Origin of the sequence: Allomesorhizobium aridi (assembly GCF_043769475.1) — a bacterium.
In the GTDB taxonomy this organism is placed as follows: Bacteria; Pseudomonadota; Alphaproteobacteria; order Rhizobiales; family Rhizobiaceae; genus Allomesorhizobium.
In genome coordinates, this window is record NZ_CP171729.1 from 5,666,582 (window position 1) to 5,893,005 (window position 226,424).

200 protein-coding genes, 3 tRNA genes and 20 pseudogenes (2 of these 223 running past the window's edge) are annotated in these 226,424 nt (G+C 62.3%); 115 read left to right on the forward strand and 108 right to left on the reverse strand.

Annotated features, from left to right (window positions below; all coding sequences use genetic code 11):
- The 10 genes from ACG873_RS29990 to ACG873_RS30035 form a co-directional block, all read right to left on the reverse strand.
- Positions 1–1,693 carry the 5' portion of a glycosyltransferase gene (locus ACG873_RS29990; RefSeq protein WP_394893769.1) on the reverse strand. Its footprint begins 1,421 nt before the window's first position, so the window shows 1,693 of its 3,114 coding nt (coding positions 1–1,693); its start codon is at positions 1,691–1,693; its stop codon lies beyond the left edge, outside the window.
- Positions 1,694–1,949: 256 nt separating this feature from the next.
- Positions 1,950–4,937: a hypothetical protein gene (locus tag ACG873_RS29995; protein WP_394889480.1), complete on the reverse strand. Its 2,988-nt coding sequence runs from the start codon at positions 4,935–4,937 to the stop codon at positions 1,950–1,952.
- A gap of 1,326 nt (positions 4,938–6,263) precedes the next feature.
- Positions 6,264–9,218 carry a beta strand repeat-containing protein gene (locus tag ACG873_RS30000; RefSeq protein ID WP_394889482.1) on the reverse strand — a complete coding sequence of 985 codons (2,955 nt, stop codon included), beginning with the start codon at positions 9,216–9,218 and terminating at the stop codon, positions 6,264–6,266.
- 921 nt (positions 9,219–10,139) lie between these two features.
- Positions 10,140–10,301, reverse strand: a complete 162-nt coding sequence (locus ACG873_RS30005; RefSeq protein WP_394889483.1) for a hypothetical protein — start codon at positions 10,299–10,301, stop codon at positions 10,140–10,142.
- Between the two features lie 165 nt (positions 10,302–10,466).
- The gene (locus ACG873_RS30010; RefSeq protein ID WP_394889485.1) at positions 10,467–10,679 is read right to left on the reverse strand and encodes a hypothetical protein; all 213 of its coding nucleotides are present in this window, start codon (positions 10,677–10,679) and stop codon (positions 10,467–10,469) included.
- Positions 10,680–10,815: 136 nt separating this feature from the next.
- Positions 10,816–11,901 (reverse strand): hypothetical protein, encoded by a 1,086-nt coding sequence (locus ACG873_RS30015; protein WP_394889486.1) that lies wholly within the window; start codon positions 11,899–11,901, stop codon positions 10,816–10,818.
- Positions 11,902–12,123: 222 nt separating this feature from the next.
- A complete protein-coding gene (locus ACG873_RS30020) occupies positions 12,124–12,249 on the reverse strand; it encodes a hypothetical protein (RefSeq protein ID WP_394889488.1) in 126 nt (41 codons plus the stop codon).
- 43 nt (positions 12,250–12,292) lie between these two features.
- Positions 12,293–13,735 carry a calcium-binding protein gene (locus ACG873_RS30025; RefSeq protein ID WP_394889489.1) on the reverse strand — a complete coding sequence of 481 codons (1,443 nt, stop codon included), beginning with the start codon at positions 13,733–13,735 and terminating at the stop codon, positions 12,293–12,295.
- Positions 13,736–14,113: 378 nt separating this feature from the next.
- Positions 14,114–16,882: a PQQ-dependent sugar dehydrogenase gene (locus ACG873_RS30030; protein ID WP_394889491.1), complete on the reverse strand. Its 2,769-nt coding sequence runs from the start codon at positions 16,880–16,882 to the stop codon at positions 14,114–14,116.
- 155 nt (positions 16,883–17,037) lie between these two features.
- Positions 17,038–19,137, reverse strand: a complete 2,100-nt coding sequence (locus ACG873_RS30035; RefSeq protein ID WP_394889493.1) for a calcium-binding protein — start codon at positions 19,135–19,137, stop codon at positions 17,038–17,040.
- Positions 19,138–19,418: 281 nt separating this feature from the next.
- Between ACG873_RS30035 and ACG873_RS30040 the strand changes: the two genes are divergently transcribed.
- From ACG873_RS30040 to ACG873_RS30060, 5 genes are all read left to right on the forward strand, one after another.
- Entirely contained in the window at positions 19,419–19,955 is a 537-nt protein-coding gene (locus ACG873_RS30040; protein WP_394889494.1) for a hypothetical protein, read from the forward strand.
- Positions 19,956–19,975: 20 nt separating this feature from the next.
- On the forward strand, positions 19,976–20,281 hold the full coding sequence (locus ACG873_RS30045) for a helix-turn-helix transcriptional regulator (protein WP_394889496.1): 306 nt from the start codon (positions 19,976–19,978) through the stop codon (positions 20,279–20,281).
- Between the two features lie 39 nt (positions 20,282–20,320).
- Positions 20,321–20,806: an Lrp/AsnC family transcriptional regulator gene (locus tag ACG873_RS30050; protein ID WP_394889497.1), complete on the forward strand. Its 486-nt coding sequence runs from the start codon at positions 20,321–20,323 to the stop codon at positions 20,804–20,806.
- Positions 20,807–21,425: 619 nt separating this feature from the next.
- Entirely contained in the window at positions 21,426–22,682 is a 1,257-nt protein-coding gene (locus tag ACG873_RS30055; protein ID WP_394889498.1) for a calcium-binding protein, read from the forward strand.
- On the forward strand, positions 22,609–23,013 hold the full coding sequence (locus ACG873_RS30060; protein WP_394893770.1) for a M10 family metallopeptidase C-terminal domain-containing protein: 405 nt from the start codon (positions 22,609–22,611) through the stop codon (positions 23,011–23,013). Before ACG873_RS30055 ends, ACG873_RS30060 begins: the two co-directional genes overlap by 74 nt.
- Positions 23,014–23,427: 414 nt before the next feature.
- Here the strand turns inward: ACG873_RS30060 and ACG873_RS30065 are convergent, their stop codons facing one another.
- The 3 genes from ACG873_RS30065 to lptE all read right to left on the reverse strand — a co-directional run bounded on the left by ACG873_RS30065 (position 23,428) and on the right by lptE (position 26,603).
- Positions 23,428–24,435, reverse strand: coding sequence for an NAD-dependent epimerase (locus ACG873_RS30065; RefSeq protein ID WP_394889499.1), 1,008 nt, complete (start codon positions 24,433–24,435; stop codon positions 23,428–23,430).
- Positions 24,436–24,444: 9 nt separating this feature from the next.
- Positions 24,445–25,680 carry a nucleotide sugar dehydrogenase gene (locus ACG873_RS30070; RefSeq protein WP_394889501.1) on the reverse strand — a complete coding sequence of 412 codons (1,236 nt, stop codon included), beginning with the start codon at positions 25,678–25,680 and terminating at the stop codon, positions 24,445–24,447.
- 362 nt (positions 25,681–26,042) lie between these two features.
- Positions 26,043–26,603, reverse strand: coding sequence for an LPS assembly lipoprotein LptE (lptE, locus tag ACG873_RS30075; RefSeq protein ID WP_394889502.1), 561 nt, complete (start codon positions 26,601–26,603; stop codon positions 26,043–26,045).
- A 139-nt stretch (positions 26,604–26,742) separates the two neighbouring features.
- Between lptE and ACG873_RS30080 the strand changes: the two genes are divergently transcribed.
- Positions 26,743–26,892, forward strand: coding sequence for a hypothetical protein (locus tag ACG873_RS30080; RefSeq protein WP_394889504.1), 150 nt, complete (start codon positions 26,743–26,745; stop codon positions 26,890–26,892).
- Positions 26,893–27,213: 321 nt separating this feature from the next.
- Here the strand turns inward: ACG873_RS30080 and ACG873_RS30085 are convergent, their stop codons facing one another.
- The 4 genes from ACG873_RS30085 to ACG873_RS30100 form a co-directional block, all read right to left on the reverse strand.
- Positions 27,214–27,537: a hypothetical protein gene (locus ACG873_RS30085; protein ID WP_394889505.1), complete on the reverse strand. Its 324-nt coding sequence runs from the start codon at positions 27,535–27,537 to the stop codon at positions 27,214–27,216.
- 372 nt (positions 27,538–27,909) lie between these two features.
- Positions 27,910–28,245: a hypothetical protein gene (locus ACG873_RS30090; RefSeq protein WP_394889506.1), complete on the reverse strand. Its 336-nt coding sequence runs from the start codon at positions 28,243–28,245 to the stop codon at positions 27,910–27,912.
- Positions 28,245–29,111, reverse strand: a complete 867-nt coding sequence (locus ACG873_RS30095) for a DUF6772 family protein (protein WP_394893771.1) — start codon at positions 29,109–29,111, stop codon at positions 28,245–28,247. The genes ACG873_RS30090 and ACG873_RS30095 overlap by 1 nt, the downstream gene beginning before the upstream one ends.
- 41 nt (positions 29,112–29,152) lie before the next feature.
- Positions 29,153–30,319, reverse strand: coding sequence for a mandelate racemase/muconate lactonizing enzyme family protein (locus tag ACG873_RS30100; RefSeq protein WP_394889508.1), 1,167 nt, complete (start codon positions 30,317–30,319; stop codon positions 29,153–29,155).
- 122 nt (positions 30,320–30,441) lie between these two features.
- On the opposite strand from ACG873_RS30100, the gene ACG873_RS30105 reads away from it, so the two are divergent.
- From ACG873_RS30105 to ACG873_RS30135, 7 genes are read left to right on the forward strand one after another with little or no spacing between them, the layout of a single operon-like run.
- Positions 30,442–31,200, forward strand: a complete 759-nt coding sequence (locus ACG873_RS30105; protein WP_394889510.1) for a FadR/GntR family transcriptional regulator — start codon at positions 30,442–30,444, stop codon at positions 31,198–31,200.
- Positions 31,197–31,988: an SDR family NAD(P)-dependent oxidoreductase gene (locus ACG873_RS30110; RefSeq protein ID WP_394889512.1), complete on the forward strand. Its 792-nt coding sequence runs from the start codon at positions 31,197–31,199 to the stop codon at positions 31,986–31,988. Before ACG873_RS30105 ends, ACG873_RS30110 begins: the two co-directional genes overlap by 4 nt.
- Positions 31,985–32,899 carry an SMP-30/gluconolactonase/LRE family protein gene (locus ACG873_RS30115; RefSeq protein ID WP_394889513.1) on the forward strand — a complete coding sequence of 305 codons (915 nt, stop codon included), beginning with the start codon at positions 31,985–31,987 and terminating at the stop codon, positions 32,897–32,899. Before ACG873_RS30110 ends, ACG873_RS30115 begins: the two co-directional genes overlap by 4 nt.
- Positions 32,900–32,930: 31 nt before the next feature.
- The gene (locus tag ACG873_RS30120; protein WP_394889515.1) at positions 32,931–34,178 is read left to right on the forward strand and encodes an ABC transporter substrate-binding protein; all 1,248 of its coding nucleotides are present in this window, start codon (positions 32,931–32,933) and stop codon (positions 34,176–34,178) included.
- A gap of 10 nt (positions 34,179–34,188) precedes the next feature.
- Positions 34,189–35,118 (forward strand): carbohydrate ABC transporter permease, encoded by a 930-nt coding sequence (locus ACG873_RS30125; RefSeq protein ID WP_394889517.1) that lies wholly within the window; start codon positions 34,189–34,191, stop codon positions 35,116–35,118.
- The gene (locus tag ACG873_RS30130; RefSeq protein ID WP_394889519.1) at positions 35,115–35,957 is read left to right on the forward strand and encodes a carbohydrate ABC transporter permease; all 843 of its coding nucleotides are present in this window, start codon (positions 35,115–35,117) and stop codon (positions 35,955–35,957) included. Before ACG873_RS30125 ends, ACG873_RS30130 begins: the two co-directional genes overlap by 4 nt.
- A gap of 16 nt (positions 35,958–35,973) precedes the next feature.
- Positions 35,974–37,014, forward strand: coding sequence for an ABC transporter ATP-binding protein (locus tag ACG873_RS30135; RefSeq protein WP_394889520.1), 1,041 nt, complete (start codon positions 35,974–35,976; stop codon positions 37,012–37,014).
- A 79-nt stretch (positions 37,015–37,093) separates the two neighbouring features.
- On the opposite strand, the gene ACG873_RS30140 is transcribed toward ACG873_RS30135, so the two are convergent.
- Positions 37,094–38,137: a Kelch repeat-containing protein gene (locus tag ACG873_RS30140; RefSeq protein ID WP_394889521.1), complete on the reverse strand. Its 1,044-nt coding sequence runs from the start codon at positions 38,135–38,137 to the stop codon at positions 37,094–37,096.
- Between the two features lie 137 nt (positions 38,138–38,274).
- On the opposite strand from ACG873_RS30140, the pseudogene ACG873_RS30145 reads away from it, so the two are divergent.
- The 6 genes and pseudogenes from ACG873_RS30145 (at position 38,275) to ACG873_RS30170 (ending at position 44,318) form a co-directional block, all read left to right on the forward strand.
- A pseudogene (locus ACG873_RS30145) lies at positions 38,275–39,515 on the forward strand (ABC transporter substrate-binding protein).
- Positions 39,516–39,519: 4 nt separating this feature from the next.
- A complete protein-coding gene (locus ACG873_RS30150; RefSeq protein ID WP_394889523.1) occupies positions 39,520–40,473 on the forward strand; it encodes a carbohydrate ABC transporter permease in 954 nt (317 codons plus the stop codon).
- 8 nt (positions 40,474–40,481) lie between these two features.
- Positions 40,482–41,297 (forward strand): carbohydrate ABC transporter permease, encoded by an 816-nt coding sequence (locus ACG873_RS30155; protein ID WP_394889525.1) that lies wholly within the window; start codon positions 40,482–40,484, stop codon positions 41,295–41,297.
- A gap of 24 nt (positions 41,298–41,321) precedes the next feature.
- Positions 41,322–42,656, forward strand: a complete 1,335-nt coding sequence (locus ACG873_RS30160; protein WP_394889527.1) for a sulfatase-like hydrolase/transferase — start codon at positions 41,322–41,324, stop codon at positions 42,654–42,656.
- A 209-nt stretch (positions 42,657–42,865) separates the two neighbouring features.
- Complete coding sequence (locus ACG873_RS30165) at positions 42,866–43,723, forward strand: LacI family DNA-binding transcriptional regulator (RefSeq protein WP_394889528.1); 858 nt, start codon at positions 42,866–42,868, stop codon at positions 43,721–43,723.
- 382 nt (positions 43,724–44,105) lie between these two features.
- Positions 44,106–44,318: a hypothetical protein gene (locus ACG873_RS30170; RefSeq protein ID WP_394889530.1), complete on the forward strand. Its 213-nt coding sequence runs from the start codon at positions 44,106–44,108 to the stop codon at positions 44,316–44,318.
- On the opposite strand, the gene ACG873_RS30175 is transcribed toward ACG873_RS30170, so the two are convergent.
- From ACG873_RS30175 to ACG873_RS30185, 3 genes and pseudogenes are all read right to left on the reverse strand, one after another.
- A protein-coding gene (locus ACG873_RS30175; RefSeq protein ID WP_394889531.1) for an IS3 family transposase occupies positions 44,278–45,629 on the reverse strand; the annotation gives its coding sequence in 2 pieces (ribosomal slippage) (positions 44,278–45,293 and positions 45,293–45,629; 1,353 coding nt in all). The genes ACG873_RS30170 and ACG873_RS30175 overlap by 41 nt on opposite strands.
- Before the next feature lie 220 nt (positions 45,630–45,849).
- Positions 45,850–46,474: pseudogene (locus ACG873_RS30180) on the reverse strand (IS110 family transposase); the annotation flags it as partial.
- A 118-nt stretch (positions 46,475–46,592) separates the two neighbouring features.
- Entirely contained in the window at positions 46,593–47,021 is a 429-nt protein-coding gene (locus tag ACG873_RS30185; RefSeq protein WP_394889532.1) for a YybH family protein, read from the reverse strand.
- A gap of 295 nt (positions 47,022–47,316) precedes the next feature.
- On the opposite strand from ACG873_RS30185, the pseudogene ACG873_RS30190 reads away from it, so the two are divergent.
- Positions 47,317–47,575 (forward strand): annotated as a pseudogene (locus tag ACG873_RS30190) (integrase core domain-containing protein); the annotation flags it as partial.
- A gap of 158 nt (positions 47,576–47,733) precedes the next feature.
- Here the strand turns inward: ACG873_RS30190 and ACG873_RS30195 are convergent.
- Together ACG873_RS30195 and ACG873_RS30200 are read right to left on the reverse strand one after the other, a co-directional pair.
- Positions 47,734–48,645, reverse strand: a pseudogene (locus ACG873_RS30195) (tyrosine-type recombinase/integrase).
- Positions 48,646–49,068: 423 nt separating this feature from the next.
- Positions 49,069–50,268: a tyrosine-type recombinase/integrase gene (locus ACG873_RS30200; protein WP_394889534.1), complete on the reverse strand. Its 1,200-nt coding sequence runs from the start codon at positions 50,266–50,268 to the stop codon at positions 49,069–49,071.
- 62 nt (positions 50,269–50,330) lie between these two features.
- Here ACG873_RS30200 and ACG873_RS30205 point away from each other — a divergent pair, with 62 nt between their 5' ends.
- The 15 genes from ACG873_RS30205 (at position 50,331) to ACG873_RS30275 (ending at position 58,964) form a co-directional block, all read left to right on the forward strand.
- The gene (locus ACG873_RS30205) at positions 50,331–50,846 is read left to right on the forward strand and encodes a hypothetical protein (RefSeq protein ID WP_394889536.1); all 516 of its coding nucleotides are present in this window, start codon (positions 50,331–50,333) and stop codon (positions 50,844–50,846) included.
- A 69-nt stretch (positions 50,847–50,915) separates the two neighbouring features.
- On the forward strand, positions 50,916–51,116 hold the full coding sequence (locus ACG873_RS30210; RefSeq protein ID WP_394889538.1) for a DNA-binding protein: 201 nt from the start codon (positions 50,916–50,918) through the stop codon (positions 51,114–51,116).
- Complete coding sequence (locus ACG873_RS30215) at positions 51,113–51,298, forward strand: hypothetical protein (protein WP_394889540.1); 186 nt, start codon at positions 51,113–51,115, stop codon at positions 51,296–51,298. The genes ACG873_RS30210 and ACG873_RS30215 overlap by 4 nt, the downstream gene beginning before the upstream one ends.
- Before the next feature lie 195 nt (positions 51,299–51,493).
- Complete coding sequence (locus ACG873_RS30220) at positions 51,494–51,976, forward strand: hypothetical protein (protein WP_394889541.1); 483 nt, start codon at positions 51,494–51,496, stop codon at positions 51,974–51,976.
- Positions 51,977–52,655: 679 nt separating this feature from the next.
- Entirely contained in the window at positions 52,656–53,060 is a 405-nt protein-coding gene (locus ACG873_RS30225) for a hypothetical protein (RefSeq protein WP_394889543.1), read from the forward strand.
- Positions 53,061–53,120: 60 nt separating this feature from the next.
- On the forward strand, positions 53,121–53,360 hold the full coding sequence (locus ACG873_RS30230) for a hypothetical protein (RefSeq protein ID WP_394889545.1): 240 nt from the start codon (positions 53,121–53,123) through the stop codon (positions 53,358–53,360).
- Positions 53,357–53,962 (forward strand): hypothetical protein, encoded by a 606-nt coding sequence (locus tag ACG873_RS30235; RefSeq protein ID WP_394889546.1) that lies wholly within the window; start codon positions 53,357–53,359, stop codon positions 53,960–53,962. The genes ACG873_RS30230 and ACG873_RS30235 overlap by 4 nt, the downstream gene beginning before the upstream one ends.
- Before the next feature lie 189 nt (positions 53,963–54,151).
- Complete coding sequence (locus ACG873_RS30240) at positions 54,152–54,556, forward strand: P27 family phage terminase small subunit (RefSeq protein ID WP_394889548.1); 405 nt, start codon at positions 54,152–54,154, stop codon at positions 54,554–54,556.
- A gap of 267 nt (positions 54,557–54,823) precedes the next feature.
- Positions 54,824–55,066, forward strand: coding sequence for a hypothetical protein (locus tag ACG873_RS30245; RefSeq protein ID WP_394889549.1), 243 nt, complete (start codon positions 54,824–54,826; stop codon positions 55,064–55,066).
- Position 55,067: 1 nt separating this feature from the next.
- Positions 55,068–55,379 carry a hypothetical protein gene (locus tag ACG873_RS30250; protein WP_394889550.1) on the forward strand — a complete coding sequence of 104 codons (312 nt, stop codon included), beginning with the start codon at positions 55,068–55,070 and terminating at the stop codon, positions 55,377–55,379.
- Positions 55,376–56,398 carry an Ig domain-containing protein gene (locus ACG873_RS30255; protein ID WP_394889552.1) on the forward strand — a complete coding sequence of 341 codons (1,023 nt, stop codon included), beginning with the start codon at positions 55,376–55,378 and terminating at the stop codon, positions 56,396–56,398. The genes ACG873_RS30250 and ACG873_RS30255 overlap by 4 nt, the downstream gene beginning before the upstream one ends.
- 13 nt (positions 56,399–56,411) lie before the next feature.
- Positions 56,412–58,007 (forward strand): hypothetical protein, encoded by a 1,596-nt coding sequence (locus ACG873_RS30260; protein WP_394889554.1) that lies wholly within the window; start codon positions 56,412–56,414, stop codon positions 58,005–58,007.
- A gap of 7 nt (positions 58,008–58,014) precedes the next feature.
- A complete protein-coding gene (locus tag ACG873_RS30265; RefSeq protein WP_394889556.1) occupies positions 58,015–58,167 on the forward strand; it encodes a hypothetical protein in 153 nt (50 codons plus the stop codon).
- Positions 58,164–58,574 carry an HK97 family phage prohead protease gene (locus ACG873_RS30270; RefSeq protein ID WP_394889557.1) on the forward strand — a complete coding sequence of 137 codons (411 nt, stop codon included), beginning with the start codon at positions 58,164–58,166 and terminating at the stop codon, positions 58,572–58,574. Before ACG873_RS30265 ends, ACG873_RS30270 begins: the two co-directional genes overlap by 4 nt.
- A gap of 75 nt (positions 58,575–58,649) precedes the next feature.
- Positions 58,650–58,964 carry a DUF1294 domain-containing protein gene (locus tag ACG873_RS30275; protein ID WP_394889558.1) on the forward strand — a complete coding sequence of 105 codons (315 nt, stop codon included), beginning with the start codon at positions 58,650–58,652 and terminating at the stop codon, positions 58,962–58,964.
- A gap of 493 nt (positions 58,965–59,457) precedes the next feature.
- Here ACG873_RS30275 and ACG873_RS30280 read toward each other — a convergent pair whose 3' ends face one another.
- The gene (locus tag ACG873_RS30280) at positions 59,458–59,724 is read right to left on the reverse strand and encodes a hypothetical protein (RefSeq protein ID WP_394889560.1); all 267 of its coding nucleotides are present in this window, start codon (positions 59,722–59,724) and stop codon (positions 59,458–59,460) included.
- A gap of 117 nt (positions 59,725–59,841) precedes the next feature.
- Here ACG873_RS30280 and ACG873_RS30285 point away from each other — a divergent pair, with 117 nt between their 5' ends.
- Positions 59,842–60,117: a DUF982 domain-containing protein gene (locus tag ACG873_RS30285; RefSeq protein ID WP_394889561.1), complete on the forward strand. Its 276-nt coding sequence runs from the start codon at positions 59,842–59,844 to the stop codon at positions 60,115–60,117.
- Positions 60,118–60,648: 531 nt separating this feature from the next.
- On the opposite strand, the gene ACG873_RS30290 is transcribed toward ACG873_RS30285, so the two are convergent.
- The gene (locus ACG873_RS30290; protein ID WP_394889562.1) at positions 60,649–61,206 is read right to left on the reverse strand and encodes a hypothetical protein; all 558 of its coding nucleotides are present in this window, start codon (positions 61,204–61,206) and stop codon (positions 60,649–60,651) included.
- A 326-nt stretch (positions 61,207–61,532) separates the two neighbouring features.
- On the opposite strand from ACG873_RS30290, the gene ACG873_RS30295 reads away from it, so the two are divergent.
- A complete protein-coding gene (locus tag ACG873_RS30295; protein WP_394889563.1) occupies positions 61,533–61,844 on the forward strand; it encodes a hypothetical protein in 312 nt (103 codons plus the stop codon).
- Between the two features lie 140 nt (positions 61,845–61,984).
- Here the strand turns inward: ACG873_RS30295 and ACG873_RS30300 are convergent, their stop codons facing one another.
- The 4 genes from ACG873_RS30300 to ACG873_RS30315 all read right to left on the reverse strand — a co-directional run bounded on the left by ACG873_RS30300 (position 61,985) and on the right by ACG873_RS30315 (position 63,516).
- Positions 61,985–62,311 carry a hypothetical protein gene (locus tag ACG873_RS30300; RefSeq protein ID WP_394889564.1) on the reverse strand — a complete coding sequence of 109 codons (327 nt, stop codon included), beginning with the start codon at positions 62,309–62,311 and terminating at the stop codon, positions 61,985–61,987.
- A 69-nt stretch (positions 62,312–62,380) separates the two neighbouring features.
- Positions 62,381–62,680, reverse strand: coding sequence for a hypothetical protein (locus ACG873_RS30305; RefSeq protein WP_394889565.1), 300 nt, complete (start codon positions 62,678–62,680; stop codon positions 62,381–62,383).
- 306 nt (positions 62,681–62,986) lie between these two features.
- Positions 62,987–63,214 carry a hypothetical protein gene (locus tag ACG873_RS30310; RefSeq protein WP_394889567.1) on the reverse strand — a complete coding sequence of 76 codons (228 nt, stop codon included), beginning with the start codon at positions 63,212–63,214 and terminating at the stop codon, positions 62,987–62,989.
- Between the two features lie 68 nt (positions 63,215–63,282).
- Entirely contained in the window at positions 63,283–63,516 is a 234-nt protein-coding gene (locus ACG873_RS30315; protein ID WP_394889569.1) for a helix-turn-helix domain-containing protein, read from the reverse strand.
- A 627-nt stretch (positions 63,517–64,143) separates the two neighbouring features.
- Here ACG873_RS30315 and ACG873_RS30320 point away from each other — a divergent pair.
- Positions 64,144–64,476, forward strand: coding sequence for a hypothetical protein (locus tag ACG873_RS30320; protein WP_394889571.1), 333 nt, complete (start codon positions 64,144–64,146; stop codon positions 64,474–64,476).
- A gap of 59 nt (positions 64,477–64,535) precedes the next feature.
- Here the strand turns inward: ACG873_RS30320 and ACG873_RS30325 are convergent, their stop codons facing one another.
- From ACG873_RS30325 to ACG873_RS30385, 13 genes and pseudogenes are all read right to left on the reverse strand, one after another.
- Positions 64,536–64,772, reverse strand: a complete 237-nt coding sequence (locus ACG873_RS30325; protein ID WP_394889573.1) for a hypothetical protein — start codon at positions 64,770–64,772, stop codon at positions 64,536–64,538.
- A 526-nt stretch (positions 64,773–65,298) separates the two neighbouring features.
- On the reverse strand, positions 65,299–65,700 hold the full coding sequence (locus ACG873_RS30330; RefSeq protein ID WP_394889574.1) for a type II toxin-antitoxin system HicB family antitoxin: 402 nt from the start codon (positions 65,698–65,700) through the stop codon (positions 65,299–65,301).
- 4 nt (positions 65,701–65,704) lie between these two features.
- Positions 65,705–66,058 carry a type II toxin-antitoxin system HicA family toxin gene (locus ACG873_RS30335; RefSeq protein WP_394889576.1) on the reverse strand — a complete coding sequence of 118 codons (354 nt, stop codon included), beginning with the start codon at positions 66,056–66,058 and terminating at the stop codon, positions 65,705–65,707.
- Positions 66,059–66,095: 37 nt separating this feature from the next.
- A tRNA-Phe gene (locus tag ACG873_RS30340) sits at positions 66,096–66,172 on the reverse strand.
- 159 nt (positions 66,173–66,331) lie between these two features.
- Positions 66,332–66,535 carry a DNA gyrase inhibitor YacG gene (gene yacG / locus ACG873_RS30345; protein ID WP_394889578.1) on the reverse strand — a complete coding sequence of 68 codons (204 nt, stop codon included), beginning with the start codon at positions 66,533–66,535 and terminating at the stop codon, positions 66,332–66,334.
- Complete coding sequence (locus ACG873_RS30350) at positions 66,532–67,161, reverse strand: Maf-like protein (protein ID WP_394889580.1); 630 nt, start codon at positions 67,159–67,161, stop codon at positions 66,532–66,534. The genes yacG and ACG873_RS30350 overlap by 4 nt, the downstream gene beginning before the upstream one ends.
- 27 nt (positions 67,162–67,188) lie before the next feature.
- A complete protein-coding gene (infA, locus tag ACG873_RS30355) occupies positions 67,189–67,407 on the reverse strand; it encodes a translation initiation factor IF-1 (RefSeq protein WP_019172992.1) in 219 nt (72 codons plus the stop codon).
- An 87-nt stretch (positions 67,408–67,494) separates the two neighbouring features.
- Positions 67,495–67,914 (reverse strand): low molecular weight phosphatase family protein, encoded by a 420-nt coding sequence (locus ACG873_RS30360; RefSeq protein ID WP_394889582.1) that lies wholly within the window; start codon positions 67,912–67,914, stop codon positions 67,495–67,497.
- 26 nt (positions 67,915–67,940) lie between these two features.
- Positions 67,941–68,425: pseudogene (locus ACG873_RS30365) on the reverse strand (UPF0262 family protein).
- Between the two features lie 8 nt (positions 68,426–68,433).
- Positions 68,434–69,726: a histidinol dehydrogenase gene (gene hisD, locus ACG873_RS30370; protein ID WP_394889583.1), complete on the reverse strand. Its 1,293-nt coding sequence runs from the start codon at positions 69,724–69,726 to the stop codon at positions 68,434–68,436.
- 6 nt (positions 69,727–69,732) lie between these two features.
- On the reverse strand, positions 69,733–70,170 hold the full coding sequence (locus ACG873_RS30375; protein ID WP_394889585.1) for a DUF2948 family protein: 438 nt from the start codon (positions 70,168–70,170) through the stop codon (positions 69,733–69,735).
- An 86-nt stretch (positions 70,171–70,256) separates the two neighbouring features.
- Positions 70,257–71,546: a UDP-N-acetylglucosamine 1-carboxyvinyltransferase gene (murA, locus tag ACG873_RS30380; protein ID WP_394889587.1), complete on the reverse strand. Its 1,290-nt coding sequence runs from the start codon at positions 71,544–71,546 to the stop codon at positions 70,257–70,259.
- A gap of 124 nt (positions 71,547–71,670) precedes the next feature.
- Positions 71,671–71,859: a hypothetical protein gene (locus tag ACG873_RS30385; protein WP_394893772.1), complete on the reverse strand. Its 189-nt coding sequence runs from the start codon at positions 71,857–71,859 to the stop codon at positions 71,671–71,673.
- A 149-nt stretch (positions 71,860–72,008) separates the two neighbouring features.
- Between ACG873_RS30385 and ACG873_RS30390 the strand changes: the two genes are divergently transcribed.
- The 7 genes and pseudogenes from ACG873_RS30390 (at position 72,009) to ACG873_RS30420 (ending at position 80,157) form a co-directional block, all read left to right on the forward strand.
- A tRNA-Thr gene (locus tag ACG873_RS30390) sits at positions 72,009–72,083 on the forward strand.
- A gap of 156 nt (positions 72,084–72,239) precedes the next feature.
- Positions 72,240–72,519: pseudogene (locus ACG873_RS30395) on the forward strand (TetR/AcrR family transcriptional regulator); the annotation flags it as partial.
- A 168-nt stretch (positions 72,520–72,687) separates the two neighbouring features.
- Entirely contained in the window at positions 72,688–73,812 is a 1,125-nt protein-coding gene (locus ACG873_RS30400; RefSeq protein ID WP_394889588.1) for a peptidoglycan-binding domain-containing protein, read from the forward strand.
- A gap of 541 nt (positions 73,813–74,353) precedes the next feature.
- A complete protein-coding gene (locus tag ACG873_RS30405; protein WP_394889589.1) occupies positions 74,354–76,303 on the forward strand; it encodes a PrkA family serine protein kinase in 1,950 nt (649 codons plus the stop codon).
- 8 nt (positions 76,304–76,311) lie between these two features.
- Positions 76,312–77,622: a YeaH/YhbH family protein gene (locus ACG873_RS30410; protein WP_394889590.1), complete on the forward strand. Its 1,311-nt coding sequence runs from the start codon at positions 76,312–76,314 to the stop codon at positions 77,620–77,622.
- A gap of 17 nt (positions 77,623–77,639) precedes the next feature.
- Positions 77,640–79,184 (forward strand): SpoVR family protein, encoded by a 1,545-nt coding sequence (locus ACG873_RS30415; RefSeq protein ID WP_394889591.1) that lies wholly within the window; start codon positions 77,640–77,642, stop codon positions 79,182–79,184.
- A gap of 298 nt (positions 79,185–79,482) precedes the next feature.
- The gene (locus ACG873_RS30420; protein ID WP_394889592.1) at positions 79,483–80,157 is read left to right on the forward strand and encodes a hypothetical protein; all 675 of its coding nucleotides are present in this window, start codon (positions 79,483–79,485) and stop codon (positions 80,155–80,157) included.
- Positions 80,158–80,183: 26 nt separating this feature from the next.
- Here ACG873_RS30420 and ACG873_RS30425 read toward each other — a convergent pair whose 3' ends face one another.
- Positions 80,184–81,203 (reverse strand): sulfate/molybdate ABC transporter ATP-binding protein, encoded by a 1,020-nt coding sequence (locus ACG873_RS30425; protein WP_394889593.1) that lies wholly within the window; start codon positions 81,201–81,203, stop codon positions 80,184–80,186.
- Positions 81,200–81,981 (reverse strand): annotated as a pseudogene (cysW, locus tag ACG873_RS30430) (sulfate ABC transporter permease subunit CysW). The gene ACG873_RS30425 and the pseudogene cysW overlap by 4 nt, the downstream one beginning before the upstream one ends.
- Between cysW and ACG873_RS30435 the strand changes: the two are divergent.
- A complete protein-coding gene (locus ACG873_RS30435) occupies positions 81,901–82,113 on the forward strand; it encodes a hypothetical protein (RefSeq protein WP_394893832.1) in 213 nt (70 codons plus the stop codon). The pseudogene cysW and the gene ACG873_RS30435 overlap by 81 nt on opposite strands.
- On the opposite strand, the gene cysT is transcribed toward ACG873_RS30435, so the two are convergent.
- Positions 82,095–82,916: a sulfate ABC transporter permease subunit CysT gene (gene cysT / locus ACG873_RS30440; protein WP_394889595.1), complete on the reverse strand. Its 822-nt coding sequence runs from the start codon at positions 82,914–82,916 to the stop codon at positions 82,095–82,097. The genes ACG873_RS30435 and cysT overlap by 19 nt on opposite strands.
- Before the next feature lie 82 nt (positions 82,917–82,998).
- Complete coding sequence (gene cysP, locus ACG873_RS30445; protein ID WP_394889597.1) at positions 82,999–83,985, reverse strand: thiosulfate ABC transporter substrate-binding protein CysP; 987 nt, start codon at positions 83,983–83,985, stop codon at positions 82,999–83,001.
- Between the two features lie 257 nt (positions 83,986–84,242).
- Between cysP and modA the strand changes: the two genes are divergently transcribed.
- The 6 genes from modA (at position 84,243) to ACG873_RS30475 (ending at position 87,925) form a co-directional block, all read left to right on the forward strand.
- On the forward strand, positions 84,243–85,046 hold the full coding sequence (gene modA, locus ACG873_RS30450) for a molybdate ABC transporter substrate-binding protein (protein WP_394889598.1): 804 nt from the start codon (positions 84,243–84,245) through the stop codon (positions 85,044–85,046).
- Positions 85,047–85,054: 8 nt separating this feature from the next.
- Positions 85,055–85,747 carry a molybdate ABC transporter permease subunit gene (modB, locus tag ACG873_RS30455; protein WP_394889600.1) on the forward strand — a complete coding sequence of 231 codons (693 nt, stop codon included), beginning with the start codon at positions 85,055–85,057 and terminating at the stop codon, positions 85,745–85,747.
- Positions 85,744–86,853, forward strand: coding sequence for a molybdenum ABC transporter ATP-binding protein (modC, locus tag ACG873_RS30460; RefSeq protein ID WP_394889602.1), 1,110 nt, complete (start codon positions 85,744–85,746; stop codon positions 86,851–86,853). The genes modB and modC overlap by 4 nt, the downstream gene beginning before the upstream one ends.
- A gap of 19 nt (positions 86,854–86,872) precedes the next feature.
- Positions 86,873–87,214, forward strand: coding sequence for a winged helix-turn-helix domain-containing protein (locus ACG873_RS30465; RefSeq protein WP_394889603.1), 342 nt, complete (start codon positions 86,873–86,875; stop codon positions 87,212–87,214).
- 77 nt (positions 87,215–87,291) lie between these two features.
- Positions 87,292–87,522, forward strand: coding sequence for an AbrB/MazE/SpoVT family DNA-binding domain-containing protein (locus ACG873_RS30470; protein WP_394889604.1), 231 nt, complete (start codon positions 87,292–87,294; stop codon positions 87,520–87,522).
- Positions 87,512–87,925 carry a PIN domain-containing protein gene (locus ACG873_RS30475; RefSeq protein WP_394889605.1) on the forward strand — a complete coding sequence of 138 codons (414 nt, stop codon included), beginning with the start codon at positions 87,512–87,514 and terminating at the stop codon, positions 87,923–87,925. Before ACG873_RS30470 ends, ACG873_RS30475 begins: the two co-directional genes overlap by 11 nt.
- A 14-nt stretch (positions 87,926–87,939) precedes the next feature.
- Here the strand turns inward: ACG873_RS30475 and proC are convergent, their stop codons facing one another.
- Genes proC through ACG873_RS30490 form a run of 3 tightly spaced genes read right to left on the reverse strand, consistent with a single transcriptional unit; the run spans position 87,940 to position 91,097 of the window.
- Positions 87,940–88,755 (reverse strand): pyrroline-5-carboxylate reductase, encoded by an 816-nt coding sequence (gene proC, locus ACG873_RS30480; protein WP_394889607.1) that lies wholly within the window; start codon positions 88,753–88,755, stop codon positions 87,940–87,942.
- Positions 88,756–88,813: 58 nt separating this feature from the next.
- Complete coding sequence (locus tag ACG873_RS30485) at positions 88,814–90,130, reverse strand: O-antigen ligase family protein (protein ID WP_394889608.1); 1,317 nt, start codon at positions 90,128–90,130, stop codon at positions 88,814–88,816.
- Positions 90,099–91,097, reverse strand: coding sequence for a glycosyltransferase family 2 protein (locus tag ACG873_RS30490; protein WP_394889610.1), 999 nt, complete (start codon positions 91,095–91,097; stop codon positions 90,099–90,101). The genes ACG873_RS30485 and ACG873_RS30490 overlap by 32 nt, the downstream gene beginning before the upstream one ends.
- Before the next feature lie 166 nt (positions 91,098–91,263).
- Between ACG873_RS30490 and ACG873_RS30495 the strand changes: the two genes are divergently transcribed.
- Genes ACG873_RS30495 through ACG873_RS30505 form a run of 3 tightly spaced genes read left to right on the forward strand, consistent with a single transcriptional unit; the run spans position 91,264 to position 94,123 of the window.
- A complete protein-coding gene (locus ACG873_RS30495; RefSeq protein ID WP_394889611.1) occupies positions 91,264–92,439 on the forward strand; it encodes a glycosyltransferase in 1,176 nt (391 codons plus the stop codon).
- Positions 92,436–93,215 (forward strand): WecB/TagA/CpsF family glycosyltransferase, encoded by a 780-nt coding sequence (locus ACG873_RS30500; RefSeq protein ID WP_394889613.1) that lies wholly within the window; start codon positions 92,436–92,438, stop codon positions 93,213–93,215. Before ACG873_RS30495 ends, ACG873_RS30500 begins: the two co-directional genes overlap by 4 nt.
- Positions 93,212–94,123, forward strand: coding sequence for a DUF6492 family protein (locus ACG873_RS30505; protein ID WP_394889614.1), 912 nt, complete (start codon positions 93,212–93,214; stop codon positions 94,121–94,123). The genes ACG873_RS30500 and ACG873_RS30505 overlap by 4 nt, the downstream gene beginning before the upstream one ends.
- Positions 94,124–94,126: 3 nt before the next feature.
- On the opposite strand, the gene ACG873_RS30510 is transcribed toward ACG873_RS30505, so the two are convergent.
- Both ACG873_RS30510 and ACG873_RS30515 read right to left on the reverse strand, forming a co-directional pair.
- Positions 94,127–95,422, reverse strand: a complete 1,296-nt coding sequence (locus ACG873_RS30510; RefSeq protein ID WP_394889615.1) for a lipopolysaccharide biosynthesis protein — start codon at positions 95,420–95,422, stop codon at positions 94,127–94,129.
- A gap of 145 nt (positions 95,423–95,567) precedes the next feature.
- Entirely contained in the window at positions 95,568–95,789 is a 222-nt protein-coding gene (locus tag ACG873_RS30515) for a hypothetical protein (protein ID WP_394889616.1), read from the reverse strand.
- Between the two features lie 153 nt (positions 95,790–95,942).
- Here ACG873_RS30515 and ACG873_RS30520 point away from each other — a divergent pair, with 153 nt between their 5' ends.
- The 4 genes from ACG873_RS30520 to ACG873_RS30535 all read left to right on the forward strand — a co-directional run bounded on the left by ACG873_RS30520 (position 95,943) and on the right by ACG873_RS30535 (position 102,012).
- Positions 95,943–98,354 carry a Wzz/FepE/Etk N-terminal domain-containing protein gene (locus tag ACG873_RS30520; RefSeq protein ID WP_394889618.1) on the forward strand — a complete coding sequence of 804 codons (2,412 nt, stop codon included), beginning with the start codon at positions 95,943–95,945 and terminating at the stop codon, positions 98,352–98,354.
- A gap of 3 nt (positions 98,355–98,357) precedes the next feature.
- Entirely contained in the window at positions 98,358–99,257 is a 900-nt protein-coding gene (locus ACG873_RS30525) for a bifunctional methylenetetrahydrofolate dehydrogenase/methenyltetrahydrofolate cyclohydrolase (RefSeq protein WP_394889620.1), read from the forward strand.
- Positions 99,258–99,309: 52 nt separating this feature from the next.
- Positions 99,310–100,272 carry a GlxA family transcriptional regulator gene (locus ACG873_RS30530; RefSeq protein WP_394889622.1) on the forward strand — a complete coding sequence of 321 codons (963 nt, stop codon included), beginning with the start codon at positions 99,310–99,312 and terminating at the stop codon, positions 100,270–100,272.
- An 81-nt stretch (positions 100,273–100,353) separates the two neighbouring features.
- On the forward strand, positions 100,354–102,012 hold the full coding sequence (locus ACG873_RS30535; RefSeq protein ID WP_394889624.1) for a vWA domain-containing protein: 1,659 nt from the start codon (positions 100,354–100,356) through the stop codon (positions 102,010–102,012).
- Positions 102,013–102,187: 175 nt separating this feature from the next.
- Here the strand turns inward: ACG873_RS30535 and edd are convergent.
- The 3 genes and pseudogenes from edd to zwf all read right to left on the reverse strand — a co-directional run bounded on the left by edd (position 102,188) and on the right by zwf (position 106,284).
- Positions 102,188–104,046, reverse strand: a pseudogene (gene edd, locus ACG873_RS30540) (phosphogluconate dehydratase).
- A gap of 58 nt (positions 104,047–104,104) precedes the next feature.
- Positions 104,105–104,800, reverse strand: coding sequence for a 6-phosphogluconolactonase (pgl, locus tag ACG873_RS30545; protein WP_394889626.1), 696 nt, complete (start codon positions 104,798–104,800; stop codon positions 104,105–104,107).
- A gap of 11 nt (positions 104,801–104,811) precedes the next feature.
- A complete protein-coding gene (gene zwf, locus ACG873_RS30550) occupies positions 104,812–106,284 on the reverse strand; it encodes a glucose-6-phosphate dehydrogenase (RefSeq protein WP_394889627.1) in 1,473 nt (490 codons plus the stop codon).
- Between the two features lie 183 nt (positions 106,285–106,467).
- On the opposite strand from zwf, the gene ACG873_RS30555 reads away from it, so the two are divergent.
- Both ACG873_RS30555 and ACG873_RS30560 read left to right on the forward strand, forming a co-directional pair.
- On the forward strand, positions 106,468–107,943 hold the full coding sequence (locus tag ACG873_RS30555) for an aldehyde dehydrogenase family protein (RefSeq protein ID WP_394889629.1): 1,476 nt from the start codon (positions 106,468–106,470) through the stop codon (positions 107,941–107,943).
- A 149-nt stretch (positions 107,944–108,092) separates the two neighbouring features.
- Complete coding sequence (locus ACG873_RS30560) at positions 108,093–108,839, forward strand: SDR family oxidoreductase (RefSeq protein ID WP_394889631.1); 747 nt, start codon at positions 108,093–108,095, stop codon at positions 108,837–108,839.
- A 6-nt stretch (positions 108,840–108,845) separates the two neighbouring features.
- Here ACG873_RS30560 and ACG873_RS30565 read toward each other — a convergent pair whose 3' ends face one another.
- Positions 108,846–109,880, reverse strand: a complete 1,035-nt coding sequence (locus tag ACG873_RS30565; protein ID WP_394889633.1) for a GlxA family transcriptional regulator — start codon at positions 109,878–109,880, stop codon at positions 108,846–108,848.
- Between the two features lie 147 nt (positions 109,881–110,027).
- Here ACG873_RS30565 and ACG873_RS30570 point away from each other — a divergent pair, with 147 nt between their 5' ends.
- Positions 110,028–111,002, forward strand: a complete 975-nt coding sequence (locus ACG873_RS30570; protein WP_394889635.1) for an alpha/beta fold hydrolase — start codon at positions 110,028–110,030, stop codon at positions 111,000–111,002.
- Positions 111,003–111,599: 597 nt separating this feature from the next.
- Here the strand turns inward: ACG873_RS30570 and ACG873_RS30575 are convergent.
- The 5 genes from ACG873_RS30575 to aceA all read right to left on the reverse strand — a co-directional run bounded on the left by ACG873_RS30575 (position 111,600) and on the right by aceA (position 116,822).
- Positions 111,600–112,886, reverse strand: a complete 1,287-nt coding sequence (locus ACG873_RS30575; protein ID WP_394889637.1) for an NAD(P)/FAD-dependent oxidoreductase — start codon at positions 112,884–112,886, stop codon at positions 111,600–111,602.
- 176 nt (positions 112,887–113,062) lie between these two features.
- Positions 113,063–114,496, reverse strand: coding sequence for a glutamine synthetase family protein (locus tag ACG873_RS30580; protein WP_394889638.1), 1,434 nt, complete (start codon positions 114,494–114,496; stop codon positions 113,063–113,065).
- Between the two features lie 64 nt (positions 114,497–114,560).
- Positions 114,561–115,019, reverse strand: coding sequence for a response regulator (locus ACG873_RS30585; RefSeq protein ID WP_394889640.1), 459 nt, complete (start codon positions 115,017–115,019; stop codon positions 114,561–114,563).
- Positions 115,020–115,238: 219 nt separating this feature from the next.
- Complete coding sequence (locus tag ACG873_RS30590) at positions 115,239–115,496, reverse strand: hypothetical protein (RefSeq protein WP_394889642.1); 258 nt, start codon at positions 115,494–115,496, stop codon at positions 115,239–115,241.
- 36 nt (positions 115,497–115,532) lie between these two features.
- Entirely contained in the window at positions 115,533–116,822 is a 1,290-nt protein-coding gene (gene aceA, locus ACG873_RS30595) for an isocitrate lyase (RefSeq protein WP_394889644.1), read from the reverse strand.
- Between the two features lie 679 nt (positions 116,823–117,501).
- Between aceA and ACG873_RS30600 the strand changes: the two genes are divergently transcribed.
- On the forward strand, positions 117,502–118,950 hold the full coding sequence (locus ACG873_RS30600; RefSeq protein WP_394889646.1) for a helix-turn-helix domain-containing protein: 1,449 nt from the start codon (positions 117,502–117,504) through the stop codon (positions 118,948–118,950).
- A 61-nt stretch (positions 118,951–119,011) separates the two neighbouring features.
- On the opposite strand, the gene ACG873_RS30605 is transcribed toward ACG873_RS30600, so the two are convergent.
- The 3 genes from ACG873_RS30605 to ACG873_RS30615 form a co-directional block, all read right to left on the reverse strand.
- Entirely contained in the window at positions 119,012–119,467 is a 456-nt protein-coding gene (locus ACG873_RS30605; protein ID WP_394889648.1) for a DUF1801 domain-containing protein, read from the reverse strand.
- 208 nt (positions 119,468–119,675) lie between these two features.
- Positions 119,676–121,052 carry a transposase gene (locus tag ACG873_RS30610; RefSeq protein WP_394889650.1) on the reverse strand — a complete coding sequence of 459 codons (1,377 nt, stop codon included), beginning with the start codon at positions 121,050–121,052 and terminating at the stop codon, positions 119,676–119,678.
- A gap of 129 nt (positions 121,053–121,181) precedes the next feature.
- Positions 121,182–121,751: a hypothetical protein gene (locus tag ACG873_RS30615; protein WP_394889651.1), complete on the reverse strand. Its 570-nt coding sequence runs from the start codon at positions 121,749–121,751 to the stop codon at positions 121,182–121,184.
- Between the two features lie 415 nt (positions 121,752–122,166).
- Between ACG873_RS30615 and ACG873_RS30620 the strand changes: the two genes are divergently transcribed.
- From ACG873_RS30620 to ACG873_RS30630, 3 genes and pseudogenes are all read left to right on the forward strand, one after another.
- Positions 122,167–123,051 (forward strand): arginase family protein, encoded by an 885-nt coding sequence (locus ACG873_RS30620; protein ID WP_394893773.1) that lies wholly within the window; start codon positions 122,167–122,169, stop codon positions 123,049–123,051.
- 76 nt (positions 123,052–123,127) lie between these two features.
- Positions 123,128–123,424, forward strand: a pseudogene (locus ACG873_RS30625) (ArsR/SmtB family transcription factor); the annotation flags it as partial.
- 132 nt (positions 123,425–123,556) lie between these two features.
- Positions 123,557–123,931, forward strand: a pseudogene (locus ACG873_RS30630) (SRPBCC family protein); the annotation flags it as partial.
- Between the two features lie 219 nt (positions 123,932–124,150).
- Here the strand turns inward: ACG873_RS30630 and ACG873_RS30635 are convergent.
- Positions 124,151–124,690: a dihydrofolate reductase family protein gene (locus ACG873_RS30635; protein ID WP_394889653.1), complete on the reverse strand. Its 540-nt coding sequence runs from the start codon at positions 124,688–124,690 to the stop codon at positions 124,151–124,153.
- A gap of 163 nt (positions 124,691–124,853) precedes the next feature.
- Positions 124,854–125,381 (reverse strand): DUF1801 domain-containing protein, encoded by a 528-nt coding sequence (locus ACG873_RS30640; protein ID WP_394889655.1) that lies wholly within the window; start codon positions 125,379–125,381, stop codon positions 124,854–124,856.
- Positions 125,382–125,746: 365 nt separating this feature from the next.
- On the opposite strand from ACG873_RS30640, the gene ACG873_RS30645 reads away from it, so the two are divergent.
- From ACG873_RS30645 to ACG873_RS30655, 3 genes are all read left to right on the forward strand, one after another.
- A complete protein-coding gene (locus tag ACG873_RS30645) occupies positions 125,747–127,789 on the forward strand; it encodes a hypothetical protein (RefSeq protein WP_394889657.1) in 2,043 nt (680 codons plus the stop codon).
- Between the two features lie 56 nt (positions 127,790–127,845).
- Complete coding sequence (locus ACG873_RS30650) at positions 127,846–128,139, forward strand: DUF1360 domain-containing protein (RefSeq protein WP_394889658.1); 294 nt, start codon at positions 127,846–127,848, stop codon at positions 128,137–128,139.
- A gap of 100 nt (positions 128,140–128,239) precedes the next feature.
- Positions 128,240–128,416 (forward strand): hypothetical protein, encoded by a 177-nt coding sequence (locus ACG873_RS30655; RefSeq protein WP_394889659.1) that lies wholly within the window; start codon positions 128,240–128,242, stop codon positions 128,414–128,416.
- A 69-nt stretch (positions 128,417–128,485) separates the two neighbouring features.
- Here the strand turns inward: ACG873_RS30655 and ACG873_RS30660 are convergent, their stop codons facing one another.
- Positions 128,486–129,361, reverse strand: coding sequence for a LysR family transcriptional regulator (locus ACG873_RS30660; protein ID WP_394889661.1), 876 nt, complete (start codon positions 129,359–129,361; stop codon positions 128,486–128,488).
- Between the two features lie 470 nt (positions 129,362–129,831).
- On the opposite strand from ACG873_RS30660, the gene ACG873_RS30665 reads away from it, so the two are divergent.
- The 5 genes from ACG873_RS30665 to ACG873_RS30685 all read left to right on the forward strand — a co-directional run bounded on the left by ACG873_RS30665 (position 129,832) and on the right by ACG873_RS30685 (position 135,216).
- Positions 129,832–130,791, forward strand: a complete 960-nt coding sequence (locus tag ACG873_RS30665; RefSeq protein WP_394889663.1) for a DMT family transporter — start codon at positions 129,832–129,834, stop codon at positions 130,789–130,791.
- A gap of 317 nt (positions 130,792–131,108) precedes the next feature.
- On the forward strand, positions 131,109–132,209 hold the full coding sequence (locus ACG873_RS30670; RefSeq protein WP_394889665.1) for a polyamine ABC transporter substrate-binding protein: 1,101 nt from the start codon (positions 131,109–131,111) through the stop codon (positions 132,207–132,209).
- 68 nt (positions 132,210–132,277) lie between these two features.
- The gene (locus tag ACG873_RS30675) at positions 132,278–133,420 is read left to right on the forward strand and encodes an ABC transporter ATP-binding protein (RefSeq protein WP_394889667.1); all 1,143 of its coding nucleotides are present in this window, start codon (positions 132,278–132,280) and stop codon (positions 133,418–133,420) included.
- Between the two features lie 6 nt (positions 133,421–133,426).
- Complete coding sequence (locus ACG873_RS30680; protein ID WP_394889669.1) at positions 133,427–134,401, forward strand: ABC transporter permease subunit; 975 nt, start codon at positions 133,427–133,429, stop codon at positions 134,399–134,401.
- On the forward strand, positions 134,398–135,216 hold the full coding sequence (locus ACG873_RS30685; protein ID WP_394889671.1) for an ABC transporter permease: 819 nt from the start codon (positions 134,398–134,400) through the stop codon (positions 135,214–135,216). Before ACG873_RS30680 ends, ACG873_RS30685 begins: the two co-directional genes overlap by 4 nt.
- Before the next feature lie 23 nt (positions 135,217–135,239).
- On the opposite strand, the gene ACG873_RS30690 is transcribed toward ACG873_RS30685, so the two are convergent.
- On the reverse strand, positions 135,240–137,069 hold the full coding sequence (locus ACG873_RS30690; RefSeq protein WP_394889673.1) for an AsmA family protein: 1,830 nt from the start codon (positions 137,067–137,069) through the stop codon (positions 135,240–135,242).
- A 441-nt stretch (positions 137,070–137,510) separates the two neighbouring features.
- Between ACG873_RS30690 and ACG873_RS30695 the strand changes: the two are divergent.
- A pseudogene (locus tag ACG873_RS30695) lies at positions 137,511–139,470 on the forward strand (acetoacetate--CoA ligase).
- Between the two features lie 239 nt (positions 139,471–139,709).
- Here ACG873_RS30695 and ACG873_RS30700 read toward each other — a convergent pair.
- The 3 genes from ACG873_RS30700 to ACG873_RS30710 all read right to left on the reverse strand — a co-directional run bounded on the left by ACG873_RS30700 (position 139,710) and on the right by ACG873_RS30710 (position 146,428).
- Positions 139,710–141,440, reverse strand: a complete 1,731-nt coding sequence (locus ACG873_RS30700; RefSeq protein ID WP_394889675.1) for an ABC transporter permease — start codon at positions 141,438–141,440, stop codon at positions 139,710–139,712.
- Between the two features lie 68 nt (positions 141,441–141,508).
- A complete protein-coding gene (locus ACG873_RS30705) occupies positions 141,509–142,558 on the reverse strand; it encodes a Fe(3+) ABC transporter substrate-binding protein (RefSeq protein ID WP_394889677.1) in 1,050 nt (349 codons plus the stop codon).
- A gap of 231 nt (positions 142,559–142,789) precedes the next feature.
- Positions 142,790–146,428 (reverse strand): ATP-binding protein, encoded by a 3,639-nt coding sequence (locus ACG873_RS30710; protein ID WP_394889679.1) that lies wholly within the window; start codon positions 146,426–146,428, stop codon positions 142,790–142,792.
- A 240-nt stretch (positions 146,429–146,668) separates the two neighbouring features.
- Between ACG873_RS30710 and ACG873_RS30715 the strand changes: the two genes are divergently transcribed.
- From ACG873_RS30715 to ACG873_RS30725, 3 genes are all read left to right on the forward strand, one after another.
- Positions 146,669–147,133, forward strand: a complete 465-nt coding sequence (locus tag ACG873_RS30715) for a phasin (protein WP_394889680.1) — start codon at positions 146,669–146,671, stop codon at positions 147,131–147,133.
- Positions 147,134–147,481: 348 nt separating this feature from the next.
- Positions 147,482–147,558, forward strand: a tRNA-His gene (locus ACG873_RS30720).
- 264 nt (positions 147,559–147,822) lie between these two features.
- The gene (locus ACG873_RS30725) at positions 147,823–148,128 is read left to right on the forward strand and encodes an antibiotic biosynthesis monooxygenase family protein (protein WP_394889681.1); all 306 of its coding nucleotides are present in this window, start codon (positions 147,823–147,825) and stop codon (positions 148,126–148,128) included.
- 98 nt (positions 148,129–148,226) lie between these two features.
- Here the strand turns inward: ACG873_RS30725 and ACG873_RS30730 are convergent, their stop codons facing one another.
- On the reverse strand, positions 148,227–148,382 hold the full coding sequence (locus ACG873_RS30730; protein WP_394889683.1) for a hypothetical protein: 156 nt from the start codon (positions 148,380–148,382) through the stop codon (positions 148,227–148,229).
- 99 nt (positions 148,383–148,481) lie between these two features.
- Positions 148,482–150,113 (reverse strand): exodeoxyribonuclease VII large subunit, encoded by a 1,632-nt coding sequence (xseA, locus tag ACG873_RS30735; protein ID WP_394889685.1) that lies wholly within the window; start codon positions 150,111–150,113, stop codon positions 148,482–148,484.
- Positions 150,114–150,236: 123 nt separating this feature from the next.
- On the opposite strand from xseA, the gene ACG873_RS30740 reads away from it, so the two are divergent.
- On the forward strand, positions 150,237–151,196 hold the full coding sequence (locus ACG873_RS30740; RefSeq protein WP_394889687.1) for a DMT family transporter: 960 nt from the start codon (positions 150,237–150,239) through the stop codon (positions 151,194–151,196).
- A 1-nt stretch (position 151,197) separates the two neighbouring features.
- Here the strand turns inward: ACG873_RS30740 and ACG873_RS30745 are convergent, their stop codons facing one another.
- From ACG873_RS30745 to ACG873_RS30755, 3 genes are all read right to left on the reverse strand, one after another.
- The gene (locus tag ACG873_RS30745; protein ID WP_394889688.1) at positions 151,198–151,497 is read right to left on the reverse strand and encodes an addiction module antidote protein; all 300 of its coding nucleotides are present in this window, start codon (positions 151,495–151,497) and stop codon (positions 151,198–151,200) included.
- Positions 151,494–151,751 (reverse strand): type II toxin-antitoxin system RelE/ParE family toxin, encoded by a 258-nt coding sequence (locus ACG873_RS30750; RefSeq protein ID WP_394893774.1) that lies wholly within the window; start codon positions 151,749–151,751, stop codon positions 151,494–151,496. Before ACG873_RS30750 ends, ACG873_RS30745 begins: the two co-directional genes overlap by 4 nt.
- A 95-nt stretch (positions 151,752–151,846) precedes the next feature.
- Complete coding sequence (locus ACG873_RS30755; protein ID WP_394889690.1) at positions 151,847–152,803, reverse strand: LysR substrate-binding domain-containing protein; 957 nt, start codon at positions 152,801–152,803, stop codon at positions 151,847–151,849.
- Between the two features lie 178 nt (positions 152,804–152,981).
- Between ACG873_RS30755 and ACG873_RS30760 the strand changes: the two genes are divergently transcribed.
- The gene (locus tag ACG873_RS30760) at positions 152,982–153,272 is read left to right on the forward strand and encodes a DUF1127 domain-containing protein (protein WP_394889692.1); all 291 of its coding nucleotides are present in this window, start codon (positions 152,982–152,984) and stop codon (positions 153,270–153,272) included.
- 135 nt (positions 153,273–153,407) lie between these two features.
- Here ACG873_RS30760 and ACG873_RS30765 read toward each other — a convergent pair whose 3' ends face one another.
- From ACG873_RS30765 to ACG873_RS30790, 6 genes and pseudogenes are all read right to left on the reverse strand, one after another.
- Complete coding sequence (locus tag ACG873_RS30765; RefSeq protein WP_394889694.1) at positions 153,408–154,280, reverse strand: alpha/beta fold hydrolase; 873 nt, start codon at positions 154,278–154,280, stop codon at positions 153,408–153,410.
- Positions 154,281–154,499: 219 nt separating this feature from the next.
- Positions 154,500–154,997 carry an NAD(P)H-binding protein gene (locus ACG873_RS30770; protein WP_394893776.1) on the reverse strand — a complete coding sequence of 166 codons (498 nt, stop codon included), beginning with the start codon at positions 154,995–154,997 and terminating at the stop codon, positions 154,500–154,502.
- Between the two features lie 86 nt (positions 154,998–155,083).
- Positions 155,084–155,209: pseudogene (locus ACG873_RS30775) on the reverse strand (hypothetical protein); the annotation flags it as partial.
- Positions 155,210–155,340: 131 nt separating this feature from the next.
- Positions 155,341–156,255 (reverse strand): DUF937 domain-containing protein, encoded by a 915-nt coding sequence (locus ACG873_RS30780; protein WP_394889695.1) that lies wholly within the window; start codon positions 156,253–156,255, stop codon positions 155,341–155,343.
- A 120-nt stretch (positions 156,256–156,375) separates the two neighbouring features.
- Complete coding sequence (locus ACG873_RS30785) at positions 156,376–157,749, reverse strand: glutamate--cysteine ligase (protein WP_394889696.1); 1,374 nt, start codon at positions 157,747–157,749, stop codon at positions 156,376–156,378.
- A gap of 124 nt (positions 157,750–157,873) precedes the next feature.
- Complete coding sequence (locus ACG873_RS30790) at positions 157,874–158,875, reverse strand: 2-hydroxyacid dehydrogenase (protein ID WP_394889698.1); 1,002 nt, start codon at positions 158,873–158,875, stop codon at positions 157,874–157,876.
- A gap of 191 nt (positions 158,876–159,066) precedes the next feature.
- Here ACG873_RS30790 and ACG873_RS30795 point away from each other — a divergent pair, with 191 nt between their 5' ends.
- Positions 159,067–159,606, forward strand: a complete 540-nt coding sequence (locus ACG873_RS30795) for an SH3 domain-containing protein (protein ID WP_394889700.1) — start codon at positions 159,067–159,069, stop codon at positions 159,604–159,606.
- Here ACG873_RS30795 and ACG873_RS30800 read toward each other — a convergent pair.
- Together ACG873_RS30800 and irrA are read right to left on the reverse strand one after the other, a co-directional pair.
- The gene (locus ACG873_RS30800) at positions 159,596–159,925 is read right to left on the reverse strand and encodes a DUF4260 domain-containing protein (RefSeq protein ID WP_394889702.1); all 330 of its coding nucleotides are present in this window, start codon (positions 159,923–159,925) and stop codon (positions 159,596–159,598) included. The two genes, ACG873_RS30795 and ACG873_RS30800, sit on opposite strands and share 11 nt — an antisense overlap.
- A 52-nt stretch (positions 159,926–159,977) precedes the next feature.
- Positions 159,978–160,406 (reverse strand): iron response transcriptional regulator IrrA, encoded by a 429-nt coding sequence (gene irrA, locus ACG873_RS30805; RefSeq protein WP_394889704.1) that lies wholly within the window; start codon positions 160,404–160,406, stop codon positions 159,978–159,980.
- Positions 160,407–160,619: 213 nt separating this feature from the next.
- Here irrA and fabA point away from each other — a divergent pair, with 213 nt between their 5' ends.
- Genes fabA through fabI form a run of 3 tightly spaced genes read left to right on the forward strand, consistent with a single transcriptional unit; the run spans position 160,620 to position 163,208 of the window.
- Entirely contained in the window at positions 160,620–161,138 is a 519-nt protein-coding gene (gene fabA, locus ACG873_RS30810; RefSeq protein ID WP_394893777.1) for a 3-hydroxyacyl-[acyl-carrier-protein] dehydratase FabA, read from the forward strand.
- Between the two features lie 31 nt (positions 161,139–161,169).
- Positions 161,170–162,390 (forward strand): beta-ketoacyl-ACP synthase I, encoded by a 1,221-nt coding sequence (fabB, locus tag ACG873_RS30815; protein ID WP_394889706.1) that lies wholly within the window; start codon positions 161,170–161,172, stop codon positions 162,388–162,390.
- 5 nt (positions 162,391–162,395) lie between these two features.
- Positions 162,396–163,208 carry an enoyl-ACP reductase FabI gene (fabI, locus tag ACG873_RS30820; protein ID WP_394889707.1) on the forward strand — a complete coding sequence of 271 codons (813 nt, stop codon included), beginning with the start codon at positions 162,396–162,398 and terminating at the stop codon, positions 163,206–163,208.
- A 4-nt stretch (positions 163,209–163,212) separates the two neighbouring features.
- Here the strand turns inward: fabI and ACG873_RS30825 are convergent, their stop codons facing one another.
- The 4 genes from ACG873_RS30825 to ACG873_RS30840 all read right to left on the reverse strand — a co-directional run bounded on the left by ACG873_RS30825 (position 163,213) and on the right by ACG873_RS30840 (position 166,522).
- Entirely contained in the window at positions 163,213–164,223 is a 1,011-nt protein-coding gene (locus ACG873_RS30825; RefSeq protein ID WP_394889708.1) for a class I SAM-dependent methyltransferase, read from the reverse strand.
- A 72-nt stretch (positions 164,224–164,295) separates the two neighbouring features.
- Positions 164,296–165,030, reverse strand: coding sequence for a 16S rRNA (uracil(1498)-N(3))-methyltransferase (locus tag ACG873_RS30830; RefSeq protein ID WP_394889710.1), 735 nt, complete (start codon positions 165,028–165,030; stop codon positions 164,296–164,298).
- Positions 165,031–165,078: 48 nt separating this feature from the next.
- Positions 165,079–165,705 (reverse strand): pentapeptide repeat-containing protein, encoded by a 627-nt coding sequence (locus tag ACG873_RS30835; protein ID WP_394893779.1) that lies wholly within the window; start codon positions 165,703–165,705, stop codon positions 165,079–165,081.
- 169 nt (positions 165,706–165,874) lie between these two features.
- Positions 165,875–166,522: a hypothetical protein gene (locus ACG873_RS30840; RefSeq protein ID WP_394889712.1), complete on the reverse strand. Its 648-nt coding sequence runs from the start codon at positions 166,520–166,522 to the stop codon at positions 165,875–165,877.
- A 73-nt stretch (positions 166,523–166,595) separates the two neighbouring features.
- Here ACG873_RS30840 and ACG873_RS30845 point away from each other — a divergent pair, with 73 nt between their 5' ends.
- Both ACG873_RS30845 and ACG873_RS30850 read left to right on the forward strand, forming a co-directional pair.
- The gene (locus ACG873_RS30845; protein ID WP_394889714.1) at positions 166,596–167,294 is read left to right on the forward strand and encodes a type 1 glutamine amidotransferase; all 699 of its coding nucleotides are present in this window, start codon (positions 166,596–166,598) and stop codon (positions 167,292–167,294) included.
- Between the two features lie 127 nt (positions 167,295–167,421).
- Positions 167,422–167,700: a hypothetical protein gene (locus tag ACG873_RS30850; protein ID WP_394889715.1), complete on the forward strand. Its 279-nt coding sequence runs from the start codon at positions 167,422–167,424 to the stop codon at positions 167,698–167,700.
- Positions 167,701–167,776: 76 nt separating this feature from the next.
- Here ACG873_RS30850 and ACG873_RS30855 read toward each other — a convergent pair whose 3' ends face one another.
- From ACG873_RS30855 to ACG873_RS30875, 5 genes are all read right to left on the reverse strand, one after another.
- On the reverse strand, positions 167,777–168,520 hold the full coding sequence (locus ACG873_RS30855; protein ID WP_394889716.1) for a metallophosphoesterase: 744 nt from the start codon (positions 168,518–168,520) through the stop codon (positions 167,777–167,779).
- A gap of 3 nt (positions 168,521–168,523) precedes the next feature.
- Entirely contained in the window at positions 168,524–169,198 is a 675-nt protein-coding gene (locus ACG873_RS30860) for a LutC/YkgG family protein (protein WP_394889718.1), read from the reverse strand.
- Positions 169,195–170,631, reverse strand: a complete 1,437-nt coding sequence (locus ACG873_RS30865; protein WP_394889720.1) for a LutB/LldF family L-lactate oxidation iron-sulfur protein — start codon at positions 170,629–170,631, stop codon at positions 169,195–169,197. The genes ACG873_RS30860 and ACG873_RS30865 overlap by 4 nt, the downstream gene beginning before the upstream one ends.
- A 214-nt stretch (positions 170,632–170,845) precedes the next feature.
- On the reverse strand, positions 170,846–171,616 hold the full coding sequence (locus ACG873_RS30870) for a (Fe-S)-binding protein (protein WP_394889721.1): 771 nt from the start codon (positions 171,614–171,616) through the stop codon (positions 170,846–170,848).
- Between the two features lie 25 nt (positions 171,617–171,641).
- Positions 171,642–172,421, reverse strand: a complete 780-nt coding sequence (locus tag ACG873_RS30875; RefSeq protein ID WP_394889722.1) for an FCD domain-containing protein — start codon at positions 172,419–172,421, stop codon at positions 171,642–171,644.
- Positions 172,422–172,601: 180 nt separating this feature from the next.
- Here ACG873_RS30875 and ACG873_RS30880 point away from each other — a divergent pair, with 180 nt between their 5' ends.
- Positions 172,602–173,981, forward strand: coding sequence for a DUF3422 family protein (locus tag ACG873_RS30880; protein WP_394889724.1), 1,380 nt, complete (start codon positions 172,602–172,604; stop codon positions 173,979–173,981).
- 28 nt (positions 173,982–174,009) lie between these two features.
- Here ACG873_RS30880 and ACG873_RS30885 read toward each other — a convergent pair whose 3' ends face one another.
- Entirely contained in the window at positions 174,010–174,591 is a 582-nt protein-coding gene (locus ACG873_RS30885) for a hypothetical protein (protein ID WP_394889725.1), read from the reverse strand.
- 75 nt (positions 174,592–174,666) lie between these two features.
- Here ACG873_RS30885 and ACG873_RS30890 point away from each other — a divergent pair, with 75 nt between their 5' ends.
- The 4 genes and pseudogenes from ACG873_RS30890 to glcF all read left to right on the forward strand — a co-directional run bounded on the left by ACG873_RS30890 (position 174,667) and on the right by glcF (position 179,397).
- Positions 174,667–176,163: an FAD-linked oxidase C-terminal domain-containing protein gene (locus ACG873_RS30890; RefSeq protein WP_394889726.1), complete on the forward strand. Its 1,497-nt coding sequence runs from the start codon at positions 174,667–174,669 to the stop codon at positions 176,161–176,163.
- 51 nt (positions 176,164–176,214) lie between these two features.
- Positions 176,215–176,685 carry an endonuclease domain-containing protein gene (locus tag ACG873_RS30895; protein ID WP_394889728.1) on the forward strand — a complete coding sequence of 157 codons (471 nt, stop codon included), beginning with the start codon at positions 176,215–176,217 and terminating at the stop codon, positions 176,683–176,685.
- Positions 176,686–176,890: 205 nt separating this feature from the next.
- Positions 176,891–178,097, forward strand: a pseudogene (glcE, locus tag ACG873_RS30900) (glycolate oxidase subunit GlcE).
- A 1-nt stretch (position 178,098) separates the two neighbouring features.
- Positions 178,099–179,397 carry a glycolate oxidase subunit GlcF gene (gene glcF / locus ACG873_RS30905; protein ID WP_394889730.1) on the forward strand — a complete coding sequence of 433 codons (1,299 nt, stop codon included), beginning with the start codon at positions 178,099–178,101 and terminating at the stop codon, positions 179,395–179,397.
- Positions 179,398–179,548: 151 nt separating this feature from the next.
- On the opposite strand, the gene ACG873_RS30910 is transcribed toward glcF, so the two are convergent.
- Positions 179,549–180,301, reverse strand: coding sequence for a L,D-transpeptidase (locus ACG873_RS30910; RefSeq protein WP_394889731.1), 753 nt, complete (start codon positions 180,299–180,301; stop codon positions 179,549–179,551).
- Positions 180,302–180,520: 219 nt separating this feature from the next.
- Here ACG873_RS30910 and ACG873_RS30915 point away from each other — a divergent pair, with 219 nt between their 5' ends.
- The 4 genes and pseudogenes from ACG873_RS30915 to hisG all read left to right on the forward strand — a co-directional run bounded on the left by ACG873_RS30915 (position 180,521) and on the right by hisG (position 185,560).
- Positions 180,521–181,159, forward strand: coding sequence for a DNA-3-methyladenine glycosylase I (locus tag ACG873_RS30915; RefSeq protein WP_394889733.1), 639 nt, complete (start codon positions 180,521–180,523; stop codon positions 181,157–181,159).
- 809 nt (positions 181,160–181,968) lie between these two features.
- A pseudogene (gene hisS / locus ACG873_RS30920) lies at positions 181,969–183,581 on the forward strand (histidine--tRNA ligase).
- 165 nt (positions 183,582–183,746) lie between these two features.
- Positions 183,747–184,865, forward strand: a complete 1,119-nt coding sequence (locus ACG873_RS30925; protein WP_394889735.1) for an ATP phosphoribosyltransferase regulatory subunit — start codon at positions 183,747–183,749, stop codon at positions 184,863–184,865.
- Positions 184,862–185,560, forward strand: a complete 699-nt coding sequence (gene hisG / locus ACG873_RS30930; protein WP_394889737.1) for an ATP phosphoribosyltransferase — start codon at positions 184,862–184,864, stop codon at positions 185,558–185,560. Before ACG873_RS30925 ends, hisG begins: the two co-directional genes overlap by 4 nt.
- A gap of 3 nt (positions 185,561–185,563) precedes the next feature.
- Here hisG and ACG873_RS30935 read toward each other — a convergent pair whose 3' ends face one another.
- Entirely contained in the window at positions 185,564–186,475 is a 912-nt protein-coding gene (locus ACG873_RS30935; RefSeq protein WP_394889738.1) for a hydrogen peroxide-inducible genes activator, read from the reverse strand.
- Between the two features lie 138 nt (positions 186,476–186,613).
- On the opposite strand from ACG873_RS30935, the gene katG reads away from it, so the two are divergent.
- The 6 genes from katG to ACG873_RS30965 all read left to right on the forward strand — a co-directional run bounded on the left by katG (position 186,614) and on the right by ACG873_RS30965 (position 194,780).
- Positions 186,614–188,848: a catalase/peroxidase HPI gene (gene katG, locus ACG873_RS30940; protein WP_394889739.1), complete on the forward strand. Its 2,235-nt coding sequence runs from the start codon at positions 186,614–186,616 to the stop codon at positions 188,846–188,848.
- A 175-nt stretch (positions 188,849–189,023) separates the two neighbouring features.
- The gene (locus ACG873_RS30945; protein WP_394889740.1) at positions 189,024–190,319 is read left to right on the forward strand and encodes an RsmB/NOP family class I SAM-dependent RNA methyltransferase; all 1,296 of its coding nucleotides are present in this window, start codon (positions 189,024–189,026) and stop codon (positions 190,317–190,319) included.
- Between the two features lie 65 nt (positions 190,320–190,384).
- The gene (locus ACG873_RS30950; RefSeq protein ID WP_394893780.1) at positions 190,385–190,843 is read left to right on the forward strand and encodes a PaaI family thioesterase; all 459 of its coding nucleotides are present in this window, start codon (positions 190,385–190,387) and stop codon (positions 190,841–190,843) included.
- Between the two features lie 43 nt (positions 190,844–190,886).
- A complete protein-coding gene (locus tag ACG873_RS30955; RefSeq protein ID WP_394893781.1) occupies positions 190,887–191,495 on the forward strand; it encodes a 5'-methylthioadenosine/S-adenosylhomocysteine nucleosidase in 609 nt (202 codons plus the stop codon).
- A gap of 152 nt (positions 191,496–191,647) precedes the next feature.
- Positions 191,648–193,210 (forward strand): glutamine-hydrolyzing GMP synthase, encoded by a 1,563-nt coding sequence (gene guaA / locus ACG873_RS30960; protein WP_394889742.1) that lies wholly within the window; start codon positions 191,648–191,650, stop codon positions 193,208–193,210.
- Between the two features lie 316 nt (positions 193,211–193,526).
- The gene (locus tag ACG873_RS30965; RefSeq protein WP_394889744.1) at positions 193,527–194,780 is read left to right on the forward strand and encodes a tyrosine-type recombinase/integrase; all 1,254 of its coding nucleotides are present in this window, start codon (positions 193,527–193,529) and stop codon (positions 194,778–194,780) included.
- On the opposite strand, the gene ACG873_RS30970 is transcribed toward ACG873_RS30965, so the two are convergent.
- The 5 genes and pseudogenes from ACG873_RS30970 to ACG873_RS30990 all read right to left on the reverse strand — a co-directional run bounded on the left by ACG873_RS30970 (position 194,761) and on the right by ACG873_RS30990 (position 201,135).
- Complete coding sequence (locus tag ACG873_RS30970) at positions 194,761–194,991, reverse strand: helix-turn-helix transcriptional regulator (RefSeq protein WP_394889746.1); 231 nt, start codon at positions 194,989–194,991, stop codon at positions 194,761–194,763. The genes ACG873_RS30965 and ACG873_RS30970 overlap by 20 nt on opposite strands.
- Positions 194,992–195,402: 411 nt before the next feature.
- On the reverse strand, positions 195,403–197,406 hold the full coding sequence (locus tag ACG873_RS30975; protein WP_394889748.1) for an acyltransferase family protein: 2,004 nt from the start codon (positions 197,404–197,406) through the stop codon (positions 195,403–195,405).
- Entirely contained in the window at positions 197,403–197,879 is a 477-nt protein-coding gene (locus tag ACG873_RS30980) for a MaoC family dehydratase (protein ID WP_394889749.1), read from the reverse strand. Before ACG873_RS30980 ends, ACG873_RS30975 begins: the two co-directional genes overlap by 4 nt.
- A gap of 83 nt (positions 197,880–197,962) precedes the next feature.
- Positions 197,963–199,787: pseudogene (gene glmS / locus ACG873_RS30985) on the reverse strand (glutamine--fructose-6-phosphate transaminase (isomerizing)).
- A gap of 219 nt (positions 199,788–200,006) precedes the next feature.
- Positions 200,007–201,135: pseudogene (locus tag ACG873_RS30990) on the reverse strand (IS3 family transposase).
- A 126-nt stretch (positions 201,136–201,261) separates the two neighbouring features.
- On the opposite strand from ACG873_RS30990, the gene ACG873_RS30995 reads away from it, so the two are divergent.
- A complete protein-coding gene (locus ACG873_RS30995) occupies positions 201,262–201,543 on the forward strand; it encodes a hypothetical protein (protein WP_394889750.1) in 282 nt (93 codons plus the stop codon).
- A 183-nt stretch (positions 201,544–201,726) separates the two neighbouring features.
- On the opposite strand, the gene ACG873_RS31000 is transcribed toward ACG873_RS30995, so the two are convergent.
- The 5 genes and pseudogenes from ACG873_RS31000 to groES all read right to left on the reverse strand — a co-directional run bounded on the left by ACG873_RS31000 (position 201,727) and on the right by groES (position 207,332).
- Positions 201,727–202,662, reverse strand: a complete 936-nt coding sequence (locus ACG873_RS31000; protein WP_394893783.1) for a glycosyltransferase — start codon at positions 202,660–202,662, stop codon at positions 201,727–201,729.
- Positions 202,663–202,749: 87 nt separating this feature from the next.
- Positions 202,750–203,167: pseudogene (locus ACG873_RS31005) on the reverse strand (transposase); the annotation flags it as partial.
- A 1,238-nt stretch (positions 203,168–204,405) separates the two neighbouring features.
- Positions 204,406–205,182 carry a sulfite exporter TauE/SafE family protein gene (locus ACG873_RS31010; protein WP_394889752.1) on the reverse strand — a complete coding sequence of 259 codons (777 nt, stop codon included), beginning with the start codon at positions 205,180–205,182 and terminating at the stop codon, positions 204,406–204,408.
- A 131-nt stretch (positions 205,183–205,313) separates the two neighbouring features.
- Positions 205,314–206,969, reverse strand: coding sequence for a chaperonin GroEL (gene groL, locus ACG873_RS31015; protein WP_394889754.1), 1,656 nt, complete (start codon positions 206,967–206,969; stop codon positions 205,314–205,316).
- 66 nt (positions 206,970–207,035) lie between these two features.
- The gene (groES, locus tag ACG873_RS31020) at positions 207,036–207,332 is read right to left on the reverse strand and encodes a co-chaperone GroES (protein ID WP_394889756.1); all 297 of its coding nucleotides are present in this window, start codon (positions 207,330–207,332) and stop codon (positions 207,036–207,038) included.
- A 683-nt stretch (positions 207,333–208,015) separates the two neighbouring features.
- Between groES and ACG873_RS31025 the strand changes: the two genes are divergently transcribed.
- The 4 genes from ACG873_RS31025 to ACG873_RS31040 all read left to right on the forward strand — a co-directional run bounded on the left by ACG873_RS31025 (position 208,016) and on the right by ACG873_RS31040 (position 215,833).
- Entirely contained in the window at positions 208,016–210,364 is a 2,349-nt protein-coding gene (locus tag ACG873_RS31025) for a DUF4011 domain-containing protein (protein ID WP_394889758.1), read from the forward strand.
- Positions 210,312–213,596, forward strand: coding sequence for a DUF3320 domain-containing protein (locus tag ACG873_RS31030; RefSeq protein ID WP_394889760.1), 3,285 nt, complete (start codon positions 210,312–210,314; stop codon positions 213,594–213,596). The genes ACG873_RS31025 and ACG873_RS31030 overlap by 53 nt, the downstream gene beginning before the upstream one ends.
- A gap of 322 nt (positions 213,597–213,918) precedes the next feature.
- Positions 213,919–214,665, forward strand: coding sequence for a hypothetical protein (locus tag ACG873_RS31035; protein ID WP_394889762.1), 747 nt, complete (start codon positions 213,919–213,921; stop codon positions 214,663–214,665).
- Positions 214,655–215,833 (forward strand): putative bifunctional diguanylate cyclase/phosphodiesterase, encoded by a 1,179-nt coding sequence (locus tag ACG873_RS31040; RefSeq protein ID WP_394893785.1) that lies wholly within the window; start codon positions 214,655–214,657, stop codon positions 215,831–215,833. The genes ACG873_RS31035 and ACG873_RS31040 overlap by 11 nt, the downstream gene beginning before the upstream one ends.
- Before the next feature lie 1,641 nt (positions 215,834–217,474).
- Here the strand turns inward: ACG873_RS31040 and ACG873_RS31045 are convergent.
- Positions 217,475–219,031, reverse strand: coding sequence for a Fic family protein (locus ACG873_RS31045; protein WP_394889763.1), 1,557 nt, complete (start codon positions 219,029–219,031; stop codon positions 217,475–217,477).
- A 278-nt stretch (positions 219,032–219,309) separates the two neighbouring features.
- On the opposite strand from ACG873_RS31045, the gene ACG873_RS31050 reads away from it, so the two are divergent.
- Positions 219,310–219,477: a hypothetical protein gene (locus tag ACG873_RS31050; protein ID WP_394889764.1), complete on the forward strand. Its 168-nt coding sequence runs from the start codon at positions 219,310–219,312 to the stop codon at positions 219,475–219,477.
- 462 nt (positions 219,478–219,939) lie between these two features.
- Positions 219,940–220,130, forward strand: a pseudogene (locus tag ACG873_RS31055) (IS6 family transposase); the annotation flags it as partial.
- Between the two features lie 195 nt (positions 220,131–220,325).
- On the opposite strand, the gene ACG873_RS31060 reads toward ACG873_RS31055, so the two are convergent.
- Positions 220,326–220,643 (reverse strand): hypothetical protein, encoded by a 318-nt coding sequence (locus ACG873_RS31060; protein WP_394889766.1) that lies wholly within the window; start codon positions 220,641–220,643, stop codon positions 220,326–220,328.
- Positions 220,644–220,689: 46 nt separating this feature from the next.
- Here ACG873_RS31060 and ACG873_RS31065 point away from each other — a divergent pair, with 46 nt between their 5' ends.
- From ACG873_RS31065 to ACG873_RS31095, 7 genes and pseudogenes are all read left to right on the forward strand, one after another.
- Complete coding sequence (locus ACG873_RS31065; protein WP_394893834.1) at positions 220,690–221,022, forward strand: hypothetical protein; 333 nt, start codon at positions 220,690–220,692, stop codon at positions 221,020–221,022.
- Positions 220,941–222,026 carry a hydrogenase small subunit gene (locus tag ACG873_RS31070; protein WP_394889768.1) on the forward strand — a complete coding sequence of 362 codons (1,086 nt, stop codon included), beginning with the start codon at positions 220,941–220,943 and terminating at the stop codon, positions 222,024–222,026. Before ACG873_RS31065 ends, ACG873_RS31070 begins: the two co-directional genes overlap by 82 nt.
- Positions 222,027–222,050: 24 nt before the next feature.
- On the forward strand, positions 222,051–223,841 hold the full coding sequence (locus ACG873_RS31075) for a nickel-dependent hydrogenase large subunit (RefSeq protein ID WP_394889769.1): 1,791 nt from the start codon (positions 222,051–222,053) through the stop codon (positions 223,839–223,841).
- Between the two features lie 12 nt (positions 223,842–223,853).
- A complete protein-coding gene (cybH, locus tag ACG873_RS31080) occupies positions 223,854–224,573 on the forward strand; it encodes a Ni/Fe-hydrogenase, b-type cytochrome subunit (RefSeq protein ID WP_394889771.1) in 720 nt (239 codons plus the stop codon).
- Positions 224,574–225,182, forward strand: coding sequence for a HyaD/HybD family hydrogenase maturation endopeptidase (locus ACG873_RS31085; protein WP_394889772.1), 609 nt, complete (start codon positions 224,574–224,576; stop codon positions 225,180–225,182).
- Between the two features lie 10 nt (positions 225,183–225,192).
- Positions 225,193–225,767: pseudogene (gene hupE, locus ACG873_RS31090) on the forward strand (nickel permease HupE).
- 97 nt (positions 225,768–225,864) lie between these two features.
- Complete coding sequence (locus tag ACG873_RS31095) at positions 225,865–226,161, forward strand: HypC/HybG/HupF family hydrogenase formation chaperone (protein ID WP_095494256.1); 297 nt, start codon at positions 225,865–225,867, stop codon at positions 226,159–226,161.
- Between the two features lie 55 nt (positions 226,162–226,216).
- Here the strand turns inward: ACG873_RS31095 and ACG873_RS31100 are convergent.
- A pseudogene (locus tag ACG873_RS31100) lies at positions 226,217–226,424 on the reverse strand (IS5 family transposase); it runs 214 nt beyond the window's last position.

Sequence of the window (226,424 nt, forward strand, 5' to 3'; positions counted from 1 at the left end):
GCCGCAACGCCTCGGCCAGCGAAAGCACGTTGCCCTTTTCAAAGACGAGGCCGGTCTCAACGTCGGCGACCATCTCCGCCAATGCGGCGACGCTGGAAACGACGACGCATTTTTCCATCGCCATGGCTTCCAAGGGCTTCAAAGGCGACACCATTTCGCAGACCGGCAGGGGCAACCGTGGAAACGGTGCAATCGCAACGAGCGAATAATATTTCTCCACCTCATGATGGGGTACCCGGCCCGTGAAGATGACGTGATCTATCAAGTCGAGCTGGCGGGCCAATTCCTGCAGTGCCTCAAGGGCATCGCCGTCGCCTACAATCAGCAGTTTGACGTTGCGATAACCCTGGTCGACGAGCATGCGGATTGCGCACAGCAGGTCGTCCAGCCCTTCATAGTGCACGATCGAGCCGACATAGCCTATGACGACGTCCTCGTCGTTGAGGCCGAGCCTTCGGGCCGTCTCCGAGTCGGCAGGCCTCGGTACGAAGCGGTCCGTGTGTACGCCGTTCGGAACGACAGCGATCTTCCCGGCATCGACGCCTCGGCTGATCAGTTCCAGCTTGAGCGCTTCCGTCACGCAAATGACGCGGTCGGCATTCGTGCAGGCTTCCGTTTCCATCCGGGCAGCCTGCCGAAATAGGTCGCTTTCCATATAGGCCGGTTCCCGCGAGGCGCGGGTCAGTTCCCAAAGGCCGCGGACTTCATACACGCTCTTCAGGCCGAAGCGTTTCGCGAGCGACGTCGCCGCCACGCCATTGATGAAGTTCGAGGCGCCGTGCAGGATTGCCGGGCGCTCGTCCCGGATCAGCGGCACATGCGCCAGTATGTTGGCTTTCAGATAGTCGATGATCGGCAGCTTGCCGAAACCGCGTTCCGGGTCGATCAGCCGATGGTAGCGAATTCCGTCGATGTCGTCGAACTGGGCAACGTCCATGGCCGCGTCCATGTCGGGGCGGTCATGGGGAAAACCGAGGCGCGTGACAGCTGAAACATGGAAACCATGCTCCGCTATACCGGTCAAAAGCCCGTGTGTTCGCGTTGCATAGCCAACCGAAACCAGCGGCAGCGAATTGTCGAGCAGGTGGAGCACACGATCGCTGCGAACGTTATCGAGCGGCTCCAGATATTCCGGTTTCGGCATCGCAAAGCCGTAGCGCAGAAGCACCGTGTTCTGCTCCGCCCGGTCCACCAAGGCTTTCATGGCCACGGTCCTGGCCGACGCCTTCAGGTGCAGCAACTCCTCGAAATAGCCATTCGCCATGCGCTGGCGCGCATAAGCTTGGATGATATGCGCATCGCGGCTGCCCATCTCGACCGCCTTTACGGCGTGTGCCTGGGCCTTTAGCGGGTCTCTGGTCGCGACCGCCTTGTACAGAGCTTCGATCGCAGCCAACCGATCCCCGTCCGACCATCGAGCCGTAGCCGACTCTACGAAAGGAACGTCGATATCGAGCGCCAGGCAATGATCGATTGATGCCTCGACAATGTCGGGCGCCTTGCTGCCAGCAAGATACGCAAGGAGCGCGAGCGCGCCCCGATCCCGTTCCCCATCGTCCGCGGTCCAGAACAGCGCCTCCCGTGCCTGCGTCGCGTCACCTCGATGCAATTGCCTGAAAATGAGCGCTGCAAGACGCGGGTTGCGATGCCGGATGGTCTGGAACCAGGCGGGGAGATTGGTCTGTTCATTCATCGCGGCCAATATGCAGCTTTCCGTCGGGCGGGCAAGCAAGCTGGGCCTTGAACCTCGGCTGTCGCCGAATCATGCAGCGGCATTACGGCCGGTACCGCAGGGCAGGAGGGGGCGCCCCTCGATCGCCATGGGACGGCGGGCAGCGGGGTATTGGCCGGTTATCGGTCAATGTTCCGGCCGCACCGATATCCATTCCTAACAACAAAAAGGCGGGAGCGGCATGCCGCTCCCGCCAGCTGGGATCTGACGATTTCGATCAGGTGACGAGGAAATCGTTGTTGGTAAGCGCGAGGCCCCCGGCGAGGTCAGCGAACAGGAAGTTTCCGCCAGCAGCGTTGCCGTTGCTGTCATACCAGGCTCTCCCCGAATCGCTTTCATAGATGATGCGGTCGTCGGCGTCTTGTGCGGCGCCGGTGACATTGATGCGGAACGCGCCGGCCGCCAGCACACCCAGCCCAAGCGCCGTGAAGATGGCGTTGTCGAGGTGGAACGTGTCCGCCGCCACATTGTAGTCCGTGATGGTGTCGACGTTCGTGGCCCCCAGGGCCGTGTTGAACACGAAGATATCGTTGCCGCCATTGCCGGTGATCGTGTCGTTGCCCTCTCGTGCCGAGAAGGCGTTGTTGCCGTTGTTGCCGACGATGATGTTGTTCAAGCCGTTGCCGGTGGTGGTGATGTTCCCGGCTCCGCTCAGTGTTATGTTTTCAATGAACTGGGCGGCAAAAGACTTGCTTACGCTGGTGAACACCAGATCGGTGCCTGCGCCGTTGGCCTCGAAGACCTGGTCGCCGGCATTGTCGATGTAGTAGGTGTCGTTGCCAAGTCCGCCGCTCATGGAGTCGGCGCCGCCGCGGCCGTCAATGCCATTGTTGCCGTTGTTGCCGGTGATGGTGTTGTTGAGGTTGTTGCCGATGGCATTGATGTTGCCGGCGCCGGTCATCACCATGTTTTCCACGAACTGCGTCGCGACCGAGAAGTTGACCGAGTGCAGAACGGTATCGATGCCGGTGCCCGCTCCGTTTGCCTCGAACACCTGGTCGGCGAGGTTGTCGACGTAATACGTGTCGTTGCCGTTGCCGCCGGTCATGCTGTCGACGCCGCCGCGCCCGTCAATGGCGTTGTTGCCGGCATTGCCGGTGATGGTGTTGTTGAGGTTGTTGGCCACGGCATTTATGTTGCCGCCACCGAGCATGATCATGTTCTCGACGAACTGGCTCGCAACCGAGAAGTTCACGTAGTGGTACACGGTGTCGATGCCAGTGCCCGCCCCGTTGGCCTCGAAGACCTGGTCGCCGATGGAGTCGACATAATAGGTGTCGTTGCCGTCGCCGCCGGTCATGCTGTCGTTGCCGCCGCGGCCGTTTATCACGTTGGCCAGAGCGTCACCGGTGATCGTATCTGCAACCTCTGTGCCGATCACGTTCTCGACAGTTGCGATCGTCCATACCGGCCAGCCGGCGCCCAGGATGGTGTAGGTTCCAGCCCCGAGATCTACCGTCGCACCGGCAAATGACGTCGGGCTCAGGTCCAGCGTGTCGTTGCCGTCGCCGCCGGTGATATCGTCGCCGTAGCGGCCGTCGAGGACCACGAACCGATCATGGCCGCCATTGCCGTGCAGCGTCTGCGTGCCAAACGTGCCGGTCAGCACGTCGTTCGCCTGCGTGCCTTGCACCGTCTCAATGCTTGAAAGTGTCCATACCGGCCAGCCGGCGCCCAGGATAGTATAGGTTCCAGCATCGAGATCTACCGTCGCACCGGCAAATGACGTCGCGCTCAAATCGAGCGTGTCGGTCCCGGTTCCGCCGGTGATGTCGTCGCCGAAGCGGCCGTCGAGGACTATGAAGGTGTCGTCGCCGCCATTGCCGTGCAGCGTCTGCGTGCCATACGTGCCGATCAGCACGTCGTTCGCTTGGGTTCCGAATACCGTTTCCACGCTTACAATGGTGTTCGGGCCGCCGAACGATGGATTGAAGTCCCAGGTGCCGGTGTCGAGATTCACCGTCGCGCCGCGACTGGTGACGTTACCGAGATCCAGCGTGTCGGTTCCGCTGCCGCCGTCGACATTGTCGCCGAACTCGCCTTCGAGAACCTGGATGAGGTCGTTGCCGTTGCCGCCGTTGACATTGTCGGTGCCGAAGCCGCCCCGGAGGGTGTCGTCGCCATCGCCGCCATTAAGCGTATCGGTGCCGATGCCGCCGATGAGTACGTTGTTTGCCTGATTGCCGGTTATGGTGTCGTTACCACTGCCGCCAGTGACGTTCTCGATCAGCGACGCCGTGTTGCCGCCAAAAAGCAGGGCATTGTAGACGTTGGCCCGCGCAAAATTGCCGCCACCGAGATTGGCGAGCTGTGCGGAAGAGAGCGTCGACCAACCGCCTGGCGTCAGATCGATATTGAGGTTGGTGGAATAGTTCGACAGATCGTATGTGTCTGTCCCGTTACCATCCCAGATGGTCAGGAAAACCCGGTTCCCGCCTGGCGTACCCTGAACGACGCCGTTGATCGACATCGCGCCGGTCGTCGGGTCCCACGAATAGTTAGTGTTGCCGGCGTTGGCGGTATAGTCTGCGCCATAGAGGTACTGAAGCGCCTGGATATCCATCATCATGAACGTCTGGGCGAAGCCCCATTGTTCGTTCGTGTACCCTGTCGTCGGTCCGCCTATATAGGATCGGTAGCTCATGACGGTGAATTCCATTCCGTCACGATCGGCCGGCATGACGACCGTGCCGCCGCCGAGATTGTGCGTGTGTTTCAGGCCGAGGGCATGGCCAAGCTCGTGAATGTGGGTAATCCACGCGTAGTTGCCCATGACGGGATTGCGATAATCGTTGCTCGTGCCGGCATAGTCGTTGCCGAACCACACGTCGCCGCCATCCGAGCGCTGGTCGAGGCGTGGGAAGTCGGCAACGCGAGCCGTGCCAAGATTCCCGCCGTCGAACAGGTTCGTCTCCGCAACGTTGATGTCTCCACTCGTGCCGAAGGCGTTCAGATCGGTAAACGCGAGATTGGTGAAGGACGCCACGGACCCGTAAGTGAATCCGTTGCTACCGAGCGCCGCCGCCCAATCGCCGAGGATAGATCGTACAGCGGTGCGCTGCTCGAAGCTAACTTGGGCGAAGCCGCTGATGGTATGCGAATAGGCGCCGTATACTCCGAAATCATTAGGAAAGCTGTAGGTTACGGGAGTGCCGGTCCAGCGCACGCCGTCGGGATCGCCGTAAAGCAGAGCGTCAATGTACACATTGCCGGATTTGGAAACACCTGCGACCGTACCTTCGAAATCCCCAGCCGCACTCGGCGCGTGGGATGCCTGATAGCTGCCGGCCGCGCAGCCAGGGCAGCAGCAGGCGCCAGGAGGTAGACTTCCTGCCTCGATGTTTATTTCCGTTGAGGTCGACCCGGGCGCACTCCACTGCAAATCGGCGAGAGCCGCAGCGCTGCTCTGCAAATCAGTAAGAGCCGCGCTGTTCCTGGCTGCCGCGTCCCCCGATTGAATATTCAACTCAATTGCGGTCGCATCCGCATCCATCGAACCGAATTCGAGCTCGAGCCCATTGGTCGTTCGGCCGAGTCTCGAGGGGGCGTTTGCACTCTCGAGAATATCGGGCAAGCGCTCCTGCGTCGTCCCTGGTTGTTCGCCGAAGAGATCATCGTCCCCCAGGCCTGATTCAACCCCGAAAGCGACGAATTGATTGTGAAGTTCGTCAGACATAATCGATCTCCCAATGGCTGGACCCTGGTCCGCGCCATTCTCGTGCTTGATTTGGATTGCCCCACAAAAAGATTGCGAAATTTCTATTGTTATTATTTTTTTGCAAACTCACTGCATGATAGTACATTGGTAGCGGATATGGAAGGGTGTTTTTGTGCCACTGCTATTCGTCGCAGCAACACGATGTCCGACAGGGAGGTACTATGTCCTAGAACAGATCGTCGCGTTTTCTTTGGCCTTGGTAAGCACTTGCGCACTTCCAGTTGTGCCGCCATCGGTAGCTGGAAGTTTGGTTGCACCAGTAGAAGAACGCCGGGATAGCCACGCAAATGGAGAGGGCTTCGCGTTGACATCAGATATGCCCCCGCCGCCGGATTATGACCGTGTGATGGAGGAGGAGTACGACGCCGCCGTGAGAGAAGGCACCAATTCGGCCCTGATCCGCTTCATCGCTCGTCACCCCGACCATCCCCTCGCGGACCGGGCGCGAAGCCTGCTCTCGGGTCGGGACAAGCCAGACAAAGGCGTGTCTCCGACGGACCCGGACGCCGACGTTTATGCAGCTTTTGATAGAGCCCGGAGGGAAAATACGGTCGCAGCGTTCAGGAACTTCATAGCTTTGCATCCCCACCATCCCCTCACCGCCGAGGCGAGAAGGCAAATGACCAGACTTCGGGCACTGCCGGAATCGCGGCAATGACAGTGTCGCCGCCGTGGCTCCCTCGGCTTGTAGTAAGGCGGGCCGGCCACTCACCAGTTCTTAGATAGCCAATTCTTAGATAGTAGAGCCGGAATTCGTAAAAAAAGGGCGGGAGCGGCATGCCGCTCCCGCCAGCTGGGATCTGACGATTTCGATCAGGTGACGAGGAAATCGTTGTTGGTAAGCGCGAGGCCCCCGGCGAGGTCAGCGAACAGGAAGTTTCCGCCAGCAGCGTTGCCGTTGCTGTCATACCAGACTCTCCCCGAATCGCTTTCATAGATGATGCGGTCGTCGGCGTCTTGTGCGGCGCCGGTGACATTGATGCGGAACGCGCCGGCCGCCAGCACACCCAGCCCAAGCGCCGTGAAGATGGCGTTGTCGAGGTGGAACGTGTCCGCCGCCACATTGTAGTCCGTGATGGTGTCGACGTTCGTGGCCCCCAGGGCCGTGTTGAACACGAAGATATCGTTGCCGCCATTGCCGGTGATCGTGTCGTTGCCCTCTCGTGCCGAGAAGGCGTTGTTGCCGTTGTTGCCGACGATGATGTTGTTCAAGCCGTTGCCGGTGGTGGTGATGTTCCCGGCTCCGCTCAGTGTTATGTTTTCAATGAACTGGGCGGCAAAAGACTTGCTTACGCTGGTGAACACCAGATCGGTGCCTGCGCCGTTGGCCTCGAAGACCTGGTCGCCGGCATTGTCGATGTAGTAGGTGTCGTTGCCAAGTCCGCCGCTCATGGAGTCGGCGCCGCCGCGGCCGTCAATGCCATTGTTGCCGTTGTTGCCGGTGATGGTGTTGTTGAGGTTGTTGCCGATGGCATTGATGTTGCCGGCGCCGGTCATCACCATGTTTTCGACGAACTGCGTCGCGACCGAGAAGTTGACCGAGTGCAGAACGGTATCGATGCCGGTGCCCGCTCCGTTTGCCTCGAACACATTGTCGGCGAGGTTGTCGACAAAATATGTGTCGTTGCCGTTGCCGCCGGTCATGTTGTCGACGCCGCCGCGCCCGTCGATGGCGTTGTTGCCGGCGTTGCCGGTAATGGTGTTGTTGAGGTTGTTGGCCACGGCATTGATGTTGCCGCCGCCGAGCAGAACCATGTTTTCCACGAACTGCGCGGCGACGGAATAGCTCACCGACGTGCGCACAGTGTCGTTGCCGGTGCCCACTCCGTTGGCCTCGAAGACCTGGTCGCCGAAGGCGTCGACGAAATAGGTGTCGTTGCCGTCGCCGCCGGTCATGCTGTCGTTTCCGCCGCGGCCGTTTATTACGTTGGCCTGGGCGTCGCCGGTGATCGTATCGTCCAACGCTCCACCAAAGACGTTTTCGATACCGGTCACCGAGTTAAGGGGACCGAACGCAAAGCCGGAATCGAACACCTGGAGCGTGCCGGCCGCGAGATTGATCACGATGCTCTGGTTGATGTAGTCCAGGTCGTAAAGGTCTATTCCAGTGCCGCCGTCGACATCATCGGCGAACTGGCCGTCCAGTACCCTGACAATGTCGTTGCCGGCGCCGGCGTCGACCGTATCGGTGCTGAAGCCGCCTTCGATCGTGTCGTTGCCGTCGAGACCGTTCAGAATGTTGCCGCCGCCCGAGCCGATGATGATGTCGTCGTTGTTGGTGCCGATCAGATTTTCGAAACTAACCATCACCTCGTCCTGACCACCGGCGGTGGCCAATCCGGCGTTCAAATCGAAGGTGGCGCCCACGACAAAGCCTGAGGCCCCGCTCCAGTCGATCGTGTCGTTGCCCGAGCCGCCGTCGTGCACGTCGTCATTGATCGGTGAGACGACGATCAAGGTGTCGTTGCCGTTGCCGCCGAAGTACTCCTTGATGGAACCGGATTCAGTGATCGTGTCGTTGCCGTCATGGCCGAATACCTGGCTTGCGCCTCCGTCGGCGGTGAATACGTCGTCGAAAATGGTGCCGATTTGTTTGGATTCCGGCGTGTAGACGGCCGGATTGTTGACGAAGTCGCGCGTGTCGAGGATTTCCATCCGCACGCCGCCCGTCGCGTCGAGCGACTCCCAGGTCACCGCGAAACGGCCGTCGCCGAGATCCGTGATCGACGGCTCGGTACCCGGGCCGGAGAACGTAAAGGTGCCGAGCGCGGTGCCCGCCGCATTCACATGCGTGACTTCCATCGTGTTAGCTTCGTCATTGTCGAGGACGATGACGAAGCTGCCGTCGGCGAGGCCGGAAACGACCGATTCGTTGTTGTTGTTGGTGAGGGTGCCAGCGGTGGACCCTGCAAGACCCGAGGCGATCTGGGTGCCGGCTGCGTTGAACATGGAATAGGCCACGTCCGTATCGCTGCCGTCGCGATCCGTGTAGGAGACCACGAAACCGCCACCGGCAAGCGCAGTGACCGAAGCTTCGTTATCGTTGAAGCCGTCGCCATCCGTGCTTGCAATCGGCGTCACCGCGAGAACGTTGCCACCGGCAGGGTTGACTATGCGAATGATAATGCGGTTGTCGCCTGCCTCGTTATTGGTGCCCGTGATCACATAATTGCCGTTGGTCAGGACGGCAACATCAGGATCGGTGTCCCCGCCGGCGAAGGCGATAAGGCTGATCTGCGCGCCGACCGTGTTGGTCGACGGATCATAGATCCTGCCGACGATCGTCGGGCCCGTGCCGGTATCCTGCTGATAGACGACCAGGGCGGAGGTGGCGCTCGATACGGCGACGTGCGGCTGACTGAAGAAGGGCGCGCCCGCGGCGGCGTCGCTCTGAATCGTGACAGAACTGGTTGACCCACCGGTCGCATTGTACTGCTCGAGCCTCAGGCTCGTCCCGAACGCGCCTTCATTATCCTGGTAGACCATCAGGAAACCGCCGTTCGGCAGCGCGGCAAGGTCGGAATTGTTCTCGCCGTCGACGAAGAAGTTTTGGTTCAGCCGGATCGGCCCGCCGACGGCATTGCCGAGTGGATCGAAGATCTGGCCGACGATATCTTCACCGGCTGTGTCGCCGGGGGCGGTGTCATCCGTGGTCGACCAGGAGACGAGTATGTTGCCGTTGGCGAGCTGGATGATGTCGGGATCTTGCGGGTTGGACGTCAGAGTGACGTTGAATTCTTCGAGCCAGGTGACTGGAATGTTAGGCATGGTACGTCTCTCCAAAATGGATGTTTCCCTGACACGCCCAATGCGCATCACGGTTATTTCGAGTGACTGGTCCTACTAAGTTGTAGGCAGAGAATGCCAATGTAAAAGTGCGAATCTTTTACAGATATTTGCGCTGCGCTTGCTGCGCTATGGATTCTCGAACTGCCCTCCTTGCATGGCGAACGCTCAAATGTCCCGAGCAACCGGATACAACCATTCTTCTGAACGATATAACCCACGCTGTCAGAACTAACTCCGTTCAAACTCTTAACCTGAAAGCGCTTCTTTCTACCCATTAATCTCAAGTTGATCAGGCAGCTCGTCGCTTTTATTTGGGTTGGAGCGCAAGTATATTGATACATTATCGAGGTGGAGTCAAATCTTATTGAAAAACATATCGGGCGCTTCTTGTTTGCCAGCTAGGTCAGGACTCACAGCCAGAAGATGATGTTGCTGCGATAGCGATGGCGCTCATGAAGGCTTGTTGGCGGCATCATACCGATACGGTCGGCCGCGCTTGTGCATGGACGTCAAGGCTGGGCAGCCAACGTATCCAGTTGGACAGCTTGAAAACCTGGCCTTGCGGATCGGATTTCGATTCAATCGCCCGGGTGATTTGCGGGGGGCAGGAGATGCCGGGACAGGCGGGTTCTGGAACGTTGACGAGCGATATGCCCGGCTGAGCGAGGCGGCGATCACGTACAACTGCGGCGCTGGCACGTTGCAGGACAGGTAGGCCGATGGGCTAAGATGGGGGATTACGCCACTGTGGCAGACCTGCGTGAGGTGACGTGCGTTACAGCCAAAGGTTGCCCGGCCTGGTCAGGCGCCGCAATGTAGGCAAAAGATGTGAGGGACTTTTGGGCGCCTGCAGATGTTTGCCGCATCTGAGGGGAGGGTGACTGCATGTAAGCAGCCGAGCTAATGAGAACGAAGCCTTCTCTCCTCGTCTACCCGCTCAGAGCGCTGACTGTTGCGTCGGCTGAGCAGATGGTCGATCTCTTCTTCGAGCATCTGGATTAAAACGTTGGTGTCGCCGCGATCCGGTCCAGATTTCCACTCTCGAACAACTTCTCTGATCACTGTCGGTCTCCATCTTCGCGAAAGCCTCGTGGCGTTACCAGGGCCAACGTCCCGCTCCCAGCACGGTTCCAAAGAGAAGCACTTGGCAAGCGCTCCCTCCGCCACTCTGATCTGAGGCAGCCCGGGCCGCGCAAGGGAGCGACTGGTGGAGGCGATCGGCAAATTCTACATGCGTTGGCCCGCTCTGACCGGCAAGGAAAAGTCATAGTCCCTTGCGACGGGCGCTATTGCTTCGCCGTTGCTGTCATACCAAACCCGGCCGGTGTCGGTCTCGTAGATGATGCGGTCGTCGGCGTCCTGTGCCGTGCCGCTTGCGTTGGATATGAACTCGCCGGCCAACAAGGTGCCGAGGCAACGCGACGACCGGCTCTGGTGCAAGTAACTGCCCGCCGGCGGAAATAACCTGTTGCAACGGTCGGGGCTTGCCATTTCGAACCGGGATTTCGTTCTGGCGTGAGGTGATATCCGATTGGCTGCTGGTGAGCAGGTTTGGAACTGTTGCCGCCGGCGGCGTTCACACCACGACGAGATCGTCCGCGAATTGAAGATTTTCCATATGCGCGAGCGTGTCGGTGCCGTCGCCCGCTCCGGGACCGATATACGTCACGGTCGTGACGAATCCCGACGTCGTGACCAGATACTGATCGGCATTGTAACTGAAGACGGCCGTGTCATTGCCCCAATAACCGTCCAGATAATCGTCGCCTGCATTCCCGATCAGAATGTCGTCGCCGTATTGGGCATCGAGATGGTTGTCGCCATGATCTCCAGTGAGGATGTCATCCCCGAAGCCAGACACGACATCTTCGATATTGGCGTAGCGATCTCCCGCCGCTTCGCCGATCCAGCCTCGTCCCCGCAGCAGAGACAGGCTGATGTCTTCGCTGTCGAGAGTAAAGCGTCCGGCACGGAGGGTATCGCGTCCATCTCCGCCGTCAATGACGTCGGCTCCCGCGGCACCGAAGAAAGTGTCCGGCCCGCCCAGGCCACGAAACCTGTCATCTGCTTCGGAGCCGATAAACGTGTCCGCGAAGCTTGAGCCGGTAACCCCTTCAATGGACGTAAGCGTGATCGTCGGCTGATCGGACCCGCCTCCCAGCATCTGGACGATCCCGGTATCGAGATCTATCCGGAGCCGCAGGCTGCTGTCGACAAACGAAGCCATGTCGATGCCCGCGCCGCCGTCTATGATGTCGACGCCTGGTTCCCACAGCAGCCAGTCGGTTCCCGGCGTGCCCGACTTGACGACTGCCTGCTCCAGCTGGATGGCATAGTCGTACAGGGGGTGAAACTCATCGGCAGCGCATATTTCAATGAAATAGTCCCCCGGCGTCTCGATCGAAAAGGTGTATCTCACTACCTCGTCGTCCCGAAAGACCCGCCGCAAATCGGCGGCGACCGGGTCGCCCGCACTGTCGAACAGCCCCGAAAAAGAGGGCAACAAGCCCTCCAGACTGACGAGATCGAGTTCGAACGGGCCAGCCGAAAGATCGACCGCGAACCAGTCGCTGTCATCGATGGAGTCGATCCTGCCCGGTGTCGTCGAGCCGACAACGATCTGACCGGTGGTGCTGGGATCAGCCGGGAAATCGTCAGCCATTTTTCTACTTCCCCTGAAGCATTGTGCTGGCGAGGAATATCCTCCCCAGAGAGCTTACCAGTCAAGCCGTGCATTCGGCCTGATGAAGTACCGATCCGATCAGGCGTTGTCGCGGATTGATGGGCTCGACGCAGTCGTTGCCTCGCATTTTGACCCCAAGGCGGTAGAACCCGAAGATTGAGATTCTGCGCCAGCACTTGCTTCGCAGCCGTGGTGGATGGATCAAGCCGGGCATAAGCCGCCTGGCACGTCCTGCGCCTTGAGCGCGGTGGTTGGCTCGCGAGCCATCTGGATACTGAAGGATTTCCGGTCGACTTTCATCCGCAGAATGATCTCGCCCTCGGCCACGGTCAGCCCCTTCAGCTTCCTTGCCTCGCGCGCTCCAGCCAGGTCAGGCGATTAGGAAATCCGCGTTGGTGATCGCCAGACCGCTTTCCAGGTCTGCAAACAGGAAGTTGCCGCCCGCCGCGTTGCCGTTGCTGTCGTAAAACACGCGGCCGGAGTCCGTCTCGTAGATGATCCGGTCATCGGCGTCCTGCGCCTGACCGGTGGCGTTGGCCCTGAACTGGTTGGCCGAAAGCGTACCGATGCCCACGATCTGAGTAAAGATGAAGTTCTCCAGTCGTATGGTGTCGTCAGCCGCCGAGAAATCGGTGATGGTGTCGACATTGGTTGGGCCGAGCGCGCGGGTGAACTCAAAGATGTCTTCACCCCCACCCCCTGTCAGAGTGTCGCTCCCGCCGCGCCCGTCGATGGTGTCCGCACCGCCGGCGCCGATGATCGCCTGAGCATGCTTGTTGCCGTTCAGAACCGTGGCAGCAGCGTTGAGGTCTGACAGCACCTCGACATAGCAGTTGTCGGCCAATGTGAAATCCCGACTGGTGAAAATGCGGTCGTTGAGACCGCCAGACGAGAACTCCACCACAACATCTGCCATTCCCTGCACATAGAAGGTGTCGTTTCCGGAACTGCCATGGAGTGTGTCATATCCGGCGCCGCTCCAGATGATGTCATCGCCGCCGCTGGCATAAATGATGTTGTCCCCGGCGTTGTCCCTGATCTCGTTGTTCAAGTGATTGGCCGTGAGATTGACGTCGAAAGGCCCGTAGAGGCTCAGAACCTCAATATGCTGGCCGGCGGCTGAGAAGCTATCAGGGGTGGAAAGTCGATCCGTTCCTTCGCCATCGGCTTCGGTGACGATGTCGCCTGCCGTGACGAAGTAAGTGTCGTCTCCTGTGCCGCCAATCAGCTGATCTGCCCCGTCACCGCCATCCAACAGGTCGTCACCGCCGCCGCCGCGGAGTATGTCTTTGCCGCCCCAGCCCTGCAGCGTGTCATCTCCATCGCCAGCAGTGATATTGTCGTTTCCCGCGCCAAGTTTGAGATCGAGCACTTCCACCGTCTGCACGAACATGACATCCAGTGAACCGATCTTCATGTAACTGCCCGCCTGAGTAAGCGACAAGGTCACGGCCGAGGCCATACTCTCGCCGAACACCATCCGCAGTTCATCGGTGCCTGTGCCGCCAATGACTCGAGATCCAGCCTGTGGTCGTTCCATGAAGAAGTCGTCATCGCCCGCTCCCCCGTCGAGGGTGTCCAGTCCGCCACCGTGGCCGAGGTTGTTGAAATACGCCGCGGAGAGGGTATCGTTGCCGTCGCCGCCCTCGAGGGTGTCGTTCCCTTCACCGCCGTCGAGTTGGTCGTTGCCACCCGCGCCGCGCAAAGTATCGTTGCCTCCGCGACCAATTATCCATTCGTCGGCGCTTGTGCCGGTGACATTCTCGTTTGTTGCGTCACCATTGTAGGTGAGCCCGTTCCAGCTTCCGGCCACAGCTTGTCTCCGCGTCTACGAAGCACAACTTTGCCGGAGACGGATTTGAAAGCCAAGCGGTTTAGTGCTCGCCGTCTGCCTGCGATTTCGTCCATTTCATCGAACCCGTTGGCGAGATCAGGCAGCACTGCCCCCTTGGGCATCTCCGTCGCCCACCACGGAAGCAGCCACCAGCGGCCCTCACGCAGCCGCTGATTTTTTGCTGATCTCCCAGTCGAGCGTCAGCCAGTAGAGCCGGACGATCTCCGACCAGCGCCGATCTTATTCGGAGAAACATTCAGTCGCCAGAAAATTGGCCACGTGCGGAACGCCGGAAGAATGTTCGGAGCCGGCGTCCAAGATGGAAACGACGCCGGCTCGTGATGGCTTCGGATCCGGCTACACGACCAAAAAGTCGCCGTTGGTGACCGCCAGGCCGCTGTCGAGGTCCGCTACCAGGACGTTGCCGCCGGCGCCATTGCCGTTCGAGTCGTAGTAGATCTGGCCGTTGGCGCTGTTGTAGATGATGCGGTCGTCGGCATCCTGCGCCAGGCCCGTAGCATTCGAGCGGAACGCATTGGCCGAGAGCACGCCTGTGCCGAGAGACGTGAATATGGCATTGTCGAGCTGGATCGTGTCGTCGACGGGCTTGAAGTCGGTGATCGTGTCGATGTTCGTTGCACCGAGCGCCGTGTTGAAGACGAAGGTGTCATTGCCGTAGCCGCCCGTCAGGGTGTCGGCGCCTTCCCGGCCATTCATCCCGTTGTTGGCGCCGTTGCCGACGATGGTGTTGGCGAGGCTGTTGCCTGTCGTGTTGATGTTGCCCGAGCCGGAGAGCCGGATCACCTCGACGAACTGGTCGACAAAAGCCTTGGACACGGTGGTGTAGACGGTGTCGGTGCCGGCGACATTGGCTTCGATCGTTTTGTCGAGCACATTGTCGACATAGTAGGTGTCGTTGCCCAAGCCACCTTCCATGACATCAATGCCGCCCCGGCCGTCGATGGCGTTGTTGCCGGCATTGCCGGTGATGGTGTTGGCAAGATTGTTGCCGATGGCGTTGATCGAGCCGCTGCCCAAAAGCTCGACGTTTTCGACGAACTGCGAGACCACGGAATAGCTGACGGTGGTGCGCACCGTATCCATGCCGGTGCCGGCGCCGTTCGCTTCGATCACCTTGTCGCCGATCGAATCCACTATGAACGTGTCGTTGCCAAAACCGCCCGCCATCGTATCGGCGTCGGCGCCGCCGTTCAGAAAGTCGTTGCCTTGTCCGCCGAAAATGCTGTCATTGCCTGCGCCGCCGTCGACCACGTCGGCGCCATCGCCCGCCGCAATGCCCGGATCCAGCCGATAGATTGCGCCGGACAGGCTCACCACATAGAGATTGCCGGCATTGTCCGTGCCAAAGGACGAAATCTGTTGAAGGTCGGCGCCGACCACCTGGACCGTGCGCTCGATCGGATCTTCCGCCTCGCCATCGACCATGCGCAGCGTCATGAGCCGTCCGCTCACAAAATCGCCGAAGAAATAGGCGCCCTGGAGACCAGGGGCTGGTCCACGGTAGACATAGCCGCCCGTGATGCTTTGGCCGAAGTCGCGGGGATAGTCGAAAACCGGGTCGGTGAAGGCGATCGGAGGGTTCGGCGGCGGGGTTGGACCCTGCAGCAGGCCTTCACGGTAGTCCCAGCCATAATTGAATCCGCCCGGCCCACCGGCCGGCTCGAAATTCACCTCTTCCCGCGCCCGCTGGCCGACGTCGCCGATATAGAGGTCGCCGGTCAGGGGGTCGAAGCTGATGCGCCAGGGATTACGCAGACCATAGGCCCAGATCTCGTCGGCGCCCGGCATGCCTGCAAACGGATTGCCATCGGGGATTGCATAGTTGCGTCCCGAGTCGGTGGGAAAATCGTCGCCCTCGACATCGATCCTGAGGATCTTTCCCAACAGCACGTTGAGATTCTGGGCATTGCCGTTGGGGTCGTTGGCGCCGCCGCCGTCGCCGGTCGAGATATAGAGGTAGCCGTCCGGCCCGAAGGCGAGCGAGCCGCCATTGTGGTTCGCGAAGGTCGGGTGCGGAATGGTGATCAGCGTTTCGATGGGCACGGGGTCAGCCAGGGCCGGATTGCCGGACCGCGCATACTCCCGCACTTCGATGTTGCCGGCCGGATTGGTGAGAAAGACGAAAAAGCGACCATTGGCGTCATAGTCGGGATGGAAGGCGAGGCCGAGAACGCCTCGCTCGCCGCCGCTGGAGAATTGCGCAGCAGGGATGTCGAGGAAGGTCGACTGCGCTCCCGTGGCCGCATTGATCCGGACGATGTCGCCGACATCCTTCCTGAGCGCGTAGACGAAGCCGCCGTCGCCCGGCGCGCCGGTCACGAACACCGCGCCCGAACCGACATTGGCCAGAAGCGTTGCGGTGATGTTGCCCGAATTCGAGTTCAGGTCGGCAACGCTGTGGCCGTAAATGGTGTCGTTGCCGTCGCCTCCCCGAAGCGTGTCGGACCCGTCGCCGCCCGAGATCGTATCGGCGCCCCCCAGGCCATTGATCTGATCGCTTCCACCCAAGCCCTGGAGCGTGTCGTGACTTCCGGTTCCGTTCAGGGTTTCGCTGGCGTGAGTTCCGGTGATCGCCGCAAGTGCTGCGCTGGTCGAAAAATCATCGCAGCTGACATCGAGGGCTTTGCCCGGCAGGATGTCGATATCTCGAGCGTTGGGATCGCCGTCGCCGTAACCGGCTACCAGGTAGCCGCCGTGGCCGAAGGCGAGCGGGGCACCGTCGCGAGGGCCAAAGGCCGGGTGTGGATCGGTGACCGGCGTTTCGATGGGCGCCGGGTTTGCCACGGTCGAGGGTGAAAACCCCTGCACTTCGATATAGCTGGCCGGATTGCTAAGAAATGTGAAAAAGCGGCCGTCAGCGGCATCGTCGGGATGGGAAACTTCAAGGAGGGTCGACAGCGAGCCGGTTGCCGTACCGGTCCCGGCCATTTCCTCGGCGTTCTTTCCGAGAGTGTAGAGAAAGTCCGGATCCCCCAGCGCGCCGGACACAAACGCAGCGCCCGAACTGCCCGGAGAATCAACTGGATTTCTCCACCCCAAACCTTGGATCCTGTCGAGCCACTCGTTCAGCGTTTCGCCGGCATGGGTCCAGGTGATATCGGGCATGGCTAAGTCTTCCAGAAGTCAGTGCGCCCCGGCACGCCTTCCATCGGATAGTACCACAAATTACAGTCGATGGCGCGCCGGAGGTTCGCTGCCTTGGACGACGCGCGAAGCCGGGCGCAGGCCCAGCCTGGATTCCCGGGGCGTTGGTGTGCCGGTCAAACCACCAGGAAATCGGCGTTGGTGACCCCCAGGCCGCTGTCGAGGTCCGCTACCAGGACGTTGCCGCCGGCGCCATTGCCGTTCGAGTCGTAGTAGATCTGGCCGTTGGCGCTGTTGTAGATGATGCGGTCGTCGGCGTCCTGCGCCAGGCCCGTGGCGTTCGAGCGAAACGCATTGGCCGAGAGCACGCCTGTGCCGAGAGACGCAAAGATCGCATCGTCCAGCTGGATCGTGTCGTCGACGGGCTTGAAGTCGGTGATCGTGTCTATGTTCGTTGCACCGAGCGCCGTGTTGAAGACGAAGCTGTCGTTGCCGTAGCCGCCCGTCAGGGTGTCGGCGCCTTCGCGGCCATTGATCCCGTTGTTGGCGCCGTTGCCGACGATGGTGTTGGCGAGGCCGTTGCCTGTCGTGTTGATGTTGCCCGAGCCGGAGAGCCGGATCACCTCGACGAACTGGTCGACAAAAGCCTTGGACACGGAGGTGTAGACGGTGTCGGTGCCTACAACATTGGCTTCGACGACTTTGTCGAGCACATTGTCGACATAGTAGGTGTCGTTGCCCAAGCCACCTTCCATGACATCAATGCCGCCCCGGCCGTCGATGGCGTTGTTGCCGGCATTGCCGGTGATGGTGTTGGCAAGATTGTTGCCGATGGCGCTGATCGAGTCGGCGCCCAGCAGCACCATGTTCTCGACGAACTGCGACACGACCGAGAAGCTGACGCTGATCCGCACCTCGTCCGTGCCGGTGCCCGCACCGTTCGCCTCGATCACCTTGTCGCTTATGCTGTCGACAAAGTAGGTGTCGTTGCCAGATCCGCCCGCCATCGTATCGGCCCCGGCCCCGCCGTTGAGCGTGTCGTTGCCGCCGAAGCCGTTGATCGTGTCGTTACCGCCGTTGCCATGGATGATGTCGCGAAGCGCGTCGCCGTTCAGTGTCTCGTCGGCGCCATCCCCGGTCGTCGTACGCACGATCTCGGTAGCAAGGGCAGTGATCCGGCCGCCGTCGCCGTCGCTCTCGCTGTCCTGCCACGCGGTAATGAATTGTCCGGCCAGAATGGCCGAGACCGCAGACTTGATGTCGTCGGAACCCGCGGAGTCCGACAGCGGCATGGGAGATCCGATCGGGTTGCCGTCATGGTCGAAGATGCGACCCAAAATCTCATTATTCCCGGCGGGGTCGGTCCAAGTGACGACGATGAAGCCGTTTTCGAGGACGGCGATATCGGGATCGGCTTCGTTGGATACGCCCGCTGTGTTGACGTGGACGAAGGGCTTCACGATCGACCCGCCGGCGCTGACGACGGTGAGCGTGATGCCCGTGCTACCGAGCTCGGCCCCTCCCCAGCCGGTATCGGCATAAGCGACGGCGAAGTTGCCGTTCGGCAGCGCGGCGACCGCTGGCTGGAGGTTGTTACCACCGGCTCCCACGGAAAAGGGATCTGTCGAGCCTTTGACCGCGCGCGGCGATCCGTCCGCCTCGAAGATGCGCGCCACGACGTTGTTAACCGCCGTCCACGCCACCACAAATCCGCCGTCCTCCAGCGCAGCGATGACCGGATTAGCGACCGACAAGGAGCCGCTGATGTCGGCGAGGCCGCTCTGATACGCGCCGTCGTTGTCGAATACCTTGAAGTTGAGGTTGCCGGCGGTGTCCATGTACGAGACGACGAAACCGCCCGCGAGCGTCGTAACCTGCGGCCTGAAGTCGTTGACCGAGGTCGTGATGTCGAACTGGGAAACAACGACTTGGCCGGTCGACGAAAAAATGGTCGCCTGTTGGCCCAGGTTCCCAGAGCTGTTGTCGTCCCAGATCATGAGGACGTTGCCATTGTCGAGTTCGGTCAGGCTGGGCTCGCCGCCGGCGGCGGTGCTTCCCGCGTTGGGCGTCACGGCGCCGGCAAGCAGCAGCCCGTCCGCGCCGTAGAAGTCGAGCTTCATGGCCCAGCCGAAATCCGGGCCGTTGTTGTAGGCGACGACGTAGCCGCCGTTGGACAGGCCCAGCACGTCCGGCGTCCACTGTTTCCAGGTCACGAACGTGTTCGCCTGGAACTGGGATCGCAATGTTACGAGATCGTAGTCGATGGTTGCGGCCATGATTTGTTCTCCGTGAAAGACATCAATCGAATTCGGGGGTTCACCGCCCGTTCGGGCCGGTCAGTAGGCGCCGAACATAGCCAGGGAAACGGCACCCGACTTGGTCTGGAACGAACGAAATTTGGACATGAGCGTTGATATGTACGGAGAATCGTGGAATATACCGGAAAAATTCCGGGCAATACGGGGGATTTCCGATGATCGATTTGGCGACAGCGTCAGCCGCGAGGCCGCCCGCGCACGATTTTCCACCTTTCAGGCCCCACGAGGCGGAGCCGCTGTTGAACCGAATTGCCGAAACGGCCATGCCCGAGTGTGCCGGATGGCGGCTGGACATCGCGTCCGCGCCGCCGCTCGCTGCGACGGTCGATCTCGGTCCGGTGAGCCTGACGCGGGACAGCGTCGCGCTGCGGCACTGCGACGACGGCTGCTCGTTCATCATCAGCCTGGAGGGCCGTTTCGACGCCGTATTCGGCGACACGCGGGTCTCGCTGACGCCCGGGCGCGCGACGCTCGTGCCGCATTACAAGCCGGGCGGCATGATATCGGCCGTCGGCGGCAAGTCCTTCACGCTACGGTTCGATCGCGACGCCGCGCGCGTCCTTTCCCCCTCGCTCGACGATCTGGTCCTGAAGGAGACGGTGCCGGGCGACCCGGCCATCGCCGTGCTGTCGGCCTATTGCGCCCAACTGGTGGCGCTGCCGGGCGGCGTGCCGGCTGGCTTGGCCCGGCTGGCGAGCCTTCAGTTGCGTGAACTGGTGGCGCATATCGTCAATCCGGCGTCGGATCTTGCGCGGCCGCGCCGTTCGGCGGGCTGAAGGCCGCCCGGCTGCGCGGCGTGCTCAACGACATTTCGGCCAATCTGCGCGATCCCGGACTAAGTGCTGCGACAGCCGGTGCGCGGCTCGGCCTGTCGGCGCGCTATGTGCAGCAATTGCTCGAGGCCGTCGGGCTGTCGTTCTCGCAGCATGTCCGCCAGATGCGTCTCGACGAGGCGCGGCGCCTGCTTGGCGATTCGCGACACGCCCACCTGCGAATCACAGACATCGCCTATGCGGTGGGTTTTCGCGACCTGTCCTACTTCAACCGCGAATTCCGTCGCCGCTTCGGCGAAAAGCCGTCCGCGGCGCGAGCGGGCGTGTGACTGTTTTCCGACAATTGCCTTCCTGACGACGGATCACTGATGAACGATCTTGATGACATCGACCGCAAGCTGCTTGCTCTGCTGCAGAAGAACGCGCGGACTTCCTACGCGGAACTGAGCAAGGCCGTCGGCCTTGCGGTTTCCTCCGTCAACGAGCGTGTGAGGAAACTGCAGGAGCGAGGAGTTATCTCGGGAGCGCATGCCGCCTTGTCGGCCGAAGCGCTGCGGCTCGACCTGCTTGCCTTCATCTTTGTCGGCTGGACCGATCCCGCGACCGAAGCGCCTTTCCTTGAGCGCGTCGCAGACGAGCCGTCGATCCTCGAATGCCATCATGTCACCGGTACATGGAATTATCTCCTGAAGGTCCGCACGCACACGACGCGCGACCTGGAGGCATTTCTCGCCGCGATCGTGAAAGGCGTGCCCGGTGTGCAGCGGACGGAAACGCTCATAGTGCTGTCGTCAGCGAAGGAGACCTCCCATCTGCCGCTGGAGCTTCCGGCCTGGCGCAACCCAAAAGCGTGACGCCACGTTGTCCTCGGCGGATACGTTGCTGCCCTGCCGGACACGCCAAGAGCGGGTTTGTCGTGGCACACGGGGACGCGGCCTGACGGGAGAAGGCGGAGCAGCGGAATCGGCCCGCAACGGCTCGAGAAACCTGCGGCGCCGATGAAGGAGAAGCCCTGATTGCCGCCGACAAGCGGGTTGGCGTCGGGCGCCGTCAGGTTTGTCGGGTGCTGGACAGCATTCAAACCTGCGGCGTTGCGATTCTGACGGTGCCAGACGGGAATTCTATCCTGAATTCGTATTGAGTCTGGACCAGTTCGTAGCCGGTTGCGCCTTTCCTTGGCCCGCCTTACCACCCTGAATTGCGCTCTCTCCGATCTTGCGGCATGATGAGCGCGTGGCCGAGGGACGTGGCCGCATCTTTCCTTACAGTGCAGTGCAACGTGGTCTGATTGGCAGGGCCGAAGCGCATGGCAATATCCGCGGTCCGTCACCCAGGACACGTCAGTTGTAATTCGCCGGTACCTGGGCCGGCACTGACCAATCTCACCTTCACTTAAGCAGAACTGACGACAAATGCCCGCCGCTCCGCTCAGGAGGGCGGGCTTACACAAAATCAGCAAGGTGGAGAGCACCAATGGACATAATCGGCACCCCGGGCAACGACACGCTCAACGGTACAATCGAAGATGACCTTATCGCCGGCGGAGAAGGAAACGACCTTCTGCGCGGCCTTTTTGGCGACGACCTTATCGCCGGCAATCAAGGCGATGATCTCATCGTCGGCGGTCCCGGAAGCGACGACCTTTTTGGGTCTCAACCGATATTTGGCGAAGATGAGGGCTTCGACACCCTGTCATACCGGGACAGCTTCTTTTCGGTCCAGATCGACCTCCAGGAAGGAACCGCCTCCGGCGGCGATGCCGAAGGCGATCGCTTCGCCGGCTTCGAGGGTGTCGAGGGATCGCAGGATAGCGATACGCTCTGGGGTGACGCGGACGTCAACCGCCTGACCGGCTGGGACGGCGATGACGTGCTGAGTGGACGCGGCGGCGCGGACACGCTGAGAGGCGGCGACGGTGACGACACTCTCGCCGGCGGTGCCGGTGCGGACGTTCTCGATGGCGGGTACGGAACCGATGTCGCCTGGTATTTCGACGCTGCCGCGGGCGTTACGGCCGACCTGCTGGCGCCTGCCCCAAAAACCGGAGATGCCGTCGGCGATACCTATGTCTCGATCGAAGGGCTGGGTGGTTCGTTCTTCGCCGATATCCTTTACGGCAACAATTCTGCCAACACGATCTACGGCGGCAATGGCTTTTTTGATGCCGGTAACGACCGCCTCTTCGGCCGGGGCGGCGATGATACGATCGCCGGCTACGGTGGCGATGACACGCTCGACGGCGGAACCGGGGCTGACCAACTTGACGGCGGCATTGGCAACGACACTTACTTCGTCGATTCATTTGGCGACAAGGTATTTGAAGCGAACGGCGTGGGCACGGGTGTCGACACAGTGCGTACGAGCGTGAATTACTCGGTGGTGTCGCAGTTCGTCGAGAACATGGTGTTGCTTGGATCGGGTAGCATCAATGCTGTCGGCAACAACCTGGCCAACGTGATCACCGGCAACTCCGGCAACAACGCCATTGATGGACGGGGCGGCGCCGACACGATGCAGGGCGGCTCGGGGAACGACACCTATTATGTGGACAACAGTGGAGACGTCGTACGCCTTTGCCGCACAGTTTGTCGAAAACCTGACGATGGCCGGCTCAGCCAATATCACCACAACCGGCAACAGCCTCGCCAACACCATCATCGGCAACAGCGGCAACAACGCGTTTACCGCGCGCGAGGGTATGGACACCCTCACCGGCGGGCTGGGCAATGACACCTTCGTGTTCAACACGACCCTGAATGGCATCACCAATGTAGACACCATCACGGACTTCAACGTTGCAAACGACACAATCCGGCTTGAAAATTCTATCTTCACACAAGCCAGTGGCGGCGGCGCGGGCGGGCTCGGCACCTTGTTGGCTGGCCAGTTCAGGACCAACCTGACCGGCGCCGCACAGGACGCCGACGACCGTGTCATCTACGAAAGCGACTCGGGCAGGCTTTGGTACGACAGCAACGGCAATGCCGCCGGCGGCAACTTCCTGTTTGCCGACCTTGCCAGCGGCCTCGTGCTTACCAACAGCGATTTTGTCATCGTGTAAGCGATATCGACAAGGCGCCTGTGCCCGACGGAGGAAAGCCCTCGGGGCTACCGTTCTTACCTGCGGGGGAGCCGTAGTCCTTAGCGCCCATCCTGAAGCTTCTGCTTGACAGGGCCGGCCAATAAGCACGCAGCAGGAGCGCGTCGCCTCGCATCTTCCCCTTTCAGATGCGGTGGTGGAAGCGATCGACGGGCCGAGCATGGCGTCCGACGATTGGCGCTTCTGCGGGCGTCCAATGCCGAACCGCTGCTGAGGCTAAACGTCGAGACCCGCGGCTTCTCGACAAGCGGGTCGCGGAACTCTCACAGCTCATACAGGCGCGTGAAGCGGGGCAGGATGTGGTCAGGCGACATCCAGCCTCTTCGCCTTTCTCGTGTGCCCGATGAACCAGACGTGCGCGAGCACTGGCTCCTTTTACGCGCGATAATAGTCGCGGTACCATTCGATGAATTTGGCAATGCCTTCCTCGATCGGCGTGCGGGGCCGGAAGTCGACTGCCTCGCCAAGGGCGTCGATGTCGGCGTAGGTGCTTTCGACATCGCCCGGCTGCATCGGCAGCATGTTCATGACTGCTTTCCTGCCTAGCGCCTTTTCGATGGTGCTGATGAAATCGAGCAGCCGCACCGGCTGGTTGTTGCCGATATTGTAAAGCCTGTAGGGCGCCGACGAGATGGCCGGGTCGGGCTGCATCGGGTTCCAGTCCCGTGATGGAGTCGCGACCTTGTCAAGCGTGCGCACCACGCCTTCGGTAATGTCGTCGATATAGGTGAAGTCACGCCTGTGCTCGCCGTGGTTGAACACGTCGATCGGCTCGCCGGCCAGGATCTTGCGCGTGAACAGGAACAGCGCCATGTCCGGACGGCCCCACGGGCCGTAGACGGTGAAGAACCTGAGTCCGGTCACCGGTATTTGGTAGAGATACGCGTAGGCATGTGCCATCAACTCGTTGGCCTTCTTGGTCGCAGCGTAGAGGCTGACCGGATGGTCGACGCTGTCGGAAACGGAGAAGGGCAATTTGGCGTTGGCGCCGTAGACCGAACTCGACGAGGCGTAGACCAGGTGCTTGACTTCGGCGTGCCGGCAGCCTTCGAGGATGTTCAGAAAGCCCGTCAGATTGGCGTCGGCATAGGCGTGGGGATTTTCGATCGAATGGCGCACCCCCGCCTGCGCCGCGAGATGCACGACCTTGTCGAAGCCGCCGCCGGCAAACAGGTCGAGCATGGCGTCGCGGTCGCTGACATCGGCCTTCTGGAAACGAAAACCGGAACTCGTTTCGAGGCGCGCGAGCCGGGCGAGCTTCAGCTTCGGATCGTAGTAATCGCTGATATTGTCGAGGCCGACGACCTCTTCGCCGCGCTCCAGCAATCTTTCCGCGACATGGGACCCGATGAAGCCCGCGGCGCCCGTGACTAGAATTCGCATGACGGTCTCCTAGAGACGTAAATCACTTGCGGCGGCGGGGAAAACGCCTTTGACGTCGAACACGACGCCGCCCGGCGCGGCAAAGCGGCGGATCGCCTCGCTGCCTTGTGCCCGGAAACGTTCATGGGCGACGGCGAGGACCACCCCCTGGTAGTCGCCCGGCTGCGGGTCGGTCTGGAGTCTTATCCCGTATTCCGCCTCCGCCTCCTGCGGGTCGGCCCAAGGATCGTGCACGTCGACATCGATGCCATAACCCGAAAGCTCCCGAACCACGTCGATTACCCTCGTGTTGCGGATGTCGGGACAGTTCTCCTTGAAGGTGAAACCCAGCACCAGGACCCGCGCCTGGGGTGCGTTCAGTCCGCGCGACATCAGAAGGCGCAGCAGGCGCGATGCGACGATCTCGCCCATCCCGTCATTGATGCGCCGTCCCGCCAGGATGATTTCAGGGTGGTGGCCCACCTCTTGCGCCTTGTGCGTCAGATAATAGGGGTCGACGCCGATGCAGTGGCCGCCGACGAGCCCCGGCCGGAAGGGCAGGAAATTCCACTTGGTTGCGGCCGCTTCCAGCACGCTCAGCGTGTCGATGCCCAGCCGGTGAAACAGGTTTGAAAATTCGTTGACGAGAGCGATATTGACGTCGCGCTGGGTATTCTCGATCACCTTGGCCGCTTCCGCGACGCGGATCGACGGCGCCTTGTAGGTGCCGGCGGTGATGACCGAGGCGTAAACCCGATCGACTAGGTCGGCTGTCTCGGGCGTCGACCCGGCGGTAACCTTGACGATCTTGTCGACCGTATGCTGTTTGTCGCCCGGATTGACCCGCTCTGGGCTGTAGCCTGCAAAAAAATCGACATTGCAGACAAGTCCCGACGCCTGCTCGATCACCGGCACACAGTCTTCCTCCGTGGCCCCTGGATAGACAGTGGACTCGAATACGACGACATCCCCCTTCGAGATGACCGCGCCGATGGTCTCGCAGGCAGCCTTGAGCAGGCTGAGATCGGGTCGCTTGGCGGCGTCGATGGGCGTCGGCACTGTGACAATGTAGAAATTGCACGGTTTCAAATCGTTGGGCGAGGCGGTGAAATGTACCGACGTCGACCGCAATGCCGGCCGATCGACCTCCTGCGTGCGGTCGACGCCTTCGCGCAATTCGGCGATGCGTTTCCCGCTGATATCGAATCCGGTCACGGGAAAACGGCCGGCGAAAAGTACCGCCAGCGGTAATCCGACATAACCCAATCCGATTATCCCGATACGTATCCCACCAATGTCATTCACGGTCCTGCACGCATGCCCATTTGATATCGACTTTGCTGGTCATAGACGATTTCGACTTCGGCTCAAGCGATTTCGGGCCGGGGCGCTGCGGAGGATATGCCGATCTCGACTATGCTTTTTTTACGAAAAGACCGTTCTGTGCCAGCTGAGAACACTGTTGCCGCCCCGCGCCTGAACGCCTTTCGTACGGAATTTTTCGACCTGCCGCGATAGAAGAAAAACGGCGAAACTTCTCGCGCCGCCGTCCGTCTCACCAAAGACGGGAAGCCTATAAAGCTGCCGGTTTGATTGCCAGCTGACGACCGGGATGACCAGAGAGAGCTTTATTGCGCCTTCAGTATATCTTGCGCGATGGCCAGCCTCAAAAGCTCAGCCAGTTCGCGAGCAGCCCGGTTCTCCGCGTCGCGTTCGGCGCGCAGAGCGGCAAATTCCTGGCGGGACCTGTCATAGGACGAGGAGATCCGGCGCCTTCCCGTCGCCACAACCTCGCCGGTCTTGGCCCTGGTCAGTACATAGGACGAAGTGAGCACGATCGTGCCGGCGGTTGGCCGGCTGTCCTTGGGCCGCTGAACGTAGGCAGCGCGTTCGTCGATCACTGTGATGCCCAAATCCAAGGCGTACTCTGCGTTGGCAGGCTGTCCGCTTCCGCCATTCATCAGGAAAATCAGGTGGTTGCGCACCTCCTGGGCGTAACGGGTCTCGACCGGTTTGATATTGACGCTGGAGAGCCCCGCGCTCTTCGTCGGCACTCCACCGGGAGCGGTCGCATCGGAATAAAGCGGGCGCACCGTGCATCCGGACATTGCGAAGGCGGATACAAGGCAAACCGAGATGATCATGCCGCGCAACTGGTGAGCCAAGGCTTTGCGTTCGGGCAACGGCATGGAGGATCCTCTATGAACCAAAGGAAAGGGTTTCGAGGTTCTGCACGAAGTCCGCCGCAAGGGCAAGCTTCGGTAGCGATCGCGTTAAGCGGAACCGCTTCACTCTCGGATGTTTCTGTCGCAACGCAAGGGATCGGTCATGATCCGGGATGTCGTGAAATCCAGCCTTAATCGTGGCGACACGAGCGTGCTGATTTGGATGCCGAAGGCAAACGGCACGGTGGGCTCGGTTAATTCGGGCAAAATCCTTTGGGTTTCGTCCGCACACCGCCAGTGCGGCGCGCTGTGACAAATCCTTCGACCTTATCCCGAATTCCTCCGGCAGAACGCTTCAATATAGACGAGAAAGCTCTAAATGGGCGGTTGCCGGCAGCGATCGAGCCGATGCGAATGTGCTGGCTGTCCCCTTATGGCGACTCACCGAAATATTCAGATCGCAGATAGCCATTCAATTATATTGGATCGACAGGGCAAAACGAGTCTGGCGCCGGATGGACCTGAAATGACAGCCGAGATGCGCCACAGCCGCCGCTAAATTAACGCGCAGACCGGGCGATGCGTTCTGTTCGACTCCAGGATCGCGTGGTACCCGTGGCACGGCTGCGGTTCATTACGAGGTGTCCACTCCGAGTTCGGATGCTTTGGTCTCGAACTCGTCCTTAATTTCGTTGAGCGTCGGCAGGTTCAGCGCCTTCAGGTCGGCATGCACTTTCTTAGCCGGGTCGGAGTTGAGGTCCCGCTTGAAATTCTCTACGACATCCTTAGCCGAACCGTAGCGCTGAAAGCGCTCTATCTCGGCTCGCGTTGCGTCCTGGACGTCCTTGAGCTTCTTCCTTTCTGCGTCGGAACGGCCTTCCGGCTTGGCCTTCATTACGGGATCGAACGCGCGGTCGATCAGGAATTCCACGAGCTGTCGTTTCGCATCTGATGCCATCGGCTTATTCCTCCTCGTCTGTGATCTCGGCCTTCCGAAACACTCCAGCTATAGGAATTCTATTTGCCGCTCCCGGACGGGAACTCAGGTGATTGCTGGCCGGACGGGCGCATCGACGCGGCAGCATTCGACCTTCCAGCTTCGCCTGCCGCTACCAGGCCACCTGAAACTCCCGTGCTCCAGGTTCTCCGAACGGACGGTGCCCGGGATGGTTCCGCGGAGATTCGCAATCAGATTTCCCTAACGGAAGAATTACCAGCGTCGGCCCTAGCCGCTGCTTTGGGCCTTGAATGACGCCGCAGGCGCCGACATCTTCGTTATTCCGATACTGACGAGTCGATGTCCGGCCGACCCGCGGATCGAGGACGCGTATTAAGCTTTGAGGTGAAGCGTCACGAGCACGGTGCACTCCGCCCCTTGCTCGAATTGCGTTGCCACGCGCAACCAGTTGCCGAAGCATGCCAGTCGAGCGGCCGCGATTGCGTCTTTCCGGCTCGGCATCTGGAATTCGGTGCCTTCGCGCAGCCAATGCATGCCGTCCGGCGATATCTCGATCCAAGCTGTCGGCGACGCGCCGACCGGCTGCTTGAGCGCCCGGATAAAGAACACTGCCTCGCGCGCCCAGCCGGCTTCGTAGGGTTCGCTGGCCGCGTCGCCGGTCCAGCGTTCGTTGCGGGCGATGACTGCCGTGATGTTCTCGGGCAGCATCAGAAATCCCCCGATATGCAGATGGAATCGACGTAGAGGAAGGCGCGCTTTGCCACGTCGGTTTCGGCGAACAGGCAGAAATTCATCATGCACCAGAGATTCTTCATCGCCGGGATGCGGATGGAATCGAAACCGGACAGGTCGAAGCTGCGGTCGTTGCAGTGCAGACCCAACGCCCGCATAGACTCCAGGTCGAAATCGAAACGCAGATAGCTCCAGTTCACCTTGGTCGCTATCTCATTGTAGCAGAGCCGCTGCTCGCCATCCGGCAAGTCGAGCCAGCCTTCAGGCGCCAGATGATAATGGCTCATGGTCTTGTCGCCGTCGCCGACCGCCTTGAACCTCGTCGTCTCGCGCTTGTACTGCCATTTCTGCAGGTGCTTGCCGTCCGCGGCGTTGAGGAAGCGCAGATGCGGCATCACCCGCTCGCCGTCGCCGTCACGGTCGCCGCCCTGCAGGTCGAACAGGAAGCCGATCGAACGCACGTCGGTTTCCGACAGTTTGAGCTCGCTCGCTTCCGGCTTGAAGGTGAAATAGAGCTCGAAGCGGATCGGTCCGCGCTTGCGGAAGGTGTGGCGCTTGATCGCAACGTTCTGCGCGCCGGGCCTCGCCCGCGTCGCGATCTTCAGCGCGTAGGAAGAGTCCATGCCGCCATGCGAACCGGCATCCCAATGGCCGAGCGTGGAAAGCATGGCGCTGGAATGCTGCGCGTAGCTCGGCAGCATCGTATCGAGATCGTCTTGATAATTGCCGACAAGCTGCGACCAGCCGCAATGCCCGCGCGAGAAATCGTCGAAGGAGATGATGCGGGGGAGCGGGTCGAAACGGCTGAGCGCCGGATCGGCGCGCAATATGGCGAGGCGCATCGCTTCGGCCATGTCGGTCGCGGTAAGATCGATGGATGCTTTCATCCGGCCCTCAATCTTTTCACCGCGTCCCAATCGATCTCGATACCGAGGCCCGGCCCGGTCGGCACCGGCAGCAGCCCGTTCTTCTGCCGGTCGGCGCCAGGGGCCGCGCCGGTGATCGCGGTCTTGAACGGGCTGGAATCGGTCTCGCACTCCATCGCCCGCAGGTTCGGCATCGCAGCGGCGAGATGCACGCTGGCCGTCTCGCACACGATACCCGACATGCCGATATGCGGCGCGTACTGGACGTCATGGGCCGCCGCGAACTCGGCCATGCGGCGCGTCTCGGTGATTCCGCCGGCGCGCGCAACGTCGGGCTGGAGGTAGGAAAGCGTACGGTTTTCGACAAGCCGCATCGCCTGGTCAAGCGTGAAATTGCTTTCGCCTGCCGCGAGCGGCGTGGCGCAACGGCGATGCAGTTCCTCGTAGCCGCGTTCGTCTTCGGGACGAAGCGGCTCCTCGAACCAGAAATAGGCGTTGTCGGTGAGCACGCGGCCGACTTCTACCGCTTCCTCCAGCGTGTAGGCCCAGTTGGCATCGACGCACAGTTCGATGTCGTCGCCCGCCTGTTTGCGCAATCGCTCGATCCGCCGCCGCGCTTCCTTCACCGGATTGGCGATCTTGACCTTGATGCGCGGAAATCCCTTTTCGAGATAGCGGTCGAGCTCGCGATCCATGAACTCGTCGCTGCCCCAATTGACGGAGGCGGCGTAAACCGGGACCTCGGTGCGGCCGACGCCGCCCAGCAGGCGATGTATCGGCAAGCCTGCAATCTTCCCCAGTATGTCCCACAATGCTATGTCAACGCCGGCTATCGCCTCGAACAGCATGCCGCCGGAGCGGCCGGACAGCGCGCGGCGCATGGTCCGCCAATGCGCCATGATGTCAGTCGGGTTGCCGCCGACGAGCCGGGGTTTGAGCGAGGTCTCGATGAGGTCGGTATAGGCCTTTGGCGAGAATCGCGCCAGCGCCTCACCCACGCCGGTGATGCCGGCGTCCGTGCGCACCTCGACAAGCACAATCGAAACCTCGGTGTATCTGCCCCAGGACGTCACTGTCGGCTGCGGCAGCTTCTGCGTCAGCGGATGCACAATCACATCGGTGATGCGGATGTCCGCCTTGTCGCTGCCTTCAACCGTCAACTCGTCCTCTCCCGCGTGTCGCATCAAGGCCACCTCGATGGGCCGACGCTGGAATTTCTAGCGAGCGCCAAGCAGCTTGGCAACTGATAAACTTAGTTGCTAAGTGGTAAAATGCTGTGCTAGCTGTTGCGCAATCGAGGATGTGAATGACCACAAGTCCGACCCGAAAGCCGATCTTCTCCGCCAGGCTCGCGAGCCCATTGCGGCTGGCGGACGCAGTGTCGGATGCTATCGCGGCCGCGTTGTTCGACGGCCGGATCGCGCCCGGCGAGGCGCTGCCTCCGGAAGGCGAGATCGCCAGGGAGTTCGGTGTGTCGAAGCCGATCGCCCGCGAGGCGCTGCGCCAACTCACCTCCGCAGGGCTGATCTCCACACAGCAGGGCAAAGTCGCGCGCGCCAAGGCGCTCAACGGCGAGCCGCTCGAGCGCATCTACGGCTATGCCGTGCGCTCGAGCCTCGAGCGGCTGCGCGAAGCCAACGAGATGCGCCGGGTGATCGAAACAGGCATTGCGCGGCTTGCCGCGGAGCGTCGCGACCAGGCCGGGCTGGACGCGATGAAGCAGGCCCTGGCCGACATGCGCGCCTCGCTTCGCGAACCGTCCGGCTTCACCGAGGCGGACATCCTGTTCCACCTCGGCCTCGCCATGGCGACGGGCAATTCGATGATCCGCGTCCAGATGGAAGGCTTGCGCTCGGTGCAGCGCGAGGTATCGGAGCTTTTCTCGCGCCGCGCCAACCGCACCGACGCGGACTGGAACGCGACGATCGAACGCCATCAGGCGATCTACGAGGCAATCGTGGCCGGCGATGCTGATCTCGCCGAACAGAGCATTAGGGTTCATTTCGAAGCGGCCGACATCGCCTCGTTCGAAGTCGCCGACAAGCTTGCGGCTGCGAAACAATGAGCGCGGACCGTTTTTCGCTGGAAGGCAAGCGCGCGCTGGTGACCGGCTCCAGCTCAGGCATCGGCAGGGCAATCGCGCTTGGCCTGGCGGAGCATGGAGCGGGCGTCGTGCTGCACCACTTCGGCGATGCGCAGGGCGCGGCCGGGGTTGCGCAGGAAATCGGTCGCGACACGCCCGTTCTGGAAGCGGACTTCACCGATACCGCCGCCGTATCGCTGTTCGCCGATGACGTGCTGGCGAACCTCGGCCCGATCGACATCCTGATCGCCAATGCCGCCATCGAGCGGCGGATGTCCTGGCAGGAGACATCGCCGGCACATGTCGAGGCGCATGTCGCGGCGAATTTCACTTCATTGCTGACGCTGACGCGCCGGCTCGTGCCGGCCATGGCGGAGCGCGGCTGGGGCAGGGTGGTGGCGACCGGCAGCGTGATGGCCACACGCCCGCGCGCGGAAAGCGTCGTGTACGCCTCCGTTAAGGCGGCGCAACTGGTCGCCATGTGCGCCATCGGCCGCGAGGTCGCGGGCCGCGGCGTAACCATGAACGTCGTGTCGCCCGGCGCGATCGAAACCGAAGCGACGGCGCATCGCTACGCCGATGCCGCGTTCCGTCGCGCAGTGGTGGCGAAAATTCCGGTGGGGCGGCAGGGTCGTCCGGACGATCTCGTCGGCGCTTTCATCTTTCTCTGCAGCGATGCCGCGAGCTACGTCACCGGTGCGAATATTCCCGTCGATGGCGGCTGGACGATAGGCGACGCGCCCGGCGCACTGCCCGGAGAGACGGCATGACCGGCGCCCCGAAAATCTCCGTGTTCCACGACGGGCGCGACCGGGTCGGCGAGAGCCCGCTTTGGGATGCCGGCTCGGCTTCGTTGTGGTGGGTCGATATCGGGGGCATGGCGCTGCGCCGCAAGCATGTGGCGAGCGGGCGGCTGACCAGCTTCGGTCTCGACATCATGCCCGGGGCGCTGGCGCTCGATGAGGATGGCTCGATCATCATCGCGGCCGGCGCTGGCTGGTATCGCTTTCATGCTGGGACCGGCGCGTTGAGCCTGATCGTCGAGGTGACGGCGCCGCATCCAGACATGCGCATGAACGATGGCGTTGTCGATCCGGCCGGCCGATTTTGGGCCGGCACGATGCATATGCCGCCCGAACGCGAGCCGATGGGAACCTTCTACGCGTTTGACGGCGACAAGGCCGTGGCGATGGTCGATGGCCTTCGCACGCAAAACGGCTGCGCGATCTCTCCGGACGGCAAGACATTTTATCTCTCCGACAGCCACCCCGCCGTCCGCACGATCTGGGCGTTCGATTTCGATGTCGATACGGGCGAGCTCGCCAATCGCCGCGTCTTCCACAAACCGTCGCGCGGGCGGCCGGACGGCGCCTGCGTCGATGCCGACGGCTGCTACTGGTTCGCGGCCGTCGATGGCGGATGCATCATCCAGCTCGATCCCGACGGCAACGAGGTCGCGTCGATCGACCTGCCGATGTCGCGCCCGACCAAGCCCGCCTTCGGCGGTGATGATCTCTCAACCATCTTCGTTACCTCGATGAGCGCCGGGCTCGATGCCACCCAGCTTGCATACGAGCCGCTGGCAGGGTCGGTCCTAGCCGTTGAGGCCGGCGTGCGCGGCTTCGCCCAGCCGCGTTTCAGGAGAACGCCCGCACGGCAGCCCGCCGCCGCGGGCTCGTAGAAACCGTTTATCGAAAAAGGGAGGAGAACATATGAAAGCCGCAAGAACATATTTGACAGCATCGGCACTGGCGATCGGCTTGATATCGACGCCGGCACTGGCGGAGGAACTTCGCTTCACCGTCTGGTCAGGCAACGAGGCGCATTTGAAGATGCTGAACGGCATTGCCGAAAGCTTCAAGGCCACGCATCCGGACGTCACCGTGAAGTTCGAGACCATCCCGCCGGCGGACTACACCCAGAAGCTCACCTTCCAGATCGCAGGCGGTAACCCGCCGGATCTCGGCTGGATGATGGAAGACGCGGCGCCGACCTTCGTGAAAGCCGGCGTGCTGTTGGACATCGGACCGTCGGTGAAAGCCGCCGAAGGCTACGATTTCGGCGACCTTACGCAGGCTGCGATGGGCCTGTGGCAGGATGGCGACAAGGTGTACGGCATTCCGTTCTCCACCTCGCCGTTCATGATCTACTACAACAAGGCGATGTTCGACAAAGTCGGTCTCGAAGACCCGCTGGCGCTCGCCGCCAAGGGTGAGTGGAACATGGACAAGTTCCAGGAAGTCGCCAAAAAGCTCACCGAAGCCAACCCGGGCAAGTGGGGTTTCGAGTTCAAGGACGGCGAGGGTTACGCTTCGCGCGTCATGCATGCGCTGATGCCGCCGATCCGCGCCTATGGCGGCGATGCCTGGGCAAACGGAGAATGCGGCTTCGACAAGCCGGAAGCCATTGCTGCGGTGACGCAGCTGCACGATATGGTGTTCAAGGACAAATCGATCGTGCCGCCGGGAGAGCAGGGCGACTACTTCTCCGGCAACTCGGCGATGACGATCAACCAGATCTCGCGCGCGTCGAAAATGCCGGAGGCCGGCTTCGCATGGGGTATCGCGCCGCTGCCGGCCGGCCCGGGCGGTGAATCCCCCGTGATCGGCCAGGCTGCGATCGTCGTCTTCGACCAGGGCAAACAGAAAGAACTCGCCGCCGAGTTCGTCGCGCACATGACGAACAAGGAGAACGTCGCCACCATGGCGCAGTTCTTCCCGCCGGCGCGCAAGAGTGTTCTCGAAACCGACGTCTTCATCAACAGCAACAAGCTGATTCCGGCCGACCAGATGAAAAACCTGAGCGCCGCGATCTCGGCCGGCAAGGTGCTGCCGAGCCATGAGAAGAGCCCGCAGATTCTCGCCGCTATGGCGCCGCGAATCGATGGTCTGTGGAAGGCTGACGCTGATGTTGAAGAGTCGCTGAAAGCCGTCTGCGCGGCGATCGAGCCTCTGCTGTAGCGCCCGGCCGATGACCGAGACCACTCTCCGGCAAGCCACGGCGCGCCCAAAGGACGCGCCGTGGCTTTCCTTGAAGTACAGGGAGATGCTGGAAGCCTGGCTATTCATCAGCCCCACGCTGATCGGCTTCCTGATCTTTTTCCTCGGGCCGCTGATCGCCATCGTCTATTACTCGATGACCGAGTGGAACCTGCTGACCCAGCAGGCGAAATTCGTGGGGCTCGATAATTTTCAGGACGCGTTGTTCGTCAACCCGGATTTCTGGCACGTCGTGCGCAATTCGGTGATCTTCGCGCTCGGCCTCGTGCCGCTAAACATGGCGTTGGCGCTTAGTCTGGCGCTCGCGCTGTCACGGCCGTTCTTCGGCGTCGTGTTCTTCCGGACCGTCTTTTTCGCTCCTGTGATCACCTCGGCAATCGCCTGGGCGATCGTCTGGAAATTCCTGCTGCAGGGCGAAGCGGGCGCGGTGAACCAGATGCTCGCCTGGGTCGGCATCGACGGTCCCAACTGGCTGCGGGAGCCTAACTGGGCGATGGCGGCCGTCATCGTCACCCGCGTCATCAAGATGGTCGGCCTGAACATGATCCTCTACATCGCCGCGCTCCAGGCGATCCCGCGCGACTATGAGGAAGCAGCGCGCCTCGAAGGCGCTTCGCGCTGGCAGATATTCCGCATGATCGTCTGGCCGCTGCTCGCGCCGACCACGCTCGTCATCATGGTCATCACCACGATCGGCTCGTTCAAGGTGTTCGACCACATCTATCAGATGACTGGCGGCGGGCCGGAAAATGGCACGCTGGTGCTCGCCTATTACATCTATCAGCAGGGCTTCGAGTTCTTCGACGTTGGCTACGCCTCGGCGCTGGCGATGGTCATGTTCGTCATTGTCATGGTGCTGACTGTCGTGCAGGTCACGGTTCGGCGGAAGGGAATGGAATGACTCACCGCCAGATCCGGATCATCTACCGCACCTGCTGGACGTTGGCGCTGCTCATCGTCGCGATCCCGTTCGTTTTTCCCTTCCTCTGGATGGTGTCGGCCGGCTTCAAGAGCGTCACGGAGATATTCGGTCCGCCGAGCCTCATCCCCCGGGTCTGGCGGTTCCAGAACTTTGTCGAGGTCTTCACCTATCAGCCATTCGCGAGACAGTATTTCAATTCGATCTACATAGCGCTTGCGGTCACGGCGCTGACGCTCGTCATCTCCTCTCTCGCCGGCTATGCGCTGGCGCGCATGCGCTTCGCCGGCGCCGGGTTGCTGATGCTGTTCCTCGTCTCGGCGCTGATGGTGCCGGAGGAGGTGACCATCATCCCGAACTTTTTCCTCATCAAATGGATGGGATTGATGGACACCCATTGGCCGCTGATCCTGTTGCCGACCTTCGGCCCACACGGCGTCATGGCGACCTTCCTCATGCGCCAGTATTTCCTGGCGCTGCCGAAAGAACTGGAAGAGGCAGGCAGGATGGACGGCCTGTCGCGACTCGGCATCTGGTGGCGCATCGCGCTGCCCATGTCGCGTCCGGCGCTCGCCGCCGTTGCAATCATCACCTTCCTGTTCTCGTGGAACCTCTTCCTCGAGCCGCTCATCTTCCTGAGTTCGCTCGAAATGTTCACGCTGCCGCTGGCGCTTTCGAATTTCACCGACACCTACGGCCTGCCGCTCTGGAACCTGCAACTCGCCGCGACCACGCTCGCGGTGGTTCCGATCCTGATCGTCTATCTAATCGCGCAGCGCCAGATCATCGAAAGCTTCGCGCTGTCGGGCGTCAAAGGCTGAGACGAAGGAAATCCTAATGACCGGTCTCGTCCTGAAAGATCTGAAAAAGCGCTTCGGCGGCACCCAGGTGATCCGTGGCGTCGACCTCGCGATCGAGGATGGCGAATTCGTCGTCTTCGTCGGCCCGTCCGGCTGCGGCAAGTCCACGCTGCTGCGCATGATTTCCGGCCTAGAGGATATCACCAGCGGCGAGCTCTACATCGGCGACAGGCTGGTGAACGACGTGCAGGCGGCCAAGCGCGGCGTGGCCATGGTGTTTCAATCCTACGCGCTCTATCCTCATCTCAACGTGCGCGACAATATGGGCTTCGGCCTCAAGGTGCGAAAAGTGCCGGCGGAGGAGCGCGAGCGGCGCGTCAACGAGGCCGCGGCGACGCTGAAGCTCGATGCGCTGCTGCACCGGTATCCGCGCGAACTCTCGGGCGGCCAGCGCCAGCGCGTCGCGATCGGCCGCGCCATCGTCGGCAATCCGGACGTGTTCCTTTTCGACGAGCCGCTGTCCAATCTCGACGCGGAATTGCGTGTCCATATGCGCTCCGAGATCGCGTCGCTGCACAAGCGGCTGTCGACCACGATGGTCTATGTCACGCACGATCAGATCGAGGCGATGACGCTCGCGGACAAGATCGTCGTGCTGCGCGACGGGCTGATCGAACAGGTCGGCTCGCCGCGCGAACTCTACGAGCGGCCGGGCAATCTGTTCGTCGCCCAATTCATCGGCAGCCCGAAGATGAATATCCTTCCGGCGGCGAGCGCTAAGTTGCTTGCCCCGTCGTCCACTCCGCCGGCTTCGGCCGAAAGCGTCGGCATTCGGCCTGAACATCTGTCGGTCGTCGAACCCTCGGATAACATTCTGCGCGGCAGGATCGCGTTGAATGAATATACTGGCGCTGTAACGTTGATACATGTCGAACTGCCGACTAGACAGACCTGTCTCGTCGTCCACGATGGCAAAGAGCTCCCAGCTTTCGGCAGTGAAATCGGCCTTGTAGCCGATCCTCGGAACCTTCACTTTTTCGATCGAAACGAAGTGGCTGTGAAGAACGGTTCTTGGTAGCGGACAGCTACCGACTTTGCCCACACCCGAAACCTGCGGGCCGACACGCTCAGCCATGTTCGCAAGATGCTGGACAGCCTCACTGACATGAGACGGCCGGGCGATAGACCTGATTGTGCAGGCCGCCCGAGGATCCGCCGACCTCAGTGCCGCCGCCAGGCGCATGGATCAGCCCGTTGACGAAGGCCGAGCCGGTGACGCCGTGGACGGGAAGCGGCATGTCGGGAAGCTTCTTCCAGCTGTCGGAGCGGGGATCGTAATAATCGTGATCGGGAAACATGCCTGCGGCCGACTCGCCGCCCCAGGCGTGCAGGCATCCATCGGCCAGCACTCCGTTGATGCCGCTGCGCGGACGGAGCATCGGCGCGGCGACGCTCCAGGTGCGGGTTTTGGGGTCGAATACCTCGTGGGCGGCGGTCTGGCCGGAGCGGAAGCCGCCTCCGAGCCGGCCGCCGTTGATGTGGATGCGCCCGTTGATCGCCGCACCCGCGATGTGATTGCGTTGACTGGGCAAATTGGGCAGCGGTTCCCAGCGGTTGGCCGCCGGGTCGTAGACGGCGAAGTCGTGACCGTGCGGCGGTCGCCCGCCGGCGACATAGATAAGCCCGTCATGCACGATGGCGACGCCCGCCGAGCGCCGCGTCGGCATCTTGGCCTTCTCCACCCAATCGCCGACTGCCGGATCCAGCTCGTAGACCGTGTCGACATAGGTGTCGCCTTCAGCCTCGGTCTGGCCGCCGATCAGGTAGATCTTGCCGTTCACGCCCACGGCCATGCCGTGATTGTTGGGCTGCGGCAGGTCCGGCCCCATTTCCCAGCGGTCGGCGGCGATGTCGTAGACCTGCACTGTCCTCACCGTCACCCGGTCGGCCGGATAGCCGCCGAGGATGTAGAGCCGGCCGTCGAGTTCGGCCACGGCGAATTCGCTGTTGGGTGCGAGAAGCTCGGCGCGGTGCACCCATTGTCCCGGCTCCTGCGCGAGGGCGGTCGCGGCAAGCAGTGAGAAGAGGGTCAGCACTGCGAGCGGTTGGGCAAGGCGGATCATGGTCTCCTCCTTCAATGGGCGACGATGGGCCCACAGGCTCGTCACCACGTAGCCGACGATCAGCACGACCAGCGGCATCTGCGCGGCCGCAGGTGGTGACGGTCTTTCGTGGAACGGGTCAATTCACGATTGACAAACGGGTATTGGTGGGGCGTATTAATCGATTAATAGAAGGACCTTGTTAAGGCGACCAGACCATTCCAGGGAGGAAAGAGATGAGTTGGTGGAGAACGACTAGGCTTTTTATCGGTACGGGATTGGGTGCGCTTCTGGCGACGGCGGCGAGTGCGGAAACATTGACCGTCTATTGGAACGCGGGCCACGCCTATCAAGCCTACTCCGATGTGATCAAGAAATTCGAAGCCGACCACCCCGGCTGGTCGGTGCGCTGGGAGAAGTTCCAGTGGCCGGACATGCGAACCAAGCTGGTGGCGGATTTCGCCGCCAAGAACCCGCCCGATCTCGTGGCCGAGCCTGGCGGCTGGGTGCAGGAATTCGGCCAGAAGGGTCTTTGCAGCCGCTCAACGACGTCATTGCCAAGGACGGCGCGGCGATTGGCTTTCCGGATGACTGGCAGGCTTACGCCGTCGAACGGAACAAGCTCGGCGAGCAGTACTACGGCGTCCAGATCCATCTGACCTGCGCGACTCTCGTCTACAATGTTGACATGCTGAAGGAAGCGGGCTTCGACGCACCGCCGGCGACATGGGAAGAGTTCCTGAAGGTCGCCAAGGCAACGACGACGGGCGGGCGCTTCGGCTTCGCGCCTAATCCGAGCATCGGCTATTACTGGTCGTGGTTTCTCCAGAACGGCGTCAGTTACTACGACCCCAAGACAAACAAGGTCAATCTCGACAGCCCCGAGGCGATCGAGGCGATCCAGTTTCTCTCCGACCTGATCCACAAGGAAAAGGCCGCGACAAGGCCGGTAACGGGCGCGGATTACGAGGGACCGCAAAAGCTCTTCACAGCCAATCGTGTGGCCATGATCATCACCGGTCCATGGGATGTGAAGCCGATCCGTTCGGGCAATCCCAAGCTTAACTGGGCGGTGGCGCCGTCGCTGAAGCACAAGGAGCAGGCAACCTTCGCCGGCGGCGTCAGCCTGATGATCCCGAAGGACTCCAAGCACCCGGCGGAAGCCTGGGACCTTCTGAAGCGACTTGTTGCCCTCGACACGGAACTCGCGGCTACGAAGGAGGCCGGCATGACGATGCCGCGCAAGTCCTGGGCGGAAAACCCGGAGATCCAGGCAGATCCGGTCATCGGCAATTTCGGCGCATGCCTTCCATATGCGCAGGACACGACCGCCGCGCTTCGCCTGACCGGCAAGCACGCGCGCATCGACAAACTGCTCCAGAGCGCGCTCGAGCAGATCGTCTTCAATCAGGCGCCGGCGGCGGAGGTCATGCCGAAATTCGCGGCCGAGGCGAATGCCATCCTGGCGGGCAACTAGGCGGATGGGCGCTGGGGGACGCGAGGCGGTGGCCGCTGGTGTAGGGAACGGCCACCCAACCGCCCTGCGCCGCCCGCGCCGGGTCAGTCTGAAGACGCGCCGCGCATTCGTCGCCTACCTCCTCCTGTCGCCGGCGATCGTCTATTTCATCGTCTTTTTCTTCTATCCGATCGGCCTGGAGTTCTGGGCGAGCCTCTACAGCGGTCAGCCGCTGATCGGCGAAAGCCAGTTCGCGGGCTTCGACAACTATATGACGGCACTTCAGGACGCGCGGGTCCGGCAATCGGTTTTCGTGACGCTTGCCTTCGCGATTGGCGTGACGGTGGCGAGCATCGTCATAGGGCTCGGCCTCGCCGTCCTGCTCAACCGGCCGATCCCGGGGCGCGCGGCGATCCGCGCGATCATCTTCTTCCCCTATATCATCTCCTTCGTGATCGTCGCGCTGATGTGGCAGGCGATTCTGGACCCCTATACCGGGATATTGAACAGCATCCTCGCGGAACTCGGCCTGCCGACGCAGAGCTGGCTCTCCGAAACCTCGACCGCGCTCCCGACGCTCATCGCCATTACGGTCTGGAAGGATGTCGGCTATGCGATGCTGATCTACCTCGCGGCGCTCCAGTCGATCCCTGGCGACTTCTACGATGCGGCCTCGATTGACGGTGCGTCGCCGGCGCAGCAGTTCCGCTACGTGACTTGGCCGCTGCTCACGCCGACGACGCTCTTTATCGCAGTCGTCAGCACGATCAGTCAGCTCCAGGAACTCGCGCCGGCGTACCTCATTACCAAGGGCGGCCCCGCCGACGCGACCCGGCTTTTCAGCCTGCATGTGTTCGAGGCCGCCTTCTTCGAGCTGAATATTGGCTACGCATCGGCGCTTTCCTTCCTCATGTTCCTGCTGATCCTGGCCATAACCTTTGTCCAGTTTCGGTTGCTCAACCGCGAAGTCAGCTATTGAGGGTTGGAATGACACTGACGAAAACGGTCCTCACCTATCTGCTCTTGATGCTCTGCGTCGTGCTCTGCATCTTTCCGTTTCTCTACATGCTGTCGCTGTCACTCCAGAGCGACGCGGACATTTTCAGTGGCGTACCGATCATCATTCCGGAGACGCTGCATTTCACGAACTATCTCGACATCTGGCAGAAGGCGCCATTCGCCCGTTTCACGCTCAACAGCTTCATCATCGCCGGCGGGATCACACTCCTCCATCTGATCTTCGATCCACTGATCGGCTACGTGTTCGCCAAGATGGATTTTCCCGGCAAGCGGTTCATGTTCGTCGCAATCCTCTCGACGCTGATGATCCCCTTCTTCATCCGCATGATCCCGCTTTATGTCCTCACCGCGCGGATGGGCTGGCTGAACACCTATCAAGGCCTCATCGTGCCTTTCGCCATGAGCGCCTACGGCATCTTCCTGATGCGGCAGTTCATTCGCCCGATCCCGGACGAACTGATCGACGCCGCGCGTATCGACGGCTGCTCGGAATTTGGCATCTATTGGCGGATCGTGCTGCCGCAGGTCCGCCCGGCGCTCGCGACGCTTGCGCTCCTCACCTTCGTCTTTCAGTGGAACGAATTCCTCTGGCCGCTTGTCGCGGTGAGCACGACCGAGATGCGGCCGATCACGACGGGGCTAACGCTCTTCAACCAGGAATTCTTCACCCAGTGGAACCTGACGGCGACGGGCGGGGTCATCCTCTTCGTACCGAGCCTTCTCCTGTTCCTTGTCACCCAGCGCTACTTCGTGCGCAGCGTCATGCTGGCAGGCATGAAATAACCCATCCGGAGCAAGTGCCCTTCCATGACATCCCGCCGACCAAACGTCGTCGTCTTCTTCACCGACCAGCAGCGCTGGGACACAGTCGGCGCCCACGGAAATACGCTGGAGCTTACGCCGAATTTCGACCGCCTGGCCGAGACGGGCACCTTCGTGGCGAATTCCTTCACCTGCCAGCCTGTCTGCGGGCCAGCCCGCTCGGTCTTCCAGACGGGACGGTATCCAACCACGACCGGCTGCTACCGAAACGACATTCCGCTGCCGAAGGGCGAACGCACGCTTGCGCACCATTTCGCGGCAGCCGGCTATGACACCGCCTATATCGGCAAGTGGCATCTGGGATCCGCTGAACCGGTGACGCAGGAGGAGCGTGGCGGCTACCGCTACTGGCTGGCGTCCAACATATTGGAGTTCACGTCGGGCCCCTACGACACGGTCGTCCACGACAATGATGGCAATCCGGTGAAGCTGCCCGGATATCGGGTCGACGCGCTGGCCGATGCGGCGATCCGCTATGTCGCCTCTCCGAAAGAGGATCCGTTCTTCCTGTTTCTGTCCTTCCTCGAACCGCATCACCAGAACCAGACGGACAACTATCCGGCGCCGATCGGCTATGAGGATAGGATCCGCCGAAAGCTTGCCGTCCCCGGCGATCTCGCCGCGCTCGGTGGAACGACCGCGGAGCATTTCCCCGGCTATCTCGGCATGGTCGCCCGTCTTGACGAGGCGTTCGGTCGGCTCGTCGAGGCGCTCTACAGCCTAGATCTGCTGGAGGACACGATTATCCTTTTCACCTCCGACCATGGCTGCCACTTCAAGACACGCAACAATGAATACAAGCGCTCCTGCCACGAGGCCTCGATCCGCGTCCCGACGCTCCTCCACGGCCCGGGCTTCGAGCGCGTCGGCGCTTTTGAGGGGCTTGTCAGCCTAGTCGACCTCGCGCCGTCCCTTCTCGACGCCGCCGGCTTGGACGTGCCCGAGACGATGCAGGGCCGATCGCTCCTCAGGACGCTCAGGGGAGAAGAAGCGCCGCGCGAGGAGATATTTATCCAGATCAGCGAGCACCATGTCGGCCGCGCCTTGCGCACCAGGCGGTGGAAGTACGAGATCGAGGCGCCGGGAAAGGATGGCTGGCGCGATTCGGGCAGCGACTCTTACGCCGAGGCACGGCTCTACGATCTCGAGGAGGATCCGAACGAGCTGAAAAACCTCATTGCCTCGCCCGGTCACGCCAAGACCCGTGCATGGCTCCGGAGCCGCATTGCCGCCCACATGGAAGAGGCAGGCGAGGCAAGGCCCGAGATCCTTCCCGTCGAGCACGAAAATTGGCATGGAGATCTTCTGAGCGAGGGCTGAAGACGCCCGCTCCGGACTCCGGGACACAGGAATGGATGAGAGCAACTTCGATCGAAAAAGGGCGCCGACCATGGCCGACGTCGCCCGCCGCGCCAAGGTTTCGACGGCGGCCGTTTCCTATTTCCTGAGCGGCGACAGTACGCGGCTGAGATCTCGTCGGCAAGGAGGCGCGGCAGCGGATTCTGGAGGCCGTCGCGGAGCTCAGCTATGTGCAGAACCGGACAGCCCGGCAGCTCCGCCGGCGACAGGCCGAGCGGATCTGCCTGTTGTTGCCGCGGCTCGGCGTTCCCTTCAGCGACCGTATTGCCCAGGATGTCCAGTCCGCGGCTGCGCTGAACGGCTTTTCGACGATCATCGCCGCGGGCGACACCATGGAGCGCATGGACAGGATCGTGCGCGAGATCGAAAGCGGGCTCGCCGACGGCGTGATCGCCGATTGGCAACATTTCTCGGAGGCCGAAGTCGCGCTCTTGGCCGGGCGTCTGGCGGCGGCCGGACGACCGGCCGTAATCTTCCATCCGTCGGTCGAGCCGACGAGTTTTTCCGTCGTCCGCCAGCACACGGCCGAGGCTGTCGCCATCGCGCTCGAATATCTTTACGAAGCCGGTCATCGCCGCATCGCCTACATGCTGCACGAGAAAGCGGCGGAAGGAAGCCGCGTCGCCGCCTACCACCGGTTTCTCGAAGCACGCAATCTTCCGCTTCGAGCGGAGCTCCTGGTCGGCGGCGCCGATGCGCGCAAGGCTGCCTTTGCCAACGCCAACGCGCTCGTCGCCCGCAAAGAGCCACCGACCGCGCTCTTTGCCGAATCGGATCTGGCGGCAGTGACGGCCCTCCACGCATTCGAGGAAGCCGGGCTCTCGGTCCCCGGCGATATCGCCGTCATCGGCTGCGGCAACATCGAGGAGGGCGAGTTCAGCCATCCGGCGCTGACGACGATCGGTCCCGAAACCACCCACTATGAGCATCTTGCCGATCATCTGATTGCGCAGATCACCGGTGCGGAAGGCGCAGGGCCGATGCTCTTCAATGTTCCCTGGAGGCTAGTCCGTCGCGCCTCCGCGTGATCCGATCAAGGCCGCACGAAGCCGGACCGATCTGGCTCCGCATGGATTTCGACTGTAGCGACGACTGTTTAAAGCTTATGGCGGGAACACTCGCCGCCGAGTCTGCTTCGGGCTATGGCTGATGCAGATTCTCAGGTCGGCAGGCGCACGGCAAGATCAGCCGTTTTTCCCGCGCCGTCTTGAGAACTCCTTCGGGCCGAAAGTGTTACCTATGTCTCCGGTATAAACCGTAACCTATGTGTCCGGAACTCCTCCGCGAAGGACGCTTGGTTGCCTATAACCGCGGTCAGAATCCAGTACAGTAGCGCGGCCCACGCTGCCTGCGCCCCGCACCCTTTGGTGCTCTTGCAATTCGCAAAAGCACTCATGTGGGAACAAACCGATGTCCAACATGATGGCAGCGCACGTGCATTTGCCGTCGACGCGCCGGCCCAGCTTCGGCACCGGTGTGCTCGGCAGCGAAATGATCGAGTTCAAGCATGTCCGTGGTCAGGGTTTTTGGGACAATTGGCGCGGTGAGCTAACGGAGGCTCTGGCCCATCAGGGTTGGCATTTTAGGCGGCTGCCTCTCGATGAAGCAAGCGGCGCTGTCTGATGGTTTCGCGTTTGATCCTTTCTCTTTCCAGCATGATGATGTCGCCGCGCCCGAGATAGACGTCGGCGGGTGTGAGATTGCCAAGGCTCTCGTGGTAGCGGCGGTGGTTGTAATGATCGATGAACGCCGCGATCTGCCGCTCGAGATCACCCGGCAGGAAGTAGTTTTCCAGCAGGATGCGGTTCTTCAGGGTCTGGTGCCATCGCTCGATCTTGCCTTGAGTTTGAGGGTGGCAAGGCGCTCCGCGCGTATGCTCCATGCCCTTGTCGGATAGCCATGTGGCTAGGTCGGACGATACGTAGGACGGGCCGTTGTCGGACAACAGCCGCGGCCGCTGCATCACCTTGGCGCTGTCGCAGCCGGAAGCCCGCAGCGCCATGGTCAGCGTGTCGGTGACGTCCCCGGCCTTCATCGTGGTGCAGAGCTTCCAGGCGATGATGTGGCGGGAGAAGTCGTCGAGCACCGTCGACAGGTATAACCATCCCCAACCGATGACCTTGAGATAGGTAAAATCGGTTTGCCAAAGCTGGTTCGGCGCTGTCGTCTTGTCATGGAACTCGTCGGCGGCCTTGATGACGATGAAGGCCGGGCTGGTGATGAGGTCATGGACCTTGAGCAGCCGATAGACCGAGGATTCGGAGACGAAGTAGCCCTTGGTGTCGGTGAAGGTGACCGCCAGCTCCCGAGGCGACAGCTCCGGCTCGTTCAGCGCCAGATCGATGAGCTGATCGCGCACCTCATCGGGGATGCGGTTCCAGACCCGGTTCGGCCGAGGCCTGCGATCTTCAAGGGCATCGACGCCACCGGCAAGGAAGCGGTCATACCAGCGATTGAAGGTCGAGCGGGGAATGCCGAGCTTCTGCAGCGTGCGACGCGCCGACAGATGTGACTGCTCGACGAGCCGGATAATCTCCAGCTTCTCAGATGCGGGATATCTCATTCGTCGCCGTCCCCATCCGCGATCATGCTTTTTTTGAGAATCCGAAGCTCCAGGGCCTGCTCGGCGACGACCTCTTTGAGGTCGCGGGCGTCCTTGCGCAGCACCTTCACCTCGTCGCTGGTGGCGGCGCGTGCCGTGTCGCCGGCCAGCCGCTTCTTGCCGGCTTCGAGGAACTCCTTCGACCAACTGTAATACAGGCTCTCGGCGATCCCTTCGCGTCGGCACAGCGCGGCGATCGACTCCTCGCCACGCAGGCCTTCCAGCACGATGCGAATCTTCTCCTCCGCCCCATATTGCTTGCGGGTCACTCGGCGGATGTCTTTGATGACCTGTTCCGCTGGCGCTTTCCCGGTTCCGGATTTCTGTCTCATCTTCGCTCCTTTGAAAGGCTACGATGAACCAGAAATCCTCCGCTATCAGTTAAGCCGATTTGGTCCCATCAGTGCTGACGCCGGACACATTCGATGGGGTTGTCCCTGTTCCCGGCCTGACCGGTCTCGCCATCACATCGCGTCGCTCTCACAACCTCATGGAGCCGTTTGATTGGCTCGAATTGTTTTCTGCACTTAAGAACTCCTCTTCTTGGCGACCTTACCCCGCCAGGTTTGGGGCATGGCGAGCTTGATAGGTCTCGCCTCGTACCATGACCGCCCCAGACAACCCGGGCCATCTTGTTCGCCATGGCCACGCTCGCCACTCGCATGGGTTTGCGGGCAAGCAACGCGACAAGCCAAGGATCGGCTGTCTCCGGTTTGTATCTCGCCCGACGGATTAACGATGTCGTGCCGACCACCAATAGCTTTCTTAGATACCGGTCGCCCATCTTAGTGATGCGGCCGAGCCGATCCTTGCCGCCGCTCGAGTTTTGTGAAGGTGTCAGCCCGAGCCAGGCAGCAAACTCTCGACTCGAGCGGAACTGTCCCGGATCGGCAACGGATGCGGCCAATGCTGTGGCGCCTACCGGACTGATGCCGGGGATCGTCGACAAGCGTCGTGCCACGTCGTCACTTCGTTGCAGGGTGCTGATCGCACGGTCGATCGCTTGGAGACGGGCATGGGTGTCGAGCACCTGTCCGCACAAGAGGCCGAGGACCTGCGTTGCCTTGGCCGGGACTTCCGGCACCGCTTCCCCGGCGGTGATCTGGCGCGCCAGCCCGAGCGCCCGCTCCAATCCTTCGGGAATCTTGATGCCGAACTCTGCCAACAGGCCGCGCAAGTCCGCCAACGGTCGCAAGGCTGACTGTCAGCAACGCGCCGCCAAATCGACCGTTCACCTACGAACCCTTGCCGCGTGAAAGCCGACATCCCTGTTGAGCACGTTAGGCGTTCCGGAACTACGGCAAGAGATCCGTCACAGCGCGCCCACTTCCGTCCATTGCCATAGGGAAGCTGGCATGTTCGTGGATGATTTTCCAAGAACCGGCGATGCGCCTTAGCACGATGGTTCGCCGGCTCCAGGAGTCGACCTTTGTGCCATCGGTCTTAATGCCAGTCATGCGCGACAGCCCAAAGGCCACTGCAAGATCGCCGTCGATTATGAGCTGCGGATCAGCCATGTGAACGGTGACGCCGTTGTGCCAAGTTGCAAACCAAGCATTTAACCCTTCGATGTCGCGTGCTTGTTCGCCTCGATAGGCAAGCGGCGGCGGCAGATCGAAAACCACGACATCCGGGTCCATGGCATCGACGTTGGCGCGGGCGTCCCCCTTGGCAGTTGCGTCTTCCTGGCCCCGGATGACAGACAAGACTTCCTTTTCAGACATATCGTTGCTCCTTCATTTTCTGGAACGACGAGGCCGGGGCGATCAATCCGACATCGACACCATTCGTAACAAATATGGCCGGTCCTAGCTGCTGTTGCATCGTGGTATCAAGAGTGATGAGCCCCTCATCTGCCGGACATCGCATCATCGGGGGCTCTAGCGGCCCACCACGAGTGCCAATACGACTAAGAGCCCGACCAGCAAGATGGCTGGTCGAACGAGATCAACCGCGTTGGGTTGGGGCATGGCGGGTGGCGTCTGGATCGGCTCGTCGCCGAACGCAGCCGGATGGCCGCTACGTGACGAGCTCTTGAACGAGACGCTGTTCACCTCGCTGGCCCAGGCGGGCGTGGCGATCACCTGTGGCGCGCCGACTACAACACCGCCCGACCGCACTCCCAGATCGCCTGGCAGAAACCGGACGAGTTCGCCAGCACCTTCACCCGCGACGGTAGCTCGCGCTGCGCTACGCCAACGGCTCCGCGCTAGCGCCCGTCGCTTCACCCGCCCAGCAGGGCAAAACCAACGCCGGAAACGAACTCAGAACTGGATAGAAACTGGGGCGGCGTCAGGGGAAGTCGAGGATGCCCATCGCCTTGCCGCGTAACGTGGCATGAACCTCACCGCGCTTGTCGCCGAGCATGAGAATGATTTCTCCCACCGCGCTATCTACCTACATCACGTCCCGGGACTGTCTCCAAGAACTGGGCGACTACGGCAACTTGGAGGACAGCGAGCCGACTGTGGACGCGCGTACGACTAACGGCCCGCCTTTTAGTACGTCTAGCAAGTCTCCCCACTCCTGCATCAACGTCACCCGCTGCTCAAAATAGGTGGCGCGGTTGTAAGTTCGCCGGATGGCGTTCTTGTCCTGATGCGCCAGCACCGCCTCAATCACGTCTGGATCGTAGTTGCGGGCGTTGAGGATGGTGCTGGCGGTCACCCGGAAGCCATGGGCGGTCACTTCGTCCTTGCCGTAGCCCATACGGCGCAGCGCGGCATTCATGGCGTTCTCGGAAAGCGGACGCTTGGTCGAACGGATCGACGGAAAGACCAGGCCGCCTCCCTCGGAAAGCGGCTAGATATCTCCTAAGACCCGGAGCGCCTGCTTGGATAGCGGCACATCGTGCGGAGCACGCATCTTCATGCGCTCGGCTGGAATGTGCCAGACGGTCTTCTTCAGGTCGAACTCGTCGCGGGTAGCTCCCCGTATCTCACCAGGACGGACACAGGTAAGGGCGAGGAACTGGAGGGCGGCTTTGAGGGTCGGCCAGCCGTCGTAGTCATCGATCGCTTGGAGGAGCTGACCGAATTTTCTTTCATCGGTGATAGCAGCACGGCCATTGGCTTTCGGCGGCTGGAGAGCGCCCTGGAGGGCCAGGGTCGGGTCGGTCTCGGCCCGGAGGGTGACAATCGCCAGCCGGAAGACGCTGCCGATCACGCCGCGCAAGCGCCGCGCCGTCTCTCTTCGGCCGCTCTTTTCGATCTTCTGGAGGAGTTGGAGAATTTCCGCCGGGGTGATCTCTTTGATGGGGCGCTTGGCGAGCGGGCTGGCCAAATCTTCGAGGAGCCACTTGGTTTTGGTAACGGTGGCCGCCGCAGCCTTCCGTTCCACCATCCGCATGACATATTCCTCGGCGATCAGGCCGAAGGTAGTGCGCGCCTTCCGTGATGGCCGCGATCTTCTCCTCCTTGCGTTTTGTGGAGGGGTTGAAACCGGGCAATAAGCAGCCTCTTGTCTTTAGGCTTGGCGTTCTTGCAGGTGAAGTCGGAGAGCGACATGGGTAACGGACCTCCTGGGTAATGGGTAATACCCGGATCGCCACCCACAAATTGGTGCGTTGCAACGGTACGCAGTGGCTCACTATGAGCAACCAGAGCCGGCTAACTCATTGATTTTTCTTGATCTGTGAGACGCTATGAGAAGCTCTGGGAAAGGGTCATGGTGCCCAGAGGCGGATTCGAACCACCGACACGCGGATTTTCAGTCCGCTGGCAAGCGTTGAAATCATTGACGAAATAGGCGCTATGTCGCGTCTATGTCGCGTCAAGCCAGCAACGCCATCTCCGCCGCTGCCAATTCCGCCGCATCGTCGCCGCGCGGGAACAGATGCCCGTAAACGTCCATGGTCATCATGATCGACGAATGGCCGAGGCGTTCCTGCACGACCTTCGGGGGGAGCCCGAGGCCGCCGTCCTGAGTACGATTGATGCACCACGATGCATAGAAGTGCCGCAGGGCATGCATCCCGGTATATCTAGCCTTCACGACCGGCTTGCCCTCTTCGTCCTTTTGGCCGGTGTCGAACGACACGCCGGCCGCGACTTGTGCGGGCATCAGCCCGCGATTGATGATGTTAGCCAGCGACTCGACATTGCCGTTGCCGTTCGAGAATACGAGCCCGAGCTCGCCCTTGGGGCAAGTCAGTTTCCATTCCCGCAGCGTGTTGATGACGAGGGGAGGGGCCGGCACAGTGCGCTCGCCTGCTTCCGATTTAGGCCGGCCGAGCTCATTGAACCTATCGGCCCGCTGGTGAACCCTAATCTCGCGCTTGTCGAAATCAACGTCGCTCCAGCGCAGCCCGCGCAGCTCCGATGCCCGAAGCCCCGTGAATACGGCGGTAAGCAGCAACGGCCTCCAGCGCCCCTCCAGAGCCGCTACAATGGCCTTCACTTCCTCGCGGGTCGGTAGATCAACGCCGACTTTGATCTTGCCCTTCTGGCGGCGCTCCTGGCGGCGTTCCTTGCCCGCCCTTCGCTTGCCGCGCATGTCCCTGACGATGTTGCGAGCCGTCAGGCCGCGCTCTTGCGCATCAGCCAACATGGAGCCGAGGCTGACGAGGATCTTCCTTATCATGGCCGGCGACCGGCCTTCGGCGCGAAGCCTATCCTCGAAGGCGCGGACGGCAGGAATATTGAGGGCCGAAAGTTTCGTCGCGCCGATGAAGGGCGCAATGTGCAAGTCAAGGTGCTGGCGATACTGATTGGTCGTGGACCGCTCCAGCCCGTTGTTCTCGGCTCCAGCAATCCATAAGTCCCCGGCCTTCTTTACGGTCGTGCTGTCGCTGTCGGCGACGTGCGTTCCCTCAGTAATCTGGACCGTGGCGACGGCCTCGAAAGCATCGGCATCCTTCTTGCGCGGAAATGTCTTAAGGCGGCGAACGCCCTTGCCATCAACATAATCGACGATCCAGGCGGTTTTCTCATCACCCTTGCTGGTCTTCCAGGTGCGCTTGCGAACCGACATGTGACCATTCCCTCCGAACCTCGTGCAAACTGCTGTAAGCACCTTGACGTGGAGCGCAACCCATGTCAAGAACGCAATACGTACTTGGTTGGAGCGACCGAATCGCGATGGACGAATTCTCGCTGGCGGACTTGACCGAACTGACAAAATCGAAACGCCGCTCGGTTCAGCTTTGGGCCGAGGCCGGCGTTATTCAGGCCGAGCACTCTACCGATCGGGCTGGAACTGGAACTCATAGGCGATTCTCGCGTGACGAGGCGACCCTCGCCTGTCTTATTGCCGGTCTCACGCGTCATTTTCATCTGCCCATCGGGGTGCTTCTCCAAGTCTCGGACAGCATTCGTAGAACGGCAGCTCTGAGAATGATGTTCGACATCGCAGTGAAAAAGAGGCGACCGTGCTATCTGGTGGTGCAACCTGCAAACATCGAAGATGACCAGCGTTTTCGAGTCTCCACAGTTTCGGGCGTTGACGAAGAAAACGCCGCCCAGGCACTGGCGAAAACATTGATAGGCGCAGGCTCGGCAGTCGCGGTGCTTCGAATCAACGGTCACCTCGCCGCTCTCTCGGAGACATAAACGACGCCCTCTTTTTTTGGCAACGTAAGTACGTAACACGCACTTGATTGGGAAAATATGGAGAATGGAATGATGAAAGATGACCAGAAACAACAGCCCGCGATGGCGCTCATCTGGGGCGCTGAAGCAATCGCCCTCGAACTCGGGACCAACCGCCGCCGAGCTTTTCATCTGCTGGAAACGGGTGAAATTCCGGCAAAGAAGGTTGGTGGTCGTTGGGTGGTAGAGCGCAGCGTTCTCGCCGCTTTCTTTCAAGGCGAGGCCGCGTGATGCAGACGGACCTCCAGCCTGACGAAGCCGTCCGAATGGCCGGCGAATGGCTCGCCAACGAGCCAAGCCACGAGGGCCGCGCGATCGTGCCAGAATTAAAAACCCGGTTCGGTATCACGTCGCTCCAGGCGATCGATGCGATCAGGGCGGCGCAGGCTTTGCGCAGAGCGAGGGCCATATGAGCGGCCCGCCCGAAAAGCGAAAGCCGCACCTGGCAGGGCGCGGCTCGCGTGAAATATCGAAAAGCTTCGCTGCGTTCGATGACTGTGACGATAGCGAAAAGCTTCGCCTTCGGCAAGCCAATCATATTCGCGCCAGCCGTCTCCCATTGGCGCTGGTGATCGCCTCACACGCCTACGGGATAGGGGGCGAGCGCCATGCGTGAGTTCTCCAAGGTCTCTCCAAAGCTTTGGCGCTCGGCACGTTTCCGAGGGCTTCAGACGGACGATGGCAGGCTGTTCTATCTCTACCTGTTGTCATGCGAGCATCAGACCTCCGCCGGCTGTTTCCGGCTTCCTGACGCCTATGCAGCCGCCGACTTAGGATGGCCCGTTGATCGGCTGCCGGCGGCACGGAACGACGCGATCGACGGTGGCCTGATCGTCCACGACGATGCGACCGACGAAATTCATGTGCTGCGATGGTTCCGGCACAACCCGCCAACCAACGGCAAGCACCTGAAGGGCGTCCAGCGCCTGATTTCCGAACTCGACAGCGACAAGGTGAGGGAGGCGGCGGAACTCGACCTGACCGACCAGCAGTCGAACGTGAACCCGCTCGATACGCCGTTCGAACCCATAAGCCACAACGGTTCTAGACTAACCAACTCGGCCTATATGGCGGGAAGGGCGCGACTATGAACGAAAGCCCTATGGAAGCCCTTTCGAAGCACTCAGATGCACAGAGACAGAGACCGAGACTACAGACGGAGACGGAGACAAGACGGAGAGCAGACCAAAACCAAAAAGAAGACTTAGACTTTAGAGCGTCAATCTCAAAAGTTTCCGCAACCGAACCGTCGCAGGGGCTTTTGAGGAAGGAAGAAGCGGAACTGTCGCGCTCATCCTCCCAGCGTCTCAGCCCTCAGCAGCGATGGAACAGGGCTCATCCTTACGCCATCAGAGCGCACGAGATCGTCCGCATTGCAAAGCGCAGGGGCGAGATAGAGCCGCAGGGCTGTGAGGTATGCGGGGCCGAGGCCGAGGGCCATCATGACAGCTACGATGCGCCGCTCGATCTGCGGTGGCTATGCCGGCAGCATCATCAGCGCCTCCATGCTCGCGGCGACATCCCCGACATGTTCCCGGCACCGGGGGCGGTCCAGCCTCTACCCTCGCCAACAGCTCGACCGGCTGCACAGCGCGGCGCTATCGCTAACACAGTATTTCCCCTCCCTCGCGCGCAAGGGAGGGGGGGCCATCATGATCCCTACACCCTTCAGCGCCGCGACCGCTCCGATAGCGTTTTCTTAGTTTCCGCAAAATCCGAGAAAGTGGGCCACATGGGCAGACCGCGCGACGCAGTGGGGGCTAAAGTGCCATGAACGCCGCTCCGATCGTTCCGGGCGGCGATGTCGCCGAACTGATAGCCAACGCTCGCCTTGGAGATGCGACAGCCTTCGACGCCATTATCCTCGATCTGCTCGCCAAAGCGTCGCCCCGCATCGCAACCACCTATCGAGACGCCATGATCCGCAACGTCGCGGCCTGGCTGAAAACGGCAATGCCGGCGAGCAAGGACTCGGCGATAGCGACGGTCCTGGCCGAAGCCGGCAGGAGCCTCCAGTCGGGCCGGGGGATCAGCAACCGCTTTCCCTTCCACCTCTTGAGCAGTGACGAACGGTGGCGTCTGCGCACCGACGTTCAAAGTATTCTTGCGTTCTCGCCAAGATGGCCGAAGCAGCGTCAGATGTTTTCTGTTCTTTTTCCAGATCGTGCAATTTAACCCCGTAGAAATTGCACGACAAAAGGCTCCATGTTGTTCTTCAGATAGAGGAATCTTGACATGGAGAGCGACATGGAAATATCGGAAGAAGGTTGCCGTGACGGGAAAATCGTTGTGGGCGGCAAGATCATAAACGCGAATCTGGCCCGCCTTTTACGCAAGCGGGATGATTTCGAGCGTCGGTTTAGCACGCACGAACAGCGCCTGGCGAAATCCCGCACATCCATGATGAAGTCATCCGCTGGCGGCGAGACGCGTGCGCCCGCCAATGGCAAGCGCAAAAGCCCGGTGAAGAAATGAGCAAGACGTCCGCCACCACCGTCGTTCCATCGCTTGCCGAAGTCAGCGACGATTACGCCCGCCTCATTGCCAAGAAGCAGGAGCTGCAATCCACGCACACCGATTTGCAGGTGGAGCGCCGAGCGATTGAAAAACGCATGCAGGCTCAGGTCGGCACGGTCCAGCCAAACGCCGAAGTCGCAAGGCTGCTCGGCGATGAAACGGCCGGCATTCCGTACGGCGAAGACCGCAAGCGCCTCCAGCAGATATTGACCATGGTGCGGGATATCGAGCAGGCGCTCGTCACCCTCGAAGGTCGTATTGCGATTGAACGCGGGAAGGCTTCCAAGCTCGTATGTCAGAAGGTCGAGCGAACCTACGCCGATCATGTGGGTGCCATCTGCACCGCGCTGATCACCGCCAACCAGAAGCACCGTGATCTCGTTCAGATGGTGGACGCGCTGGAGCGGGAGGACGTGGCGTGGACGGGTTTCTTCTACCCAATGCAGCCTGTCCTCCTGGGCGGCGCAACGGACAGCCAAAGCCGACTTGCATTCTACCTCAGAGAGGCGTGCCAGAACGGGTTCTTGGCTGGCGATGCAATCCCGAAGGAGTTTCGATGAGTTCGCCAGGGCCGGTCATCCTCGGTGAGCACGAGTGGCGGCTTGGTACTCCAACGGGTCGCCACTCTCCCTGTTCATCGGGAGGGGGTATGCAATTCTCTACAACCATTCGCTTCGCGACCGCTCCCATCCGTTTTCTTTCAGTTTCATGTCCCCCGTTGGACCCGCGCGCGCGAGGGAGGCTGAATAATGGGCGCTAGAGGGCCTCGATCGGCTGCATCCCTGACGGTTGTGCCTGCGGTTCCGACGCCGACGGCAGAGCGTGAGACTGCACCTGCTCCAGAGCATCTGACGGCAGCGACGCGGGCATGGTGGGAGCATGTCGTTTCCGAATACGATCTGGAGCAGCATCACCTTCGCCTGCTCCAGGCTGCGGCGGAATCATGGGATCGCCTTCAGCAGGCACGGGCAGCCCTGGCGACACATGGGCTCACCTTCAACGATTCCAAGGGCGATCCGAAAACCCGTCCCGAGGTCGCCATTGAGAGAGACAGCCGCATCGCCTTCGCAAGATTGATCCGAGAACTTGATCTGGACACCGAAGCGCCTGCCGGCTCAGGCCGCCCGCCCGCCCTGCGATCGAACCGGAGGTGAGTGGATGCCGGTGAAAAGACGAGTTCCGAAGCGGCGTGCCTCTGTAGAGGCGGAAATTGCCGCTTGGGCGGAGACATTCGAGACGGGTTTTGATTTCTTCGGCGATCTGGAGCCGTTCGGATTTCCCGCCGGGTCGGACAGCATTCGTTCGATCTGGAAGGCCGCGCCAGAGGCTTGGCAGCGGCTCGGCGCAGTCTTCCTTGCCTCATGGCAGCCAACTGCCGCTCGCTCGACGCCGTGGGCTCAGGAACAGTTCGGAGAGCCACAATGCCCTTGAAACGCCGCGCCCTGAAAGCCCGCCGCCGGATCACGCCGGAAGCGGTCGCAGCCTATCGGGCGGCCGACTGGCAGGCGCTCTACTTCGCGCTGGACATGAGACCGTGGGAAATTTCGCCGCTCGATGTTCACGACGGGAGATCGCCTTACCCGGCAGGCTCTGGCGGCGCGGAATCTTGGCCGACGGCTCAGAAGCTAAGGATCGAGCTCGAAGCCGCAAACAGGGATCGGTGAAATGGCAGGGCTCGCGCTCATATCATTTTGGCGCTGGCCTGGTGGCCGGCCGCGTAATCGAAAAGGTCACAACATGCCGATTCCCACGCACGGATTCTTCCCACGCATCGAAGCGGTTACGGTCCCCGGCTTCGGGCGCTTTGATCTGACGAAATGGGAAGGCTTGCGGGCGTGGATTGAGGTCTGCGCTGCTAGCACTGGGTTTGCGATCGGCGACGAATATTCATGCTCGACAAATGACGGCGATGGCTGCCGCTGGTGGCTGGAACGAAGAGAGAAAGACAACAGATGTTACCAGGATTTTGCCAAATGATGTTTATTCAATCGGGTCGCTTCGGCGGCGCTCTCGCCATCTCGGGCACACCGGTTCTCACCGCGACTGAGGGCACGGCTTATGCCGGCTTCACGGTCTCAGCCACGGGCGGCACTGCGCCCTACACCTTCAGCGTTGCTAGCGGCGCGCTGCCTGCCGGCATCACGCTGAACTCGTCAACCGGCGTCGTGTCCGGCACGCCAACGGTAACAGGCAGCTTCGCCGGTATCGTCATCCGCGTCACCGACAATGCGAGCGCGACGGCCGATCTTGCGTCGTTCACGCTGGAGGTGGAAGCGGCCGGCATCCTCGACGGTCTTTCCCCAACCGGCGCATGGTCGATGTCTCGCGATCTACTCACGGCCTTTGCTGGCGGCTCACGCTACACCGATGTTTCCGGTGCAGTGTCGTCGTGGAACGACCAATCCGGCAGTTCCCGGCACATGGCCCAGGCCACGGCCGGCAATCGCCCGCTGGTCGCCACAGCGGGGCCGAACAGCAGAGCGTGCGCCGACTTCGACGGGACCGACGATATCCTGGTCAGTTCCATTGCCATATCTAATTTCATATCAGCCAGCGCCGGCTACTTGGTTGTGTCTTTCCTCGCCGACACGATCACGGCAAACAGCGGGGATGCCTGGAGCAATCACGCGATAATCGAGGACTTCGGCCAGTTCCTCGGACTTCAACTGCGCAACACCGGCAGCCCGGACACGATCTCAGCATACAACTGGGACGGTAACGCCGACGTTGCCACTCGCGTCGAAATCAATGCTGGAACCGCCTATGTGGCCGAATGGCGGCATGAAGGCGGAAACCTTTATGTGCGTGTGAACGGAGGCACGGAATCATCGGTTGCGTCAGGCAACACTTCAAGTCTTACCGGCCAGCTCCGCTTCGGCGGTGCTAGCGCATGGCTCGACGGCAAGATTTTCGAGGTCGCGACATTCTCGACGGTTCCCTCATCGGGAGACCGGGACGCGATCGTCGCCGACTTCAAGACGCATATCGGGATTTGAGGGGCGACGGGCTATGGGTTACAAGATCAGCACTGGCGCATTCAAATATCCGTTTTCGTTCAGGGTGGATGGACCTGGCGGCGGTGGTGGTTCATCCACGTCGCCATCTGCGCAGCAGAACTTCCCGACTTCCACCTATGGGCAAACCGTTCCCGTCCTCTATGGTAAGGCCAGGATTTCCGGCGCTTACGTGTGGGCACCCGCCGTCATCGTAAAGAGCAGTTCAAGCACGTCCTTCAGCTTCGCATCCGGATTCACGACGGAAACAGATGTCGATGTAATCCTGAACTGCCGCATTCGCTTTGGCGCTCCGCTTGTGCCTGATTCGGAATGGTCGCTGCGCCGGCTGTGGGCTGATGGACGGCTGATCCTCGACGCATCGACAGGCTACAGGTGGGGCGGCCTGAAATACCGCTTCTATGACGGGCAGTCCACGCAAGGCCGCGACCCGACGATGGTTGACGAAGAAGGCGAGGAAAACGTCTCCGCGCATCGCGGCTACATCGATATTGTCATCCGCGATTATAACATGGGCGAGGCCAACCAGCCGCCTGTCTTCGAGGCAGAAGTTGTTCAAGGCACGACCACATCCTACGACACGGATGTGTTCACCACGTTCTTTGCGGACACTATCAACACGGTTCCGGCTCTGCATTGGGATGGTGGCGTGTTCTATGGCGTGTCCAACACGCCTGGATTGCTGCGGAAATTCTCGATTGGCGATCTGCGGGAGATTTACGCGGTTCCCTTGAGCGGGCTGCCCTTGGCGACGATCCTGGAGACTGATTTCCGATACATCCCGGAAATCGACCGTATTCTCGCGTTCTCGACCAACTTTTCCACCAGCCAAGCCGTTTTGATCGACCCGGCCACAGGTGCAGTCACTGCCACAGGCTTGGATGCGATCAGCCCCTATGCGGTCAACACGAGTTGCCATGTCAGGATCGGCAACACCTCTCTGCTGATCGGATCGGTCTTCATCACGGAGGAACTGTTTGTCTTCCGCATTGGAGACGACAGCGTTTCCCTCAGCTTCACCTCGGGTGCTGGATGGAATGGCTATGCGGCCATCGAAAGCATCGCGGCGGGAACCGCCCGCAGCGCCGACGCTGATCTTTGGATTTGCGCCGACGACAAGCTCGTAAAGGCCAAGGTGACGGCCGGCGGTGCTATTATTGGCGCTACCGAACACGCCACGCTCCCTAACAACGGCGTCTATGCGGTATTCTATGACGATGACGTTGTGGTGTGGACCTCCAATTTGCAGGTGCGCCGGATCGACGGTGCAACAGGCGGTGCGACTGTCTGGACCCAAACAGTTCCCTATCAGATCACGACGACAGGCTCGTTCAATCGCCTGATTGCTGCGCCAGATGTCAACCGCTTCGATGATGAACTGCTGTACGAGGACTCTGACAACTATTACTTCACCAGCCTGAAGACCGGCGAGACCAGAACGGTATTCAAGGGGTCATCGCTGGCGCTGTTCCGCTTTGCCTATGACGGCGAGTCGGATTGGCAGATCACGACCGACACGTTCACGGTTCCAGATCGAACGACCTTCGGGGCTGGGGGGACGGAACGCAGCGCAACCTTTCGGACTTCTTGAAGACCTGATGGTTCACGGCGGCGGCTTTGATGCGAGCGAGGTGCAGGTTATCGGTGTTGATGACGTGATCGACGGTGCAGTCATCGACGTAACGTCAGGTGTTCGTGAGATCGCCCGCTCGATCTGCGACCCCTATTCGATAGCCATATTCGAGCGATGATGGTCGCCGGCTATGGCACGGCCTTTGGCGTGTGCTGCAACGAAACCTATATTGTCGGGCCTGGGGCGTTCGCCACGCTGCTCAGAAGCGGCTGGTGGCCCAAGATGCTGCTGATGCATGAGGGCGAGGAAATCGGCTCCTGGCTCAAGATCCACGATGACGGCAACGGCCTGCATATGGTCGGCGTCATCGACCTCACGAACGAACGCGGGCGGCTGGCCTGTCAGATGGTCGAGGATGGCGAGGCAACCGGCTTTTCGCTCGGCGGGAACATGGCGGCCATGCAGAAGCCAATCGGGGGCGGCGTCTGTCATATCCGGGAAGTGTTGGACGTGGTTGAGGTGTCAATCGTCACCGTTCCCGGCAACCCCGGCGCGCTGATCCATGAGTACGCCTTAACCGGCTAGAGCCAGCCAACCATAAGGAAAATGGGAAGTATTCCATGCTATCGTCGCTGCCGATCCTGTGGGCTGGGGGACGATATGGCTCCGGAAATGCTGCTGTTTGCTGCCTACGTTCTTGTCATCAACATGGCTGGCTTCCTAGCGTTCGCATGGGACAAGCACTGCGCCCGCAATGGAATGTGGCGAGTGCCTGAGCGAGCCCTTTTGTCGATAGCTGCTGTCGGGGGAACCATTGGCGCTTTAGTCGGCCAGCGAGCCTTGCGTCACAAGACGAGCAAAGAGCCCTTCCGAACGTATTTGTTTTTGATTGCCGGACTTCAGGCTTTCTGGTTGTTTTTCTTCTGTTTCCCGAATGTCCTTGAGGGGGCTCGCAGTTTTGTCTTCCGCGACTGACGGGAGACAGGTCTAAAGAACGCGGGCTAACTCGGCCAACGCAGCGATCATCGCGACGGCCAACTGTGTGGCCATGAACGACATGAAGAATGTCTGGACCAGCGATAGTGCGAGATCGAGCTGAAACATGCTGTTACAGAACAGCAAATCCGACCGCGAGCCCCAAAAGCGAGGCGGCAAGGATGATCTCTGTGACATTGATCGACATTGATTCCTCCTCCCCCAGCGCACTGCAGAATGGAGAGGAGGCGTTGTCCTGTCCAATCACCTTGGATGGCTCGCTAAAATCCTGCGTGTGTCGGTGAAAAGGGGCACGAAAAAGGCCGGCGCACCGCGGAGTGGGGTGGGGACGCACGCCGGCCTTCCGCCCATATGGGGATACGGGCAGGGTTGATTATACGTCAGTGCAACCCTGATTCATGCTTGGCCAATCGAATAGGGTCACTCCTTCGGAGGTGCATGCACTTGCAGTCCGTTTCATACGCTGGCGAGCTTAACCCGCCAGCGCAAGCCCAACGGCAATGCCGAGACCGATAGCAAGGCCGGTGGCGAGATTGCCGAGCAACTGAATACCGACAGCGGCAAAGCGCTCGCGCCAATCAATGCGCGGGGGTAGGTGAGTTTCTTGTGTCTGGACATGGCTATCTCCGATGATTAATCGCCGCATTAGGACAATATTCCTGACGCTCCGACATGCAGCAAGATCGGCGGCGCATTCCTTCGCGCACGTCTGCGAAGAGAGGCTGCTCGCCCACATCATTGATGCCTCCTAGCCTATTGACTGAGGGCACTGCACCGAATTGCCAACTCGCGCGCGGTCGGCAGTCAGGTACGCTGCCCTATCGCCCGTTCTCAGGCCGGCCATTTGGAGGTCCCGATGGACAACAAGCTATTTGCCCAGCCCGTACCGATCTTGGTCGGGCTCGGATATCCGCACGATATCGGAAGCCTGTGGGAAGCGTTTAAGGTCTTGAACGAATGGCCGGCGTTCGGTCGCGGTCCGGCTCACGTGGCGGCGCTCGATGCCTGCCGAGACGCCATAGCAGACGAATGCGACGCCGAAACGGCGCGTGCCAAAGTCGAGGCATTCGCTCGCTCTCGCGGCATTCTGGCCGAACGACGCGCTGGCCCAAACCGCGCAAAGCGCCGGTGACGAGGGTAGAATATGTCTTTCCCAACCAGCCGGTGGTTTGCCGGCGGCAAGCATACCAGGCGATTTTTTATGGCGGATGAGGCAGAAAATAAGCGTGGGCTTGAAGCGGTCATCCGGCGCTTGGTCAGAGAGACCGGGATCACCATAGATCAGGCCCGTTTCCTTGTCTCTATCTTGGGAAATGACTGGCCGTCACTAGTGAGAGAGGCTCACCTCATCAAGAGCTCATTCTGACGCTCGTGCTTGGCAGGGTCAGCGTAAGGCGGCAGCAGCACGCAAGGCATTCCGGGAGGCCGCAGAGGAAGCAGGCATCTTGATTGGCGATGTCGCCCGCGTCCCAATACCCAGAACCGTTTAAGCGCAAGCGGTAGCTACAACGCTCCCCAAACGTTCGATGCTAGCCAAGCCACCAGGCCGACTGCACAGGCGGTCGTCATCCAATTCAGCAAACGGCGGGTCCGCTTGCGGCGGCGTGTTTCATCACCAGTCCAGTCGTATGGGGATCGGTACATTCGTTGCTGTCCGCAATTCCTACGCCGCCACGAGCGCGTCCAGATATGTCGTCTTCGTGCCTGGGATGAACTTGTCCAGCGAGACGGTCTGGAACGTGTCGTACTCGCGGTTATAGGCTCGCAGATACACCTTCGCCTGCGCTGCCATGTCGTTGACGTTGATTTCGCCTTCCAGAATCGCGAGGCAGAGACTGGAAACCACATCGTCCCTTATGAAGCGCGGGAGGCCGCTGGGCAGAGCAGCTATGGCGCGGCGGTAAACCTCGTCCGGGGAAGTCCGGACCTGCATAATCGATATTTTCCTGCAGTAGTAGGCTCTATTGTAAGTCTTTACTGCAGCCGAATGTGCAGCTCGATATCGTCGGTTCTCCGCCGCTTTTGCCTCCCTGCCCTTTTCGGTAGCTCTGCGTTTTCGGTTGTACTCGCGCACTTTCTCGGCATTTCTTTCTTTCCACGCTCGCTTAGCGGCGTTGATCCTATCCTTGTTCCTGGCCCCGTGCCGTTGCAGATATCTCTGCTGTTCCTCACGATGCCGCGCCTTGAGTTCCTCGGTACGCTCTCGCTTCTCAGCAGGCATGGGTTCTCCCCCCACTGATGGGTTGGTGCCTGCTCAGTACATCCGGCGGGGCTAGGCTCCGCCTGCTTGGTTAACAGGTAGTTAACGCAAGCCTCATTCCCCCCTCAACGAAACTGGTCTGCCTCGGCGGAAAGGACACTAGCCATGCTTGGAAAAGGCCGCGCGGAAGCCATCACGGATTCCGACATCGCAAACCTGGCGGACGGTCTGCATGCCATCCCGCCGATCTGGAAGCCATTGCCGAAGTCGAGAGCGATGGCTTCGGCTGGTTCGATGATGGGCGCGCGCCGCATGACAGCCGCTTCTGACATGCTGCGGGCAGGAAAGTGGAACGGCTATCAGCCCGGCTCTCTGGCGGCTCCCAAACCCGTCGCGCCGGCTCCAGCACCAAACCCGCCCGCCAAGCCCTTCAAAGCGTGGCCGAACTCTCCGAACAGACACGGGAGTTCCTAAGCGACCTGAGCAGGGAAGACATTGCCACGCTAAAAACCGGCCTGCCTCTGATCCGCATGATTGTGAGTTTCGGCAAGGTCACGAAATGGCTGGCGATAACGACGCTCGGCCTGGTCGTCGGCTTCGCTCTGTTGTGGGAATCGCTCGTGAAGATTGTCGCATGGTTTCGGCCACCGCCGGTATAACTGCGCCGCGCGCGCATACGGCCGAGACGGTCAGTAGTCCTATTGCTGCCCGTGTCGGCCGCTGCGGATGGATGCCGGTCCGCCGCAGGCGGAGTAAACATAAATCGACAAGCCCGCGCCTCACCCGGCGCGGGCTTTTTTTAGCAGCCCTTGTTCCGCTGAGCGGAGCTGATGGCTATCACTTCGCCTTTGTGCTGCGCGACAGCTCCTTCTTTGTCGCCGCCAGTAAGACTGCTCATCGGGACGCCTATCAGGAAGACGCCAACGGCGTCGCCGGTCTGCGCCTGTCGCTGTTGTGCGGATACCGCATTTAGCGCGTTGGTGGATTTCTGGTGCTCGGCGGCCAACTGGTTACAGCTCAGACCCGAATAGGCGTTCACCGGCATCGACATCGGCGTGATGGCGTCCGGCCCCTTCGCGCATGCCGTCAACAGCAAAGCGGTCGCGAGTGTTGCAATCTTTTTCATGATGGTTCCCCCAATCCCCGCGCCAACATAGCCGCATTTTCAATGGGAACGCTAGGCCGCTGGCGGGCGTCAGTTCGCCTTGGATTTGTCGGACGGTGTGAGCGCGTCCTCAATAAGGCTGGTCAATTGGTCGCGCAGCGACTGCGCAAAGCCGAGGTCCATACGGAGGCGGGCACAAACCCAAGCCTCGGGCTGATTCCCGGCATCAACGACGGTCTGGGCCAGAGAAATGTAAACCAATCCGTTGAACTGGCGCGCCTCCAGGAAAACACTGGGAACAACGGGGGCAACGTCCTTCTCAACAATTTGCCAGTCGCTATCACCAACCCGCAACGTCTTTCCGCTTCTAATCGTTACTTCTTCGACCATCAGGCGTTCCTCACAGGGTTGTTGACGGAGACGAATCTTCGGAGATTCCAGTCATAGACCACGCCGGCCGGAACGGTGAATCCTTTGCGCTGCTTATCCCGTGTGGACAAACCAGACGGGCGGTCGATGCTTCCTGCTGGCGCTTCGCCTTCCTGATCCTGGGCAAGTCGTGCTTGTGCGTCTTTTCCTCGGCGCACGCGATGTGGGCCGGGCCGCAATTGGTGTTCGTGTCAGGGCCTAGCAGGGCGAGGGCGCGCTTATGCTCGATAATCCAGCGGTCGTTGTGCCGGAGATGCGCAGCGGCGACTAACCAGAAGCCGCGCCGCCATGTCGGCGGTAGCGCTCATCCTGCTTTTCATCCCTAGCAACGTCATGACGATACATTTGGATCAGCGTCTCGGCTACGTGACCGAATCCGATTAACGCCCAGCCTGTCAGCCAAAAAACGGCGGCGTAAATCTCATGCAGGACAGATTTAGCAGCAAGGAATATCAAGGCTGCGAGAACCAGGTGCAGTGCGCCGACTATTCGCATTTTGTGTTCCCCCGCTGCATCGAAGCAGAAGAGTAGGACAAAGTCGAATCGTTAGCAGCGTCCGATCATCACCTGCCCTTCCTAAGCCTCACGCCTGGGCCTTCGCCGTTCTCTGCAACGAATATCACGCCCGCAGATTCAAGAGCGGTCTGAATTGCCCGGAGTGTCGAAGCCTTCGGATCGGTCCCGCCACTTTCGATGTTGTTTAGTCCGGTGGTCGAAATGCCCGCACGCCTGGCGAGATCGGCCTGGGTCAGTCCGATCATGGCGCGCGCACCTCGAATTTGTTCTGGTGTAATCATGGGCAAGATATACAGCGCAGTGGAATTTTTATCAACTGCGCTTGACCTGCTTACAAGTTATGGTTAACACAACTCTGCTTGAGATTTTATCAACTGGAGTGACCCACATGCCGAAAACACGCGTTTCGGCGGCCGGCGAAGCTATGCCTGCCGTCAACATCAACCGCCGCATCGCCATGCTGGGCGCTGGCGCAACCGCTGCGGCTCTGACCGTCACAAGCCTGCCGGCCGAACCGGCAACGGCCGACGCCGAACTGATCCGGCTCGGCCAGGAGCTAGAGCGCGAACTGGCTTTACTGCCGGAACTCGCAGGGGCCTCTCACAAGCTTTATGTGGAGCGTCCAGGCACCGGCCCGTTGTCGGATGATGAGCATGCGCGGTGGATGGCGGCAGGAGAGGCAAACGGCCATCACGCCGCATATGACGCGTGGGGCGATTGCGAGGACCGTATCAGGGCGCTTGTGGAGCAGATCGAACCGATGGCCGCCACAACCCTCGCCGGCCTTATCGCCAAGGCCAACGCGGTCTTGTTTGAGGCCGTCATGTGGGAGGATCACATGGGCGAGAGTGCCGAAGCCCGCGCCTTCAAGACCTTCATTGCCGAGATGAAGCGCGTGGGGCGATTTCATGAACGCCGTTCACGTTCTCAAGCCCGCAGGCATGCCGCAGGGCATCAACCCGCAGGAATGGCGGCAGGCCATCGAACGGCGGCTGAACGAGCTTCTGGACCAGTCCTTTGCCCTGATAACGGCCCTGGACATGATGGAGGTCGATCCAGACTTCGAACCGTATCTAGCTGACACCTCGGGAGACGACCGGGAGGACGAGAACGAACACCACGACGGCAACCCGGACGACGAGGACAGCAGCGACGCGGAACCGGACAATGACCACGAGGTCTGCCAGTGGGCGCTAAACCCGCCGGTGTCGCAGGACAGCCCCGCCTTTCACGGGAATTGAGGAAGTCGCCAAGTTGGCAACACCTGCCCGCCACGGTTCGCCCTGGCGGGCTTTTTTCTCTAGGGCGCGCTGTCGGCCCCCGGTCGTTCATCGAAAATAACCACATAGCCTAAGGCGATGGCGGTTTTCGATATTGCAATCGCTAGCTCCTCGTCAGGGGTCACAAAGTCTCCCGACAGCATCCGCAATTTCCCGATGGCCTTGGAGGTAGACAGCAGCGACCCCTCGTAGGCAATATTCACACAGGCATTCACGGCCGAAAGCAGATCGGCTGGATCGAACTTGCCGTTGTCCATGACGGCTCCCATAGGTCGAGCCCCTTCCATGGTCTCAACCCTTGCCTGCCGACTGGGTTCCATCGGGGGAGCCGGCGCACCGGTTTTTGTACGGAACCAAACAATTGTTCCATATGTTAGGGGGCAACCCGTTTTCCACAGGACGGGTGATCGAGTCCGGAAGGAGGGTCCCTTGCCGCTCCTGCCGGGCTCGATTTGTTATGCAGGTCATGAGAACAGGTGGCAAGCGCTTGGGCGTAAAGCCCGCCACGGTCGCCCTGGCGGGCCTTTTTATGGCCGTGGCAGCAAAGTCACACCACTCGAATATGCAGTGCTTCAACCGCCGCGCGCTTATTATCCAGCTAACCAAGGCATATCGTCGTGGACGGGCAGAGGGGCAAAGACACTGACCGCGCGCGCCAGCCATCCATAGAGGGGATAGATGGGCGGGCTTTTCCTCCCGAACTAGCGCCCGCCAGGGTTCGCCCCGGCGGGGCTTTTTTTGCGACCGGATTAAACGAAGGGGCTCCAGCGCGTCGTGATTGGGCTACGCGTCCTCAAGCTCCATGACCCTCTTGGCTGCGTTGGCGAGGAAGCCGGATCGAGTATATCCGTGTGCTGCCGCATATGAGTCAATCTGGTCAAGAACATCCTCGGGCAGAGTGACATTCACGCGAACCGCCTTTTTGGCCTCAGTTTTTACGGAGACCAAAATGGCTACGCCGTCGCGGTTTTCAGCAGAAGCCATAACCGCCTCAAGGGTGGAAGGTTCGGGTATAGCTTCGCCGTCCTCGACAAGACCCTCAATATGAAATGCGAGTGCCTCTTCGGCCATGGCACGGGCATCGTCGAGGGACGTTCCAGCGGTGACCACCCCCGGAAAATCAGGGAATGAAACGCCAAAATCGCTTTCAGCGTCCTTATGGATCAGTCCGATATACTGGCGCATGTTTCTACCTCAACTTCAGGCCGGATTGCCGTTCGATACTTCGAAGCGTGCCGGCCGGTATGTCACGCTTCGGATGAGGGACGGTGACACGTCCGGGTTTTTGGGGATGCTTAAATTGAGCATGACTACCCTTGCGAGCCACTTCGCGCCAACCGTCCGCTTCAAGGTGAGCAATTACGTCGGCGCTTCTCATTCGTGTGTCATACACACACAGTGTGTATTGCGTCAACGGAAATTGCCGCGATTGGTTGCAAGAATCTTTATCCCGGTATGTTGCACGCATGTCGCACGGACTTGCCGTTAGTGGCAGGAAACCCTTGGAAATCAACGGTAGCTGGTTGCAACATGAACGCGACATGGACGAGGGGAAATCAGGGCTAAGTGCTTGAAAATGCTGGTGCCCAGAGGCGGATCTCGAACCACCGACACGCGGATTTTCAGTCCGCTGCTCTACCAACTGAGCTATCTGGGCCTGTTTCGATGGCCAGCTTCGCAGGCGTTCGAAACTCGCGAGGTTTGGGGTGAAACCTGCGAAAGCGCGTGGGTTATAGCACGGGATTTTTCGCTGTCCAGCGCCAGCGGAGCCTTTTGAGGAAGAAACCGAACTTCGTGCGCAGCCAGCCTCGCGGCGCTATTTCGACTCGCCCTCGTCGCAGTCTTCCTCGTCATCGCGAACCGGAATGGCGTAGCTGCCCGACAGCCAGCGATTGAGATCGACATGCTTGCAGCGCGTCGAGCAGAATGGATAGGTCTCGCGCGACGAGAGCCTGCCGCATTCGGGGCAGGGGCGTTTCGGCCGCAGCGGCGCGACGTTGCCGGTTCCTTCGCCGCTCATGCGCGCGTACCCGACAGCCAGTTGAAATGCACCTTGAAGCCTTCGGCTGTCAGCAGCCCGACGGTTTCATAGAGCGGCAGGCCGACCACGTTGGTGTAGGATCCGACAAGCTTGACCACGAAGGTGCCGGCGAGCCCCTGAACGGCATAACCGCCGGCCTTGCCCCGCCACTCACCCGAGGCAAGGTAGCTTTCCAGCTCCTCGCGGCCGATCCGCTTGAAACGGACGCGGGTTTCCACCAGCCGCTGACGCAGCTTCCCTTCCGGCGAAATCAGGCAGACGCCCGAATAGACCCGGTGCGAACGGCCCGAAAGCAGCTGCAGGCAGTTTGACGCCTCATCGACGAGTTCCGCCTTGGGCAGGATGCGCCGCCCGACGGCGACGACCGTGTCCGCCGCCAGCACGTAGGCGCCGGCGAAGTCAGGCTCCGCTTTCAGCGATTCATGGGCCTTCTCGGCCTTCGCCTTCGACAGCCGCTTCGCCAGCGAGCGCGGATGCTCGGCGCGCAGCGGCGTCTCGTCGACCTCGGCCGGAAGCGCCCGGTCCGGCTCTATGCCGGCCTGCTGCAGAAGCTCGATCCGGCGCGGCGAACCCGAGGCGAGCACAAGCTTCTGGAAAACGCTCATCGTGTCAGGTCGCGGCCGGCGGCCGTCCTATTTGAAGCGGTAGGTGATGCGGCCCTTGGTCAGGTCGTATGGCGTCATCTCCACCAGGACCTTGTCGCCCGTCAGCACGCGGATGCGGTTCTTGCGCATGCGGCCAGCGGTATGGGCAATGATTTCGTGCTCGTTTTCAAGCTTCACCCGGAACATGGCGTTCGGGAGCAATTCCGTGACAGTACCCGGAAACTCGAGGACTTCTTCCTTCGGCATTCTATACCTTTGGTTTGGATGGAATTTCCGGCGCCGGGCCGGAATTTGCGCGGAACCTATATGATTATCCGCCCTTTGTGAACACGCTTAATCGTCGGCGTCACCGGACCCTAGACCGATGAAGCGCCGGGCGATCCTGGTCTTCAGCCGCTCGCGGACGTCGCGGTAGGCCGCCATGATCTGTTCGCGCGTGCCTACGGCCGTCGTCGGGTCGGGAGTCGGCCAATACTCCACCTCGACCGCCATCGACCGGGTCAGTTCGAGCGCGGCATGGTGCGCCTCCGGGGCCAGCGTCACGATCAGGTCGAAATAGCCGTCATCGAGATCGTCGATCGCCTTCGGAAGCCGGTCTTGCAGCGAGAGGTCGTCCTCGGCCAACACCACATCCACGAACGGATCGCGCTCGCCTGTCCGCACGCCGGCCGAAGCGACGAAGATCGTCGGCGGCAGCGCCTGCCGCGCCAGCGCTTCGGCCATGGGCGAGCGCACGGCATTCATTCCGCACATGAACAGGATCGAGCGCGAGGTCAGGGTCAGCCCCGCCAGTGCAACACGCAGACCAGCGTGAATACGCGGCGTGCGGTATTGAAGTCGACGTCGATCTTGCCTGCCAGCCGATCCATGAGCGTCTGCGATCCTTCATTGTGCAGTCCGCGCCTGCCCATGTCGATCGCTTCGATCTGGCTAGAGTCGAGATGCGGATCGCGTCGTAGTAGCTCTCGCAGACCATGAAATAATCTTTGACGATGCGCCGGAACGGCGTCAGCGACAGGATGTGCGTGGCTACCGGAGAGCCGTCCTCGCGCGAGACCGCAAAGACGAGACGCGCGTCGACCAGCGACAGCTTCAGCCGGTAGGGACCGCAGCCATTGTCATCGACGGGTTGAAAGGTGTTTTCTTCGATCAGATCGAAGATCGCCACCGCCCGTTCGTGCTCGATGTCGGGCGTCGAGCGGCCGATGGATTCGTCGAGCTCGACGTCAATCAGCCTTGAGCGTTGCTCGTCGTTCCGCGCCATCCCATGCTCTAAATATTCAGCCGGATGGCGACGGAACGTCCGTGTGCCTCCAGCCCCTCGGCCTCGGCCAGAGCGATAGCCGCTGGCGCCAGCACGCGCAACTGCTCCGGCCCGAGCTTGAGGATCGAGGTGCGCTTCATGAAATCCAGCACCGACAGGCCGGACGAGAACCGCGCCGAACGCGCCGTCGGCAGGACGTGGTTCGAGCCGCCGACATAATCGCCGATGGCTTCCGGCGTGTGGCGTCCGAGAAACACCGCCCCGGCGTTGCGGATGTGCGGCAGGAAAGCTTCCGGATTCTCGATCGCCAGTTCGACATGCTCCGCCGCGATGCGGTTGATGAGCGGAACGGCGGCCTCGAGTGTCTCGACCCGGATGACAGCGCCAAAATCCCGCCAACTCGCGGCGGCGGTCTCGGCCCGCGGCAGCGATTTGAGTTGGCGCATGACCGCGCGTTCGACCGCGCTTGCTAGAGCAGGGTCGTCGGTGAGCAGGATCGACTGAGCAGCGGCATCGTGCTCGGCCTGGGCCAGGAGATCGGCTGCGATCCAGTCCGGATTGTTGTCGGCATCCGCCACGACGAGCACCTCCGACGGCCCTGCGATCATGTCGATGCCGACCGTACCGAACACCTGGCGCTTGGCCGCGGCGACATAGGCATTGCCCGGCCCGACGATCTTGGCGACCGGCCGGATCGTCTCGGTGCCATAGGCGAGGGCGGCTATGGCCTGCGCGCCGCCGACCCGGTAGATCTCGGAAACGCCGGCGAGATCGGCCGCGACCAGCACGAGCGGATTGATTGCGCCGCCTGGCGCCGGCACCACCATCACGACACGCTCGACGCCTGTGACGAGCGCCGGGATCGCATTCATCAGCACCGAACTCGGATAGGATGCGGTGCCGCCAGGAACATAGAGTCCTACAGCCTCGACCGCAGTCCACCGCGAGCCGAGCTCGACGCCCGCCGGGTCCGTATAGCGATCGTCGGCCGGACGCTGACGCTCGTGATGCGCCTGGATCCGGTGGCGCGCGAACTTCAGCGCCTCGATGGTCCCGGCGTCGGCTTCGCCATAGGCCTTGGCGATTTCGGCTTTGGATACAGCGATGCCGAGGCTGCGCAGGTCGCAGCCGTCGAATTTCTGCGCATAATCGACCAGCGCCTCGTCGCCTCTCGCCCGGACATCGGCAATGATGGCTGCCACGTCGCTTGCGACATCCGGGGAAGCCTCGCGCTTGATTGTCAGGAAGGCCGCGAAGCGTTCCTCGAAATCGGCGTCGGACTGGTTGAGCGTGATGGCCATATGCACTCAGACTTTGTGGTACGGGCGCGACGATGCCTGCCAGGCGCCGCCGAGATCGGCGAGGCGCGCCTCCACGCATTCGACATCGAGCATGATCGCGCCGCCGCCGGCGAAGATCAGCTCGACGATACCGGCCGGCGCATCCATCGGCACGAAGCTTACGGCGAGCAGCGACAGGATATCGGCTGGCCGGTCGCGCGCGATGCCGCTGGTTTTGGCATTGAGCACGCGGTCGAAATGCAGCACGCTGTTGCGCCGCTGCGGACGCGGCCGGAAGAAGAAGCCCGATTTGCCTTCCCAAACGAAGCGGTTCATCGGCACGATGAAGCGCTTCAGCGACGGCAGGAATTCGAGGTCGCCGACCTTCATGATGGCGTCCTGGACATGCGCCGACACGATTTTCAGATCCTCTTCGTCGAGGGCGACAAGTTTCAACTGGTCCATGTCCCAACCCTGTGGAAGGTGATCGCGCCTGCCGCCTTGTTAGGCGGTCTTGGCGGAGCGCGCAACGGAGGCGAGAGCCTCGGCTGCTAGGAGGATAGGCGCTCGATGGTCGCGCCGCAGCCGGAGAGCTTCTCCTCCAGCCGTTCAAACCCGCGGTCGAGATGGTAGACGCGGTTGACCACCGTCTCGCCTTCCGCCGCCAGGCCGGCGATCACCAGCGAAACGGAGGCGCGCAGATCGGTCGCCATCACCGGTGCGCCCTTCAACCTCGGCACGCCGTCGACGATCGCGGTTTGTCCGGCCAGCGTGATGCGCGCGCCGAGCCGGGCGAGTTCCTGCACATGCATGAAGCGGTTCTCGAAGATCGTCTCGGTGATCCGCGACTTCCCTTCGGCCATGGTCATCAACCCCATGAACTGAGCCTGCAGATCGGTCGGGAAGCCCGGGAACGGTTCGGTGGTCACGTCAACCGGCATTATGCCTGAGCCGTTGCGCCTGACGCGTATGCCGGAATTGACCGGGATGATTTCGGTCCCTGTCTGCGCGATTACGTCGAGCGCTCCCTGCAACAGGTCGGCGCGCGCGCCTTCGAGGATCACGTCGCCGCCGGCCATGGCGACCGCCATGGCGTAGGTGCCCGTCTCGATGCGGTCGGGAATTACCTGATGGCGTGCCCCCGACAGTGAATCGACGCCGTCGATCACGATCGTCGACGTGCCGGCGCCGGATATTCTCGCGCCCATGGCGTTGAGGCAATCGGCGAGATTGACGATCTCGGGCTCGCGTGCCGCGTTTTCCAGCACCGTCTCGCCCTTGGCGAGCGACGCCGCCATCATCAGCACATGGGTCGCGCCGACGGATACTTTGGGGAATATATAGCGGTTCCCGGTGAGACGTCCGTTCGTCTTGGCGATGACATAGCCGTTCTCGACGTCGATCCGCGCGCCGAGCGCCTGCAGGCCTTCGAGAAACAGATCGACCGGGCGCGTGCCGATCGCGCAGCCGCCGGGCAGCGACACTTTCGCCTCGCCCATGCGGGCAAGCAGCGGTCCGATCACCCAGAAGCTGGCGCGCATCTTCGACACCAATTCATAGGGCGCGGTGGTGTCGACGATGCTGCGCGCCGTGAAATTGACGGTGCGCGAATAGCCTTCGATCTGGCGCTCGCGGCGGCCGTTGACGGAATAGTCGACGCCGTGATTTCCGAGAATGCGTATCAACTGTTCCACATCGGCGAGATGCGGCACATTTTCGAGCGTCAGCGTGTCGTCGGTCAGGAGCGACGCTATCATCAAGGGCAGCGCCGCGTTCTTCGCGCCCGAGATCGGGATACGGCCATTGATCCGGTTGCCGCCGACAATTCTGATGCGATCCATGAAATTCACTTCTCCGGGGATTTCCCCGGCTGTTGATCGTTGCCCGAATGGCCCGTCTAGACCATAGCGTAAATCGGTTCAAGGAATAGGACTTGCCCTCGGCCTCTGCATCCGGACAGCAGCTTCACCCGTCCGTTTCCGATTGACCCGCGGCCGCCGCGATGCCCTCGGGCCGGCTGTCGGCCTCGCCTGTTCGGCGCGAGCGTGCCTGCGCCTTGCGCTTCTGGAGATTGGCGCGCAATTCTTCGGCGAGCCGTTTCTTGCGGTCGAGGTTCGCTGCCGTTTCGCTGCTGGCGGATGATTTCGGCTTCATCGGACTGGTTTCGTCGTCGGTGTGCTTCACAGCCATTGAAATACGCATCATTGTGGCCGTGCAATGTCGAAAAAACAGCGGTTCGAAACTCGCCGCACATAACTTGCGCTTGCCGGATTGATATGGCAGAAGTCCGCCGCACTCGGAAAGCTGCGGTAGCTCAGTGGTAGAGCACTCCCTTGGTAAGGGAGAGGTCGAGAGTTCAATCCTCTCTCGCAGCACCAGCCTAACCCCAATGAAATCATTGACCCGACTTAACAAGGCCTTCCGTCCGTGATGTCACAAAGCAGGCGGAAAATGGCTGCCAAAATTTGCAAAAACTGCTAGACCGCGGTCGCGGCCTTGAGGCCAAAATCTCCGTCGCCGAACGAAAGGCGATGCAGGGGCGCGAGATGCCGAGCGTTCGCCGCCCTCGCTGGTTCACCCGATCTGGAAACCGTCAAGCGCGACTATCAACTGGCCTTTATCGAGAAGTGCCGGAAGGCGCTGGCCTCTTTCATTGGGCCGCGAGGCATTGCGCAAGCCGGATTCTGGGCCATGCTTGGAGTTGCCGACGCCCTGTCTCATGCTGCCGTGACCGGCGAGATTATGGCCCGACAAGCAGAGGACGAGCTCTTCGAAACAATTGTCGCAATGGTCGACCGAAGCACACGCCGGTAGGCTGAGCAATCAATGCATTAAGCTGCTACACAGCAGCCGGCATTGTCTTCCCGCTTGTTTTCCTGGGCGCATTCGGTCAACATGGGTTTGCACGCGAATTCGTATAGACTGGCAGTGCTTGTGCGGCTCGACTTGAGAACTGAGCCCGCGTTGCTTTGGGGGCAGCTGATGAGGCGCATGCGTTGCTACTGTTTTGATCAGAGCTGCCGCGCGACCGCTCCCCGCGTCGAGTCGGATAATCAGGTTGCCTTGCCCGTCGTGGTCGGCCGTTCCGTGGGGCAGGGCGGGGCCAACGTCAGCAATGATGTTCTCACCATCCAGCAGGCGCTGAATGCGGTCGACACCAGTCAGGGCGGGCCGACTCCGCGCCTGGCAACGGATGGCTTGATCGGTCCGTTGACGCGCGCGGCGATCGGAAGATTCCAGAAGCAGAACATCAGTTTCGTCGATTTCCGCATCGACCCGAACGGGCCGACGATTCAGGCGCTCAATCGCGTTCTGGGGGCTTCGCCCCAAATCTTGGCGAGCGGATCATCGAGATCCCTCGCGCCCGGCAGCGGCGTCGGCCAGACTGTGCCGCCCGCGCCGACCTTCAATGTCACGGATGAGATGATGGAGCGGGTGTTCAAAGAGATCCTGCCCATCTCGCGGGCCTGCGTGACTAGCGCGCTGCGCACGCTGAATGCGGCGAAAGCGATGGGCACAATCGAATCACCGGCCCAGACGCTCGTGCGCAAGCACTTCGCGGTTCAGCTCAGCGATCCGCCGCCGCCGGATTTCGCGCTGATCGAGCGCACCTTTCGCGCCATCGATCGCACGCTCTCGCTCGCCACCGTGATCCCCGAGCAGATTTTCATCAAATTCCCGTTCACGCTCTCCAATGGCGAGATGGCGAAAACCCGCACGCTGGCGCTCGCGCTTTCAAACGGCATCGCCGAGCGCGGCCAGACCGTTACGCTCGAACGGGAGGATGGCACATCCGCCACGCTGCGGGCGGATGCGGTGGTGCTGCTGCCGGTCTATTTCTTCGCGTCGAGCGACCTGCAGGTCGGCACGCTCATCCACGAACTCGGGCATTTTGTGGGGGGCCGGATGGCGATCCCGATTGCATCGACGATCCGCCGGGAAAATCGTCGGGCGATGCCTCCCTCGCACAATTGCCGCCGCAGCGGCGGCCGCGCATCGCGGAGTGCTACGCGCTGTTCGCCTTCGAGGCGCATTTCGGACGTAGCATGTTTCGCGCGCTGCTCAAGTTCTGAGGTGGGCCGGCACGCTGACGATTGCCCCCGGTGATCCTATGACGCAATACAACAGCGCCTGCATCTATTCGCGGCTCATTCGACCAAGATCACCTACGGCACCTAAGCCAGTCGCCTAGCATCCAATCCCAGGCACAAGAAATCATGTAAAACATCGGCAGATGTGACGCGTTGTCCCCGAACAACTGTGCCCGCTTTTTGTCCCGTCACAACGTCACAAAACGCTCTACCAAATCATTGTTTTTAAAGATAAATTTTTGAATTCAATCCTCCCTCGTAGGACCATATTGTCCTGAGACAATCAGCCATGTGCTGATTGAATGAACGCCGATGGCGATCTCCGAAGGCCTGCCTTCAGGCCGCTGCTCGGGGCAATATGCGAAACCTTTGAAGCCTGTTGCCGAGAGATTCGACAGTTATCGGACTCCATCGCCGCGACTCATGGTAACATCAAAGTCAGAGAGTCGGGCTCGCGAAATTGGGCTCTCCGCGATGTGAAGGAACCACAAAGCCAGTCCGGCAGTTGAAGATAAGCTGGCCGCAGACAACCAGACCAGCCAATGCGCGAGGGTGTCATGCAAGGGAAAACATCCGACGTCTTCGATCTGTTTTCGGAGATTTACACGGATACGGCTCGAGAGGAGATGAGCCTTCAGCAATATCTCCTCGCCTGTTGCGAGGACAGTTCAATGTATGCCTCCGCTCCCGAGCGGATGGTCGCGGCGATAGGCGAACCTAACCTGGTCGACACCAGCAAGGACGAACGGCTCGGCCGCATTTTTGCGAACAGGACGATCAAGATTTATCCTTCGTTCGCCGACTTCTACGGCATGGAAGATACGATCGAGCGCATCGTCGGCTATTTCCGCTACGCCTCGCAGGGCCTGGAGGAGCGTAAGCAGATCCTCTATCTTCTAGGCCCCGTCGGCGGCGGCAAATCGTCGCTCGCCGAGCGGCTGAAGAAGCTCATGGAGCAGCGCCCGATCTACACGCTGAAGGTCGCCAACGAGATCAGCCCGGTCTTCGAATCGCCGCTCGGGCTTTTCAATCCGGATCGCATGGGCGACCTCCTGGAGGAAAAATACGGCATCGCGCGCCGGCGGCTGAACGGCCTGATCTCGCCCTGGGCGGCCAAGCGGCTGGATGAGTTGAAGGGCGATATTTCCAAATTCAGCGTCGTCAAGCTGACGCCCTCCCGGCTGCGCCAGATCGGCATCGCCAAGACCGAACCGGGCGACGAAAACAACCAGGACGTCTCCGCCCTGGTCGGGAAGGTCGATATCCGCAAGCTGGAGGATTTCAGCCAGTCCGATCCCGACGCCTACTCCTACAGCGGCGGCCTGAACCGGACGACCCAAGGCTTGCTGGAATTTGTCGAGATGTTCAAAGCGCCGATCAAGGTGCTGCACCCGCTGCTGACGGCAACGCAGGAAGGCAGCTACAACGGCACTGAAAGCTTCGGGGCCTTCCCCTATCAGGGTATAGTCGTTGCCCACTCCAACGAGTCGGAATGGCTGCAGTTCAAGAACAACAAGAACAACGAGGCGTTCCTCGACCGCATACTGGTGGTCAAGGTGCCCTATTGCCTGCGGGTCACGGAAGAGAGGCACATCTACGAAAAGCTGCTGCGCGAGAGCGAACTGGCCAACAGCCCCTGCGCTCCGGAGGTGCTGGACATTCTCAGCCGGTTCACCGTCTCGACGCGCCTCGCCGAACACGACAATTCGCCGCTTTATACCAAGCTGCGGGTCTATGACGGCGAGAATCTTAAGGAAATCGACCCGAAAGCCAAGTCGGTACAAGAATACCGCGATGCAGCAGGTGTCGACGAGGGCATGACCGGCGTCAGCACGCGCTTCGCCTTCAAGATACTATCGCAGACGTTCAACTACGACACTGAGGAAGTGGCCGCCGATCCGGTGCACCTGATGTACATATTGGAGCAGGCGATTAGGCGCGAGCAGTTCCCGAAGGAAGCCGAGGCTGCCTATCTCGACTTCATCAAGTCGGAACTGGCTACGCGCTATGCCGAGTTCATCGGCCACGAGATCCAGAAGGCCTATCTGGAATCCTACAGCGAATACGGCCAGAACCTGTTCGACCGGTATATCGCCTATGCCGACGCCTGGATTGAGGACCAGGACTACAAGGATCCCGATACCGGCCAGAACCTAAATCGCGAGGTGCTGGACAACGAACTGTCGCAGATCGAAAAGCCGGCCGGCATCGCCAACCCCAAGGACTTCCGCAATGAGGTCGTGAAGTTCACCTTGCGCGCGCGGGCCAGGAATAATGGGCGCAACCCGTCATGGACGAGCTACGAAAAGCTGCGCGAAGTCATCGAGAAGCGCATGTTCGGGCAGGTCGAGGATCTGCTTCCGGTGATCAGCTTCGGCTCCAAGCAGGACGGCGTAACGGAGAAGCGGCACACCGAATTCGTGCAGCGGATGGTCGGGCGCGGCTACACCAAGCGTCAGGTCCGTCGGCTGGTTGACTGGTACATGCGCGTAAACAAGGCGGGTTGAAGCCGGCCATGCCGATCTTCATCGACCGCCGATTGAACCCGAAGGACAAGAGCCTCGGCAACCGCCAGCGCTTTCTGCGCCGGGCGCGCGAAGAGCTCAAGCGAAGCATCAGGGATCAGATTAGGACCGGCAAGATTTCCGACGTCGACGCCGCACATTCGGTTTCGATGCCCGCCAGGGGCACCGGGGAGCCGAGGTTCGACGACGCGAAGGACAGCGGCCGGCGACAGCATGTCTTGCCGGGAAACAAGCATTTCGCCCCGGGCGACCGTATCTCGAAGCCCGGCCAAGGCGGCTCGATTTCAAGCGGGCCGACCAAGAGAATTTCGGAAGACGATTTCCGTTTTGTGCTTTCGCGGGAGGAAGTGCTCGATCTTTTCTTCGAGGATCTCGAACTCCCGGACATGGTCAAGCTCAATCTGAAGGAGATTGTAGCATTCAGGCCGCGCCGGGCGGGCTTTGCCGTGACCGGCTCTGCAACCAACATCAATGTCGGGCGCACCATGCGCCACAGCCATGGCCGCCGCATCGCGCTGAAGCGTCCCAAACGAGAGGAAGTGGAGGCGGTGAAGCAAGAGCTTGCAGTGCTCGAATCGGCCCCGCCCAGCGCGGCCGCACGCCTGCGAATTGCTGAATTGCGGGAGGAACTTGAACGGCTGGAACGCCGGCGCAGGCTGATCGCCTTTGTCGATCCGGTCGACATCCGCTTCAATCGCTTCGACCCCCAGCCCGTGCCGAACGCCAATGCGGTCATGTTCTGTCTCATGGATGTGTCGGGCTCGATGGGCGAGCGCGAGAAGGATCTGGCCAAACGGTTCTTCGTGCTGCTTCACCTTTTTCTGAAGCGCCGCTACGACCGCACCGAAATCGTTTTCATCCGCCACACGCACGAGGCGCAGGAAGTGGATGAAGAAACGTTCTTCTACAGCACGCAAAGCGGCGGCACGGTTGTTTCCACTGCGCTGGAGGAGATGCGTCGTATCATCGACAAGCGGTATCCCAGCAGCGAATGGAACATCTATGCCGCCCAGGCATCGGATGGCGACAATTTTGTCACGGATTCCGAGCACTGCATTGCTCTTCTCGATGGCGAAATCATGCGACTGTGTCAGTATTTCGCATATGTCGAGATCATCGACGAACGCGAGAGCCACATCTTCGGCTCCACCGACAACGGCACCTCGCTGTGGCGGGCCTACAGCACCGTCGAGGACAAATGGCGGAACTTCCAGATGAGCCGCATCGCCAAAGCCGCCGACATTTATCCCGTCTTCCGCCAGCTCTTCACGAAGCAGCCCGCCGTTCAAAAGAGCGGGTAAGTGTAAGGTCGATCTCGATGGAAACAGGCAAATCCGGTTTGCTGTTCCCGGGCTCCGACTGGGATTTCGCAACGCTGTCGCGCGCCCACGACGCCATCGAGAAGATCGCGACCGAAGAGCTTCATCTTGACGTCTACCCGGTGCAGATGGAGATCATTTCGTCCGAGCAGATGCTCGACGCGTATTCTTCGATCGGCATGCCGCTGATGTACCGCCACTGGTCCTTCGGCAAGCATTTCATCTACCAGGAACTGCTGTATCGCAAGGCCGGCCGCGGCCTCGCCTACGAGTTGGTCATCAACTCCAATCCCTGCATCGTCTACCTGATGGAAGAGAACACCATGGCCCTGCAGGCTCTGGTGACCGCGCACGCCGCCTTTGGGCATAATCATTTCTTCAAGAACAACTATCTGTTCCGGCAGTGGACGGATGCGGGCGCGATCCTGAGCTATATGGATTTCGCCAAGAGCTACATCGCGCGCTGCGAGGAACGCCACGGCCTGGCGGCGGTGGAGGAGATCCTCGATGCGGCGCACGCATTGATGGAACAGGGGGTGTTCAGATATAGGCGCCCGCCGAAACTGTCGTCGGAAAAGCAGCGCGAAGGCCTTCGCGAGCGCCTGGAATATGAGGAGCGGTCCTTTAACGATCTGTGGCGGACCGTTCCAAGGCTGAAGGCCGCGGGCCAGGCCGACGAGACGGAATCCAAAATGGCGGAGCGGAAGAAATCGCTCAACCTGCCCGAAGAGAATCTACTCTATTTCCTCGAGAAGAACAGCCTGATCCTCGAGCCTTGGCAGCGCGAGATCCTCAGGATCGTCCGGGTCATCGCACAGTATTTTTATCCGCAGCGGCAGACGCAGGTGATGAACGAAGGCTGCGCCACCTTCGTGCACTACACTATCATGAATACGCTCTTCGAGCGGGGCCAGATCAGCGAAGGCGCCATGCTCGAAATCCTGCGCAGCCATTCGAACGTGGTCTTCCAGCCGGCCTTCGACGATCCGCGCTATTCGGGCATCAATCCGTATGCGCTCGGCCTCGACCTGATGCAGGATATCCAGCGCATATCGATGAAACCGACCGCCGAGGACCGAGATTGGTTTCCCGACATCGCGGGTAACGGCGACTGGCGCGAAACCCTGCTCGACGCCTGGGCCAATCATCGCGACGAGTCCTTCATCCGCCAGTATTTGAGTCCGACCCTGATACGGAAATGGCGGCTTTTCGTGCTTGCCGACGCTGCGAACGAACCGCACTATGAAGTTGCATCGATTCACAACGAACGGGGATACGAGAAGATACGCTCAGCCCTCGCCGACAGCTATGATATCGGGGTGAGCCGATCGGACATCCAGGTCGTCGATCTGGATCTCCTCGGCGATCGCCATCTCCGGCTGCAGCACAAGGTTCGAGACGGCATCGTGCTGGAGGAAAGCAGTCGCGACGCAACGCTGCGCCATATCCGCAAGCTTTGGGGCTACGATGTCAGCCTGGTGGGGGTCGATGCAGAAACGGGCGCTGCGGTCTACGAGTGTTCGACAAGCCAGATTGGAGAGTGACCGGCGATTCGCTGCAAACCGGAAGCGATAAATCCAGGCGGTGAAGCCGACGGCCCATCAATCCGACCGTAGCTCGCGCGCAGAATGGCGGGACATTCTGCAATATTCCCCAGCATGGCCATCCGATCTTTTCGAAAACCGTGCGGTTACGTGCATCCATTTCCGGCGACACCGTGTCGAAACAATCGGTCTCTATTGGAACGCCAGACAACGATTTGCATTCGGCTCGCGCGTAAAACGCTGCGACAACGTCCCTCCCTGAAGGTTGATCATCATCATGTCGAACCAGGACATCAGCATGGAAATGCAGCCCGCCGCGATGGCGCCGGAAGGGGTTCAACTGGCGCTCCGCAGGCTCGCTTTGATTTCGGTGCTTGCAATAGCATTGGGATTTACGATGCAATCCCTGATTCTCGCCACCAAGCTCGTGAGCGGCGGAGTCTTCCCCGGCTCGCTGTTTTTGGTCGACCTTGCCCAAGGCGTCGCCTGGTCCTTTTTCGTCTGCGCGGGAGTGGGGATCGGAGTGTCGCTTTCGAAGGCAAGGGCGGCCTTGGCCGGTCTCATCGCCATGATCTTCGCGCCTATTGCGGTGGCCGCGGCCAAATCGAGCCAGAAGGTCATGGCGGGCCTGATCGGCGCCGCCGATCAGCCTGCCGCCCTGTCGCTCGCCACCATCAGCGTGCTGCGCGCCGTCGAGTATGGCATTCTCGGTTGGGCCCTGGCCTCTTTCGCTCGCAAGGGCGTGGAACGGCCTTTGCCGTATTTCGGTGCGGGATCGGCGGTCGGGGTGCTTTTCGGCGGCGGCATCGCCGCTCTGAGCTATTACGCCGCGGTGACGAATGGACTGAATCCGGGTCTTCCGAAGGTAGCATCGACGATCGTCAACGAGGTGCTCTCGCCGATAGGCTGTTCGCTGGTCATTTACTTCGGGCTGGTGATAGGCCGGAACCTGAAAGCCATATATCCACAGTGATCATTGCCTGCAATTTGCATGCACTATCACGTGGAAAACACCCGGGCGCGTTCGATCGTGATGAACCCATTGTCGCGCGGCGCAATCAGCGTTTCAGGAGGCACATCGACCTCGACCGTCTCCCCGGCTGTGGTCGCTGCTAGAATCCGGCGCCCGTCCGGCCGATCGATCACTCGCGTCACAGTGGCTGGGATTCCGCCGCCGGACCGCGACCAGCCGAGATCCCCCGGCCGTAGATAGACTTCCGCTGGTCCGTCGGGATAGCCCGGCGCGTCGAGTTCGGTTTCGCCAATTCTGGCTTTCCCGCCGTTTACGACTGCCGGCAAACGGTTGGTGTCGCCAAGGAACGTCATGACGAATGCGGAATTGGGGCTGCGGCAAACCGCTTCCGGAGTCCCCTGCTGGACGATCTTTCCCCCGTTCAGGATCACCACACGGTCGGCCAGATCAAGCGCCTCCTCCTGATCGTGGGTGACGAACAGCGTGGTGATGCCGAGTTCGTCGTGGATTTCGCGCAGCCACCGGCGCAGGTCGCGCCGCACATTGGCGTCGAGTGCGCCGAAGGGTTCGTCCAGCAGCAGCACCTTGGGATCGACGGCCAGAGCGCGCGCGAGCGCAACACGCTGTCGCTGGCCGCCGGAAATCTGCGTGGGAAAGCGGTTGCCGAGACCGTCGAGCTTGACCAACCGCAACAGGTCGGCGACCCGAGCCTCGATCTCGGCCTTGGCGCGCTTGACTTTCGAAACCTTCATGCCGAAAGCGACGTTTTCGGCGACCGTCATATGCGGAAAAAGCGCATAATGCTGGAAGACGAAGCCGACGCCCCGGTCCCGCACGGGTATGTCCGTCGCATCCTGGTCGCCGAAATAGATTTGGCCGGCGTCGGCATATTCCAGCCCGGCCACCATTCGCAGGATCGTCGTCTTGCCCGACCCGGAAGGACCGAGCAGCGCGACGAGTTCGCCGCTCTCTATGTCGAGCGATACCCCGTGGACGGCGCGAAACGTTTCGAAAGTCTTGGCGACATTGTCGAGGCGGATTTTCATGACGGCTTCTCCGCGGCGGTTATTGCCGGTGCTGCCAGCGACGGCCGGCCGGCGCGCCCGGCGCCGCGGCGTTCGAGCAGGACCTTGGCGACGATGGTTACGACAGCGAGCACGGCCAGGATCGACGAAGCCGCAAAGGCTCCGACCGTCTGGTAGTCGTGATAGAGCAGTTCGATGTGAAGCGGCAGCGTATTTGTCTGGCCGCGTATGTTGCCGGAGACCACCGAGACCGCGCCGAATTCACCCATGACGCGGGCGTTGCAGAGCACCACGCCGTAAAGCAGCGCCCAGCGGATGTTGGGCAGCGTCACCGAGAAGAACGTCCGCCAGCCGGATGCTCCCAGCGAGGTCGCAGCCTCTTCGAGATCGCGGCCCTGCGCCTGCATCAGCGGGATCAGTTCGCGCGCGACGAAGGGCGCGGTGACGAACATCGAGGCGAGAACGATGCCGGGAAGAGCGAACAGGATCTTGACCTCGGCTGCCTGAAGCGCGGGCCCGAAAATCCCCTGGAGACCGTAGACGAAGAGGTAGGCGACGCCGGCGACGATGGGCGAGATCGAGAATGGTATCTCGATGACGACGAGAAGGAACCGCTTTCCCAAAAATCGAACTTGGAGATGGCCCATGCGGCCGCGATGCCGAATACCGTATTGAGAGGAACCGCGATGAGGGCGGTCGCAACGGTCAGGAAGATGGCGTGCCGTGTGTCGGGATGCGCGATCGTCTCGGAAAAGACCCCGATGCCGAGCGAGAAGGCCTGCACGCCGATCACGATCATCGGCGCAAGGATCAGCAGGGCGCCCACGAGCAGGACTATGGCGACGAGCGAACGCCGGAATACGGGCGCGTCGCCGACGCGCGGCGGCCGGCCTGGCCCGTGCCTGACCATCCTCAGCTCCTCGCCGTGTAGCGCAGCGCCCGCGCCTGAAGCAGGTTGGTCGCCGCCAGCATCACGAATGCGGTGACGAGCAGCACCGAGGCGATGGCTGCGGCGGCTTGGTAGTCGTATTCCTCGAGCCGTATGAAGGCCAGGAGAGCGGTTATCTCTGTCTCGAACGGTTGGTTGCCCGCGATGAAGATGATGGCGCCGAATTCGCCGAGGCTGCGGGCGAAAGACAGCGAAAGCCCGGCGAGCAGGGCAGGTGCGAGCAGGGGCAGGATGACGCGCAGGAAAATGGCGCCGTCACGGCCGCCAAGCGACTGCGCAGCTTCCTCAAGCGCCGGATCCAAATCCTCCAGCACCGGCTGCACGGTCCGGACGATGAACGGCAGGCTGGTGAAGGACATGGCGATCATTATGCCGAGGGGCGTGTAGGCGACCTTGATGCCCAGATCGCCGAGCAGCGAACCCAGCCATCCATTGGGAGCAAAGAGCGTCGTCAGCGCGATCCCGGCGACGGCGGTGGGGAGCGCAAAGGGCAGATCGACGATTGCATCTACCAAACGGTGGCCCGGAAAGCGGTAGCGGACCAGAATCCAGGCGAGCGCCAACCCGAACACCAGATTGAAAGCCGTCGCCCCGAGCGCCGCAAGAATCGTGACGCGATAACTAGCGACCGCGCGCGCCGAGGATACGATGCGCCAATAGTCTTCGGGACCAAGGCTCGCCGCCTTGAAGACAAGCGCGCCAAGCGGCAGCACGACGATCAGCCCGACATAGAGCAGGGTTATGCCGAGCGACAGCGGCAACCCGGGTAGAACGCGGCGTTTCACAAACTCGATCTCTTTCAACAGCAAAAGCGAACAGGCCGGCAGGGTTCGCCTGCCGGCCTTGAACATCAATAGCGCGCAGCCGTCAACGTTCGCCGTAGATTTGGTCTAATAGCGCTCCGGAAGCGAAGTGCTCCTCCTGGATTTTGTCCCAGCCGCCAAAGACATCCTCGACCGTGACGAGCCGCACTTCGGGAAACTTGTCCTTGAATTGGGCGGCGACCGCCTGGTCATTCACCCGGTTGCCATTCTCGGCGAGGATCTTCTGCCCTTCCGGAGTGTAGAGAAAATCCAGATAGGCTTTCGCCAGTTCGCGCGATCCGCGCTGGTCCACCACTTTGTCCACGATTGCGACGGGAAACTCGGCCAGAAGGCTTACCGAAGGCGTCACCGCTTCGAACTTGTCCTCGCCGAATTCCTTGCGGATGCCGGTCGTTTCGGATTCGAAGGTGATCAGCACGTCGCCGATTTCACGCTCGACGAACGTCGTGGTGGCCGCGCGTCCGCCGGTGTCGAACACCGGCACATTGTCGAACAGTTTATCGATGAATTCGGCAACCTTCGCCGGATCGTCCTTGTAAGCCTCCCTGGCGTAGGCCGTGGCGGCGAGATAGGTGTAGCGGGCATTGCCTGAGGTCTTCGGATTGGGGAAGATCACCTTCACATCGTCGCGAACGAGATCGTTCCAGTCCTTGATATTTTTCGGGTTTCCGGCGCGCACAAGGAAGGACGGCAGCGAATAGAATGGCGACGCTTTGTTGGCGAAATCCTTCTGCCAGTCTTCCGACACGAAGCCGTTCTTGACCAGGAAGGCGATGTCGGTGACCTGGTTGAAAGTAACCGCATCCGCTTCCAGCCCCTCCACGATGGCGCGCGCCTGCTTGGACGTGCCTGCATGCGACTGGTCGATAGTCACGCCGGGATGGGCAGCGACGAATGCCTCGTTCACCTGGACGAACAATTCGCGTGCCACATCGTAGGAGGCGTTGAGGAGCTTGTCGGCCGACTGCGAGTTTACTGAACTTGCGAGAAATGCGGCGAGAGCCGCTCCGACAAGCAGAAGGCGTTTCATGGAATTCTCCTGGAGTTGGGTAATTCTGTTCTGTTCAAAATAGGCGGCATTTGCCGATTGCGAGAGGCAGCCGTCACCCGGCGCGACGAAGCGGATGAAATTTTCATCTCCAAATAGCGCCTCCATGGGAATTATTAACTAGCGCCGCGCGCCCGGCCGGTCGGGCGCGGCGACAGGGTGGTTGTATTCCTCTGGATATATCGCTTGACTTCCCGTAGGTTCCGGCAAGAGGCAATGACCGCTGTAGGGAGTTCGGGATGTCGCCGCATATTTGTCCGGGATGGCGATTTGCAGCTCTGATCGGCATGCTGGTAGCGGTGCTTGTGACCGCGCCGGCCGCATACCCTTCCGACAGGGTGGTCGTGTTCGCGGCCACTAGCCTCAAGAATGCGCTCGACGCCGTCAGCGAGGCTTGGCAAACCGAAACAGGCAAGGCGGCGACTGTTTCCTACGCCGCGAGCTCCGCCCTCGCCAGACAGATCGAACAGGGCGCTCCCGCCGACATCTTCGTCTCGGCCGATCACGACTGGATGAATTATTTGGCTGAGGCCGGGCTGATCAGGCCTGGCTCCTCGTCCAACCTGCTCGGCAACCGTATTGTCCTGATCGCCGCCGCTGGCTCAGCCGTCGAAACGAACATAGAGCCGGATTTCCCGCTCGCTGATCTTCTCGTCGGCGGCAGGCTGGCAATGGCAGACGTGAAGGCAGTGCCCGCCGGCAAATACGGCAAGGCGGCGCTCGAAAAACTCGGCGTTTGGGCCGAGGTCGAGGCCAGTGTGGCCCAGGCGGAAAATGTGCGCGCAGCGCTCAAACTTGTCGCGACGGGCGAGGCGCCGCTCGGCATCGTTTACCAGACCGACGCGGTTGCGGAACCGACGGTGAGGGTGGTCGGGCTCTTTCCCGAAGATACACATCCGCCGATCGTCTATCCGGTCGGAATTACCGCGGACTCCAGCAATCCGGACGCAATGGAGTTCGCAAAGTATCTGCGATCCGCCGAGGCGAGGCGACTGTTCGAGGCGCAGGGCTTCACCGTGCTCGCTCCTGTCGTCTCCAACTAGCAAGCACCATGGAACTGACGCCTGACGAGTGGAATGCGGTCCGGCTGTCGGTCAAGGTCGCAGTCTGGGCCATGCTGGGCAGCCTGCCGCTCGGCCTGCTCACGGCTTTGATCCTGGCGCGAGGGAACTTCTGGGGTAAGTCGATCCTCAACGGCATCGTCCACCTGCCCCTTATCCTGCCGCCCGTCGTCACGGGCTATCTGCTGCTGCTGACCTTTGGCCGGCGCGGACCCGCGGGCGCATTCCTCGCCGAGCATTTCGGAATCGTGTTCTCGTTCCGCTGGACCGGGGCCGCGCTCGCCTGTGCGATCATGGGTTTCCCGCTGATGGTGCGCGCGATCAGGCTGTCGATCGAGGCCGTCGACCGGCGGCTCGAGGCAGCCGCCGGGACGCTCGGGGCCGGTCCGGTCTGGGTGTTCGCAACCATCACATTGCCGTTGATCCTGCCCGGCATAATCGCCGGCATGATCTTGTCCTTCGGCAAGGCGATGGGCGAATTCGGCGCAACCATCACCTTCGTCTCCAATATTCCCGGCGAGACCCAGACGCTGCCGTCGGCGATCTACACTTTCACGCAAATCCCTGGAGGCGACGCGGGCGCGTTGCGGCTCACCCTGATTTCCGTGGCCATCTCGATGGCGGCTCTCATGGCGTCGGAAGCGCTGGCGCAGCGCGCCAGCCGCCGGATCGACGGCGCATGACCGTACTCGTCGATGTCAGCCACCGGCTCGGTGAGTTCCAACTGGAGGCGCGGTTTGCGAGTGCTGGCCATCTGACCGCGCTGTTCGGGCCGTCGGGATCGGGCAAGACGTCCATTGTCAGCATGATCGCAGGACTTATCCGGCCTGACCGCGGCAGCATAGCGGTCGACGGCCGTGTGCTGACCGATCGGGCGTCCGGCGTTTTCGTGCCCATGCACCGCCGCCGCATCGGCGCCGTCTTCCAGGACGCGCGTCTGTTTCCGCATATGAGCGTACGCCGCAACCTTGCTTACGGCAAATGGTTCGCGCCGGCGGGCGAACGCTACGCGGAAAGCGGTCGCATCGTGGAGCTGCTCGGCATCGGCCACCTGCTGGAGCGCAGGCCGAGCCTGCTTTCCGGCGGCGAAAGGCAGCGCGTCGCCATCGGCCGCGCCTTGCTCGCCAGCCCTCGGCTGCTGTTGATGGACGAGCCGCTGGCTTCTCTCGACGAGGCCCGCAAGGCCGAAATCATGCCCTATATCGAGCGGCTCCGCGACGAACTGAAAATCCCGATCGTCTATGTCAGCCATTCGATCGCCGAAGTCGCAAGGCTCGCCACCGACATTGTCGTCATGTCGGACGGCAAGGTCACGGCGGCCGGCCCTACCGGCGAGATCATTCAGCGGCTCGACCTCCTTCCGGCCGAAGAACGCGGCGAGGGCGGCGTCGTGCTGGAGATGACGGTCGCCGCCCACGACATCGACTACGGTATGACCGTGCTGAAGTCGGCCGCCGGCGAGATCCGCGTTCCGCGCATTCGCGCTGAATTAGGCTCGACAGTCCGGCTCCGGCTCCGGGCGCGCGACGTCATGATCGCGACCGCCGAGCCGATGGGGCTCAGCGCTCAAAACATTCTGCGCGGGAAGATCGCGCGGATTGCCCATGCGGGCGATCCGCTGGTCGAGGTTCATGTCGATTGCCATGGACAGCAGGTACTGTCGCGGATCACTCGCCTGTCCCTCGATGCGCTTCGGCTGCATGTCGGCCAGGAGGTCTTTGCGGTGATAAAATCGGTGGCGTTCGATCACGAAAACCTGTCGAATAGCCTTATCGGTCAAGGCTTCTGAACGGGAGCGCGCTACAAGGATGCCTTCGCTTAGTCTACGGATAAATCTCGATCCCGAGGGCCGGATTGGACCCGGCAAGATCGCCCTGCTTGAGGAGATATCGGCCTCGGGTTCGATCTCGGCGGCCGCACGTGCGATGGACATGTCCTACAAGCGTGCCTGGGATCTCGTGGACGATCTTAACAGGCTGTTTGGCAAGCCACTTGTCTCTGCCCGCACCGGCGGAAAAAGCGGCGGCGGCGCAGCTTTGACGCCGCTCGGCCTTTCTGTGGTCACCCGCTTCCGCGCCATCGAGAATGCCGCGGTCGCCGCCGCCTCGCATCAATTGAAAGCACTGCAGGCGGAGATCGAAGCGGGGTAGAGTTGCAGTATTCGGGAGCTTGTATAACGCCCTCGGAAGATATACATTATTGACAATGTATATCTCCGGAGGACGTTATGAAGGTTGCCAAATGGGGAAACAGCCTGGCGGTGCGACTGCCGTCAATCGTAGTGGAAGCTCTCGATTTGCAGGAAGGCGACGAGATCGAACTGCACGTTGCCGATCGACGGGAACTTGAAGTGGTTCGTAAGCCTGGGCGTGAGGAATTGATTCAAACGCTGCGGGCCTACCGGGGCCGTCTGCCTCGCGACTTCAAGTTCGACCGGGATGAAGCCAATGCCCGATAGCGGCATAGGCCGATTTCTCGATTCCAATATTCTCATCTATCTGGCTTCGGGCGATGCGGCCAAGGCCGATCGCGCGGAACAGTTGCTGCGGGACGGCGGGACCGTAAGCGTTCAGGTTCTCAACGAAATCGCCAACGTCGCTGTTCGGAAGATGAAACTTTCATGGTCCGATACACGAGACTTTATCTCGCTAATCCGCGACCTGCTCACCGTCATTCCCCTCACGGAGCCGATCCATGAATCAGGATTGCGGCTCGCAGAACGATATCAGTTCGGAGTCTACGACGGAATGATTGTGGCTGCGGCCCTCGAAGCCGGTTGCGAGGTGGTGTTATCGGAAGACCTTCAGCATGGTCTGGTGGTCGACGGTCGATTGAGGATTGTAAATCCATTTAGAGCGTGACTGGGCGCGCAAATCTACTTTCCCAATTCCACCGATCTGATCCTCGCGGCCTCGACCGCCTCCGTCACCAGCTGCTTGAGCCGGTCCTCGCCCATCAGCACGGCGAGCGCGGCCGCAGTGGTGCCGTTCGGGCTGGTCACCTGCTGGCGGAGCACGCCCGGTTCCTCATGGCTTTCGGCTGCCAGCGAAGCTGCCCCGTAGACGGTCTGCATGGCCAGCAGTTTCGCCGTCTCCGTCGGCAACCCTGCGCTTTCTGCGGCCGCCGTCAGGCACTCGATGAAATGAAAAATGTAGGCCGGGCCGGAACCGGATACGGCGGTCACCGCGTCCATCAGGCTTTCATCCTCGATGGAAGCGACCTCGCCGCTGGCCGAAAGCAGGTCGGCGACGAATTTGCGGGCGTCGTCCGAAACGCGTTCGTTGGCGAACATGACCATCATGCCCTTGCCGATCGCAGCCGGTGTGTTGGGCATGCAGCGGACGATCGGCGCGCTTTTCCCGAGTATCTCCTCGAACGTCGCTATTGCTGTTCCGGCGGCGATGCTGAGGAACGTCGTGCGGCCGTCGCCGAAGCGTCGGTAGCCGGCTGTCACCTCGCGTATCACCTGCGGCTTCACGGCCAGCACGATCAAGGCAGGGACGGCGCCTGTGGGAATTTCGCCGACGTCGCTGCCTACCCCGCTGCCGAGCGCCTTGGCCCGCGCCCGCAATTCCGCGTTGGGTTCGATGACGAAGGTCTCGTCTGCCCTGAGCTTGCCCGATTTAAGCCAGCCCGAGAGCATGGCGTATCCCATGTTGCCGCAACCGGCGAGCGCTACTTTCACAGTCATTTCCGAGCCTCCGTCTGCCTCCGTTTAGACGGTCCGGCACTCATACGAAAGAGGCTGATCAGTCCGGGTTAGAGGCCTTGAGCGGGAAACGGGCGGTAAGCCTCAGCCCGATGACACTGAACACGAAGAACAGCCAAACCGGGTCGGCTCGCCGGAAGAAAAAGCTTTCCAGGAACGAGTTTAGCGCCGTGAACAGCAGGATCATCATGAAGAGATCGCCGAGGAAGATGTTCTCCTTGCGCAGCGGTATGCGCATGTAGTCGCGCAACGGTGCGATCAGGAACGCCCATATGGCGACGAACATGGCGGGCAAGCCCATGATCACGGCGATATCGAGATAGCCATTGTGGCCATGGACGATGCCGCGCACATCCCATGCGCGGTCGAAGGGCTGGGCCGTGCTGGTCACCGCATCGGTGCCCCAGAAGCTGTTATAGCCGTAGCCCGTCCAGGGGCGTCTGGCGATCATCTCGCCGACGAACTCCCAGAGCGTCGTTCGCCCCGTATAGGTGAGGTCGGGGAAATGCTCCGCGGCAAGCTGCTTCAGCGGATCGATGAAGACGATGCCCAGCGTGGCGAGCGCCGTGCAGATCATGGCGAGCGCAAACAAAAGCGGCGTTATCAGCCGCATCCCGAACAGGCTGGGCACTACGACGACCAGGATAGATGCCGGCACCAGACCAGCCGTCGTCTTGGAGCCGGTGTTGATCATGAAAACCATCGCGCTGGCAAATAGCAGAACGCCTGTCGCCTTCCAGCCGCGGCGGAAGAGATAAAGCCCTCCGAAGCTTAGGCAGGCCATCACCGGGCCGGCGATGTTCTTGTGGCTGAAGACGCCGCGCCAGAGTCCTGCATGCTCGGCCTCGATGGAATCAGCCGTGTGCATGGCGTCGCTCGGGAATATTACCAGGCCAGCGAAGCTCAGCCCGATGACGAACAGCCCCGCCACCGCAATGACGGTCGAAAACGCGTCGGCGTCGCGCGGGATCGCCAGCACGGTCGCCATCGTCAGAATGCCGATCAGCGTGAAGGAGGCGGCGCGCATCGCGGCATCCGGGTCGGTTGCGTTGAATGCCGAAAGCAGCAGGAAGCCGATCATCAGCAGGAAGGCCGGGCTGAATAAGGCACTGACGACCCGCGGATTGGCGAAGGCCGCCAGCGAGAAGATCGACAGCGCGCCCAGCGAACCGAAACCGAGCTGATTGACGATGTCGCCGCCATCGCCGACGGTCGTGGCCGCTGGCTGGAATGGCTTGAACGACACCATTGCGATGGTCAGCAGGATCGTCGCGATCGCCGTGGCTATGCCGCTCCGCGAGAACGCAGCCGTGATCGGCGCCGCGTCAGTTCTTCTCGGGCTGACGGTATTGTTCATTGGCATATCCGAACTCGGCCAGAACCCGGCCGAGCGCGACATGGATCGGATAGACGCCGATCGCCGGCGAGCCCGTGGTGGCCAACCTGGCCAGCGCCCGGAACGGCGAAGCAGCCAGCAGCGCCAGGCTTTTTACAAGCACCCGGATATTAGCGAGCGGCGTGCCGGCGCGCTTCTTTTTCTCGACCAGCGTGGAGATGACTCCGTTGCGCAAGCTGCGGGCGCGGATCCAGTCTGCTTCGAGCCGGCGCGGTGGAACCGCTTCGTGCACCGGTGCCTCGGCGCACCAGGCGAGCTTGAAGCCGCGCTGCGCCGTCCGGCTCAGGAAGTCGGAATCGCCGCCGCCCATGAAATTGAATTTGAGGTCTAGGAACGGCGAGCCCATTGTCGCCAGCACGTGCCGGCCGATAAGCAGATTGCCTGACGAAAAGAGCGCGCCGACCCTTCCGCTCTTCGTATGGGGCGGTGCGAAAACTGGATGTTCGGCCCATTTGGCGTGTTCAACGCTGGCGAAGACCGGAACCTGCGGCCCGCCGACGATATCCGCCTCATGTTTCTCTGAAGCGGCGCACATGTTTTCCAGCCAGTTTCTGTCAGCGATCTCGTCATCATCGATCACAAGCAAATATCTGAAACTCGGAAAATGCATCACGGCGGTCTGCCAACCGGCATTGTAGGCGCTGCAATTGCCGCGCTCATGCGCGATGATGACCATTCCCTCCAGCGCGCCCGTCTCGAAAAGCGGCAGCGCGGCGTTGGCGCCCTCGCGCGCTTCCGCCTCGTTTTCCATGACGATCACCGCGAACCGGCGCGTGGTTTCCTGCTGCCGCAGCGATTCCAGCGTGGCCAGCAACTGCTCTGGACGACGGAATGTCGGCACAGTCACGACGGCCTCGACCGCCTCCGGAACAAGTCCCGGAGACCGGCCGGCTATCGAAACCGGTCCATCTTTCTGCAAAGGCTTCATGCGAACGTCCGTCACTGCCTGGCTCTCGATAGCACCGGCCGCGATAAGGATTCGTTAAACACCTTTGGCGGATGGCTGTCTGGGCGCCGCCGTTTTGTTCCCGCCGAGCCGGCTTTTAAGCAAGGCTTCACTGGGTTTGGCTATTCGACATCTCAGGATAGGTGAGATGCATCTGCTGTTTGCCACTTCGATCGTGCCCGACGGCGGGCTCGGCTCGGGTTACGAGATCGCCAACGCTGCAATCATTGCGGCTTTGCGCCGCGCCGGCGTTCGCGTCACGGTAATCGGCTTCACCTGGCCCGGCCGGACTGCGCTGGATCCCGAAGACACGATCGTTCTTGGCTCCGTCGACGTTCGCAATCAGCATGCGCCGATCGTGCAGAAGCTCAAATGGCTCGCCAAGGCGCTCCTGACCGGCCTTACATTTTCGTCCGTGAAACTGCGGCTGGTCAGTCTGGAGCGGCTGCGCAGCGCGATCACAGAGGCCGGACCGTTCGATGGCTACGTGCTGAACTCAGTACAGTTTGCCGGCGCGTTCGAGGGCATTTTCGAAGACCGGCCTTCGATCTTCGTCGCCCACAATGTCGAGCACGTCTCGGCAGCCGAGAACGCGATCGCCGCGAAGGGTGTCTTCGAGCGCTTCCTGTTCCGGCGAGAGGCACGGCTTCTGAAGCGCCTCGAAGCGCGGCTCTGCCGCAGGGCGCGCTTCGTCTTCACCCTGGCGGAAGAAGACCGCTCGGCGCTCGGCGTGGCTTCCGATGCCAAATCGGTCGGGCTGCCGCTGGTGACCGGGCCGGACGCTCCGCCGCCACCCACCGCCCGCCGCACGGATTGCGATGCAGCTCTTGTCGGCACATGGACGTGGCTGCCCAACCGCGTCGGCCTCGACTGGTTCCTGGATGAGGTCGTACCGCGCCTGCGCCGCGATTTCCGGATCAGCATCGCCGGCTCCATGCCTGCCGGCGTCACCTCGTCTCACCCGGGAGTGACATTCGTCGGCCGAGTTCCCAACGCGCAGGATTTCATCCGCAGTGCTGCAGTCGTGCCGCTGATCAGCAGGGCAGGGACCGGAGTGCAGTTGAAGACCATCGAAGCGTTCGAACTCGGCCTGCCGACCGTCGCCACGAGCTCATCCTTGCGCGGCATCGGTCATGTTCCCGCGAACTGTGTAACGGCGGATGATCCGGCGGCCTTCGCCGCAGCGCTTGAACGCGCTGCGGCGGACGAGATCGCCGATGCCGACGGCGCCACGTTCTATAAACACCAGCGCGCGGAACTCGACGCCCGGATCAGACGCGGGCTCGAGGCGATCGGCTACCGGCGGCGCGAGGTGTTGGCATGAACATGCACGCCGCCAACGCCATCGGCATTTCCGCCTGGAAAACAATCCTCGGCATCTCGGTCGCCAGCGTCGGGTGGGATGAGGCGATTGGCCTCTTGAACCGCATGCTGGTCGAACGGCGATTCACCAAGGTCAGCTTCCTCAATGCGCACAACGCCAACGTTGCTTCCGTCGATGCAGTGTTTGCCGATGCGCTTCACGATTTCCTCATCCTCCCCGACGGCGTCGGCGTCGATATGGCGGCGAAGATCCTTTCCGGCTCGCCCTTTCCGGCAAATCTCAACGGCACGGATTTCATCCCCGGCTTCATTCAGGCCATCTCGAAACCGCTGACGGTCGGCTTGCTCGGTGCAACTCGCCGCAACGCCGACGCGGCAGCCGCACAGCTGGCGGCCATCGCCCCTCAGCATCGTTATGTCGTGATTCATGACGGGTATTTTTCAGCGCAGGAAGAGCCGGGCGTCATCGAGAAAATTGGAGCGTTGCGGCCGGATGTGCTGCTCGTCGCCATGGGGGTGCCGAGGCAGGAACTCTGGATCGCCCGCAATCTGACCGACAAGCACTGCACGTTGCCGATAGCCGTCGGTGCGCTGCTCGATTTCCTGAGCGGGGCGGTGCCGCGCGCGCCCAGTTGGATGCGTCGCATGCGGCTCGAATGGCTCTTTCGCCTGATCGTCGAACCCGGCCGCCTCTGGCGGCGCTATATCGTCGGCAATCCGCTCTTCCTCGCGCGCGTCCTGCGGCAGAAGCTCGCCCGCGGCGGGGGCAGCCGGTGAATAGCCGCTTCTTGCCGCGAGAGGCGCCGAGCCTAGCCGGTCAAACGGCCGCTTCCGCTATGGTGACGGCCAGCTATGCCCCCGATTTCGAGCGCTGCCGCCTGCTCTGCGAGACGATGGACCAGCATGTCACCGGCTTGTCGCATCACTACATCCTGGTCGAGCGGAACGATGTGGCGCTGTTCCGCCAGCTTGAAACGAAATCGCGGACCGTCGTCGACGAGCAGGATCTGCTGCCGTCGTGGCTTCACGCGGTCAATGATCCTGCGAGCCTGTTCCAACGCCGCATCTGGCTGAGCTGGAAGACAATGCCCCTGCGCGGCTGGCATGTTCAGCAGCTTCGGCGCATTGCCATCGCTGCCCATGCGGCGCAGGACGTTCTCGTCTATTGCGATTCCGATGTCGTTTTCCTGAAACCTTTCGACTGCGCGGCGTTCCGCAGCGACGGCAAGCTGCGGCTGTTTCGACGCGACAATGCGCTGCCGGATACGGGAGATCACGCGATCTGGTCGAGGAATGCCGGTGCGGCTTTGGGCATCGAGCATCCGGCGGTCTCGCCGCATGATTACATCTCAACCCTGATTGCTTGGAGCGGGCAGGACGTTCGAGCCATGTGCGCGCATATAGAGCGGCTGCACGGCCGCAACTGGGTCGAAGTGGTCGGCGCGTCCCGGAAGTTTTCGGAATGCCTGATCTACGGCCGTTTCGTGGACGAAGTGCTTGGCGGCGCCGGGCACTTCCATGGGGCGGAGGAATTCTGTCGCGTCCACTGGACCGGCTCACCCATGTCTGACGACGACTTCCGCAGCTTCGTCGCCGGCATGTCGCCGCATCAGGCGGCGATCGGCATGCAGTCCTTCATAGGCACCGATATCGACCGTATTCGCCGCCTGACGCAGGCTGCGTAGCAGTCACACCGGCTTGGCCGGCATGCGCAGCGCCGAATAGGTCAACAGCGCCGATACCAGATAGAGCGCGGCGAACATTGCGTTAAGCGACCAGATGAAAGCCGCGGTGTCGAGGCTGTTCATCATGACGAAGATCAGCAGCACGGCCTTCGCACCCGCCAGCAAAGCGAGATTAAGCGCCCGGACGAGGGTCTGTCCGCGCGCGAACAGCAACTCGGCCTGATATTCGATCAGGTTGCGCAGGCCCGGCACGCAAACCGCCAGTGCGACGAGTGGCGCGGCGTCCGCGACGGTCCGGCCCAGCGCCGCCGGGAAATAGTGCAGAACCACAGCAAGGCTCAGCAGCGCGCCCGTCGAGATGGCAAAAATACCGGCTTCGATGCCGCCGCGTGCGCGCCAGCTTCTCAGCATATCGGGAGCGCGCATCATGCGCTGCACCAGCATCATCGAAAATGTGCGGATCGGGATGGCAGTAAGGTCGACCAGCCGCATGACGATCGCATAAAGACCGGCAAGTTGCGGTCCGCCAATGGCCAGGACAAGCAGCTTGTCAAACTCCATCTGCAGGTAGAACAGGATTTCCGCTCCAGCCACATAGAGCGAATCCGCAAGCCGCCGCCAGTAGAGAAGCGGCCGGAAGCGCAGCCGCTGACGCGGATAAAAAAGCGCAACCGCTACGATGAGGGCGATGGCGTTGACGGCGATATAGAAGCCCGACCACGCGGCTAGACTGTCGGTCGGCCACAATGCGAACGCCACCGCGCCCACCGCCCGCATCACGGTTCCGAAAATAGTCAGGGAAGCCGCGCGTCCGAACCGGTTCTGACCGTTGTTGACGATGATCACGACCTCGAAAGGCCGCCACAGCAACGCCTCGGCGACTATCACCACAGCAAAGATCGAAAGCGCCATCTGGCCTGCGAAGAACAGCAGGTAGGTCAGCCATGAGGCTGCGGCCAAAACCGGCAGTGACAGCGCGCCCATCAGGACGAAACCCGCCGTGAACGTGCCGATGAGGTTCGGTCGGATGGTTGCCGTGCGATAGAGCGCTGAAATGAACCCGAAGGCCAGGATCCGCGACAGCATGACGCCCGCGGCTGAAGCCGTTGCGAAAAGCCCGAAATCGGCCAGCGACAGCGTATTCGCCAGCGCCACGAAATACAGGAGCGAAAACACCAATCGGCCGCCGGCGCCGCTGATTGCGGCGAAATAATCGCGCAGCAGGCCGTGCCGCTCCGACAGGAACGCGCCAAGTCTGGCGAAAGGCCGCCTTTGCCGGATATCGTTCGCCTGGGTCATGCTTCGCGCGATGCTAGCGCGGAAAGCTTAATGTGCGGTTCCGCGTTATCCCTGCACGGTCCAAACCACGCAGCATTGTTCGGACGATCGGCGTCCGTGACGAGCGGAAATTAACCTTTTGTTTCCCATGCCTGTTTAGCGTGGCTTAACGTTTGCATTCACCACTCCGGCATGCGTCGGGAAACGGCCGCAATCCATGTTCGAGACCGATCAACGCGACGATCCCCGGCGTGAGCGCTCGTTGCTCTCGTTGAGTGGCGCGCACCCCGGTGAGGGCGCTTCGCGGCGTTCGGCGTCGCTTCTTGCCGCGGCCGATCCGCAGCACGCTGACGATGCCGCGGCTCGCCATCACATCGGCCGTCAGCATCGAGCCGCCAGGAACAGTCCGGCGTCGCCTAGACCTGTTTTAGCGGACGAAAAGCCAATACCCGAACCGCCGACCGCCAGAACGACATGGATAGAGCGCCTTCTGCCTGCCTGGATCAGGCCGCCCGATCAGACCGACAGCGCTCCAGCCGAATTGCCGGCCAGGCAGGTTCGTCATTTCGACAACCGATATAGCGAGGACCGTTCGTCCGAAATTTCGGTTACGGAAAGCGCCGGTCCGTCTGCCGGGCGCGAACCGCCCGACGAACATTGGAAGCCGCTCATCGATCCCGGGAAAGTGGTCGGCGGCATAGCCAAATCGAAATGGATCATCGTCGGAACGACCGTGCTTGGCGCGGTGCTGGGCGTCATGATCGCGCTTTCCACTCCGAAGAGATACGAAGCCACCGTCGAGTTGCTGGTCGATCCGCGAGACCTCAATCTGGTCGAGCGCGACATCACCCAGAGCGGGCTTTCCAATGAAGCCACTTTAGCGATTATCGAGAATCAGGTCCGGATCCTGACTTCCGGCACGGTTCTGACCAAGGTCGTGGAACGCCTCAATCTCGCCAGCGATCCCGAATTCAACGGTGAGGGCAGCGATGGCGGCATCGGTGCGTTCGTCTCGAACGTCCGCTCGCTGCTTGCGCGCAGCGATGGCGACGACGGCGGCGACAGGCGGCACACCCTTGCCGTCCAGAATCTTTCCGAGGCCCTGACGGTCGAGCGCGGGGGCAAGACCTTCGTGATCATGATCAGCGCGGTCACAAAGGATGGCGAGAAATCGGCGCTGATCGCCAACACCATGACCGATGTGTTTCTGCAGACCTACGGGCAAATCCAGTCAAATACGGCCGGACGCGCGGCGGACGAGTTGACGTCGAGGCTCGACCAGCTCCGCGAAGGCGTCGAGGCGGCCGAGCGCAAGGTCGAAACCTTCAAGGCCGAGAACGACATCATCGACGCGCAGGGCCGCCTGATAACGGACGACGAGATCGTCAAGCTGAACGAGCAGCTTTCGGTGGCGCGCGCACGGACGCTGGAACTGAACGCCAAGGCGTCGTCGACACGGTCGGTCAATATCGATGCCGTGCTCGGCGGCGTTCTGCCTGAAGAACTGTCGTCTCCGACAATCCAGGAATTGCGCGCACAGTATTCGGCGCTGAAGAGCGACGCCGACCGGCTGGCGGTGAGGCTCGGCCCACGCCATCCAGAGCGCATGGCCATCGAAGCGCAGCTCACCGGAGCACGCGACAGGATCAGCAGCGAATTGCGCCGGGTTGTCTCGTCGACGCAGACCGAGTTGAAGCGCGCGGTCCAGCTCGAACAGGAGCTTGCGGCGCGGCTGGCGCAGCTGAAGGTGCGCCAGGGCGATGTCAGCAACGAGCTGGTGACGCTGCGCGAGCTAGAACGCGAGGCGACCGCCAAGCGCGCCGTGTACGAGGCATTCCTTCTGCGGGCACGGGAAACCGGCGAGCAGAAGGACATCAACACCGCCAATATGAGCGTGATCTCCAAGGCGTGGCCGCCACTCAACGCCAATCCGCCCTCGCGCTCGACGATGGCGCTGACCGGGCTGATGCTCGGCTTCTTCGCCGGCGTCGGCTTCGGGGTCATGCGCGGTGCCTATGACAGCCTGCGCGATACCGCTAACTCGCGCGCAACGGGGCAGGAGCGGCGCAAGCGCGATCCGTCCAGGACGGTTGTTCCGGCGAAAAGCCTAGAAATTGGATTTGCCGGGACCGGCTCGTCCCGGCCTTTAGCACAAGATACGCCAAGCCACGCCGTCCGGCCGGAACCGCGCAGCCGGCAGACCGCTCCGGTCAGCGTTGAGCCCGAGGCGCATCCGGAGCCGCAAAACCCGCCGCCGCGCCGCGATGAAGCGCTCTCAACTTCGAGGGAAACTCCGATGCAAGGTCCAGTTTACGCTTATCCGCCCCTTGGCGCGCCCCCTGCGGCGTCCGTCCCGACTGCCTATCCAGTCCAGCCGCAGGCCTACCCGCAGCCTTATCCGACTGCGCAGCCGCAGTCCGTCTATGCCCAGCAGCCGCAGATGCAGCCATACTATGCGGACCCTTACCAGCAGCCCGCCCACTATGCGCCGCAGCTTGCTTATCCGCAGGCTCCGGTACAGCAGGCGCCGCACTGGCAGCAGCCGCAGATGCCCGCGCCCGCCGATTACCCATATCCGCAGCAGGGACAGCCGCCGGCAGGCTTCTATCCCGCGCACATGCCGCCGCAAACATTGCATGCCCAGCACGCTATGACGCCGCACTATGCGCAGCCCGCCGCCGCTCCTGCGGCGTCTCTTCGGCCACAGGAATCCCCGCCGCCGCCGGCGGCAGAGGCGCTGCAGGCGCCTATCGACGAGATCTCGCTCCAGCCTGCGCGAATTCCGCGAGGCGGTGCGCGACCTCACCGAGGCTCGGCAGCGCCGCCGCTACTTCTGAGCGGTCCCGAATTCGCAAGCGGTTTCGAGTTTACGCCACGCGACGCCGCTTTGGCGGATTGCGCCGGCAATCTTTCGCCACTATGCCGCAGACTGCCAAGTTGCAGTCAAGGATGAACCATGGCCGAAATCATTGACGGAAGAGCCGTAGCCGATGAGGTCGTGCAGACCGTAAAGCGGTTGACCGGCGAACTGGTGAATGCGCGATCGATCATACCCGGCCTCGCCGTCGTTATCGTTGGAGAGGATCCGGCAAGTCAGGTCTATGTTTCCTCCAAGAGCCGAAAGGCTAAGGAATGCGGCTTTCACTCCGTTCAGCACACGCTGCCGGCCGACACCACCGAAGAACAGCTGGTCGCCATCATCGGCGATCTCAACGCGGATCCGGCGATCCACGGCATTCTGGTTCAATTGCCGCTGCCGGCCCATATCGATTCCGGCCGCATCATTCAGACCATCGCGCCCGAAAAGGACGTCGACGGCTTCCATTTCGTCAATGTCGGCAAGCTCGGCGCGGGCGAACTCGACACCGCCTTCGTGCCGTGCACGCCGTCTGGTTCCATGCTTTTGATCGAGCGGGTGCGGGGGAAGGATCTGTCCGGCCTGAATGCTGTTGTTGTTGGCAGGTCGAATATCGTCGGCAAGCCGATGGCCAATCTCCTGCTCGCCGCCAACTGCACCGTGACCATCGCACACAGCCGCACGAAGGATCTGCCGGCTCTTGCCCGCACCGCCGACATCCTGGTCGCTGCCGTCGGCCGCCCGGAGATGATCAGGGGCGACTGGGTCAAGCCCGGCGCCACCGTCATCGACGTCGGCATCAACCGGATCCCGGCGCCGGAGAAGGGCGAAGGCAAGTCGCGGCTGGTCGGAGATGTGGCGTTCGCCGAGGCCGAAAAGGCTGCCGGCGCGATCACGCCGGTGCCGGGCGGCGTCGGCCCGATGACGATCGCGCTGCTGATGGCCAACACGCTGGTTTCCGCATATCGTGCCGCGGGCCTTGAGCGCCCGAAATTCTGAAGCCAAGGTCCAAGCTTTGCCCCCGCTTCCTGTTGCTGTAGAACGGCCGGCCATGCCTGACCAGATCCAGGGAGGCCGGCAGTTCGCGTTCCTGCTGGTCGACAAATTCTCGATGTTTTCGCTGGCCGCCGCGATCGACACGTTCCGATCGGCGAACCGGCTGCTCGGCCACGACTATTATGGCTGGACCACGGTCTCGGCGGACGGCGACGCGGTCATGGCTTCGAACGGCCTGCCGTTGAAGATCGACTACAGCGTCGCCGACCTTCCGCCCGTCGACATATTGTTCGTCTCAGTCGGCCTTACGACGGAATTCCCGGGCAAGAGCAAGGTGCTTGGCGCGCTGCGCAGCTGGGGCAGGCGCGGCGGCGCGCTCGGTGCGCTGTCGGTCGGCTCCTATCTGCTTGCCGAGGCCGGCCAGCTCGAAGGCCATCGCTGCACCATCCATTGGGAAAACCGTGCCGGCTTCATGGAAAAATTCCCGGATATCGAATGCACCGGCAACGTCTTCGAGATCGACCGCAAGCGTTATACCTGCGCCGGCGGCACGACCTCGATCGACCTTATGCTGGAGATCGTTCGCACCGATTTCGGCTCCAACATCGCCAATGGTGTCGCCAACCAGTTCCAGCATGAGCGCATCCGCTCCGCGGGCGACCGCCAGCGCGTCGGCCCGGAACGCGACCTGACCGGCAAGTCGGAAAAGCTCCGCAAGATCGTCGAGCTCATGGCCGACAATCTCGACGAGCCGTTCTCGGCGGTGCAACTGGCCAAGTCCGCCGGGCTGTCGGTGCGACAGGTCGAGCGGCTGTTCCTGCGCCACCTGACCGTCACGCCCGGCCGCTATTACATGCGCCTCAGGCTGGAGCGGGCCCGCGAATTGCTGCGCCAGACCAACATGCCGATCCTCGACGTGGCGATCGCCACCGGCTTCACCTCGCATTCCTATTTCGCGCAGAGCTACCGGTTGCAGTTCGGCCGGCCGCCGTCGGAAGAGCGTCGCACCACTTACTGATTGGCATGCCGCCGGGTTGCCAGCCACCGGCCCCTTCGCTAGCTTGCGACCGCGAGCGAACGGCGCATCGAGGGGGACATCATGATCGCATTGTCACGTGGCGTGCTGGCGGTGTTCCTTACCCTCTGGCTGACCGCAATCGCCGCAGCCGCGGACCGCACGATCATCGTGCTCGATGCGTCGGGCTCCATGTGGGGCCAGATCGACGGCCAGCCCAAGCTCGAAATTGCGCGCCAGACGCTGAGGACCGTGCTGCAGACAATTCCGGCCGACATGGAGCTTGGCCTGCTGGCCTACGGCCACCGCGAGAAAGGCAGTTGCGACGACATCGAGTTGGTGGTGCCGCCCGCGCCAGGCGCCGCTTCGTCCATCACGCTCGCCGCCGACACGATGAAGTTCCTCGGCAAGACGCCGCTTTCCGCCTCGGTCAGGCAGGCCGCCGAAGCGTTGCGCTACACCGAGGACAAGGCGACGGTCATCCTGATCACCGACGGGCTCGAAACCTGCAATGCCGATCCCTGCGCCGTCGGAACCGAACTCGAACAGGCCGGTGTCGACTTCACCGCCCATGTCGTCGGCTTCGGCCTGACTGCAGAAGAGGGCAGGCTGGTCGCGTGCCTCGCCGAGAACACCGGTGGCAAATACATCCAGGCGTCGGATGCCGGCGCGCTGAAAGACGCCTTGATCGAGACGGTTGCTGTCGCGCCCGCTCCGCAGCCTGAGCCAGCACCTGCCCCTGCGCCCGAGCCGGCTGCGCCCGAATTCAACTTCGTCCCGAAGACGTCGCTGGCCCAAGGCCAGCCTGCACTGGACGAGGCCGGAAACGCCTATGAAATCTACGCGGTGAAAGCCGACGGCGCGAAGGGCGAACGCGTCGCGACTGAATACGACAATTACAAGGGCAGCCTGGAGCCGGGCGACTACATCATCAGGGCAACGCTCGGCGAGGCCTTCGCCGAGATGCCGGTCAAGATCGAAGCAGGCAAGGTCGCCGAGCCGGCCTTCGTGCTCAACGCCGGCACTTTGATCGTTCGCCCGCTGGCCAGCGAGGGCGCCGAGGTCAACGATGGCGCGACGGTGATCACCGAATATCCGGGCGGCGGCAAGGCCACCAATTACGGCCTGACCAAGATCGTCCTGCCCGCCGGCGAGCAGAAGCTGACGGTGAAAATCGGCGAGGGTGAAATCAGCGAAACGCTCGCGCTGGCTGCCGGCCAGACCATCGAGAAGGATGTCGTCGTCGGGGTCGGACGGGTCGTGGTCAACGCCTTTTATGCCGAAGGCGGCGAAAAGGTCGGCACTTCCGGCCTTGACATAAAGATATTCAAGGCGAGGAAAAAGACCGACGGCTCACGCGAACAGGTAACGTATGGCTTCGGCCCTGACGGCAAGTTCGAACTTTCTCCGGGCGACTATGTCGCGATCGTGAGAATGGACGAGGCCGAGGCCGAGCAGCCATTCAACATCCGCGCCGGCGAGTCGAAGGATGTCACTGCCCACCTGAATGCCGGCGTGCTCGCCGTTTCCGCCCCCGGCGCCAAGCACATCGAGGTGTTCGGGGCCAAGAAGGACATCCAGGGCAACCGCAAGGCGTTCGGCTACGCCTTCGACGAGAAGCACCAGGCGACCCTGCCGACCGGCGACTACGTGATCGTCGCCGACCGCGAAGACAATGGCGGCAAGAAGGAAGCCACCGCGACAGTCAATGCTGGCGAGCGGACAGAGGTGACGGTACCGTAGTCGCTGAAGGCTCGGCGGCTTCGATCATCACAGTTCCGTCTGGAAGAAGCTCATAATTGATCTTCCCACCGGGCTGGACGCCAAGATGCTCGAGAACATCTTTGCCTAGCGATATCTGCCTTCTTGCCGTGACTTTCAGAATCAACATGGGCAGCTTCCCAATGAGCGAAGGCTTTTAGCCTACTCTAAGGTCTGCCGTATTCAAGAGCGCCTCACACCACCCGAAAGCGCTCGCGCCATGGTCGGCGCGGCCGACCATCTGGCGGAAGCCCGCGAACAATTCGCGGCCGAAGCCGTGCTCGTTGGCCGAAAGGTCGATATCCGGGGTTTTCCGCACGGCCAACTCAGCGGTCGGCGCGAGAACCTCCAGCGTGCCGTTGTCGGCGTCGAGCCGGATGATGTCTCCGTCCCGGATCTTGCCGATGACGCCGCCTTCCAGCGCTTCCGGCGTCACATGGATCGCCGCAGGAACCTTGCCCGACGCGCCCGACATGCGGCCGTCCGTGACCAACGCCACTTTGTGCCCGCGGTCCTGCAGCACGCCGAGTATCGTCGTCAGCTTGTGCAGTTCGGGCATGCCGTTGGCCTTCGGCCCCTGGAACCGGATCACCGCGACGAAATCGCGGTCGAGCTGGCCTGCCTTGAAGGCGTCGTTCAGCGCCTGCTGGCTGTCCAGAACAATCGCCGGCGCCTCGATCAGCCGCCGCTCGGGCTTCACCGCCGACGTCTTGATGATGGCGTGGCCGATATTGCCGGCGAGAACGCGCAGGCCGCCGGTCGGCTGGAACGGCTTGGTGAAGGTCGTCAGCACTTTTTCGTCGCCGCTGATCCTCGGCGCCGCCTCACGAATCACGCCGCCGTCGGGACCGAGCCGGGCTTCCACGGCGTAGGGCCGAAGGCCTTCCCCCATATCGTCTGCACGTCCTCGTGCAGCAGGCCCGCGTCGAGCAATTCACGGATCAGGAAGCCGAGCCCGCCCGCCGCATGGAAATGGTTCACATCGGCCAGTCCGTTCGGATAGACGCGGGCAAGAAGCGGCGTCGCCTCGGAGAGGTCGGAAATGTCCTGCCACGTGATCTGGATGCCCGCGGCGTGAGCCATCGCGATCAGGTGGATCGTATGGTTTGTCGAGCCGCCGGTCGCGTGCAGCCCGACGATGCCATTCACCACCGAGCGCTCGTCGATCATCCGGCCGACAGGCGTGTAGGCGTTACCCATGGCTGTGATCGCCAGCGCACGCTTCGCGGCTTCTTTGGTCAGCGCGTCGCGCAGCGGCGTGTTGGGGTTGACGAACGATGCGCCCGGCGTGTGCAGCCCCATGATCTCCATCAGCATCTGGTTGGAATTGGCCGTGCCGTAGAAGGTGCAGGTGCCCGGACCGTGATAGGATTTCGACTCGGCTTCCAGCAGTTCGGCGCGTCCGACCTTGCCCTCGGCATAGAGCTGGCGCACGCGCGCCTTCTCGTCATTCGGAATGCCGGTGGTCATCGGCCCGGCCGGAATGAACACCGCCGGCAGATGGCCGAAGGTCAGCGCCGCGATCGCCAACCCCGGCACGATCTTGTCGCAGACGCCGAGGTAGACTGCGGCGTCGAACATGTTGTGGCTGAGGCCGATCGCGGTCGCCATTGCGATCACGTCGCGCGAAAACAGCGACAGCTCCATGCCCGGCTGTCCCTGCGTGACGCCGTCGCACATGGCCGGCACGCCGCCCGCCACCTGCGCGATGCCGCCCGCCTCTTTCGCCGCCTGTTTGATCAGTTGCGGGAAGATTTCGAAGGGCTGGTGCGCCGAAAGCATGTCATTGTAGGAGGTGATGATGCCGAGATTGGGCACCCTGTCTCCAGCGAGCGCTGTCTTTTCGGCCGGAGCGCAGGCGGCGAAACCATGGGCGAGATTGCCACATGAGAGTACCGCCCGGTTGGCGCCGCGACTTGCGGCGTTGTCGATCCGCTCCAGATAGATCTCGCGCGAATTTCTCGAGCGCTGCCGGATGCGCTCGGTGATGGCCTCGATGTCTTTCCTGGCGGTCATGGCGGTGCATCCTCTTCGATAATGCCGGAGCGGGAGATCTCCGGCATCGGCATTCAAACTACGGCGCCCAGAACACCTGCACCGGCTGTGGCGCGCGATCCAGCACAGCGCCGACCGGCAGATGCGCTTCCCCGCCGAGTGCTGTCTCCAGCACACAGCGCTTTTCCGCGCCTTCGATATGGAGCGCGACGAAGCCTGCTTCCAATATCCGCGCCAAGGTCAGCGTCAGGCGAGGCTCGCTGCCGCTTGCCGCGTGGACAGGCGCGACGATCGCCTCGGCGGAAAGATTGAGCAGCGATTCGAGGTTGCCGGCGTCCGGAAAAAACGAAGCGGTGTGGCCGTCGGTTCCCATGCCGAGGATCACGGCATCCAGCGGGAGCGGGAGACGGCTCAGCCTCTCGCCGGCCCTGTCTGCCGCTTCTTCGACCGTGCTTGCGTCCGAAAACAGTCCGGCGAACCGCGCGGCTGCTGCCTTGTCCCGAAGCAGATTTTCCCGGACCAGCCGGGCGTTAGAGCGCGAAGAGTCTTCCGGGACGAAGCGCTCGTCGACAAGCGTGACGGTCACGTTGTCCCAGTCGAGTTCCTGTCGCGACAGTTCACGAAAGAACATGCCGGGCGTGCTGCCCCCGGAGACAGCGAGCAGCGCGGTTCCACGCTTGTCGATCGCCGCCCGCAGCACGTCCGCCACGGTGCTCGCCAGCGTTTCGGCGAGTTCATCGCGCGAGGCGAATTCGTGCCAACCCGGCGAGCGCATCCGATCCCGCCTCAGTCGCTCTCGTGCCACGTGCGACCGTCACGCTCGATCAGCGCGATCGAGGCGGACGGGCCCCATGTTCCGGCGGTATAGCCCTGTGCCTCCTGGCGGCTGTCCTCCCAGGCGCCGAGGATCGGGTCGATCCACTTCCAGGCGGCCTCGACCTCATCGCGCCGCATGAACAGCGTCTGGTTGCCGCGCACGACATCCATGATCAGCCGCTCGTAGGCGTCCGGATTGCGCTCCTGGAACGATTCCGCAAAGCTCATGTCGAGCGCTATCTGCCGCAGCCGCATGCCGCCCGGCCCGGGATCCTTGATCATGATCCACTGCTTGACGCCTTCGTCGGGCTGCAGCCGGATCACCAATTGGTTCGCACAGATGTTGCCGGCGCCTTCGCCGAAGATCGAATGCGGGATCGGCTTGAACTCAATGACGATCTCCGAGACGCGCGAGGCGAGGCGTTTTCCGGTCCGGAGATAAAACGGCACGCCGGCCCAGCGCCAGTTGGCGATCTCGGCCTTGATGGCGACGAAAGTCTCGGTGTTGCTCTGGCCGTTGCCGAGCTCCTCGATGTAGCCCTTCACCGCGCCGCCCGAAGATGCGCCGGCGCGGTACTGTCCTCGAACCGTCGATCTTGGAGCCTCCGCGCCATTAACGCGCTTCAGGGAGCGCAGCACCTTCAGCTTCTCGTCGCGGACGGAATCCGCCTCCATAGAGCCCGGCGCTTCCATCGCCACGAGACAAAGAAGCTGCAGAATGTGGTTCTGCACCATGTCGCGCAGCGCGCCGGCCTTGTCGTAATAGGTGACGCGGTCTTCCAACCCGACGGTTTCCGCCACGGTTATCTGCACGTGGTCGATATGGGCGGAGTTCCATAGCGGTTCGTAGAGCGCATTGGCGAAGCGCAGCGCCATCAAATTCTGCACCGTCTCCTTGCCGAGATAATGGTCGATGCGGAAGATCTGCTGCTCGTCGAAGACCGCGCCGATCTGGTCGTTCAGCGCACGCGCGGACGCCAGATCTCTCCCAATCGGCTTTTCCACCACGATGCGGGAGTTGGGCGAAACCAGCTTGTGTTCCTGCAGATTGCCGGCGATGTCGCCGAACAATGCTGGCGCGACGGCAAGGTAGAAGACACGGATCCCTTCATTGGCGCCGATCGCCTTCTTTAAACCGGAAAAACCTTCGCCGCTCCTGGCGTCGACAGAAACGTAAGACAGCCGGGCGAGGAATCTCTCGACCTGGTCGCCGACCGTGTCCTCGGGTTTGACGTGCTCGGCGATCGCCTTGCGGGCGAAGGCGCGGAACTCTTCGTCGCTCATTTTGGAGCGCGATGCGCCGATGATTCGGGTCGGTTCGGAAAACTGCCCGGCGCGCTGGCGATGGTAGAGCGAAGGCAGGAGCTTGCGCTCGGCGAGGTCGCCGGTGCCGCCAAAGACAATGAAATCGAATGGTTCGACGGGGATGATCTGGCTGGTCATGGTGGTTCCGTATACCTGACGGTCGCTGCTATAATCTAATCGATTTAATATGGCCAGTGTCAGACTGTCACATCTTCAAACTTGACACTGGCGCAACCCGCTTGTTTGACGGGAGTGATAGTTGCGCCTTGTGACGGTGCCGCAACATATGGCGGCACGGGCGAAAGCCAAGGAGAAATACCGATGGGCACGCATCTTTCCGCAACGGTTGCCGAGGGCCGCGCCTTCATGCAGTTCATCGACGGCAAGCCCGTGGACGCGCTGTCGGGCGAGCGCATCGACGTGGTCTGCCCGTCCGACGGCAAGGCTTTCGCCTCCATACCTGCATCTAGGGCGGCCGATGTCGACCGCGCCGTAAAGGCGGCGCGGCGGGCCTTTGACGACGGTCCGTGGGCGAGGATGCCGGCGGTCGAGCGCGGCCGCTGCCTGACCCGGCTTTTCCATCTGGTCGAGCGGGACGGCGCCGAACTCGCCGCGCTCGAATCACGCGACACCGGCAAGCCGGTTCGGCAGGGCAAGGCGGACGTCACCGCCACCATGCGCTACTACGAGTTCTACGGCGGCGCCGGCGACAAGATCCATGGCGACACCATCCCGTTCCTCGACGGCTACACGGCGCTGACGCTGCGCGAACCGCACGGCGTCGTCGCCGGCATCATCCCGTGGAACTACCCGCTGCAGATCCTCGCCCGCGTTGCCGGTGCGGCGCTCGCCATGGGCAACACGCTGGTTGTAAAACCCGCCGAGGACGCGTCGCTGACCGCAATCCGCATGGCCGAACTGGCGCTGGAGGCCGGCTTTCCCGAAGGCGTTTTCAACGTCGTGACCGGCTATGGCCGTGACGCCGGAGCAGCGCTTTCGGCGCATCCGCTGGTCGACTACGTGACCTTCACCGGTTCGCCGATGACCGGCACAGCCATCCAGCAGGCGGCGGCGATCAACAATCGCGGCGTCACCATGGAACTCGGCGGGAAATCGCCGCAGATCGTGTTTGCCGACGCCGAAATCGAGAAGGCGCTTCCCGTCCTCGTCAACGCGATCATCCAGAATGGCGGCCAGACCTGCTCGGCAGGCAGCCGGGTGCTAGTCGAGCGGCCGGTGTACGAGGTGGTCGCCGCAGGCCTCGCTGAGCGCTTTTCGAAACTGGTCGCCGGTCCGCACGACGCCGATCTCGATCTCGGCGCGCTGATCAACCCGAAGCAGAAAAGCCAGGTCGCCGGCATGGTCGCGGCGGCCGAAGAGGCGGGCGTTCCGATTCTCGCCAAAGGTTCGGTTCATCCGGATGCCCCGTCCGGCGGCTATTACCACGCGCCTGTGCTGTTCGGTTCGGTCGATCCGCAGGCTGCCATCGCGCGGCAGGAGATCTTCGGGCCGGTGCTGACACTGTTCCCGTTCGAGGGCGAGGACGAAGCGGTGAAACTCGCCAACGCCACCGATTTCGGCCTGGTCGCGGGCATATGGACCAGGGATGGCGGCCGCCAGCACCGCGTCGCCAAGCGGGTGCGGGCCGGCCAGGTCTTCGTCAACGGCTACGGCGCGGGCGGCGGCATCGAACTGCCCTTCGGCGGCTTCAAGAAATCCGGCCACGGCCGCGAGAAAGGTTTCGAGGCGCTCTACGACATGAGCGCTACTAAGACCATTGTATTCAATCATGGCTAATTTTGCGCTGCCCCTCACCTGCCTGCCGGCATCCTCTCCCCGTAAGGACGGGGAGAGGAGATAAGCGGCGCTCTTGGCGATCTCCCTCTCCCCGTCCTTCACGGGGAGAGGGTGAGGGGCGGCACCATTCATCTCAAAACGGAGCAACTATGCGTCTGAAAGACAAGGTCGCCATCATCACCGGCGCGGCATCGGGGTTCGGCGAGGGCATGGCGAAGCGCTTTGCCGAAGAGGGCGCGAAAGTCGTCGTCGCCGATTTGAACGCCAAGGGCACGGAGCGCGTCGCGGCCGAGATCGGCGCGTCGGCCATCGCGGTGACCACCGACGTTTCGCTGCAATCGGAATTCGACCTGATGGTAGAGGCGGCGATGGCCGCCTTCGGCCGCATCGACATCATGGTCAACAATGCCGGCTACACGCATCGGAACGGCGACATGCTGGCGGTCGAAGAAGACATTTTCGACCTGATCACCGCCGTCAACATGAAGGCGATCTACCACGCCGCCCGCGCCGTGGTTCCGATCATGGAAGCGCAGGGCGGCGGCGTCATCCTCACCACCGCCTCGACCGCAGGCCTCAGGCCGCGCCCGGGACTGACCTGGTACAACGCCTCCAAGGGCTGGGCGATCACCGCGACCAAGTCCATGGCGGTCGAACTTGCGCCGAAGAACATCCGCGTCAATTGCTTATGTCCGGTGGCGGGCGAAACGGGCATGCTGGCGCAGTTCATGGGCGAGGACACGCCGGAACTGCGCGCGAAATTCCGCGCCTCGATCCCGCTCGGCCGGCTGTCGACGCCGCTCGATATCGCCAACGCCGCCCTTTGGCTCGCCTCCGACGAGGCAGCCTTCATCACGGGCGTGGCGCTGGAGGTCGACGGCGGGCGCTGCATCTGAGGCGCTTCAGGCCGGCAGCGACCCCACCTCCAGGGGAGTGGCCGCCCGGCTCTCCTCCAGGTCTCCCACGAAGAAGCGGCGGCGGTATTCGCCGGGCGAGAGACCCAGTATCCGGCGGAATATTTTGCGGAACGCGCCGGGATCTTCGTAGCCGATCTGCCAAGCGACCTGCTCGACCTTGAGGCTGGAAATCTCTAGCAGTTCGCGCCCCTTGGCGATGCGCAATTGCTGGAGATATTCGGTCGGGTTGAGCCCGGTGGCTTTCTGGAAGCGGCGCAGGAACGTCCGCTCGCCCATGCCTGCCCTCTCGGCCATCATCTGCAGTGAAATTCTGTCGGCGTGATGCGCCTGGAGCCAGTGCTGGATCTTCAGCACCGCGCCGTCGCCATGATGCAGTTTCGGCGCGAAGGTGGTGTAGAAGGCCTGCTCGCGCCCGGCTGGATCGACCAGCATGAAGCGCGCCGTGGCCAGCGTGACGCCCGGCCCCATGAACCTTCCAACCAGCTTCAGCCCGAGGTCGATCCACGCCATCATCGCGCCAGACGTTATGATGTCGCCGTCGTCGATGATGAGCTTGCCGATATCGAGGCGGATACGCGGAAAACGCGCGGCGATCTGCTCGGCATGGCTCCAGTGGGTGGTGGCGCGGCGGCCGTCGAGCAGCCCGGATTCGGCCAGTAGGTAGGCGCCGCCGCAGATCGAGCAGACCATCGCGCCGGCCGCATGCCGGCTCCTGATCCAGTCGGGCAGGCAGCCGACGCGGTCGCCGACCGGCAGTTCCGTGGTCAGGCTCGGCGGCAGAAGCAACGCGGCCGGGCCGGCGCTCGGCCCCGGATGGCTGTCGAAGATTTTCGCGACCTCGCGGCCGTCCGCCGACATCTGCCAATGCGTGACCCTGAGCAGCGCCGGCGCGCGGCCGCCGCGCTCCTCGCTCATTTGATTGGCGACATGGAACAGGTCCGTCAGCCCGTGGATCGCCGCCCTCTGCGCCTCGGGATAGATCAGTATGCCGATTTCGACCGGCTCGTCGCCCATCGTCATATTTGTCAGTTCCGTCCCGCTTAATGTCAGTTTCGCCAAGCGCGAGCTTAGGAGCCGCGGGCTATCAACACAACCAGACGGCAGCGCAGTGCAGACATGCAGACGGCGCTTCCGCCTCGAAGCCGAGAAAGCCCGAAGGAGCTGAAAATGACCGACCGTGCATCGTTTGCCGATACTCTCCTCTCCCGCCGCAATTTTTTTGCCGGCAGCGCAGCCGCCGCCGGCCTTGCAAGCGCGCCCGCCGCGTCGGCAAGTTCCACCACAGCATCGTCCACCCAAGCAGAAGGAAGAAAGACCGTGAGCAAGATCGTCACCCGCGACGGCGTTGAAATCTACTACAAGGACTGGGGCAAAGGGCAGCCCGTTGTGCTCAGCCATGGCTGGCCGCTCAGCGCCGACAGCTGGGAATCGCAGGCGCTCCATCTGGCCTCCAATGGCTTCCGCGTCATCGCCCACGATCGCCGCGGCCACGGCCGCTCCAGCCAGCCGTGGGACGGCAACGACATGGATCACTATGCCGACGACCTGGCGGACGTCATCGAGGCGCTGGATCTCAGGGACGTCTTCCTCGTTGGCTTCTCCACCGGCGGCGGCGAGATCACCCGCTACATCGGCCGCCACGGCACCGGCCGCGTCGCCAAGGCCGGCCTGATCTCGGCCGTGCCGCCGCTGATGGCCAGGACCGAGGCCAATCCCGAAGGGCTCCCGATGGAAGTGTTCGACGGCCTGCGCGCGGCCTCGATAGCCGACCGGTCGAAGCTCTATCGCGATCTCGCCAGCGGCCCGTTCTTCGGCTTCAATCGTCCGGGCGCGACCGCCTCTGAAGGCATGATCGACGCCTTCTGGCTGCAGGGCATGATGGCCGGCCACAAGAACGCTTACGACTCGATCAAGGCGTTTTCGGAGACCGACTTCACCGAGGATCTGAAGAAGTTCGACGTTCCGACGCTGATTGTCCACGGCGACGACGACCAGATCGTGCCGATCGGCCGCTCCGCCCACGCCGCCGCCAAGCTGGTCGCGAACGCGACGCTGAAGGTCTATCCCGGCGCGCCGCACGGGCTCGGCGACACCCACAAGCAGCAGCTCAACGACGACCTGCTCGCCTTCGCCAGGGGGTGAGGCGGGGCTTCCTTCTCCCCTTGTGGGAGAAGGTGGCCGACCCTGAACTTGTGAAGGGGAGGTCGGATGAGGGGTGCTGCGTGGAGTGCCACGCTGGTGATTGATCGCGTTTCGGCATTGTATGCGTCCCGTATTCCCCGCCTCATTTCTTCCAACACCCCTCATCCGTCTTGGCGCTTCGCGCCAATCCACCTTCTCCCACAGGGGAGAAGGGAGAGGCGCGCATCTCTCCATTGCCACGCTGCGTTTCCGCCCTGGCCAATTGCGAGTGAAGTAGGGAAGCGGGGCGCGAGGCCAACGCCTTCCTAATTTTTATACGGGGCGCGAACTCCGTGCCCCGCCGGTGATTTTTTCAACCCCCCGTTTCCGAGCCTATGGACCTGCCGGCATACGCCGATGGTTTACCATGCCGACGCGAGCGATATACGGCGCCTCGTGCCCGTCTGAGCGGACAGTCGTGGAAACTCCGGGCGACCTTCCGCTTCCGCGGCCACGTTAGCCGCTTTCCCGAAACACCGGTTCCTCCCCGCAGATCACCGTCATGACCGGCGTTCCCGCAGGAGAAACTGCCAGGGATTATGCGGGAGGGGCTATCGCCTAAATCCTGTCCCTCAGCGCGAACCAGTTGAGGGCGAGGAAAAGCAGTGGGGCGCGCAGGCGGCGGCCGCCGGGGAAGGGCGGGATGTTCAACTCCTCGAACAGCTTCAACCGGTCGCGGTTGCCGGCAACCGTTTCGGCGTAGAGCTTGCCTACGAAGTTGGACAGCATGACCCCGTGGCCGGAATAGCCGCCGGCTGAGATCACGCCCGGCATCACCTCGCGGACGAACGGCTTGCGCGGCACGGTGATGCCGACATAACCGCCCCAGCCATGGGTGATCTCGATATCCTTCAGCGCCGGATAGATCTCGGCGATCTGGCGGCGGATGTGGATGTGGATGTCCTTGGGGTCGTGGACCGTGTAGATCTCGCGGCCGCCGAACAGCAGCCGGTTGTCGCGTGTCTTGCGGAAATAGCGCACCACGAAGCGGGAGTCGTCGACGGATTCACCGCCCGGAAGCACCGGGCTGTCGGCCGGAAGCGGCACGGTCGCGCCGATGAACGAGCCGATTGGCATGATGTGCGAGGCGCTGACCGGTTCGAGTTCGCCACCATAAGCGTTGACCGCGACCAGGCATTTTTCGGCGGTGATCGCACCGGTCGCCGTCGCCACGCGGATTTTGCCGCCGATGGACGAAATGCTTGTGGAACGCGTGTTCTCGAAAAGCCGCGCGCCGGCTTCGGCCGCAACCCGCGCGCTGCCGATGACCAGCTTCAGCGGGTGGATATGGCCGGTGCCGGTGTCGCGTATGCCGCCGTAGTAATGGGTCGAGCCCAGGCGCTCGGCGGTTTCGGCGGCGTTCATGAAGGTCATGTGCGGGTAGCCGGCCTTCTCGCGCATGTAGTCGGCGTAGCGGCGGTAGTCGTTGACATAGCGCTTCTTGTGCGCGACCGAGATCTGTCCCGGCATGAAGTCGATGTCGATGGCGTTGACGCGTGCGAATTCGAGAAGGTGCACCTTGGCTTCCTCGGCGAGGTCGAACAGCGCCTTGGCCCGCGTCCAGCCATAGGCGGCCTCCATGTCGTCGAGCGAGCCGCGCTGGCCGGTGCCCAACTGGCCGCCATTGCGCCCCGATGCGCCGTCGCCAAAGCGGTTCGCGTCGATAAGCACGACGTCGACGCCGGATTTGGCAAGGTGCGCCGCGGCTGACAAGCCGGTGAAGCCGCCGCCGATGATGACGACATCGGCTTTGGCATCGCCGTCGAGGGCCGGGTACTCAGGTCTTGGCCCAGCCGTATCTTCATACCATGAGCGGCCTGGCGAAATCGGAGATTGATAGGTCAATGAAGCCTCCTGACCTTCTCCCCTTGTGGGAGAAGGTGGGCGAGCGAAGCGAGGTCGGATGAGGGGTGCTGGACGGATTGCAGACGTGTCATTTCTTCCAACATCCCTCATCCGTCTCGGCGCTGCGCGCCGATCCACCTTCTCCCACAGGGGAGAAGGCAGGCGCCCAATCGCCCTCACACATTCAACAGCAGATATTCCCGCTCCCACGGGCTGATGACCTCCATGAAGGTCTCGAATTCCGCCCGCTTGATCGCCGCGTAAGTGGCGGCGAAGGAGTGGCCGAGCAGGTCCTTCAGGTCCTCGTCGGCCTCGAACAGGTCGACTGCCTCGAGCAGGCTGCGCGGCAGGTCGATCGCGTCCTCGTTCGCGGTGGTCAGCATCGGCGCGTCGGGCGCGATCTGTTTCGACATGCCGATCAGCCCGCAGGCGAGCGAGGCGGCGAGCGCCAGATAGGGATTGGCGTCGGAGGAGGGGATGCGGTTTTCGAGCCGGCGGCCGGCCGGGTCGGAGCGGGGCACGCGGAAGGCGACCGTGCGATTGTCGTAGCCCCATTTGGTGTTGACCGGAGCGGAGGCCGCCTGCGTCAGCCGGCGATAGGAGTTGACGTAGGGCGCAAACATCACCAGCGCGTTGGGCACATGTTTCTGCATCCCGCCGATGAAATGGCCGAAGGCCTCGGTCTCGCCGCCATCCGGATTGGAAAAGATGTTCTTGCCGGTCTTCCTGTCGATGATCGACTGGTGGATGTGCATGGCCGAGCCGGGCTGGCCCTGGATCGGCTTGGCCATGAAGGTGGCGTAGGTCTCGTGCTTCAGCGCCGCCTCGCGGATGGTGCGCTTGAACAGGAACACCTGGTCGGCGAGCTCGACCGGGTCGCCGTGGCGAAGGTTGATCTCGAGCTGGCCCGCGCCCTCCTCGTGGATCAGCGTGTCGATCTCCAGGCCCTGGCTCTCGGAGAAATGATAGATGTCGTCGATCAGCTCGTCGAACTCGTTGACGCCGGCGATGGAATAGCCCGCCCCGCCCCCGATGGGGCGGCCCGAGCGGCCGACGGGCGGCACAAGCGGATAGTCGGGGTCGGGGTTCTTGCGCACCAGATAAAACTCGATCTCGGGCGCCACGACCGGCCTCAGGCCGCGCTTCTCATATGCTGCGACCACGCGCTTCAGGACGTTGCGCGGCGTGAACTCGACGGAACGGCCGTCCTGGTGGACGAGATCGCAGATGACCTGCGCGGTCGGGTCGGTCTCCCACGGCACCACCGACAGCGTCGACAGGTCAGGCATCAGCTTCAGGTCGCCGTCATCCTCCGGATAGGAGAAGCCGTTGCCGTTTTCCGGGTAGCCGCCCGAAATCGTCATCATGAACACCGCCGAAGGCAAGGCCAGCGAGGTGTTGGAGGTGAACTTCTTCGACGGCATCATCTTGCCGCGGGCGACGCCGGCCTGATCGGGGGTGATGCACTCGATGTCCTCGATGCCGCGCCATTCCAGCCACTCGCTGGTTTCCTTCCAGTTCTTCACGCCGCGCAGATTTTTCACGAATGCGGGCGTGCGGGCGCGTCCCCCGCGGCTCGACGGGCGGACTTCCTTCTTTGCAGGCGGCATCAATCACCAGATTGCGGTTGCGGATTTCGCAGTATAGCCGGGCCGCATGATGGAAAGGAAGGGGCTACTGGCGCGCCCGTTCGAGCAGGCGGTCGATGACGGGCTGCAGGAGTTCCGTCGTGATCGGCTTGGCCACCACCGCGTCGACGGCGGCGAGCGGCGCCGGATCAGCTTTGCAACGCGATTTCGTCGCTAGCAGAATTACGGAGGGCGCGTTGTGGCGGCATGCGCTGCGCAACGAGGCAAGCCGCGCCATCAGGCCCTCGCAATCCCTGTTGTCGGCGCCGCCGTCGAGAATGACGGTGCCCGGAAACATCGAGCGCAGTGTTCTGGCCGCTGCTTCCGGCGTTTCGGAAATCGGCTTGAGGCCTGACTTTTCGATGATTTTGGAAACGACGACGCGGTTCACCGGCGAGTGCCCGACGACGAGAACCCGGGAGAAATCCGGCACCAGGTCCCGAGCGTCGTCCGGGCTTGCGTTCACATGCTGGCGGATTGCCCGCTCGGGGCCGGAATAGGTCATGGCTGGGAATGCCGATCGTCAAGCGCTTCAATTTACGGTTGCGTGGCGGGAACATAACCTGCGTGCGGATGACGTCAAGCACAAATCGTGCGAACTTTCTTCGGGCCCGAAGAAGAGACAGCCGGCCTCCAGTCGAGTTGGAAGCCGGCCGCGTTGCAATCAGGATAAAGCGACTCCAGAATCGATACAGGCGCGAAACTGGATTGTATTTTAATCGTATTAGCCGCTGTTAGACTGGGTGACGATGACCGGGATGAGCAGATCGCCCCAGTTTCCCTTGCCGCCGTGATGACGCGCGGAGCGGACGAGTTCGACCGACACGCCGGCCTCGACCGCCTTCATCACCGACTGGTTGAGCCGGTGCAGGTCGTTGGCCAGCATGCGGATCGCCGCCTGTTGGTCTCCCGTCATCGCCGAGGACTGTTCCTCGGCGCGTTCCTTGACGCGGGTTTTCGGACGTTCTTCGGTCATGACCATGATGCCTTCTCTCCGTTCAGGTTGCTGTTGCCGCGGCTATTCCGCTGCCGGCTTGAACTGGTCGTGCTCGGTCGATTCTTTCATCGCCGTAGTCGAGGACTGGCCGCCGGTGATCGCCATCGAGACGGCGTCGAAATAGCCGGTGCCGACCTCGCGCTGGTGCTTGGTGGCGGTGTAGCCGTTCGCCTCGGAAGCAAATTCGGCTTCTTGCAGCTCCGAATAGGCCGCCATCTGCCGGTCGCGATATCCCCGCGCGAGCTCGAACATGCCATGGTTCAGCTGGTGAAAGCCGGCCAGCGTGATGAACTGGAACTTGTAGCCCATGGCGCCGAGCTCGCGCTGGAATTTGGCGATCGTCGCGTCGTCCAGGTGCTTTTTCCAGTTGAAGGACGGCGAGCAGTTGTAGGCCAGCAGCTTGTCGGGGTGATGCCTGCGCACGCCCTCTGCGAACTTCTTCGCCTGCGCCAGATCCGGCTTCGAGGTCTCGCACCAGATCAGGTCGGCATGCGGCGCATAGGCGACGGCGCGCGCGATGCAGGGCTCCAGCCCGTTTTTCACCTGGTAGAAACCCTCGACGGTACGGCCGGCGCTGTAGTCGACGAAAGGCTGGTCGCGCTCGTCGATGTCGGAGGTGAGCAGCTTGGCAGCCTCGGCGTCTGTGCGGGCGATGACCAGCGTCGGCGCGCCCATCACGTCGGCCGCGAGCCGCGCGGCGTTGAGGTTGCGTATGTGGGCGGCGGTCGGGATCAGCACCTTGCCGCCGAGATGGCCGCACTTCTTCTCGGACGCCAGCTGGTCCTCATAGTGAACGCCGGCGGCGCCCGCCTCGATGAAGGCCTTCATGATCTCGAAGGCGTTGAGCGGACCGCCGAAACCGGCTTCGGCGTCGGCGACGATCGGCGCGAACCATGTGTCGACCGACAGCCCGTTGCCTTCGGAGGTTTCGATCTGGTCGGCGCGCTGCAGCGTCTTGTTGATGCGTTTTGCGAGTTCGGGCGCGGCGTTGGCCGGATAGAGCGACTGGTCGGGATACATGGCGGACGCGGTGTTGGCGTCGGCCGCGACCTGCCAGCCCGACAGGTAGATCGCCTTCAGGCCCGCGCGCACCATCTGCATGGCCTGGTTGCCCGAAAGCGCCCCGAGCGCGTTGACGAAATCCTCCTCGTGGATGAGCTTCCAGAGCCGGTTGGCGCCCATTTCGGCGAGACTGTACTTGATCTGGACCGAGCCGCGCAGCCGCGTGACGGCCTCCGGCGTGTAAGGGCGTTCGATGCCGTCGAAACGGCCTTCCGGCGCGGAGGGGACGAGGTTGTAAAAATCGGTCATAGATTGGCTCCAGTAAGTCGAGTTTGCTGGCGGCTTCCCGTGCGGTGGCGCATCCGTGTATGACTTCATTTACATTGCAGCGCGGGACAGGCGAGAGAAATCGCCGGATGCGATGGGAAATAAGGGAAAACCTGTGTTGTGTTTGACTGGAGAAGGCTGTAAATTTGTCAAAGCTGTAAAAGCGGCTTGTAGAGAGATTCTGCAAATTTCGTGTAAATCCCTGTAAACCTTGACGGTCACGGTGGTTTGAATGCCCGCTCTCCCAACTCTGCTTCTGCCATTGGCAGCCCTGTGCCAGCTTCTGATCGTGTTCTTCTGTGTTGGGGGTTTTGCGGAACTGGTTTACCGACAAACGACGGGAGGGGACGATGTAGCCGCTGCTCGGCCACGAACCGCTATAGGCCTGCCAGCCACCATTTCTGTAGTGTTTCAGGCAGCATTTCTTAATGGGACCTTGCTCGTTCTCTCGTTTCCGAGTTTCGTGGCGGGCGAACTCTCAGACGGCTTGCTGGTTTTGTCAGGTGTTGGTTTCGCCGGAGTTGCGGTGTCTGCGATAGCGGCGATGAGTTCCACGCGATCCAGGTCAAAGCCGCTAATTGCACAGCTTGCTCTCAGCGTCGTTGGACTGATTTGCCTGTTCGTTTCCTATTATTTTTGGCCCGCGGCGTAGGTCCTATCGATGGCCGACCAAAAAATTTTCATCGGGCCGCGCATCCGCCGCATCCGCAACGCCAAGGGCCTGACCCAGACGGCGATGGCGGAGGGGCTGGGCATCTCGCCCTCCTACCTGAACCTCATCGAGCGCAACCAGCGCCCGCTGACGGTGCAGCTCATCCTCAAGCTGGCCTCCGTCTACAAGGTCGAACCGGAGGAGTTGCAGGGCGAGGCGCGCGGCTCGATCGCGGCGCTGCGCGAGGTGTTCGCCGATCCGCTGCTTGCCGGCGAACTGCCGGGCGACCAGGAACTGATCGAGGTCGCCGAGGCGGCTCCGAACGCGGCTGCGGCGATGATAAAGCTGTTTCGCGCCTATCGCGAACAGGCCGAAAGGCTGTCGGACCTTTCCGAGCTTCTGGCGCGCGAGGGCAGGGCGACCGCGCTTCTCGGCGCCAGGCTGCCGTTCGACGAGGTGCGCGAGATTTTCGAGCGCCACCCGAACCATTTTCCGGCGCTGGAGGAGGAGGCGGAGGGGTTCACTGCCCTGCTCGACCCGGGCGACGACCTGGTCAGCGCGCTGAAGGCTTGGCTGAAGCGCGAACACGGCATCGTGGTCAAGGTGCTGCCGCTGGCGACGATGCCGAACTGGCGGCGGCGCTATGACCGCCACTCGCAGCGCCTGTTCATTTCCGAGCGCCTGTCGCCCTTCGACCAGTTGCGCGAAGTGGCGATGGAAGCCTGCCTGATGCGCATGCAGGTTGCCGTGGCGGGTGAAATCCAGGCGCTGAAGCTTTCTTCCGACGAGGCGCGGCGCATCGCCCGCTTCGAGCTTGGCCGCTACGCAGCGCACGCTCTGATGATGCCCTACCAGGCGTTTCAGGCGGCGGCGGCGCGCGCCCGCTACGACATCGACGTGCTGAAATCCCGGTTCGGCGTATCTTTCGAGCAGGCGGCGAACCGCCTGACCATGCTGCAGCGGCCGGGCGCCTCGGGCGTGCCGTTCTTCATGCTCGAGGTCGACAATGCCGGGCACCGCTTCCGCAGGGCCGGCGCGCAGGGCTTTCCGCAAAACCGTTTCGGCGGCGGCTGTCCGAAACTGCCGGTCCACGCCGCATTCACCCAGCCCGGCCAGATCTTCGTCGAGGCAGTCGAAATGCCGGACGGCGCCGAATTCCTCTGCGTCGCCCGCACCCTGGAAGGGCCGCAGGGCGCGTTTTCCGAGCGTCCGCGCCGCACGGCGCTTCTTCTCGGCTGCGACATTGGTTTCAAGGACGAGATCGTTTATGGCGCGGCGCTTCCGGGCCGTCCAGCAGGCAGCGGCGCAAAGTCAGGCGCTGTCCTCTCGACGCCGGTCGGGCCTGCCTGCCGCCTCTGCGAGCGCTCCGGCTGCCTCTCGCGCGCCGAACCGCCGGTAACGCGGCCGCTCGGGCTGGACGAGATGGTGACGGGGTTGAGCGCCTTCGATTTTCAATGAGATCGCCACTTCGAGCTAGGGATGACCGGGCTGATGGAGCCAGTCGGTCTTTCGACGCTCCTCAGGCGCCCTTTGGAGAGCGGACGGGGCGTGCGGTAGCTCGCGCCGAAATGTTCAGCGCCGCGGCGGCGCGAATGAGCGCCTTCAACGCCTCTTCATCAATCTTGTCGCCCTCGTGGAAATCGATGGCGCGCCTGGTGCCGCCTTCGAGGCTGGAGTTGAAGATGCCTGAAGGGTCGTCCAACGACGCGCCCCTGGCGAAAGTCAGCTTCACCTTGTCCTTATAGGTCTCGCCGGTGCAGATGATGCCGTCGTGCTCCCACACCGGAACCCCCAACATGTTCGACGGCTTTCGCCATTTCACCTCCTCGACCACGTCGGGGTCGGCCTCCTTGATGAGAGCCCGGACCCGGGCGAGCGTCTCGCCGCGCCAGTCGCTCAGTTTCGCGATTCGCTCATCGATCAGTTGGGACGGGGAGTCTCCTGTTTCGCCTTCCTTAGGGCTGCTCTTCTTCACTGTCGCTCCCTCAATGCTGTGGCTCCTCGCCCGCTACTTGAGTATCGCTAGTCGGGAAATTTGCAACAAGCGAACGTCCAAAAGGGTGGAAAGCTCACATTGATGTCATCGATGCGAACGGGCTGAAAGCGCCCGATTGTGTTGAAGAAGTCGCTGATCGGAGCGAGTTGTTGGCCCGCTCGACGTGACCGATGGATGCCTTGCCCCCTCAGGCGGGGGCCGGCAGAGGTGACATCGGGATCAGCTTGGCGATCTTGCGGAGGTTCTGGGCGGTGGCAGCGAGGAGGAACTCGTCTTTGGCACCGTTTGGACCTCGCAGGCGCAGGCGATCGAGCTTCAGGATGCGTTTGAGGTGCGCGAACAACATTTCGACCTTCTTTCGTTGCCTTCGTGAAGTGAGGTAGGCGTCGGTCGTGGCGATATCGCGCGCCCTGTCGCGGGCGCCTTCATGGATTGATCGCATGATCTTGCGAGCCGGCATGTTGGGCGTGCAGCGCTGGCGTAGAGCGCAGTCGCTGCAGTCCTGCTGGCGCGCACGATACCGAATGAAGCCATCCTGATCGACATTGGACCGGGGGACGGTAAAGTTCCGGTTTCGAGGTCGCAGGCGCTTGCCGCCGGGACAGATATAGCTGTCATCCTTCTGGTCGAAGGTGAAGGCCGATCGCTCGAATGTTCCGTCGGTGCGGGCGGATTTGTCGAACACCGGGATGTGCGGCGCAATGCCCTTGTCCTCGACCAGCCAGGCTAGGTTGGCGGCATCGCCATAGCTGGCATCGGCAGCCAGCCGGTCGGGCCGCAGGCCGAACCGTGCCTGCGCGCGGTCGATCATCCTGCGCTGGGCAGTCACCTCGGCCTGGCGTACCGAGGTGGTCGCCTCGACGTCAACGATCACGGCATGTTCGAGGTCGATCAGATAGTTGGTGCTGTAAGCGAAGAAGGCGCGCTCGCGCGTCGCGGCGGTCCATCGCGAGGCAGGGTCGGCCACCGCCAGTTGCTTGGGTGTGACCGGCGTCGCGCCACCGAACGCGGCATCGTCGAGCACCGCCAGATACTCTCGCACGGCGTGGCTGACACGTTCTTGCGGCAGCTGCTCGTGACGATCGACGGCGTGCTGCCGGCTCACATCGGCCCGGACCAGGCTGGCGTCGACCGCGAAGCCTTCGCCGCCGACCAGCCCCTCGGCAATGCAACGCGCCACCGTCATCTCGAACAGCTCGCGCAGCAGATTGCTGTCGCGGAAGCGCCCGTGTCGGTTCTTGGAGAAGGTCGAGTGGTCGGGCACGTCGCCCTCGAGGCCAAGACGGCAGAACCAGCGATACGCCAGGTTCAGATGAACTTCCTCGCACAGACGCCGTTCGGAGCGGATGCCCATGCAATAGCCGATGATCAGCATCCGGATCATCAGCTCGGGATCAATCGAAGGCCGACCTGTCTCGCTATAGAAGGGGCGCAAGTGCTCGCGGATGTCCGACAGGTCCAAGAACCGGTCGATCGAGCGTAGCAGATGGTCCGCCGGCACGTGTCGATCCAGGTTGAAGCTGTAAAACAGCGTCTCCTGCGCCACCGTTCGCTCACCCATCATCGGCCGACTCTCCGGATGCTGGCAATGAGTGAATCAGTTGATCGACGCTACTTCAAGACTGAGTTTTTCAACACAATCCGCCCAATAGCGGCCATTGACGAAAGTACTCTCCGGTCGGCGATATCGAAGTCACTCTTTCCTTCGCGCGTTTTCTAGAAAGACACCCCATTGTGTCCCACGGCCACCCACCACGATCTGGACGCCGGGAATGAGGGTGCGTCTAAATTCTTCTGGCAAATGACAGATCCGGTCAAAAAGCGCTGGCATGCCGTCGATTTCTATCGGGTTTCGACATTTTCTGTCACCCCACCTCGTCGCCTCGGTGACTGTGAAGGTCAACTCCTCTTCCTGGCCTGCAAGTATCGCAATGATCATCGGCCCTCCCATGGTCACTGCGGTGTATCCCATCCATAACCCCATGATCGGCGTGAAAACAATTAGTGTTAAACGCGCCAGAGGGCCGTATTTCTCGTGAATTGAGCTGTCTCCCTGAATCAGCCAAAAGAACAAGACCGCCGAGAGCGCGCCTGCTATCCAAGCAAAAGGCCCTATCAAGGAGACCCAAGCGGGAGCAGGCAGATACTGGTGTCCAAAAAGTATCGCGAAGACCGGCAAAGGCCCCAACAGAAACGGCACGATGCTCAGAATGCGAACCAGTCGCGGCGCTCTCATTTCCGGAGGTGTTTGGTCATTCTGCAAAAAAAGTCCCCCCAAAATCAGAATTGGATTGTGCGCATCATGCCCATTTCTTCCACAACCGTACTTCAATAACAACGCGGCGTACGGTTCACTTCGGGTCTGGAGCCGCGCTTAACCATCTGAAGCAATGGCGCGTTGAATCGACGAGATGAAGGTAAAAAGCCGGTCCGAAATGAGGCTCGGTCGCGCCGTTCGTTATGATTGCCACCGACGACGGCAACGGGTCGATAGCGGTCTCTGACGGCATCGACGCGACGGACGTGCCATTCGGAGCGAAGTCGACGAACGGCGGTGCTGCCTCACGTACTCGAATCTCGCGCCCCCGAGCCGCAAACTTTCACTGTCGCGGAGAAACCTTCCTCCCTCTCGACACGTTTTGCGCGTGGTCGCACCAAAATGGAGCATCGAGTTGACGGTGCGTTTGTTGAACATTATCGGCGCCGCCACCAGCGCCGGCGCTTATTCGCCGGGGCAGGAGCAAGCCCCTGCGGCCTTTCGGCGACATGGGCTCGCAGAGGCGCTCGCGAGCCGAGGCAGAACCGTCAGGGATCGTGGCGACGTTGCATCCTTCCGATGGCGGCCGGATCTTTCGCGGCCGCAGGCGATGAACCTGGAGGCTGTGCGCCAAGCCTGTGAGTTGGTCGCAAGTCACGTGGCGACGGCGATCTCGGCGCAGGAAGACGTGCTCGTCCTAGGCGGCGATTGCACGGTGGAACTGGGAACGGTCGCCGGAGCGAATGCGGCCGGCGCACGGATCGGGCTCGTCTACATAGACTTCGACGCCGATCTCAACACACCTGACACGAGCGACGGCGCGCTGGACTGGACTGGCGTCGCTCACCTGCTCGACATTCCCGGATGCGAGCCTTCGCTCGCCGGGGTCAGCCCGGCCCGTCCGATGCTCATGCCTCAGCAGGTCCTCTATTTCGCCGTCGAGAACATCACTCCGCCCGAAGCCGCCGCGATCAGAGATCACGCGATCGAGGTCATATCGCGTGAGGAGGCCTTGAGCGACATCGAGATGTCGGCGGCGCGTGCGGCCGAGTGGGCGGCGCACTTTGACTGTGCGCTTGTTCCCTTCGATGTCGATGTACTCTCCTTCATCGATTTTCCGATCGCCGAGAATGTGCGCCGTTGCGACGGTCTCAAACTGGAGCAAGCCGCCTTCGTGCTGAAGCGGCTGGCCGCCCTGCCGCAATGGCGCGGCTTGACCATCACGGAGGTCAATCCAGCCCATGCGCCGGACGAGTCCGCTGCGTTCGCACGCTTGAACGCGATGCTTGCAGACGCGCTTGGGTAAGGACGGCGACCGGGTTCAGCAGCCGAATGGACCGGATTGACTCCAGCTACGCGTAAGGATATGCTTACGCGTAATGATGACGGCTTATGCAACGAATGGCTGGGCGGCACTCGGCGATCCGACCCGGCGGGCGATCTTCGAGCGGGTGATCGAGCAACCCAGCGCGGTCAGCGAGCTCGCCCGTGGGTTGCCCGTCAGCCGGCCGGCGGTCTCGCAGCATCTGAAGGTGCTGAAGGACGCCGGTCTCGTCGTCGATAAACGAGCCGGCAAGCAGCGCATCTACCAGGTCGACCCCGACGGGCTGGCAGCACTTCGGGCTGAACTCGACCGTTTCTGGACCAAGACGCTCGCGGCCTACAAGGCGGTCGTCGAGCAACCGACGAAAGGAGATCCGATGAGCATCCAAGCAGCAGACACATCCGTGCTAAATTCGATCGTCGTCGAGGCGCCGATCGCGCGCGCATTCAAGGTCTTCACCGAGGACTTCGGCAGCTTCAAGCCGCCCGAGCACAATTTGCTCAAGGTCCAGATCGCGGAGACCGTTTTCGAGCCGAGGGTCGGCGGCTTTCTCTACGACCGCGGGGTTGACGGGAGCGTATGCCGCTGGGCGCGGGTGCTGGCCTACGAGCCGCCCAGCCGTTTGTTGCTGAGCTGGGACATCAGCCCGCGATGGCAGATCGAGGACGACCCGCAGAAAACGAGCGAGTGGGAAGTACGCTTTATCGCCGAAACCCCGCAACGCACGCGGGTCGAGATCGAGCACCGCAATCTCGACCGGCATGGCGAAGGCTGGCAAGGCGTCCGCGACGGCGTGGCCGCCGACCAGGGTTGGCCGCTCTACCTGCAGCGCTACGCCGACCGGATGGCCAAGGAGCGCTAGGGTCTGCGATCACCACCACGATCGATCCACCTGCGGCCGGGGTGTCGACGGCCCCATCCGTCGAATGCCGCCCCCGGCCACCGGCGGCGTGCGCCTGCCCGCCGCCGGTGGTGGTGGTGAGTCGTCGGACGCTTTCGACGCCCTTGGTAGTTCGGCACGGGCGCAGCCGAGGCCAATCGGATGACTAACTCGCGCCGAAACGACAGCACGCTCGTTTCCTCATTTCGTCGCTCGTGTGGGCACATATTCCAGAGCCAAGACGCCGTTGCTGAAACGCTTGGCTGAGATCAGATCGAGTTGGTACTGTTCACCTGGCGCGAAAAACCGCTTCCCTTCGCCAACAACCACGGGATAGCTCAGAAGCCTGATGCGATCGACGAGCCCATGACGCAGTAATTCCTGGGCCACGCTGATACTGCCGTGCACATAAATATTGCCGCCACTCTCTTGCTTCAGCTTCTGAGCCGCTTCGGCCAAATTGCCCTTGAGCAACTCTGCGGGTTTCCAATCGAGTTTTTGCGACGTCTTGGAGGCCACATATTTGGGCAGTGCGTTGAACCTGTCGGCGAAGTTCCCAGTCTGTTTGGGCCAAGAGCCGGCAAAGATCTGATACGTGGTGCGGCCCAAGAGCATCGCGCCACTGTCAGAAAGTTCGGCGTTCTTGAACTCATCCATCTCGGCGTTCCAAGTTGCGTGGAGCTTCTCCACCTCGGCAATGCCGTCGGCGCTGATGAATTCGGTGACGATAAGTTTTCGCATTTTTCGCGCTCCACAGGTGATCCACCACAAGGACGCGCTGGCCTTCGAAATTCCGACGAGGCGTGAAGAATATTTCTTATCGCTCGCTCTGGATCAACTCGTCCCGTGGCTGGAGCGCTCCAGCGGATGCTGGCCAGGGATGCACTTCCACGGGCTCGACCGCTCACATTTTTTCGCCCGGCAATTGGCTGGCCTGCTTCACCCAGTCGGCGAACTGAGCTTCGTCGAGTTGGCCCTCATGAATGTCGAGGTAGCGCACTTCCGGGTACTTGGACTTGCCGGGCGGGGCAGGTCGCAGCGACGCACCGCGGAAGAAGGTCACTTTGACGTAGCGGGCGAAGACGTGGAACGACAGGAACCAACCCTCGCCCTCGTCCGGTGCGCCATAAAAGGGCGAGTTCCATTTGACCGCCTTGCGCACGCCGGGGACGGTGCGCTCGACGATCGCGTCGAGGCGGCGACCGACGTCGCTTTTCCAGCCCGGCATGGCCGCGATATAGGCCTGCACGGGGGCGTCGCCGTAGCCCTTCGCGATCTGAGGGTTGCCGCCCGAGAGAAGGACCGGCTTTTCGGTCTCGCGGGGTTGCAACTTCGCCGCCGTTTTGCGCGGCTTGGCCGCCTTCGCAGCGGCCGGCTCGGCGGCTGTTTTCTTTGCGGCCTTCGTTGACTTGACGGACGTCTCATTGGCCATCGCGTTCACTCCACTGAATGACGGACAGATAATCAATTTTAGGCTGCGGACTCAATTGGCCCAGCACCTTGCGGCTCCATCAGGCATAGCGGCCATAGACAGTGGTGTGCAGGCCACAGCACTACGGCCATCTGAATCAGATTTTCTCAGCACGTTGAGCGCATTGAATTGGGATCATGCCCTAGTAAAAAATAGAAGTTGGACGAGATACAGGTAAATAACGCATAAACTCTTCGATATCCAAGGAAACATCTGGAATAATATTTTTGTTTGTGACGTCGATCACATATCTCCTTGGCGCCTATCGCTAAGGTTGTTGGCTTGCGGATGTAGAACCCGCAGCCATGCCTAGAGGAGGGCCATCCATGAAATCGCCTGCCAAATCGGCCGCGCAAAAGGCCGAATTCGCTCCCGACAAACGCATCATCACCAAGATCCAGGCCGAGCGCCTTGCGTCGCTGGCCAAGATCGACGCCAAGGAACTGGTCGGCCACAGCATTGCCGACCTGGCCGAGAAGCTGAAATGGCGGATCGATCCCGAACTGTTCTTTTTCCGGCGCATCTGCGGGCGCGTCGTGAAGAAGGATCCGGTCACAGGCGTCGACTATCCCGTTCCCTTCGCGACCGTTGAGGTCCAGGACACCGATTGCGGTCTCGTCGCCTATTTTCCGCCGAACTGGAGATGGGGGTGGTTCTATCCCTTCCATTGCCGGCGCGAAGTCCTTGCCACGGTCAAGACCGACGAGTGCGGCCGTTTCTGCGTCTATATCCCGCGCTTCGACATCGACTGGATTCTGCGCTGGCGCCGCCACCGCGTCTGCCTGCCCGATATTTTCATCCGGCCCTCGATCAAGGATCTGGTCGCCATTCCGGAACTGGATCTGCCGGTGCCGCCCCGCCCGGGTCCGCTGCAGGAATTGCCCGGGCTGAAGCGCCACATTGCCGCGACGCTTGGCGGCGTTCATCCCGTGATAGCCGAACATTTGCAGAGCCCCTCGACGATCGACCGGGAAATGCTCTCCGAAGAGTTTGAGAGTGCGCGCGCCTTCCCGATGGAAATGCAGGCGCCTGTGCCGCTGGAATTCCAGAAAATGCTGAGCGGCGATGACGACATCGTGGGCAAGAAGCCGGCCGACCCGAACGAGGCCATCCGGGCGTCGGTCGCAAAACAGCTGGGCGTGCACCACCGGGAGATCGAGGGTTTTGATCTCAACCGGTTCATCGGTCCGTTCCATCGCTGTTTCGACATCTATCTTCCGCATTGGCAACTCCTCCTCGATGTGCCGGACATCACGTTCCGCGTCACCCAGGACACGGACGGCGACGGCGTCGAGGAAGTGATCTACTCGGAAGGCTATTTCGACGTGCGCTGGAATTCGGGCCCGATCCCGTCGGTCACGCTCGTCGCTTCCGACAGGGCACGCAGATCGCGGGTTTGCGATACCCCCAACGTTCCGTGCAAGGATGTACCCGAGATCCTTTTCGCCGGCCTGATGCCGCTCGACAACGCGTCATACTTCAATGCCGTGTCCGGCTATGCCGTGCGGCCGAACCGGCCAATCCCGCCTTCCGGGCCGCGTCCGCTGGCTAGGACTCCGTTCCTGGGCACGGTGCAACTCTATGGCTGCGTCAATGTGCCGAAGGCTCAGTTCTACCGGGTGCTGGCAAGCACCGACAACGGGGCGACGTTCAACGCGATAACCGGGCTTTCCTGGAACATTTATCCGATACCGTCGGGGGCGCCGCATCTTGTCACGCCCGACGCCGACGGCTGGTATCCTGTGCTGTCCAATCCCGCGGCATTCCACCCGGCAAATCTCGTACTGGATTGGCCGACGCCGACGCTGGCCAAGACACTTCTCAAGATCGAGGTGGGGGGCGCGGCGAAGAACCATCTCCAGTTCTCCGGTGTCGTCGCCATTCAGTCCGACAATACCGCGCCGACGGTGCATTTCGACACGCTGGCCTGGAAGTTCGCATCGGAAGGCGACAGCGCGTTCGGATTGCCCGGGCGGAACCTGCTGGTCCCATGTCCGACCATCAGGCGGGGCGCCATGCCGCAGGACGTCGACATACGCTTTGTCGCCTCGGTCACGGCGCACCACCTTCGCGATGCGGCGCTGACGACGCATGGGTGCGGCGGCGGATCCTTCTCGCTGCAGACGTCGCCGGCGGACACGTCTCACTGGCATGAAACGACCAGTGACAACACGGCCCTCCTGTCCGGCACCTACCGCCTGGCGGCTGGGGCGCTTGAGGGATCCTACGGCCTTGGCTGCGTCGCACGCAGCCGGGCGATGAACCCCTCCGGCGGCGATGGCGGGCATCTCGTCCCGCCCGACTGGAACTACGATCCGGTCTACGTCCGCGTACATCCTGAAGTGGATATCGCGGTCATCAACGCGTGAATTACTCCCGCGCGGCGGTTACGGCCGCCGCGCGGGACTTCCGTGGCAGGGTTCGGATGTCGCCTGAACTGACCTTCATTCTCATCAGCCTGGCCAGTTGGCGGATCGCGCATTTCATCGCGGCCGAGGACGGCCCCTTCGACGTCGTCGTCAAGCTGCGGGCGAAAGCGGGAAACCATATGCTGGGTCACCTGATGGACTGCTTCTATTGCCTGAGCCTTTGGCCGTCGGCCTTGTTCGCGCCCTTGCTTAGTGAGGGATGGATGGAATTCGTGCTTGTCTGGCTGGCTGCCTCCGGCGCAGCCTGCATTCTCGAGCAGGCGACGGCTGCCAAGCCGAATGCAACATAACGAACCGCGGGAGATACTCATGGGATGTTGTGGCCAGAACCGCCGGATGTGGCAGTCGCCGCCTAAACGGAGCCTGCCGTCTGAAACGTCGCGGCCGCCGATGCTGACCGCCGCCGTCGGCCTCGAATACCGGGGGGACACATCGATAGTCGTCGCCGGGCCGGTAACCGGCTTCACCTATGTGTTTCCGAAAGCCGGAGAACACCTTGAAGTAGATGGCCGCGACGCCCCGGAATTGCTTTCGTCTGGCGATTTCGCCCTCGCCAGCCATACGTGACGGGTATTTTCAAAGAAAATATTAGAGCCAGGCAGTTCGGCGCGAGCGGTGATGCGCAGGCTGATCCCGCTACCCTTCGCCAAGCGGCCGCTCACCTGCAAACAGTGGCGCGTGCGAGGTAAATAGCGCGGCCATCTTTTCGATGACCGCGCGTACCTCCGGCCGGTGGCGGTCGTCATTGTGCATGACCAGCCATTGCCCTTCCCGCAGTTCCGGCACCGGATCGCCGGCGCGTTCCAGCAGCGGGTCGCGGTCGCCCGCGAAGCAGGGCAGCATGCCCTTGCCGACGCCTGCCAGGATCAGGTCGTAGAGCGTCCGGGGCGTATTGGCCCAGGCGGCGATCGTCACGTCCTGCCGCACATTCAGCCATCGTGCGGTATTTGTGATCGCGTCCTCGGGCGATATCGCGACCCATGCCTCGGCATCCGGCCCCGGACGGTTGCGCGCGCGAAACGGTGCAAAGGCCACGTTATTCGTACGCCGGCCGGCAAGGCTTGGACTTTCCGGTGCGGCGTTGCGCACGCCGATCTCGATCTCGCGGTGCGCGATGTCGAGCCGTGCTTCGGCGGTCTTGAAGGCGATGCGGTAATTATCCTGCGGCGTCCACAGCCTGGAAAAGTTGGCGGCAAGGAAATTAGCGGTCCAGGTTCCGGCCGAAATCCGCACCACCGGCCGTCCTCCGTCCGCTTCGAGCCATTCTTCGATCGGCCTGGCGCTCGCCTCCACGGCAAGCGCCTTGGCTAGCAGCGCACGGCCATGCTCGGTCAACTCGTAGCCGGTCTGGCGCCGCACGAAGAGCGGGCGGCCCAAAACCTGCTCCAGCGCCAGCATGCGCCGCCCGACCGTGGCGGGGCTCGAGCCGAGTTCGGCCGCGGCCGCCGACAGCCCGCCGCCACGCGCCACGCGAACGAAAATCCGCAGATCGTTCCAGTCCAGGTTTTTCATAGCTGAAAAATATAGTGCGGATTTCAGCCGATGAACAGCTCGATGGCTGATCATATCATTCAATTACGAAACGAAAGCGAAAGGATCTGTCATGGACCAGATGATTGTTTGGACTTTCATTCATCGGGAAGGGTTGCGGATGCGGGCCAACCGTAGGCCGGTCGACTTCATTGACATCTACGAAGACAATTCGTCATCGCTTGGGCTCTTCCGGCGCATCGGTCGCCTGCTCGAATGGGCGAGAAACTGGCGAGTGTCGGGAAGGTCGACGTGTGACAGCGGGCAGCAAGACAGGATGAATGCCAGCGAAGGCAATTGCCGGCCAGGCGCGGAAACCATTCGTTTTGCCGAAAACGTGCCATAAATGGAACAAGCCGCTGGACCACGCGGCGGCCAGCCGTTTCGGATACGCCGCTCGTGTCCGCCTGTGCCTGTCATCCGGCGGCTCCTCGAACCGCCGATGGACCACTATGAACGACAGAGCCGCTTCGCAGCACTCGGTTGCCGCCGCGCCGCAGGCTTCGCGGCGCGAGGAGAATATCGGTCTTCTGCTCGTGTTCCTGTCGGCGCTGTTCTGGAGTTTTGGCGGGGCCATCGCCCGCTTCATCGAGACCGGGGATAGCTGGACCGTGGTGTTCTGGCGCTCATTCTGGGCGGCCGCCTTCCTGTTCGGTTTCATGATGTGGCGCGATGGCTGGCGCGGCATGCTAAAAATGTTCGGCGACATGGGCCTGCCCGGCTTCGCCGTGGCACTGTGCTTCGCTACCGCCTCGACTTCCTTCGTCGTGGCGCTGGCCTATACAACCGTCGCCAACATTCTCTTGATGCAGGCAGGCGTGCCGCTGATCGCGGCGCTGATCGCCTGGGTGCTGTTTCGCGAGCGCGTCGCCGGCGCGACTTGGGCGGCGATCGCCGCCGTCATCTGCGGCGTGGCGATCATGGTGTCGGAGTCTTTCAACGGTCAGGTGTCGCCGATCGGCGACGGGCTCGCGCTGCTGATCGCATTCGCGTTTTCGATCGCGACCGTCATCACCAGGCGCTTTGCCCATGTACGCATGACGCCGGCGACCTGCCTCGGCACTGTGTTTGCCGCCCTGTTCGCCTTCACCCAGGCCGAATATCTGGCGGTTGTGCCGCGTGATATGGGGTTCCTGTTCGCGTTCGGCGCGCTCAATCTCGGGCTTGGCCTGGCCTGCTTCGCCACCGGCGCCAGACTGATACCGGCTGCTTTCGCTGCACTCCTGGGCACGTTCGAAACCATACTCGGGCCGGTCTGGGTCTGGCTGATCCATGCCGAGGTGCCCTCGGCGCGCACGGTTCTCGGCGGGGCCGTCGTCTTCGTCGCCCTGCTGGTGCATATCGGGCTTGAATTCAAGCGCCAGACGCGGCCGCAAAAGCCCGGAACGACCGGAATGCCGTCCCCCCATTGACATCCTCGTCTGGGAGCGGGCAGGCTGGCGCATCGGCAACCAAACCACAGGCGTGTCTTGCCATTTCCGAAAGCCGACGCAGCAGGCGGCGGCGTCACAGATACGTTCGGTGAAGGCGTTCGCGCGAAGCTACGCCTCGCTGCCGAAACACTGGTGAAACTCAATACAAAGTCAACGCTATGCGGGGCGGCCATGCGGCTTTCGGGCACGCCGATTGCGGCTTGTCGCACTGCAAAAACGCCAATAGGCTTCGACCGATACTCGGCCGCTGATCCTTCGAACGAGCCGGGACGGAACACCGCACAGAGGAGAGCAAAATGATCCACAAAGCGCTATGGCTATCGGCCGCCTCGGCCGCCCTGGCCGCGGCCTTGACAGTTTCCGCGCAGGCGCAGGAACGCGTCGTCAACATCTACAACTGGTCGGACTATATCGACGAGTCGATCATCACGGATTTCACCAAGGAAACTGGAATCAAGGTCGTCTACGACGTCTTCGATTCCAACGAGATCCTCGAAACCAAGCTGCTGGCCGGCGGTTCGGGCTACGATATCGTGGTGCCGACACATAATTTCCTGGTCCGCCAGATCGAGGCCGGCGTCTACCAGAAGCTCGACAAGTCGAAGCTCCCCAACCTCTCCAACACGTGGGACGTGGTGAACGAAAGGGTCGCCAAATTCGACCCCGACAACGCTTACTCCGTCAACTGGATGTGGGGCACTGTCGGCATCGGCTACAACGTCGACAAGGTGAAGGCGGCCCTGGGCATCGACAAGGTCGACAGCTGGGACGTGTTCTACAAGCCCGAGAACCTCGCCAAGCTCGCAGGCTGCGGCGTCTATGTGCTGGATTCGCCGGCCGACATCATTCCGACGACGCTCAATTATCTCGGCCTGAATCCCGAAAGCACGTCCTCGGAGGATTTCGCCAAGGTCGAGGAGGCCCTGCTTGCGCTCCGGCCGCACATCCGCAAGTTCCATTCGTCCGAATACATCAACGCGCTGGCCAATGGCGACATCTGCCTCGCGGTCGGCTGGTCGGGCGACGTCTTCCAGGCGCGCGACCGCGCCGCGGAGGCCGACCAAGGCGTGGTCGTCGACTACGTCATTCCCAAGGAAGGCGCGGAAATGTGGTTCGATCAGATGGCCATTCCCGCCGACGCGAAGAACGTCGACGAGGCGCATGAATTCCTGAACTACATCATGAAGCCGGAAGTGGCGGCCAAGGCGACGAACTACGTCTATTTTGCCAACGGCAACAAGGCCTCGCAGCAGTTCATCGAGAAGGAGATACTCGAGGATCCCGCGATCTATCCCGACGAGGCGACCGCGCAGAAGCTGTTCACGGTCAATCCCTACGACCCGAAGACGCAGCGCGTAGTGACGCGCACCTGGACCAAGATCGTCACGGGGCAGTAGCAACCGCCTGGCAAAGCCCCGGCGACTGCGCCGGGGCCTTGCTGTCGCCGAACCAATCGGAGTGGAACATGAAGTCGCTTGGCAGCATCCGCAGGGATTTCGCGCCCTGGGCCGATCCCGGCGCCAAGCCATACATCTCCTTCGAGAACGTCACCAAGAAGTTCGGCGACTTCACGGCCGTCAACAATCTGTCGCTCAACATCTACGAGCGCGAGTTCTTCGCGCTGCTGGGGGCGTCGGGCTGCGGAAAATCGACGCTGCTGAGAATGCTGGCCGGCTTCGACGAACCGACTGCGGGCCGCATACTGCTCGACGGGCAGGATCTGCGCGGCATCCCGCCCTATCGCCGTCCGGTCAACATGATGTTCCAGTCCTATGCGCTGTTTCCGCATATGACGGTGGAAGCCAACATCGCCTTCGGCCTCAAGCAGGACAGCATGCCCAGGGCCGAGATCGACGCGCGGGTCGCCGACATGCTGAAGCTGGTCAAGCTCGAGCAGTTCGCCAAGCGCAAGCCGCACCAGCTCTCCGGCGGCCAGCGCCAGCGCGTGGCGCTCGCCCGCTCGGTCGCCAAGCGCCCCAAGGTGCTGCTGCTCGACGAGCCGCTGGGCGCGCTCGACAAGAAGCTGCGCGAGGAAACCCAGTTCGAATTGATGGATCTGCAGCAGTCGCTGGGCCTGACCTTCGTCGTCGTCACCCACGACCAGGAAGAGGCCATGACCATGGCCGACCGCATCGCCATCCTCGACAAGGGCGAGGTGATGCAGGTGGCGACTCCGGCGGAAGTCTATGAGGCGCCGGGCTCGCGCTTCGTCGCCGGCTTCGTCGGCAATGTGAACATGTTCGAGGGCAGGATCGCCGGGCGCACGGCAGCCGGCGCCGAGATTGCGGGCCCCAACGGCCTGACCATCGCCACCAGCGACGCGGGCGGCGCGGAGGCCGGAACGGCGGTCGCCTTCGCCATCAGGCCCGAGAAGATCAAGGTCTCCTCCAGGAAGCCGGCGGACATACTGGCCAATGCCATGGAGGGCGAGATCTTCGATATCGCCTACCTTGGCGACATGACCGTCTACCATGTCCGCCTGGACCACGGACAGGTGGTCAAGGCGAGTTCGCTCAACGCCTCGCGCATCACCGAAGATCCGCTGACCTGGAACGACCGGGCATGGATTTCCTTCCCGCCGGATGCCGGCGTCGTGCTGACGCGGTAGGGCGAGATGGCCGATACGGTAATCGACAGCGAGAGCGCAGCCGCGCCGGCCGCGCCTGAAAAGACGGTCGCCGGGCGCGCCTGGAACGCGATCACCGGCAGGCTCGTCATCCTCGTTCCCTATCTGTGGCTGCTCTTCTTCTTCCTCGCCCCGTTCGTTATCGTCTTCAAGATATCGCTGTCGCAGACCGCGATCGCCATGCCGCCCTATTATCCGGTGCTAAGCCTTGCGGAGGGCGTTTCGGGACTGCTGGACCAGTTGCGGCAACTCAGCATCGACAATTACGTCTGGCTCACCGAGGACGCGCTCTACTTCAATGCCTATGTGTCGAGCGTCGTCATCGCGGCGATCTCGACTTTCCTGACGCTGCTCGTCGGCTATCCCATCGCCTACGGCATGGCGCGCGCGCCGGCATCGCTGCGGCCGATGCTGCTGATGCTGGTGATCCTGCCGTTCTGGACCTCATTCCTGATCCGGGTTTATGCCTGGATCGGCATTCTGAAGCCCGAGGGCCTGCTCAACCAGTTCCTGATGGCGCTCAACATCGTCGACAGCCCGCTGATCATCCTCAACACCCATACGGCGATCTTCATCGGCATCGTCTATTCCTACCTGCCCTTCATGATCCTGCCGCTCTATTCGTCGCTGGAGAAGATGGACTATTCGCTGATCGAGGCGGCGAAGGACCTCGGCTGCACACCGAACGGCGCCTTCTGGAAGATCACATTCCCGCTGTCGCTTCCGGGCGTCATCGCCGGCTGCATGCTGGTGTTTATTCCGGCCGTCGGCGAGTTCGTCATTCCCGATCTGCTCGGCGGCTCGCAGACGCTGATGATCGGCAAGACGCTGTGGAACGAGTTCTTCGCCAACCGCGACTGGCCGGTATCGTCCGCGGTCGCGGTGATCCTGCTTCTGATCCTGATCGTGCCGATCATGATCTTCCAGAGCGCACAGGCGCGCGCGCAGGAGCAGGACCGATGAACGCGACCTGGAGCCGTTTTAATATCGCCTCGATCGTGTTGGGCTTCGCCTTTCTGTACCTGCCGATAGTGCTGCTGGTGATCTTCTCGTTCAACGCATCGAAGCTGGTCACCGTCTGGGGCGGCTTTTCGACCAAATGGTACGTCTCGCTGTTCAACAATCGCGGGCTGATGGACGCGGCATGGGTCACGATCAGGGTCGGCTTGATCTCGGCGACCGTCGCCACCGTACTCGGCACACTCGCAGCACTTACCCTTACGCGATACACGCGGTTTCGCGGCCGCGTGCTGTTTTCCGGCATGGTTTTCGCGCCGCTGGTCATGCCCGAAGTCATCACCGGCCTGTCGCTGCTGCTCCTGTTTGTCGCCGTCGGCTTCGACCGCGGGTTCATCACGGTCACGCTGGCGCACATAACGTTCTCGATGTGCTTCGTGGCGGTCGTCGTGCAGTCGCGCCTGGTCAGTTTCGACCGTTCGCTTGAGGAAGCGGCGATGGATCTTGGGGCGCCGCCGGTGAAGACCTTTTTCCAGATCACGCTGCCGGTCATCATGCCGGCCATCGTGTCGGGCTGGATGCTGGCCTTCACTCTCTCGATCGACGACCTCGTAATATCGAGCTTCACTTCCGGTCCGGGCGCCACAACGCTGCCGATGAAGATCTACAGCCAGGTGCGGCTCGGGGTGACGCCGGAGATTAACGCGGCCTGCACGCTTCTGATCGCCATCGTCGCGCTTGGCGTGATCGCGGCGTCTCTCGCCAACAAGCACCGCGAGGTGCAGCGCCTGCGCGACGAGCAGACGGCGCTGAGGGGATAACGCCCGCTGAGGCGTGGGTCCGGCTATTCCACCGGTTGGGGAGGAGCAACCGGCGAGATGAAGGGTGCGCTCCACGACCCGCCGACGAAGAACGTTGCCGGCGGGCCGGCTTGCGCCTGCTGCCCTGTTTGCGTGACGCCGCCCGAAAGCGCCAGTCCGCGGCCGACATAAGGCACGATGCCCTCGAGCCACAGCGTGTGGCCGGCGGCCCGGGCCTCAGCCTTTTCTATCCGCGCAACGCCGTTGGCGACGCTCGCCTTGAACTCCGCGCCGGCGATCGGCAGCGTGCCTTTGGACACCTCGTCGAGCGCGAAGAACCCGCCCTGCCTGATGCGATTCAGCAGGCCGGCGAGGTCGAGGCGGGAGAGTGCGCCTTGCCCGAGATTGGCCGATATCGAGCCCGACGCGTTTTCCAGTATCGATTCCCACGAGGCGCCAGGGCCCTTCAGGATCACCGAGATCGTACTTTGGCCGACGGGCACGATCCGCGTCATGCCTGCGGCGCTGGCCAGCGCTCCGGCGTCCACACCGGAAGCCAGAAGCCGCATTTCGGCATGCGGGAGGGCCGGCCCGCCGTCGAAGCGGATGCCGGCCTGTATGGCGCCGCCGAAAGCGGTGGCGTCGGAGACGTCGAGCACGGCCAATTCGTTCCTTACCTGGATGGTGGCCGCGACATCGGCCAGGTTGACCGATCCCGCTACGGCGCGCGCCGCCGACAGCCTGAGGTCGATATCGGCCCAGCCGGCCAGCCCGGCATCGGCGTCCTTGGCATCGCTTTCGGCGGCGAGCGTCAGCGGCGTGAATGCCGAAAGCAGAGAACCGAGATCGATGCCGTCGAAGGCCAGCGAGCCCGACAGGGCCGGCCGGCTCGGGTTGAATTCGAGATTGAGAGCTCCCTCGCCCCGGTTCCCGTCGAGCGCAAGGGCTGCATTCTCGAATTTCACACGGCTGGCGTCACCGACGATGCGGCTGGTGAACGTCGCCGAGCCGCGCGGCAGGGCAGGGGCGATGGGCGATCCCCACCATTGCGCCGCCCGCTGGAGCGATGGGACGGCAAACCTTGCGTCGCCGTCGACATAGGCGCTGCCGGCCAGCTTCGCCGAACCTGTGAAGGACGCCGTCGCGGATGGTGCAGTGATGCTCGCCGTCAGCGGCGCGGCGGCGCCGGCAAACAACGAAAGCGGGTTCCCGGACGACACGTCGATAGCCACAGTCTCGTCGCGCCATGTCGCCTTGGCCGACAGCGCGCCGGCCTCGTCGAGGGCCGGCCAGCTTACCCTGCCGGCGATGCCGGTGGCGATGTCGGTGATCTGGCCGCCTTCGTGGAGCACAACCCGGCCGCCGCTGATTTCAACTGCGCCGAAAGGATCAGACGGCAATTCGCCGGGATCGTCGGGGTTTTCGGCCAATGCATGGCGGGCCTCGGCGATGGCCGCCGCGATGCGGCCGCCGCTCGGCAGTTCGGGCATGTAAGCGCCGTTCGTGGTGCGCTCGATATGCAGGGTGGGGTTGACGAAGCGTGCGCTTGAAAACGCGACATCGCCGCGCAGCGCCGCGAGCGCCGACAGTTCGATCTCGACACGCTCGGCAGTGATGACCGGCGGGCCGGACGGGCTCTGCCATGGCGAGAGCCGGACATCGGTGAGGATTGCCCGGAAGGTCGGCCAGACCTCGATCTCGGGCGGCGCGCCGATGCTGACCTCGTATCCGCTCCAGAAACTCATCTCCAGCGCGATCCGGTCGCGCACGATGCGGGTCGATGCGATCAGCGGGAGCGTGAACACGATCAGGCTGGCAAGGACAGCGGCGGCGACGAGCCCCCATATTGTCCGCCTGACGAGAGATGATGGCATGGTGCCCCGTTTCCTCATCCGGCCAAGGCCGGGTGCCGTGCCGATTACTACGAGCGGTTGCCTTTAGGTGTGTTGAGATTCAGGTCAGGCCGAGTCGAGAATGATGGCTCTAGAGAACCGGAGCGGAGCGTACGTTTGGTACGTGAGCACCGGAAGCGCAGAAAGCCGTCATTTGCAGGCCGGCATCACCTGAATATCAACATATCCTAGACCGGTTTATCCGACGGCCACTGCTTTTCAAGCCTTTGTGGCCACGGCATGGCATTTGCGCACAGCCGCGTGCCGCTCCGGGCCGACATCTTGCTCTGCTGCATTGCAACATGCATAACCGGCAACTGCCGTCGGGGCCTGTTCGTTTCGGTCAGAATCGAAAGGTCTCGCCTTGAGCAGGATCATATCCGAAAAGAGTTCAGCTTTTCGGATGATGTTTGGGAGGACATCGTGGCCGACACCGCTCCGCTTTGGACGCCGACACAGGATCAGGTCGCCTCCGCGCCGATGACCGCATTCATGGCGGCCGCTTCGGCCAGGGCGGGCGCGGAGTTCACGCGCTATGACGATCTTCACCGTTGGTCCATCGACGAGCGCGAAGCCTTCTGGAGCCTGGTCTGGGATTTTTGCGGCATCGTCGGCGAGCGCGGCGAAGTCGTCCTTGCGGACGGCGACAGGATGCCGGGCGCCGCCTTCTTTCCGGACGCGCGGCTGAATTTTGCCGAAAACCTGCTGAAGAAGACCGGCGGTAACGACGCTATCGTCTTCAGGGGCGAAGACAAGGTCGAGCGGCGCATGTCGTGGGACGACCTGCACGCCCTGGTTTCGCAGCTCCAGCAACTGTTCCGATCGCTCGGCGTGAAGCAGGGCGACCGCATCGCCGCCATGATGCCCAACATGCCCGAGACCGTCGCCGCCATGCTTGCGGCTGCGTCGCTCGGTGCCGTCTGGTCGTCCTGTTCGCCGGATTTCGGAGAGCAGGGCGTGCTCGACCGGTTCGGCCAGATCGAGCCGGTCGTCTTCATCGCGCCGGACGGCTACTGGTACAATGGCAAGGCGATCGAGGTCGCCGACAAGATCGCCGCGGTTTCGGCGAAACTCCCGACCGTGCGCAAGGTGCTGATCGTCGGGTATCTCGGCACCGCCGGCGACGTGGCGGCGGTGATCGACAAGGCGGATGCGGCTCGAGGAGGCGCTCGCGCCTTTCGCGCAGTCGAAGCTCACGTTCGAGCAACTGCCCTTCGCGCATCCGCTCTACATACTGTTCTCGTCGGGCACGACCGGCATTCCGAAATGCATCGTCCACTCGGCTGGCGGCACGCTGATCCAGCATGTCAAGGAACAGCGGCTGCATGCAGGGATCGAAGACGGCGCCCGCTTCTTCTATTTCACCACCTGCGGCTGGATGATGTGGAACTGGCTGGTCTCGGGCCTGGCGTCGGGCGCGACGCTGCTGCTCTACGACGGGTCGCCTTTCTATCCCGACGGCAATGCAATCTTCGATTTCGCTGAAGGCGAGAGGATGACCTATCTCGGCACCTCGGCCAAGTTCATCGACTCTGTGCGCAAGGCCGGCTTACGGCCCATCAAGACGCACGATCTCTCGATGGTGCGGACGATCTCCTCCACCGGTTCGCCGCTGTCGCCGGAGGGTTTTGCCTTCGTCTATGACGGCATCAAGGGCGACGTGCATCTGGCTTCGATTTCAGGCGGCACCGATATCGTGTCCTGTTTCGTGCTCGGCGTGCCGACGGAGCCGGTGTGGAGCGGCGAGATCCAGGGGCCTGGCCTCGGCATGGCCGTCGATGTATGGGACGACGACGGCCAGCCGGTGCGGCAGGAAAAGGGCGAATTGGTCTGCACGAAGGCGTTTCCGGCGATGCCGATCGGCTTCTGGAACGACCCGGACGGCAGAAAATACAGAAGCGCCTATTTCGAGCGCTTCGACAATGTCTGGTGCCATGGCGACTTCGCCGAATGGACCGAACATGGAGGCATCGTCATCCATGGCCGGTCCGATGCCACGCTCAATCCGGGCGGCGTGCGCATCGGCACTGCGGAAATCTACAATCAGGTCGAGCAGTTGCCGGAGATCGCCGAGGCGCTGTGCATCGGCCAGGATTTCGAGGGCGACGTGCGCGTCGTGCTGTTCGTACGGCTGGCCGGAGGCGTCACACTCGACGAGGCGTTGGAAAAGCGTATCAAGGCCAAGATACGCACCGGCGCCAGCCCGCGCCACGTGCCGGCGAAGATCGTCGCGGTCGCCGACATACCGCGCACCAAATCGGGCAAGATCACCGAACTTGCGGTGCGCGACATCGTCCATGGACGCGCGGTCAAGAACAAGGAGGCGCTGGCCAATCCCGAGGCGCTCGACCTTTTCCGCGACCTGCCGGAGCTTCGCTCCTGAGCGCCGCGAACATGGTTAAGCAATGATGACTGGCAAATTTACCTCGTTTTCACGAGTGGTACACTTTCGTAAATTTTCCGGGGTTCCGGTAAGGATTTGTTAAGAGACTGCGCTGATATTCGCACGTAACTTGACGGAGAAATCCTGTTCCTCAGCCCCGAGGAAGCTTCTATCGCTCAAGCCCCCGTTGTGACAGCATCCCATTAAATTCAGGCGTCCTTTTGGACGCCTTTTTCTTTTCACGCCATCGAGGCGGCACGGTCGCGAGCGAGCGCGCGCGAAAGCAAGATGACCGGCACGGTCGCGGTCCCGATGATCAGCAGCGCGGCCACCGCCCCATCCTCGACTACAGCGCGCGAAGCGTTCTCATAGACCAGCGTTGCCAGCGTGTTGAAGCCGAACGGCCGCAGCAGGATGGTCGCCGAGAGTTCCTTGACCGTGTCGACGAAGACCAGCACCAGCGCGGTAAGGATCGCCGGCTGCAGCAGGGGCAGGAGCACGAGGGCGGCGCTCTTCGCCGGCGTCTTGCCGAGGCTGCGGGCAGCTTCGTCGAGATGCGGCGGCAACTTCTCCATGCCGGAGCGAACCGCGCCTTCGGCGAGCGCCAGGAAGCGGATCGTGCAGGCGAGGATGACGGCCGCCGCCGAGCCGGTCAGCATGAGGCCGGTCGAGAAGCCGAACTGTTCTCGGGCGAAGAAATCGATGGCGTTATCGATGCGGGCAAGCGCGAAGAGCAGGCCGAGGCCCATGATCGTGCCCGGCAGGGCGTAGCCGACGGAGGCGACGCGCACCAAAATCGTCGTGAGCGGCGAGCGCGAAAGCCTTACCGCGTTGATGAGGAGCAGAGCCAATCCGACCGTGAGAAGCGCGGCGGAGCCGGCCGTGAAGACGCTGTTCAGGAAGGCCTCGCCGAGATCGGCGTTGATCAGCCGGTCGAGCCGGCGCGAAGCATACTGCCCGAACACCAGCAGCGGAACGCCGAAGCCGAACAGGACCGGCAGCGATACGGCGACGAGCGCACCGGCCTGGCCAGCCGCGCTCAGCCGGGCGCGGGGAGGGCGCGCCTTCAACTGGGTGCCGCGTACATTGTGGAAGCGTTGCCGCCGCCTGGCGAACTGCTCGGCGGCAAGCAGCAGCAGCACCAGAACCAGCATCAGCATGGCGATTTGGGCCGCGCCCTCGAGACTGCTGCGGTTGATCCAGGTGGTGAAGACGGCGGTGGTCAGCGTGCGCACGCCGAGGAATTCGGAAGCGCCGATGTCGTTGATCGTTTCCATCAGCACCAGGGCTACGCCGGCGCCTATGGCAGGGCGCGCCACGGGCAGAAGCACGCGGAAGAACACCTTTGCCGGCCTTGCGCCGAGAGTGCGCGCCACATCGGCGATGTTGCGGCCCTGCATCAGGAACACGACCCGGCTGGTCAGATAGACGTAGGGGTAGAGCACGCAAGTCAGCACGAAGGCCGCGCCTTCGGTCGAGCGGAGATCGGGAAACCAGTATTGCTGCGGGCTGTCGAAGCCGAACATCTCCCTGAATGCCGACTGGACCGGGCCGGTGAACAGGAAGAACTCGGCGAAGGCGTAGGCGGCCAGATAGGGCGGCACGGCGAGCGGCAGCACCAGCGCCCAGGAAAAAAACGGCCGCAGCGGAAAATCATAGCCGACGACAAGCCAGGCCGTGGCGACGCCGATGATTGCGGTTCCGGCCGATACCATGGCCAGCAGCCACAGCGTCGTCAGGGTCGCGCCGGGTAGCACGTTGCGGGCCAGGTGGGGCCAGTCCTCTCCGGTGCCGGACAGAGCGATGGCGGCGAGCGTGACGACGGGCAGGAGAACGATCGCGCAGATCGCGAACGCCAACGCGACGACGAAGGGATGCCGGTAGCGCTTCACCGGCGGAGCTGCGGCGATCCGCGGCAAGTCCTCGCCGGCGGCGGCAATTCGCTTTGCTTGGTCCGGCGCCAGCGTCATGGTCTTTCAATAACGGAAGGCCGGACCGCTTTCACGGACCGGCCTTCGCGCGTCATCCCGGACCGGGCTTAGCTGGACGGACCGTCGTCGAGGCCGACGCGGTCGACCATCTCGGAAGCGGTCTTGCGGTTCTTGGCGATATCGGCGAGCGGCAGCGTGTCGGCCTTCAGTTCGCCGAACGCCTTCACGACTTCGGAGGGCTCAAGGCCCGGCTCGACCGGATATTCGAACACCTGCTCGGCATAGACCTGCTGCGCCTTGTGGCTGGACAGGAACTGGATGAGCTTCACGCCGTTGTCGCGGTTCGGCGAATTCTTGGCGAGTGCGGCGCCCGAAATGTTCACATGCGTGCCGCCTTCCTCGAAGGTCGGGAAGACCACGTTGATGGCAGCCGCCCATTCCTTCTGCTCGGGCTCCTTCTCGTTGGTCTGCATCAGGCCGACATAGTAGGTGTTGCCGAGCGCGATATCACATTCGCCAGCCGCAATCGCCTTGGCCTGGTCGCGGTCGCCGCCGTCGGGCTTGCGCGCGAGATTGGCCTTAAAGCCTTTCATCCATTCTTCGGTCTTTTCCGCACCCCAATGCGCGATGGCCGCGGAGAACAGCGCGAGATTGTAATCGTGCTGGCCGGAGCGGATGCAGATCTTGCCCTTCCACTTCGCGTCGGCGAGGTCGGCATAGGTCAGCGCGGTTTCGGTCACGCGATCCTTCGACGCATAGACGACGCGGGCGCGCTTGGTCAGGCCGAACCAGTGGCCTTCCGGATCGCGGTATTCGGCAGGCAGGTTGCCGTTGACGGTCGCGTCGTCCAGCGCCTGCGTGACGCCCTTTTCCTTGGCGTTGGTCAAGCGGGCGATGTCGACGGTCAGGATCACGTCGGCAGGCGAATTCTGGCCCTCGGCCAGGATCCGGTCTTCCAGGCCCTTGTCGAGGAACAGCACCTCGGTCGCGATGCCGGTCTCGGCCGTGAAGGCGTCGAGCACCGGCTTGATCAGGTCGGGCTGGCGATAGGAATAGATGTTCACCGTGCCGTCGGCGAGCGCCGAGCCGGCGAACAATGCGGCAAATGCGAATGCTGCGCAGCCGGCCGCTTTCGACCGGGCTTTCGTGAAGGTCATGACACTCTCCTGTCCGTCGAGGGGTTCAAGGCCCCGGGGGGCGTTCCTGCATCGGCTCCGGTGTCGGAACCGAACGTCTATTGGGCGAAATCCGGCGGGGGGTCAAGGGAAAGGGTAATAAATTCAATAGTTTAGAATTATTCTAAACTGGATAAATTTACACAGCTTTTCAATGGTTTGGAGGGAATGCCGCGGGACTTCGCCACTGCCTCGGCCCGGAAGATTTCGGCGTCAGTCCGCCAGCACCCGCGTTGAGGGAAATGTGACCTCCACGAGAGTGCCTTCACCCGGCGTCGAATTGATCGCGAACCGCGCCCGGTTGGCCTCCACCATCGCCTTGGTGAGCGGCAGGCCGAGCCCGGTGCCGTCGCCGCGCGTCCGCTTCAGCGAATTGATCTGCTTGAACGGCTTCAGCGCCTGCTCGATCTCGGCTTGGCTCATCCCGATGCCGGTATCGCGCACCCGCATGACGATGTCGCCGGACGGCTCGTAGGCGGTCGAGATGATGACCTGTCCGCCGGCCTGCGTGTAGCGCACGGCATTCGACAGTATGTTGAGCGCGATCTGGCGTATGCTGCGCAGATCGGCGACGACTTCCGGCAATTTGGAGGCGAAGCTCGAGCGGATGATGACCCGCTCGCGATTGGCCTGCGGCTGCATCATGGCGACGGTTTCGGCGAGCGTGTCGTTGAGCGACACCGCCTCATAGGCCATTTCCTGCTGCCCGGCCTCTATCTTGGAAATATCGAGCAGATCGTTGACGAGGTCGAGCACATGGTTGCCCGAGCGGTTGATGTCGCGCAGGTAGTCGCGATAGCGGTCGTTGGCGACGGGGCCGAAACGCTCGTCGATCATCAGTTCGGAAAAGCCGATGATGGCGTTGAGCGGCGTGCGGATCTCGTGGCTGACCCGCGCCAGGAAATCGGTCTTCTGCGACGACGCCCGCTCGGCGAGCGCGCGCGCCTGCGTCAGTTCCTCTTCGGCGCGTTTCCACTGTGTGATGTCGCGCACCACGGCGCAGTAACCGCTGTCGCCAGGCAATTTTCCGATAGTCATGAATAGCGGTATGAAGCGGCCTTGAGCCTCACGGCCGATGACCTCGCGGCCGTCGTTCAGAACGCTGGCGACGCCGTGATCGGAGAGCCCGTTGAGGTAGTCGCGCGCCGAACGCTGGCTTTCTATGGCGAACAGCGAGATGAACGGCTTGCCGGCGACCTCGTCGCTGTCGAAGGAAAACAGCGCCTCGGCCGGCCGGCTGATCGAACGGATGGTGCCGTCATTGGCGATCAGCACCACGCCGTCGGTCGCCGTGTCGATGATGGTGCGCATCTCCGCCACGCGGGCGCGCAGCTCCTGCTCCTCGGCCGAGCGGAGCGGCGGCGCGGGTTCGACAGGCTCTTCCTCGCCCGTCCGCCGCACAACCAGCATCAGCGCCTTGCCGCCGTTCCACGGCACCGAGCGCAGCAGCGCGTCGATCGGGAACTCCAGTCCGTCACGTGCAGAAAGCCTGAGCGAGTGGTCGGCTTCGTCGGGCTGCTCGCCGCCATAAGGATCGGAAAACAGCGCATCGAGCCCGCCGGCCTCGGCCAGTTGCTCGACCGAATCATAGCCGGTCAAATGCAGGAACTCGTCATTGGCGTAGTGAAGCGCGTCGCCCGAATGGATCAGCACCGGCACCGGCAATTTTGCCAGTATGCCGGTATCGGCGGGCAGCTTTTTTCGCGGCTCGGCTTCGGCGGCTTCGGGGTTTTCGATGTGCTCGGCGGCTTCGTCAGGCAGGGGGGCGCCACTTTCCATTGCGCCCGCGAGTTCCGCAGGCTCAGCGGCTTCGGTCCCTTCTTCCGCGTCTGGCTCGGCATCGGCAGTCTCAGTCGGCTCCGCAGCATCTGCCGCGGCAGTTTCCGCTTTGACAGCCTCCGGCCCCTCAGCTTCGACTATTTCCTCGGCGTCGGCTGCCGCAGCCTCTTCGATTTCCACGGCCGCTACTGGCTCCGTGGCCGCTTGGTCCTCGGATGGGATGGTTGTTTCGGATGTCTCAGGGGTCGCCGCCGCAGATGTTTCGGCCCGAGCGCCGGTTTCGACAGCCGGGGCTTCCCCGTCCACGCCTGGTGGCGCTTCACCGGTTATGTCGTTCGCCGCGCCTTCGTCAGCCTTTGGAGCGGGGGAAGTTTCCTGTTCCGCTGCCGCCGCATCCGCTTGCTCCGGCGCGGCGGGCTCGCCGATCAGCTTCAGCCGCTCGCCGATTTCGCGGAACGCGCTGCGCTCGACGCTCGACAGGCCGCCCTTTTCCGGCGCCGGCTGGCGATGCTCGGCGAGCCGGATCACCTTGTCGGCGAAGCGGCGGTCCGGCTTCGGCACGATCGAAAGCGCCGGCACCTCGCCCTTGAACGGATCGGCGGGCTTGGCAGGGGCAGGCTGGATGTCTTCCACCGACGCTTCGGCAGGTCCCGGCTCTTCCGCTTTCGCCGGCTGCTCGACCAGCACGAGGCCGATCCCCTCCGGATCGGCGACGGCTTCCGCGCCGCGGGCGACGCCGAAGCCGCGGAAACCCTGAAAGTCGCGGTCGCGGCCATATACGGGCAGGGCGGCGAGATCGATGGGTACCTTCAGAGCGGTTCCGGCGACCGGCCACAGCACCGAGCGGCCCGACCAGGTGTCGCGGCGGTCGAGCAGGCCGGCGATTTCGCCCGATGGATCCAGTGCGAACGTCGCTGCGACATCGGCGAACCGGCGGCCGACGACATCGGCGGCGAGCGCGCCGACCGCGCCTGCAAATTCCGGCGAGATGGCGCTGAACCGGCCTTCGGCGTCGGTGCGCCAGACGAACCGCACAGGCGTCATGGTCCGCTCGGCCTTGGCGGTCGCCTGTCGGGGCTCCTCAGGCCCGCCGGTCGCGGCCTCTGTTTTCGGGGCTTCGCCGGGCGCGCTGAAGTACCAATGGTCGAGTTGCGCCGGCGCGTCGGCCGTGGTTTTCTTCCGCTCGGCCGGCGCTTTCTCCCGCTCGGCCGGCGCTAAATTCTCTCCGGCGGCCGGTTCAGGAGGGGTGGCCGGCATTGTCGGTTTTTCCCGTTGGGGCAGCGGACTTGCCGGCGCCGCTGCGGAATTGTCCTGCTCGACCGGCGCCGCGGCAGCAGATTCCGGTTGTGGTCTTTTCGGCGCGGGCTGAACGGCCTCGTCCGCCGGCAAGGCCGGCTCTTCGCCTGCGGCCCGGCGTTCGTCTATCACCACCAGAAGGTGCCTGGCGGGGTCGTCGGTGAGCCGAGCCAGCCCCGCCGGCAGCGCGGCCGCGCCGCCGCGGATGACGCGACGGGCGATGCGCTCCGGCCCGCCGCCGATCTCCGCGACAAGGCCGGCCAGCGTCTCCCGCGAAATGCCGAGTTCGCCGAAGCCGGCCGAGGCAGCCTCCACCCCGCCGCGCCCGTCTACGAAAGCGACGAAATGGCCGGGCTCGTTGAAGCCGCCGATCGCGCGTTCGGCGGTTTCCGCGGAAGCCCTCGCCGCGCCCGGGAAGGGGGCGGCGAGCAGTATCGCATTTTCGCCGTCCGGCAGCGTGATCGCGCTGGCGACGAAGGCAACGGCATGGCTGGTGAGGCCGGTCGTCATGCGAACCATCAACGGCTTGTCGCGCCCGATGTCCGGGAATCCCCTGACGGCCATGATCTGGCGCCTGGCCGGCAAGCCGAGGCGGCTCGGTGCGCCCATGATCGCTTCGATGTCATCATGGCCGAAGAGTTCGGCGCCAGGCCCGTTGGCCCAGATCACCTGTTCGAGGTCGCTCGAAAGGATCACGAGCGCATCGCCGGCCGCGAAACGCTCGCGCACCTCGTCGAGTATGGCCACATCGATGAACGAATAGGATGCTGACGGCATGCGCTTGCTGGACCACTCTTGCAGGCAATTAACCCTTTGTTAATAAAACCCTATGGCCCCCGCGTCCACAGAGCAGCGGGCGAACCCGGCGGAAAATCGGTGTTTGGTTAACGTGCCGCCCAGAAATTTTGGTGCATCGCAACAATTTTGTTGCAACGCACCATGCGCTGTATTATACATGCGGACATGAATGAACGAGACGGCTTTCTTCAAGGCTGTCCACTGAAAAAGGATGGAAATATGTCCAAGACTGCAGGCAAGACCACCGACACCATTGAGAACATCGAATTCCCGACCTTTGATGCCTCCAAGGCCACCGACCAGTTTCGCGCCATCGCCGAGAAGGGCGTCGAGCAGTCGAAGGAAGCCTATTCGAAGTTGAAGACTGGCGCCGAGACCACCCAGAAGGCCCTCGAGTCGACCTTCGAGACTGCCAAGACCGTTGGCAACGACGTTTCGCTGAAGGCGATCGCCGCCATGCGCGCCAATGCTGAAGCCAGTTTCTCGCACCTCGAGGCGCTGCTCGGCGTGAAGTCGGTTTCCGAATTCGTAGAACTGCAGACCTCCTTCCTGCGCAAGCGCGTCGAGATGACCGTCGAGCAGGCCAAGGATCTCCAGGCTGTCACCACGAAGGCCGCCGAGGACGTGTCCAAGCCGATGAAGGACGTCTTCGAGAAGGCGATCAAGGAACTCAAGGTCGCCTGACGCGTTCAGTCGATCGGAAATACCTGAAAGGCGGCACCTCCTCCCGCCGTCTTTCGGGACTTCGGCCAGCACTTCCTCCCGCTGGTCCGATATAGGAAAAGGCCGGCACCTCCTCCCGCCGGCCTTTTTCTTTGCCCGGACGCAGCATTCGCCGGCGACCCGGACGCAGCATTCGCCGGCGATTCGGCGCGCATTCGGCGCGGGCTTTCGGCCTGCGGCGAAATCGAACGGCGGCTCCGCCCCAAACGTCTTGAAATGTCCTTCGTTTGCCCGTATTGGACGCTTCGTTGGCGATAGGCGCCCGAGCCGGACCATACATGGTTCAGGCGATGCCGCCCGCCCGAATGTGCGGTTGTAGCTCAGTTGGTTAGAGCGCCGGATTGTGGATCCGGAGGTCGGTGGTTCGAGCCCACCCAACCGTACCAATTCCTCCCCGCTCGTTTCGCCATATCCCAAGCTACAAATCCGTCGCTTCGCTCGAAGATCGCGTGAAAAAAGCGGCTTCGATGAGCGAACGATACTGATAGGGCATATTTTCGGACGTCTGGAGCATGTGCGGCTCGAGGGAAGTTCGTGAAGTTCCACGCGAAAACGACGGATATTCCGCGCAAGAGCGATATGGCTTTGGAGCGGAAAAATGATACGCTCGCCGGCATTGGTAGATATTACTGGCTGGTGGGGAGCTAGTTATGACAGCCTATGGCGTAGTTCGATTTCGCCCGAAACCGGGTCATGAGGAAGAGTTTGAAACGACGTTCCGCCGCTTGCCTCGTAATTTCGAGGGGTTGAGGAAGTTCGCGCTCATCAAAACCGGCGAGGGAACCTACTGCTCGATTAGCGAGTGGGAAAGTTACGATCACATGGTCGCGGCTCGGCCGAAGATGGCCGGCAATCTCGACCAATTCCGCCACACACTGGAGAAATTCGAGGGAGACCTGGGCGTCACGGATGCGGTCTCGGGCGAGGCCATTTTCGAGATGACATCGGGCGGATAGCGACGGTCGCTTGCGATGACATGCGGTTTCGCCGCGGCTAAAAGCTCAGACAGACTGCCTTGGCCAGCCGGTCGCTTTGGCCTCCGGCAAATTGCGGCCTATTCATCGTCCAGCTTGGTCGCCTCATCCGCCTCGACAACGGACTCGTACCCGGCATTCCAATCGCTATAAGCGCCGGTCCCTGGCTGATAGGGATTGTCGTCCTTGCTCATGCCGGTCTCGGCCGCGACGACGCCTTGATCGAATGGTGACATGCCGTTCCTCGTGTTCCGGCCAGGGATATAGGAACTGCCGACCCGATAGGCGATACTTTAGCGATTTCGCATTGCTTCAAACTCACGCAACATCTCGCATCAGAAAAGCGAGCCTTGCCCGCCCGCCTCTTTCGGCTTGTCAGCCGGCTTCGGGCGCGGGCGGGCGGCGTCAGTGCCGCTTGTCGCGATGGCGTTGGTCTTGCCGTCGGCGAATTCGATGCCAAGCGCTGCGCCCGGCGCGATGTCGGCGGCGCGGCGCACCACTTCGCCAGAAATGTCCGTCACCAGCGCGAAGCCCCGCGCCAGGATCGCCTTGTGCGACAGCGTCGACAGCAGCCGGTCGGCCTGAGTCAGCCTGCCGCGCAGGCGTTCCAGTCCGCGTACAACCGCTTCATCATGCCGGCGTGTGGCGAGCCCCAGCCTGTCCCGTGCGGTTTTGCGTGCGCGCAAAAGTGGCTGGACGGAGATGCGCGGCTGCAGGGCCTGTAGCCGCTTCTTCTTCAAGGCGAGTGCGGCGTCCGCGCATCGCGGCAGCTGCGAAGCCGACCGCAGCAGTCGCGCGCGGCTTTCGCGCGCGATGCCGCGCAACGCGGCCTGCGCGCGCAGCAGGTCGCGGTCGGTCAGCCTGCGCCATTCCTCGATCCGCCGCGACAGGGTGGTGGATGACAGCCGCACGCCGCCGAGCCGCGCCCGCTTCCGCTCGGTGCTGACGATCAGCGCGCGCGAAAGCCGGGTTGTAGCCTCGTCAAAGTGCCGCCGCGGCAGCGCCAGCAGTTGATCGGGCGTGGGCAGGGCGCGCGCGGCCGCCCGCATCGCCTGCCGCTTGCGCTCGAAATTGCGCGAGGCGCCGGCCTTCAGCCGGGCGGCGAGGCTTGCGAGATTGGCTTCGAGCTCGGCCTTCACGGGAACGGCGATTTCGGCAGCGCCAGTCGGGGTCGGCGCGCGCATGTCGGCGACGAAGTCGATGAGCGTCCAGTCGGTCTCGTGGCCAACCGCCGAGATCACCGGAATGCGGGAGGCCGCCACGGCGCGCGCCAGCGCCTCGTCGTTAAAACCCCAGAGATCTTCCAGGCTGCCGCCGCCGCGCGCCACGATCAGCACGTCGGGGCGGGGAACCGGCCCGCCTCCGGCCAGCGCGTTGAAGCCGTTGACGGCGGCGGCCACTTCCGCGCCGGAGGTCTCGCCCTGCACGCGCACCGGCCAGACCAGCACATGCAGCGGAAAGCGGTCCTTGATGCGGTGGATGATGTCGCGGATGACCGAACCTGTCGGCGAGGTGACGACGCCGATCACCTTCGGCATGAACGGCAGCCGCCGTTTTCGCCCGGCCTCAAACAGGCCCTCGGCGGCGAGCCGGCGCTTGCGCTCTTCCAGAAGCGCCATCAGCGCTCCGGCGCCCGCAGGCTCCAGATTGTCGATGACGATCTGGTAGTTCGACTTGCCGGGATAGGTGGTCAGCCGGCCCGTGGCGATGACCTCCATGCCTTCTTCGGGGCGGAATTTGAGGCGGGCCATCGCCGTCTTCCACACGACGGCATCAAGCCGGGCGCGGTCGTCCTTCAGGCAGAAATAGGCGTGGCCGGAGGAATGCGGCCCGCGATAACCGGAAATCTCGCCGCGCACCCGGACATTGCCGAAAGCATCCTCGACGGTGCGCTTCAGCGCGCCGGAGATCTCGCTCACCGTGTATTCGGCGGCGTTGGTTTTGGATTCGGTGAAGAAATCGCTCATTTGCGGATTGGTGCTTTTCCGGCCGTTCGGGTCAAGTGCGTCCCATGCATATATCGTTTGCCTCAATGGTTCGATCAGAAGAATTGGATGGACCGCGGGGCGGGCAGGGGCATAGGCAGAGCCATGACCGCACGAACCGACACCATCGATGGACCCGCTGCTCGCCCTGCCGCGAGGCCGGCGAGCGCCGACCAGCCGTTCCAGCCGCTCGACTACGGACTGTACGTGCTGACCGTGATCGCCTGGAGCGCGTCGTGGTTCGCCATTGAGCTTCAGGTCGGCAGCGGCGTCTCCAACGAGGTCAACCTGGTCTGGCGCTTCGCCATCGCCACGCTGCTGATGTTCGCTTGGGCGGGGTTCTCCGGCCGCCGGCTGCGCTTCCCGATTTCGGACCATCTGCGCTTCGCGGCGCTCGGCGTGCTGATCTTCTCGTCCAACTTCCTTTTCTTCTATTACGGCGCAGGCTATCTGGTCAGCGGACTTCTATCGGTCGTGTTTTCGCTTGCCTCGGTCATCAACATGCTGCTTGGCGCGCTCGTCATGCGCGAGCGCCCGTCGCCGCGCATTCTCGCCGGCGGCCTGATCGGCTTTGCCGGCATCGCGCTGATGTTCTTTCCCGAGATCGCCGCCCACGGCCTGTCCGGCGGCACCATGACCGGGCTTTTGCTCTGCGTGTGCGGAACGCTGAGCTTCTGCGCTGGCAATCTCGTCTCGGCATCCAACCAGCGCCGCGCCCTGCCGCTGGTTTCGACCAGCGCCTGGGGCATGCTCTACGGCACGTTGTGGTCGGGCTTTCTCGCCTTTCTGCTCGGCAAACCGTTCATCATCGACCCGAGCGTTTCCTATCTCGGCTCGCTGGTCTTCCTGGCCGTCATCTCGACGGTGATGGCATTCGCCGCCTATCTAACCCTGCTCGGCCGCATCGGCGCGGCGCGTGCCGGCTACGCCACGGTCATCTTCCCGGTCTTCGCGCTGCTCATCTCGACCGCGCTCGAAGGCTATGCCTGGACGGTCTACGCTATCCTTGGCCTGGCCTTTGTCGCCGCCGGCAACGTGCTGGTCATCCGCGGCGGAAAGCGTTGAACTAGGCAGCCTCTGCGTCTTCCGGTTTCAGGGTCAGTTTGAAGCCAAGCGAATTCAGGACGCCAAGAAAAGTGGTGAGTCTGGGGTCGCCGGTTGGTCCTAGCGCTTTGTAGAGCGCCGCTCGAGTAACCCCTGTCCCGCGCGCCACTTCGGTAATTCCGCGCGCCCGCGCGATCGTCCCGAGCGCGGTGGCGATATAGGTTGCATCGCCGCTCTCCAGCGCATCAGCGAGGAGCTCGGCCTGGGCTTCCGGCTCGCGCAGATATTGAGCTGCGTCGAAGGGAATGGTTTCGGTTCTCATCGTAGGTCGTCCTTCATTCCTTTGGCCGGTACCTTCGCCAAGGCGATATCACGATCCTGTTGCCGTTTGTCTCCGCCGCATAAGAGCACGATCAGAGTTCGTCCTCGTTGTGTGAAGTACAAGCGATAGCCCGGGCCATAGTCCACCCGAAGCTCGCTTATTCCGCCACCCACCGGCTTGACGTCACCGAAGAGACCAGCCTCCAGGCGAACCAGACGCTGCGCAATTTTTGTCGCAGCGCGTGAATCCGCCAGATCGTCGAGCTATCTGGCGAACTCCTTCCTCTGCCGGATTTCGATCATCCGAATCTAGGCACGGTCGTATGGTTTGTCAACTATAGTATACGATCCTACCACCCCGGCAATATGTGGCTCGGCTTCAGCCGCCGACCGCGAAGCGCCGCCATGGCGGCAAAGTCGAACGTGCCGGTCTCCTCGGCGGCAGGCACCGAAATATTATCGAGGCTTTCCGAAATGTGCCGCGCGATCGCTTCGACGATATCGGCGCGGGCCGTGTGGCCGCGCATGATGCCGATCTTGCACTCGGGGAGCGCGCCGAAGCCGTCGGCTTCGCCAAGAACCCTCATGCCGGGGCGCAGCGCGCATTCCGGCAGCACCGAGATCGCCAGCCCTGAAAGCACGGCGGCGGTGATGACCGTCGCCGACCAGCTTGTGAAAAGAATGCGGTATTCGCGGTTCATCCCGTCCAGCACGTCGCAGGCTGCGCGCCGCCAGATGCAGGTCGGGCGTCCGAACGCCAGAGGCAGGATCTCCTGCTCGTGCGTCGCATGATTGGCCGAACTCACCCACAGCAGCGGCTCGCGGCGCACCACCTCCGACTGACCCTTGGCGTCATCATGGGTGACCAGCGCCAGGTCGAGATGGCCGCGCTTGATGTGGTCGACCAGATTGAAAGTCGGCTCGCAGATGACGGTGAGTTCGACGCGCGGGTTGGAACGGGAAAACCGCGCCATGATCTCGGGCAGAAAGCGGTCGGCATAGTCGTCCGGCGTGCCGATGCGGATCGTGCCTTCGAGCCGCCGGTCGTCGAAGGCGGCCAGCGTCTCGCGGTTGAGATGGATCATGCGCCGCGCGTAGGAAAGCAGTCTTTCGCCTTCCTCGGTCAGCTTGTTGGTGCGGCCGTCCTTTTCGAACAGCGCCTTGCCGATGCGCTCCTCGAGGCGGCGCATCTGCATCGACACCGCCGACTGCGTGCGGTGCACCTCTTCGGCGGCGCGAGTGAAGCTGCCTGTATCGGCGATCATGATGAATGTCTGCAACTGGTCGAGATCGAGCGGAGCGGCCATGGGAACCATCCATCATGCTTGTTGATGCTAAAGATTAAAAACATTCGTTGGATAAATCAATCTTCTGGTGAGACTATCGCAGCGTCAACACGAGGCCTGTGATTTGCCACGGATTGCCGCGCTCGCGCGCGGCTTTTCCGATTGCCTTCATGCGCCCGCATTTTGAAGGAGACCAGACATGACTGCGCTCGATCACGCGACCCAGACGATGCACGCCGCAACCCGTCCGGCGGCAGTGACGCGCATCGTCAACGCGGTCTCGGCCTTTTTCCGAAGCTGGCGAAACCGCCGCGAATTCTATCGCCTCGGCGACATGTCGGACGCCGAACTCGCCGATATCGGCCTGACCCGCGCGGACCTGCATGTCGTCGTCGGCTCGCCGTTCGGCATCGATCCGACGGTACGCCTCGGCGCGATCGTCCAGGCCCGCACGGAAAACATCGAAGATATGGCCCGCCGGGTCAGCTGAACCGCGATCAGGAGTTTACGCAGGCTCCCCCACTCCCCGCCGGTTTCCCACAACCGGCCTGCCTGCACATTGCCCGGCCTGCGAAGGCCGGGCTTTTTCTTTTGGGAGCTGTCCTGGTTTGGCGCCATCTGCACGCTATCGAGTGGAGATGCGGCCGAGGAAATCGCGGGCCAGGGCGACGATCTCATCGAGGTTTGTTTCCAGCGCCCAGTGCCCGCCGTCGAGCAGGTGTAGCTCGGCGTTCGGCAAATCCCGCAGATAGGCGCGCGCCGACCCTTCGGGCATATAGCCGTCCTGCGGTCCCCAGACGATGAGCGTCGGCGGCTGGTGTTTCCGAAGATAGGCCTGATACCTCGGAAACCAGCCGAGGTTCTCCTTCAGGGCCGCGATCACGCTGACCGCGATCTCGCGCCGCTTCGGCGTCGTCAGCGACCAGTGCAATTGCCAGAGATCCGGCGGAATGCGCTCAGTCAGTTCGCCGCGAACATCATTCAGGAATTCGTCCTTGAAGCCCTCTTCGCTCACGGCTTCCGCGAGCTTTGCGCGTCCTTCCGGCGTTGGATTGCGCCAGTACTCCTCGAGCGGCGCATATTTGGGGCCGAGCTGGTCCTCGTAGATGTCGCCGTTCTGGATGATCAACCCCACGATCCGCTCCGGCGACCTGATGGCGAGCCGCAGGCCGATCTGCGAACCGAAATCGTGCAGATAGAGGACGTAACGTTCGACCCCCAGCCTGGCCAGGAAATCTTCCAGAAACGCCGCATAGCCGTCGAAACTGTAGTCGAAATCCTCAGGCATATCGCTGTAGCCGCAGCCGGGGAAATCGGGCGCGATCAGCCGCCACCGGTCGGCCAGGGGCGGCATGAAATTTCGGAACTCGTAGGACGAGCACGGATAGCCATGAGGCAGGAGGATGACTGGAGCGTCCGCCGGCCCGGCCTCGCGATAGAATACGCCGAGTCCATCAAGGTCGATCCGGCGATGCTTTACGATTGCTGAGCTGTTCAAGGCGACATCTCCAATCGTGTGCGTGGCGAAACGCGAGCGACAGCTGGAAAGAGTCAGGACATCTGTCGGCTCCGCCAGCCGTACCCGCCAAACGTGCATTGGCGCGTGATGTTCCAGCCTGGGCGCGATCCTTGAGAAGGTGGGGCTTTGTTTAACGGGGCCTACGCCCAGCCGGCCCATCGCTCACGCTCGCCGCGTCGATGGACGCAGTCAATCCCATCACGGGTCTGGCGCAAGCCGAGCGAAGTACTCTTCCCATTTTGTCGGTCCGGCCTCGCGCGCCTGGACGATCTCGAGCGTCCTTCGAGAGGTGTTGGGATCCCGCAAGGCACGGATGAACGCCTCCGCTACGTCCTCGCGGGCGATCTTGTGTCGTGGCGAGAGCGGCAACTCGTCTTGGTCAATCCGTATCCGATAACGGCCACCCGGCCTATTGGTCAGGAATCCGACGCGGATGATCGTATAGTTCACGCCGCTCGCCCGCAATTCTTCCTCGACCTTCCGCCGCCAGACGAGCGTGTCACGCTTGAGCAGGTTGATCAGCCACGCCGACACCGAGCGCCTCTTGATGCCGATCGAATTCATGTAGAGGAAGCGGCCGTGAAACCGGGCCTGCTGCGCGGCCGCGAGCGTATCCAAAACGCCCTGATAGTCGGTCTGCCTGACGAGGCGTTCGGGCGCGTAGCGTCCGCTGGGCGCTCCTGCGGTGAAAACGATGTGGTCGACGCCGTCGACGGCGGGAAGAGCGTCTCCGGACGGGTCAGATCGCCACGGACAATTTCGATCTCATTTTCAAGTAAACGCGCCGCCCGGTCCGGATCGCGCGCCAAAACGCGAACACCATACGTTTCCCGAAACAGTCGCTTTGCTATCAGCAGCCCCGTACCGCTTGTACCGCCGATGACCAGGATGCGCTCACGGGTTGTCATGCGCCACTGCCGGATTTCGATCGCGAACTGCTCGGTTGCATCCTGCGCGAACGTGCGACGCGCTTGTCACATCGCGACGGCGTCCCAGCCCTGCCCGCCGCCGCCTACTGAAACCATACCTTCAGTGGCCGCTACCGGTGCCTGTCCATACCCTTGGTGAACTGCTCGAAAATCGATTCAACGCTCTTCTGGTAGTCGTCGCGTTGCTTGGCGCCGGTCTCGAACATGTCGCCGAACAGATCGTCATAGGGATTGCGCGGCCGGCCGCTCGGATTTTCGCGTGGCCGCGACTTTTGCTGCGGCTGCGGTTCGGGCTCCGGAGCGGGGCGCGCCTGGCCGCCGCCCAGCATCTCCTCGAAAATCTTGCCGAGCGGATTGTCGCCATAGGGGCTCTGGGCCTGTTCGGGCCGGCGCTGCGGCTGCTGCGCCGCGCCGCCGCCGAACATGTCCTGCAGTACTTTGCCGAATGGATTGTCGAAGGGATTCGCCGGTTGCGGACCCTGGCGCTGTTGCGGAGCCTGTTGCTGCTGTGCGCCGCCGCCCATCATGCCGCCGCCTTGCCTCATCATCTGCTCGATGAGTTCGCCGAGCGGATTGGAGCCGCCCATGCCCCCGGCCTGCATTTGGTTGGTCGACTGCTTGAACAGCCCGCCCATGATCATCGAGGCGATGACCGGCAGCATCTGCTTCAGCACGTCCTGGCCGATGCCGGTCGCCTGCGCCGCCTGCGCCGCGACCGCGCGCGACAGGTCCTTCGAGCCGAACAAATGGCCGAGGATGCCGTTACCCTCGGCCACGCCCTGCGGCGCAAAGGCCTTCTGCGCATCCTCGAAATATTTGGCGTGCTGGCCCGACGCCATCGCATTCAGGAAGCCGGCGACGCCGTACGGGTCGGAGGCGTTGCGCTTCAGCCCCTGCGAAAAGGCCGGCAGCAGCGCTTCGACCGCAAGTTCGGCCTGCTGCTGCGACAGGTTGAAATGCCGCGCCAGCATCTCCATGCCGTGGCCGTTCTGGGCATTGGCGAGCATATCGTACAATGGAAGCATGATGTCCTCCTCGGAGATTTCCGCCGGAGGAGCGTAGTGGGTTTTCCATCAGGATTGAAGGGGAGTCGCCATAGAATGGATGCCTCCGACGCTGGCGTGACTGCGCCGGATCAGCCAACCCTAATACGCATACTCCAGAAACACCGGCTCGATCGAGCCGCCCCAGCGCGTGTGGTAGGCGTTGAGCATTTCTTCGGCGCTGGTGGTGCCGCGCGCCACCACTTCGTCCAGCGTCGACAGGAAGCCCGTCTCGTCATAGCCGTCGCGGTTCTTGCGGTCGCGGTTCGTGAGGCCGAGCCTCGAGATTTTCAGCGCCTCGCGCGCGATGCTGCGCAAATCGGTGTCGCGGAACTCCGTGGCGATGCCGTTTTTCGGGACAGCGGCGCGCATGTCGCGGACTTCCTCGAAAGTCCAATCGGCGGTCAACTGCTCGGCGGCGTCGAGCGCCTCCTCGTCATAGAGCAGCCCGACCCAGAAGGCAGGCAGCGCGCAGATGCGCCGCCACGGCCCGCCATCGGCGCCGCGCATTTCCAGGAAGCGTTTCAACCGCACATCGGGAAACAGCGTCGACAGATGGTTTGCCCAGTCGCCGATCGTCGGGACGCCGTCCGGCACCTGGTTGTGCGCCGACCCGTTCATGAACTGGCGGAAGGTCATGTGGGTCATGTCGTGATAGCGCCCGTCGCGGATGACGAAATACATCGGCACGTCGAGCGCCCACTCGACATAGTCGGCAAAGCCGAAATCGGGCGAGAAGCAGAAGGGCAGCAGGCCCGAGCGCTGGTTGTCGGTGTCGGTCCAGATCTCGCCGCGCCAGCTTTGCAGCCCGTTGGGGCGGCCCTCGGTGAAGGGCGAGTTGGCGAAGAGCGCGGTGGCGAGCGGCTGCAGCTTCAGCGACACCTGCATCTTGCGGCGCATGTCTGCCTCGCTCTCGAAGTCGAGATTAACCTGGATGGTGCAGGTGCGGTACATCATGTCGAGGCCCTTGGTGCCGACCTTGGGCATGTACCGCGTCATGATCTCGTAGCGCGATTTCGGCATTTTCGGCGTTTCGGAAAGCCGCCATTTCGGGCTGCCGCCGAGGCCGAGGAAGCGGATGCCGAGCGGCTCGGCGATCTCGCGCAGCTGCGCCAGATGTGCATTGCCCTCGCGGCAGGTCTGGTGGATGGTCTCGAGCGGCGCGCCCGAAAGCTCGAACTGGCCGCCGGGCTCCAGGGAGATCGCGCCCTGGCCCGTCGGCTCGACCAGTCCGATAACCCGCTCGTCGTCGAGGATCGGGTCCCAGCCCAGCGTACGTTGCATGCCTTCAAGCAGCGCGCGGATGCCGTTGTCGCCGCCATAGGGCACCGGAGCGTTGCCGTCGACATAGAACGGGAATTTCTCGTGTTCGGTGCCGATGCGCCACTTGTCCTTGGGCTTGTTGCCCTCGGCCAGATGCTCGACCAGTTCGTCGATGCTCTCGATCGGCCGGAAATCCGTTGTGTCGCGCGCCATTCGCCGTTCCCCTGCACGCTCCTGACAAGCGTCGCGCTTGATGGACGCAATCATGCCGGCCGATCAAGCAAAAATCCTGACGATCCTGTCAAGAGGATTTGATCAGGTCGGTGGCTTGGTCGCTTCAATCCCTGAGTGGCAGCACCCGGTCCGGCGGGCGGTGGCCGTCGAAGAAGGTCCGAATGTTGATGATGACCTTCTCGCCCATGTCGATCCGGCCCTCGATGGTGGCCGAACCCATATGCGGCAGGAGCACGACCTTGCCCTTGGCCGCCAGCTTCAAAAGCTTCGGATTGACCGCCGGCTCGTGCTCGAAGACGTCGAGTGCCGCGCCAGCAAGCTTGCCGTCCTGCAGCATCTTGATCAGCGCATCCTCGTCGACCAGTTCGCCGCGCGCCGTGTTTACGATGTAGCTCGACGGCTGCATCAGCGCCAGCCGCCGAGCCGAAAGCAGATGGAAGGTAGCCGGCGTCGACGGGCAATTGACGGAGATGATGTCCATGCGCGCCAGCATCTGGTCGAGGCTGTCCCAATAGGTCGCCTCCAGCTCGTCCTCGACCTTCTGCAGCACGCGGTGGCGGTTGTGATAGTGGATGGAGAGGCCGAATGCCTTGGCGCGGCGGGCGACCGCGGTACCGATGCGGCCCATGCCGACGATGCCGAGGCGCTTGCCCCAGATGCGGCGGCCGAGCATCCAGGTCGGAGACCAGCCGGCCCATTTGCCGTCGCCCCTGAGCACGTTGGCGCCTTCGGCCAGCCGCCGAGGCACCGCAAGCATCAAGGCCATCGTCATATCGGCCGTGTCTTCGGTGAGCACGTTGGGCGTATTGGTGACCGTGATGCCCTTCTTCGAGGCAGCCGTGACGTCGATCTTGTCGACGCCGTTGCCGAAATTGGCGATCAGCTTCAATTGCGGGCCGGCCTGTTCGATCAGCGCCGCGTCGATGCGGTCGGAGATGGTCGGCACCAGCACGTCGGCTTCCTTGACCGCGGCGACCAGTTCGGGCTGGCTCATCGGCTTGTCGTCGACATTGAGGCGCGCGTCGAACAGTTCGCGCATGCGCGTTTCAACCGGGTCCGGCAGCTTGCGCGTGATCACCACGAGGGGCTTCTTTTTGCCGGTCATTAATGCCTCGACTCCGGATCCTGTTGAGACCTCTTTAACCAAGACGAGCGAAACTGAAAACCGGTCCCGGCGCGACAACTGTGTAACAAGCGGTTCGGCCGATGACAAAGAAAAAGGGCGCCTGAACCGGGGACGGCACGGCGCGGGTTACAAAGGAACAAACAAGAGTGTCTCGCTTCGCATCGCTTCGCATGACCGTCAGTGCAGCGCTGCTCGGTCTGGCGTTCATTTGCCCCAACACATTGCCGGCAACCGCGCAAACGGCCGCCGCCGGCCAGCAGGTCAACCGCGGCGCGAGCGGGCTGCCGCTGCCGCGCTTCGTCAGCCTCAAATCGGGCCGCGTGAATTCGCGGATCGGCCCCGGCCTGAACTATCCCGTCGACTGGCTGTACATGAAATCCGGCCTGCCTATGGAGATCATCCAGGAATACGACAATTGGCGGCGCGTTCGCGATTCGGACGGCTCGGAAGGCTGGATCAACCAGTCTCTGCTCTCGGGCCGCCGCACGGCGATCGCCGCCCCCTGGCAGCGCGGCAAGGAAGCGAAGATCATGCTTCTGGAAGAGCCCGACCGGGAGGCGCACACGGTCGCCGTCATCGAGCCGGGCGTGGTCGGCACGATCAAGCAGTGCAACGGTGAATGGTGCCAGATGACCTTCGACGGGCACACTGGCTGGCTCGCCCAGACCCAGGTCTGGGGCGCCTATCCCGGCGAGCAGGTCAAGGACTGACGTCTCGGCCGATGCGGCCGAGATGCGTGTCCCGAAATCCGGTGGAAAACTTCAGTCCATAGCCGAGCGCGCGGTCGATCGCGATATGGGCGAGCCAGATCGTGGCGATGTGCATGGCCAGCGTCTGTTCGGCCAGGAACCCGAATGCCAGAAGGCATAGCGGCAGGATCAATGTGTGGAAGAGATTGTAAACGATGGCGCCGACGCGCGGGCCGGCCAGATTGCCGAGCATGGAGAGGTCCGGCGCAAGAATCAGCAGGAAAAACAGCGGCCAGGAACCGCCGGACAGGGCGTAGCCGGCAATACACAGCGCTGACAAAAAGGCCCATTCGAGCCTGACGAGGAGATCAAGAGGCCGCACAGGGACCTGTTTAGACGCTACGCTTTGGGCGGAGCCGTACGACGATGTCGACGTTGCAGATTTCCATGCCTTCGGGCGGTTCGGGCAGGTTGCGTACCTCGACCGGGCCGGAATCGATGTCGAAAATCTTGTTTTCGCCTTCGATGTAAAAATGGTGATGGTCGGAGGTGTTGGTGTCGAAATAGGTTTTCGAACCCTCGACCGCCAGGATGCGCAGCAGGCCGGCCTCGGTGAACTGGTGCAGCGCGTTGTACACGGTAGCCAGCGAAACGGGCACGCCCGCGGCGAGCGCTTCCTCGTGCAGTTCCTCGGCAGACAAATGGCGATCGCCCTTGGCGAACAGCAGATCGGCCAGCGCCACGCGCTGACGCGTCGGCCGCAGGCCAGCTTGGCGCACCCGCTGATCGACGCTCAAAGCATCCTTGCTATTCGGAACCATCAACCCGCCAAACTTCTTTCGTAACCAATCCCGGACGGCGCCGGAGGCCATTGACATATATTCTGTCGGGACAAAGCGATCAATAGGTGCGGATTGACCCGGCAAAGCCGGCAGGCTAGGTCGGAAACAGTCTGTTTCCGACCCGAAACAGACTGTGATAGTGACATTCAAAGGGCGTCGAAGCGCGCCCGGAACATGACGGGGACGGAATTCATGGCGGTTGGGAAATCCAGCTACGATTATCAGGAACTGCTTGCCTGCGCCCGCGGCGAACTCTTCGGGGCCGGAAACGCGCAGCTTCCCTATCCGCCGATGCTGATGTTCAACCGGATCACCGAGATCGGCGAGACGGGCGGCGAATTCGGCAAGGGCTTCGTGCGCGCCGAGCTCGACATCCACCGCGACCTCTGGTTTTTCCCCTGCCACTTCATCGGCGATCCGGTGATGCCCGGCTGCCTCGGGCTCGATGCGCTGTGGCAGCTCTCGGGCTTTTTCCTGGGATGGCTCGGCGAACCCGGCAAGGGGCGTGCGCTCTCGACCGGCGAGGTGAAGTTCACCGGCATGGTGACGCCCGCCAACAAAAAGGTCGAGTATGGCGTCGATTTCAAGCGCGTGATGCGCGGGCGGCTGGTGCTTGGCATCGGCGACGGCTGGCTGAAAGCCGACGGCGAGACCATATACAAGGCCACGGACCTCAGGGTCGGCCTGTTCAAGGAAGCAGCAGCGGCCTGAACGGCCCGATAAAATCGCGAAGGAGTTGCCGATGAGACGTGTCGTTGTGACAGGCCTTGGGATTGTGTCGTCCATAGGCAACAATGCCGACGAGGTGCAGGCCTCGCTGCATGACGCCCGCTCGGGCATCAGCTTTTCCGATGACTTCGCGGAGCATGGCTTCCGCTGCCAGGTGTGGGGCGCGCCGACGCTCGACCCGACCGATCTGGTCGACCGGCGCGCCATGCGCTTCCTGCACAAGGGCGGAGCGTGGAACCACGTCGCTATGCAGCAGGCAATCGCATCCGGGGGACTTGAGGAAGGCGACATCACCAACGAGCGCACCGGCATCATCATGGGCTCCGGCGGGCCGTCGACGAAGACGATCGTGGAAGCCGCCGAGATCACCGAGAAGAACAACAGCCCGAAGCGCATCGGGCCGTTCGCGGTGCCCAAGGCGATGTCGTCGACGGCATCGGCGACGCTCGCGACCTGGTTTAAGATCCACGGCGTCAACTATTCGATCTCTTCGGCCTGCTCGACCTCGGCGCACTGCATCGGCAACGCCTACGAACTGATCCAGTTCGGCAAGCAGGACATCATATTCGCCGGCGGCCACGAGGATCTCGACTGGACGATGTCGAACCTGTTCGACGCGATGGGCGCAATGTCCTCGAAGTTCAACGACAGACCCTCCGTTGCGTCCCGTGCGTATGACGTCAACCGCGACGGTTTTGTCATCGCCGGCGGCGCCGGCGTGCTGGTGGTGGAAGAACTCGAACACGCCAAAGCACGCGGCGCTAAAATCTACGCCGAGATCGTCGGCTATGGCGCCACATCCGACGGCTACGACATGGTCGCGCCGTCCGGCGAAGGCGCGGTGCGCTGCATGAAGCAGGCGATCTCCACCGTCAAAGGCGATGTCGATTACATCAACACGCACGGCACTTCGACGCCGGTCGGCGATTCGAGGGAGATGGGCGCAATCCGCGAAGTCTTCGGCGACAAGATGCCGAACATCACCTCGACCAAATCGCTGACCGGGCATTCGCTGGGCGCGGCCGGCGTGCAGGAATCGATCTACTCGATCCTGATGATGCAGGGCGGCTTCATTGGCGAAAGCGCCCATATCGAGGAACTCGATCCGGAATTCGATGGCATGCCGGTCGTGCGCAAGCGCATCGACAATGCGAAGATCGATACCGTGCTGTCGAACTCGTTCGGCTTCGGCGGCACCAACGCCACGCTCGTCTTCCAGCGCTACAACGGTTGAAGCCGATGGATGGATTGATGAAGGGCAAGCGCGGCCTGATCATGGGGGTCGCGAACGATCACTCCATCGCCTGGGGTATCGCGAAGAAACTGGCCGAGCAGGGCGCCGAACTCGCCTTCACCTATCAGGGCGAAGCCTTCGGCCGCCGTGTCAAGCCGCTGGCCGACAAGGTCGGCGCATCGCTGGCGCTGCCCTGCGACGTAGAGGACAGCGCCTCCGTCAGCTCTGTGTTCGAGACGCTTGGCAAGGAATGGGGCGGCATGGACTTCATTGTCCATGCTATCGGCTTTTCCGACAAGAACGAGCTCAAAGGCCTCTACGCCGACACCAGCCGCGAGAACTTCATCCGCACCATGGTGATCTCCTGCTATTCCTTCACCGAAGTGGCGCGCCACGCCGCGGCGCTGATGAAGGAAGGCGGCACGATGATCACGCTCACCTATGCGGGGTCGGTGCGGATCATGCCCAACTACAACGTCATGGGCGTCGCCAAGGCGGGGCTGGAAGCCAGCGTGCGCTATCTCGCCAATGATTACGGCCCGCGCGGCATCCGCGTGAACGCGATCTCGGCCGGCCCGGTTCGCACGCTTGCCGGCGCCGGCATCGCCGATGCGCGGCACATGTTCTCCTATCAGCAGCGCAATTCGCCGCTGCGCCGCACGGTGACGATCGAGGAAGTGGGTGGATCGGCGCTCTATCTGCTGTCGGACCTGTCGTCCGGCGTCACCGGCGAGATCCACTATGTCGATTCCGGCTATCACATAGTCTCGATGCCGACGCTGGAAGAGCTGAAACGCACGGGCGAAGAGCGGGAATAGTCGCTCAGCGCTTCGCTGCCAAAACCTTGAACATGCCGTCACGTGCGACCTCGGAATAGCTGGAAAAGGCCTCCGCGAGCGTCTTCTCGTAGGGAAGCTGGCGGTTCGCGACCATCAGCAGCCGTCCGCCGGGTTTCAGGGCGGCGCCGGCCGTGCGGATCATCCGCTGACCCATGTCCGGCTCCGCCTCCCGCTTCTGATGGAAGGGCGGGTTCATGACGATGAAGTCGTAGCGATACGCAACTTCTTCGGTCAGCAAATCGTGCCAGAAGAAGCGCGGTTCCAGCGCGCCGGTGGCCGCTACATTGCGCTTTGCAGCCTCCAGCGAGGCGAAATCGGCCTCGTAGAGGTCGAGCGTCGAGATTTTCGGATAGCGGTTGGCAAGTTCCGCGGCAAGAAAACCCCAGCCGGCGCAGAAATCCGCGACCACGCCGGAAATCTTGTCCGGCAGGTGAGCGGCCAGAAGTTTTGAGCCGGCGTCGATGCGATCCGACGAAAACATGCCGGGAGCCGCGACGAAGCGGCCGTCGATCGATGTCTCGCCATTGCCGCCCCGCAAAGCCGCAACCGGCTCCGAAATCTCCGCGGGACGTCGGAACCAGAAGGCGATGCCGTGATGCTTCGGCATGTGGCCTTCCAGTTCCACCAGCCCCTCCACCCGCTTGCGCAAACTCGCTATGCCGTCTTCCTTGCCGCCGGCGACGAGGATCAGCCCGCCTGCCTTGCTCCGCTCGATCGCCTCGACGATGCGAAGCTCATTCTCGCCGCGATGGCGGCCGCACAGGACCAACGCGGCGTCGAAATTTTCTCCCTCCGGCTGCGGCGTGATTTTATAGCGGGCCGCCAGTGCCCGGAACCAGGGCCGAAATCCCTGCACGAGCGAGAGATCGGCCGTGAACCCTTCGGGAAGCCGGAAGCCGGGTTCTGCGCCGAGGAACAGAACGCGCTGACCCGGCGCGGCAAGCGCTTCGGCTTCGAATGGATGGAAAAGTGTTTTCAGCGCGTCGCGAGACATGATGGAACCTGTGGAGTCTGGAGTTGTCGCCAGCACAAGGTGCGGGCGAACGAGATTTCGACGAACGCGCCGTCACCAGTCGCCGATCGTTGCCTGGATTACGGCGAGCGCCGCTACCGCAGCAGTGTCGGCGCGCAGAATGCGCGGTCCGAGCGGAATGGCGGTGACGAAGGGCAGGGCGCGAAGCTGGTGTCGCTCGGCATCCGAAAAGCCGCCTTCAGGGCCGACGATCAGCCCGAGCTTGTGTTCGGAAATACCCTGCAGCGCCGGCAGCGGATTGTTGGTGGCGGCATCCTCGTCGCAGAAAATAAGCCGGCGGTCGCTTTCCCAGCCGGCGAGCATCCGGTCGAATTTCTGCGCCTCGCGTACCTCTGGCACCGCGAGTATGCCGCATTGTTCGGCCGCCTCCACGGCATTGGCCCGGAGCCGCTCGATGCCGGGCCTGGCGATCTGCGTGTGCTGGGTGATGACCGGCTGCATCACGCCGGCGCCCATCTCCACGGCCTTCTGCACCAGATAGTCGAGCCGGCCCTGCTTTAGTGGCGCGAAACAATAGACGAGATCGGGAAGCGGCGGCTGCGGTCTTGTGCGCTCCACCGTCCGCAGCCGGACGGATTTCTTGGCCTTCGCCTCGATCCGCGCCAGCCACTCGCCGTCGCGGCCGTTGAAAAGCAGCAGTTCCGCCCCCTCGGGCAGGCGCAGCACATGGTTGAGATAGTGGCTCTGCTCCGGGCTCGCCTCTACGATGGCGTTTTCGGCCAGCTCCTGCGGCACGAACAGCCGCTGCATCTTGTAATTCGCGCGCATCGGCGACTGATGCGGCAGAGCGCGCTGCCGGTCAAGCGATGGGCGATATCAATCCAGCTGGCAAGGCCAACTCGCCGGCGTGGTCAATCCGGCCGGCAGCTTGGTGTCGGCGTCGCCGCAGGCCATATCAAGTTGGTACTGCGTCAGGCCGGTGGCGGCGCTGAGGTCGAGGCCGGCGAGCCGGGTCAGGTAGAAGAAGGCGTTGGCGAAATCGAGCGGCCCGGTGAACTTCGCGTTGCTCAAATCGGCCCGCGTCAGATTGGCGAGCGTGAAGCGGCTGCCGGTCAGGTCCGCGCCTTCGAAATTGGCGCGGCCGAGCTCCGCCTTCTCGAAGCTCGTGCCGGCGAGGTTGGCCCCGGTGAAGTCGACGCGCTGCAGCTCCGCATTGGTGAACGCCGCGCCTTGCGCATCCATACCGCTGAAATCGGTGCGGTAGCCCTCGACCTTGGAGAAGTTCGCGCCCTTGGCGCTGGAGCCGGCGAGCGAGGAGCGCACCAGCGTCGCGCCTTCCAGGTTGGCGTCGTCGAATTTGGAGTTTCTGAGGTCGGTCGAGGTAAAATCGGTTTCGACCAAATTGGCGCGGCTCAGATCGCTCCCCCGGATGATGAGCGCCTTCTTGGAGCAATCCTGCCAGTCTATGCCGGCATAGGCCATGCTGCCGCAGTCGGCCGACATTGCGGGGCTGGTTGCCAGAAAAGCGGCGAACCCGACGGCAACCGCGGATGGAAGGTTGTATTTCAAATTTACCTCCGGCCCCGCACGTGGGGTTCACACCTTACACTATAGCCGGCAGTGGCTTCCTCAAAGGCGATTTTTCCTGCACTCGGTCCATGGTGAAGAATGGCTATCCGCCGGCCTTGCCATGCCATACCGGGCTGTAGCCGGAACGGAGAACCGCGACCGTCGCCAGCGGCGTGACCAGCAACGGCGCGCGACTTTCCAGTTCGGTGCGGTCGAGCGCCTGCCCGTAGCCGGAAAAGCTCCAGGGCAGGGCGGATCTCCCGGCCAGCGCGAAGGCCTGGCCACCCGACGCGACGACGGAGCCGTCGGGGAGGGTGCACAGTGTCTCGGCGTCGACCGGCTTCGCGCGTCCGCCTGACGCAAGCCGCTCGCCATGCAGCCTGGCGTCGATCTCGCCGGCCTTGGGTGCGGCTATCCGAAACGCGTCGCCATAGTGGCCGGCGAAGGCTTTGGCCCGCTCGCGCCGGCAATAGAAGCAGGGGCGGTGGCCGGCGGCCAGCGCCGTCACCTCGTCGAGGAAGAACAGTTCGGTCCAGCCGGCATTGCCCGAGGGCGCGTTGCGGCCCATCACCTCGCGCCTGCGGCCGCGGAACTCGCACACGCAGATGAGCCAGGCTTTCGTGCTCCAGCGCCGTTGCAAGAGCGTCCGCGTTGCCGGGTCGTGGATGACGCCCCGATTGCCTGTAAACATGCCGCGCGCGGCGACGGCGTGGATTTCGCCGAACGGGTCGACGCGGTTTTGCAGCGGCACAGCCGGCCTCCCTTTCTGGCGTTCGCAAGCTATGATATCGGTCGCGACGCTTTTGTCATTCGGAAGGATTTCGGTGCGCGTTCTCGTCGTCCAGAATTTCGACAATACCGGGCTTGGCCAGGTCGGAACGGTGCTCGAGGAGGCAGCCGCGGAACTGGACATCCGCAACGCCCATCTCGGCGATGCGCTGCCGCCCGATGCGGGCGGACACGATGCGATCGTCGTGCTGGGCGGCGGGCAGAATGCGCTCGCCGATGAGGAATATCCCTACATCCCGGCGCTGCTTGCGCTGATCCGCGACTTCGGAAGCCGCGACCGGGCGGTGCTCGGCATCTGCCTCGGTAGCCAGTTGCTCGCCCGCGCCTATGGGGCCGAGAACCTGATCGGGGCGGCGCCCGAATTCGGCTGGCACCGCGTCTCGCAGACCGGGGAGGCGGTGGGCGACGCCGTGCTGGGCGCGTTGCCGCAGGAGTTTCCGATCTTCCAGTGGCACGACGACACCTTCACGCTGCCGCCCAACGCCGTCCGCCTCGCCTCCAACGCGGCCGCAGCAAACCAGGCCTTCCGCATCGGCCGCGCGGCCTATGGCTTCCAGTTCCATTTCGAGGCCGACCGGCCGCTGGTCCGCCACTGGAACACGGCCTTCGCAGGCTATCTTGCCGAGCGCCAGCCCGATTGGCCGGCACGCTTCGACGCGGAGGCCGAGCGGCACGGCCCGGAAGCGGATGCCGCCGGCCTCGCGCTTGCCCGCGCCTGGGTGGCCGCGATTTAGGCGGCGCATTGCCCCTCACCCTTACCCTCTCCCGTGAAGGACGGGGAGAGGGGCGTCAACGCTGGAGCGCTCCTCTCGCCCCCTGCATCCAGTGACAAAAATGCACCGCCGTCGAAATCTCGTGTGGATGTCCCTCCGGACGGCTGGCGGGCTGCCCGGCGAACGCCTAGAAGGCGGCCGCTTTCCCCTCGAAGCCGACAATGCCCGGCGCGGCGGAAACCGAAAAGTAACCCTGACCGTGCAGACATACCGAAGCCCAACCGAGATGACCCCCGTGAAAGCAGCACTTTTGTCGTTCGCCATGATGTCGGCCATCGTGCTGTGCGGATTTGGCATCTATTCGGCGGGCGCCTCCGCGAACGATGCCGTCATCGACGGCTACGGCGTCACAGCCTCCCGCTATTAAGCTTGATCCCGAACCGAAGGTCCGCGCAGCGAAAAGTTGCAGGCTTTTCGGGCAGGATCATGCGGCTAATGAATGATCACGCCCGGACCGAGAGCATCCGCTTCTCGGCCCCGTCCACAACCAGCGCCGTCAGCACGCCGGACCGATAGGCCAGCGTGTCGACATTGACGCGGTTCGGCAGGATTTCGGGCTCGGCGAACGGCGTGTGGCCGTGCACGATGATCTTCGGATGCAGGCCGCGATAGTCGAGAAAATCCGCGCGTATCCAGATGAGATCCTCGGCCGCTTGCTTGTCGAGCGCGACCTCGGGGCGGATGCCGGCATGGCAGAAGAAGAAATCGCCCATCGCCACGCTGAACAGCCGCGCCCGCAGGAAGGCGACATGGCTTTCGTCGACCGCGTCCATCAGCGCCGCATGGCTCTCGCGCAACGCGGCGGCGTCACTGCAGTCCAGCGTCACGCCGTAGGACCGCGCCGTCTCCGCGCCGCCGAAGCGCGCGAACAGCGTCGCCGGGTCGGGGTTGTCCAGGAATTCGAGGAAGCCGACATCGTGGTTGCCGGCGAGCGAAATGATGCGCTCGTCGCGCTGATGGGCCGCAACCAGGAAGTCCAGCACTGCCTTCGAATTGGGACCACGGTCCACATAATCGCCGAGATGGACGATGCGCCAGTCGTCCGGCTGGTCGCGGGCGATCTCCGCCCCGATCCGCTCGTGCATGAGCTTCAGGAGGTCGATGCGCCCGTGCACGTCGCCCATGGCGTAGATGCGTATGCCGTCTGGCCCGCGCGCATCGAGAAAGTGTGTGCCTCCGTCTCGCAACGATCAGCCACCCACGACGAGGATGTGCAGCGCCCGGGGACCGTGCGCGCCGAGGATCAGCTTCTGCTCGATGTCGCCCGAGCGCGAAGGCCCCGAGATGAGGTTCAGCGTGCGCGGCATCTTCCCCTTTCCGAACGTCTTGCGGACCTTGGCGATCGCCGTTTCGAGGTCGCCGTCGATATCGGCGGCGTCGATGACGACAATATGATGCTCGGGGAGGAAATTGATCGTCGTCGGATTGCCGGCGCCCGAAAGCAGGACCACCGTGCCGGTTTCGGCGATGCCGCCCGCTGCGTGGCTTACGCCGGCCGCGTCGTCGCCGTCCGAGGCTCCTTGCTTGACCTCCAGCGCGCGCTGCTTGCGCCACGGCATCGCCGCCAGCCTGGGGTCGCCGCCCATGCGAATGGAAGCGGGCAGGTTCTTGCCGCGCAGATATTCCGCCACCGCCGCCGGCACCTGATCGTGTTTCGCAATGCGCTGGACCGTGGCGAACAGCTTTTCGGCCATGTCGCAGAACAGCTCGACGCGGGCCGCCGGCGCGAGTTGTCCCCGCGCGGGAATGACGCCTTGCGGCGCTTTCTTCAGCCTGCCGGCAACCGCCTTCTGCCGCAGGGTATCGCTGGCCGGCTGGCCAAGCGACTGCCGCACCTTGTTCAGGATCGCTTCCCGAGAACTCATCGCGCAGCCTCTTTCGCCACGGTGTTGCGGCTGCCCAATTGCTGCATGAAGGTGCGCGGTTCGGGTGCGGGCAGGTCGCGATGCTTTGTCCAACCCCCGGCGAGCGGCAGATAGCCGAACCGGCCCTTGCCGCGGTCGAGCAGCGACAGCATCGGGATCGCAATGGATGTGGCGAAGCGGTAGAGCGAAGGCCGCTTTGCCAGGAACGCCCACAGCTTAAGCCCGGCGCGCTGGGTGGCGGGGTTCAGCCCGCGCTCGAATTCGCGCTCGCGCCAGTGCCGCATCATCTTCGGCAGCGGGATTTTCATCGGGCACACGCTTTCGCAGCGCCCGCAGAAGGTCGAGGCGTTGGGCAGGTGCCCAGCCTTGTCGACGCCGATCAGCGACGGCGTCAGCACCGCGCCCATCGGGCCGGGATAGACCCAGCCATAGGCGTGGCCGCCGACCGCGTGATAGACGGGGCAGTGGTTCATGCAGGCGCCGCAGCGTATGCAGCGCAGCATGTCCTGGAACTCCGTGCCGAGCATCGCCGAGCGGCCATTGTCGAGGAGCACGACATGGTATTCCTCCGGCCCGTCCGGATCGGCGGGCCGGCGTGGGCCGGTCGACATGGTCGTATAGACGCTCATCTCCTGGCCGGTCGCCGACCGCGCCAGCACCCGCAAAATCTGCGCGGCGTCCTCCAGCGTCGGCACGATCTTTTCGAGCGACGCCACCACGACATGGACCTTGGGCAGGATCTGCGTCAGGTCGCCGTTGCCCTCATTGGTGACGATGATCGACGTGCCGGTCTCCGCCACCAGGAAATTGGCGCCGGTGATGCCGACATCGGCGTCGAAATAGGCCGAGCGCAGCACCTTGCGCGCCTCGTTGAGCAGCGTTTCGGGTTCCGACAGGTCTCGGCCGGGAGGCAGGTGGTCGTGCACGCGGCGGAAATCCGCCTCGACCTGCTCCTTGTTCAAATGCACGGCCGGCGCGATAATGTGGCTCGGATGCTCGCCGCGCAACTGGATGATGTATTCGCCGAGGTCTGTCTCGACCGGGCGGATGCCGTTCTCGGCGAGGAAATCGTTGAGCGCGATCTCCTCGGTGATCATCGACTTGCCCTTGGTTACCGTCCGTGCGCCGGCCGAGCGGCAGATGTCCAGGATGATGTTGCGCGCGTCCTCGGCGGTCTCGGCCCAATGAACGTGGCCGCCGGACGCCTTCACCTTGGCCTCATAGGCCTCGAGGTAGAGATCGAGATTTTCGAGCGCGTGGTCCTTGATGGCGCGCGCCTGTTCGCGCAAGGCCTCGAATTCGGGCAGCGCCTCGACTGCCTTGCGGCGCTTGTCGATGAAGCCGGAGCGCACATTGCCGAGCGCTTTCTGCAATTGCACGTCGGCCAGCGCACCGGCCGAATTCTGCTTGAAGGTGGGCGAGGTGATTTGCATTAGATAGACACCTCGGCACGTTTTTGTCTTGTTGAAAGCGCCCCCTCTCCGCCTCGCTTCGCTCGGCACCTCTCCCCCGCTTCGCGGGGGCGAGGAACCGCGTTCTGCAAGCTTGGGTTCCTCGCCCCCATGGAATGGGGGAGCGGTGCCGAGCGAAGCGAGGCGGAGAGGGGGTCTCTAGTGAACTCGGATGAAGCCAGGTGACTGTTCATCCCTACCTCCCCCCGATCGGCGGCGTTTGCGTCATCCCGGCCAGCACTTCCGCCACGTGCCGCACCTCGACCTTGGAGCCTTCGCGCTTCAGCTTGCCCGCCATGTTCATCAGGCAGCCGAGATCGCCGGCAAGCAGTGTCGAGGCGCCCGAGGCGGCGATGCTCTTGGTTTTCGTCTCGACGATCGAGTTGGAGATATCGGGATATTTGACGCAGAAGGTGCCGCCGAAGCCGCAGCAGACATCCGGGTCCTGCATCTCGACCAGCTTCACGCCGGCAACCGAGGCGAGCAACGCGCGCGGCTGCTGCTTGATGTCGAGTTCGCGCAGGCCCGAGCAGGAATCGTGATAAGTCACCGCCGCCTCGAGGCGGGCATCGACGCCCCGCATGCCGCGCACATCGACGAGGAAGCTCACCAACTCGTGCACCTTGGCGGAAAATGCCTGCGCCCGCGCTTCCCACTTGGCGTCGCCCTTGAACAGGCCGGGATAATGCTTCTTCAGCATGCCCGCGCAGGAGCCCGAAGGCGCGACGACATAGTCGAAATCCTCGAAGGCCTCGATGGTATTTTCGGCGATGGCGCGGGTGTCGGCGCGGTCGCCCGAATTGTAGGCCGGCTGGCCGCAGCAGGTTTGCGCGCGCGGCACGTCGACGGTGCAGCCGGCATCCTCGATCAGCTTGATGGCGGCGAAGCCGACCGTCGGCCGGAACAGGTCGACCAGGCAGGTCACGAACAAGCCGACGCGGGGTTTTTTCTCGATTGGCTGGGTCAATGGCTTCCCTGGCTGAATATCGGTTTCATTGTCGTGCCTCTGACCGCTGCCTGAGCCTGAGCCGCGAGACGCGCTGCCAGTCGCCGGTGCGTTCGACCTCGATCATCGCCTGCTCGACATAAGTGATGTGGTCCATCGCCGCCTTGCGCGCGCCGGCCGGGTCGCCGCCGGCGACAGCCGCGTGGATTGCCCGGTGCTGCGCAAGCAACTGCTCGCGCGCGCCGGGCAGGCCGAACACCAGAAGCCGGTTGTGGAACACGCCGTCCGACAACAACCGGTAGCAGGAGCGCAGCGTGTGCAGCAGGATGATGTTGTGGGCGCACTCGCCGATGGCGTTGTGGAATTCGACGTCGACAGTGGCTTCCTGCTCGAAATCACCACGTTCATGCGCCGCCTCCATGCGCGTCACGATCTGCGCAAGCAGCGCCAGGTCATCGACTGTCGCCCGCCGCGCGGCGTATTCGGCGGCCACGCCCTCGATTTCGCGGCGGTATTCGAGATAGTCGGCCGCGGCCTTGCGATGCGTGGCGATCAGGTCCATCACCGGCGCGGTAAACACCTGGCCGATCACGTCGGCGACGTAGGTGCCGCCGCCCGGCCGCGTCACGATCAGCCCGTGCGCCTCCAGCGCCTTCAGCGCGTCGCGCAGGATCGGCCGCGACACGTCGAACTGCCGTGCCAGCTCGCGCTCGCCGGGCAGCCGGTCGGCCGCGCGCAGCACGCCTTCGAGAATCATGCTCTCGATCTGCTGCACGACCTCGTCGGCCGTGCGCGAATGTTCTATCCTGGAGAAGATTTCGCTCAAGGACCTGTTCCGGGAGCCTGTTTTTCGCCGCCGACAATAAGGGCAATGCATTCAACCGGTCAATTTATTTATCCACTTTGCCGGGCAGCTTTGCGGGACGGGTAGGCGACGAATGCACTGGACAATGGCGTAGGACTCTTTCAGGACGCCATTCGCATCGAAGCACGACGGCCGGAGTCAATGACGATCGCAGGGGAAGAACACCGCAAGCGGACCCGGTCCGACCGGAACGCGCCGCAGCCCGAAACGGCCGCCGTGGAGGATATCCCGCTCGCGACCGGAACCGTGCTGGGTTTCCCGGCGCATCAGGGGCGGCCCGGCGCGCTCGGCGAGGTGCATGCGAGGCCGCATCCGCTGGTCGAAAACCCGCGCGTGCTCGTCCAGCTTTCTTTCATGACCGAGGGTGGCTCGGCAGTCGACCATGCGGTTCTTGCCGAATTGTCGCGCCGCCTCGGCATTGCGGCGCCCGACCGGCATGCCCGCCACCACGCCATGAAATGGGGGCAGGGCAGCCTGCGCTGGGAGCGCCATACCGAATTCTCGACGTATTTGTGGGAAGGCCCGCTCGGTAGCCGCGACGGCGGGCTGCCGAAGGAGTCCCCGTTCGGAAACGGCTTCAGCCCGCCCGGCACGGTCATTTCCGGCATTCGCCTGGAGATCCGCAAATGGACCCAAGCCAGTGAGCGGCTGATCGGCGGCTTCGACCCGGCGAGCCTCTGCTATTCGCTGGTCGAGAACGGCAAGGCAGCCGTCATCACCGATTTCCGCCAGGACGGCGACGGGCTGACCCGGATGCTGATCCTCGATCGAGGCCTGACCCCGGCGCGCACCGGTGCTCTGTCGCAGCGTCTGATGGACATCGAGACCTATCGCACGCTGGCCATGCTCGGCCTGCCGCTGGCGCAATCGCTGTCGGCGCGCGTGCGCCGCATCGAGGACCGCCTGGCCGAGATAACCAGCGAGATGAAGGACGCAGAAAAGCGCAACAGCCAGGCTCTTCTGGTGGAACTGACCGGGCTCGCGGCCGAACTGGAAGCCGACGCCGCCTCCAGCCTCTACCGTTTCGGCGCAAGCCGCGCCTATGACGGGATCGTTCAGGCGCGGCTGGAGGCTCTCGGCGAAGAGGTCGTTCCCGGTTACGACACCTGGATCGGCTTCCTCCAGCGCCGTGTCGCGCCGGCTATGCGCACCTGCCGGTCGGTCGAGGAGCGCCAGGCCAATCTGTCGGAAAAACTCACCCGCGCGACCCAGCTTCTGCGCACGTGGGTCGATGTCGAGGTCGAAAAGCAGAACCGCGACCTGCTCGCCTCGATGAACAACCGCGCCCGTCTGCAGCTTCGTCTGCAGCAGACCGTCGAGGGCCTGTCGGTCGCGGCGGTGTCCTACTATGTCGTAGGGCTAATCGGCTATCTCGCCAAGGGCGCCAGCGTTTTCGGCCACGCGGTCGCCCCGGAACTGGTCACCGCCGGTTCCGTGCCGATCGCGGTGGTCGTCGTCTGGTGGCTGGTTCGCCGAGTGCGGCGCAAGCATTCCGAGCCGGGAAGACCTGCGGGCGAGTAAGCTGCCGCACCATGCCAAAGCTGGCATCCTAGGGGGCGCCGGCTCCAGGGGCGCTCGGCCCAGCGATGAGTGACTCCAGAAATGGAGCGACTTTGGAGCTTGCGAGTTCCTTGCTATTTACGCCGTCCGGCCGAACGGTAGCGCGAGCAAATTCAGGGCCATGCGTCGGCTCGGCAACCAGATCGATCAGCACTCTCTTTTCTGCACGGGTCTGACAGTCGATCAGCCCGCCATATTCGTATGTGCTGAGTTCGCAGCGGTGACCTGCCTTCTGGAGGTTCTGGAGATAGGCTCCGACCGGACCCATGAGGCGCATCCCGTCCGGCGACGACAGATCCTCCACCATAAGCTCTAACGTGCTCATCTGCGAGATCGAGAGCGCCTGCACCTCTGCGGTCCCGCCGTAAAGGGTTAACGCAACGACGGCAAATCGGGCAAGGTGAGGAAGCATAGGCATCAACCCGGAAGTAGCAGTGTTTTGCAGTCGTGTCGCCAATGCGCGAGGGAATTGCTCCTTTGCAAATGGTTTTCGCAACTCATGGCTAAAGCCTGTCGTATGACGCGACTTTTTGAACATCCGCTGAGGTGAGCCGAAATCAGCCAGCGGCATTTGCCCGGGATTTGCGCCATGCGAAAAACACTGGTAAATCCTTTTTACCAGTTGAGCCGAATCTTGGGGAGAGCGATGTCCGGTTTGGCCATGCCGAAACCCGACGAAGCCACGATGCGCCGGCGCGACGAGATCGTCGCCGATATGCGGATCATCGTGCCCGGCGAGGGCGTGGTCGAAGCTGCCAATGAGATGCGCGTATTCGAAAGCGACGGGCTGACCGCCTACCGCCAGCTCCCGCTGGTCGTGGTCCTGCCGGAAACGACCGCGCAAGTCGCCAGAATCCTGAAATATTGTGACGATAGAAATATCCGCGTCGTGCCGCGCGGCGCTGGTACGTCGCTATCGGGTGGTGCGCTGCCGCTGGAAGACGCGGTGCTCTTGGTCATGAGCCGCTTCAACCGCATCCTCGAGGTTGACTATCCCAATCGCGCCGTTGTCGCCCAGCCCGGCGTCACCAATCTCGGCATCACCAACGCCGTCGAGCAGGAGGGCTTTTATTACGCCCCCGATCCATCCTCCCAGATCGCCTGCTCGATCGGCGGCAATGTCGCGGAAAATTCCGGCGGCGTGCACTGCCTGAAATACGGCCTGACCGCCAACAATGTGCTCGGCATCGAAATGGTGCTGATGAACGGCGAGATCGTCCGCCTCGGCGGCAAGCATCTGGATTCGGAAGGCTACGACCTCCTCGGCGTCATGACCGGTTCCGAAGGGCTGTTGGGTGTGGTCACCGAGGTCACCGTGCGCATCCTGAAGAAGCCGGAAACCGCGCGAGCCCTGCTGCTCGGCTTCCCGACCAGCGAGCAGGCCGGCCAATGCGTCGCCGACATCATCGGCGCCGGAATCATCCCCGGCGGTATGGAGATGATGGATCGCCCCGCAATCCACGCCGCTGAGGATTTCGTCCAGGCCGGCTATCCCCTGGAGTGCGAGGCGCTGCTGATCGTCGAACTCGACGGGCCGGGCGTGGAAGTCGACCATCTGATCGGCCGTGTCGAGGCGATCGCCGGCAAGGACGGCGCCACCACCTGCCGGATTTCTCAGTCGGAACAGGAGCGGCTGACCTTCTGGGCCGGCCGCAAGGCGGCCTTCCCGGCGGTCGGCCGCATCTCGCCGGATTATTACTGCATGGACGGCACCATTCCGCGCAAGGAACTGCCGCGCGTGCTCGCAGGCATGCGCGAACTGTCCGAGCAATACGGCCTGCGCGTCGCCAATGTCTTCCATGCCGGCGACGGCAATCTCCATCCGCTCATCCTCTACGACGCCAATGTGCCGGGCGAACTCGAAAAGGCGGAAAATTTCGGCGCCGACATTTTGCGGCTCTGCGTCGCGGTTGGCGGCGTGCTCACCGGCGAACACGGCGTCGGTGTCGAAAAGCGCGACCTGATGCCCGAAATGTTCAACGAGATCGACCTCGACCAGCAAATGCGCGTCAAATGCGCCTTCGACCCCAACCACCTGCTCAACCCCGGCAAGGTGTTTCCGCAGCTTCGCCGCTGCGCCGAACTGGGGCGGATGCATATTTCTGGCGGGAAAATGCCATTCCCCGATATTCCGAGGTTTTGAGGATGGCGTCTCAGGGTAAGGGTTCCTCGCCCCCGCAGAGCGGGGGGAGAGGTGGCTCGGGCAAAGCCCGAGACGGAGAGGGGGGCTGCCGATCAGCCAAGCCGTCGCTCGCCTGAGAAGATAGCGCGCGCCCGCGAGCTCCGCCGAGGCGACAATCCGGCGGAGGCAGCTCTTTGGAACGAACTGAAAGTCAAAAAGCTGGGCGGGCACAAGTTCGTGCGCCAGATGCCAATGGGGCCTTATTTCGCCGACTTTGCGTGTCGCAGCGCCAAGCTGGTCGTTGAACTGGACGGCAGTCAGCATGCCGACTGCTCCTACGACAGACGGCGTGACGACTTCATGCGCGGCGAGGGTTATTCGGTGATCCGCTTCTGGAGCGCCGACATGCTGAACAACCCGGTGAGCGTTTGCGAAACCATCCTTGCCGCACTCGGTGGGCGACTGAGCGAAGACACCGCCGCTTCGGATATTAGGTTCGTTCTTGCGAAACCGAGCGAGAAGGTCAAGGGCGGCGTCCGATGATCGCCCCCTCTCCGCCTCGCTTCGCTCGGCACCTCTCCCCCGCTTCGCAGGGGCGAGGAACCCGAGTTCTTGAAGGTCGCGACTTCGGTGAGGACCGATTCCTCGCCCCTGCGAAGCGGGGGAGAGGTGGCTCGGGCGAAGCCCGAGACGGAGAGGGGGTGCTTGGCAATTCCATCAAAAGCCGAGCAACCAATGGTGGGCGCCCGTGACTACCTTCACCCCCACCACATCAGCCGACACACTCTCCGCCGTCCAGTGGGCGTTGGCGCAGGAATCCCCCCTCGAAATCCTCGGCCATGGCTCCAAGCGCGGCATCGGCCGCCCGCTGCAGACCGAGCACACGCTCGACCTGTCGAACCTGTCCGGCGTCACCCTCTACGAGCCAGCCGAACTTGTCCTGTCGGCCCGCGCCGGCACGCCGCTTGCCGAGATCGAAAAGCTGCTTGCCGAAAACGGCCAGCAATTCGCTTTCGAGCCGATGGATTATGGCCCGCTGCATGGCGGTCAGCCGGGCAGGGGGACCATAGGCGGCGTGCTGGCCGCGAACCTCTCCGGCCCGCGCCGCCTCAAGGCGGGCGCGGCGCGCGACCACATCCTCGGCATCAACGCCGTATCCGGACGCGGCGAGGCGTTTAAATCTGGCGGCCGCGTGGTGAAAAACGTCACCGGCTACGACCTCTCGAAACTTATGGCGGGTTCATGGGGCACGCTGGCCGTGCTCACTGACGTCATTTTCAAGGTGCTGCCCGCTGCCGAGACCGAAACGACGCTCGCCATCCGCGGCCTGCTCGACGAGAATGCCGCCGCGGCGATGGCGCTCGCGGTCGGCTCCAGCGCCGAAATCTCCAGCGCCGCACACCTGCCGGAAGGCATCGCCGGCCGCGTATCCGGCGGCGCGATCGGCGGCGATCCGGCGACGCTGCTGCGCATCGAAGGTTTTGGTCCGTCCGTCGCTTACCGCGCTGCCGGCGTGAAAGATCTCCTCAAAGCCGCCGGCCCGATTGACGAGATTTCCGGCGAAGCCTCAAAGGTACTCTGGCGCGAAATCCGCGATTGCACGCCCTTCGCCGACGGCAGCGACCGCCCGGTCTGGCGCGTTTCGATGGCGCCGTCGCAGGCCCATAAAATGACGCTGGCGCTGCGCATGCAAACGCCCGCCGAAGCCTTCTACGACTGGCAGGGCGGCCTCGTCTGGCTGCGCATGGAAGCCGATCCGGAAGCCGAAATGCTGCGCCGGCTGGTGAAAAAAATTCGGCGGCGGCCATGCCACGCTTGCCCGCGCCAGCCCCCCGCATCGCGCGTCGCTCCCCGTCTTCGAACCGCAGCCGGCCGCGCTTGCAGCACTCTCGGCGCGGCTGAAGAGCGAGTTCGATCCGAGGGGAATTCTCAACCCGGGACGGATGGGAGCCTGACATGCAAACCTCCTTCACACTCGCCCAGCTTGCCGATCCGCATGTCGCGGAGTCGGAAAAGATCCTGCGCAAATGCGTGCATTGCGGCTTCTGCACTGCCACCTGCCCGACCTATGTCACGCTCGGCAACGAGCTCGACAGCCCGCGCGGGCGAATTTATCTCATCAAGGACATGCTGGAAAACGGCCGGCCGGCGGACGAGCAGATCGTCACCCATATCGACCGCTGCCTGTCCTGCCTTGCCTGCATGACGACCTGCCCCTCGGGCGTGAACTACATGCATCTGGTCGACCACGCTCGCGCCCACATCGAGAACACCTATAAGCGTCCGCTGCCCGACCGGTTCATCCGCGCGGTGCTCGCCTTCGTGCTGTCGCACCCGGCGCGCTTTCGCGCCGCGCTGAAGCTGGCGAGGCTCGGCAGGCCGTTCGCAAGACTGTTCGAGGCGATTGGCCCGTTGCGCCCGCTCGCTGCGATGCTGCGGCTCGCGCCCGCGTCGATTCCCGCAAGATCGGCGACAGCGTCACCGGGTGTCCATCGGCCGGCGGGCACGCGCGAAAAACGCGTCGCCATCCTCACCGGCTGCGCTCAACCCGTGCTCGACCCCGGCATCAACGAGGCGGCCATCCGCCTCCTTACCCGGCTTGGCGTCGAGGTCGTCGTGCCGCAAGGCGAGGGCTGCTGCGGCGCGCTGGTGCATCACATGGGGCGCGAGGAGCAGGCGCTCGCCTCGGCGCGCCAGAACGTCGACGCCTGGATGCGCGAGATCGAAAGCGACGGCCTCGACGCCATCATCATCACCGCCTCAGGCTGCGGCACGACGATCAAGGATTACGGCTTCATGCTCCGGCTCGACCCTGCCTATGCTGCAAAAGCCGCGAAAATTTCGGCGCTGGCGAAGGACATCACCGAATATCTCGCAACGCTCGATCTACCCGAACCGACCCAAAAGCCCGGCCTCACCGTCGCCTACCACTCCGCCTGTTCCATGCAGCACGGCCAGAAGATCACGCGTCAGCCGAAGGAGCTTCTCGCCCGCGCGGGGTTCATCGTGAAGGAGCCGCGCGAGGGCCATCTGTGCTGCGGCTCGGCCGGTACGTACAACATCACGCAGCCGGAGATTTCGGCCCAACTGCGCGACCGCAAAGTGAAAAACATCGAGGCCACCGGCGCAGACATGATCGCCACCGGCAACATCGGCTGCATCACCCAGATCGCCTCGGCGGCTAAGATGCCGATCGTGCACACGGTGGAGCTGCTCGACTGGGCCTATGGCGGAAAACGGCCGGCGGGGATTTAGCCTCTTCTCCCCGTCACTATACGGGGAGAAGATGCCGGCAGGCAGATGAGGGGCAGCGCAGATCCTTCGAAAAAAAAGCGGCCGCGGCATTCGCGCCGCGCCGCTCCCGGGCCTGCCGCCCCTACGGCATCGGCCCGTCCCCCGTTCGAAATTACATCACCACGACCTTCGTCCCGACATCGACCCGCTCGTACAGCTCGACGACATCCTCGTTGCGCATGCGGATGCAGCCTGACGACACCGCGCCGCCGATCGTCCAGGGCTGGTTGGTGCCGTGGATGCGGTAGAGCGTCGAGCCGAGATAGAGCGCGCGTGCGCCGAGCGGGTTTTCCGGTCCGCCGGCCATGTGCACCGGCAAATGCCGGCCCTTGGCGCGCTCCCGCGCGATCATCTCGGCGGGCGGCCGCCAGTCCGGCCATTCGCGTTTCTGGGTCACCTTGTGCGTGCCGGCCCACTCGAAGCCCGGCTTGCCGGTGCCGACGCCGTAGCGCCGCGCCTCGCCGCCCTCCAGCACCAGGAACAGAAAATTCTCGCGCGTGTCGATGATGATGGTGCCGGGTGCGTGCGGGCCGTCATAGGCAACCGTCTGCGGTAGGTAGATCGGGTTCATCTGCCGGCTGGGCTGGACCTTGGGCTTGGCCGGCGCCTGCACCGCCGCGGTGCAGATCCGGTCGGGCCCGACCGCGCGATAACGCGGCGCAGGCTGTACCTCGACGCCGAATGAATTCTGCCGCCACAGCTGCCGCTGCAGAACCTTGCCGGGCTTGCGGCCGAGTTGCAGCACCCAGGGCGCGGAAAGATCGGGGCTGACCACCACCGGCGGCCGCTCGAGATAGCGGTCGTTGGCGGCGGCGGGTGTCGCGGCAAGCGCGGCGATAGACACAAGGAACAAAAGACTCTTCATGAACATGCACTCTTGGTCGGGGTCGTCGTGGGTCGCGGGAGAGTTCTCCCGCTTCAACGCGATCGTTGACCGGATGGGACAAGGAAAACGTGAATCGGAATGCGTAAAAGGCCGTTTTGTCAGTAAACTTTTTCGGTGTGGTTACCGGCCGGTTCAGGAATCTGGTAAAGGCCCGGTAAAGCAGGCGGATTGCGCCGTTAAGGATTGGGTTTTGACGTAATGGATGAGGTGAAGACTGGACTGCTCGAAGGTGCGGATGGGGTCACGCGCTGCTTCTGGCCCGGCGCGCTGCCCGACTATCTGCACTACCATGACCATGAATGGGGCCGGCCGGTCGCCGACGACAAAAGGCTGTTCGAAAAGATCTGCCTCGAAGGTTTCCAGTCCGGCCTGTCCTGGCTGACGATCCTGCGCAAGCGCGACAATTTCCGCGAGGCGTTCAACGGCTTCGACTATGAGCGCGTTGCCGAGTTCGGCGAGGCCGATATCGAGCGGCTGCTCGGCAATGCCGGCATCGTGCGCCACCGCGGCAAGATCGTCTCCACCATCAACAACGCCAGGCGCGCCCGCGAACTGGCGGAAGAGGCGGGCTCGCTGGCGGCCTGGTTCTGGCGCCACGAGCCCGGCGCTGACGAGCGGCCGGCGGTCGTGGACTACAGAACGCTCACCGCCAACCCGACCTCGCCAACCTCGATCCGCATCTCGAAGGAGCTGAAGAAGCGCGGCTGGAACTTTGTCGGCCCCACCACCATCTACGCCTTCATGCAGGCTATGGGCCTGGTCAACGACCATATCGAAGGCTGCGCCTGCCGGGCCGAGGTGGAGAAGCAGCGGGCGGAGTTCAGGCGGCCGGGGTGAGGAATGGCAATGAATAAGTGCGTCCTTCGAGGCTCGCTTCGCTCGCACCTCAGGATGAGGGAGGTTGGGCGCTGACTTCCCTCATCCTGAGGTGCGAGCGAAGCGAGCCTCGAAGGACGCACCTGATTTGCAGCCATATGTGATAACCCTGCCCCGTGCCGGGGGAAGGGAGAGCGTAACCGCCTTCGCCCCCGGTGAACAAATTCCCGCTCCCCGAAAAATTTTTAACGATTTGAAATCAACATCTTGTAAGATTTCTGCGCCTTTCGACCTTTGGCTTTGTCCACACCCTCCGTCGATGCCCGCATACTCCATCCCGGCAGCTTGCTGGTGGGAACGGGTGTGCACGACCGGCATCCAGGCAAGTGTGGCGCCGGAGATGACTCCCGCATGGTCGTGCGGGGCGCTCCGGCCCCGGGTCGAACCTGTGCGCCCGCGCCTTGTCCCAGAATACCGGGACAGGGCATGGGCCGGGAGCGGCAAGGGGAGAAAACGCCGGCGGCGCATGGCAGCGCGTCACTAAATTAAATTGATTAGGCGTCGCTGCCATGCGCCGCTTCCCACAATGGCCAGACCGGAAACGGGGCGTGGCGACGGAGAAGTGCGTGCCGGGGACAGTTTGCTTTTTTCCGCCCGCGCGAACTTCTCAACTGCCGCCGCCGTTCTGCGAAAAGAAAGTAAACTGTCCCCTGCGGCAAACCGGGGACAGCAGCGCGTCGCGCCCAAACCCTTGCCGCCCTATGCACCATCGGTTAGGACACCCGCGCCGCCTTTGGCGCACGACATTATCCAGTAAAGCGACAGATCACATGGCCGACACATCATCCCGAACGAAGGCGCGGCAGCCGCGCGGCTTTGTCGACCGCTCGCCGGAAGACATCCGCGCCACCGAGAAGATGACGGCCGCGATCCGCGAGGTTTTCGAGCTCTACGGTTTCGAGCCGGCCGACCAGCCGCTGATCGAATACACCGACGCGCTGGGCAAATTCCTGCCCGACCAGGACCGGCCCAACGAGGGCGTGTTTTCGTTCCAGGACGATGACGAGCAGTGGCTGTCGCTGCGTTATGACCTGACCGCACCGCTCGCCCGCTATGTCGCCGAGAATTTCGAGCGCCTGCCAAAACCCTACCGCAGCTACCGCGCCGGCTGGGTTTTCCGCAACGAAAAGCCGGGCCCGGGCCGCTTCCGCCAGTTCATGCAGTTCGACGCCGACACGGTCGGCACGCCCGGCGTCGCCGCCGACGCCGAAATGGCGATGATGATGGCCGACGTGATGGAGGCGCTCGGCATCGAGCGCGGCGACTACGTCATCCGCGTCAACAACCGTAAGGTGCTGGACGGCGTGCTCGAGGCGATCGGCCTCGGCGGCGACGAGAATGCCGGCCGCCGGCTGACGGTGCTCCGCGCCATCGATAAAGCGGACAAGTTTCCTGCAGAAGAAATACGAAAATTGCTGGGGTCAGGCCGCTGGGATGGCGGGCAGGAAGGGGAGGGCGATTTTACTAAGGGTGCAGGATTGGATGAAGGACAAGCCGCACTTATCCTGAACACTATTCAGATACCGCCTTCGCTCACTGAACTTGGCCAGACACCAACGAAGATTTTCGAGGACAATGCAGAGATTCCGATAAGGACGGATGCAGGCGTAAGTTCATTTGAGATCGATAACGATTTTACAATTCAAGGATTGGGAGCAAAGCTCCCTAAAAATCCCACTATCGAAGCTGGTCTGAGAGAGCTTTCTGAGATCGAAGCTCTTGTAAGAGCTGCCGGCTACGGTTCGAAGCGATCCTGATAGACCCCTCCGTTGTCCGCGGCCTCGAATACTACACCGGCCCGGTCTATGAAGCCGAACTGCTCGCCGAAATTCCCAACGAAGAGGGAAAAATCGTTCGCTTCGGCTCGGTTGGCGGCGGTGGGCGCTATGACGGACTGGTGTCGCGCTTTCGCGGCGAGCCCGTGCCTGCGACCGGCTTTTCCATCGGTGTCTCGCGCCTGATGACGGCACTGAAGAACCTCGGCAAGCTCGACACGTCGGACGTCATCGCGCCCGTCGTGGTGCTGGTCATGGACAAGGACACGGAAAGCCTCGGCCGCTACCAGAAGATGGTGTCGCAGCTTCGCCAGGCCGGCATCCGCGCCGAAATGTATCTCGGCGGCGCTGGCATGAAGGCGCAGCTCAAATACGCCGACCGGCGCGGCAGCCCTTGCGCCATCATCCAGGGCGGCGACGAGCTGGCGAAAGGCGAGGTGCAGATCAAGGACCTGATCGAGGGCAAGCGGCTATCGGAGGAGATCACCGACAACACCGCCTGGCGCGAAGGCCGCCCGGCGCAGGTGACGGTCAAGGAAGGCGAACTGGTCGAGGCTGTGCGGAGGATTCTGGATGCGCAGGCGAGGGATCGCAGCCTTGCAAAGTGATTGCCTGCCCCTCACCTGCCTCCTGAGCGAAGTCGAACGGGCGGCATCCTCTCCCCGTAAGAACGGGGAGAGGGAGGCTGGCCGCAACGCTGACGCCCCCCTCTCCCCGTCCTTACGGGGAGAGGGTAAGGGTGAGGGGCAGCGCCAACCTTTGTCGTCGCGCCGATGACCCGCTACCCCGCAATCGCCCCAAAGATCCTCGAACTCTTCGCCGAGCGCGGGGCCGATCCCGTCGAAGTGGCGGTACTGCAGCCCGCCGATCCGTTCCTAGACATGGCCGGCGAGGATTTGCGCCGCCGCATCTTCCTCACCGAAAGCGAGACCGGGCAGACGCTCTGTCTGCGTCCCGAATTCACCATCCCCGTCTGCCTCGACCACATCGCCTCGCAGGCCGGCACCCCGCGCCGCTACTCTTATCTCGGCGAGGTGTTCCGCCAGCGCCGCGAGGGCGAAGCCGAATTTTTCCAGGCCGGCATCGAAGACCTCGGCGAGCAGAACACCGCCGAGGCCGACGCGCGCTCGGTCGCCGACGCGCATGCGTTGCTCAAGATCGCGCTGCCCGGACGGGAACTGAAAATCACGCTAGGCGACCAGACCATCTTCGAGGCAGTGCTCGCAGCGCTCGGCCTGCCGCGCGGCTGGCGCATGCGGCTCGCCCGCGCCTTCGGCTCGGCCGACATGCTGGCGGCCGCTCTTGCCGATCTCGCCACGCCGCCTCGCAATACGTCGCTTGCAGAGCCGGTGGCCTCGCTCGTCGCAGACGGCGATGCAGGCAGGCTGGCAGCCCACATCGCCGCCGGCATGGAAGAGACCGGTCTGTCGCCCTCGGCGGGCCGCACGCCCGACGAGATCGCCCGCCGCCTGATCGAGCGGGCGGAACTCAGGAGCGTGCGCCTGTCCGCCGAAGCCTTCGACGCACTGAAGGCATTTCTGGCGATCCATGTGCCGCTCGCCGACGCAGCCGGCGCGCTCGAAAAATTCGCCGCCGGCTCCGGCCTCAGGCTAGGCGCCGCGCTCGACCATTTCGCCGCCCGTGCGAAGGCCATTTCCGGCCATGGCCTGCCGGTCGGCATTATCCATTACGACGCGGCGTTCGGCCGCCCGCTCGACTATTACACCGGCCTGGTCTTCGAGATCGCCGCTTCCGGTTCCGACCGCCCCCTGGCCGGCGGCGGCCGCTACGACCGGCTGCTGACGCTGCTCGGCGCGCGCGACAAAATCCCCGGCGTCGGCTTTTCGGTCTGGCTCGACCGCATCGAAAGCCTGCGGGAGGGCGGCCGATGACCATCACGCTCGCCATCCCGTCAAAAGGCCGACTCCGGGAGCAGGCGCTGGAGGTGCTGACCAAGGCTGGCCTCGCCGTCACACTGCCCGGCGATGACCGCAAATACCGCGCCCGCATCGAGGGCCGGCGCGATGTCGAGGTGGCGTTCCTTTCGGCGTCGGAAATCGCCGGCGAGATCGGGCAGGGGACTATCGACCTCGGCATCACCGGCGAGGATCTGTTGCGCGAGACGCTGGCCGATTGGGAATCGCGTGCGGAAATCGTAGCACGGCTCGGCTTCGGCCATGCCGATGTCGTGGTCGCGGTGCCGGAAATCTGGCTTGATGTCGACACAATGGCCGACCTCGACGACGTCGCCGCCGATTTCCGCCAGCGCCACGGCCGCCGCCTGCGCATCGCGACAAAATACTGGCGGCTGACGCAAAATTTCTTTTCGCAGAAGCACGGCATCCAGGTTTACCGCATCGTCGAAAGTCTCGGCGCCACCGAGGGCGCGCCCGCCGCCGGCTCGGCCGATGTCGTTGTCGATATCACCACGACCGGCTCGACGCTGCGTGCCAACCATCTGAAGGTGCTGCAGGACGGCGTCATACTGCGCTCGCAGGCCTGTCTGGCAGCCTCGAAGAAAGAGCGCAATGCGGCCGACGAAGAGGCCGTCCGCTCGATTTCGGCCGCGCTTGCGAATCTGGCGTGAACCTCACGCCTGGGGCAAAAGCGCGCCGCGCAGGCCGCGCATGATGCCGGCGAGTTCGACGCATTCGTCATGCCTGCGGCTGTTGCGCCGCCATGCCAGGCAGACGGTCCGCGACGGCATCGGCTCCATGAACGGCACGATCTTCAAATCGCGCATGTCGCTCGCCGGCCCCATCGCCATTTCGGGAATGAGCGTGACGCCGAGCCCGTGCGCGACCATCTGGAGCAGCGTCGTCAGGCTGGTCGCACCATAGCTCGCCATCGCTACCGGCTTCACGCTGCCGCACATCGACAGGGCCTGCTCACGCAGGCAATGGCCCTCCTCGAGCAGCATCAGCCGTTCCAGCGCCGGACTTTCCGGCGGCACCGGCGGCGAGGCGAATTCCGGATCGTCCGCCGGCACCGCCAGGAAGAAGCGGTCCTCGAATAGCGCCTCCGTGACCAGTCCCGGAAAGTCGAGCGGCATGGCGGCGATGAACCCGTCGAGCCGGCCGGCCGCGGTTTCCTCGGCCAGCGACCCGGTCACGGCCTCGCGCAGTTCCAGGACGAGCGTGGGAAAGCGCGCCTTCAGGTCGGGCAGCACATGCGGCAGCAGGTAGGGTGCGATGGTCGGGATAATGCCCAGCCGGAAGCGCCCTTCCATCGCAGACCGGCCACGCCGCGCAATGCTTTCGACGCCGCGTATGTCGGCCAGGATCGTCTCGATGCGCGGCAGCAGCGCCTGCGCCTCGATCGTCATGGCCACAGACTTTCCACCCCGCTCGAAGAGCCGACCGCCGAGCCGCGCTTCCATTTCGGAAATCTGCGCCGAGAGAGCCGGTTGGGTCACACCGGCAAGTTCCGCGGCCCGCCCGAAATGCAGGGTCTGGGCCAGCGCCTCGAAATATTCCATCTGGCGGACTGTTAGCTTTATCATAAGGGAAAGTTATCGGCAGAAATAGAAAAGGCAATTTGTTTTTATGGCCGGACCGCTCTAGGCTGGAACAACTCCAGACTGGCCGGCCCTGTTCCGACCGTCGGACAAGCAATCACAGAACACGATCGGAGAAGAAAAATGGACGCAAAGACTGACGAGAGCGCCGGCAAATGCCCGTTCACAGGCGGTGCCCGCGGACGCTCCAACCGCGACTGGTGGCCGGATCACCTGGACATCCAGATGCTCCATCGGAACTCCACCTTGTCCGATCCGATGGGCAAGGACTTTGACTATGCCGAGGAGTTCAAGACTCTCGACCTCGACGCAGTGATCAAGGACCTGCATGCGCTGATGACTGACTCGCAGGAGTGGTGGCCGGCAGATTTCGGTCACTACGGCGGCTTGATGATCCGCATGGCCTGGCACAGCGCAGGCACCTACCGCATTACTGACGGCCGCGGCGGCGCCGGGGCAGGCCAGCAGCGTTTTGCGCCGCTCAACTCCTGGCCGGACAACGCCAACCTCGACAAGGCGCGCCGGCTGCTATGGCCGATCAAGCAGAAATACGGCCGGAAAATCTCATGGGCCGACCTGATGATTCTTGCCGGCAACGTCGCGCTCGAATCGATGGGCTTCAAGACGTTCGGTTTCGCCGGCGGCCGCGCCGATGTCTGGGAGCCCGAAGAGCTCTACTGGGGGCCGGAGGGTACCTGGCTAGGCGACGAGCGCTACAGCGGCGAGCGCCAGTTGTCGGAGCCGCTCGGCGCCGTCCAGATGGGCCTGATCTACGTTAACCCTGAAGGGCCGAACGGCAATCCGGATCCGATCGCGGCGGCCAAGGACATCCGCGAGACCTTCTTCCGCATGGCTATGAACGACGAAGAAACCGTCGCGCTGATCGCTGGCGGCCACAGCTTCGGCAAGACCCACGGCGCCGGCGATCCGTCGCTGGTCGGGCCGGAGCCGGAAAGCGGCGCGCTCGAGGATCAGGGCCTCGGCTGGAAGAGCAAGCACGGTACGGGCGTCGGCGCCGATGCCATTACCGGCGGCCCGGAAGTCACCTGGGTACAGACACCGACGCGGTGGAGCAACCTCTTCTTCAAGAACCTGTTCGAAAACGAATGGGAGCTGACGACGAGCCCGGCCGGGGCGAAGCAGTGGAAGGCGAAGGGCGGCGAGCAGACCATTCCGGATGCCTTCGATCCGTCGAAGAAGCATGTTCCGACCATGCTGACCACGGACCTCTCGCTGAGGTTCGATCCGGCCTACGAAAAGATCTCGCGGCGCTTCTACGAGAATCCGGCCGAGTTCGCAGATGCCTTTGCCCGCGCCTGGTTCAAGCTGACGCACCGCGACATGGGTCCGAAGGTGCGCTATCTCGGCCCGCTGGTTCCGCAGGAGACGCTGATCTGGCAGGATCCGGTTCCGGCCGTGGATCACCCGCTGATCGACGAGCAGGACATCGCCGCGCTGAAGGCCAAGATCCTCGCCTCCGGTCTGTCGGTGTCGCAGCTCGTCTCGACCGCCTGGGCGTCGGCATCGACTTTCCGCCGCTCCGACAAACGCGGCGGCGCGAACGGGGCACGCATCCGCCTCAGCCCCCAGAAGGACTGGGAAGTCAATGAGCCGGCCCAACTGGCGACCGTGCTGCAGAAGCTGGAGGCAATCCAGCAGGAGTTCAACGCTTCGCAGCCCGGTGGCAAGAAGGTTTCGCTTGCCGATCTCATCGTTTTCGGCGGGTCCGCTGCGATCGAGAAGGCCGCGAAGGATGCCGGCATCGACGTGTCGGTTCCCGTTACGCCGGGTCGCACAGACGCTTCACAGGAACAGACAGACGTTCAATCCTTCGCGCCGCTGGAGCCGCGTTATGACGGTTTTCGCAACTATACGAACAGCGGCAAGCTGAAGTTCATGCAGCCCGAGGAAGCTTTGGTCGACCGGGCGCAGTTGCTGACGCTTACGGGACCCGAGATGACGGTACTTGTCGGTGGCCTCCGTGTCCTAGGCGCCAATGTCGGCGACTCCAGGCACGGCGTCTTCACCGGAAAGCCCGGGACCTTGACGAACGACTTCTTCGTCAACCTGCTCGACATGAGCACTGTCTGGCAGCCGCTGGCCGGCTCCGACGGCGTTTATGAGGGACGCGACCGCGAGACGAACGAGTTCAAGTGGACCGGCACCCGCGTCGACCTGATTTTCGGTTCGCACTCGCAGCTGCGCGCCTACGCCGAAGTCTATGCCACCGCGGACTCCAGGGAGGAGTTCGTGAAGGACTTCGTCGCGGCGTGGAACAAGGTGATGAACGCCGACCGTTTCGACCTCGACGAGGGCCGGGCTGCCTCGGTGACGCCGCTGCGGGAAGCAGCGGAGTAGTTTGCCGTCTCAAGACGAGGACCAGAATAGGCAGGCGCGGAGAGATCCGCGCCTGTTTTGTCTTTGGGAGCAGGCACCCGGAATTCGCGCGGCGGGCCATGCGGCGGCTTGTGCGGCTCGCATTCGGCAGGTAGGCAGGCATTCTCGGGTTTCACCGAAATAGGGAATACCAAAAATGCGACTTGGCGGAAGGCTGGCTGCAGCCATCGAAGTGCTCGAGGACATCGACAGGAGGCACCGCCCCGCTGCGGAAGCGCTTAAGGACTGGGGCCTGTCGCACCGCTTTGCCGGGGCGGGCGACAGGGCGGCGATCGGCAACATCGTGTACGACGCGCTGCGCCGTAAGCGTTCGGCAGGCTGGCTCGTCGGCGGCGACACGCCGCGCGCCATTGGCTTCGGCGCGCTGCTGCTCGAATGGCGCGAAACCGCGCAATCGCTGAACCAGGCGCTCGAAGGCGACCGCTTCGCCCCGCCACCGCTGAGCCCCGAGGAACTGAATGCGATCGCCTCGCGCTCACTTGAGGACGCGCCCGACGTCATCCGCGCGGACTGCCCCGACTGGTGCGCGCCGCTTCTGGAGCAGGCATTTGGCGCGGATTGGGTCGAAGAGGGCAGGGCGCTGGCAGCGCGGCCGCCGCTCGACCTCAGGGTCAATACGATCAACGCCAATCGTGACCGCATTCTCGGCGAACTGTCGGGCGTAGGCGCGGCGCCAACGAAAATCGCCTCGCAGGGCATCCGCATTCCGCCGATCGACGGCAGCGGCCGCCATCCAAATGTGCAAGCCGAGCCGGCTTTCCAGAAGGGCTGGTTCGAGGTGCAGGATGAGGGCTCGCAGATCGCCGCCGAGCTTGCCGGCGCGAAGCCCGGAATGCAGGTGCTCGATTTCTGCGCCGGCGCGGGCGGCAAGACGCTTGCTTTGTCTGCCATCATGGAAAATCGCGGCCAGATTTTTGCTCACGACGCTGAAAAGATCAGGCTCGCGCCGATCTTCGACCGCATCAGGCGGTCGGACAACCGCAACATTCAGGTTGTTACTAAACCCGCCGAACTTTCCGGATTGCAGAGCCTGATGGACATCGTGCTGATCGACGCGCCATGCACCGGCAGCGGCACCTGGCGGCGGCGGCCCGACGCAAAGTGGCGGCTAACGCAAAGGCAGCTCGATGTGCGCAAGGGGGAGCAGGTGGCGATCCTCGAAGCCGCCAAGGGCTACGTGAAGCCTGGCGGGCTGCTGGTCTATATCACCTGTTCGGTGTTCGGCGAGGAAAACCGCGACCAGATCAGCAGGCTCGCCGCGGACAATCCGGAGTTTTCGCCCGTCGACCACGAAGCGCTGTGGGAGCGTCATTTTCCGGGGCGCTCGACCGCTGCCTGCGTCGATCCTTCAGCCGGCATAATACTGACGCCGGCGCGAAGCGGCACCGACGGCTTCTTCTTCGCGGCGCTTCGCCGCGCGGGCCAGACATAATTGTTGCGTTGCAACATTCCCGCACCTTTGCGATAAAGCGGGTTGGATAAGCAGGGCATGGAATGATGGCCGCAACGATCGTATCCGCTCCCGATTATGAGGAGCGCGTGAGGATATCCTTCTCGCGCCAGAGCGTCATGAGGACCATTGGCGCCGAACTGACGCTGGTGACGCCAGGCACCGTCGAGATCGAGATGGCCCATTCCCCGGGGCTGACCCAGCAGCACGGCTTTCTTCATGCGGGCATCATCTCGACCGCGCTCGATTCGGCTTGCGGCTATGCGGCATTCTCGATGATGCCCGAAAACGCCGCGGTGCTGACCATTGAATTCAAGGTCAACCTGCTTGCGCCGGGCAAGGGTGAACGTTTCCTGTTTCGCGGCTCGGTCACCAAGCCCGGCCGCACCATCGTCGTCGCCGACGGCCAGGCATACGCCTTCGCGGCGGACGGCGAGGCCAAGCTGATCGCCACGATGACCGGCACTATGATGACCGTGGTTGGCCGCGACGGCATCGAAGGCTGAGCCGGTGGCCGAGAGCGTCGCCGGCGGATCCGTCCTGTTCGTCATGGCCGCCGACGCCGAATACGGCCCGCATTTGCAGCGTCTCATCACACCCGTCATGACCGGCGTCGGCCCGGTCGAGTCCGGCGTCGCCATGGGCGCGGAACTGGCGCGGCTGCAAGTCCAAAACGCGCTTCCCGATCTCGTCGTTTCGCTCGGTTCCGCCGGCAGCCGCACGCTCGAACAGGCCGAAATCTACCAGGCGGTCTCGGTGTCTTACCGAGACATGGACGCGTCGGCCCTCGGCTTCGAAAAAGGCGCGACGCCTTTTCTCGACTTGCCTGTCACCGTGCCTTTGCCGCGTCGTATTCCCGGCATCCGGGAGGCATCTCTCTCGACGGGTGCGGCGATCGTTTCGGGCGCTGCCTATGACGCCATCGCCGAGGACATGGTCGACATGGAGACCTTCGCGGTGCTGCGCGCCTGCCAGCGTTTCGGCGTCGAGCTGATCGGCCTGCGCGGTATTTCCGACGGCGCGGCCGAATTGAAGCATGTCTCCGACTGGACCGAATATCTGCACGTCATCGACGAGAAACTGGCTGCGGCGGTCGGTATGCTGGAGGCCGCGATCGAGAACGGTTTGCTGCGGATCGAAGGCAAAACAACGCGTTAGCGCCTGGCTTCGATTCAACAGATGGAACAGCTGGCGTTCGGTTCATTTGCCGGATGAAGGATTTGAATCGATCCGCGAGCGCCATGAATCGGATTGTCCGCGTTTATCGACAACCCATTGCGCCGACTCGCTCTTTTCTTTAAATGCCCGCCATGAAAACCACCGATCACCCCGACACCGTTCTTATCATCGACTTCGGCAGCCAGGTGACGCAGCTCATTGCGCGCCGCGTGCGCGAAGCCGGGGTCTTTTCCGAAATCGTTCCCTTCCAGTTGGCCGAAGAGGCGTTTCAGCGCATCCAGCCGAAGGCGGTGATCCTTTCGGGCGGACCGGCCTCCACCACCGAGATAGGCAGTCCGCGCGCGCCGCAGATCGTGTTCGAGGCCGGCGTGCCTGTGCTCGGCATCTGCTACGGCCAGATGACGATGTGCGTCCAGATGGGCGGCATCGCGGAAAGCTCGGACCATCGCGAATTCGGCCGCGCCTTCGTACAGGTCGAGAAAGAGTGCCCGCTGTTCGAGGGCATGTGGGCGCCCGGCCAGCGCCACCAGGTCTGGATGAGCCATGGCGACCGGGTCATCTCGCTCCCAAAAGGATTCGAGGTGTTCGGTAGATCCGAGGGCGCTCCTTTCGCCGTATTCGGCGACGCCGCGCGCAAGATGTACGGCATCATGTTCCACCCGGAAGTGGTGCACACGCCCGACGGCGCGAAACTCCTGCAGAATTTCGTCCACAAGGTCGCCGGCATCGAGGGCGACTGGTCGATGGCCGCCTATAAGGAGAAAGCTATCGAGACGATCCGCAAGCAAGTCGGCGACGGCAAGGTGATCTGCGCGCTTTCGGGCGGCGTCGATTCCTCGGTTGCGGCGCTGCTGATCCACGAAGCGGTCGGCGACCAGTTGACCTGCATCCTCGTTGACCACGGCCTGATGCGCAAGGGCGAGGCGGCCGACGTGGTCACTATGTTCCGCGAGCACTACAATTTGCCGCTTATCCTGGTCGATGCGGTGGACCGCTTCGTCGGCGCGCTGGAAGGCGAGGCCGACCCGGAAAGAAAACGCAAGACGATTGGGCGGCTGTTCATCGAGGTGTTCGAGGACGAGGCGAAGAAGCTTGGCGGCGCGGAGTTTTTGGCGCAGGGCACGCTCTACCCCGACGTCATCGAGAGCGTGTCGTTCACAGGCGGCCCGTCGGTGACGATCAAGTCGCACCACAATGTCGGCGGCCTTCCCGAACGCATGAACATGAAGCTGGTCGAGCCGCTGCGCGAACTGTTCAAGGACGAGGTGAGGGTGCTGGGCAAGGAACTCGGCCTGCCCGATCATTTCATCGGCCGCCATCCCTTCCCGGGTCCCGGCCTTGCCATACGCTGCCCTGGCGGCATCACCCGCGAAAAGCTCGAAATCCTGCGCGAGGCCGACGCCATCTATCTCGACGAGATCCGCAAGGCTGGCCTCTACGATGCGATCTGGCAGGCCTTCGCGGTGCTGCTGCCGGTGCAGACGGTCGGCGTGATGGGCGATGGGCGCACCTACGAATTCGTCTGCGCGCTGCGGGCGGTGACTTCGGTCGACGGCATGACCGCCGATTTCTACCACTACGACATGAGCTTCCTAGGAGCCGCCGCCACCCGCATCATCAACGAAGTGCGCGGCATCAACCGCGTCGTCTACGACGTGACGAGCAAGCCTCCTGGGACGATTGAGTGGGAATGAAACCGGATCATCAACGGGCTTTCGCCGACTATCGGCGAAAGCTAGTAATCCTTTGATAAACAAGATTCTTCTCATCATCATCTATCGCTGTCTATCGAGCTCAAGCGCGACAATCTGACGGTAAACCTGACGGTATGAGGTTCGGGTCTCAGCCGACGTTCGCGAAATACCGTCAAAGCTCTCGTTTCAAGTGAGCGGTCGAAAGTTAAACTAAGCCATTGATACATTTTAATTTTATTGGAAGGTTGACGGTAAAATCGATGACGGTAAAATCGGATGCGTTCAAGCCGATTTTCCTGCCGATGTGACCGCCGCCATGTTGACCGATCTTGCACTCAAACGCCTGAAACCGAAGGGGAAAATCTATAAAGTGACTGATCGTGACGGTATGTACGCGGTGGTTTCCCCCGCCGGGCAGATCACCTTCCGATATGACTACCGTGTTAACGGCCGGCGCGAGACCATGACGCTCGGCCGCTATGGAGAGGACGGCATCTCGCTGGCCGAGGCGCGGGAGCGCTGCCTTGCGGCGCGCAAGATGGTGGCGGAGGGCAAATCGCCCGCCCAGGAGAAGCAGCGCGAAAAGCGAAGGCTTTCTGCCGCTTCAAATTTCGGCGAGGCGGGCAAGCGCTGGTTCAAGGACGCCAAGATGGCGGAGAGCACGCGCTCGATGCGCAAGGCCATTTTCGACCGTGACATTCTGCCGATCTGGAAGAGCCGTCTACTGACCGAGATCACGCCTGACGACCTGCGGGCACTCTGCGCGAAGGTAAAGGAGCGCGGCGCGCCGGCCACGGCCATCCACGTCCGGGACATCGTGAAGCAGATCTATGGCTATGCCGTTCTCCACGGCGAGAAGGTCGCCAACCCCGCCGATGACGTCGGGCCGGCCTCCATCGCCACGTTTGCACCGAAGGATCGTGCGCTCAGCCCAGGCGAGATCCGGACCATGCTGAGTGAGCTCGAGCGTGTGGCGACGCTGCCCACCATCCGTCTTGGGCTCAAGCTGATCCTGCTCACCATGGTCCGCAAGAGCGAATTGCTCGACGCCACTTGGGATGAGGTCGATTTCGAGAATGCTGTCTGGAGCATCCCGAAAGAGCGGATGAAGAGGAAAAAACCCCATAATGTTTATCTCTCGCGGCAGGCGCTCGACATTATGGTCGCGCTCAAGACCTGCGCCGCGAATTCGCGGTATGTGCTGCCGTCACGGTACGACGCCGACGAGCCGATGTCGCGCGCGACTTTCAACCGCGTCACCATGGCCATCGTCGAACGGGCGAAGACGCAGGGGCTGCCGCTTGAACCTTTCACGGTGCACGACTTGCGACGCACCGGATCGACGCTGCTCAATGAGCTCGGCTTCAATCGCGACTGGATCGAAAAGTGTCTCGCGCATGAGGACAACCGCACGTCGCGCGGCGTTTACAACAAGGCGGAATACGAACCGCAGCGACGCCACATGTTGCAGGAATGGGCTGACATGATCGACGCGTGGCATGTAGGGAAGAAGCACACGCCGACGCTCCACCCGCCCACAGTGCAATCGATTACTCTCGATCCAACTTGACCGGCCGCGTCCTGCGCAGCCGTACATCGGGCGCGGGCGCCGTTTCGATCCTTCCGGCTTCGGAGGCGCGCCGTCGCTCCTCGAGCCAAGCCTCGACCTCGGCCAGGTCCCAAACGACGCAGCGCGGCGTCAGATAAAAGCGCCGCGGAAATTCGCCACGCTGCTCCATCTCATAGATCGTCGTACCCGATAGCGGCACAATCTCTCGCAACTGCGTCCGCCTGATGGTGCGCCGTACCGGGCGCGATCCAATGTGCGGCAAAACAGGGAATGCTTGCAATTCATCCCTGGCGCTCGGTGCATCCGAATTCTGCTGACGTTCGACCATGTCTCGGACCCGAAAAAGGCGAAAACGTTCAAAGTTCCGGGCCAAAGATTACACGAGGCTCCGAATCTTCTTACAGCCATCAGATGCGACGATGCCCCCTTTTTCGGCAGCTTGTGCGCTGGCTAAGGGCCCACCATGTGGCGATCGCCGCCATGTCGGCCGGATGGCCGGTTTACGGGACAACGACATGATCATGGATGAGAACACGACGATCGAGCGAGTTGCGCGGGCATCAAAGAGACTCAAAGATCGTGGCTGCAGAATTATTTCACGGGAAGCACTATGACGAAGACTTCACTGCAGTCCCTGATGAGGTTTTAGGCCGCGCAGCCATCGAGGCCGTGCGCGCGACCCGGTCAGATTACCGGCTGACGAAGAGATGACCTTGGCGAAAAGAGGGGCAAGGATATGCCCGCTCGCCCGCGAAAGGTGGATCGCGTCGAGGTAGAAGACATCTCCACCTGATTTCAGCGGGCACTCTTCCTGCCCGCACAAAGCCGGGATGGTGGGGATGAATTGCACGGTTGGTGGCAGCAGATCGGCGACAATTCGATTGTTCTGCCAAGACGTGTCGGCGAGCATAGTGGAGCACGGCGCATCTCCCTTCATAAAGTCCGCGCGGATGAGGCAAGTCAGCACATCGGTGGGCGGCTCCGGCGCTGGTCCAACCACGGCAGTCTTGATGCCATGGGTCGCGAGCGCGGCCGCGGTATCTTTTATGGCGGACGTGAAGTTGGCTTTGGAAGCCTCCTGCGAAGGCCAGCTTTCATCCTTCGAAAGGAAGCTGCCGCCACGGCCCGAGTAGGCGTTCCAGCGGCCTGCCAGGATCACGAGTGTGATGTTTGGATCAGCAAGAACCGATTGGAGCGCAGACGAATTGAAGGCCGGGCAATCCGCTCTCAAAGGACCGGGGGGAAGCATCTTCATGTTAGGGAAGGGAGCGCACCCCGCTTTTGTGATCTGTTTGACGCGCACGCCGGTCATCTCGGCGGCCTCGTCTAAAGAGGAGGCCAGATGGGCAGCGTGAGAATCGCCCCACAAGACGACCGTTGGAGCGACATCGCCGGAGCCGAGGATGCATTCGCCCGCTTTGGGGATGAGCGCGCCACGCTCAAGGCAGGATGACGCTCGGAACTCGGCGCTTTCCACTCTGACGGCTTGAACAGAAGGGCCGCCCTCAGGGCCTCGACCGGGGAAACCGGCGTTTTTAATGATGACTAGGGACAGACAGCAAGCGGCAGCCATCGTACCAGCAGTCGGAACCATCCACTTCCAACTTGTGGCTTGCCGGCGAAACGGGCGCTCGACACACCGCCATGAGAGTGCAGACACCAGCAGCGCGGCAATTACAACGGCGACCCGTTCCGAGACGAGCAATTCGCGATTTTGATAGATTCCTGCAAAAACCAGCAACGGCCAATGCCAGAGGTAGAGCGAGTAGGAAATCAAGCCGATGAAGGCGGCAGGGCCGATCGACAGCGCTTTCGAGACCATCGTTTCGCGGTGAAGGCCCGCGGCGATGATGAGCGCCGCTCCAAGACAGGGAGCAAGCGCGTAGATACCAGGAAATGGCGTATCGTGATCGATCAGGAATAGCGAAGCCATGATGAGCGCCAGACCGGAAGCAGCGAGGAGTTCCGCAATCGTTTGGTCGGGCTTCATTGCCTTAGTCACAGGCAGCGACATCAGCCCGCCCAAGAGCAGTTCCCAGGCGCGCGTCGGAAGCATGTAGAATACGAAGGGCGGATCGCTCTGGAGCCAGTGCTGAGCAGCATAGATGGACAAGACGCATAGCGCCGCGACGATGATCAACGCAAACGGCCTCAGCCATCGCGTCACGACCATGACCGCAAAAGGCCACAGGAAGTAAAATTGCTCCTCGACGGCCAGCGACCACGTGTGCAGTAGCGGGAGCGAGGTCGCGGCTTCGGTGAAATAGTCGGTGTTGCGGTAGAAATAAAAGTTGGCGGCGGAAAATGTGGCGGCGATCGCGCTGTTGCCCAAGCCAATGAACTCTCCGGGCGGCAGCACAAACCACGCCATCAAAAAGCAGGCGGCGAGCATCGCGAACAGGGCGGGGAAAATCCGTCGAACGCGGCGCTGGTAGAAGTCCAGCAGCGAGAATTCGCCTTTGTCTATCCGCTCGATGATGTCGGAAGTGATCAGGAAGCCGGAGATCACAAAGAAGATGTCGACCCCAACGAACCCGCCGCTGATCGCGGAAGAGCCAGCGTGATATAGGACAACAGGAACAACGGCGACGGCCCGTAGACCGCTGATGTCCGCTCTATACTTCATGGCCGGTCCTTGGGGTCGAACTGAACGATAGCGGTCCAATTGGCAGTGAGTGCCGGTTTATTCTCGTTCTCGATCTCGACCGTAACCTCGGAGGTGGTCACCAGCATGCTGGCGCCGCGAAAGCGGCAATTCGAGAGCACGAAACGGCCACGCACACGGCTGCCGGTCTTGACCGGCGACATGAAGCGTACGCGGTCGAAGCCGTAATTGAGGCCCATGGTTTGCTCGCGGATCTTCGGCATACCGCTGAAGTTCATCAGCGGCAGAAGCGAAAGTATCAGGAAGCCATGAGCGATCGTGCCGCCGAACGGGCTTTCGGCCGCTGCGCGTTCCGGGTCCACGTGGATGAACTGATGGTCATGGGTCGCATCGGCGAAGAGGTCGATTATATTTTGATCGATGGTGATCCATTTGGATGTGCCGAGTTCCTGGCCGACCAGTCTCGACACCTCCGCGAGGGAAATTTCGTGCATACGAACGCACTTCCTTTAGGTTCTAAATATGAGGTGTTGGCGTTCTCCGATGGAGGAGCGTCGCCAGCTATGAAGCGACACAATCATTCGACGGTGACCGATTTGGCGAGATTGCGCGGCTGGTCGACGTCTGTGCCCCTGAAGACCGCCGTGTGATAGGCAAGAAGCTGGATCGGCAGCGAGAAAATCATCGGCGCGATAATCTCGCCGGCGGCCGGCAGCACGATCGTGTGCATGGTGTCGAGTTTCGACGCGGCCGCCCCTTTTTCGTCGGTGATGAGGATAATGCGGCCACCCCGGGCGGCGACTTCCTGCATGTTGGAGGCGGTCTTGTCGAAAAAGCGATCATGGGGGGCGATGACGATCACCGGCATGTTTTCATCGATCAGCGCGATCGGACCATGCTTCAATTCACCCGCCGCATAGCCTTCGGCGTGGATGTAGGAAATCTCCTTGAGCTTCAGCGCACCTTCCAGCGCCAGTGGGAAATTTGTGCCACGGCCGAGATACAGGACGTGATGACACTTTGACAGTTCGCGCGACAGAAGTTGGATCTTCGGCTGGATGCTGTTCAGCACCTGTCTCATGATGCGCGGCATCTCGGTAAAGTCCCTGACGAGTGCCTGCACCTCATCTTCGGTCACGGTTCCGCGGGCCTTGGCTGCGTGGATGGCGAGTGCGGCAAGCACGGCAAGCTGGCAGGTGAAGGCCTTGGTGGAGGCGACGCCGATCTCCGGGCCAGCAAGGATCGGGAAGACCGCATCGGCCTGCCGAGCGATGGTCGATTCGTAGGCATTGACGATCGCGCCAATCTTCAGCCCAAGCTCCTTGCAGTATTTCAGCGATGCCAGCGTGTCGGCGGTCTCACCCGATTGCGAGATGAAAAGTGCCGCCGACTGCGGCGACAACGGAATCTCGCGGTAGCGGAATTCGGACGCAACGTCGATTTCGACCGGCAAGCGTGCATAGCGCTCGAACCAGTATTTGCCGATCAGTCCGGCGAGATAGGCGGTGCCGCAGGCAGAGATCGCCAGGCTCGGGATCCCGGCGAAATCGATGCCGGACACCGTATCGGCGCCATTGTCTATGAAGTTGATATAATGACCGAGCGCATCGGCGATGACCTCGGGCTGCTCGTGGATTTCCTTCTCCATGAAGTGGCGATGATTGCCCTTGTCGACCAGACAGGCCGCGACCATGGAAGTCTGACGCGGACGCGCGACGGGACGGCCGTCGAAATCGAAGATATCGACGCCTGTATTGCCGATAACGGCCCAGTCGCCGTCCACAAGATAGGTGATTTCATTGGTGAAGGGAGCAAGCGCCATCGCGTCGGAGCCCAGGAACATCTCGCCGTCGCCATGGCCGATTGCCAGCGGTGGTCCATTGCGCGCCGCCATGATGGTCGACGGATCATCCTCAAAGAGGATGGCAAGCGCGTAGGCACCTCTAACGCTCTTCAGCATGGCATGCATCGCCTCACCCCGCCTCATGCCGTCCCGGCGGTGTTTTGCCAAGAGATGCGCGAGGACCTCGGTGTCGGTGTCGGTCTGGAACTCGGCTCCCGCCGCCGCCAATTCGTCCTTCAGCTCGGCGAAATTCTCGATGATGCCGTTATGGACGACGGCCACACCGTCGGCAAAGTGCGGGTGTGCATTGCGTTCCGTCGGTGCCCCATGGGTTGCCCAGCGGGTGTGGGCGATGCCGATGGCGCCGCTCAGCGGCTCTTCCTTCAGTCTGGTCTCGAGATTGACGAGCTTGCCCTCGGCGCGCCGGCGGTGCAAGGCGCCCTCGGTGATCGTCGCAATTCCGGCCGAGATCATAGCCGCGATATTCCAGCCGCCTCAACGCGTCGACCAGCCGCTCGGACACCGGCTGCTGCCCAACGATGCCAACAATCCCGCACATATTCGTCTCCGAATGCATCCGGCAGCGTTGGCCGACGCAGTAATCACGAGGAACGGACACCCGCCCTGCGCGCTTTCATTCGGGATCTTCTAAACAGCATGAGGTAAGAGTGGTAAAATTGATTATTGGGATAACTGTTATCCACCCTATGGATGGACAGAGGTGGCTCGGTTTGTTTGGACAGGAATTCCCGATTTAAAAGTGGAACACTGCCTCTGGTTAGGCCGCCTCGAGAAGCGGTAGCGGGGTGAAGTAGGCCTCATCTGGCGCTCTGCCGTCAAGGCTGGAATGCGGGCGTCCCCGATTGTAGAAATCGAGATATTTTCCGATCGACGCTCGCCCTTCGCGAACGCTGTCATAGGCCTTGAGATAGACCTCCTCATATTTCACCGACCGCCAGAGACGCTCGACGAAGACGTTGTCGCGCCAGGCGCCCTTGCCATCCATGCTGATCCTGATCTCCCGGTCGAGGACGACCTTGGTGAAGTCATGGCTGGTGAACTGGCTGCCTGATCGGAGTTGAAGATCTCGGGCTTGCCGTATGTCGCCAGCGCCTCCTCGAGGGCTTCAATGCAAAAGGCCGCATCCATGGTGATCGACAGCCGCCAGCTCAGTACCTTGCGCCTGAACCAGTCGACGACAGCAACCAGGTAGCAGAAGCCGCGGGCCATCGGGATGTAGGTCAGGTCCGTCGCCCAGACCTGGTTGGGCCGCGTCACCGCCAGCTTGCCCAGCAAAGATGGATAGATCTTGTGCCCGTCGCCCGGCTTCGAAATGCGCGGCTTGCGGTAGAGCGCCTCGATACCCATGCGCTTCATAAAGGTGCGCACATGCAGGCGACCCGTCTCATAGCCTTCGCGCTTCAAAAGCTTCTGCAACATGCGGCTGCCCGCGAACGGGTAATCCAGATGCAATTCGTCGATGCGCCGCATCAGCTTCAGGTCTGCCGCCGATGTCGGCTTGGGTAGGGAGTAGACGCTGCCGCGGCTGATCCCCAGTTCGGCCGCCTGCTTGGCAATCGGCAGTTCATGTTCCCGGTCGATCATCGTCTTGCGCTCCCCGACCAGCCGGCCTTGCCCGAGCGCCGAGCCTAAAAAATCATTGGCCAGCGTCAGCTCTCCGATCTTGGCATGGAGGGCCTTTATGTCCACCGTCGGTTCCGATTTCTCGCCGCGCCAAACACGTTCGAGGTGCCTTCCAGAAGCTGCTTTCTCCAATCCGTCATCTGGTTCGCATGCACATCATATTGCTGCGCCAGCTCGGCCAGCGTCTTTTCTCCCCTGATCGCCGCAAGCGCAACTTTCGCCTTGAAAGCCGGGCTGTGGTTCCGGCGTGGTCGTCTGCTCATTCGTGATTCTCCTGTTCCGGCACTCATGCCGATCTCAGGCAGAAATTCCACTTATCACCCTGTCCAATTTTGCCGAGCCACTCTGTCATCGGTTGCACATTCGAGGAAAGCCTGCCGGAATTCGGCATGGCGCAGTTGCGAGCCGGGAACGCGCTGGTCAATCTGGTCGACATTTCGGTGCCGGAGGGTTCATGGGCGGTGCCTGGCGTCGCGGGCGGACGCAACATGGATCATTTCTGCATCGCGATCGGCCGGCATGACGAAGCGGCGCTGCGAAGCCATCTTGCCGCCCACGGAGTCGAGATCATCGAGGAGTCGTTCCACGCCGGTGCGCGCGGCGAGAGCCTCTCTATCTACGTGCGCGATCCATCGGGCAATGTCATCGAACTGAAGGGACCGCCGGGCTGAAGCCTTCGTTTCCGTTGAAGCGGATCGGGGTGGGTCGCTGCGGCCGAGATTTTTAGCACTTGGCTCGCAAAGACAGCTTCGCCCGACTCGCCAAGACGCTGAAATCGCTTTCTTTTCTGAGGAAGATAGCTTGCGCTGGTGCTTCCGCCAATGCTTGATCGAGGCACTGCGCCAACATCAGCCTCACGTGGCGCGTCTGCGCCGTAGCTCCGGCACTCCGTACTGGCGGATCTCGCGGACGCCGATGAGGCCGGAGAGCACGCCGACATGCATGATGCCTCTCAGCACGCTGCGGTTGCGGCGAACCGGCGAGACTGCCGTCAGCGCAGCCGACGCGAAACAAAAGGCCGCCTTCGCCGAGGCGAGGCCGAGTTGCCTGACCCGGGCTTTTCCTGCTGCGTTGCTGCGCAGCAAATGTCCGTGCGTCTGCCCGACCCGGTAACGGCGGCGGCCGAGCCAGCCAAACGTCGCGCGCGCGGATGGCACCGGTTCATCCGCCCAGGCCTCGCTGGCGTAGGCGATGAGGCCGCCGGCCCTGTGCACATGATCGAAGAACTCCGTATCCTCGCCGCCGGTCTGGCCGCGCGCCAGGCTGAAGCGCCGCCCCGAAATGCTCCTTGCATCCGTCCGCAGAAGAACGTTGCAGGTATAACCCGTGCGGATCTCGCCCCCGACCCAGACCGGAAAGGTGGAGTGAAAATCGCCCCGCCGCATCCATTCGGGCGCCTCGGGCCGGTACTGCGCCCTGACCGGCCCGAGCACCGCGTCGGCGCCGGTCGCCTCCGCCGTTTCCACCAGTTTGACGAGCCACTGGCTGGAAGCCGTTTCGTCGTCGTCGATGAAGGCGACGAAGCCGGCCTTGCTGGCGTCGAGGCAGGCGTTGCGCGCGATCGAGATATTGCGCGCCGGGCAGTGGATGTAGCGGACCGGAAAAGGCAACTGCCGCGCGAGCGCCGCGACGAGCGGCTTCGCCGTCGGCTGGTCGTCATTGTCGGCGACGATCACGCCGACCTTGCAGCCGGCGGGCATGTCCATGCCGGCGAGCGAGCGCAGCGTTTGCGCGATCTCGGCCCGGCGAAACGTGCAGATACAGATGTCGATTTCGGTGGCTTTCGGCATGACGCTAGAGGTGGCTCGGTTTGTTTGGACAGGAATTCCCGATTTAAAAGTGGAACACTGCCTCTGGTTAGGCCTCATCTGCGCTCTGCCGTCAAGGCTGGAATGCGGGCGTCCCCGATTGTAGAAATCGAGATATTTTCCGATCGACGCTCGCCCTTCGCGAACGCCGTCATAGGCCTTGAGATAGACCTCCTCATATTTTCACCGACCGCCAGAGACGCTCGACGAAGACGTTGTCGCGCCAGGCGCCCTTGCCATCCATGCTGATCCTGATCTCCCGGTCGAGGAGGACCTTGGTGAAGTCATGGCTGGTGAACTGGCTGCCCTGATCGGAGTTGAAGATCTCGGGCTTGCCGTATGTCGCCAGCGCCTCCTCGAGGGCTTCAATGCAAAAGGCCGCATCCATGGTGATCGACAGCCGCCAGCTCAGTACCTTGCGCGTGAACCAGTCGACGACAGCAACCAGGTAGCAGAAGCCGCGGGCCAGCGGGATGTAGGTCAGGTCCGCCTCTGACTAAGATGCGTTGAGGGCCTGCCTAAATCTCCTCGTTGCCCTCGCGCTTTGATGACGGAACGTAAGCTCATGTCGCGGTGCGTTGCGAAAAAGCCAGAATATAGGGAAGTCAGAAAGCAGTTCGTTGAAACGTTTGGTGCCTCGGAAGGCGAAAAGCGCCCCCGCCTTCGCCAATCGACCCTGCAACCTCGCCGTCAATCCATTCCTGGGAAGGGCATGGACGTGATTTACGCGTCCGCGTACGACCAGCGTTGGCCTGGGTATCGCTCTCACCGACCCCGAGTCACGCGTGCTCGTCCTCGGATTTCAGGGCGGCCTCAGGACTGAAGAAAAACCAACTGACAATATGTCTGGTATCGTCGCCCATCACGCAATTCTTGGCGATGCGTCGGTCTGGAAACGGAGAAGGTTTCGTCCGGTGGGACAATCACATCAAAAACATGGGAAAAGATTTGAATACTTCGAAGTCCCACTGATCTATAACCAATTGATTCGTCTGCCTTTCTGAACACCCTCGACATCCCAAACGATGCGTCCCTTGCTTGGGATTCGTGGCTGCGGCATCCGGCCACCCTGCACCATGGCATCAAAATTCGTTGGGCTTACGCCGATGAACGCCGCAGCCTGCTCGCGATTGATTCCTACTGGCGGAAGCGAAGGAGGCAAAACGCTCGGCGCACATGGCATCGGTATTTAGCTCCTCCAGCTAAAACCCACCGCGTTGAACGCGCGTCTTTGGGCCCCTTCTCTCGTCCGGCGCAGCTGTCATGTCCTGGACCCGATGCTGGCAGCCTCGTCCTCAAATCTCCAGACGTAGAATTGCTCAAGACACCGGGTTCTCTTTCAACCTTTGTGTACGACGACGCATATCTTTTTCCTTTATGTGATCGGTACCCAGAGTTAAATCAGGCGGCGACTTGGAGGGAAAAGGGAGCCGACAATCGCCGACGCATTCTCGACCGGATCATAAGCGATGCGCATCGCATGGCGCTCGCAGGCGACAGCATGAGAAAGCAAAAACACCGCCGCCCTTGACCAATCCCGAAAACGGCGAAATCCATCGCAAATGACTTCAATCAGGCAACCGAGGACCGACCACCTCGAGCTATCCGGGATTTAGTGAAACAGCTGTCCTGATTTAGCGGAACGCTGTCCCGTTTTGCGAAATGCGCAGATCAGTATGTTCGGAAAAAAAGCGAAGCTTTAGAAGGGAAGCCTGCTTACTCGGATCAAACAAAACCCAGTTGTTGCGCGGTCTGGAACAAAGCGAGCAGCATGATCAGACAGCCGACGAGGCGCAACAGCGTCCGCTCGCGTATCGCCTTGAGCATCCATCCGGCGAGCGGAGCGGCGACTATCCCGCCCACGATCAGCCCCAGCACCGAGCTTGCATGCGTCGACAGCGCACCGGCCCCCTGCCAGTGCCCGGTGACGAGCGCGACGATGAAGGTGATAGACACTGCAAGCGTAATCAGGAACTCGGCGGCATTGACGGTGCCGATCACGTAGCGGGGCGGCGCGCCGGCGCCGAGAAGACCGGTGACGACCATCGGTCCCCATCCGCCACCACCGGCCGCGTCGAGGAAGCCGCCGACGGTGCCCAGCGGCGCGACAAGGCGGGTGGGAACCGGATTCGTGGGAACCTTGCGGAAGGACCGGAAGAACAGCCACAGTCCGATGATGGCGAGATAGGTCGTGACGTAGGGCTTCACCATGTCGCCGTCGAACGAGGTCAGCACGAAGGCGCCGAGGCAGCCGCCGAGGATGCCGAACGGTGCAAGCCGCCAGAACAGCTTCCAGTCGATATTGCGGTGGTAATGGTGCGCCGTGCCGGAGGCGGCCGTGGTGAACACTTCCGCCGCATGCACCGCGGCCGAAGCCTGTGCCGGCGGCACGCCGAAGGAGAGCAGCACCGTGGACGAAATCGCGCCATAGGCCATACCGAGCGCGCCGTCGACCGCCTGGGCGAGAAAGCCGACTATGGCGAAGAGAATGAATTCAGTCATTGGTGTCCGCCATAAAACTGCCGCCGCATGTAGGCTTTTTGGAATCGGGCGGCCGGCTTGGAATCCGCGCCAGAGAAAAGGGCGGCATCACTGCCGCCCCCCTTCCGTAGTTTGTAAGCCTGTTGGCTGGATCAGAAATCCATGCCGCCCATGCCGCCCATGCCGCCGCCGCCCATGCCGCCCGGCATGCCGCCGCCGGCCGAGTCCTTCTTCGGAGCTTCGGCGATCATGGCTTCGGTGGTGACCAGCAGGCCGGCGACCGAGGCCGCGTCCTGGAGAGCCGTGCGCACGACCTTCATCGGATCGACGATGCCCATGGCGATCATGTCGCCATATTCGCCGGTCTGGGCGTTGAAGCCGAAGGTCGCGCCCTTGTTGTCGAGGATCTTGCCGGCGACGATCGAAGCTTCGGCGCCTGCATTCGCAGCGATCTGGCGGGCCGGAGCCTGCAGGGCGCGACGAACGATGGCGATGCCGGCCGTCTGGTCGGCATTGGCGCCGGTGACGGTGATGGCCAGCGAAGCGCGGAGCAGGGCGACGCCGCCGCCGGGCACGATGCCTTCTTCAACGGCCGCGCGGGTCGCATTGAGAGCGTCGTCGACGCGATCCTTCTTTTCCTTGACCTCGACTTCGGTCGCGCCGCCGACGCGGATGACGGCAACACCGCCGGCCAGCTTGGCTAGACGCTCCTGCAGCTTCTCCTTGTCGTAGTCCGAGGTGGTCTCCTCGATCTGCTGCTTGATCTGGGCGACGCGGCCCTGGATCTCGGCCTTCTTGCCGGCGCCGTCGACGATGGTGGTGTTCTCCTTGGAGATGGACACCTTCTTGGCGCGGCCGAGCATGTTGAGGCCGACATTCTCGAGCTTGATGCCGAGGTCTTCGGAGATGACCTGGCCGCCGGTCAGGATCGCAATGTCCTCGAGCATGGCCTTGCGGCGATCGCCGAAGCCCGGCGCCTTGACGGCGGCGATCTTGAGGCCGCCGCGCAGCTTGTTGACGACCAGCGTCGCGAGAGCCTCACCCTCGACGTCCTCGGAGATGATGAGGAGCGGCTTGGAGGTCTGGACGACAGCCTCGAGGATCGGCAGCATGGCCTGCAGGTTCGAGAGCTTCTTCTCGTGCAGGAGGATGTAGGCGTCCTCGAGTTCGGCGACCATCTTGTCCGGATTGGTCACGAAATAGGGCGACTGATAGCCGCGGTCGAACTGCATGCCCTCGACGACTTCGAGCTCGGTCTCGGCGGTCTTGGCTTCCTCGACGGTGATGACGCCCTCATTGCCGACCTTCTGCATCGCTTCCGCGATCATGGCGCCGACCGAAGTATCGCCGTTGCCGGCAATGGTTCCGACCTGGGCAACCTCTTCCGAGGTCTTGATCTTCTTGGCGTTCTTGGTGAGGTGGGCGACGACCTCGGTCACGGCCAGATCGATGCCGCGCTTCAGGTCCATCGGGTTCATGCCGGCGGCAACGGCCTTGTGGCCTTCCTGCACGATCGACTGGGCCAGAACGGTCGCGGTCGTGGTGCCGTCGCCGGCAATGTCGTTGGTCTTCGAAGCAACTTCGCGGACCATCTGCGCGCCCATGTTCTCGAACTTGTCCTCAAGCTCGATTTCCTTGGCGACGGTGACGCCGTCCTTGGTGATGCGCGGGGCGCCGAACGACTTGTCGATGACGACGTTGCGGCCCTTGGGGCCGAGCGTCACCTTCACCGCGTCGGCGAGGATGTTGACGCCGCGCAGCATGCGCTCGCGGGCGTCACGGGAGAACTTTACGTCTTTAGCAGCCATTTTTTAGCTCCTGGGCAATTCGCCCGAAATTCAGATTGGATGGTGCGGATGAAAGGCGGCGGCGGTTCAGCCGATGATGCCCATGATGTCGGCTTCCTTCATGATCAGAAGGTCTTCGCCATTGAGCTTCACTTCGGTGCCGGACCACTTGCCGAACAGGATGCGGTCGCCCGCCTTCACGTCGAGCGGAACAAGCTTGCCCGCCTCGTCGCGCGCGCCGGAGCCGACGGCGATGATCTCGCCTTCCTGCGGCTTTTCCTTTGCGGTATCGGGGATGATGATCCCGCCGGCGGTCTTCGCTTCGGACTCGACGCGGCGAACGACCACGCGGTCATGCAGCGGCCGGAATTTCGACTTTGCCATTTTTGGATGTCCCTGGTGCGGATGTTGAACGGTTCTCCGTTGCCGGAGCACGTTAGCACTCGCCAGAAGCGAGTGCTAACGTGGCGGTGAAATAGGCCGTAGGCTGATACGAGTCAAGCCGGAAGAGGGGAAGGGCGAAGAGCAAAAGATTTGGAATCGGCGCGGAAGCACCTGGCCCCTTTACGTGAGGAGAAAGCTCGTTCCGCATCTTTGCCGCCCGCCGCTCGTCCCCTCTGTCTCAAAATATCTCCGCCAGCGGCGCCTGCCTTGTGTGGCCGGCGGGGAAGGGCCTGAACGGTAGCTCGTCCAGCGACTTTTCGCCGCGCGGATATCCTCCGGGCAGCGGGAGAGGCGGTTTCTTGGACTGTAAAAAGCCTTTCAACAGACTGACGCTCACCATAACCTCGCGGCCAAAGACAAGCCAACGTCGGCGACACGCGAATCCGACGGTGCGACGATTCGGAAGGAAGGCACGATCTCATCCACCAACCACGGGCGACTGGTGGTGCTTCCTTACGTCAAGGAAAACGGCGTGTGTGACGGCGATCTGATGATCAGCCTGTTCGGCGAACTGCCCTACGAATGAGACCTGCCCCTATGACAGGATTTGATGCAGCAGTCTTTGTTGTTGCAGGGAGAGCTTGTGTAGGCTCTATTCGCCGTGAAATCCGGGGGGTGTATCAGTGTCGGATACTGAAAGATCTGTTTTCCAAAGTGACTTGCCGCTGAAGGAGAAACTCGACCGCGCAAGGACGGAGCTACTGGACCTGTCCGCCCGCAATCGTCTTCTCAATGTGCCGCGGTTCTCCAAAAGCGCGAAGACAATAGACGTGGTCGACGAGCGCACCTCCGAAATTTACAGGCTGCTGGTGAATGAAGGAAAGGCTTTCACCTTTCTGGCGGGCAAGCCTGACAGGCCGAAGTCGGGCCAGGAGGAGCCCGACTTGCCGGATGACGACGTCGACTATTCGCCGGTAGTGCTTCCGCAGCCGGGAGATGACGACCTCGACGAGCGCGGCATCACCAAGCGGCACTTGGATACCAACCTGCAGACGCGGATGACACCCACCGGCCTTCAACGGCGGCTCCTCGACCTCTACTACGATGCCCGAACGCTCGAGGAAGAGCAGGGCGTCAATATCCTCTTCCTTGCGCTCGGCATGCTGAAATGGGTGGACCCTATCAACAAGGAGAACATCCGTCACGCGCCTCTCATACTGGTGCCGGTGCGGCTCGAACGAGGAGCGGCCGGCGAGAGGTTCCGCCTGAAAGCCAGACCCGAGGACCATACGGCCAACCTTTCTCTCGAGGCCTACCTCGACCGGCTGCATAAGCTCGCATTACCTGCTTTCGAAGCGGGTGAGGATTTCGATCCGGCAGGCTACCTTGATGCGGTCGCGGACGCTGTCTCCACAAAGGTGGGATGGGAAGTGCTCCGCGACGACGTCGTGTTGGGCTTCTTCTCCTTCGCGAAATTTCTGATGTATCGTGACCTCGATCCGGATAACTGGCCGGATGGCACCCAGATCGTCGACCAGGAGAAGATCCGCGCTCTTCTTTCAGATGGCTTTGAAACGCGAGAGCCGCTGACATCAGATGACGTTGCGATCGATCCCTACATCTCGCCCGCCGAGATGCTGCACATCGTCGACAGCGACAGCTCGCAGACCCTTGCCATCCACGATGTGAGGAATGGCCGCGACCTCGTGATTCAGGGCCCGCCGGGAACGGGTAAGTCTCAAACCATTGCGAACGTCATTGCTTCGGCCGTCGCGGACGGGAAGACAGTGCTGTTCGTCGCCGAGAAAATGGCGGCGCTGGAGGTGGTGAAGCGGCGGCTTGACCACGCCGGGGCGGGAGACACATGCCTTGAACTCCACAGCAACAAGGCAAACAAGCGCATGATGCTGGAGGAGCTGCGCCGTATTTGGCACCTAGGATCGCCTCGGGGACAATTTCCTTCTTCGCTGGCCGATCGGCTGCTTGAAGCGCGCGACAAAGTGAACGCCCATGCTGCCCGCATGCACGTGCCGCATCGGCCGTCCGGGCTCACCCCCTACCAGGTTTTTGGCCAGTTGACCCGGCTGAGACAGCAGCGGCAGCGGCCTGTTGATATTCAGCTTGACGGCTCCACTGACTGGCCCGCCGACGGCGTGTCTATGCGTAGGCGGCTGCTCGATGAGGTTTCCCAGCGGATCGACGAGATCGGCTTGCCGATCCATCATCCCTGGCGAGGAGTGGCCCTCGAGGTCGTCCTTCCGACCACCGTCGAGAGACTGGTCCCGCGCATTGAATCCTTGCTGGCGCGGGTGAAGGCTCTCCAGGAACAGTTAATGGCTGTCGCACAAGAGATCGAGTCGGAGCCTCCGCAGGTCCTCCGCGACAGCGGACCGATCTTGGATCGTGCGGAGCTTATCGCAGCAGCGCCTACGCTCGCCGCTGAAGCGCTGGCGTCACCTTCCTGGGATAACAGGGCGAAAGACATCTCGTCTCTGATATGGACGGGTGCCGACTTCGCACGCAGATCCGTGGAACTCTCCGAACACCTTGTATCAGGGGCGGTCGACATGCCCATCGACGGGCTTGAAACGGAGTTGGCAAAGCTTCCTGCGGAGTTTCCCAAAGAAGGATTCGTCCGCGCGCGACAGCTCACCATCCTTCTGCCGCGTCTCAGGGACGAGGCTGAACGGCTGAATCAGGAGCTGGGAGGGACATCATTGCCGGACACCCTGGCAGGACTCTTCAGGCTGCTGGCGACCGGGGAGCGCGTCGCGGCCGCGCCCGACGCTAGTCCGGAGGCGTTCGCCGCCACCGTCTGGGATTCCGGACTTGAGCAGGCGGGCGACCTCGCGGACGGTGTCGCGACGCTCGAGTCGGCTCGCGCCGAACTCCAGGGACTGGTCATGGACGCCGCGTGGACCATGGACGTTGCCGCGGCACGGCAGGCGCTCGCCACCCACACGGGAATCCTGGAGGGCCTTGAACAGCGAGTACCGTCGAGCGAAAGCGCTCACGCGGTCCATCACCGTTAATGCCAATACGCCTTCGGCGGACCTGATCCGGCTGTTGGACGTTCTGATGAAGGGACAAGCGGCCGCTGCAAAGATTCGTGAAGGCGACACCTTTGGCCGATCGGCCTTCGGGGCTGACTGGCGTGGCGATCGGTCGCCTTCTGCGCCGCTGCTGGCATTGGTGGAGTGGATGGGAACGCTAAGGGGGCTGGGCGCGGAACCTCGGCTCATCGCGGGGCGGTTGGCGGAGCGTTCTGAGGCCGGCGCCCGCGCAGAGCGGGTCCGCAAGGTCATCGAAATCGGCAGACCAATCATCGAAGGCTTCTGGAGCGATCTCGGGCATCTCGCGTCGTCTGTGCTGGGCGACGTTGCTTCAGTCGAGCGCGCCGCGCTCCATCTGCTGGAGGCGAAGGCGAAAGCTGTAACCCTGGCAGATGAACTCTCGCGGGAAGTCCTCACTTCGACTCCGGATCTGATTGCCGATCGATTGGAACTCGTCGGCCGCCTAGGGCGGCTGCAGGAGCTTGCCGGGGCAATCGACGCGGCCCAGACTCTCGGGGAGACCGCATTCGGCTCGACGTGGGCAAGGCGCATGTCTGACTGGACCGCGTTAGCGGATGGCGAGCTGTGGGTCCGGCAGAACGGCGAACTACGACATCTCGCGGCGCGATTGCCAGGACGAGTGGAGATCGCGGCTTCGGCGCAGGCGGCGCACGTAGCGGCAAAGAGAGTGGCCAGTGAATTTGCGGCGCTTGCGGGAGACCTGAAGGCCGACGCGGTTTCGCTATTCGGAGCGCAAGACTTCTCCGAGATCGAGATGACTGAGGCCATTTCCAGGCTAGGCTCCTGGCTTGATCACCAGGAACAGCTGTCGAAATGGGTTGCTTATCGGGAGCGATCCGACAGCGCGCAAAAAGCAGGGCTGGCTGAGTTGGTAGATGCCCTCGCTCAAGGCAGAGTGGCCACCGGAGCGGCGCGCTCGACGTTCGAAATGGCCTATTACGAAAAGATTCTCACGGCAATGGCGACGGAGGAGCCTGAGCTGGCGAGATTCGACGGAGAACTGCACTCCAGGGCCGTGCGCGACTTCGCGGATCTGGACCGGCAGCGGATCAAGGCTGCTGCAATTGAAGTTGTCACCGCTCATCATCGCAGGATTCCTCCGCGGGACGGCGGCGCTGGACCGGTCGGGCTACTGCGTTCGGAGATGGCGCGCAAGCGCGGTCATATGCCTATCCGGCAGCTGATGCAGAAGGCAGGTCCTGCAATTCAGGCGCTTAAGCCGGTATTCATGATGAGCCCACTCTCCGTCGCGCAGTTCCTGTCGCCTGGGAGGATGTCTTTCGATCTGCTGGTGATGGACGAAGCTTCCCAGATCCAGCCAGTCGACGCACTCGGCGCGATTGCCCGGGCTAAGCAGGTCGTGGTCGTCGGTGACGAACGCCAGCTGCCTCCCACCACCTTCTTCGCCAAGATGACAGGCTCCCAGTCCGAGGATGAGGACGGCGAAGGCGCGCAGGTCGCCGATATCGAGAGCATCCTTGGCCTGTTCACGGCGCGGGGCTTGCCGCAGCGGATGCTGCGCTGGCACTACCGGAGTCGCCATCAGTCTCTGATCGCTGTCTCGAACAGCCAGTTCTACGAGAACCGGCTCTTCATCGTGCCCAGCCCCTACACGCAGGAGGCTGGGATGGGCTTGCAGTTCCACCATGTACCGGACGGGGTTTTCAACTCCGGCGGGGCCGGCACAAATCCTGTGGAGGCCCGAACCGTGGCCGAGGCTATCATCCACCACGCGAAGGTAAATCCGCACGAGTCTCTCGGCGTCGCAACCTTCTCAGTCAGCCAGCGCCGCGCGATCCAGGACGAGGTTGAGGCGTTGCGCCGACTGAACCCCGATACCGAAGAATTCTTCCATGCCCATCCTAGCGAGCCGTTCTTCGTGAAGAACCTGGAGAACGTTCAGGGCGACGAACGCGACGTCATCATGATCTCGGTGGGATACGCAAAGAATGCTCAGGGCTACATGGCCATGCGCTTTGGACCCCTCGGAGCGGAGGGCGGCGAGCGCCGGCTGAACGTCCTCATAAGCCGTGCTAAGCGCCGCTGCGAGGTCTTCGCTTCGATCACGGACGAGGACATCGACCTGGAACGAGGCAAAGGTAAGGGCGTATTCGCCTTCAAGCTATTCCTGCACTACGCGAGGACGGGGAGGCTTTCGCTTGCCATTACCGCCGCCAGGGAGATGGACTCAATCTTCGAGGAGCAAGTCGCCAACGCCCTGATCGAGAAAGGCTACCAAGTTCATGCCCAGGTCGGAATCGCAGGCTTCTTTATAGACCTAGCAATCGCTGATCCGGAGCGGCCGGGCCGATACATACTCGGTATTGAATGCGACGGCATGGGATACCACTCTTCACGCTCGGCCAGGGACCGCGACCGTCTTAGGCAGGCGGTCCTCGAGGATCATGGCTGGATCATCCACCGCATCTGGAGCCCTGACTGGTTCCAGCGCCCGCGCGAGCAGCTTGAGAGGACTGTAGCTGCCATCGAAGCCGCGAGGAAAGAACTCGACGCGCGGGCCGAGCTAGGCTTCCAAAGGCAGCGGGCGGTGCCGGTCAAAGTCGTCACCCTCGACCGTGGTGACGTGACGGAGATCGGTTTGGCGGACGCATCGGAATTCGATGAGCCGCATCGAACTTACGTGGAAACCGAGCTGAAGCGGCCCGGCCCCCTTGAGCTCCATGAAACACCAACTGGCTTGATGGCCGGGCTCGTCGAACAGGTGGTAGCGACGGAAGCGCCAATCCATCTTGATGAAGTGGTCTCTCGAATCCGCGATGCCTGGGGACTTCAGCGCGCGGGCGGAAGGATTCAGGATGCTGTTGAGCGAGGAATAATCGTGGCCGAGAGCCGCGGCGCCCTGGTTCGACGCGGACAGTTTTGCTTCAAACCAGGCGCAACGATCTCTCTGCGAAATCGAAGTCAGGTGACATCTCCGGGCTTGCGGAAACCGGAAACGATCGCCCAAGAGGAGATCGCTGATGGCGTCGTCGAGATTGTGAAGTCCAATCTTGGAGCGACCGAAGACGAGATTGCCACAAGGGTAGCCCGGATGCTTGGGTTCAAAGCCACAAGTGCTCAGTTGAGATCTGTGATCTCTGCTGCCGTCTCGGAACTCGTTAATCGAGGCACTCTGCGGTCTCAGGACGGGCTACTCGTCTCTGATGGCTCGTTTGCTTCGACGAACTGATGCGGACTCTGTCGAGTGAGATAAACGCCGAAGTGGTGGTGGCGATCGACCACCTTCTCGATTGACACTCCAAGACAATTCCCGTGTCCGTCATGTGGCTAATCGATGAAGTGCGTCAGAATGTGGGATCGCTGATGTCCACGGACGCCTTGGAGATGCTAGCAGTTGAAATGGCAACTGCTCGGCACCTGTCAACCGTCCTAGATCGGAGACCTAAGTCAGCCGAGTTCGTGCCACTTCCCGTTGAATAGTTAACCCGTCCTTCAGTGGGCTTGTATAGGCTTCCGCTGCGAAGAAGCATGGGAAGCAAGCTGACCGGTCTATGGCCCTAGAGAAAAAAGACGCGCTGGAGGCCGGAATCCTTCAGGATCAGCTTGCTGACCTGAGGGCCGGTCTCTTCGTGTCAATGCCGATAAGCACTATCCTATCAGGCCTAATTTTGACGGTGCAGGCTCTTTCTGGCGGCGGCTTTGCCGCCGCAATCTGGTTCTTGGTTGTCAATGCGATAAATGCCGCCCGGCTTGCACTCGCCCGTTATCAGCTAAAACTTAGAGAGACGGGGCACCAGGACGATCAAACAGGGAATTCGCAGCGGCTGCGCTGGTTTGGCATCCTTGCTCTTCTGGCAGGGTTTGCCTGGTCCTTTCTTGCCGTCCTTACTGTCGGCTACACGACACCCCAAGCGCCGCTGCATTTGATCATTCTGGCGGGCATTTCAGCTGGTGCGGTTACATACGGCAGTGCATATGCCGCGGCAGCGATCAACTTCATCACACCGCCGCTCCTCGTCACGGTGGGGTGCTTGTCGGCGAAAGGCAACTTTGAAGATTACATTCTGGCTTTTGCCGTTCTGCTGTTCATGGGCGGCTTGGTTCGAAGCTCTTTTGTAGGGCAGGCCCGCTTCCGCGAAGCAAGCCGCCTGAGACATGAGGCGGAGCGGCTTGCGGCGGAAATGGAGCGCAATTCCAGGGAGGACCCCCTGACGGGCCTTCTCAACAGACGGGGCCTCGCACACGCAATCGATCAGCTCGGAGAACACACACGGACCGTTCGTGGCAATGCTGATTGATCTAGACGGCTTCAAATCTGTCAACGACACCTACGGTCACAGGACCGGTGATGAACTGCTCGCCATGATCGCCCGCCGGATAGAGGAGGAAGCGCCGGGAGGCTCAACGCTCGCCCGCATTGGCGGCGATGAATTCGTACTGTTTTTTCCCTCACTGAGGGATTCGCTTTCTCCCAGTAACCTCGCATCCAATATCATAGCTAAAATTGCCAGCCCTTATCCTGAGGTCGCATCCGTCCGGATCGGTGCATCCATAGGAATACACCTCGCTGAAAGGCCGAGGCTGACGGAAACGTTGCTGCGGGCGGATGTCGCCCTTTACACGGCTAAGCGTCGTGGCAGGAACGAATTTTGCCTGTTCGATGGCGAACTCGACAGGGAACTGCAACGCCGCCAAGCGATCGAACGCGACCTTCATTCGGCGATGGAGACAAGGAGCTTAGGTCCATGGTTTCAGTCCATAGTAAGACTCGACACCGAGGCCGTGGTCGGCTTTGAAGCCTTGCTAAGGTGGACCCATCCACTTCATGGTGCCATTTCTCCACCCGAAATCATCACAGCCGCCCGCGAAACCGGAATGCTTCAGTTGCTAACCCAAACGGTATTCGCCGACTGTTGTGCTCTTATCGAGGGCCTGGTGAAAGCTGACTGCCGTGATGTTCGTGTGGCGATGAATGTTTCACCGCGCGAGCTCGAAGCCGGCGATATCGACGATATGATTCTGAATGGTCTGGCGGCAAAAGGCCTCCCTGCACCAATGTTCGAAATCGAGATTACCGAAGAATCCCCAGTGGACCCGGACAGAGTGGATGAAAAGCTCGGACGCCTTTCACATGCTGGCATTTCCATCGCGCTCGATGACTTCGGCACCGGCTTTTCCACGTTGGCATCGCTCAAGGACAGTCGAATAGGCAAGGTGAAAATAGACCAGGGCTTTGTTCGTGGCTTAGCCAAGTCCCGAGAAGACCGACTGCTTGTCAAAACGGTGATCGATCTTGGTCGGGCGCTCGGCATCGAGGTCATGGCCGAGGGTGTCGAAGCGGAGGCGGATCGGCAAGTGCTGCGCGAGCTTGGCTGCAGAACCGCTCAGGGCTTCCTATTCTCCAAGGCGGTGCCTCTGAGCCAAGCGCTTGAATTGGCAGCTAAGCAGCACGTGAAGCAGTTGTGACCGGCACCCGCCATCGCTCACTGCGTCGAGGAGGGCGTCAAAGGACCAGATGGGTGAGGATAGGACATGGAGGGAATGGGACCCATTGGTGACTGGCGTGCCACGAGCGCAAAGTAGTGTCGCTCAGAGGCGGAACGGAGCGAACTGCCTATGTGGCTGTTTCAAAACACATTTTCGATACGAAAAGAGCCGCCGATACCAACATAAATACCAACAGAATTTTTCTGTGGATTGGTTCGGTTCCCAATACTCATTGGTAAGAGCCCGTCTCAAAAGGTTTTGGATCGGTGGGCTTTAAAGCTGCTCGCTGGCTTCGGCACGGCATTCGATTCAGAACAAAGGCCGGCCCCAGGCCCAAGACCAAGGTATCTCCATCGACGCGGCCCAGAATGAGCGATTGGCTCCAGTGCAGATCCGGCGTGCCGTCGCCGCGGTCAGGCGCTTCGTATATCCGGTGGGGTCCAGCCTTCAGACATCGCAGAACCAGCATTGACCATCTCCTCGAACCTCACAAGCCAAGGATCGCGCGCCCTTTATCAGTGAGCCGATGATTTGGCCCTTCGGTGCAATATCCTTCTCTGCTGAGGGACTTCAGGCAGGTCTTTACCCATGTCTCTGACGTGCGTGGTCTTAGCCCGGCGAGCATCTCAAGGACTTCGCGCTCTTGCGGGAAAATGTAGTTCACAGCAGGCGTTTTCCTTTCGTGCTGCCGAGACATATAACCGAAGCCGTCCTGCAGATTGCCTAGCGCGCAGCAGCAGGTCCGGAGGGCAGTCCTGGTGCCTATCACCCCGGCAGCCGCCGGCCAGAAGCGTCGAGCGTATCAATTTGCGTGGGGAGCTCCGCGCCGATCGGCACGATAACGCCTTGAACCTCAGTGGCGGGTGGGATCACGCCGTGGCGCCGGTTCATACTCGGGCATTCGACGCCGAGCAATAGTGTTTGTCGTAATCTACGACCCCACTCTAGTGCCTGTGCCTGTCTTGCAACCTGGATCGCGATTGGCTGCGGCTGCCTTTCGGCACGGGCGCAAGGCGGCTGCTAGGGACGCGGGTACAGTATCGAAGACTTAGGAGTTCAGCCGGTCCCAGTTGTAGTTATCCCGCGCCTGGTACCCACATTTGAGGCATGTCGCATACAACCCCGTCGTGACCGCGTCTTCCGTCTTTAGCCAGTTGTCCTTATCGACCTCGGCGACGCCGCCGGCCGCTTCGAGGACTGGATCATAAGGATCGACAGGCTGATCGAAAAGCACCGGCGCAAGCACAAGCTCCGGCCCCTGCTCGAAGCGCTGCGGCCGGGCGCAGAGACGCTCTGACGACGATCACCGTTGCGACGCTGTTCTATTCCAGCTGGTAGCCAGGGCCCGATAGCCGGCCGCCTGGCGGCCATGCGTGCCAGCACCGGCACGGCGGCATCGACATAATCGTAGACAAGAACTTGCGCCTTGCCCTGGTGTTCACGATGGAGCCGTCCGACATATTGGGCGAGCGTTCCATTCCACGCGATCGGCATCGTCAGGAACAGCGTATCGAGGCGCCGTATCGTCGAAACCCTCGCCGAGATAGCGTCCTGTCGCCAGAATGAGGCGCTCCTGATCGTCCGGCGCCCGAAGGGTCGCCGTTTCTTGGCAGTGACCGCTTAACTGGCCGGGAGTATCGCGGTCGTCTCACCTGACATACCTTGATGTGTCAACTCCCCGAGAAAGCGGCTGAACGGAACAATGTCATGATGGACGCTGGCCCGCTCGAGAGCGGCCATATAGTCGGCGCGGCGTTGAACGGGAATGACAGTCCAAGGATAACCGCCGGCCGCCATCATGACGTTCATCAAGAACCGCCCCATGCGACCGTTCCCATCCATGTAGGGGTGGATGTACACGAACATGAAATGGCCGAGGACGACGCGCACCGCCGGCTCCTGCTCCGCTTCGAGCATCTCGAAAAAGACCGGCATCGCATCCCGCACGGCATTGGGCGGTAGAGGGACATGCATGGAATTTCGGATGAACACGCGCTCGCTGCGGTAGCCCGCGAGATCGCCGGGCTTGACGATACCGGCGGTGACGCTGGGTGCGAATAGTTCGCGGTACCACCCTCCATGGTCCTCATCGACTACGCGGCCAGGGTTTTCATTCGCCAAGACAGACGCCACGCTGCGTTTTACCGCTTCGAAGGCTTGGTAGTAGCCGCGCGCCGCGAGCGCATCGCGATGCTCGCCGTCTTGCGGATTCATATCCGGATTCCAGGTGCCGCTGCGCACTCGATCGATCAGCTCGGGGTTGACCCGATAGCCTTCGATCGAAAGCGAATGATAAGCGTCGGTCACATAGACGTCATCAACGCGCCGGAGGTAGGCGCCGGCGTCATTTGGGCGTCCGGGCGCCGCCGGAAAATTCTCGATGACGGCACCGCGCATCTCCTGCCACATGAGCCTGATCCGTCCGGCATAGGGTGACGTCTCGCGGCGCGGCAAGGACAACTCCAGCCGTGTATCGAACGGATCGGTTTCGCGAACCGTGTAATCGGCAGCCTGCATGCTGCGGACAATGTCGTCCGCGATCCGCTCGCGGCCGATATTACGGAATGCGCCCGCGAGCCGGCCGGCTATTGTGCTGTGACCTCCTTCGAGAAGTCGCGTGAGAATTTCCGATGCATCCGAGAACATCGCCAACGCTGTCCGCGCGTCGGTCGGTTTTTGCGCGAAGAAAGCGGGTGAGGCTTCGATGAGCGCCGCCGGTAAGGCGTAGAGGCGAAGACCGTCTGTTTCGGCAATGTCGCGTGCAGCCGGCATGCTGGCCCGGATGTCGAAGATCGACGTGCCGTGCAGAAGGGCAGTGGGTTTATTGCCTCCGGCGGGGGACCGCACCAGCAATTGTCCCGGGACCGTGCGATTGCCTGCATGAAAGGACAAGGAGGGTTCAGGCGCGATACACCAGTCTTTGCCGAAGCGATCACTCAAATAGCTGGCGCAAAAATCCCAAAACGAAGCGTACCAGCCGGTGGTCTCGCCTTGGCGCTGGTGGGGATTGGCCGGAATATACCAGCCTTTCATGACTTCTTGCAAGAAGCCGCTTTTGAGGAGCCGTTCGCGATGGGTGCGTGATAGATCACTCGAACGGATGGCGACGATCCGCTGATCCTGCAGTTCCTTCAGCGCGGCGAGCGACTCGGCCAATTTCTTATGGGGCGGTGCCATTTTGCACGGTCCTTAGGTTTTTACGCTGCGCTCTTATTAGGGAATTGAGCTGCGCGCTTATTAGGTTATTATGTTGCACCAGTGTTAGGGTATTGTGCAATAGGCTATTCAAACGGTTGCCGGACGCACTCTGTGGCATGCGCCCACCGAACCCGCTGATCTCGGTTTCGGCCATGTCGATGCCGACGAACAGCGCATTGATAGATGCCATAGCCGGCTAATTCTAAACGGCAAAAACCAGCGTGGAATTCGTCAAAGAGCGGCAGGCAATCAGGACCTTGATCGGCGGCGACGACGATAATGACCAAGGTCACGAGCACGACAATCATGCCGACGATGTCGGCGCCGACGTTGCCAATGACGATGATGCCGATCATGCTGTCGCTGATGCGCCCATCGTGCTGGTGCTCATGCCGATCACCGCGCTGATCGTGATTGCACTCTGACCCGAAAAGCGAAACACATCAACAACCCGGAACCCTAAACACGTCGGGCACAGGGCAAGATGATTTTCGGCCAGCTCGGCGGATGATGACTGGAGAAGCTCCGGTGCCTCGAAGTACGGGGTCCCATCCTCCAGTCGAAACGGCATCCCGAGATGACATGCTTGGCAAATTATCTCGCCATCGGGTTTTGTATAAAGGTCCCGCAAATAGGGACGGGCGAGCTGCCGCACTTCCTTGTCCGTCGCGCGCACGCTTCGGCTGCGCGATTCATATGCTTTTGGTAGGCGCCGCACTCGCGCGTTCCGCTCTTCTCACCGCGCCGCGCAGGATTAGGGGCTTCGCGTTCAGGAAACCGCGGCGTCCTAAATGCCCTGCTGGCTATTCGTGCAGCATTTCGCTGCCAAGCATCTTGCGCTCACCGGGGCGTCCACAGATGTCCCAATATAATGCACTAGGGCCAGTTTGCCGTTGCGAAAACGGGAGCGAACGATGCAGGGCTTCCGATCACCGGAAACCCTTCAGCGCTTCGTCTCGATCTTCTCCGCCCCTGCGCAACCTCTTCGTTCCACCTCGCTCAAGACACTCCGCGTTTCAGATCCATCTTCACCGTCTGAACGCAAGAGGAGTGGAAGGCCGTGACTGCGCGCTCTGCTGACAGCAGCGCACACCGCTTCAGCGCGTTCACACGCAGACAACGTGACAGCGTCACGCAATATTAGCGGATTTGCCATCCTGTTGGAAATCCGACATCGTCGGAAATCCGACATTGATCGGATAGGAGCCGCCTCGCGGCGGTGCCCCTCCCCACCACCGGGCATACGGGTCACGACCACGACGGTTCGACCGAATTAAGCTTGGGCGGAGACATAGAGGCGAGGAAGACCGAGCTCGTCGAAGTAGTGGTCCCGCAGAGCCTGTTGGACCGCCGGGGTCCAGACATGCGCCAGAACCCCGTTGGCGAACCGGCGGCAACCGCAGCACTCGCGGCGGCGGACCTCGGCAAGCCGGCGACTGAAGGCGGCGGGCTCCGTCAGATCGGCGATCTCGCCGAAGAAGTTGAGCTGCCCGCTTTTATAGGCGGCCTTCCAGGAAGAGGCCGCTCGAAGCGGCGCTTGCCGGGGCTGGATACCGGTGGACTGGGCGCGAAGTCTGCGGTGCTGCAGCATATGATCCGCTCCTTCGATCCCTGTATGGACTACACCGCGCATTGAGATGCAGTTTGCGCCGCGCGGCGGCGGTAAGACAGTTTTCGGCGGTGAAAGCCGACTTTCCGGCCCCCCCTTTCGCCATGCCGACCGCCCACCGAGCGGCCGTTTTAAAAAATACGCCATACATTTCAAATCTGTAGCAAAAAAATGGTCGAAAAGATGTAAATTGGTCCGCTTCTTGCCGCAAGCATTTCTGACAGAGCCCGGCGTCCATCCGGGCGATGCGATGGGGGATGAAATTGCTGGAGTAGCAACATGGCAGCTGCCGAAACCTTATATGACGTCATTCGTCGCCAAGGGATCACCCGGCGCAATTTCACCAAGTTCTGCAGCCTGACGGCCGCGAGCCTCGGTTTCGGCCCGGGTGCCGCCACAGCGATGGCTGAAGCACTCGAGACCAAGGAACGCGTTCCCGTCATCTGGATGCATGGGCTCGAATGCACCTGCTGTTCGGAGAGCTTCATCCGCTCGGCCCATCCGCTCGTCAAAGACGTCGTGCTGTCGATGATCTCGCTCGACTACGACGATACGATCATGGCGGCCGCCGGCCATCAAGCGGAGGCGATACTCAAAGAGACGAAGGAGAAGTACAAGGGCAAGTACATCCTCGCCGTCGAGGGCAATCCGCCGCTCAACGAGGACGGCATGTTCTGCATCGACGGCGGAAAACCCTTCGTTGAGAAGCTGAAGTGGATGGCCGAGGATGCCATGGCGATTATCGCCTGGGGCGCCTGCGCCTCTTGGGGCTGCGTCCAGGCGGCCAAGCCGAACCCGACCCAGGCGACACCGATCGACAAGGTCATCCTCGACAAGCCGATCATTAAGGTACCAGGCTGTCCCCCGATCGCGGAGGTGATGACCGGGGTCGTCACCTTCATCACGACCTTCGGCAGGCTGCCGGAACTCGACCGGCAGGGCCGGCCCAAGATGTTCTATTCGCAGCGCATCCACGACAAGTGCTACCGCCGACCGCATTTCGATGCCGGCCAGTTTGTTGAGGAATGGGACGATGAGGGCGCACGCAAGGGCTCCTGTCTCTACAAGATGGGCTGCAAGGGCCCGACCACCTACAATGCCTGCTCTACCGTGCGCTGGAACGGTGGCGTTTCCTTCCCGATCCAGTCAGGCCACGGCTGCATCGGCTGCTCGGAAGACGGCTTCTGGGACAACGGCAGCTTCTATGACCGGCTGACGAACCTCCACCAGTTCGGCGTCGAGGCCAACGCCGACAAGGTCGGCATGACCGCCGCCGGCATCGTGGGTGGCGCAATCGCCGCCCATGCCGCGGTGACCGCCTTCGAGCGCGTGACCACCAAGCGCGAAAAAGCCGACGCATCATAATCACTCTCGGGGAGGAACAGCATCGTGACAATTCAAACACCCAACGGCTTCACACTGGACAATTCGGGCAAGCGCATCGTCGTCGATCCCGTCACCCGCATCGAGGGACATATGCGGGTGGAGGTCAATGTCGACGAGAACAACATCATCCGGAATGCGGTCTCGACCGGCACCATGTGGCGCGGCATCGAAGTCATCCTAAAGAACCGCGACCCCCGCGACGCATGGGCCTTCACGGAGCGCATCTGCGGCGTCTGCACCGGCACGCATGCGCTGACCTCTGTACGCGCGGTCGAGAATGCGCTCGGCATCACCATCCCGGACAATGCCAATTCGATCCGCAACCTGATGCAGCTGGCGCTGCAGGTTCATGACCATATCGTGCACTTCTACCATCTTCATGCGCTCGACTGGGTGGACGTGATCTCTGCGATCTCGGCCGATCCGAAGGCGACCTCGGCGCTCGCGCAGTCCGTGTCCGACTGGCCGCTTTCCTCTCCAGGCTATTTCAAAGACATCCAGACCCGGCTCAGGAAATTCGTCGAGTCAGGCCAGCTCGGACCCTTCAAGAACGGCTATTGGGGCAATGCATCCTACAAGCTGCCGCCGGAGGCCAATCTCATGGCGGTGGCGCATTATCTGGAGGCGCTCGACTTCCAGAAGGAGATCGTCAAGATCCACACGATCTTCGGTGGCAAGAACCCGCATCCAAACTGGCTGGTTGGCGGGGTACCCTGTCCGATCAATATCGACGGTACTGGTGCGGTCGGCGCGATCAACATGGAGCGGCTTAACATGGTCACCTCGATCATCGACCAGATTATCGAGTTCAATGACAAGGTATACGTTCCCGACATCATGGCGATCGGCTCCTTCTACAAGGACTGGCTCTATGGAGGCGGTCTGTCGGGCAAGAACGTGCTAGCCTATGGCGACGTACCCGAGCACGTCAACGACTACTCCGAGGCAAGCCTGAAGCTGCCGCGCGGCGCGATCATCAATGGCAATCTCGCCGAAGTGCTGCCGGTCGACCATGAGGATCCCGAGCAGATCCAGGAATTCGTTACCCATTCTTGGTACGAATATCCCGACGAGACAAAGGGCCTGCATCCCTGGGACGGGGTTACCGAGCCACACTACGAACTCGGCCCCAACGCCAAGGGGACGAAGACCAATATCGAGCAGCTCGACGAGGCCGCTAAATATTCCTGGATCAAGGCGCCGCGCTGGCGCGGCCATGCCATGGAGGTCGGGCCGCTCGCCCGCTGGGTCGTCGGCTACGCCCAGAACAAGGCGGAGTTCAAGGACCCGGTCGAAAAGGTGCTCAAGGACCTCGGCCTTCCGGTTTCAGCCCTCTTCTCGACACTCGGCCGCACGGCAGCCCGTGCGCTCGAATCGAGCTGGGCCGGCCACCAGATGCGCTATTTCCGGAACAAGCTGATTGCCAATATTAGGGCCGGCGACTTCTCGACGGCCCATGTCGACAAGTGGAAGCCGGAAACCTGGCCCAAGGAGGTCAAGGGCGTCGGCTTTACCGAGGCCCCGCGCGGCGCGCTCGCGCACTGGATCAAAATCAAGGACGGCAAGATCGACAACTACCAGTGCGTCGTGCCCACCACATGGAACGGCAGCCCTCGCGATCCGGCAGGAAATATCGGCGCCTTCGAGGCTTCGTTGATGGATACGCCGATGTCAGACCCCACCCAACCTCTCGAAATCCTAAGGACCATCCATTCCTTCGATCCGTGCCTAGCATGCTCGACGCATGTCATGAGCCCGGACGGTCAGGAAATGGCCAAGGTCCAGGTCCGGTGAGGAGGATAAGTCATGACTATCCATGAAACTCTCGCAGCCGCCGACGCCCACGGTGAAAAGGCCGTCGAGCGCCAGAGCATCTATGTTTACGAAGCCCCGGTGCGCATCTGGCACTGGGTCAACGCCGTCTCGATCCTGACGCTCGCGCTAACCGGCTATTTCATCGGCTCGCCGCTGCCTTCCGTGCCGGGCGAGGCCATCGCCAATTTCCTGATGGGGTATATCCGCTTCATCCACTTCGCGGCGGGGCAGGTCCTTGCCGTGTTCCTTATCCTCAGGGTCTACTGGGCCTTTGTCGGCAATATTCATGCCCGCCAGATCTTCTATGTGCCCTTCTGGAGCGGCCGCTTCTGGAAGGAATGGCTGCATGAGTTGCGGTGGTACACGTTCTTGGCCCGGCAGCCGAAGTATGTCGGCCACAACCCGCTTTCCCAGTTCACCATGTTCCTGATGTTCACCGTGCCGCTCTTCTTCATGGTAATCACCGGCTTTGCGCTCTATAGCGAGGGTGCCGGCCGCGACGGCTGGGAATATGCGCTCTTCGGCTGGGTGTTCTCGATCTGGCCCAACAGCCAGGACATCCACACATTCCACCATCTCGGCATGTGGGTAATCCTCGTCTTCGTCATGGTTCACATTTATGTGGCGATCCGCGAGGACATTATGAGCCGACAGAGCATCATCTCGTCGATGATTTCCGGCGAACGGCTCGTCAAGGACAGGGAGGACTAGATGGTCGCCCCAAATCCCTTGGCCTCTTCGCCTTCCCCGCGGATTCTCGTGCTTGGCATAGGCAATATCCTCTGGGCCGATGAAGGCTTCGGCGTGCGCGCGGTGGAAACCTTCCACAAGGCGTATCGGATGCCTGACAACGTCACCGTCCTCGATGGCGGCACGCAGGGGCTCTATCTCGTGCAGTTCGTCAATGAACACGATCGTTTGATCGTGTTCGACGCCATCGACTACGGCCTCGAGCCGGGCACGATGAAGATCGCGGAAGACGACGAGGTGCCGAAATTTACTGGCGCCAAGAAGATGAGCCTGCATCAGACCGGCTTCCAGGAGGTGCTGAGCGCCGCTGATCTCATGGGGCACTATCCCGATCGGCTGGTTCTCATCGGGTGCCAGCCGCTAGATCTCGAGGACTGGGGCAGCCCGCTGACGACGCCTGTCAAGGCAGTCATACCGCGCGCAATCGAAACGGCAGTGGGAATACTGCGGGACTGGGGCGTCGTCGTCACTGCGCGACCGGAAGGGGCCGCGGTTCCGCCACTACTTGAAAACGACATCGATTTTGAACGTTACGAGCGCCGAGCCGAATCGGCCGCATTGCGCTATTGAGGAGGATATCATGAATTTCCGTAGGGTTGCGGCGACGCTCGTCGCGATGGCGCTACCGGACATCGCCCACGCGCATGTCGGCCTTCACACCGACGGCGTGCTTGCCGGCTTCAGCCATCCGTTCAGTGGTCTCGATCATATCCTGGCGATGGTCGCGGTCGGCTTCTGGGCCTTGACGCTGGCGTAAAGCCCGATGGATCCTTCCCTTGGCCTTCGTGACGGTCATGGCGGTGGGCGGCGGCCTGGGTATTTACGGCCTCGCTTTTCCAATGGTGGAAACCGGGATCGCGCTGACCGTCGCGCTGCTCGGTCTGCTGGTTGCTTTCGAAGTGAAGGGTTCAACGTCGGTCGCGGGCGACGGTGGTTGGAACATGCGCGCTCTTCCATGGCCACGCCCATGGCACCGAACTTCCGGCGATGGCGCATGCGGGCGGCTATGTGGCGGGCTTCATGGCTGCCACGGTCATCCTGCATCTCACCGGTTTCGGGCTGGCCTTGTTGAGGTTCGGCAACGCCCAGCGAGTTGCCGCGCGGACCGCCGGCGTGGCCATTGCCCTTGCCGGTGCGGTCCAGCTGGCCGGTTGAACTTCTCCCAGGGCTGAGGCCGGTCGGGGTCGTGTGGGCACCCTGCGCACCGCGGCTCCCGATTTCATGAGATCTGGACGACGGAAGGAGGAGCATCATGTGCATCGGCATTCCCATGCGGGCCGTCGCCGGCAATGAGTTCGTCGCGCACTGCGAGCGACATGGCCGGATATCCTCGATCTCCCTCATGCTGGTCGGCCCACAACCGCCGGGAACCTACCTACTCACCCATCTCGGCTCCGCCATCCGGGTGCTGGACGCCGACGAGGCCCGCGCCATCGACAACGCACTCGCGGGTCTTGCTGAAGCTGTCGAGGGGAGGGCTTTCGACGCCCTCTTTGCCGATCTCACCTCGCGCGAGCCGGAACTGCCGCCGCATCTGCGTAGCGAGTGAGAAGAAAATTTCCAAAGTGAAAGGACTTTCCATCTAGGCCGTAGTGACGATTTAACTATCTGAGCCAGATAGCGATAGCTGCGAGTTTAACGAAGCCCATGAAGTTTGCCAGCAGCTTGTCGTAGCGGGTTGCGACACGGCGGAACTGCTTGAGCTTGCAAATGAAGCGCTCGATGATGTGGCGCTCTTTGTAGAGGTGAGCGTCGTAGGGACGCTGGACCTTGCGGTTGCGCTTCGGTGGGATGACGATTTCGGCTCCCGTT

What these genes read in the sequence shown, in the direction of transcription:
- ACG873_RS30510 (WP_394889615.1), bottom strand. Translation starts at nt 95,422, where the DNA reads ATGACCCAGGCGAACGATATCCGGCAAAGGCGGCCTTTCGCCAGACTT.
- ACG873_RS30305 (WP_394889565.1), bottom strand. Translation starts at nt 62,680, where the DNA reads ATGGTCGAAGAAGTAACGATTAGAAGCGGAAAGACGTTGCGGGTTGGT.
- lptE (WP_394889502.1), bottom strand. Translation starts at nt 26,603, where the DNA reads ATGCCGTTGCCCGAACGCAAAGCCTTGGCTCACCAGTTGCGCGGCATG.
- ACG873_RS30515 (WP_394889616.1), bottom strand. Translation starts at nt 95,789, where the DNA reads ATGCTGACGGCCGATGTGATGGCGAGCCGCGGCATCGTCAGCGTGCTG.
- ACG873_RS30835 (WP_394893779.1), bottom strand. Translation starts at nt 165,705, where the DNA reads ATGTCGGCCGACTGCGGCAGCATGGCCTATGCCGGCATAGACTGGCAG.
- ACG873_RS31035 (WP_394889762.1), top strand. Translation starts at nt 213,919, where the DNA reads ATGGCCCTAGAGAAAAAAGACGCGCTGGAGGCCGGAATCCTTCAGGAT.
- ACG873_RS30705 (WP_394889677.1), bottom strand. Translation starts at nt 142,558, where the DNA reads ATGACCTTCACGAAAGCCCGGTCGAAAGCGGCCGGCTGCGCAGCATTC.
- yacG (WP_394889578.1), bottom strand. Translation starts at nt 66,535, where the DNA reads ATGAGCGGCGAAGGAACCGGCAACGTCGCGCCGCTGCGGCCGAAACGC.
- ACG873_RS30000 (WP_394889482.1), bottom strand. Translation starts at nt 9,218, where the DNA reads ATGCCTAACATTCCAGTCACCTGGCTCGAAGAATTCAACGTCACTCTG.
- ACG873_RS31065 (WP_394893834.1), top strand. Translation starts at nt 220,690, where the DNA reads ATGCAGTTTGCGCCGCGCGGCGGCGGTAAGACAGTTTTCGGCGGTGAA.
- ACG873_RS30725 (WP_394889681.1), top strand. Translation starts at nt 147,823, where the DNA reads ATGACAGCCTATGGCGTAGTTCGATTTCGCCCGAAACCGGGTCATGAG.
- ACG873_RS31095 (WP_095494256.1), top strand. Translation starts at nt 225,865, where the DNA reads ATGTGCATCGGCATTCCCATGCGGGCCGTCGCCGGCAATGAGTTCGTC.
- ACG873_RS30330 (WP_394889574.1), bottom strand. Translation starts at nt 65,700, where the DNA reads ATGCGCCAGTATATCGGACTGATCCATAAGGACGCTGAAAGCGATTTT.
- modA (WP_394889598.1), top strand. Translation starts at nt 84,243, where the DNA reads ATGTCGCCGCATATTTGTCCGGGATGGCGATTTGCAGCTCTGATCGGC.
- ACG873_RS30980 (WP_394889749.1), bottom strand. Translation starts at nt 197,879, where the DNA reads ATGCACGAAATTTCCCTCGCGGAGGTGTCGAGACTGGTCGGCCAGGAA.
- ACG873_RS30995 (WP_394889750.1), top strand. Translation starts at nt 201,262, where the DNA reads ATGGCGCAGTTGCGAGCCGGGAACGCGCTGGTCAATCTGGTCGACATT.
- aceA (WP_394889644.1), bottom strand. Translation starts at nt 116,822, where the DNA reads ATGACCGATTTTTACAACCTCGTCCCCTCCGCGCCGGAAGGCCGTTTC.
- ACG873_RS30410 (WP_394889590.1), top strand. Translation starts at nt 76,312, where the DNA reads ATGCCGATCTTCATCGACCGCCGATTGAACCCGAAGGACAAGAGCCTC.
- ACG873_RS30915 (WP_394889733.1), top strand. Translation starts at nt 180,521, where the DNA reads ATGGATGAGGTGAAGACTGGACTGCTCGAAGGTGCGGATGGGGTCACG.
- murA (WP_394889587.1), bottom strand. Translation starts at nt 71,546, where the DNA reads ATGGATCGCATCAGAATTGTCGGCGGCAACCGGATCAATGGCCGTATC.
- ACG873_RS30560 (WP_394889631.1), top strand. Translation starts at nt 108,093, where the DNA reads ATGCGTCTGAAAGACAAGGTCGCCATCATCACCGGCGCGGCATCGGGG.
- katG (WP_394889739.1), top strand. Translation starts at nt 186,614, where the DNA reads ATGGACGCAAAGACTGACGAGAGCGCCGGCAAATGCCCGTTCACAGGC.
- ACG873_RS30325 (WP_394889573.1), bottom strand. Translation starts at nt 64,772, where the DNA reads ATGGACAACGGCAAGTTCGATCCAGCCGATCTGCTTTCGGCCGTGAAT.
- ACG873_RS30755 (WP_394889690.1), bottom strand. Translation starts at nt 152,803, where the DNA reads ATGGCCGCTCCGCTCGATCTCGACCAGTTGCAGACATTCATCATGATC.
- ACG873_RS30015 (WP_394889486.1), bottom strand. Translation starts at nt 11,901, where the DNA reads ATGGCTGACGATTTCCCGGCTGATCCCAGCACCACCGGTCAGATCGTT.
- ACG873_RS30245 (WP_394889549.1), top strand. Translation starts at nt 54,824, where the DNA reads ATGCCCTTGAAACGCCGCGCCCTGAAAGCCCGCCGCCGGATCACGCCG.
- ACG873_RS30610 (WP_394889650.1), bottom strand. Translation starts at nt 121,052, where the DNA reads ATGATGGGTGAGCGAACGGTGGCGCAGGAGACGCTGTTTTACAGCTTC.
- ACG873_RS30080 (WP_394889504.1), top strand. Translation starts at nt 26,743, where the DNA reads ATGATCCGGGATGTCGTGAAATCCAGCCTTAATCGTGGCGACACGAGC.
- ACG873_RS30830 (WP_394889710.1), bottom strand. Translation starts at nt 165,030, where the DNA reads ATGCGCGCGAATTACAAGATGCAGCGGCTGTTCGTGCCGCAGGAGCTG.
- ACG873_RS30525 (WP_394889620.1), top strand. Translation starts at nt 98,358, where the DNA reads ATGGCCGAAATCATTGACGGAAGAGCCGTAGCCGATGAGGTCGTGCAG.
- ACG873_RS30935 (WP_394889738.1), bottom strand. Translation starts at nt 186,475, where the DNA reads ATGATAAAGCTAACAGTCCGCCAGATGGAATATTTCGAGGCGCTGGCC.
- ACG873_RS31085 (WP_394889772.1), top strand. Translation starts at nt 224,574, where the DNA reads ATGGTCGCCCCAAATCCCTTGGCCTCTTCGCCTTCCCCGCGGATTCTC.
- ACG873_RS30085 (WP_394889505.1), bottom strand. Translation starts at nt 27,537, where the DNA reads ATGGCATCAGATGCGAAACGACAGCTCGTGGAATTCCTGATCGACCGC.
- ACG873_RS30425 (WP_394889593.1), bottom strand. Translation starts at nt 81,203, where the DNA reads ATGAAAATCCGCCTCGACAATGTCGCCAAGACTTTCGAAACGTTTCGC.
- ACG873_RS30910 (WP_394889731.1), bottom strand. Translation starts at nt 180,301, where the DNA reads ATGAAGAGTCTTTTGTTCCTTGTGTCTATCGCCGCGCTTGCCGCGACA.
- ACG873_RS30760 (WP_394889692.1), top strand. Translation starts at nt 152,982, where the DNA reads ATGACTGCGCTCGATCACGCGACCCAGACGATGCACGCCGCAACCCGT.
- ACG873_RS30635 (WP_394889653.1), bottom strand. Translation starts at nt 124,690, where the DNA reads ATGCGAAAACTTATCGTCACCGAATTCATCAGCGCCGACGGCATTGCC.
- ACG873_RS30965 (WP_394889744.1), top strand. Translation starts at nt 193,527, where the DNA reads ATGTTGACCGATCTTGCACTCAAACGCCTGAAACCGAAGGGGAAAATC.
- ACG873_RS31045 (WP_394889763.1), bottom strand. Translation starts at nt 219,031, where the DNA reads ATGGCACCGCCCCATAAGAAATTGGCCGAGTCGCTCGCCGCGCTGAAG.
- ACG873_RS30260 (WP_394889554.1), top strand. Translation starts at nt 56,412, where the DNA reads ATGGGTTACAAGATCAGCACTGGCGCATTCAAATATCCGTTTTCGTTC.
- ACG873_RS31000 (WP_394893783.1), bottom strand. Translation starts at nt 202,662, where the DNA reads ATGCCGAAAGCCACCGAAATCGACATCTGTATCTGCACGTTTCGCCGG.
- ACG873_RS30650 (WP_394889658.1), top strand. Translation starts at nt 127,846, where the DNA reads ATGTCGCCTGAACTGACCTTCATTCTCATCAGCCTGGCCAGTTGGCGG.
- ACG873_RS30335 (WP_394889576.1), bottom strand. Translation starts at nt 66,058, where the DNA reads ATGTCGCGTTCATGTTGCAACCAGCTACCGTTGATTTCCAAGGGTTTC.
- ACG873_RS30685 (WP_394889671.1), top strand. Translation starts at nt 134,398, where the DNA reads ATGAACGCGACCTGGAGCCGTTTTAATATCGCCTCGATCGTGTTGGGC.
- ACG873_RS30220 (WP_394889541.1), top strand. Translation starts at nt 51,494, where the DNA reads ATGCGTGAGTTCTCCAAGGTCTCTCCAAAGCTTTGGCGCTCGGCACGT.
- ACG873_RS30285 (WP_394889561.1), top strand. Translation starts at nt 59,842, where the DNA reads ATGGACAACAAGCTATTTGCCCAGCCCGTACCGATCTTGGTCGGGCTC.
- ACG873_RS30640 (WP_394889655.1), bottom strand. Translation starts at nt 125,381, where the DNA reads ATGGCCAATGAGACGTCCGTCAAGTCAACGAAGGCCGCAAAGAAAACA.
- ACG873_RS30275 (WP_394889558.1), top strand. Translation starts at nt 58,650, where the DNA reads ATGGCTCCGGAAATGCTGCTGTTTGCTGCCTACGTTCTTGTCATCAAC.
- ACG873_RS30465 (WP_394889603.1), top strand. Translation starts at nt 86,873, where the DNA reads ATGCCTTCGCTTAGTCTACGGATAAATCTCGATCCCGAGGGCCGGATT.
- proC (WP_394889607.1), bottom strand. Translation starts at nt 88,755, where the DNA reads ATGACTGTGAAAGTAGCGCTCGCCGGTTGCGGCAACATGGGATACGCC.
- ACG873_RS30120 (WP_394889515.1), top strand. Translation starts at nt 32,931, where the DNA reads ATGAAAGCCGCAAGAACATATTTGACAGCATCGGCACTGGCGATCGGC.
- ACG873_RS30570 (WP_394889635.1), top strand. Translation starts at nt 110,028, where the DNA reads ATGACCGACCGTGCATCGTTTGCCGATACTCTCCTCTCCCGCCGCAAT.
- groES (WP_394889756.1), bottom strand. Translation starts at nt 207,332, where the DNA reads ATGGCAAAGTCGAAATTCCGGCCGCTGCATGACCGCGTGGTCGTTCGC.
- ACG873_RS30065 (WP_394889499.1), bottom strand. Translation starts at nt 24,435, where the DNA reads ATGCGAATTCTAGTCACGGGCGCCGCGGGCTTCATCGGGTCCCATGTC.
- ACG873_RS30055 (WP_394889498.1), top strand. Translation starts at nt 21,426, where the DNA reads ATGGACATAATCGGCACCCCGGGCAACGACACGCTCAACGGTACAATC.
- ACG873_RS30420 (WP_394889592.1), top strand. Translation starts at nt 79,483, where the DNA reads ATGGAAATGCAGCCCGCCGCGATGGCGCCGGAAGGGGTTCAACTGGCG.
- ACG873_RS30655 (WP_394889659.1), top strand. Translation starts at nt 128,240, where the DNA reads ATGCTGACCGCCGCCGTCGGCCTCGAATACCGGGGGGACACATCGATA.
- ACG873_RS30200 (WP_394889534.1), bottom strand. Translation starts at nt 50,268, where the DNA reads ATGTCGGTTCGCAAGCGCACCTGGAAGACCAGCAAGGGTGATGAGAAA.
- ACG873_RS30740 (WP_394889687.1), top strand. Translation starts at nt 150,237, where the DNA reads ATGACCGCACGAACCGACACCATCGATGGACCCGCTGCTCGCCCTGCC.
- fabA (WP_394893777.1), top strand. Translation starts at nt 160,620, where the DNA reads ATGGCGGTTGGGAAATCCAGCTACGATTATCAGGAACTGCTTGCCTGC.
- hisD (WP_394889583.1), bottom strand. Translation starts at nt 69,726, where the DNA reads ATGGCCATCACGCTCAACCAGTCCGACGCCGATTTCGAGGAACGCTTC.
- modC (WP_394889602.1), top strand. Translation starts at nt 85,744, where the DNA reads ATGACCGTACTCGTCGATGTCAGCCACCGGCTCGGTGAGTTCCAACTG.
- ACG873_RS30050 (WP_394889497.1), top strand. Translation starts at nt 20,321, where the DNA reads ATGAACGATCTTGATGACATCGACCGCAAGCTGCTTGCTCTGCTGCAG.
- ACG873_RS31040 (WP_394893785.1), top strand. Translation starts at nt 214,655, where the DNA reads ATGCTGATTGATCTAGACGGCTTCAAATCTGTCAACGACACCTACGGT.
- ACG873_RS30170 (WP_394889530.1), top strand. Translation starts at nt 44,106, where the DNA reads ATGTCCAACATGATGGCAGCGCACGTGCATTTGCCGTCGACGCGCCGG.
- ACG873_RS30745 (WP_394889688.1), bottom strand. Translation starts at nt 151,497, where the DNA reads ATGAGAACCGAAACCATTCCCTTCGACGCAGCTCAATATCTGCGCGAG.
- irrA (WP_394889704.1), bottom strand. Translation starts at nt 160,406, where the DNA reads ATGGTTCCGAATAGCAAGGATGCTTTGAGCGTCGATCAGCGGGTGCGC.
- ACG873_RS30865 (WP_394889720.1), bottom strand. Translation starts at nt 170,631, where the DNA reads ATGCAAATCACCTCGCCCACCTTCAAGCAGAATTCGGCCGGTGCGCTG.
- cysP (WP_394889597.1), bottom strand. Translation starts at nt 83,985, where the DNA reads ATGAAACGCCTTCTGCTTGTCGGAGCGGCTCTCGCCGCATTTCTCGCA.
- ACG873_RS30500 (WP_394889613.1), top strand. Translation starts at nt 92,436, where the DNA reads ATGAACATGCACGCCGCCAACGCCATCGGCATTTCCGCCTGGAAAACA.
- ACG873_RS30375 (WP_394889585.1), bottom strand. Translation starts at nt 70,170, where the DNA reads ATGGACCAGTTGAAACTTGTCGCCCTCGACGAAGAGGATCTGAAAATC.
- ACG873_RS30890 (WP_394889726.1), top strand. Translation starts at nt 174,667, where the DNA reads ATGTCCGGTTTGGCCATGCCGAAACCCGACGAAGCCACGATGCGCCGG.
- ACG873_RS30535 (WP_394889624.1), top strand. Translation starts at nt 100,354, where the DNA reads ATGATCGCATTGTCACGTGGCGTGCTGGCGGTGTTCCTTACCCTCTGG.
- ACG873_RS30585 (WP_394889640.1), bottom strand. Translation starts at nt 115,019, where the DNA reads ATGACCTATTCCGGCCCCGAGCGGGCAATCCGCCAGCATGTGAACGCA.
- ACG873_RS30240 (WP_394889548.1), top strand. Translation starts at nt 54,152, where the DNA reads ATGGGCGCTAGAGGGCCTCGATCGGCTGCATCCCTGACGGTTGTGCCT.
- ACG873_RS30470 (WP_394889604.1), top strand. Translation starts at nt 87,292, where the DNA reads ATGAAGGTTGCCAAATGGGGAAACAGCCTGGCGGTGCGACTGCCGTCA.
- ACG873_RS30115 (WP_394889513.1), top strand. Translation starts at nt 31,985, where the DNA reads ATGACCGGCGCCCCGAAAATCTCCGTGTTCCACGACGGGCGCGACCGG.
- ACG873_RS30230 (WP_394889545.1), top strand. Translation starts at nt 53,121, where the DNA reads ATGGAGAGCGACATGGAAATATCGGAAGAAGGTTGCCGTGACGGGAAA.
- ACG873_RS30580 (WP_394889638.1), bottom strand. Translation starts at nt 114,496, where the DNA reads ATGCCGCCTGCAAAGAAGGAAGTCCGCCCGTCGAGCCGCGGGGGACGC.
- ACG873_RS30255 (WP_394889552.1), top strand. Translation starts at nt 55,376, where the DNA reads ATGATGTTTATTCAATCGGGTCGCTTCGGCGGCGCTCTCGCCATCTCG.
- ACG873_RS30135 (WP_394889520.1), top strand. Translation starts at nt 35,974, where the DNA reads ATGACCGGTCTCGTCCTGAAAGATCTGAAAAAGCGCTTCGGCGGCACC.
- groL (WP_394889754.1), bottom strand. Translation starts at nt 206,969, where the DNA reads ATGGCTGCTAAAGACGTAAAGTTCTCCCGTGACGCCCGCGAGCGCATG.
- ACG873_RS30280 (WP_394889560.1), bottom strand. Translation starts at nt 59,724, where the DNA reads ATGATGTGGGCGAGCAGCCTCTCTTCGCAGACGTGCGCGAAGGAATGC.
- zwf (WP_394889627.1), bottom strand. Translation starts at nt 106,284, where the DNA reads ATGACCAGCCAGATCATCCCCGTCGAACCATTCGATTTCATTGTCTTT.
- ACG873_RS30790 (WP_394889698.1), bottom strand. Translation starts at nt 158,875, where the DNA reads ATGACCGGCAAAAAGAAGCCCCTCGTGGTGATCACGCGCAAGCTGCCG.
- ACG873_RS30290 (WP_394889562.1), bottom strand. Translation starts at nt 61,206, where the DNA reads ATGCCTGCTGAGAAGCGAGAGCGTACCGAGGAACTCAAGGCGCGGCAT.
- ACG873_RS30785 (WP_394889696.1), bottom strand. Translation starts at nt 157,749, where the DNA reads ATGGCGCGCGACACAACGGATTTCCGGCCGATCGAGAGCATCGACGAA.
- ACG873_RS30565 (WP_394889633.1), bottom strand. Translation starts at nt 109,880, where the DNA reads ATGACGATGGGCGACGAGCCGGTCGAAATCGGCATACTGATCTATCCC.
- ACG873_RS30315 (WP_394889569.1), bottom strand. Translation starts at nt 63,516, where the DNA reads ATGATTACACCAGAACAAATTCGAGGTGCGCGCGCCATGATCGGACTG.
- fabI (WP_394889707.1), top strand. Translation starts at nt 162,396, where the DNA reads ATGGATGGATTGATGAAGGGCAAGCGCGGCCTGATCATGGGGGTCGCG.
- ACG873_RS30250 (WP_394889550.1), top strand. Translation starts at nt 55,068, where the DNA reads ATGGCAGGGCTCGCGCTCATATCATTTTGGCGCTGGCCTGGTGGCCGG.
- ACG873_RS30210 (WP_394889538.1), top strand. Translation starts at nt 50,916, where the DNA reads ATGATGAAAGATGACCAGAAACAACAGCCCGCGATGGCGCTCATCTGG.
- ACG873_RS30710 (WP_394889679.1), bottom strand. Translation starts at nt 146,428, where the DNA reads ATGCCGTCAGCATCCTATTCGTTCATCGATGTGGCCATACTCGACGAG.
- ACG873_RS30945 (WP_394889740.1), top strand. Translation starts at nt 189,024, where the DNA reads ATGCGACTTGGCGGAAGGCTGGCTGCAGCCATCGAAGTGCTCGAGGAC.
- ACG873_RS30310 (WP_394889567.1), bottom strand. Translation starts at nt 63,214, where the DNA reads ATGCGAATAGTCGGCGCACTGCACCTGGTTCTCGCAGCCTTGATATTC.
- ACG873_RS30555 (WP_394889629.1), top strand. Translation starts at nt 106,468, where the DNA reads ATGGGCACGCATCTTTCCGCAACGGTTGCCGAGGGCCGCGCCTTCATG.
- ACG873_RS30140 (WP_394889521.1), bottom strand. Translation starts at nt 38,137, where the DNA reads ATGCCGCTGGTCGTGCTGATCGTCGGCTACGTGGTGACGAGCCTGTGG.
- ACG873_RS30780 (WP_394889695.1), bottom strand. Translation starts at nt 156,255, where the DNA reads ATGCTTCCATTGTACGATATGCTCGCCAATGCCCAGAACGGCCACGGC.
- ACG873_RS30590 (WP_394889642.1), bottom strand. Translation starts at nt 115,496, where the DNA reads ATGGTCATGACCGAAGAACGTCCGAAAACCCGCGTCAAGGAACGCGCC.
- hisG (WP_394889737.1), top strand. Translation starts at nt 184,862, where the DNA reads ATGACCATCACGCTCGCCATCCCGTCAAAAGGCCGACTCCGGGAGCAG.
- ACG873_RS30665 (WP_394889663.1), top strand. Translation starts at nt 129,832, where the DNA reads ATGAACGACAGAGCCGCTTCGCAGCACTCGGTTGCCGCCGCGCCGCAG.
- ACG873_RS30415 (WP_394889591.1), top strand. Translation starts at nt 77,640, where the DNA reads ATGGAAACAGGCAAATCCGGTTTGCTGTTCCCGGGCTCCGACTGGGAT.
- ACG873_RS30100 (WP_394889508.1), bottom strand. Translation starts at nt 30,319, where the DNA reads ATGCGACACGCGGGAGAGGACGAGTTGACGGTTGAAGGCAGCGACAAG.
- ACG873_RS31070 (WP_394889768.1), top strand. Translation starts at nt 220,941, where the DNA reads ATGGCAGCTGCCGAAACCTTATATGACGTCATTCGTCGCCAAGGGATC.
- ACG873_RS30675 (WP_394889667.1), top strand. Translation starts at nt 132,278, where the DNA reads ATGAAGTCGCTTGGCAGCATCCGCAGGGATTTCGCGCCCTGGGCCGAT.
- ACG873_RS30490 (WP_394889610.1), bottom strand. Translation starts at nt 91,097, where the DNA reads ATGAAGCCTTTGCAGAAAGATGGACCGGTTTCGATAGCCGGCCGGTCT.
- ACG873_RS30670 (WP_394889665.1), top strand. Translation starts at nt 131,109, where the DNA reads ATGATCCACAAAGCGCTATGGCTATCGGCCGCCTCGGCCGCCCTGGCC.
- modB (WP_394889600.1), top strand. Translation starts at nt 85,055, where the DNA reads ATGGAACTGACGCCTGACGAGTGGAATGCGGTCCGGCTGTCGGTCAAG.
- ACG873_RS30645 (WP_394889657.1), top strand. Translation starts at nt 125,747, where the DNA reads ATGAAATCGCCTGCCAAATCGGCCGCGCAAAAGGCCGAATTCGCTCCC.
- ACG873_RS30030 (WP_394889491.1), bottom strand. Translation starts at nt 16,882, where the DNA reads ATGCCCGATATCACCTGGACCCATGCCGGCGAAACGCTGAACGAGTGG.
- ACG873_RS30160 (WP_394889527.1), top strand. Translation starts at nt 41,322, where the DNA reads ATGACATCCCGCCGACCAAACGTCGTCGTCTTCTTCACCGACCAGCAG.
- ACG873_RS30035 (WP_394889493.1), bottom strand. Translation starts at nt 19,137, where the DNA reads ATGGCCGCAACCATCGACTACGATCTCGTAACATTGCGATCCCAGTTC.
- ACG873_RS30105 (WP_394889510.1), top strand. Translation starts at nt 30,442, where the DNA reads ATGACCACAAGTCCGACCCGAAAGCCGATCTTCTCCGCCAGGCTCGCG.
- ACG873_RS30485 (WP_394889608.1), bottom strand. Translation starts at nt 90,130, where the DNA reads ATGAACAATACCGTCAGCCCGAGAAGAACTGACGCGGCGCCGATCACG.
- ACG873_RS30660 (WP_394889661.1), bottom strand. Translation starts at nt 129,361, where the DNA reads ATGAAAAACCTGGACTGGAACGATCTGCGGATTTTCGTTCGCGTGGCG.
- ACG873_RS30530 (WP_394889622.1), top strand. Translation starts at nt 99,310, where the DNA reads ATGCCTGACCAGATCCAGGGAGGCCGGCAGTTCGCGTTCCTGCTGGTC.
- ACG873_RS30860 (WP_394889718.1), bottom strand. Translation starts at nt 169,198, where the DNA reads ATGAGTTCTCGGGAAGCGATCCTGAACAAGGTGCGGCAGTCGCTTGGC.
- ACG873_RS30385 (WP_394893772.1), bottom strand. Translation starts at nt 71,859, where the DNA reads ATGAAGCCGAAATCATCCGCCAGCAGCGAAACGGCAGCGAACCTCGAC.
- glcF (WP_394889730.1), top strand. Translation starts at nt 178,099, where the DNA reads ATGCAAACCTCCTTCACACTCGCCCAGCTTGCCGATCCGCATGTCGCG.
- ACG873_RS30405 (WP_394889589.1), top strand. Translation starts at nt 74,354, where the DNA reads ATGCAAGGGAAAACATCCGACGTCTTCGATCTGTTTTCGGAGATTTAC.
- ACG873_RS30320 (WP_394889571.1), top strand. Translation starts at nt 64,144, where the DNA reads ATGAACGCCGTTCACGTTCTCAAGCCCGCAGGCATGCCGCAGGGCATC.
- ACG873_RS30880 (WP_394889724.1), top strand. Translation starts at nt 172,602, where the DNA reads ATGACGATCGCAGGGGAAGAACACCGCAAGCGGACCCGGTCCGACCGG.
- ACG873_RS30095 (WP_394893771.1), bottom strand. Translation starts at nt 29,111, where the DNA reads ATGCGCCTCGCCATATTGCGCGCCGATCCGGCGCTCAGCCGTTTCGAC.
- ACG873_RS30350 (WP_394889580.1), bottom strand. Translation starts at nt 67,161, where the DNA reads ATGAGCGTTTTCCAGAAGCTTGTGCTCGCCTCGGGTTCGCCGCGCCGG.
- fabB (WP_394889706.1), top strand. Translation starts at nt 161,170, where the DNA reads ATGAGACGTGTCGTTGTGACAGGCCTTGGGATTGTGTCGTCCATAGGC.
- ACG873_RS31060 (WP_394889766.1), bottom strand. Translation starts at nt 220,643, where the DNA reads ATGCTGCAGCACCGCAGACTTCGCGCCCAGTCCACCGGTATCCAGCCC.
- xseA (WP_394889685.1), bottom strand. Translation starts at nt 150,113, where the DNA reads ATGAGCGATTTCTTCACCGAATCCAAAACCAACGCCGCCGAATACACG.
- ACG873_RS30360 (WP_394889582.1), bottom strand. Translation starts at nt 67,914, where the DNA reads ATGTGCGGAATGAATGCCGTGCGCTCGCCCATGGCCGAAGCGCTGGCG.
- ACG873_RS30110 (WP_394889512.1), top strand. Translation starts at nt 31,197, where the DNA reads ATGAGCGCGGACCGTTTTTCGCTGGAAGGCAAGCGCGCGCTGGTGACC.
- ACG873_RS30955 (WP_394893781.1), top strand. Translation starts at nt 190,887, where the DNA reads ATGGCCGCCGACGCCGAATACGGCCCGCATTTGCAGCGTCTCATCACA.
- ACG873_RS30125 (WP_394889517.1), top strand. Translation starts at nt 34,189, where the DNA reads ATGACCGAGACCACTCTCCGGCAAGCCACGGCGCGCCCAAAGGACGCG.
- ACG873_RS30825 (WP_394889708.1), bottom strand. Translation starts at nt 164,223, where the DNA reads ATGTCTCGCGACGCGCTGAAAACACTTTTCCATCCATTCGAAGCCGAA.
- ACG873_RS30600 (WP_394889646.1), top strand. Translation starts at nt 117,502, where the DNA reads ATGGCCGACCAAAAAATTTTCATCGGGCCGCGCATCCGCCGCATCCGC.
- ACG873_RS30885 (WP_394889725.1), bottom strand. Translation starts at nt 174,591, where the DNA reads ATGCCGCTGGCTGATTTCGGCTCACCTCAGCGGATGTTCAAAAAGTCG.
- ACG873_RS30925 (WP_394889735.1), top strand. Translation starts at nt 183,747, where the DNA reads ATGACCCGCTACCCCGCAATCGCCCCAAAGATCCTCGAACTCTTCGCC.
- ACG873_RS30235 (WP_394889546.1), top strand. Translation starts at nt 53,357, where the DNA reads ATGAGCAAGACGTCCGCCACCACCGTCGTTCCATCGCTTGCCGAAGTC.
- ACG873_RS31010 (WP_394889752.1), bottom strand. Translation starts at nt 205,182, where the DNA reads ATGACTGAATTCATTCTCTTCGCCATAGTCGGCTTTCTCGCCCAGGCG.
- ACG873_RS30680 (WP_394889669.1), top strand. Translation starts at nt 133,427, where the DNA reads ATGGCCGATACGGTAATCGACAGCGAGAGCGCAGCCGCGCCGGCCGCG.
- infA (WP_019172992.1), bottom strand. Translation starts at nt 67,407, where the DNA reads ATGCCGAAGGAAGAAGTCCTCGAGTTTCCGGGTACTGTCACGGAATTG.
- ACG873_RS30090 (WP_394889506.1), bottom strand. Translation starts at nt 28,245, where the DNA reads ATGCTGCCCGAGAACATCACGGCAGTCATCGCCCGCAACGAACGCTGG.
- ACG873_RS30690 (WP_394889673.1), bottom strand. Translation starts at nt 137,069, where the DNA reads ATGCCATCATCTCTCGTCAGGCGGACAATATGGGGGCTCGTCGCCGCC.
- ACG873_RS30850 (WP_394889715.1), top strand. Translation starts at nt 167,422, where the DNA reads ATGTCCCTCCGGACGGCTGGCGGGCTGCCCGGCGAACGCCTAGAAGGC.
- ACG873_RS30495 (WP_394889611.1), top strand. Translation starts at nt 91,264, where the DNA reads ATGCATCTGCTGTTTGCCACTTCGATCGTGCCCGACGGCGGGCTCGGC.
- ACG873_RS30300 (WP_394889564.1), bottom strand. Translation starts at nt 62,311, where the DNA reads ATGAAAAAGATTGCAACACTCGCGACCGCTTTGCTGTTGACGGCATGC.
- ACG873_RS30130 (WP_394889519.1), top strand. Translation starts at nt 35,115, where the DNA reads ATGACTCACCGCCAGATCCGGATCATCTACCGCACCTGCTGGACGTTG.
- ACG873_RS30400 (WP_394889588.1), top strand. Translation starts at nt 72,688, where the DNA reads ATGAGGCGCATGCGTTGCTACTGTTTTGATCAGAGCTGCCGCGCGACC.
- ACG873_RS30155 (WP_394889525.1), top strand. Translation starts at nt 40,482, where the DNA reads ATGACACTGACGAAAACGGTCCTCACCTATCTGCTCTTGATGCTCTGC.
- guaA (WP_394889742.1), top strand. Translation starts at nt 191,648, where the DNA reads ATGAAAACCACCGATCACCCCGACACCGTTCTTATCATCGACTTCGGC.
- ACG873_RS30270 (WP_394889557.1), top strand. Translation starts at nt 58,164, where the DNA reads ATGATGGTCGCCGGCTATGGCACGGCCTTTGGCGTGTGCTGCAACGAA.
- ACG873_RS30185 (WP_394889532.1), bottom strand. Translation starts at nt 47,021, where the DNA reads ATGTCTGAAAAGGAAGTCTTGTCTGTCATCCGGGGCCAGGAAGACGCA.
- ACG873_RS30950 (WP_394893780.1), top strand. Translation starts at nt 190,385, where the DNA reads ATGGCCGCAACGATCGTATCCGCTCCCGATTATGAGGAGCGCGTGAGG.
- ACG873_RS30795 (WP_394889700.1), top strand. Translation starts at nt 159,067, where the DNA reads ATGACCGTCAGTGCAGCGCTGCTCGGTCTGGCGTTCATTTGCCCCAAC.
- ACG873_RS30225 (WP_394889543.1), top strand. Translation starts at nt 52,656, where the DNA reads ATGAACGCCGCTCCGATCGTTCCGGGCGGCGATGTCGCCGAACTGATA.
- cybH (WP_394889771.1), top strand. Translation starts at nt 223,854, where the DNA reads ATGACTATCCATGAAACTCTCGCAGCCGCCGACGCCCACGGTGAAAAG.
- ACG873_RS30265 (WP_394889556.1), top strand. Translation starts at nt 58,015, where the DNA reads ATGGTTCACGGCGGCGGCTTTGATGCGAGCGAGGTGCAGGTTATCGGT.
- ACG873_RS30475 (WP_394889605.1), top strand. Translation starts at nt 87,512, where the DNA reads ATGCCCGATAGCGGCATAGGCCGATTTCTCGATTCCAATATTCTCATC.
- ACG873_RS30715 (WP_394889680.1), top strand. Translation starts at nt 146,669, where the DNA reads ATGTCCAAGACTGCAGGCAAGACCACCGACACCATTGAGAACATCGAA.
- pgl (WP_394889626.1), bottom strand. Translation starts at nt 104,800, where the DNA reads ATGCGCTCGCCGGGTTGGCACGAATTCGCCTCGCGCGATGAACTCGCC.
- ACG873_RS30975 (WP_394889748.1), bottom strand. Translation starts at nt 197,406, where the DNA reads ATGAAGTATAGAGCGGACATCAGCGGTCTACGGGCCGTCGCCGTTGTT.
- ACG873_RS30730 (WP_394889683.1), bottom strand. Translation starts at nt 148,382, where the DNA reads ATGTCACCATTCGATCAAGGCGTCGTCGCGGCCGAGACCGGCATGAGC.
- ACG873_RS30700 (WP_394889675.1), bottom strand. Translation starts at nt 141,440, where the DNA reads ATGACGCTGGCGCCGGACCAAGCAAAGCGAATTGCCGCCGCCGGCGAG.
- ACG873_RS30205 (WP_394889536.1), top strand. Translation starts at nt 50,331, where the DNA reads ATGTCAAGAACGCAATACGTACTTGGTTGGAGCGACCGAATCGCGATG.
- ACG873_RS30150 (WP_394889523.1), top strand. Translation starts at nt 39,520, where the DNA reads ATGGGCGCTGGGGGACGCGAGGCGGTGGCCGCTGGTGTAGGGAACGGC.